The following is a 194,086-nucleotide window of genomic DNA, read 5'->3' as shown; positions in this document are numbered from 1 at the left end:
TTGATGTTCTTGTCTTTAATTCCGAGTAAGTTTGTGATAAAATTTAATTGTTCCATAAGATTCTTTCTAATGATGGTTTGGTCGCTTTTCATTATAGGTCTTATGGGACTTTTTTTCTACAACAAAATAGGCTCCATAATTCCTATGGTGGTTTTACCCACTACAGAAATTATAGAGCCAGATAAAATAGAAAGGGCGTTACTGCCCTTTTTATGCTATATTTGAGTAAAATTCGAATGTTTATACTGTAAGAGTTTTTTTCTAGGCTAAAAAATGGTATAATAGCATGTAAAACTAGAAATAATAAGGGAAAATAAAAATATTTTTCCGAAAGATAGGTGACATATGAAAATAAGTAAAAGGCACCTGCTGAATTATTCCATTTTGATTCCTTATTTACTGTTATCCGTTTTAGGATTGATAGTAGTTTATTCGACAACTAGTGCGACCCTTATTCAGGAGGGGAAAAGTGCATTATATCTAGTGCGAAATCAGGGAATTTTCTGGATAGCCAGTTTATTCTTAATAGCCTTAATCTATAAATTAAAATTAGGATTTCTTCGTAATGAGCGGTTGCTCTTTATCGTTATGTTTGTCGAGCTGATACTCCTAGCTCTGGCACGGTTAATAGGTAGTCCCATCAATGGAGCATATGGCTGGATCAAGGTTGGTCCCATCACGATTCAACCAGCAGAGTATCTAAAGATTATTATCATTTGGTACTTGGCTCAGCGTTTTTCAAAACAACAAGATGAGATAGCAGTTTATGACTTCCAAGTTTTAACCCTCAATCAGTGGTTGCCAAGAGCCTTTAATGATTGGCGTTTTGTCCTCTTGGTCATGATTGGTAGTTTGGCAATCTTCCCTGACCTTGGAAATGCAACCATCTTGATTTTAGTATCTTTGCTCATGTATACCATCAGTGGAATAGCTTATCGATGGTTCACAACTATTCTGGGCTTACTAGCTGGTGTTTCTATGATTTCCTTAACAGCCATTCGCTTTATCGGTGTTGAGAAATTCTCTAAAATTCCCGTATTTGGTTATGTTGCCAAGCGTTTCAGTGCTTTTTTCAACCCCTTTAATGACCTAGCAGGATCTGGGCATCAGTTGGCTAATTCTTATTATGCAATGGTTAATGGTGGCTGGTTTGGTCTTGGTTTAGGAAATTCCATTGAAAAACGAGGTTATCTACCAGAAGCCCATACAGACTTTGTCTTTTCGATTGTGATAGAGGAGTTTGGATTTGTAGGAGCTAGTCTTATTTTGGCTCTCCTATTCTTCTTGATTCTTCGTATTATTTTGGTTGGTATTCGAGCGAGAGATCCTTTCAACTCAATGGTGGCAATCGGTATTGGTGGAATGATTCTGATACAGGTATTCGTTAACATTGGCGGTATATCAGGCTTGATTCCTTCAACAGGGGTAACCTTCCCTTTCCTATCGCAAGGAGGAAATAGTCTCTTGGTGCTATCAGTAGCCATCGCTTTTGTGTTGAATATTGATGCCAGTGAAAAACGTGCCAAACTCTATCGCGAATTAGAAGCGCAACTCTAAGACATAATATGACAAGGAGAAAAAAATGTCTCTTCAAAAGTTAGAAAATTATAGTAACAAAGCTGTTGTACAAGAAGAAGTGCAAATCTTGACAGATATGCTGGAAGATATCACAAAAAATATGCTTCCTGCTGAAACCTTTGATAAGATTATGCACTTGAAAGAACTTTCTTCAAAACTTGACTATCAAGGGCTAGATAAAGTAGTAACAGGGCTTTCAAATGATGAGATGGTCTACATTTCTAGATACTTCTCTATTTTGCCTCTTTTAATTAACATCTCAGAAGATGTTGACTTGGCTTATGAGATTAACCACCTAAATAATGTTGATCAAGACTATCTGGGTAAATTGTCAACAACGATCAAAATGGTGGCTGAAAAAGAAAATGCTGCCGAGATTCTTGAACACTTGAATGTGGTACCAGTTTTGACAGCCCATCCAACTCAGGTTCAACGTAAGAGTATGTTGGATTTGACCACTCATATCCATACCCTTTTGCGTAAATATCGTGATGTGAGAATGGGACTCATCAACAAAGAAAAATGGCATAATGATCTTCGTCGCTATATTGAGATTATCATGCAGACAGATATGATTCGGGAGAAGAAACTAAAAGTAACCAACGAAATCACCAACGTGATGGAGTACTACAATAGTTCCTTCCTACAGGCTGTCCCTAACTTGATGTTAGAGTACAAGCGTCTAGCAAAAGAACAAGGTATTGATCTTAAACAAGCCAAACCAATTACTATGGGAATGTGGATCGGTGGAGACCGTGATGGAAATCCATTTGTAACTGCTGAGACGCTCATGCGTTCTGCTACCATTCAAAGTGAAGTGGTTTTGAACTATTATATCAGTAAGATTTCTAGTCTGTATCGTACCTTCTCTCTTTCAACGAATTTATCAAAAACTAGCAAAGCTGTTGAAGAAATGGCTGCTCAGTCTGGAGATACATCCGTCTTTCGTGAGAAAGAACCCTATCGTCGTGCCTTTCATTTGATTCAGTCCAAATTGATTCAAACTCTTTTGAATTTGAAAGAATGGTCTGTTGTTGGCTCGTCAGCTGATGAACGTCATCCTGTTGAACGTTTGCTCGGTGCCAATAGCCATCAGCAAGGAGCGGTTACAGATTACATTGGTAATCGTCTTTCAGGAGCTATTCAAGAGCTGGCTGAAGATCGTCCACCATTTTACGAAACAGTTGAAGAGTTCAAAAAAGATCTATATACCATTAAGGATTCATTACTTGAAAACAAGGCAGAGTCCTTACTCACAGGTGAATTTGCAGAACTTTTAGAAGCTGTAGAAGTCTTTGGTTTCTTCTTGGCTTCCATCGACATGCGTCAAGATTCAAGCGTCCACGAAGCCTGTGTAGCAGAATTATTGGCATCTGCTGGAATCAATGACCACTATAGTGATTTATCAGAAGATGAAAAATGTGAATTGCTTTTACATGAATTGTTAGAAGATCCTCGAATCTTGTCTGCAACTCATGCTGAGAAGTCTGAACTTCTCGAAAAAGAATTAGCTATTTTCAAAACTGCCCGTGAATTAAAAGACCGTTTGGGTGAAGATGTCATTCGTCAAACGATTATCTCTCACGCAACCAGCGTATCAGATATGCTTGAGTTGGCTATCATGCTTAAAGAAGTTGGTCTGGTAGATGCTGAAAAAGCGCGTGTTCAGATTGTACCACTCTTTGAGACGATTGAAGACTTGGATCATTCAGAAGAAACAATGAGAAAGTATTTCTCTTTACCACTTGCTAAGAAATGGATTGCTTCTAAAAACAATTACCAAGAAATCATGCTTGGCTACTCTGATAGTAACAAAGACGGCGGTTATCTATCATCTTGTTGGACACTTTATAAGGCCCAACAACAATTGACTGCTATTGGTGATGAATTTGGAGTCAAAGTAACCTTCTTCCATGGTCGTGGCGGTACCGTTGGCCGTGGTGGTGGCCCTACTTATGATGCCATTGCTTCTCAACCACTCAAGTCTATCAAGGATCGTATCCGTTTGACAGAGCAAGGGGAAGTTATCGGAAACAAATACGGAAACAAGGATGCAGCTTACTATAACCTTGAAATGTTGGTTTCAGCAGCTATCAACCGTATGATTACCAAGAAGAAGAGTGATACCAATACGTCAAATCGCTATGAAGCAATCATGGATCAAGTAGTAGAACGTAGCTACGATATTTATCGTGAACTTGTATTTGGAAATGAACATTTCTATGATTATTTCTTTGAATCTAGTCCAATCAAGGCTATCTCAAGTTTCAATATTGGTTCTCGACCAGCAGCTCGTAAAACAATCACTGAAATCGGTGGTCTACGTGCTATTCCTTGGGTATTCTCATGGTCACAAAGTCGTGTTATGTTCCCAGGTTGGTATGGTGTTGGTTCAAGCTTCAAGGAATTTATTGACCAAGATCCAAAAAATATCGAATATCTTCGTGATATGTATCAAAATTGGCCATTCTTCCAGTCACTCCTATCTAATGTTGATATGGTCTTGTCTAAATCAAATATGAACATCGCCTTTGAGTACGCTAAACTGTGTGAAAGTGAAGAAGTCCAAGCAATCTACTATACTATCTTGGATGAATGGCAGTTGACTAAGGACGTTATCTTGGCTATTGAAGGCCATGAGGAGCTCTTGGCAGAAAATACTTATTTGAAAGACAGTCTCAACTACCGCATGCCTTATTTCAATATCCTTAACTATATTCAGTTGGAATTGATTAAGCGTCAACGTCGTGGTGAGCTATCTTCAGATGAAGAAAGATTAATCCATACAACTATCAACGGAATTGCTACAGGATTACGTAATTCAGGCTGATATAAGCTCCATTTTCCAAAAAACGTAGGAATTTTCGTAATTTTTTAAAATAATTCATGAAAACCCTTGACAAGTTTTAGTAAAATGATATAATTTAAGCATTCAGAAAGTAATCATTGAAATTTTTTAGAGAGTCTGTGGTTGGTGGAAACAGATAGGTGGAAGTGATGAAAATTGGGCTGAATGTTATTAAGAATTTGAAATCATAAGAATTCGGTGAGCACACCTTACAGTGCAACTCGTTTTAGCGAGTAAGAGCGATAGGACTAGTTCCTATAATTGAGGTGGCACCGCGCATCGACGTCCTCACACAAATTTTTTGTGTGAGGACTTTTTCTATGGGGAGGAAAAAATTATGGAAATCAAACGATGGCGTCGCTTGAATAAGTGATTGAAAAAAATAATAAGTTAAGAAGAAATAAGGAGAAAATTATGAAAAACAAACGTCTACTCGGTATTATCGTAGTATTAGCACTTGTAGTTGGAGGAAGCTTGGTATATTCTAGCTTAACGAAACAAGAAACTAAAACTGAGACAGCTAATAAAACAGCTAAGGTTGGTGTTCTTCAGTTTGTAAGCCACCCATCACTCGACTTGATTTACCAAGGTATCCAAGATGGACTTGCTGAAGAAGGCTATAAAGGTGATCAAGTTAAAATCGAATTTATGAACTCAGAAGGTGACCAAAGTAAGGTTGCTACAATGAGTAAACAATTGGTAGCAAATGGAAATGATGTCGTTGTCGGTATTGCAACACCAGCAGCTCAAGGTCTTGCAAGTGCAACAAAAGACCTTCCTGTTATCATGGCTGCTATCACAGACCCAATTGGTGCTAACCTTGTACAAAACTTGGAAAAACCAAGTGGGAACATCACTGGGGTGTCTGACCACAACCCTGCTGAACAACAGGTTGAATTGATTAAAACATTGACTCCTGATGTCAAGACGGTTGGAGCGCTTTATTCAAGTAGTGAAGATAACTCAAAATCACAAGTTGAAGAATTCAAAGCCTACGCTGAAAAAGCTGGTTTGAAAGTAGAAACATTTGCAGTTCCTTCAACGAACGAAATTGCTTCAACAGTTAATGTTATGACTGGTAAAGTAGATGCAATCTGGGTTCCAATCGATAACACAATCGCATCTGCATTCTCAACTGTAGTATCAAGTAACCAAACAGCTAAAAAACCAATCTACCCAAGTGCGACTGCCATGGTAGAAGCTGGAGGTTTGGCATCAGTCGTTGTTGACCAACACGATCTTGGTGTTGCTACTGGTAAAATGATTGCCAAAGTCTTGAAGGGGGAAAAACCTGCAGATACACCAGTTAATGTCTTCTCAACTGGTAAATCAGTGATCAACAAAAAAGTTGCTCAAGAACTTGGAATCACTATTCCTGAATCAGTTCTCAAAGAAGCTGGTCAAGTAATCGAATAAGAATGAAGGAGGAGTTGGAGACATCTCCTCCAATTTTTAGAATAAAGGAAATGAATCAAACATGCTAATATCAATTATTTCACAGGGATTGGTCTGGGCTATCCTAGGTTTGGGAATCTTTATGACCTTTCGAATCCTGAATTTTCCAGATATGACAACGGAGGGCTCTTTCCCCTTGGGAGGAGCTGTAGCAGTTACTCTAATTACCCAAGGAGTTAATCCTTTTCTTGCTACTTTAGCAGCCATAGGAGCAGGTTGTCTTGCTGGTTTAGCAGCTGGACTATTGTATACCAAAGGGAAAATTCCAACTCTTTTATCAGGAATTTTAGTCATGACTTCTTGTCATTCTATCATGCTCATGATTATGGGACGAGCAAACCTTGGGCTTTTAAATACCAAGCAAATCCAAGATGTTCTTCCATTTTCATCAGAGGTTAATCAATTACTGACAGGTTTAATTTTTGTGACTTTGGTTATTCTTCTCATGCTTTTCTTCCTAGATACGAAACTTGGACAGGCCTATATCGCTACAGGGGATAATCCAGACATGGCTCGTAGTTTTGGTATCAATACAGGACGTATGGAACTTATGGGCTTGGTCTTGTCAAATGGTGTAATCGCACTTGCTGGCGCACTTATCGCTCAACAAGAAGGCTATGCCGATGTCTCTCGCGGTATCGGAGTTATCGTAGTTGGACTTGCCAGCTTGATTATCGGTGAGGTTCTCTTTAAGAGTCTTACCTTAGCAGAACGCTTGGTTACTATTGTTGTTGGTTCCATCAGTTATCAATTCTTGGTATGGGGGGTCATTGCTCTCGGCTTTAATACTAGCTACCTCCGTCTATACAGTGCCCTTATCCTAGCAACTTGTCTAGTCATTCCAACTCTTAAGGATAAATACTTGAAAGGAGTCAAGTTAAGCAAATGACAGCAATTGTAGAATTAAGAAATGCCACAAAAATTGTGACAAATGGCTTTGACGAAGAAAAGATTATCCTAAACGATGTTTCACTTGATATTTATGAACATGACTTCATCACAATTTTGGGTGGAAATGGTGCAGGGAAATCAACCCTCTTTAATAGCATTGCGGGAACTTTACCTTTAACCAGTGGTAGCATTCGCATCATGGGCGAGGATGTAACTCATTTTAGCCCTGAAAAGCGTGCCAAGTATCTTTCTCGTGTCTTCCAAGATCCTAAGATGGGAACAGCCCCTCGTATGACCGTTGCAGAAAACCTTTTGATTGCTAAGTTCCGTGGGGAAAAACGTGGACTTTTCCCAAGAAAATTGTCATCCTATAAGGAAGAATTTCAAGCGACCATTGAGAAGGTTGGCAATGGTCTAGAGAAGCATTTGGATACACCGATTGAATTTTTGTCAGGTGGACAAAGACAGGCCTTGAGTCTATTGATGGCAACCTTGAAGCGCCCAGAACTACTTTTGTTAGATGAACACACTGCCGCCCTTGACCCTAAAACAAGTGTTGCCTTGATGGAGTTAACTGATGACTTCGTCAGCAAGGACCATCTGACTGCTTTGATGATTACCCACCATATGGAAGATGCTCTCAAGTATGGAAATCGCCTCATTGTCATGAAGGAAGGGCGAATCATCCAAGATTTGAACAAGGATGAAAAAGCCAAGATGAAGATTTCCGATTATTATCAACTGTTTGAGTAGATATTTTTTAAATCAAGTATCCTTAAAAACTTAGAAGTAGGCTTTTGCTTCTAAGTTTTTTGTATTAAAAGGAGATTATCTAAAAATGGTCTGGATTCCACCGTCTAAGATTTTATAGTATAATGATTATAAGGAAAATGTTGCTAAAGATAAAAAACTTATAAAAAAGTGTTTTGTATCTAAATTTTATCTTGTCTCTAAAATAAGGTATTTAAAATGTATTTTTACTTTGTAAAGTATATAAGTTCTAGGTAAGGAAAAAGTCAATGAAAAAATTTTTAAAAATCGTACTCATAATTTTATTAGTTTTTCTAACTTTGTTTGGTCTATATCGTGTCTATCAAAAGAATTATTATAAAGGAGTGTATGAATCTTTAAGTAATGTTTTTCTAGAGATGAACTATGCAGAAACCCATAGTGGTATCTTACCTGGCCTTGCTGATTTTAGTAAAGCCGTTGACGGGAGTCAATCGTTTAGAGATCCAGACAGGATAATTTCCATAGGACTTGATGCAGTGCAGGCTTGTCTGAAAATGAAAGTTTAGAAGTGATTGTAGGTTTTGAAGAAACTTTTATTATTGAATATCAGCAACTATTATCTGATGGGAGATATCTATTTATTAGATACAATTATAAGAATAAAAATCTTAACCCAACTATCGAAATTTCGGATTCTAAAAGTTCACTGGCATACTACTTAGCTGGGTATAATATAAGAAATAAGGATAGCGGGGAGATAAATTTGGAGTAGTATTTTAAGAGAGCGGGCACTGTGGAAAAACCAAATTTTTACTTAACTAATCCCAACGAAGTACTAGAGTATTTAAAACCTCATGGGATTGATGAAGCTTGGATTAAAGAAAAATCCCACTTCATGCTCTATGATGTTGTTCTAGAACGCTGGTTCAAAAATGGTAGTCAACGTTACTCCGTTGATAATCTTGGGGATGTAGAGATTGTGCCATTGAAATCTATGAAAGAATAGAACTAAGTATGAATAGAGAGAGCTTTATAAATAGTAAATGTATGTTATAATATAGGAAATGAACTTGAGGTGATTTTTATGAATTTATTGAATATTTTTTCTGAACTTGATTATAAAGCTATCATCGAGGGGAGTCTGACTAATTTAATTCCAACAATTATAGCAGGAGGATTTGCATTATTTGTAATTGATAAAATGACAAGCTATATCCGTATTTCAAAAAAAATGGAATCCTATGGTTTTAAGGGGACGGCTTCAAAGAAGGGGTTTTCTAAAACTGATATAAAGAAGATGTGTAAAGATACTGAGAGATTAGATATTATCTTTGTATCGGGTTATGGTTTTTTTAGTGCTAACAAGACGCCTCTAAAAAAAGCTATGGATAAAGGTATGCACATTCGATTTTTATGCGCTCAAGTAGATAATCATTTCTTAACTGATATTGAAAATTTAGAAGTAGAGCAAAAAAATCGTAAATCTGGAACAAAGATTAGTGAAGAGATTCGTGAAATAGTCAACGAGTATGAATCATACATTTTAGATATTAACGTGGTAGAGCAATATTTAAATAAGATTAAGCAACTAGAACAACTAGACATTGAACAAGGCTATTTAGAAAATGGCAAAGATATAAAAAAGGAAATTGAAAAGTTATGTAAACAACTTGAGTATTATAAACGTGAAAAAAAGATGGAAATTCGCTATTACTCAACTGAGTATCGTTTACCATTTATTTTATCTCAAAGTAAACCTTCAAAGGTTAAAATAACAACGAAAGCATGGTTGAATATCACTCTTCCTCCATATAAGTCTGTTGAAAATTTTATGTTAACTGGTGAGAGGGTTGATGATATTAACAAAGATGAGGGGGATTTTAACTTTATTGAAATGATGGAAGAACACTTTGAAAGTATCTGGAATAAGGCTTCTCTAACATTAGGTGAAAATGAAATAAAAAAAGAATCTCAGTACAAAAATTGGGAAGAGTTATTAAAATCTTCATCAGAACGGATGATAAAGTCAAGACAAACTGGCAACGGTTTATTAATTGAAGTTGCAGCCCAGCACCCATTAGATGAAGGAAAATATCCTAATGAAGAGTTTTCAAAACGCTTGGATAAGGCAATAGAGTTATATAACAGATTAAATCAATCGGGAGAAAGTGTATATATTTATGTTCCAGGAAGTATTCATAAAAATAATGAAGTAGTAGATGAACTTTCTCTTAGCGGTGCCGGAAAAAATTATTTAGTAGAAAAAGGGATAAGTAGTGCAGTAATATATAGTGATGAGATGAATGTAAAATATAAAGGAGATCAGGGAGTTTATAATTCTACTGATGAGTGTTATGTTGCAACTCAGATTTTTGAAGAAATGAAATTTAAACAAATTTATTGTGTATGTTCGCCAGCTCAACTTTTAAGAAAAGCTTTCAGTTATATTAAGTTTGGTATTTTACCTTATTTTGAGGTTGCAAATGCTGAAACATTACATCATAGTTATGTTGATGAATATTTCAAAATGATTCCATTACTCTTGTCAGATGATAAAGCCTTACAATTGGATTCTAAATTAGGAGAAGAGATTCGTAAATGCAGAAAACCAATGAAATAAAAGATAAATAATCTTGAGGGAGCAAGTTATAAACTAACTTGTTTTTTACTAAATTATTTTATTCATTATAAAGATTGTTTTTATTTCTTAATATAAAACTAAAATTGAAAAGTTAATTGAAAATTTATTAAAAGTAAGATTTATAGGATAAATTTTGTGAGTGTTTAAATAAGGGTGTACGTTAAATTGAAAAAATCAGATTTCATTATTTTAACCATCTTACTGTTTACTGTATCCATCCTAGCTCTTGTGATTTGTAATATAAAATGGGAAATCATCACTTTAGGTCCAAATGAAGAGACAAAGGTGCATGTAAACGGACACTCTGAGAGTTTGGACTCCATAATCCATGTAGAGGTCATTCCAGTTACTACATATGGAAAGATAAAGCTTTCTCGAGGCGATGATTGGTTTGATCCTGAAAAAGGAATTGGATATAATATTAAGGATTCTCGGATTGAAACCTATCATTACAATGAAAAAAACAAAGCTGGGATGTAACGATGTTAGAGAATCCTCATAATGGCATTGGTGTCGATCGCGAAGGTATTATTATGGATCCACCTCAAAAAACACTTTTTTCATTTGCTTCAAAAAAAGGATTTGAAATCAAAATAAAGAATATATCTGACCAGACAGTTGAGTTTAAAGTAAAAGTGACATATGATTAAGATTTGGGAAGTTGATAGTTTAGCAAGCAATAGATCCAAATAGTAGATTGATTAGAATCAAACCAGTCAAATCTTGCTAATTTTCAAATTGAAGTACCAAAATCAAATAGAAGTCATAAATATGAATAGGAGAAAGAAATGATATTACGAGACATATTTGATGCAGCTCAAGAAGGAACGTTTGAAGAGTTTCATTCGCTCTACAAGGGCGATGTGAATCAAATCACACATGAGAAATTGAATTTGTTAAACATGGTTTTAACTAGCAATACTTTGCTAGATGAAAAACTAAAGATTATTCAGTTTCTTATTGATGAAAAAATTGATGTTAATTGTTTAGACTCGTATAATAGAAATGCCTTACATAATTTGTTTCAATTTAAAGCGAATTGGAGAGTAGATGTTGAGTATGCAACTAAGGTCTTGTCAATGTTGTTGAAAGCAGGGATAAATGTTAACCAAGTTGATAAATATGGGTCAATTCCATTGATTACTGCGATTACAGTCTTGAAATTAACAACCAGGGAAGCCTTGCCTTTATATGAGATGTTGATTGCTAGTGGTTCTGATATTCACCATAAAGATTTTCAAGGGAAGTCTGCTATAGATTATGCGAGAGAATTCAGCTGGAGACAAGATTTATTATCTGAAAATGGAGGGTTACTTGCTGATGAATAATAGTGATTTTGGTGGATTTATGGTTTCAAATAATGTAATAAATGGTTATCCTATTCAGTACACTTATAGAGAGAAATCTTCAATTTCTCAGTTAAATGGATGGACAATATTATCTTCTATTGATGATGAAGAATATATTTCTAATCCTGCTAACTTTACGATTCTAGGTGCGACAAGTATACTGCAAATTGCTCCGGTTCTACTAGAAATTTTTCCTGCAAAATATGGAACAGATTTGTTTTGGCTATACAAGGACAATTTACATATAGGATTTTATGATTTAAAGTCAGAAAGAGAAGTTACTATTACAGAGATTTTGCAATAATCTTTTCTGAATGATTATGGTATATTTTAAAAAAACCAAATGAATGATTAAGCCAAGTAACTTTAAAAAATTTTAGAAATTCAGATAAAGGCATTGTTTTATAAAAAGCAGGCGATAAAAACATGGCATACACACAAGAAGATTTTCAAGAATAGATCTTTCAAACTGGATTTAAGATGGACTATTCTACTAGGGAGTTTGCTGGGGAATAAGACCTTCATTTAGACTATAGCATGCAGTCTTTGGATGATTTGGAGTCTTAGATAGATATTAAAGTGACGATAGAAACAGAGTTGAAAAAATTGGTAAAAGTTTATCTTTAATAAATGACAGTCAAACCTCTAACAAGATATCTTCTACTAATTTAGAAAATATAGATGATATTTTAAATGATTATTTACCCCTTCATTTAAAATGGATAAAGAAGGGAAATTCTTGGATTGTTAAGTCATTAAGTGAGAATCGCCAATTAGATAGACAAGCCTTTTCTCAGTTACTTGTAGGAGTTAGAAATCTGTATCTTGATTTAGAAGAACTTTAAGATTTACTGATTGAAGTATCAAATGAAATAGATGAAAATTAGAGGTTTAAAACGTAAAATAGAATAATGAAGGTATAAATGAAATTAGAACTAGAAACTAAAAATGAAGAATGGATAGAAGTCTTTAAAGATTTGATTCCTGTAGATAATTATAGGTTAAAGGTCCTGTTGACAAACTTGTCAGATGGTCAAGAAATTCGGTTGATTGGAGAAAAGAATCGTTTTAAATTATCATGTTTTTGCTATGATGAAGCACGATTCTTTAGTAGGGAATTGTATTTATCTGCAATTCTGGATAAAGAGATGTTTAAAAAATTTGAAAAAAATAATTTCCAAAATATCATTTATGAAGTCAAAAATAGTCAATTAGTGAATAAACTCGGATATACAGCCTATGGTGGTGCAAGAACTCTGTATTCACAACATTATATCATCATAACTCAAGATAGTGTAGTGGAGATTCTTGTGTCTGCAAATTCTGATTTAAGTATCAGTCAATACTAGAAAATTTGCTAATCAAACATGTACACTGCTGTAGTACAATTATCAGAAAATAGAACTTGGAGAAATGATATGGAAAAATGGACGGAAATTAAACCGGGATTCATCCCTTTTGGTGACTATGGCATCGAGATAAATATAGATGGGGATACTCTAATTGCCTACTTGGAAGATTCAGAAAAATTTAAATTTACATTTACAAAAATTTGGGCTTTCCGAACAGTTCAGGAAAGTTTAGAATTAAGAGATAAATATTGGGAGCAAGGATTAGCAGAGAACAGACCACTTTATCTGACCAACTATATCTATGAGGTCGAAAATACAGATTTTGGGGACTTGGTCGCTTCTGCAAATGTATTGAATAAAAAGCTTTATCACTATTTCATAATGTCGACAGAATATTTAGTGGCTATTGTATCTGAAAACGATGTAAAAGTGGAGAAAGTGACTAGCTAGTTTTATGAAATAGTCTCATGTAAAGTGTATGAAATGGTTTACTTTTTTTCAGAAATAAGCTATACTAGTTAGAGTAAACTGTGATAAAATGGAGGTATTGTCTATGGTTGACAAGAGACTCATCGAAGAGATCAAAAACAATACCAATATTGTCGAAATCATAGGAGAAGTGATTTCTTTACAAAAATCTGGACGGAACTTTTTAGGGCTCTGTCCTTTTCATGGTGAAAAGACCCCTTCCTTTAACGTGGTAGAAGATAAGCAATTTTACCACTGCTTTGGATGTGGTCGTTCTGGAGATGTTTTTAAGTTTATCGAGGAGTATCAGCAGGTAACCTTTGCGGATGCAGTGAGGATATTAGCTGAGAGACTTGGGATTCAGATGGCAGCGCCTGTTCATAGTTCTGTACAGCCTAGGTCGCCCCATCAAAATCTCTACGATATGCATGAGAAAGCCGCTCGTTTTTATCATGCCATCCTCATGACGACGAAGATGGGTGAGGAGGCGAGAAACTATCTTTATAAACGTGGCTTAACAGATGATGTTCTCAAGCATTTTATGATTGGTTTAGCTCCAGCAGAACGCTCTTATCTATATCAGCGTTTAGCAGATGATTATAGTGAGAAGGACTTGCTGGATTCGGGTTTGTTTTATCTATCTGAGAGTAACCAATTCTTTGATACCTTTCATAATCGCATTATGTTCCCGCTCTCAAATGATCAAGGAAAGGTGATTGCCTTTTCTGGTCGTGTATGGCAAGAGACTGATTCTCAAACTGGAAAGTATAAAAATAGTCGAGCGACGGCAATTTTTAATAAAAGTTACGAATTATATCATTTGGAGAGGGTAAAAAAAGGATCGGGTAAGGCTCCTGAAATCTACCTGATGGAAGGATTTATGGATGTCATTGCGGCTTATCGAGCTGGTATTGAAAATGCAGTTGCTTCTATGGGGACCGCACTGACGGGTGAACATGTGGAGCATCTGAAACGCTTTACTAAAAAGGTTATCGTCACTTATGACGGAGATAAGGCTGGGCAAGCTGCCACAGCGAAAGCCTTGGATGAGCTTAAAGATATACCTGTCCAAGTCGTCCAGATTCCTGACGGAATGGATCCGGATGAATATCTGCAGAAAAATTCTCCTCAAGACTTGGCTTATCTCTTAACCAATACACGCATTAGTCCTGTTGAGTTTTACATTCATCATTTCAGACCTGAAAATAGTGAAAATCTACAAGCCCAGATTGAATTTATAGAGAAAATTGCCCCCTTAATTGCCAAGGAACCCTCTATCACAGCTCAGAATTCCTACATTCACATTTTGACGGATCACTTGCCATCTTTTGACTATCAGCAAGTCGAACATATTGTCAATGAAAGTCGTGTCAGACAGAGAAAGGAGAAGGTCAAGGAGACCTATAGTCCGAGTCCTGTCACTATGTCTGTTACCAAGCAGCTGACAGCAGTGATGAGAGCGGAAGCCCATATCCTCTACCGAATGATGGAACATCCCTTGGTGCTTAATGACTATCGCTTAAGAGAGGATTTTATCTTTGAAACTCCAGAGTTTCAGACCTTGTATGGACTCTTGATTGATAATGGAAGTATCTCATCTGAGGATTTGGCTCATCAGACCAGAGAAGTGGAGAGTGCTTGGTATCAAGTCCTAGCCTTAGATTTGCCACCTGAGATGTCCCCTCACGAGTTAGCCGAAGTGGAAGAGTCTAGAAAAAGAGCTCTTTTGAATCAGGAAAATCTGCAAATTAAAAAGAAAGTTCAGGAAGCTAGCCATGTCGGTGATACAGACACCGCATTAGAAGAGCTAGAACGCTTAATTGCCCAAAAAAGAAGAATGGAGTAAGAATGGCAACAAAACAAAAAGAAGTAACAACCTTTGACGTCCAAGTAGCGGAATTTATTCGCAATCATAAAAAAACTGGTACAGCAACTGATGATGAAATCAATAACGCCCTCGTAATTCCCTTCACTTTAGATGTGGAAGGTATTGAGAATCTTTTGCAACGCATTCAAGATGCTGGTATCTCAATTACGGACAACGAAGGAAATCCAAGTGCGCGTGTTTTGAGCACTGAGGAAGAACCAGAGTTGACTGATGAAGATTTGATTGGTTCAACCTCTGCTAAGGTCAATGACCCTGTCCGTATGTATTTGAAAGAAATCGGGGTTGTGCCTCTGCTTACAAATGAAGAGGAAAAAGAGTTGGCCCTTGCTGTGGAAGCGGGTGATATCGAAGCTAAACAACGCCTTGCAGAAGCTAACCTTCGTTTGGTAGTATCTATCGCTAAACGTTATGTTGGACGTGGAATGCAGTTCCTTGACTTGATCCAAGAAGGAAACATGGGCTTGATGAAGGCCGTTGATAAATTTGACTACTCTAAAGGGTTCAAATTCTCAACTTATGCGACTTGGTGGATTCGTCAGGCTATTACTCGTGCCATTGCGGACCAAGCTCGTACCATCCGTATCCCAGTTCACATGGTGGAAACAATTAATAAGCTTGTTCGTGAACAACGTAATCTTCTTCAAGAGTTGGGACAAGATCCAACTCCTGAACAAATCGCCGAACGCATGGATATGACACCTGATAAGGTCCGTGAAATTCTCAAGATTGCCCAAGAACCTGTTTCTCTTGAAACACCAATCGGTGAAGAGGACGATAGCCATCTTGGTGACTTTATCGAGGACGAAGTGATTGAAAATCCAGTGGACTACACAACTCGCATCGTTTTGCGTGAGCAGTTGGATGAAGTCTTGGATACTCTTACAGATCGTGAAGAAAATGTCTTGCGTCTCCGTTTTGGTCTTGATGATGGGAAAATGCGTACCTTGGAAGATGTTGGTAAAGTCTTTAACGTGACTCGTGAACGTATCCGTCAGATTGAGGCCAAAGCTTTGAGAAAACTTCGCCAGCCAAGTCGAAGCAAACCACTTCGTGATTTCATTGAAGATTAAGTTGAGGGAGAGTGAAGATGGCTTATACAGAAGAGCAAATTGAAAATATCAAAACACGTATTTTGACAGCCTTAGAAGAAGTGATTGACCCAGAATTAGGGATTGATATTGTCAATCTAGGCTTGATCTACGAGATTCGTTTTGATGGCGATACAGGTGAGACTGAAATTGATATGACCTTGACAACCATGGGTTGTCCCTTGGCAGATCTTTTAACTGACCAAATCTATGATGCTATGACAGATGTTCCAGAAGTTACTAACGTTGAAGTCAAATTAGTATGGTATCCAGCTTGGACAGTTGAGAAAATGAGCCGTTACGCTCGTATCGCTTTAGGTATCAAGTAAGTATATTATGAAAAGAGAAATAGTGTAGACGCCAGGAATTCCCAGCTTTTATGCTATCTCTCTTTTTATTTGCTGATTTTATTTGAAGAAAATGGTATAATGGTTACTATGGAAAAAGAGAAATTACGCATCAACATGCTAAGTTCAAGTGAAAAAGTGGCTGGCCAAGGTGTGTCTGGTGCATACCGTGAACTGGTGCAGCTTTTAAAACGAGATGCGAAAGATCAACTGATCGTAACAGAAAATCTTCCAATCGAAGCGGATGTTACTCATTTTCATACGATTGATTTTCCTTATTATCTCTCGACCTTTCAGAAAAAACGTTCTGGACGTAAGATTGGCTATGTTCACTTCTTACCTGATACCTTGGAAGGTAGTTTGAAGATTCCATTCTTCTTAAAGGGGATTGTCAAACGCTATGTATTTTCTTTTTATGACCGTATGGAGCATCTGGTAGTGGTCAATCCTACTTTCATTGAGGATTTGGTGGCTGCTGGAATTCCACGTGAAAAAGTGACCTATATTCCTAACTTTGTCAATAAAGAAAAATGGCACCCACTTCCTATAGAGCAAGTTGAACAACTTCGTAAAGATATGGGAATTGATGAGAATCAGTTTGTAGTCGTTGGTGCAGGTCAGGTTCAAAAGCGTAAAGGAATAGATGACTTTATCACTCTAGCTGAGGAATTACCGGATATCACTTTTATTTGGGCTGGTGGCTTCTCTTTTGGGGGAATAACCGATGGTTATGAACGCTATAAAAAGATTATGGATAATCCTCCTGAAAATCTAATTTTCCCAGGGATTGTTGATCCAGAACGGATGAGAGAACTCTATGCCTTGGCTGATCTTTTCTTGCTTCCAAGTTATAACGAGCTCTTTCCAATGACTATTCTAGAAGCTGCGAGTTGTGAAGCACCCATTATGCTTCGTGATCTAGAACTTTACAAGGTCATTCTTGAAGGAAATTACAGACCAACAAGTGATGTAGAAGAGATGAAAGAGGCTATCTTGGAATACCGAGAGCATCCAGAAGCACTAAAAGAATTAAAAGAAAAGGCTAAGGCCATTTCAAGAGAATATTCAGAAGAGCATCTTCTTGAGATCTGGCTAAAATTCTATCGGGAGCAAGCAGCTTTAGGAAAAAAATGAGGTAGTATATGCGAATTGGATTATTTACAGATACTTATTTCCCGCAGGTCTCGGGTGTTGCGACCAGTATTCGAACCTTAAAAACAGAACTTGAAAAGCAAGGACATGCCGTCTTTATCTTTACAACAACAGACAAGGATGTTAATCGTTATGAAGACTGGCAGATTATTCGCATCCCTAGTGTTCCTTTCTTTGCCTTTAAAGATCGTCGTTTCGCCTATCGTGGATTTACGAAAGCTCTTGAGATAGCAAAACAATACAAGCTGGATATTATTCATACGCAGACTGAGTTTTCTCTTGGTTTATTAGGGATTTGGATAGCGCGTGAATTGAAAATTCCAGTCATTCATACCTATCATACCCAGTACGAGGACTATGTTCACTACATTGCTAAGGGTTTGTTGATTCGTCCGAGCATGGTCAAGTATCTTGTAAGGGGATTTCTTCATGATGTGGATGGTGTGATTTGTCCGAGTGAGATTGTGCGTGACTTGTTATCGGATTATAAGGTCAAAGTTGAAAAGCGTGTTATTCCTACTGGTATCGAGCTCGCTAAATTTGAACGTCCTGAGATAGGCCCAGAACATATCGTAGACTTACGTGATAAATTAGGTATTAAGGAAGATGAAAAGATGCTTCTTAGCCTTTCACGTGTCTCTTACGAGAAGAACATTCAAGCCGTTCTGGCAGCATTTCCAGAGGTTCTAAAAGAAGAACAAAAGGTGAAATTAGTCGTTGCTGGTGATGGGCCTTATCTGGAAAACCTCAAGGAGCAAGCAGGAGATTTGCAAATTCAGGATTCTGTTATCTTTACTGGTATGATTGCCCCAAGTGAGACAGCGCTCTATTATAAGGCGGCTGACTTCTTCATTTCAGCTTCTACAAGTGAGACTCAGGGGTTAACCTATCTAGAAAGTTTGGCTAGCAAGACACCAATTATAGCTCATGGAAATCCTTATCTAGATAATTTGATTAGCGATAAGATGTTTGGAACTCTTTATTATGAAGAGCGTGACCTATCAGGTGCTATTTTAGAGGCTCTTATTGCTACGCCTGACATGGATGAAAACCTTTTGGCTGATAAATTGTATGAAATTTCAGCTGAGAATTTTGCTAAGAGAGTCCATGAGTTTTATTTGGATGCTATCATCTCAAACAATTTTGAAAAAGAATTGACTGCAGATGAACCTGTTACGAAACGTATTTTAAAGACAGTATTTTATATACCACAACAGGCAGTGTCTATGCCGGTCAAGGGTTCAAGACGTATGTTGAAAGCTTCTAGAAAACAGTTGAGTCATTTAAGAAAATATTTGAACGATTAATTGAATCAAAGAAAGGAAATAAAAAAATGAAAAAGAAATTTATGAGAAGTGGTAGAGATCAAAAAATAGGTGGAGTCTGCGCAGGAGTAGCACATTATTTTGATATTGACCCTACAATTGTTCGTGTTATTTGGGGAGTTTTAGCTTTCTGCTATGGGGCAAGCATTGTTGCTTACTTGATTTTATGGGCAATTGCTCCAGTTTCAGAAGAATATTAAAAATAGGGAATTATAGAAAAGGAGAAAATAATGGCATTTGGTGATAATGGAAAACGTAAAAAAACATTTTTTGAGAAATTGACACTATTCGTCGTTTTGATTATGTTATTTGTAACCCTAGCAGGTATCTTTGCTACAGCCATTGGTGTATTTAGCAGATTTTAAAATGCTAGATTTTTTAGCAAGTAGTAATAGTTGGTGACTGGGATTTCCCAGCCCTTTTTAGAGTGAGAAAAGAATATGAGTATGTTTTTAGATACAGCCAAGATCAAGGTCAAGGCTGGAAATGGTGGCGATGGGATGGTTGCCTTTCGCCGTGAAAAATACGTCCCTAATGGCGGTCCTTGGGGAGGTGATGGAGGTCGTGGAGGGAACGTTGTCTTTGTTGTAGATGAAGGTTTACGTACCTTGATGGACTTCCGTTACAATCGTCATTTCAAAGCCCAATCGGGTGAAAAAGGGATGACCAAAGGAATGCACGGACGCGGTGCAGAAGACTTGATTGTTCGAGTACCTCAAGGAACAACTGTCCGTGATGCAGAAACTGGAAAAGTTATCACTGACTTGATTGAGCACGGCCAAGAGTTTATCGTTGCTCACGGTGGTCGAGGTGGTCGTGGAAATATCCGTTTTGCAACACCCAAAAATCCTGCTCCAGAGATCTCTGAGAATGGAGAACCTGGTCAGGAGCGCGAATTACAGTTAGAACTTAAAATTCTTGCTGATGTTGGTTTGGTTGGATTCCCTTCAGTTGGAAAATCAACTCTGCTCAGCGTAATTACCTCTGCAAAACCTAAAATTGGTGCCTACCACTTTACCACGATTGTACCAAATCTTGGTATGGTCCGTACCCAATCAGGTGAGTCCTTTGCAGTGGCAGACCTTCCTGGATTGATTGAAGGTGCTAGTCAAGGCGTGGGCTTGGGAACTCAGTTCCTTCGCCATATTGAGCGTACTCGCGTTATCCTTCACATCATCGATATGTCAGCCAGTGAAGGTCGCGATCCTTACGAAGATTATCTAGCTATTAACAAAGAGTTGGAATCTTACAACCTTCGTCTGATGGAGCGTCCCCAAATCATTGTTGCTAATAAGATGGATATGCCAGAAAGCCAAGAAAATCTTGAAGAATTCAAGAAAAAATTGGCAGCTAACTATGATGAATTTGAGGATCTTCCAGCCATCTTCCCAATTTCAGGTTTGACCAAACAAGGTTTGGCACCTTTATTGGATGCAACAGCAGAGCTTCTTGATAAGACGCCAGAATTCCTTCTTTATGACGAGTCAGAAATGGAAGAAGAAGTTTATTATGGCTTTGACGAAGAAGAAAAACCATTTGAAATTAGTCGTGATGACGATGCAACTTGGGTACTTTCAGGTGAAAAACTCATTAAACTCTTTAACATGACTAACTTTGATCGTGATGAGTCTGTCATGAAATTTGCTCGTCAGTTGCGAGGTATGGGAGTCGATGAAGCTCTCCGTGCCCGTGGCGCCAAGGATGGAGATTTGGTTCGTATCGGTAAGTTTGAGTTTGAATTTGTGGACTAGGAGATAGCTATGGGAGATAAACCGATATCTTTCCGTGATGCTGATGGAAATTTTGTTTCTGCAGCAGATGTCTGGAATGAGAAGAAGTTAGAAGAACTGTTTAATCGCCTCAATCCAAATAGAGCTTTGAGACTAGCAAGAACTAAAAAGCAAGCTGAAAATAACAAATCATAAAATTAACCCGTGATGATAGCCATCACGGGTTTTTGCTACCGATCAAAAAATAGAGGTGGTGCAAATTGTTTGAGGCGTTCAAAACAAGATTGAGCTTGTTCCTTATCCTCGCAGATAACCAAACAGACATCATTTCCACAGATAGTAGCGACTATTTCAGGAAAGTTTAGTGCGTCCAAGATAGATCCGAAGGATTGTGCCAAACCTGGATAGGTTTTGATAACAACTTGGTGTTGGACGGGTTGCATCATGTAGAGGGCTTCCTCCATATAGACTTCTAGCCGTTTTTCCCACTTGGATGTAGAGCCAGTGTTGATTGAATAATAGGAGTGTTCACCTTCACGAATCTTAGAAAGATTCATCAGGTTGATGTCTCTTGAAAGTGTTGCTTGTGTGACCTGTACTCCGTTTTCAATCAGTAGTTCTTGTAATTCAGTTTGGGTATGAATTTTTTGTTTAGTGATTAGGGCTCGGATGAGCTGGTGTCTTTGCTCGGCTTTGTTCATCTACAGTTACCTCCCTTTGAAAAGGTATTTCAAGATTGGACTGTGCAAGATCGACAGTCAAGTGATAGTCTGTATTGTCACGTACAGTAATCTCAAAGTCTGTAGTATAAAGAACGAGACGTACTGTATCGCCTTCTTTTAGTTTGTAAATAGTTGGTTGGAGTTCAAATTGGAATTCCAACCATTCATCTGGCTTAATTTCTTCAATTTTCAATAAATCATGACGATTTTGAAGATTGAGATAGCCTTTGGTGATAACACGTTGAGCATTTGGGCTAAATGGTAGCTCGCAAATGTTTTCCAGCATATGGTAACGACCATTATCAATCGTACGAGCAGACAAGACTCCTGGATACGGTTGTAGGTATTTCTTTTGACCAAGTTCGAGAAGTTGGGCAGATAGTAAGCCTTTATTGGTGCTTGATTTGAGACGAAGGTTCAGTTTAACACGCCCATTAAGATGAAGGTCTTCCGTCACTGGCAGATCAATGGTAACCTGATTGACTTTCCCTTGATAGAGTTCATTATTAAAGGTTTGATAGGTTTTTCCAAAACGTTCAAAGTCTGATTCTTGGTAATGATTTTCAATGACAGCTTCTTCAGTACCTAAAGAGAAAGTTTTATGGTCACTTTGATTTCCAAAATCTTCAAGAGTCATCCAGGTTTGAGGAGCAGTATTGTCTTGCCAAACGACTCTTGGAAGTTGGTAGTCAGTTTCTTGGTCCAATAATTTCTGCGTCAAAAGAGCATTCATGGATTCACGGAAATCAATAGACTGCCAATTGTTCATATAGACATGGGCGCCGTTATGGTAAAAGAGATGTTTCTTAATACTGCTCGGAAGAGCATTGAACATTTGATAGACATGAAGTGGTTTTACATTCCAGTCTTGCGAACCGTGGGTAAAAACCACCTCAGCTTTGACCTTGTGGGCATTAAGTAGGTAGTTTCTGTCATGCCAGAATTGGTTATAATCCCCAGTTTTACGGTCTAGATTTTTCTTCAGTTTTTCTATAGAATCTTTATGAGCCTCGTTTCCACGAATATAGTCACCAGCTAAGAGATTACGAGAATAAGTTAATTCATCTAATGAATCGAAGTCCTCCCCTGGATAGCCACCAGGGCTTGTTACTAGACCATTCTCTCGGTAATAGTTGTACCAAGAAGAAATACCGGCTTCAGCAATGATGACCTCTAAACCATCAACTCCTGTAGTAGCAAGACCATTAGACATTGTTCCTAGATAAGAAAGACCAGTAGTTGCAACTTTTCCATTTGACCAGTCAGCCTTGACCTGACGTTTACGACTGTGGTCTGTGAAGGCACGACAACGACCATTGAGCCAATCAATGACATTTTTATAGGCTTCAACTTGTCGGTAGTCACCATTAGTCATCTGACCTTGAGAATCCTTTGTACCAAGACCAGATACGTAGATATTTGCAAATCCTCTTGGAAGGAAGTAGTCGTTAAGTGTGTAGCTACTATTGATATGAGTCAGTTTTTCTTCAGTTTCTGAAACAAGTTCAGCTTCTCCAACAGGTTCAACCAAGTCTAATGTTGGTTTTTCTAGAGAAATTTCATGCGGTTCCTTGACTTCTAGCTCAGCTTCCATTTTGTAAAGAGCTTTATCGCTTGCTTTATCATTGGTTCCTTGATGGTAAGGACTTGCCGTCATAACAGATGGAATTTTGCCGTGGTAAGATGGACGAATAATGTTTACCTTGATAAGATCTGGCAGTCCATCATTATCAGAATCAATACGACTTTCCACATAAACAACTTCCCGAATAGCATTGTTTGCAGAGAAGGTTGCCAAGCTCTTACCATTGAAGTAGTGGTAATCATTGTTCTCAGGGATAAGACCATCGCTAACCAATTGATCGATCAAGGTATTTCCCTTTTTAGTGCGCGTGTTAAGGAGTTGATAGAGATTGTCAATCAAATCTCCGTATACAATAGGGAATGCCGTTTCTTTGTGAAAAACAAGACCATTTTCAAAGTCTGTCAAGTAACTGAAACCAAGCAACTGAAAGGCAACAGTATAGAAAATTTCTGCAGTTAATTCACGATCAGAATTGAAGAAAGTGAGCAGATCAGTTTCATTATCAACCGCTAAAGTTGAGAAGGGATAATCCGTATTTTTGTAATTGAAAAAACAAGTTCTAACAAAAGCTTCAAACAGTTCTTTCGCAGAATTTGATTGGTCAAGCTTGAATCCAAGGTTGGATAGTTCCTGTAAAGCTTGTTGCTGGTTTACAGGATAGTAACTGAATTGATTAAAACGCATAGATGCCTCCTTTGAAGAATCATTAAATTTATTTTATCAAAAAAGTAGGGAAAATGATAGAAAATACAAGTAACTGTTAGAATAAACTAAAAAGGATGACTTCGTGAAATGGAATATAAAAAGATAGATTCGAGGAATCTATTAAATTAAAAATACAGAAATCATAGATTTGAAAAATAATTGAAATATTTTAGATTGCACGCTTAATATAAAATAAAAAACTAGCCATGGAATTAGTAGTAGCTACTAAATTCTGTGACTAGTTGTAGAGTTTAAGGTTTTGACTTGATAATTTTAGTTTGTTTAGACAGTGATTGGAGTGTTTGGTCACTTAATTTTGAATCCGTTATAATGGTGTCGATATCTGAGATATTGTAAAATGTGAAGAAATCAAATTTATCAAATTTGCTATGGTCAGCTAGGAGATATTTTTTATTGGCGTTTTCTAGTGCTAATTTCTGTGCTTCACCTTCGTCTTCACTAAAAGTAGCGATAGCATGATCCTTGATACCATTACAACTAACGAAGGCTTTTGAAAATTGCAAACTAGCGATATCTTGAAGAGTGAGAGTACCGACAAAAGCTCCTGTAATTGAACGATAATTACCACCGATTAGAATGAGATCAGTTAGCTTACGCTCATTTAGAATGAGAAATACAGGCAAACTATTGGTAACAACTCGAATGTTATCGATAGGAAGTTCACGCGCAAAGAATTCTAATGTGGTACCTGGACCAATAAAAATAGTTTCTCTTTCTTCAACTAAGTGACCTGCAAAGCGAGCAATTTCTTGTTTTTCTGCTGTTTGTAGTCCTTGTTTTTCAACGTTAGAACGCTCATTATTTAATAAGGAACCTGTTCGAAGTTTTTCAGCACCGCCATGAACTCGAATCAGCAAATCCTTATCTGCTAACTCTTGTAAATATCGTCTAGCTGTCATATCGGAAATATCAAGGCGATTCATAATCTCTTTAACAGTGATAGTTCCTTTTGTATTAACAATTTCTAAAATAGTATCTAATTTTTCTTGTTTCAGCATTGAACCACCCCCAAATCTAATATTATTTTATCATATTTTAAACAGCTAAGCAACTTAAAGAAAACAAAAATAAACAAAAAAAAACATCTAGTTTGTAATTAAACTTAGATGTTTTTTTAGGTTAGATATTAATTTAGTCCATAGTTATAGTCATCATCCTGCATAGCTTCAACTTCACCAAGTAGATAGCCATTACCAACTTGAGAGAAGAAGTCGTGGTTTGATGTACCAGTTGAAATCCCGTTCATAACGATCGGATTGACATCGTCAGCTGAATCAGGGAAGAGAGGGTCTTGCCCCAAATTCATAAGAGCCTTATTTGCATTGTAGCGAAGGAAGGTTTTAACCTCTTCGGTCCATCCGACTTCGTCATAGAGGCTCTCTGTGTAGCCTTCTTCATTCTCATAAAGAGTATAGAGAAGGTCGTACATCCATTCTTTGAGTTTTTCTTGCTCATCTTCTGGCAATTCATTGAAACCAAGCTGGAACTTGTAGCCGATGTAGGTTCCGTGTACAGACTCGTCACGAATAATCAACTTGATGATCTCAGCTACGTTGGCCAACTTGTTGTTTCCAAGATAGTAGAGTGGTGTGAAGAAACCAGAGTAGAAAAGGAAGGTTTCAAGGAAAACACTCGCTACTTTCTTTTCAAGAGGAGTTCCGTTTAGGTAGATTTCATTGATAATTTCAGCTTTTTTCTGAAGATATGGATTGGTGTTGGTCCATTCGAAAATTTCTTCAATTTCAGACTTGGTATTCAAGGTAGAAAAGATAGAAGAGTAAGACTTAGCATGAACAGATTCCATAAATTGGATATTGTTAAAAACAGCTTCCTCGTGAGGCGTACGAATATCAGCACGAAGGGCTTGAACACCAGTTTCTGATTGCATGGTATCAAGAAGGGTCAAACCTCCAAAAACTTTACCAACAAGGTCTTTTTCCTTGTTAGAAAGCTTTCTCCAGTCATCTAGGTCATTTGACAAGGGGATACGCGTATCGAGCCAGAACTGCTCGGTCAGTTTTTCCCAGGTTGATTTGTCAATGACATCTTCGATGGCATTCCAGTTAATGGCTTTGTAGTAAGTTTTCATTTGAAATCTCTTTCTGTGTGTAGTAATGCGATAACGTAATCATTCTTATTTTATCATAATTCTATGCTATAATCGAACAAAAAGTCGGAAGCCCGACTTTTAAATTCTTACATGATTTTATCAGCAAAATACGTTTAATGGATTAAGTAAATGTAATTTCTTTGAGAGTTGAATTAAATTACACAGCTCTCACATTGGTTAGCGCCGACTTCTCCACCATCATCGGTAAAGGTACGGACGTAGTAGATAGACTTGATACCTTTGTTGAAGGCATAGTTACGAAGGATAGACAAGTCACGTGTCGTTTGTTTGTTTTCTTTCTTCCATTCGTAAAGGCCTGTTGGAATATCACTACGCATGAAGAGTGTGAGTGAAAGTCCTTGGTCCACGTGCTCAGTCGCAGCAGCATAAACATCAATGACCTTACGCATATCCATGTCATAAGCAGAAGTGTAGTAAGGGATTGTTTCTGTTGACAAACCAGCAGCAGGATAGTAAATCTTACCGATTTTCTTCTCTTGGCGTTCTTCGATACGTTGCGTGATCGGGTGGATAGAAGCAGATACATCGTTGATATAGCTGATAGAACCATTCGGCGCTACAGCAAGGCGGTTTTGGTGGTAAAGTCCATCTGCTTTAACTTTATCACGAAGTTCAGCCCAGTCAGCAGCAGTAGGAATAAAGATATCTTTGAAGAGCTCTTTAACACGGTCTGATTTCGGAAGGAATTCGCCAGTTAAATACTTATCAAAATAGCTTCCGTTAGCATAGTCTGATTTGTCAAAGTTGTGGAAGGTAACACCACGTTCACGAGCGATATTGTTTGACTCAACCAAGGTCCAGTAGTTCATGAGCATGAAGTAGATACTTGTAAATTCAACAGACTCAGGTGATCCATATTCGATTAATTGTTGAGCAAGATAGCTATGAAGTCCCATAGCTCCAAGTCCAAATGTATGAGCTTGGCTGTTTCCGTGGTCGATTGTAGGAACAGCTACGATGTGTGAACTATCTGTAACAAAAGTCAAAGCACGTACCATTGCACGGATAGAGCGACCAAAGTCAGGTGAAGTCATCATGTTGACCACGTTTGTTGAACCAAGGTTACATGAGACATCAGTCCCCATTTTAAGGAATTCTTGAGCATCGTTGATAAGACTTGGTTCTTGGACTTGAAGAATCTCTGAACACAAGTTACTCATGATAATCTTACCATCGACTGGATTTGCACGGTTAGCAGTATCGATGTTGACTACATAAGGATAGCCAGATTCTTGTTGCAATTTAGAAATCTCAGTTTCCAAATCACGCGCCTTGATTTTTGTCTTACGGATATTTGGATTTGCAACTAGTTCATCGTATTTTTCTGTGATGTCGATGTAGTTGAATGGCACACCGTATTCAAGCTCTACAGAATAAGGACTGAAGAGATACATTTCTTCATTTTTACGAGCCAATTCGTAGAATTTATCTGGTACCACAACACCAAGTGAGAGAGTCTTGACACGAACTTTTTCATCGGCATTTTCTTTCTTAGTTGAAAGGAAGGCGATGATATCTGGGTGGAAGACATTGAGGTAAACAACCCCAGCACCTTGACGTTGACCCAATTGGTTTGAGTAAGAGAAGCTGTCTTCGAAAAGCTTCATAACTGGTACGACACCAGAAGCAGCACCTTCGTAGCCCTTGATTGGTGCTCCAGCTTCACGAAGGTTGCTGAGTGAAATCCCTACACCACCACCAATACGTGAAAGTTGAAGAGCTGAGTTGATAGAACGTCCGATAGAGTTCATATCATCTGTAACCTGGATCAAGAAACATGATACCAATTCACCACGACGTGCACGACCTGCATTCAAGAATGAAGGTGTAGCAGGTTGATAACGTTGGTGAATGATTTCATTAGCAATATCAATAGCAATCGCTTCATCACCATCCGCGAAGTAAAGGGCATTAAAGAAGACACGGTCTTCCATGCTTTCAAGATAGTACTCTCCGTCATTAGTTTTCAGAGCATACTGATTATAGAATTTATAGGCAGCCATGAAAGACTTAAATTGGAAGTTCTGATCCTTGATAAATTGATGCAGTTCTTCCAAAAATTCTGGACGGTATTTCTTGATAAATGCTGTTTCAATGTAGTTATGCTCAATGAGGAAGTTGATTTTATCCGTAATTGAGTTAAAAACCATTGTATTTGGTACAACATTTTCTTTAAAGAAGGCTTCTAAAGCTTCCTTGTCCTTGTGAAGCATGATTTGTCCATTAACAGGACGGTTAATTTCATTATTAAGACGGAAGTAAGTCACATCTTCAAGTTGTTTTAATCCCATAAAAAATCCTTTATCTAATTACAAAAGAAAGGCTTCTAAGGTAGACATAGAAGCTTTTGTCCTGATTTTTAAGCAAGTTGTTTAAGTTTACCTGGTTGGAAACCAGAGAAAACTTCTGTCGGTGTCTGAATAATAGGAGCAGCACTAAAGCCAAGCTCTTTTACTTGATCAATGTATTCAGGTTGTTCATCAAGATTGATTTCTTTATATTCAACATTATTACTGTCTAAAAAACGTTTCGTCATTTTACATTGGACACAGTTGTTTTTAGAATATACGGTTACCATTTCTGTAACTCCTCTTTAAAAATTATTACTTTCTTAGTATATCAGAAAAAAAAACTTTGTCAACTTTCTAAATCTAAATCTTGTGTAATTGTTTTAGCAATTTTACCTATAAACACAATATATAGTATAAACTTTTAAAAAAAGTTCAAAAAAAGCATTGAATACACGAGGAAAGATTCTACAAAAACTACATACTGTGTTTTGCTAAATTTAATAGAAGATTTTCAGCAAGTTATCTGAAAGGAAATTGAAGAAAGTCCATAAAATACTTGAAAAATATCAATGAAGGTGATATAATACTAAATTGTAAGGGTTATCAGATATGTAACTCAACAAGAAAACTATTAAAGGAGAGTCAAACTATGGCTTCTAAAGATTTCCACGTAGTGGCAGAAACAGGTATTCACGCACGTCCAGCAACATTGTTGGTACAAACAGCTAGCAAATTTGCTTCAGATATCACTCTTGAGTACAAAGGTAAATCAGTTAACCTTAAATCTATCATGGGTGTAATGAGCCTTGGTGTTGGTCAAGGTGCTGACGTTACAATCACTGCTGAAGGTGCAGACGCTGATGACGCTATCGCTGCAATCTCAGAAACAATGGAAAAAGAAGGATTGGCATAAGGAAATGACAGAAATGCTTAAAGGAATCGCAGCATCTGACGGTGTTGCAGTTGCAAAAGCATATCTACTCGTTCAACCGGATTTATCATTCGAGACTGTTACAGTCGAAGATACAAATGCAGAAGAGGCTCGTTTGGATGTTGCTCTTGAAGCTTCTCAAAACGAGCTTTCTCTTATCCGCGAGAAGGCTGTAGGTACGCTTGGTGAAGAAGCGGCACAAGTATTTGACGCCCACTTGATGGTTCTTGCTGACCCGGAATTGATCGGTCAAATCAAAGAAACTATCCGTGCTAAAAAAGTCAATGCAGAAGCAGGTCTGAAAGAAGTTACGGACATGTTTATCACAATCTTTGAAGGCATGGAAGACAACCCATACATGCAAGAACGTGCAGCGGATATCCGCGACGTAACGAAACGTGTATTGGCTAACCTCCTTGGTAAAAAATTGCCAAACCCAGCTTCTATCAATGAAGAAGTGATCGTGATTGCTCACGACTTGACTCCATCTGATACAGCTCAATTGGACAAAAACTTTGTAAAAGCTTTTGTAACAAACATTGGTGGTCGTACAAGTCACTCAGCTATCATGGCTCGTACACTTGAAATCGCTGCAGTTTTGGGTACAAACAATATCACTGAAATCGTTAAAGATGGTGACCTACTTGCCGTTAATGGTATTACAGGTGAAGTGATTATCAACCCGACTGAAGAACAAGCGGCTGAATTTAAAGCAGCTGGTGAAGCTTACGCTCAACAAAAAGCTGAATGGGCACTTTTGAAGGATGCTCAAACTGTTACTGCTGATGGTAAACACTTCGAATTGGCAGCAAACATTGGTACTCCAAAAGACGTTGAAGGTGTTAATGACAACGGTGCAGAAGCTGTCGGTCTTTACCGTACAGAGTTCTTGTACATGGATTCTCAAGACTTCCCAACTGAAGACGAGCAGTACGAAGCATACAAGGCTGTTCTTGAAGGAATGAACGGTAAACCAGTTGTTGTCCGTACAATGGATATCGGTGGTGACAAGGAACTTCCTTACTTCGATATGCCACATGAAATGAACCCATTCCTTGGATTCCGTGCTCTTCGTATCTCTATCTCTGAAACAGGAGATGCAATGTTCCGCACTCAAATCCGTGCTCTTCTTCGTGCTTCTGTACACGGTCAATTGCGTATCATGTTCCCGATGGTTGCGCTTTTGAAAGAATTCCGTGCAGCTAAAGCAGTCTTCGATGAAGAAAAAGCTAACCTTCTTGCTGAAGGTGTTGCAGTTGCGGATGACATCCAAGTTGGTATCATGATCGAAATTCCTGCAGCAGCTATGCTTGCAGACCAATTTGCAAAAGAAGTTGACTTCTTCTCAATTGGTACAAACGACTTGATCCAATACACAATGGCGGCAGACCGTATGAACGAACAAGTTTCATACCTTTATCAACCATACAACCCATCAATCCTTCGTTTGATCAACAACGTTATCAAAGCAGCTCACGCTGAAGGTAAATGGGCTGGTATGTGTGGTGAAATGGCTGGTGACCAAACAGCTGTTCCACTTCTTGTCGGAATGGGCTTGGATGAGTTCTCTATGTCAGCAACATCTGTACTTCGTACACGTAGCTTGATGAAGAAACTCGACACTGCTAAAATGCAAGAATACGCTAACCGTGCTCTTACTGAATGTTCAACAATGGAAGAAGTTCTTGAACTTTCTAAAGAATACGTTAACTTCGATTAATCAACTACAAATCCTTGTAGCTTCTGGCTATGAGGATTTTTTCTTCTATTTTGTAGAAAACTCCATCTGTAAAATTTATCAAAAATATGGTAAAATAGACAAGGGAAAAAACAAGGAGGCTACAATGCAAAATAGACCAATCATTATCGGAGTAACAGGTGGATCTGGAGGAGGAAAGACAAGCGTATCTAAAGCAATCTTGTCGCATTTTCCAAATGAAAAAATCTCTATGATTGAGCATGATTCCTACTATAAAGATCAATCTCATCTAACCTTTGAAGAGCGTATTAAGACCAACTATGACCATCCTTTTGCTTTTGATACTGATTTGATGATTGAGCAAATCAAAGAATTGTTGGCAGGTCGTCCTGTAGACATTCCTACCTATGATTATGCTGCCCACACCAGAAGTTCTAAAACTTATCGTCAAGAACCTCAAGATGTTTTTATCGTAGAAGGAATCTTGGTTTTGGAGGACAAACGACTTCGTGATTTGATGGATATCAAGATTTTCGTAGATACAGATGATGATGTTCGTATTATTCGCCGTATTAAGCGTGATATGGAAGAGCGTGGTCGTAGTCTAGATAGTGTTATTGATCAATATCTTGGTGTGGTGAAACCCATGTATCATCAATTTATTGAACCAACAAAGCGTTATGCAGATATCGTTATTCCAGAAGGAGTGACCAATACAGTAGCTATTGATTTGCTAACAACAAAGATTGAAAAGATTTTAGAAGAAGCACGTCTTGCCCAATAATAAGCAGATAAAAAGGCTGTGGGAAAGTAATGATTTTATCAAGATTGAACCTTTTTCTTATATCCGTGAATCTTTACAATCATGCTTTTAGATAGAGAAAAATATTGTTTCAAAGGATTTTTTGAGTCTTTAAGATCAACTAGATGCTAGAGCATAGTTTCGGTGCAAATAAAAGTCGAGGTCGGGATTTTCCCGACCTCTTATTTTTTGATTTTTTCAAGTCTCGGAACAATAACTAAGGTGAGTATTGCTGAGATAATCAGTTCTGCGATAGAGTTTGTTGAGATAACAGTAGCTAATAGTTTCTGGATATTTCCATCAAAAACATTTCCAAAAAGGAAGAAGATACCGCCTAGTACAAATACAGTATTAGTAAGTGAACCGAGAGCTCCCGCAAAGATAAGCCCTACCTTGTTTTTGAGGAGTTTATAGACAAAGTATGGTGTCAAACCGATTAAGATACGAGGAATAATAGCAATAGCAAGTGAAGCTAGATTCCCATTTGGTACAAAAGGAGAGAAGAGGTAGCTAGTTGGGAGAATCGTGATTGTATTGACTGTCAAGCTAATCATTCCCATCAAGAAACCTAAGATAGCCCCAATCCGTGGTCCGTAGATGATACTAGCAATGATGACTGGGATATGGACTATGGTCGGTTTAATTGGAAAGGGCAAGACATTAAAGACAATAGAGCTCAGCAGATGAATGACGATCATGCTGGCAAAAAAGATAGCAATTGGAGCAATATTAGAGCGTTTGTTCATGAAGTTTTTCCTTTATCTGTTGTAAAATAGTATCAAGATCAGCAAGAGCACCACGTCCTACATCGCCACAGGCCAGTAGGGACTCTTTTGGAGCAATAATTGTATAACCATAAGTTTCTAAAGTTTTTAGGTTTGTTTGAGTTGCTGGATGGTCATACATTTTGGTATTCATAGCAGGTGCTACTAGTTTTGGAATATAGTGTGGCAAGGCAAGAGCAGTAGCAGTAACCATATTGTCGGCAAAACCGTGCGCGACTTTCGCAATCGTATTAGCGGTCGCAGGGGCAAGGATAAACAAGTCTGTTTTTTTGCCAAGCTCGATATGATTGACTTTATCAGGATAAGGTTCCTGCATAAGATCGAGATGTACGGTATTTTGAGATAAGACTTGAAGGGTTAAAGGTTGAATAAAGGCAGTCGCAGCCTGGGTCATGAGTACAGTAACAGAATGCCCTTGTTTCTTCAAGCCACTTACCAAATCAGCAGCCTTGTAAGAGGCGATAGAGCCTGTCACAGCGAGTGTAATACGAGCCATAATTTTCCTTTCTAACGATCAAATCCTTGAATTTTTTCCACTAAAAAGTCAGCAATTTCTTGTTTGCTGGCAGCAATCTGATAATCTTTTTCCTCTACTAGATAAGCCAGGTGTTGATCAGCATTAATCTGAGTGAGGTCATTAGCGACAATCAAGTCAGCTTGATTCTTTTCAAGGCTTTCTCTAGCGATTTGAATCAGATGCTCCTTAGTAACATCGACAAGCAGTTTAAAGCCAATGAGATGGATACTTGGATTCCATTCTTTAACAAGAGAGATGATCTTTGGGTTTTTCTTGAGAAATAGGACTTGCACCTCATCCTTAGAGGAGATTTTTGTTTCCATATTTTTCTTATGTAAAAATTCATTTAAATCTTGGCTTGCTTGAACTTGGTCAAGACCAGTCATGTAAACTGGGCTGTAGTCAGAAACAGCCATGGAATGAATTAAGACTTGATAATCAGGTACAATCCGTTTCATCTCTTGGAGTAAATCGGAAGTGTTTTTAATTTCAATAATGGTTAAATTCTGGTCTAGCTCTGGTTTTAGTGCTTGTGGCGTAGTAATCAGACAAATTTGGTGACCAGCTTTTAGTAAAGTCTCAGTTATAACTTTACCAAGTCTACCAGTAGAGTGGTTGGTAATGGAGCGAACTCGATCAATGGCTTCGCTTGTACCACCAGATGTAACTAAAATTTTCATAGAACTATTGTACAAAAAAATGAACAGTAAGTAAAATGAAAGCGATAAAATATAACTAAACTTTATAACTATATTATTATTGACAATTAATTTAAGATATAAGATAATTATTTTAGTTATATATGAAAAGGGGAAGCCGTTATGGACTTTTTTAAGTTTGCAGATAATATGGTTAAAGAAGCTAGTAAGTAATTGATGATGCTAGTAAGACAACTAGTAGCGTACTTAATGAAGCTGGAAAAGCTTTAGATAGCGCTGGGAAAGTTACAGGAGATTTATTATCAGATTCTGTAAAAGTAATAGGAGATGTATCAAATAAGATAGGAAATGTTGTTTCAGATGTTTCAGGTCAAGCTGCTACAGTAGCGAATGATACTGTTCAACAAGTAACAGAGGTTGCATCTGGCACGCTTAATCAAGCTGGTAAAGTTGCAACGGAAGCAAAATCACAAATTGATTCAATAGATCTTTTTAATGGTAAACTAAGGTCCGAAGCCGTTGAGAACTATCATGAATTTATTCAAACATATAATGAAAAAGCCACAAATCTAACGAATAAATCGACTGAGCTTTATAAAAGTAGAGACAAGGCGATCAAAGTTGTCAAAATCATTGAAGAAAGAATTAGTAAATTAGCAAATAAACCGAAAGAATTTGAAACAAAATTAGACGAAATAATTGTTGAAATACAGAATTTCGAAGATAAACAGTTAGCTATTACTCAGGCAATCAAAGAAGCAGAATTAGCCAGCGGTAGTACGGCAGCTACAGCTTCTTTAAGTGCTTTAGGTGTGACAGTCGCAACTTTAGGTCCTACTGCAGCTATGGGAGTTGCAACTACTTTTGGTGTCGCATCAACAGGAACAGCAATTTCTAGCTTGACAGGTGCAGCAGCAAATAGTGCAGCATTAGCTTGGTTAGGTGGAGGAAGTCTAGCAGCAGGCGGAGGAGGTATGGCTGCTGGCAATGCCTTTCTAGCCATGGCAGGACCTGTTGGTTGGGGAATTGCTGGCTTAATGTTAACAGCGTCTGTCGGAGCAGGTGTTTTTGCTAATAAAAAAAATGAAGAAGTAGCTAAAGAAGCGCTTGATGAACAAAAGAAAATTGAGTTATTAATTAGACAAACTGATAAATCAATAATAGAAATTAGTGAATTAATTAATTTAATTGAAAAGCAAACTGAGGGGGTCTACTTAGCTAATCTTTCTTTAATTGGAAAAGATTATAACTTATTTACAGATGATGAAAAGTATCAAGCAGGTAGTTTAGTAAATTCAATCCTCTCACTTACTTCTATGATTAATAAGGAAATTAAAATAAATGATGAATCAGGCTGTTAATAGAGCATTTTATCAAGGGATAGGTGCATATGTCAATTGTTTAAACAACTTGAGAATTCAAGACTTACAAATTGCTATGAAAATGATTGATGATGAAGCTCGACATGTCATTTTAAACAAGGACAATGCCTCTAAAATTTTAAACTATGCTAGAGATAAAATTGAAGACGTTATTCTAAAGAATCGTGGAGGTGAATACGGCGGTCACGGTTTTATTGCTGAATTTGCAGAAGCAGGAATTGTGAATGCGAGAAGAGCTTTTGAAGGATTAAATCCTATTGTAAAAGTATTGAATGATAATGGACCAGCCGATTTATTAATTGGTAGAAATACCATTCAAATGAAGTTTTATAATAATTTACGTGATGAACTAGCTCAATCGTTTCATTACAGTAAAAAAATGAAAATGATGTTTCCAAAAGATCACGTGTTAGTATACGAAAAAATTATGGCTGGCGCCAAAGAAGTTGAATTTAATGGTAAACAATTGTCTATTAAACAAATTACTGATATACGACAAATGATCAATGATATTACCGAAAGCAAGGGACTTACTTCATATAAATCTTGGATGAAATCATCTGTTCTAAATTATGATGATGCTCAAAGAAATTCAATAAAATCCATTTTAGATTCCGAAGAGAAGAATATTTGTAAAACTGTCAGACTAAAACAACAAGAGTTAAATAGAAAACGGTTAGTAGCACAAAAAAATTCATTGCCAAGAATAAAAGAAGCCAATAAGATTGCAAGAAACGCAGCTGTTTTACAGGGTGGTTTAGCTTTGATGTTCTATGTGTATGGAAAATACAAAGAAGGAAAAACAATTTTTGAATTTGAACAATCAGATTGGTTAGACTGTGGATTAGAAACGGTGGAAGGTGCGGTAAAGGGTTGTATATCAGGTTACGCGATTTATGGTCTCACTAATGTTTTTAAAATGAGTGCTCCTAATGCAAGTGCGTTTGTAACAGCAAGTTACGGCATGGTAGATATTATTACTAAACTTAGAACAAATGAGATTACTGAGGATGAATTTATAAATTTTATAACTATCAATACATTGGATACAACATTAGCGACAATTGGTTCATGTGTTGGTCAAACACTTATTCCTGTCCCTGTCTTAGGAGCACTAGTAGGTTCAATTGCTACTTCAATAATTTGGGAAATAGGCAAAGGGATTTTAAGTGATAGGGAACAGGAATTAATTCAAAATTACAGGGAAAACTTAGATAACCATATCAAAAACTTAGATGATAAATACAAGATTATTTTTAATGATATTATAGATAAATATCATAAACTAGGACGATTACAGGATTACTCTTTTGATTTAACTATCAATATACGTCTTCGTTTTGAGTATTCAATTGAATTAGCTGAGCAAATAGGAGTTTCTAATAGTCAAATTCTACATGATTTATCAGAAATTGATAGCTACTTTTTGAATTAGTCGAAATCTTAATCTATCTATAGTTAAAACCTATAAAGGCATATAAAAATTTAAAAAGAAGCAAAGAAAGTCTGAAGTGTTGTGATATTTACGAACGTTTAGAGAGTTTAAGGATGTTAAAAATCTTGTTTTGTGTTATAATGAATTATCATATAAGAGGTTAGAGGAGTTTTGAATGAAAACAGATATTGAAATCGCACAGAGTATTGAGTTGAAGCCTATTGTTGATGTTGTAGAGAAACTGGGTATTTCTTACGATGATTTGGAGTTGTATGGAAAATACAAGGCTAAGCTTAGTTTTGATAAGATTCGTGAAGTGGAAAGTAATCCAGTCGGTAAATTGATTCTAGTTACTGCTATCAATCCAACACCTGCTGGTGAAGGAAAATCAACCATCACTATCGGACTTGCTGATGCTTTGAATAAGATTGGTAAGAAAACCATGATTGCTATCCGCGAACCTTCTCTTGGACCAGTCATGGGGATTAAAGGTGGTGCAGCTGGTGGTGGTTATGCCCAAGTTTTACCAATGGAAGACATCAACCTTCACTTTACTGGAGATATGCACGCTATTACAACAGCAAACAATGCTCTTTCTGCCTTGATTGACAATCATTTGCACCAAGGGAATGAGCTAGGAATCGACCAACGTCGTATTCTCTGGAAACGCGTAGTGGACTTGAATGATCGTGCTCTTCGTCACGTAACTGTTGGACTTGGTGGTCCGCTTAATGGTATTCCACGTGAAGATGGTTTTGATATCACTGTCGCATCAGAAATCATGGCTATCCTTTGCTTGGCAACTGATATTGAAGATTTAAAACGTCGTTTGGCCAATATCGTTATCGGCTACCGTTATGACCGTACACCTGTTTCAGTTGGTGATTTACAGGTTGAAGGTGCCTTGGCATTGATTTTGAAAGATGCTATCAAACCGAACTTGGTTCAAACCATCTATGGAACACCTGCCTTTGTACATGGTGGCCCATTTGCCAATATCGCACACGGATGTAACTCTGTCTTGGCTACAACTACAGCCCTTCACTTGGCAGATTACACAGTGACAGAAGCAGGTTTTGGTGCAGACCTTGGTGCTGAGAAATTCCTGGATATCAAAACTCCAAACTTGCCAACTTCACCAGATGCAGTAGTGATTGTTGCAACACTTCGTGCTCTTAAGATGAATGGCGGGGTTGCTAAGGATGCATTGACAGAAGAGAATGTAGAAGCTGTTCGTGCAGGATTTGCAAACTTGAAACGTCACGTTGAGAATATCCGTAAGTTCGGTATTTCAGCAGTTGTTGCAATTAACGAATTTGTATCTGATACAGAAGCAGAAATCGCAGCCTTGAAAGAACTTTGTGCTTCAATCGATGTTCCAGTTGAGTTAGCTAGCGTATGGGCTGATGGAGCTGAAGGAGGAGTGGCTTTGGCTGAAACTCTCGTCAAAACGATTGACGAAAACCCAGCTAACTACAAACGTTTGTATGACAATGACCTTTCAGTACAAGAAAAGATTGAAAAGATTGTCACTGAAATCTATCGTGGAAGCAAAGTAAACTTCGAGAAGAAAGCTCAAACTCAAATCGCACAAATCGTACAAAATGGTTGGGACAAATTGCCAATCTGTATGGCTAAAACTCAATACAGTTTTTCAGATAATCCAAATGCACTTGGAGCACCTGAAAACTTTGAAATTACCATTCGTGAATTGGTCCCAAAATTAGGTGCAGGCTTCATCGTTGCCTTAACTGGTGATGTTATGACCATGCCGGGTCTTCCAAAACGTCCAGCAGCCCTCAACATGGATGTTGAAAGTGATGGTACAGTTCTTGGATTATTCTAATAAGAAAATTTAAAGACAAGCTCAAAATTGAGTTTGTCTTTTTTGAGATTACTAAAAAATCTCCTAGAAAGTAATTAGGAGATTTGTATTTTATTTCATAGTTGGGAAGAGCAAGACATCACGGATAGTTGTAGTATCTGTGAGGAGCATGCAGAGACGGTCAATACCGATTCCCAAACCACCTGTTGGCGGCATACCGTATTCAAGGGCTTCGATGTAGTCGTAGTCAATGCCAGTCGCTTCGTCGTCACCAAGTTCTTTAGCTTTTGCTTGGGCTTCAAATCGGCTAAGCTGATCGATTGGATCGTTGAGCTCAGTAAAGGCATTTCCGTATTCTTTAGTCATAATGAAGAGCTCGAAACGGTCTGTAAAACGCTCATCTTCTGGATTTTTCTTAGCAAGTGGTGATACAGCTACTGGGTGTCCATAGACAAATGTTGGTTGAATCAATGTTTCTTCAACGTACTCTTCAAAGAAGGCATTGATAATGTGTCCAACTTCAGTATAGTGTTTTTCAACTGGAACTTTCTTCTCAGCAGCGATGGCTTTGGCTTCTTCGAAAGTCATGTCTTGCCAGAAATCAACACCTGTAATTTCCTTGATAGCATCAACCATGTGAACACGTTTGAATGGTTCGTTGATCTTGATTTCAGTGCCTTGATAGATGACTGGACCGTCTCCTTTAACAGCTTTAGAAGCGTGTTGAATTATACCTTCGGTCAAGTCCATGATGTCTTGGAAGTCAGCATAAGCTTGGTAAACTTCGATAGAAGTAAACTCAGGGTTGTGTGTAGCATCCATTCCCTCGTTACGGAAGATACGGCCAATCTCATAAACACGCTCCATACCACCAACGATAAGTCGTTTCAAGTGAAGCTCAGTCGCGATACGAAGCACCATGTCAATGTTTTGGGCATTGTGGTGAGTGATAAATGGACGGGCAGCAGCACCCCCAGCTTCGTTGTGAAGAACAGGTGTTTCAACTTCTAGGAAACCTTTTTGATCAAGGTAACGACGGATTTCAGAGATGATTTTTGAACGAGTAACAAAACGTTCGAAGCTTTCGCGGTTTGAAATCAAATCAAGGTAACGTTTACGGTAAATAGTTTCAACGTCTGTTAAACCGTGGAATTTCTCTGGAAGCGGACGAAGGGCTTTGGACAAGTGAGTGATATGTGTAGCCTTGATAGAGAGTTCTCCCATATCTGTACGCATAACTTCACCTTCGACACCAAGGAAGTCTCCTAAGTCAGCCTTTTTGAAGATTTCGTAGTTTTCTTCACCGACGGCGTCTTTACGAACGTAGATTTGGATTTGACCTTCGCGGTCTTGAAGGTGGGCAAATCCAACTTTACCTTTACCACGCTTTGTTACCAAACGTCCAGCTATAGTAGCAGTCTCGTTTAAATCGTGTAGTTGTTCTTTGTCAAGGTCAGCATATTTATCTTTTAATTCTTGTGAGTTAGCAGTGCGTTCAAAGCGTTTACCGAATGGATCGATTCCTTGTTCGCGGAGCGCAGCCATTTTTTCACGGCGAACGATCTGCTGGTCATTTAGTTCTTCCATATGTTCTGTTGACATGGTTTCCTCCTAGTTTTTACTCAATTCTTGATACGATGAGTCTTTTTTGCGATACTCCCATTTTATCATAAAAGTCAAATAAATTCACGGATATTCTACAAAATCTAAAAAGAACTTAACAGTGATTGTTAAGTTCAGTTCTAATTTTGATAAGAAGTGTCGTTCCATTCCAAAAGGTTGAAGTTTTTAAAGTCTTCTGTTTCGACAATAGTCACACTAGCATTTGCTAAACCGCCATCTTTTCTAAGTAGTGGAGTATCATAGCCTAGAAGAGTTCGAATACTGGCTGTGAGATTGGCTCCGTGACCGACAATTAAAACATGTTCAAAATCTTGATCTTGAAGTGATTTAACAAAATTGATAGTTCGTTGTGTTGTTTGATAAACAGACTCAGCACCAAACATAGTCGAATCAAATTTCGCTAAATTGGTACGAAAAGCTTTTAATTGCTCGGGATAGATGGCTTCCAAGGTCGCAAATTTTGCACCTTCAAGTTTTCCAAGTTGCCATTCTCTTAGAAGGGATGTTTCTCGTAAGGGACAGCTAACTTTCAGTTGACTTTGGATAATCTGAGCAGAAGTTACGGCACGAGGAAGATCACTAGAATAAATCACATCAAATGGAATTTCCTGGAGATACTGGCCCAATTGTTTTAAGGTCTCAATGGATTTCTCAAGGAGTGGAGAGTCCCCGCTTGCTCCTTGAAAACGTCCCTCAAGATTCCAAAGTGTTTTACCGTGACGAATAAAATAGAATTTCATTAGTTACTTGCCTCCAAGATATCTGCAAATTCAGCTTTAACAAAGGATGCTAGATCTTGAGGATTGATAATGATACTATGCCCAACCTCCCCTGCGGAAACAATCATTTCATTCAGTTGAAGAGCAGTTTGGTCGATAAAGATAGGATAGTGATGTTTTTGACGGATTCCAACTGGATTATTGGCACCATGGATATAACCTGTTGTTTTTTCTAGGTCTTTTTGTGGAATCATGCTGACTTTCTTATTACCAGAAATCTTAGCCAGTTTCTTTTCAGAAAGATGTTCAGTGATAGGTACGATTCCAATAATTGGTCCAGTCTTATCTCCCAGAAGTGCTAGAGTCTTAAAAATCTGACCCTTTTCATAACCTTGAGGCATCTCACCTTCCAGGGCATTAATTTGAATACCAGTGTGGTTTATTCCTGCCTTGGTTAAAATTTGTTGGACCAAGGTTTTCTTGACTTTTACTTTTTTAGCCATTATTTGTATTTATCCTCCAATTGACTCATCCAAATACCTAACCAAATACCTAGAGCGAAGAAAAAGGCAATGATGACATAAGACACAAGAGATAATCCACTGTAGCTGATGCTTTCAGCATTACCAGCATTTGGAATGAGGATTAAGATTGTGCTTGAAAGAACAATTCCGATGATAAAGTGGTAGACACGAGATTGATAGACTCGGAGAGCGTAGTCCATAAATTTTGAAAAAATTATAAGAGTAGCAGCAGCTCCAATTCCTATTGGAAGGAAGGTGCCAAATAAATCAAAAGTCTTAAACCCTGTTAACATAGGCCCATAAAGGCCAAGAATCAAGAGAAGATTGGAAGGACTAAGCCCTGGGACCAAAATACCAAGCGCCAATAAACAACCAGCCAGTGTAAAGTTTAGGAAGCTTGCAGATAGAGAACCAACTACAAAATTCAAGGCGTAGAGGGCGATACCTGAGATGATGAAGGTTGCCCAAAACCATATGTGGTCAACCTTATCTCTATCAGAGTCACGAGTTGATTCTTTGACAAGACTTGGGATGGTACCAATGATAGCTCCAGCAAAACTCCACAATACGTACACTTGATAATTCTCTAAAAGATACTCGATTGGATAGGAGAAAAGTCCGATACCTAGAAGCATTCCAATGCCGACAGGAAGGAAAAAGAGCACATCTTCTTTTAAATTCTTAAAAGGATGGGCAAGAAATCGAATCATTCTCTCATAAATTCCCAAGATAGCAGCAAGAACGCCACCAGAAATCCCTGGTAGAATGAAACCTAGGGCAATTACAATTCCCTTAATAATTTTTGATAGCCATGATAACATAGAGTTCCTCCGAGATTCAGTGTATATTATAAAGATAAAACAGTGGTTTAATATTGAAAAATAAAGAAAAGCAAGCAGAAAGCAATGTCTGACTTGCTTATGGTGATAGTGATTAAGGATTTAAAAATAATTTTCTAAAGGTTTCTTCCTTGTTCTTTGATGAAGAAATAAGGTTCAAATCCAGATGATTTTCAAAGCCTCCAAGGCTTCCATGAGAGGTGTATTGGTGAAGATCATAGTTAAGATCTGTTTTTGGAGCACTCTCGTAGTAACCCGAGTTGGTTCCATAGGACGGTATCCAGATTGCTGAGAAATTTTCAGTACCGATACTGTGCTCCTCCATAAAGTAAACACCAACATAGATGCCAATATTTTTAGCTCCCAATGAAGCTAATTTAGCACGAAAGGCCTCAACACCCTTGTTCATGTCAGACATAGTCTTGTCTTCAACATCCAACCAATAGTAGCTAGGATTATAGGGAGAAGCAGCATTATAGAAAACTTCGGCAGCTTTTTCCATTTCTTCGACATTTTTACCAGCTACATAGGCATAAACAGCGACTGGAATATTCCGTTTTTGAAATTCTGTGATATGTTCTTTATAAGCCTTATCAACCCCATTTTTAAATGAAGCATCGTTTTCAACAGAAGCTTGAGCTCCACTATGGACTCGAACGATTGCACCTGAAATATTTTGAGTTAAGGTGTCATAATTGATCTCTGATGGTCTTTGCCAGCCAGAAACATCAATAATCGGCTTGTTGATATTATGTAAAGCTTGAGTTTCTACTTGAACTGGATTTTGCTTTGTTTTGACTGGATGGTCTTCGAACTTGGGTCTATTGATGATTAAAATACCCACGAGAGTAGCTAATACAGTAAAAATAAAAACGGGATTTATTTTCTTTCTCATACTTTTATAGTGTATCGTAAATGGTGAAAAAAATCAAAAAAAAATACTCGAAATCATCTAGAGAATGCGATGTTTTAGAGCATTGGCCATCTTTTGTGTTTGAAAAAGCAAATTTATGATATAATATAAGGGAATTTCTATAGAAAAGAGAAAAATATGGCAAATTATGCAGTTATTTTAGCAGCGGGTAAAGGTACTCGTATGAAGTCAGATCTACCAAAAGTCATGCACAAGGTTGCAGGAATTTCAATGCTTGAGCATGTTTTTCGTAGTGTAGGGGCCATCAATCCTGAAAAAACAGTAACGGTTGTAGGACATAAGGCAGAACTTGTGGAGCAAGTTTTAGCTGGTCAAACTGATTTTGTAAGACAGTCTGAGCAATTAGGAACTGGTCATGCGGTTATGATGGCTGAGCCAATTCTTGAAGGACTTTCTGGACAAACATTGGTTATTGCTGGTGACACACCACTCATTACTGGTGAAAGTCTAAAGAACTTGATTGATTTCCACGTTAATCACAAGAACGTAGCTACAATCCTTACTGCAGAAGCTGAAGATCCATTTGGTTATGGGCGTATTGTTCGCAATGAGAATGCTGAAGTGCTTCGTATCGTGGAGCAGAAGGATGCGACTGATTTTGAAAAACAAATCAAGGAAATCAATACAGGAACCTATGTATTTGATAATGCACGCCTCTTTGAAGCTTTGAAGAATATCAATACCAACAATGCTCAAGGCGAGTACTATATCACTGATGTGATTGGTATTTTCCGTGAAGCTGGCGAAAAAGTCGGTGCTTACACTCTTAAAGACTTTGATGAAAGTCTCGGAGTAAATGACCGTGTTGCCCTTGCAACAGCTGAAGGTATCATGCGTCGTCGCATTAACCAAGCCCATATGGTCAATGGGGTTAGTTTTGTGAATCCTGAAGCTACTTACATTGACATTGATGTTGAGATCGCTCCAGAAGTTCAAATTGAAGCGAATGTAACCCTCAAAGGTTCTAGTAAGATTGGTGCAGGAACTGTTTTGACCAATGGAACTTATATCCTTGATAGCACTATCGGTTCAGGGGCAGTGATTACAAACTCGATGATTGAAGAAAGTACGGTTGCTGATGGTGTTACAGTTGGGCCTTATGCTCATATCCGTCCAGGATCAAGCCTTGCAAAAGATGTGCATATCGGGAACTTTGTTGAAGTCAAAGGTTCAAGCATCGGTGAAAATACAAAAGCTGGTCATTTGACTTATATTGGTAACTGTGAAGTTGGTAGTGATGTCAACTTCGGTGCAGGAACCATCACTGTAAATTACGATGGTCAACACAAGTTTAAAACAACTATTGGTAACAATGTTTTCGTTGGTTCAAATTCAACCATCATTGCTCCAGTAGAACTCGGAGATAATTCTCTTGTTGGGGCAGGTTCAACCATTACTAAGGATGTTCCAGCTGATGCCATTGCTATTGGACGAGGTCGTCAAGTCAATAAGGATGAATATGCAACTCGCCTCCCTCATCATCCTAACAATAAATAGGAGCTAACGATGGAATTTGAAGAAAAGACGCTTAGTCGTAAAGAAATTTATAAAGGACCTATTTTTCAGCTAGTTCAAGATCAGGTTGAACTACCTTCTGGAAAAGGTACTGCGCAACGTGATTTGATTTTCCACAATGGGGCAGTTTGCGTTCTTGCAGTTACTCCAGATAATAAGATTGTCCTTGTAAAACAATATCGCAAGGCGATTGAAAAAGTCTCTTATGAAATTCCTGCAGGTAAGCTTGAAGTAGGGGAGAATGCAGATCCAGAAGCTGCAGCCCTTCGTGAATTAGAAGAAGAAGCGGCCTATACTGGTAAATTAAGCCTTCTTTATGATTTTTACTCAGCGATTGGATTTTGTAACGAACGCTTAAAACTTTACTTGGCAAGCGATTTGACAAAAGTTGAAAATCCTCGTCCTCAGGATGAAGATGAGACTTTGGAGTTACTTGAAGTCAGTCTTGACCAAGCTAAAGAACTGATCCAGTCAGGAGATATTTGTGATGCCAAGACTATCATGGCTATTCAGTACTGGGAATTACAAAGAAATAGTGGAGGAACCCATGGGTAAACCTTTATTAACAGATGAAATGATTGAACGTGCCAATCGTGGAGAGGACATCTCAGGCCCTCCCTTGCTAGATGATGAGGAAACTAAGATTTTACCGACTTCTTCTCAAAACGTTGGTTATTCACGAACCAAAGATCATGGTTTTAGCCAGGATACACTGACCATCGAAGTTGAACCTTCTATTCACAAAAGTCGTCGGATTGAAAATACTAAGAGAAATGTCTTTAATTCTAAATTAAACAAGATTCTTTTTGCAGTTATTTTTCTCTTGATTTTGTTAATTTTAGCAATGAGATTTATTTAAGGGGTCTATCATGAAAATTGGAATTATTGCAGCTATGCCAGAAGAGCTAGTTTACTTGATTCAACACTTGGATGATGCCAGTGAAGAAAAGGTTCTGGGACATAGCTATCATACTGGTAAGATTGGTTCTGTTGAGCTTGTACTTGTAGAGAGTGGTATTGGTAAAGTCATGTCTGCTATGAGTGTCGCTATCTTAGCGGATCACTTTCAAGTCGATGCAGTGATTAATACTGGTTCTGCTGGTGCAGTGGCAAGTGGAATCGCAGTAGGGGATGTAGTGATTGCAGACAAGCTTGCCTACCACGATGTTGATGTGACTGCCTTTGGCTATGATTACGGTCAAATGGCTCAACAGCCTCTCTATTTTGAATCAGACAAAAAGTTTATCAGCTTGATTCAAGAGAGTTTGTCTAAACTGGACCAAACTTGGCATTTAGGTTTGATTGCGACAGGAGACAGTTTTGTTGCTGGAGAAGATAAAATCAAAGCGATAAAAGAGTATTTTCCTCAAGTTCTTGCTGTAGAGATGGAAGGGGCAGCTATTGCTCAAGCAGCTCATGCTTTGAACCTTCCTTTCTTAGTCGTTCGTGCCATGAGTGACAATGCCAACCATGAAGCATCCGTTTCCTTTGATGAATTTATCGTAGAAGCAGGACGTCGTTCTGCCCAAGCCCTAATGACGCTTTTGCAGTCTATAAAGGATTAATAGAAGAATTACTGAGAGTGGGACAGAAAGAAATCGGTAATTCGTTAGAATTCGATTTCGTCGTCCCACCTCCGCAAAGTTGAGTAGGGCTGTAAAAGCTGATGAAATCAGCGTAGTAGAGCCCACTCAACCACTGCGTCTTGCTTGATAATCAAAAGAGAATTGAGAGGCTAGGACTTTTGTCCCAGCCTTTTCTTGTCTTGCCAACTAAAATAATCAGAAGGCTCCTAAGAAAAGTTATTTTCAAACTTTTTTGATATAATAGAAACATTGACTTGAAGAATAAGGAAGAGAAAATGAACGAATTATTAAAGGGAATGAATGACCGTCAAGCCGAGGCCGTTCAAACCACAGAAGGTCCTTTGCTGATCATGGCGGGTGCTGGATCTGGTAAGACTCGTGTTTTAACCCACCGTATTGCCTACTTAATTGATGAAAAGATGGTCAACCCATGGAATATCTTGGCCATTACCTTTACCAATAAAGCTGCCCGTGAAATGAAGGAGCGTGCTTATGGACTTAATCCAGCTACTCAGGATTGTTTGATTGCGACCTTCCACTCTATGTGCGTGCGTATCCTACGTCGCGATGCCGACCACATTGGCTATAATCGCAATTTCACGATTGTGGATCCTGGAGAACAGAGAACGCTCATGAAACGCATTCTTAAGCAGTTGAACTTGGATCCTAAAAAATGGAATGAACGCACTATTTTGGGTACCATTTCCAATGCTAAGAATGATCTGATTGACGATGTAGCTTATGCCGCCCAGGCAGGAGATATGTACACGCAAATTGTAGCTAAGTGTTATACTGCCTATCAGAAAGAACTTCGTCAGTCAGAGTCGGTGGACTTTGATGACTTGATCATGTTGACTTTGCGTCTCTTTGATCAAAATCCCGATGTTTTGACTTATTACCAGCAAAAGTTCCAGTACATCCATGTTGACGAGTACCAAGATACCAACCATGCCCAGTATCAACTCGTTAAACTCTTGGCTTCTCGTTTCCAAAATATCTGCGTAGTAGGGGATGCTGACCAGTCTATATACGGTTGGCGTGGTGCTGATATGCAGAATATCTTGGATTTTGAGAAGGATTATCCTCAAGCCAAGGTTGTTTTATTGGAGGAAAATTACCGTTCGACTAAGACCATCCTCCAAGCTGCTAATGACGTTATCAAAAACAATAAAAATCGTCGTCCTAAGAATCTATGGACTCAAAATGCGGATGGGGAACAGATTGTCTACTATCGTGCTAATGATGAACAAGACGAGGCTGTCTTTGTTGCTAAAACCATCGATGAACTTGGTCGAAGCCAAAACTTCCTTCACAAGGACTTTGCAGTTCTTTACCGTACTAATGCCCAGTCTCGTACCATTGAAGAAGCTCTGCTCAAGTCCAATATTCCTTATACTATGGTCGGTGGAACTAAGTTCTATAGCCGTAAGGAAATCCGTGATATTATCGCTTATCTGAACCTCATTGCCAATTTGAGTGATAATATTAGTTTTGAACGCATCGTTAATGAACCTAAACGTGGAATTGGACCAGGAACAGTAGAGAAAATCCGTGACTTTGCCAACCTACAAAATATGTCTATGCTAGATGCTTCAGCTAACATCATGTTATCAGGGATTAAAGGTAAGGCAGCCCAGTCAATCTGGGATTTTGCCAATATGATTCTTGATTTGCGGGAGCAACTGGATCAGTTAACCATTACTGAGTTAGTGGAAGCAGTCTTGGAAAAGACAGGCCACGTGGATATTCTCAATGCTCAAGCAACCTTAGAAAGTAAGGCTCGTGTTGAAAATATCGAAGAGTTCCTTTCTGTTACCAAGAACTTTGATGATAATCCAGATAATCAGGAAGAGGAAACTGGCTTGGATAAGCTCAGTCGCTTCTTGAACGATTTGGCCTTGATTGCAGATACAGACTCTGGCAGTCAGGAAACATCAGAAGTAACCTTGATGACGCTCCATGCGGCCAAGGGACTCGAGTTTCCAGTTGTCTTCTTGATTGGGATGGAAGAAAATGTCTTTCCACTTAGTCGTGCAGCAGAAGACATGGATGAATTGGAAGAAGAACGCCGTCTAGCCTATGTCGGTATCACGCGCGCAGAGAAAATCCTTTATCTAACCAATGCTAACTCACGCTTGCTGTTTGGTCGAACGAACTATAATCGCCCAACACGCTTTATCAATGAGATTAGTTCAGATTTGTTAACTTATCAAGGTTTGGCGCGTCCTGCTAATAGTAGCTTCAAAGCATCCTATAGTAGTGGAGGTGTCGCCTTTGGTCAAGGAATGAGCCTAGCTCAAGCTCTACAAGATCGTAAACGCAACGCAGCACCAAGATCAATTGAATCAAAAGGACTACCTTTTGGACAGTTTTCAGCTGGTTCTACATCGACTTCTAGTGAGACAAGCTGGTCTATTGGTGATATTGCCCTTCATAAGAAATGGGGCGAAGGAACGGTTCTAGAAGTTTCAGGAAGTGGATCTACTCAGGAATTGAAAATCAATTTCCCAGAAGTCGGCCTCAAAAAACTCCTAGCCAGTGTAGCACCGATTGAGAAGAAGTAGTCAATAGTTTACGTTTTTGAAGATAAATATATTTTTCAATGATAACAGATTCATTTGATTCCACAGAGTTTAGTGGTATATAACTATGACAAAGAAGACGAATTTAACACCTTTACAGGTTATTGAAATTGGTAAAAACTTTCATTCTAATAATAAACTTGAGGGTGAATGTGTTTTAGATCCTAACCTTTTAAGATTAGAGCACTTTTATCCATATGAGTTTGAAAAGATGGATTACAAAGGTTCAACATTATGGTTTATGTTAGTTAAGTATCCGCCAAATAATTTTTTATTCGAAGACTATACATTAGTAATTTCAGATAAGGAGGCGAAGGTAGTTTTTTATTTGGATGTAAATTGTCATCCGAGATTTTTTAAATAATAATAGTATGATAAAACTGTTAGCCACCATACCTTTTCTAAAGATAAGAACAAAAAGTTACCTCTGGTCACAATCTTGTGATAATTTACATTTTCTTAACAAAAAAGTTTTTTGCTTACACGATTAAAACAAATAGTGTATAATTGAAACTGTTTTTGAAAGGAGAAGAAAATGACTGAAAAACAAATGAAAACATTAGGTTGGATTGCAACCTTTATGTCTGTTATGATGTATATCTCATATATTCCTCAAATTATGAACAACCTTGCGGGTCAAAAAGGAAACTTTATCCAACCAGCAGTAGCTGCAATTAACTGCAGTCTTTGGGTATACTACGGACTCTTTAAAAAAGAACGTGATATCCCTTTGGCAGCAGCTAATGCACCAGGTATTATTTTTGGGATTATTACCGCATTGACAGCTTTAATTTAATACAGAAAAAAAAGCAATTAGCAGAATGAACTGTTAGTTGCTTTTTTAATTTTATAAAATATATTTCTCAATAGCGCGTGCAACACCATCTTCTTCATTGCTGGCAGTTACGGCATCCGCGAGAGATTTGACATAGTCGCTAGCATTTCCCATGGCAATCCCAAGCCCTGCAAATTCTAACATCTCAATATCGTTATTGGCATCACCCATGGCCATGATTTCAGAAGCTTGGATATCCAAAATCTCAGCCAAACGAGAAAGAGCAGAAGCTTTTGTGGTACCGAGTGGCATTGCTTCATAGATAACTGGTTGTGAACGAACTCCGCTAAATCTCTGACAAAGTTCATCAGCAAATCGTTGTTCAAAATCATCTGTTTGTTCTTTTGTGCCTAAGAACATACCCTGGAACATGCGATATTTACCACTGGTAGCTTCCTCTAGTGAAATTTCAGTCAGGTCAGAAAAGACGAGTGTCGCATCGTATTTTACGATAGGATTTGGTTCGCCTCCGAGAACGAAGTAGTGTTCCTCGTCAAAGAGACTCAATTGAACCTCACTTTTTTCTGCAAGTTCATTCAGGTATTCAATGTCTGATTTGCTAAGTTCTCGCCAGTCAACAAGGCTCCAGTCACTGGTTTGGTGGGTAGAACAACCATTATTTACAATAACGTATTCATTCTGCAAATCAAGACCGAGTTTCTTATAGTAGGGAAGAACTCCAAAGAGAGGACGACCAGTACAGAGAACCAGTTTAACACCTTTGTCGATAGCCTTATGAATGGCATCAATATGAGCCTGAGGGATTTCCTTGGCTTCGTTGAGTAGAGTTCCATCCATATCAAGAGCAAGTAGTTTAATCATAGTAGTTCCTTTTCACGTGTTTTGTCTATATTATAGCATATTTTGGATGAAATAAGAATTACTATGTCAATTTAGGACGTTTCAATTACAATTCATGATTGGAAGCAGCTTTTTTGCAAATATATGCTATACTAAACTCGCAACATACTGATAGTGGATAAAAAAGCAGAGGGTTTATCATGAAAAGAAGAACAGTACAGATTTTACTAGCCTTATTAGTAATTATTTATAGGAAGACATGGTTTTGGTGGATTTTTAATCACTTTTCAGCTAGGTTTGTGACTGCCAGTCGAGAATTTTTTCAGATTCTTGCTTTTTTAGAGCTTAGCGTTACTTTTCTAGCTATTCTATATTTACTAGTATTCGAAGGTAAGAAAATTCTTGAGTTGAAGTGGAAATGGAGATATCCAGTTTATTTGCTTCTAGCTTATGGTGTCAATTATCTTTTAGATATTGCATTATCCTTTTTAACCCCAGCAACGTCCAATCAAATCGCTTTAAATGAATTGACTGAGATGACAGGGCGACAAGAGTTACCTTATCTTTTACTGATTGTTTGTCTGCTAGGACCAATTACAGAAGAATTGGTATATCGAGGAGTTCTGATGAATACATTTTTGAAAGATTCACCTTGGTATGGAGATGTTTTGCTATCAGCCTGTGTCTTTGGCTATGTGCATGTCAGTTCAGGTTTAACGCCACTCGCCTTTTTCACCTATGCAAGTGGAGGAGCAATCGTAGCATTCCTCTACCGAAAAACTCATTCTCTCTATTACCCTATTTTACTTCATATCATGATTAACATCACTGCATTTTGGGATTTATGGGTAAATCTATTTTCAGGAAGCTAGTGCTTATCAATCAATGCCGGAAATTTTCGGTATTTTACTTTTTATCAGTAGTTTAAGAACTCTCTATTTATAGGATTAGCAGTCAAAAAATGGTATAATGAAAGGTAATGAAAAAACAGACGAGGCAGAGATGAAACTACTTTATACCGATATTCGGACTTCTTTGACAGAAATCCTAACCAAGGAGGCTCAAGGACTAGTTGCCCAAGGTAAACGAGTCTTTTATATCGCCCCGAACTCTCTTTCTTTTGAAAAGGAACGTGCCGTGCTGGAGTGTTTGAGTCAGCAGGCTTCTTTTGCGATCACAGTCACGCGCTTTGCTCAAATGGCTCGTTATCTGGTTTTAAACGATATACCCGCGAAGTCAAGTCTCGATGATATTGGTCTGGGTATGGCTTTCTATAAGTGTCTATCCGAGATTGACGCTAAGGATTTACGGGTATACGGGGCTATTAAGCAAGATCCACAATTCATTCAACAACTGATTGAGATTTATCACGAAATGACAACTGCGAAGATGAGTTTTTTGGACTTGGAAAGTCTAGCTGACGCTGATAAACGTTCTGATTTACTCTTGATTTTTGAAAAGGTAACAGCTTATCTCAATCAAGGTAAAGTTTCGCAAGGGAGTCAATTATCATATCTGATCAATGCTATCGAAGAAAATAAAGTAAGTAGTGATTTTAGTAAGATTGCCCTAGTCATTGATGGTTTTACTCGTTTTTCTGCAGAAGAGGAATACCTGGTTGATCTGCTTCATCGTAAGGGTGTTGAAATTGTTATCGGGGCTTATGCTACTAAAAAAGCTTATACAAGTCCGTTTACTGAAGGGAATCTCTATCAAGCCAGTGTTGAGTTTTTGCATCATTTAGCCTTAAAATACCAGACCAAGGCAGAAAATACTTGTCAAGAACATGAGAAACTTGATGCCTTTGCCAAAGCCTCAAAATTACTGGAAAGTGCTTATGATTATTCTGAAATTAGCTTGGAAGTGGATGCTAAGGATAGAGAAGACTTGCAAATCTGGTCTTGTCTGACACAAAAAGAAGAGTTGGAGTTAGTTGCTCGTAGTATTCGTCAGAAATTGCACCAAGAGCCAAAACTTAGCTACAAAAATTTTCGAATCCTACTTGGTGACGTAGAGTCCTATAAACTATCCTTGCAGACAATTTTTAATCAATATCAGATTCCTTTTTATCTGGGCAAGAGTGAGTCTATGGCTCATCATCCTCTAACTCAATTCGTAGAATCCATCGGACGTTTGAAACGATACAATTTCCGTCAAGAAGATTTGATTAATCTCTTACGCACTGGCTTGTATACTGACCTTAGTCAAGAGGAAATCGATAGCTTTGAGCAATATCTTCGTTATCTAGGTATTGATGGTCTTTCTAGTTTTAAACAAGAATTCACAAAAAATCATCATGGGAAATTTGATTTAGAAAAATTAAATAAGCTTCGTGTTCGTGTTCTAAATCCACTAGAAACTTTATTATCTAGTCGTAAGCAAAAAGCTGAGAATCTTCTTGCAAGATGGAGCAACTTTTTGAAAGATGCTTATTTGACCAAGCAATTACAAACCTTATCTGCAACGATGGAAGTAGCAGAGCAAGAAAGGCAAGAGGAGGTCTGGAAAGCATTTTGCCACGTAATGGAGCAGTTCGCAACCGTATTTGACGGTTCTCAGGTTACTTTAGATGATTTCATGGCACTTCTTCATTCAGGTATGTCCTTGTCCAATTATCGTACAATCCCAGCAACAGTCGATACTGTCCTGGTGCAGAGTTATGATTTGATTGCACCCTTGACATCTGATTACATCTATGCACTTGGATTAACTCAAGATCATCTACCTAAAATCACTCAAAATACTAGTCTTTTGAGCGATGAAGAAAGGGAAGTACTAAACCGAGCAACCCAAGAAGGTTCACAATTGCTGATTGCTAGCCAAGAAAACCTCAAGAAGAATCGCTATACTATGCTTTCGTTGGTCAACTCTGCTAGGAAGCAATTAGTCTTATCAGCACCAAGTTTACTTAATGAAAATGAGAGTAAAGAGTCAGTTTATCTGAAAGAATTGCAGGACTTTGGTTTTAGCAAGATTGAAAAGAGAATTGACCGAAAAAATCTATCGAAAGATGATATCGGTTCTTATCACAGTCTTTTGTCTAGTCTGGTTGCCTATTATCAGCAAGGTGAGATGGAGACAAGTGACCAAGACTTAACTTTTGTAAAAGTTCTGGCTCGTGTGATGGGTAAAAAGTTGGAAGGCAAAGGTTTGGAAAATCCCGTCTTACCAACAAGTCCGAAAAGCAAGGCTTTAGCTAATGATACACTGGAAGCTTTATATCCGCAGGAACAAGATTTCTATCTATCTACTTCTGGATTAACAGAATTTTACCGTAATGAATACAGTTACTATCTCCGATATGTTTTAGGTTTGCAGGAAGAATTGCGTTTGCGTCCTGATGCACGAAGTCACGGTAATTTCTTGCATCGTATTTTTGAACGTGCATTGAAACTTCCGAGTTATGAATCCTTTGATCGTCGTTTAGAACAAGCAATCTCTGAAACTAGTCAAGAACGTGAGTTTCAAGCCATTTATCAGGAGAGTTTGGAGGCTCAATTTACTAAGGAAGTCCTCTTGGATGTCGCACGCGCTACTGGACACATTCTTCGACATAATGCGGATGTTGAAACGATTCAGGAAGAGGCAGTTTTTGGTGGCAAGGAACAAGCTTTTGTTCAGTTAGAAAACGGCAGAAATGTCTATGTTCGTGGTAAGGTTGACCGAATTGACCGTCTAAAATCCGATGGAGCTATCGGTGTTGTAGATTATAAGTCTTCTTTGACTCAGTTCAAGTTTCCTCTCTTTTATAACGGTCTTAATTCGCAATTGCCGACTTATCTTGCCGCCCTCAAGCAAGAAGGAAATAGAGACTTCTTTGGTGCCATGTATTTAGAGATGGCTGAACCAATTCAGTCATTACAAACTGCTAAAACTCTTTCTAAAGCAGTAGCAGAAACCAATAAGACTATGAAATACCAAGGCCTCTTTCTTGAAAAAGAGATAAAAAACCTTGGAGAGTTTTACAATAAAAATAAGACTTATCAGTTGTCAGATGAGGAATTCCAGTTATTGTTAGACTATAATGCCCTTCTCTACAAAAAAGCGGCAGAGAAGATTTTATCTGGTGAATTTGCGATCAACCCTTATACAGAAAACGGTAGAAGCATTGCATCCTATGTTCAACAATATCAAGCTATTACAGGTTTTGAAGCCAATTACCATCTAGGTCAGGCGAGATTGTTAGAGAAAGTTGCCAAGAGCAATGCCAAGGAAGCTTGGTTTAATAAAATCAGAGAGGAGTTGGAGCGATGAAATTTTTATCTCAAGAAGAGATTACAGCCTTGCAAGTAGCAGAAGCTCAGTCTAACAAGAAACCTAAGAAAACAGCTGAACAAATTCAAGCGATCTATAGCTCTGGACAAAATATTTTGGTTTCAGCTTCAGCTGGTTCAGGGAAAACCTTTGTCATGGCTGAACGCATTCTTGATCAGTTAGCGCGTGGTGTAGAAATCCGCCAACTCTTTATCTCTACCTTTACCGTTAAGGCAGCAACCGAGTTAAAAGAACGCTTGGAAAAGAAAATCAGCCAACAGATCCAAGAAACGCAAGATGTGGAACTAAAAAAACATCTTGGTAGACAATTAGCTGATTTACCCAATGCTGCGATTGGAACCATGGACTCTTTTACCCAGAAATTCCTAACCAAGCATGGTTATCTCCTTGACCTCTCTCCAAACTTTCGTATCCTTCAAAATGAAAGTGAGCAGCTTCTCTTAAAAAATGAGGTTTTTCGACAAGTTTTTGAAAGTCACTATCAAGGTAAAGAACAAGGCAAGTTTAATCAGCTAGTTAAGAACTTTGCAGGTAGAAGCAAGGATGCGCGTGGACTGCGTAAACAAGTCTATATGATTTATGATTTTTTGCAATCCACGAGCAATCCTCAGGCTTGTCTAGAAGATTCCTTTCTAAAAGGCTTTGAAAAGGCTGATTTTTCAGTTGCTAAAGAAAAACTTGCAGAGGATATAAAAGAAAGACTTTGGGATTTAGAAAGCTTTTTCCGTTATCATTTGGATAATGATGCCAAGGAATTTGGCAAAGCAGCTTATTTAGAATCTGTCCAACAAGTTCTTGATGAGATCGGTTCTTTAAGCCATGAATCTACTTTTGAGCAATATCTAGAAGTTTTAGACCGAGTTGTTAGTATCTCTAAGGATAAGGGAGGTCGTGCTCTTACAAATGCTAGTCGTAAGGCCGAACTGCAAGACTTGAAAGAAACCTACAACCAAGAGAGAAAAGCAAAGTTTGAAAAATTGATTGCACTCAATGACCAAATCACCTTATTGAAATTCCAAGAAGACTACCATCAAGCTTCTTGGGACTTGGCAAAGACTTTCCAAGTCTTCATGAGGGATTTTGTTGATGCCTATCGACAACGGAAGCGTGAAGAAAATGCCTTCGAATTTGCTGATATTAGCCACTATACCATTGAGATTTTAGAAAACTTCCCACAGGTGCGTCAAGAGTATCAGGAACGCTTCCACGAAGTTATGGTCGATGAATATCAGGATACCAACCACATCCAGGAAAGAATGTTAGAACTCCTCTCAAACGGTCATAATCGTTTTATGGTGGGTGACATTAAACAATCTATTTATCGTTTCAGACAGGCAGATCCCCAAATTTTCAACGAAAAATTTCATAGATTTGCTCAAGATGGCAAAGAAGGTCAGTTAATTCTACTTAAAGAAAATTTCCGGAGCAGTTCAGAAGTTCTAGATGCTACTAATGATGTCTTTAAACATCTTATGGACGAGGAAGTTGGAGAGATTTCTTATGATGGTATGCACCAGCTTGTTTTTGGGAATTCTGATATTCAAGCAAATCCTGAAAACAAGGCAGAAGTTCTCTTATATGATAAGGATGATAGCGATTCTGATGATGAGGAAGAACTTGCAACCAATAAATTAACTGGTGAAATGCGCATGGTGCTTAAGGAGATAATTCGCCTTCATAATGATAAGGGTGTACCTTTCAAGGATATGGCTCTCTTAACTGCCAGCAGAAGTCGCAATGACCAAGTCCTACTTGCCTTGTCTGAGTATGGTATTCCAGTCAAGACAGATGGCGCCCAAAACAACTATCTACAATCTTTGGAAGTCCAGGTTATGTTGGATACTCTTCGTGTCATCCATAACCCTCTTCAAGATTTCGCTTTAGTTGCTCTCATGAAGTCTCCTATGTTTAGCTTTGATGAAGATGAATTGGCTCGATTAGCTCTTCAGAAATCCGAGGATGAGGTTCAAGAAAACTTTTATGAGAAACTAGTTAATGCTCAGAAGAAAATTGGTCTTCAAAAGGATTTAATCAAAGCTGAATTACAAAAGAAACTAAGCTTTTTCATGGAAACAGTTCATTCATGGCGCTTGTATTCTAAAACACATTCTCTTTATGACCTCATTTGGAAAATCTATAGCGACCGCTTTTACTATGACTATGTCGGTGCGTTGCCAAATGGTCAGGCCAGACAGGCTAACCTCTATGCCCTTGCTTTAAGAGCAGATCAGTTTGAAAAGAGTAATTTCAAGGGATTATCTCGCTTTATTGGAATGATAGATCAGGTCTTGGAAGCCCAGCATGATCTTGCCAATGTCGCTGTAGCACCTCCTAAGGATGCTGTAGAACTTATGAGTATTCATAAAAGTAAGGGCCTTGAGTTCCCTTATGTCTTTATCCTTAACATTGATCAGCAATTCAACAAGCAAGATTCCATGTCTGAGGTCATCCTAAGTCGAAGAAATGGCCTTGGTCTCAAGTATGTTGCTAGAGTTGCTACAAATGCCAAAGAGGAATACGTTCCATCTACGATTAAGTTATCTATTCCAAGCTTGACCTATACGCAAAACGAAGAAGAGCTCCAATTAGCAAGTTATTCTGAACTCATGCGTTTGCTTTATGTGGCTATGACGCGAGCTGAGAAAAAATTATATTTAGTTGGAAAAGGTTCTCGTGAAAAGTTAGAATCTAAAGAATATCCGACAAATGGGAAAGGTCTTTTGACTCGAGACACTAGACTAGATGCTCAAAATTTCCAGAATTGGATTTGGGCCATTTATCAAGCATTTTCTAAGGAGGATTTGCATTTTAGTGTACGCTTCGAAGGTGAAGAAGACCTAACCAAAGAAGCTATCGGGAAATTGGAAACTAAAAGTCAACTCCAAGATCAGTCTCAAGCAGACAATCGCCAATCTGATACTATCAAGGAGGCTCTACAAATGCTGAAAGAAGTGGAAGTCTATAACCAAATCCACCGTGCAGCAATCAATCTTCCAAGTGTACAAACCCCAAGTCAGATTAAGAAGTTTTATGAACCAGTCATGGATATGGAAGGAGTCGTAGTTGCTGGTCAAAGTCAACTAAAAGAAAGTACGGTTCAATTCAAGCTTCCTGATTTCTCTAAAACTAAGAAAGTTACTGGTGCTGAAATTGGTAGTGCTACCCATGAACTCATGCAGAGAATTAATCTAGCTAAGAAACCCACTTTAGAGACTTTAACAGAGGCTTTAGAGCAAGTTCAAGTAAGCTCGGATGTCAAATCCAAAATCAATCTAGGAAAAATTTTGTCCTTCTTTGATACAGCTCTAGGTCAAGAGATTCTTGCAAATCAAGATAAACTTTATCGAGAACAACCTTTCTCAATGTTAAAGAGAGACGAGAAGAGTCAGGAAAACTTTGTTGTCCGTGGAATCTTAGATGGTTATCTCCTCTACGATGATAAGATTGCTCTTTTTGACTACAAGACAGACCGTTATGAGCATGCTAGTCAGCTTATTGAACGCTATCGAGGACAATTAGACCTCTATGCAGAGGCTCTATCTCGTTCTTATCAGATAGAAACAGTTGAAAAATATTTGATTCTACTTGGTAAAGACCAAGTAGAAGTCGTTAAACTATAAAAAGAAAGGAGACATCATGTCCATTCCTGTTAGAAAAAACTTATATGATGCAGTTTTAGAGGCCTCTAAAGCCGATACTTGGGAACAAGCTACCAAAGAATGGAGTGAAGTTTCCTTGATTTTTAATGGAATCGGTCGAAGCAATTGTGTCTGCGGTAATGCTATTAAGTATGCTTATGAACTTTTTAACGGAGTTACTGGCAAACGACTTTTTCCCATTGGGAGTGACTGTGTGCGTCATTTCCAAAGAATTAGCCTAGATCAACAGCTAGAAGAGGAGGAAAAACTTCTCAGAAAGCTTGAAAATCTAACCAGAAAGGCCCAGAAAAAAGAAGCAATTCGAGTTAATAAAACGGACTTTGATGAGCGACTGATCAACTGGCTATGGGAAAAGGGAGCTTTTAAGTCAAATCGAGGTAATCAATTTTCGCCAGAAAAGGATTATCAACTCTTTTTGGAAGTTTTTCAAGGTGGAAGTTGGAGTAAGGCAGAGCCTTTGAAGAAAGCTCGTATGGAGGAAGTCCTTGAAAAATTTATCAAACCCTTTCTACTTGGAAAATCTGACGATCAGCTCTATCTTGTTAAACTAGGAAAAGAAAAAATTGACTATGAGCAGGAACTTCGCATCAAGGCTGAAAAGGAGCGAAAGAAGCGGGACAAGATTGCTAAACAATATGCGGATAACCTGGTTCTAGCAATGGGACCAGCTGAACGTGCCTATCAGGATTACTTTGGATTGAGCGAAACACTGACACTAGAGGAGCGCCAGTGGGAAAAGATTCTCTTCGGTAAAAATCGTGCAGAACGTTCTATAAAATCAAAACAGTACCAAAGAGAACTTGAAAAGGATCAACGCATTGCTAGTCAAGATCCTCTTGAAAGAAAACAAAAGCAAGTCTGGTTGCTTAACTCGTATTTTAAGGATATACCCGAAGAAAAAGCTCGATTTTCCCGACTTCTAATCATGTATCGAAAAACTGGAGAAATTCCATTTTCAACTGACTATCTCTCTAACACTTTGTTTGACTTTTTCTACAAAATGAAGGCTTTTGAATTTGAAATAGCACCTGATCAGGTACGTGATTTTCTAAAGGAATGTTTAGATGAAGAAAACCTATCATCCGCTCAAAAATCTTGGATAGAAGGCATTTTAACCAACTGCATCAAACCTTTTTTAGAAAGAATGATAGTATAGCGGCAGTTTTCGTCCTGCATGAAGAAATTCATTATTGTTAAAATTATGTCTCTAAATCATTTGACATAATTTTATTTATGTATTAACTTCAAATTTTTGTATCAACATTAAAAATTAGAAAGAAACTATGTCAAAAGAAATCAATATCGAATATTATCACCAACTAGCCTTGCAAAAACAAAAAGAGCATCGGAAGTTTTTAGGAAATCTAAAGAAGAAAGCGCCTAAAAATTTAGATAAAATTGCGCTTGAAATCCATCAAGAAGTTTTTACTGAAATTGATTGTACAGCCTGCGCTAACTGCTGCAAGAGTCTTGGTCCAGACTTCAAAGAAGCAGATATCACACGTATTGCCAAGTATTTTAAAATGAAATTGCCAGCCTTTGAAGCTGAGTTTTTGCAAGTAGATGAAGATGGAGATAAGGTTTTCAAATCTATGCCCTGTCCATTTTTAGGAGGCGATAATCTCTGTTCCATCTACGACGTCCGTCCCAAAGCCTGTCGTGAATTTCCACATACTGACCGTAAGAAGATTTACCAAATCAATAATCTTACTATTAAAAATACTCTAACCTGCCCCGCAGCCTATCTCTTTGTAGAAAGATTAAGAGAGAAAATAGACTAAGGACTCTCATTGTATGATAAGATTCATCCTCAAATACAGTTGCTATTTGAGGATTTTTGTATATTTATTTTTATCTGAAAATTCAAATCATATTTCTTATTAAGTGATAAGTCGTTTCTTTAAGCTTAAAATTTTTTAAACCTAATCTTAAAGAAAACTGATATAAGGTATTTTTAAGCGATATTCTGTATAGTTATACCATCATCAAAGAAAGAGGTATCGATATGAACTACATAGTCATTCCAGCTTATCAACCAGATAAGCAACTTATCAAACTCATCGAAAAAATTCACGAAAAGAGTGATTTTCATATCTTAGTCATAGACGACGGCAGTTCATCAGAGTGCCAAAAAATCTTTGACAAAGCAGAACATTATGCAACTGTCATCCGTCACCAAGTGAACCAAGGTAAAGGGCAGGCTCTAAAAACAGCCTTTACTTATATCCAAGAACAAAACATTTATGGTACGGTTGTCACAGCAGATGCGGATGGACAGCACAAGGTATGGGATATTTTCCGCACGGCTAATAAAGCTTCCGAAAATCCAAACAAGCTAATCTTGGGTGTACGTGCCTTTTCTGGAAAAGTTCCCCTTCGTAGCCGTTTTGGTAACAGCTTAACCCAAGCTCTCTTTAAGCTTCAAACAGGAGTAGGAGTAACAGACACACAAACTGGACTTCGTGCATTTACGACAAACTTGATACCGTTTATGCTTAAGATTGAAGGCCAACGTTATGAATATGAAATGAATATGTTGCTCGAAGCAACAAAAGAATACGAGATTCTAGAAGTGCCTATTGAAACTGTCTATATCAACGATAATGAGGCTTCACACTTCCGTCCAATCCAAGACGGGCTCATGATTTATAAAAATATCTTTAAATTTGCCTTATCATCTCTTAGTAGCTTTGTTGTAGACTATGTCGTTTACGCCCTAGCAATCTTGATTTTGCCGACAGTTCCGACGAGTCTACGAATCTTTCTAGCAAACGGAGTCGCTCGTGTGACTAGCTCTATTTTCAACTATTCTACAAATAAGAAACTAGTCTTTAAAAATGACGATAGCCTTGTGAAAACAGGGATGGGTTACTTTGGTCTAGCAGTCGGACTCTTTATCTTAGACACGCTACTGATTCGTCTCTTCTTTACAGTCTTTGGTATCAACCTTCTGATTGCTAAAGTTATCGTCGGCATCCTTCTCTTAGCTGTTTCTTGGACAGTTCAGAAGAAATTCATCTTTAAAGAAAGGACATCAACTGTATTATGAAATTTTTAAAGAAACGCTATGCTTACGCCTCAGTTCTTGGCCTACTCTTGACAGGATCCTTTAGTTACTCAATGCTAAAGACCTTTGTCCTCGCTGAAACTATCTCGACAGTTGCAACAACTAGCACAAGTTCCAATGCTGCAGCAGCAAGTCAAGCTGCTAAAACAGCTACTGTCACTGACTCTAGTTATAAAGATGACAATATTACTGTCAATTTGTCTGAAACGACGGTCAATAATACCCAAGTCTACGTTGCTGATATTACTCTGAGCTCATCGGATTATCTGAAAACTGCCTTTGCTCAAAATGCCTACGGAACTAACGTAACTGCAAAAACCTCTGTTACCGCAGCTGACAACAATGCCATTTTAGCGGTAAATGGGGACTACTATGGAGCAAACTCTACAGGCTATGTTATCCGTAATGGAGTTGTTTATCGTGATACTGTTCGTGAAGATTCTAGTAATGGGGACTTAGCTATTTATAAAGACGGCTCTTTCAAGGTTATATACGAAGATCAGATCTCAGCTGAGCAACTAGTAAATGACGGTGTCGTCAATCTCTTGGCTTTTGGACCAGCCTTGGTCGAAAATGGTGAAATTGCAGTTGATACCAATACAGAAGTAGGACAGGCTATGGCATCAAATCCTCGTACAGCTATTGGTATGATCGATGAAAACCACTATATCATCGTGGTTTCAGATGGACGTACCTCTGAAAGTGAAGGTCTCTCTCTTTATCAGCTTGCTGAGGTCATGAAATCTTATGGAGCAAAAACAGCCTACAACCTTGATGGTGGTGGATCATCTACACTTTACTTCAACGGTCAGGTTATCAATAAACCAACGACTGGAGGAAACAAAATTTCAGAAAGGGCGGTGAGTGACATTGTCTACATCGGTTACTAATCTTGGCAAAAAACGTTTTAAGAAAACGATCATTTCTTATACACTAATCACTATTTTCTTCTTTGCATTTTCTAGAATCTACGAAGCTTTTAGTTTTGGAGAAACTTCTGTTCATATGCACTATCTATTTGCAGTACCTCTTATTGGAGGAATTCTACTAGCAATCTTTCTCAAGGTTCTCCCACATTTCTCTCGTATTAGTCTAAATCTATGGAATTCAGCAGTAGCGATTATTACGGCAGGTACACTTTTCCGTGGGATTGTCAACCTTTCAGGACGCTCAACAACCTTGGATGCACCCTACTGGTATGTTGGGATTGGGTTTGCAATACTAGCGATCGTCACTATTTTCATCAATCCAAACCTTTGGAAGAGTACTAGCAAAGTAACTAAAACAAAACGCAAAGAAGTCTATGGTCAGGCATAATGTTATAAAAAAGTAGTCGTTCAGCTGATGTTCGACTACTTTTTATCGCCTTTTATTTCTAAAATATTGTAGAAATATTACAAGTTCTTTTCTTATGAAAGATACTACTTTTATATTTAACAGAATATTGTATAATATAGTGGATAAATACTGTTTTTTACACAATATATAGAAACATCAAATACACTATCTATGTATTTGTTAGGAGAAAAAGAATGAAAAAAATATTGCTGGCAAGTACGGTTGCCCTCTCTATGGCAGGTTTTGCAAAAACGACCGTCTATGCCGAGGATTCTCAAGCCACCAATAATATTCAATCATCAGAAAAGATTGCTACGAATACAGTAAGCAATGAAAAGAAAAATCAAAGCGAAGCTGAAAAAGCAACTTCTCAAACTCCAGAGACAAAAGAACAACCTTCAAAAGAAGCAGTAGTAGAAGTAGTTAACAAAGAAGGTTGGCAAAAAGAAAATAACCAATGGCGTTATTATGAGAATAATCAACCAGTTTCGAATTGGAAAAAAATAGCTGGTGTTTGGTACTATTTTAATCAAGATGGTATCATGCTTAGTAATACTATCTTTAATGATTACCTATTGAATAATAGCGGTGCTTTGACAGAATCTTCTTGGGTAAAAATTGACAACCAGTGGTATTATTCCACTGAGGACGGGAAAGTTACTCGTAATAATTGGAAAAAGATAGCTGGAGTTTGGTATCGATTCGATGAAAATGGTATCATGATCAGCAATGCTGTTTACGATGACTATCTATTCAAATCAAGTGGAGCCATAGCTGAAAATAGCTGGGTAAAAATTGCTGATAAATGGTATTATGGGAATCAAGAAGGTAAAATCAATCGTGACAAGTGGGCAAAGATTGATGGCCTATGGTATCGATTTGATGAATCTGGTGTCATGCTAAGTGCTACTATTTATAAAGACCATCTTCTCAAGACTAGTGGAGCTATGGCAGAAAATGCCTGGGCAAAACTCGAAGATAAGTGGTATTATGCTACAACATCAGGAAAAATTATTCGCGATAAGTGGGAGAAAATCAGCGGTTCATGGTACTATTTTAATAAAGACGGTGTCATGTTAAGTAGCCAATGGAAAGAGAAATACTATCTAAAAGATAGTGGTGCCATGGCTAAAAGCGAATGGATTTTCGATGAAAAATACAAGAGTTGGTTCTACCTCAAGTCGGACGGTACCTATGCTGAAAATCAATGGGTAGGTTCTTACTATCTCAAATCTTTTGGTTATATGGCCAAAAATGAATGGATTTTCGATAAGGACTACAACGCTTGGTATTATCTAAAAGAAGATGGAGTCTATGTAACTGGTAACTTCACCATTAATGGAAAAGACTATACTTTCCAAAGCAACGGAAAATGGATTACTGATACAGCCTCATACTATAAAGTAAAACCAATTACAGCAAATGTCTATAGTGCTTCTGGTGAGAAACTTAGCTATATTTCGCAAGGAAGTATTGTAGCGATTGATGGAGCTGAAGCCAAAGACGGTCGACTTCCGGTCAAAATTTCTGGCCTTTCAGGATATATGAACAAGAGTGATTTAGTAGCAGTCAGCTCAGATAGTGACTTCATTCCTCACTATGCCACTGACGGTAATTATCTTTACCATGAGTTATCACCTTACGCAAGTATTCGTGTAGCACCTCATAGTTCATCAATGGCAATTGGTAAAAAATACTATTCAGCTGATGGCAAGAACTTTGAGAACTTTACAGTTGAAAATCCTTTCTTATTTAGAGATTTAAGAAAACCAACCAATTACACAGCTGAAGAATTAGATAAAGTCTATTCTCTTATGAATATCAAAGGAAGTCGTCTGGCAGGTAAGGGAGCAATCTTTAAAGAAGCTGAAGAACGTTATCAGATCAACGCTCTCTATCTAATTGCCCATAGTGCCATAGAAAGTTCATGGGGACGTAGCCAAATTGCTAAGGATAAAAACAACTTCTTTGGTATCGCTGCTTATGATACAACACCATATGATTCAGCAAAAAGCTTTGACGATGTTGATAAGGGTATCTTAGGTGCAGCCAAGTGGATCCGCGAAAATTACATCGATAATGGCAGAACATACCTTGGAAATAAAGCGTCAGGGATGAATGTTCTTTATGCATCAGATCCATACTGGGGAGAAAAAATTGCAAGTATCATGATGAGAATCAACAGTCAGCTAGGTGAAAAAGATTAAAAATCATTAAAATCGATAACAACTGCAAAGTGGTTATCGATTTTGCTTATCATGATAAACTTGAGAAATGAACTTTATGAAGCAGAATTTTGAACATATACATACAAGAGGGATAAATTTAAATCACATAGGGATCAACGCATACGCTTATGATTATTCAGCAATCCCAGACTTACTTGATAATCTCAAAGCCAATAATCAAATTATACTAGGTGGGGATGTTTTTTGCTACAAGAATGGCCAATTGAAACATACTTATGATCATTGGTATTACGAGAAACAAGATCCAACCATTGATAGCAGTAAATCCATTTTTCAAACAGAAAAATATATCAGCAACTATGTTAAAGATCATGGTGAACACTATTATTTTTCAATTATTTTAGACAATGAGGAATTTAATTTGTGACTGATTGACTTAGAAAACATTTTACAATCGGCATTGAATCAAGCGTCAAATATGAGAAATCATGTTATAATAAAAGATAGTGATTTATTTTTAGAAAAAGGATATCTATTTAATTTTTAACTATGAAAAAATAGATACAAATCCAATAAAAGAAAGGAATTTTACAGAATGGCAACTATTCAATGGTTTCCTGGACATATGTCCAAGGCGCGTCGTCAGGTCCAGGAAAATTTAAAATTTGTTGATTTTGTGACAGTTTTAGTAGATGCACGTTTGCCCTTGTCTAGCCAAAATCCAATGCTGACTAAAATCATCGGAGATAAACCAAGACTATTGATTTTGAACAAAGCGGACCTAGCGGACCCAGTATTAACAAAAGAATGGCGTCAGCACTTTGAATCACAAGGCATTCAAACACTGGCAATCAATTCTAAAGAGCAAATTACAGTTAAAGTCGTAACCGATGCTGCTAAGAAACTCATGGCAGATAAGATTGCTCGTCAAAGAGAACGTGGTATTCAAATTGAAACCTTACGCACCATGATTATTGGGATTCCAAACGCAGGAAAATCAACTCTGATGAACCGTTTGGCTGGTAAGAAAATTGCTGTAGTTGGGAACAAACCTGGTGTGACAAAAGGCCAGCAATGGCTCAAAACAAATAAAGATCTTGAAATCTTGGATACTCCAGGGATTCTCTGGCCAAAATTCGAAGACGAGACCGTCGCTCTTAAACTCGCTCTTACAGGAGCAATCAAGGATCAGTTGCTTCCAATGGATGAAGTGACTATTTTCGGTCTCAACTACTTTAAAACCCATTATCCCGATAAGCTTCAAGAACGTTTTAAACAAATGAATATGGATGATGAAGCTCCTCAAATTATCATGGATATGACTCGTATCCTTGGTTTCCGTGATGATTACGATCGTTTTTACAATCTCTTTGTCAAAGAGGTTCGTGATGGAAAACTTGGTAACTATACCTTAGATACATTGGATGATCTCAATGGCAACGATTAAAGAAATAAAAGAGAAATTAGCAAAGATAACTGAACTTGAAAGTCCCTTTTTTAAGGAATTTGAAAAAGATTCTCGTTCAGGTGTACAAAAGGAAATTGAAAAACGTAAGAAATCTATTCAAGCTGAAATTGATGAAAATCTCCGCTTAGAAGCCATGCTTAGCTATGAAAAAGAGTTTTACGCTCAAGGTCTTAGCTTAATTGCAGGTGTAGATGAAGTTGGACGTGGGCCTTTAGCTGGGCCTGTTGTTGCTGCAGCAGTCATTCTTCCCCAAAATTGTAAGATTAAAGGCTTAAATGACAGTAAAAAGATCCCTAAGAGAAAACATGAGGAGATTTTTCAAGCTGTTAAGGACAATGCTCTAGCAATTGGTATTGGAATTATGGACAATCAAGTCATTGATCAAGTCAATATCTATGAAGCAACTAAACTAGCCATGAAAGAAGCTATTTCTCAGCTTGACCCTCAACCAGAACACCTTTTGATTGATGCTATGAAGTTGGATTTGCCGATTTCTCAGACATCCATTATTAAGGGTGATGCTAATTCACTCTCTATTGCAGCAGCATCTATCGTTGCGAAGGTTACAAGAGATAAGATCATGGCTAACTATGACGAAGAATTTCCAGGTTATGATTTTGCTCAAAATGCTGGCTATGGAACTGCTAAGCATCTAGAAGGAATTGAAAAGCACGGTGTCACACCTATTCATCGAACCAGTTTTGAACCGATAAAAACGATCGTTTCAGAAACTAGTAAAAGATAATTAAAGGAGATAATTATGGAGGAACAGTCGGAAATACTTAGTTCCAAGAAAGAATTTGCCTTCGCATCCAGTACGATCTTAGCTCAAGTAGGGCGAGGTATTATTGTTGGATTAGTCGTAGGACTTATTGTAGGATCATTTCGATTTTTGATCGAAAAAGGCTTTCATATCGTTCAAGGATTTTATCAAGACCAAGAGAATCTGATACGGAATCTATTGATCATTTTATTATTTTATATCCTCATTTGCTTACTTAGTGCCAAATTAACACGCTCAGAAAAGGATATCAAAGGTTCTGGTATTCCTCAAGTTGAGGCAGAGTTAAAAGGTCTCATGTCACTCAACTGGTGGGGTGTGCTTTGGAAGAAATACATCCTTGGTATTTTAGCAATCGCTAGTGGACTCATGCTCGGTCGTGAAGGTCCAAGTATTCAACTAGGTGCCGTTGGAGGTAAAGGAATTGCTAAATGGCTGAAATCTAGTCCAGTAGAAGAGCGCTCTTTAATAGCTAGTGGAGCTGCTGCTGGACTTGCCGCAGCCTTTAACGCTCCAATAGCAGGCCTGCTTTTTGTAGTAGAAGAAGTCTACCATCACTTTTCAAGATTTTTCTGGGTTTCTACCTTGGCAGCCAGTCTAGTTGCAAACTTTGTCTCTCTTCTCATCTTCGGCTTAACACCTGTTCTAGATATGCCGGATGACATCCCTCTCATGAATCTTAGCCAATATTGGATTTATCTGGTGATGGGAATTTTTCTAGGACTCTCAGGTTTTCTCTATGAAAAAGCCGTTCTTAACGTTGGAAAAGTATATGATTGGATTGGTCAAAAGGTTCATCTGGATAAGGCCAATTATCCTATTCTAGCCTTTCTTCTTATCATTCCAATAGGAATCTTCCTACCTCAAATACTTGGTGGGGGCAATCAGGTTGTCTTATCCTTAACAGAACAAGATTATAGTTTCCAAATTCTTTTACTTTACTTCATCATTCGCTTTATCTGGAGCATGATTAGTTACGGAAGTGGACTGCCAGGTGGTATTTTCTTGCCAATTTTAGCTTTAGGCTCCTTACTTGGTGCTCTAGTAGGCGTTATTTGTGTCAATCTAGGCCTCGTTACACAGCAGCAATTCCCTATCTTTGTGATTCTTGGAATGAGCGGGTATTTTGGGGCCATCTCAAAAGCACCTTTGACAGCTATGATTCTTGTGACGGAAATGGTTGGTGACATCCGCAATCTAATGCCTTTAGGGATGGTAACCCTAGTTGCCTATATTGTTATGGATCTGCTCAAAGGGGCGCCCGTCTATGAAGCCATGCTGGAGAAAATGCTACCTGAATCAGTAACTGATGATGGAGAAGTTACCCTCATTGAAATTCCAGTTTCAGATAAAATAGCAGGGAAACAAGTACATGAACTCAACTTACCACATAATATCCTCATCACAACTCAAGTCCATAATGGCAAGAGCCAAACCGTTAACGGTTCAACCAGAATGTACCTCGGTGATATGATTCACCTAGTTATTCCAAAAAGTGAAATTGGAAAAGTGAAAGATTTATTGTTGTAGGAAAACGAGTTTACATAATTTATGTTATGTCTCGCATATAGTTGGTCTAAAATTAGTAATTAAAATGATAGACCGAGTCATATGAATCAAAACTCGATTCCTAAATAATGGTATCGAGTTTTTATAATTTATTCTAATAAACTTAAACTGTAGAAGCTTTAGAAATTTTTGAAGTCAATAAATTAATGATCAATAATTCACTTAGCGAATCTAGACGTTTTTTAGTATTGTATAGCTTATTTGAACATTCCTAAATCTCCCCTATAACATCTTTCCGAAAAACTATAATTTTCTTGAAAAATATATCTAGCTATGCTATACTATTAGTATAGAAAGATTTGGAGAAAAACATGAAACGCGAGATCTTATTGGAACGGATTGATAAACTCAAACAAGTCATGCCCTGGTATGTATTGGAATATTATCAATCAAAATTGGCCGTTCCCTACAGTTTTACAACCTTGTACGAATACTTAAAGGAATACGATCGATTTTTCACCTGGGTTTTGGAATCTGGTATATCGGATGCTGATACTATGGCAAATATTCCTTTGGATGTTCTGGAGAACATGACCAAGAAAGACATGGAATCTTTTATTCTTTACTTACGTGAACGTCCTCTGCTCAATGCTAATTCGACAAAAAACGGGGTTTCCCAAACAACCATTAACCGTACCCTTTCTGCATTATCTAGTCTCTATAAGTATTTGACCGAGGAAGTTGAAAATGAGCAAGGTGAACCTTATTTCTATCGCAATGTTATGAAGAAGGTTGCTACCAAGAAAAAGAAAGAAACTTTAGCTGCACGGGCTGAGAATATCAAGCAAAAACTCTTTTTAGGTAATGAAACAGAAGGTTTTCTTAACTATATTAATGAGGAATACCCTAAAACTCTCTCAAATCGCGCCTTATCTTCCTTTAATAAGAATAAAGAGCGTGATTTGGCCATTATCGCCCTTCTCTTGGCATCTGGTGTCCGTTTATCTGAAGCTGTTAACCTAGACCTTCGTGACCTCAATCTTAAGATGATGGTCATTGAAGTCACTCGAAAAGGTGGGAAACGCGATTCGGTAAATGTAGCCGCCTTTGCTAAGCCTTATCTGGAGCAATATCTTGCTATTCGAGACAAACGTTATAAGACAGAAAGGACTGATACAGCTCTCTTTCTGACCTTGTATCGAGGTGTTCCAAACCGCATCGATGCTTCTAGTGTTGAAAAAATGGTCGCCAAGTATTCAGAAGACTTTAAAGTCCGCGTGACGCCCCACAAACTCCGCCACACCCTTGCAACTCGTCTCTATGATGCTACTAAATCACAAGTTTTGGTCAGCCACCAGCTGGGACATGCTAGCACCCAAGTTACCGACTTGTATACCCATATTGTCAATGACGAACAAAAGAATGCACTAGATAGTTTATAATTTCTAACATAATATAAATTATGTAAATTTGCATCCATAAAAAGAAGTTGGAATAACCAACTTCTCTTTATTTTATTCTACAACCGCCTCAGCAATTTCTTCTGCAGTGATTCCTGCGAAGTAACGACCTAGGTTAATGGTTTGAAAAACTTTAAGTACATCTTCGCGTTCGTATTTAACACCACGAAGGACATCTTCTACAGCTGCTACGTCTTCGATACCAAAGAAGTCACCGTAAATCTTGATGTCTTGAATTTTTGATTCGATAACATTAGCAAAGATTTCAACCTTACCACTTGGGAATTTAGTTCCACGACGGACATTGTATTCAGGTGATTTCCCATAATTCCAGTCCCAAGTTCCAAACTTAGTTTCTTTGATTCGATTGATTTCAGCCAATTCTTCATCTGAGAACACATATTCTGTCATTTCAGGATATTCTTTTTTCATGTATTCCAAAAGTAGATCACGGAATTCTTCAACAGTGATTTTTTCTGGTAATTCATCAACGATATTGGTTACGCGAGCACGAACTGATTTAACACCTTTAGATTCAAACTTATCTTTAGACACTTTAAGTGCGTTAGCTAGGACTGACAAATCCACGTCAAAGAGAAGACAACCATGGTGCATGATACGGCCATTGATATAGGCTTGTGCATTTCCACAGAATTTTTTACCGTCGATTTCTAAGTCGTTACGGCCTGTAAATTCAGCTTTAACACCAAGTTCAGCCAAAGTATTGATAACTGGAGTAGAGAAGCTCTTGAAGTCAAAGGCCTTGTTTTCATCTTCTTTTGAAATGATCGTGTAGTTGAGGTTGTTCAAGTCATGGTAAACAGCCCCACCACCACTGATACGACGGACTACTTCAATTCCGTGTTCGCGAACATAGTCACGGTTGATTTCTTCGATCGTATTTTGGTGACGTCCTACAATAATAGATGGTTTGTTGATCCAAAGCAGGAAGATTTGATCCTCGTCCAAAAGGTGTTTAAAAGCATATTCTTCCAAGGCGATATTAAAGGCAGTGTCGTTTGAATGATTGATAATATATTTCATGATATCCCTTTATACGATAGAGACTGGAAAATATCTTTCCAGCCTAGTCTATCTTCATTTTATTTTTTCTTAGGTGAATGGATGGCCATTCCAAGAACATCCGCAAACGCTTCGTACATCACTTCAGAGTATGTTGGGTGTCCGTGAATTGTCTTAAGCATTTCTTCAACAGTGATTTCCATTTCGATGATGCTTGACGCTTCGTTGATCAATTCTGCTGCTGCAGGACCAATGATATGAACACCAAGGATTTCACCATATTTCTTGTCTGCAATGACTTTAACGAAACCTTGAGCCGCATCTGATGCAATGGCACGACCGTTAGCCGCAAAGTTGAATTTACCAATTGCTACATCATATTTCTCACGAGCTTGTTCTTCAGTCAAACCAACAGCTGCAACTTCTGGAAGAGTGTAGATTGCTGCAGGAGTCAAGTTCAATTTGGCAACAGCGTGGTTTCCTTTAAGTGCATTTTCAGCAGCAACTTCACCCATACGGAAGGCAGCGTGAGCCAACATCTTAGTGCCGTTGATATCACCTGGTGCATAGATACCTGGAACAGAAGTTTCCATGTATTCGTTGACTTTGATACGACCACGTTCTAATTCAAACTCGACTTCACCGATACCTTCAAGGTCTGGAACACGTCCGATTGATAGAAGAGCTTTGTTAGCAATGATATCATCTTTTCCTTCAACCTTGATACGGAGTTTGCCATCTTCTTCAATGATTTCTTGGAGTTTAGTATCCGTCAAGATTGTCATACCTTTACGTTCAAGGATTAAACGAAGGTTCTTAGATACTTCCGCATCCATAGCTGGAACAATACGATCCATCATTTCGATAACAGTAACTTTTGAACCAAATGTCATGAAGGCTTGTCCAAGTTCGATTCCGACAACACCGCCACCAATGATGACAAGGCTTTCTGGAACTTCGTTCATTTCAAGGATATCATCACTGGTCATCACAAGAGATGATTCCATACCAGGAACGTTGATTTTGCTTACTTTTGAACCACCAGCAAGGATGATTTTCTTAGTTTCAAGCAATTCAGAACCATTTACCAAGACATTCTTATCTTTAGTAATAGTACCGATACCTTTATGAACATCAACTCCATAGCTACGAAGGAGTCCTGCAACACCACCAACAAGAGTATTAACAACTTTAGATTTAGTTTCTAAAAGTTTGTCCATATCAACTGTGAAGTTAGGATTTTCAATTACGATACCACGATTTGCTGCATGACCGATATTCTCGATAATTTCAGCGTTATGGAGGTAAGTCTTAGTTGGAATACATCCTCGGTTCAAGCAAGTACCACCAAGTTCAGATTTCTCAACAAGAGCAACCTTACCACCTAATTGAGCTGCTTTAATGGCAGAAACATAACCAGCAGGTCCACCACCAATAACGACGATATCGTAAGCATCATCGCTCTTGCCATCATCGTTTGAAGCGCTGACTGCAGGTGCTGGACTAGCTTCTGGTGCAGGAGCTCCAGCTGATGGGATGTTTTCACCTTCCTCACCAAGATATCCGATAACTTCAGTAACAGGAACAGTCTCGCCGTCACCTTTGAGGATAGCGATCAAGTAACCGTCTTCTTCTGCTTCCAATTCCATGCTGACTTTGTCAGTCATGATCTCCAAAAGGATTTCTCCTTCTTTAACAAATTCTCCGACTTTTTTATTCCATTGGACGATTTGTCCTTCTGTCATATCCACGCCGGCTTTTGGCATAATTACTTCTAAGGCCATATCTTACTTCCTTTATCTATATTTCTAAAAATAAATTCTCTAAACCAACATTGAGATTGGGTTTTCAATCAAGGCTTTCAAGTCTTTCATAAACTTAGCACCAGCCATACCATCTACGACACGGTGGTCAATTGTTAAACCAAGACTCATAATTGGACGAATCACAATTTCACCATTAACTACAACAGGTTTCTCAATTGTCGAGCTAACTCCAAGGATTGCTGAGTTCGGTTGGTTAATGATTGGACCGAATGATTGAACACCAAACATTCCCAAGTTACTGATGGTGAAGGTAGAATTCTGCAATTCGCTAGGAGCTAGTTTACCATCCAAAGTACGCCCGATAACATCTTTGAAGGCAACTACCAGCTCAGACAAACTCATTTTTTCAGCATTATAAACAACTGGCGTCATCAATCCATTGTCCATTCCAACTGCCATCGCAAGGTTGACATAATTGTGAGTGATAATTGTCTTACCATCTTCCGTCAATGAAGCGTTGATGTATGGGTGTTTCATAAGAGTCTTAACAACCGCAAGTGAAAGCAAGTCTGTAACAGTAATTTTCTTACCAGTTGCTTCCATGATTGGATCAAGGACTTTCTTACGAAGGGCAAGCATTTCAGACATATCGACATCGTAGTTAAGCGTGAAGGTTGGTGCAGTCAAGTAAGATTCAACCATACGTTGAGCAATAACCTTACGCATCGGTGTCATTGGAATACGCTCGATTTCACCGTAAGGTGTTACGTTGTCTGGAGTTTCTTCCACTTTCTCGATTTGAGCAGGAGACTTAATCGTATCGTTTTCGATATTTTCAGGAAGGAAAGCTAAAACATCCTTCTTCATAATCTTACCACGGTGACCAGTTCCTTGGATTTCCTGCCATGCAATGTTATGTTCAAGGGCAATTCGTTTTGCAAGTGGTGAAATGCGAACCACATTAGTGTCTTTAAATGTTTCCACGTCTTCTTTGTGGACACGACCGTTTGCGCCTGAGCCAGAAATATCGTAGAGATTAATTCCTAAATCATCCGCTAATTTTCTAGCTGCAGGAGTCGCTCTTAGCTTATCATCAGCCATGACCTCTCCTATTCTATTATAAGATACTAAGGGCATCAAAAGTCACAGTGAAAATAGGAAACTTGACGAAGAAACTTTAGTTTCCAGGAAAGTTTATCTTTTTCACACAGACTTTAGCCCGAATTCAATTTTATGATGCAAAGGGCTTTTAGCCCGTACTCTAATCTAAGATATCAAGTACGCAGAGAACTCTGCACCTAAAAGTTACAAAGCTTCTCGTCTAATTAATTTTTTACATAATTTATTTTATGTATTATTGTTTGTTATGAGTTTTACGAATGGCATCTTTGATGCTTTCAACTGTCGGAATCATTGCATTTTCAAGATTTTGTGCATAGGGCATTGGTACATCTTCACCTGCGCAACGGCGGATTGGTGCATCCAAGTAATCAAATGCTTCTGATTCTGAGATAATAGCTGAGATTTCACCGATAAAACCACTTGTCTTGTGGGCATCGTTGACAAGAACTACTTTTCCAGTCTTCTTAACTGAATTAATAATGATGTCTTTATCAAGTGGAACCAAAGTACGTGGGTCTACTACTTCTACTGAGATGCCTTCTTCAGCTAACTCTTCAGCTGCTTGCATAACACGACGGAGCATTTTACCATAGGTTACAACTGTAACATCCGTTCCTTCTCGTTTGATTTCTCCGACACCAAGTGGGATAGTATAGTCTGGATCAACAGGAACCTCACCTTTTTGGTTGAATTCTGATTTGTATTCCAGAATGATAACTGGGTTGTTGTCGCGAATAGAAGACTTAAGAAGCCCTTTCATATCAGCTGGTGTACCTGGAGCTACTACTTTCAATCCTGGGATGTGAGTAAACCATGTTTCCAATGATTGTGAGTGTTGTGCTGCAGAACCTACTCCGTTACCAGCTGCACAGCGGATTGTCATTGGGACTTGACCTTTACCACCAAACATATAACGAGTTTTAGCGGCTTGGTTAACGATAGCATCCATGGCAATTACAGAAAAGTCCATGAAAGTCATATCAACGATTGGACGAAGTCCTGTCATAGCAGCACCTGCTGCTGCACCAGAAATTGCAGCTTCAGAGATTGGACAGTCACGAACACGTTCTGGACCAAATTCTTCAAGCATACCTACTGAAGTACCGAAGTCTCCGCCGAAAACTCCGACATCTTCACCCATCAAAAGCACATTTTCATCACGACGCATTTCCTCAGACATTGCAAGGATAATGGTATCGCGGAAAGACATTAATTTAGTTTCCATATTTTCTCTACTTCTCCTTAGTCTGCGTAAATATCTTCAAATGCTGATTCTAGTGGAGGGAATGGACTTTCTTCTGCAAATTTAACAGATGCCTCCACTGCTTCCTTAACTTGTGCTTGAATTTCTTCAAGTTCCTCTGCACTAGCAATCTTGTTCTCAACAAGGTACTTGCGAAGATTTTCGATTGGATCTTTTTGTTTCCACTCTTCTACTTCTTCACGTGTACGATATTTACCTGGGTCTGAAGATGAGTGACCAAGCCAACGGTAGGTTACACTCTCAATCAAGACAGGACCTTTACCAGAGCGAACATGATCGACTGCCTTTTTAAATCCTTCGTAGACATCGATTACATTGTTACCATCTTCGATAAACATACCAGGAATACCGTAAGCTGCGCTACGTTCATGGATATGTTGAACATTCGTCATTTTCTTAATATCTGCTGAAATTCCGTATCCGTTATTGATACAGTAGAAAATAACAGGAAGATTCCAGATTGAAGCCATATTCACCGCTTCGTGGAAAACACCTTCGTTTGTTGCCCCGTCACCAAAGAAGCAGACAACGATTTTACCAGTGTTTTTCATTTGTTGAGTAAGGGCAGCGCCTACTGCGATTCCCATACCACCACCTACAATACCGTTGGCACCAAGGTTACCTGCATCAAGGTCGGCGATGTGCATAGACCCGCCTTTACCTTTACAAGTTCCAGTATATTTACCTAGGATTTCAGCCATCATACCATTAAGGTCGATTCCTTTAGCAATAGCTTGTCCGTGACCACGGTGATTTGAAGTGATCAGATCATCTGCGTTTAGAGCTAACATAGCCCCGACGTTAGCAGCTTCCTCACCAACAGAAAAGTGCGTCATTCCTGGCACTTTTCCCTTTTTTACTAATTGAGCAATTTTTAAGTCCATACGACGAATTTCTTCCATCTTACGGAACATCTCAAGCAAAAGATTTTTATCTAAAGTTGACATAATCTTGCCTTTCTAAGTTTAAATTCTTATAGTTCTATTTTACTTTATAGGTTAATTAGTGTCAAAAAATATGCTTGCAATTTTTCACAATATAAAAAAAGAAAAGTCAGTAAAATCAAGACTTTTCTTTATATAAAATACAAATTTCACAAGATGTTTTTTCAACAAATTATTTGAATCTTTTCATAATAACTTGTAAACGCCACTGATAAAGAATTCCACTTACCATTAAACTAATAATGAGAGCAATCCAATAGGAGTACGCACCTAAACTAGTCGAATAATCAAGATATAACCCAAGCGGAATCCCAACACCCCAGTATCCGAGAAGACCAAGACAAAAAGGAACAATCGTATCCTTGTAACCTCTTAAAATACCTTGTAAAGGTGCCGCAAAGGTATCAGCTAACTGGAAGAACAAACTATAGGTCATAAAAGATGCTGTCAGTTGGATAAATTCTGAATCTTGACCATATAGTCTGGCTACATTTTCACGATAGATGTAGAGAAAACTAAGTGTTAAAACCGCAAACACCATAGCTGTTAAACGGCCAATATGGATATACTGTTTTGCATCGTCTAACCGTTTAGCTCCTACCTCATAAGAAATCACAATGGCCATCGCAGTTGAAATACTCATAGGAAAAGCATACATCAGATTTGAAAAGTTCATAGCTGACTGATGACTTGCAATAATAATTGATGAGAATTTCGCCATAATCAAACCAACAACTGAAAAAATGGCTACTTCAGCAAATACCGTCCCACCAATTGGTAGACCAAGATAAATAGCTTCCTTGATTTTTTTGATTTGTAGAGGCATAGGTTTTTGGAGTTGATATTCCTTGAGCTTTTTATGCTTTAACAAGACCAAAACTGAAATCAGCAACAATGCCCAGTACGCAAGGGAAGTCCCTAGACCTGCTCCTGCACCTCCTAACTCAGGAAAACCAAAAGCTCCATAAATCAATACATAGTTGAAACCACTATTTAAGGGTAGCAAGAGGAGCATGAGATACATGGATAATTTTGTTAATCCGAGTGTATCAAGTAGAGAACGTATCACACTAAAAAGCAAAAGTGGGATAATACCGATGGCTAGGAGCCACAGATAACGTATGGCAACACTGGATACAGCCACTTCCAGCCCCATGAATTGTAAGACAATTGGTGCTAAAAAGAAAACCAAGCCAAAAAGTACGATAGATAAGGCTAAAGCCAAATAAAGAAATTGATAAAAATCCGAAGAAACTTCTGTCTTTTTTCCTTGTCCCAAATGGTGACCAATAATAGGGACCAAGGCTGAGACAATCCCTGTCAGGAAGGTAAAGAAAGGATTCCACAAACTAGTTGCAATTGAAACACCCGCTAAATCCAGTGTATTATATTGCCCTGTCATCGTGGTATCTACAAAAGATGCGGAAAAATTAGCGAATTGATAAATTAAAATAGGAAAGAAAATTTTTAAAAATAAGATGATTTTATCTTTAATAGTTTCTGTTGTATGCATACCTACTCTTTCTACTCCTTTTCATCCAAGCCAAAAAGCTTTAAGCCGTATTTTCTCAAGCTCAAGGGTGGATTACTAACTTTTGATGTCGTGTGCCAACAATTACATGAGGCGCAATAATAGCTTCTAACCAAACCACCATTATCATAGTCTACGGCGTGATCAGCTTTTTCCTTGGTTTCATACTGAATTTTAGCACGGTTAGCGGCTGGACAATATACTCCATGACAAGCATTTCGTTTACGATTTCTAAGTTTACGAAAATAATTCATCCTCAAGCTCCTAATCTGCTTGATAAACGATTTGTCCCTTACAGATAGTATATTTGACCTGCCCTTTTAATTGTTCACCAATGAATGGTGAATTAGCTGCTTTAGAAGCAAAATGCGTGTCTACGATTCGGTCAGCTTTATCATCGAAAATCGTAATATCAGCTGGCCCATTTTCAGTTAGATAACCTGCTTCAAAATTATAAAGATTTGCTGGATTGTAGGTCATTTTTTCTAGCAATTGCATTAAACTCAACTCGCCAGCTTCCACCAGATAGGTTAAACCTAGTGACAAAGAAGTTTCCAAACCTGTCATTCCTGATGGAGCTTTGGTAATATCCTCAACATTTTTTTCGTCAGCATGGTGAGGCGCGTGGTCAGTAGCAATGACAGAAATGACTCCAGATTTTAAACCTTCAATGACGGCGCGACGATCAGACTCCAAACGAAGAGGTGGATTCATCTTAGCGTTACTTCCTTTAGTCAAAAGCAGAGCTTCAGTCTTAGAAAAATGCTGGGGTGCTACTTCTGCAGTTACGTTTGCTCCCATATTTTGAGCAAACTCCACAACTTTGACACTTTCTTCCTTAGACAAATGCTGGATATGAACATGGGCCTTGGTTGCATAGGCAATCATGACATCACGAGCAATCATAGCGTATTCTGCAACTCCTGTTGCACCGCAGATATGAAAATGTTCTTTAGCGATATTTTCGTTAAAACCAAGAGTACCATTCAAGCCAGGATCTTCTTCATGAAGACTAATAAAAGTATTTAGTTTTTTCGCTTCTTCCATGGCTTCCTTAACAACTTTACTACTTTCAAGAGGAATTCCGTCATCAGAAAAACCAACAGCACCAGCTTCTAAAAGGGCTTTAAAATCAGTTAAGTCTTGACCATTAAAGTTTTTGGTAATCGTTGCGACAGACTTAACGTTAATTTTTTCCTTGGCCGCTGATTGAAGAACTTCCTGCAAAGTCTCAACATCTGAGATGGTTGGATTGGTATTAGCCATCATTACGACAGTGGTAAATCCACCTGCAGCTGCTGCTAGTGCTCCTGTATGAATGTCTTCTTTATGTGTTTGACCTGGTTCACGAAAATGAACATGGATATCCACCAATCCAGGCGCAACTACAAGACCAGTTGCATCGATAACTTGAGCTCCTTCAACCTGGATTTCAGGAGCGATTTTAACAATTTTCCCTTCATCAACCAAAACATCACAAACTTGATCCAAACCAGACTTTGGATCCATCACACGGCCGTTTTTAATTACTAACATACCTATACTCCTTTATTCGTAGAAATCCACTTGAGTGTCCAATAATTTATCACCATCATAGACAAACTTTGCTGAAAAGAAGGGCTTATCTTCTAAAAGCCACTCGACAAAGGTATGGTCCCCTTCCCAAGTCGGTTTACTCAAAACCTCATCGTAAGGAACCCATTCTAATGTTCCTTCATTACAGTCAATCAATTCTCCTTCGAATTCTGTCACCTTAAAGACGTAGGTGTACCAGTCCAAGTCCGGTGTGAACTCTGGAAAGGTGATCACTCCTTTTAATACTGGTTTTGTTTTTAGACCAGTTTCTTCTAAAATCTCACGAGCAGCACATTCTTGTGGAGTTTCACCACGCTCTAACTTTCCACCTACACCGATCCATTTTCCTTCATGGACATCATTAGGCTTTTTATTGCGATGAAGCATGAGCAATTCTTTTCCATTATCAATGTAGCAAATTGTCGCTAGTTGAGGCATATTCTCTCCTTATCTAAGCCAATCGATTGGCTCTTGTCCTGTTTCTTTTAAGAATGCATTGGCCTTAGAAAAAGGCTTGGAGCCCCAAAATCCTCTGTAAACAGAAAGAGGACTTGGATGGGCTGATTCGATAATCAAGTGTTGAGGATTTGTAACCAAGGACTTCTTCTTACGTGCATAAGCACCCCAAAGTACAAAAACTACGGGTCTATCAATATTATTGACAACCTTGATCACAGCATCTGTAAAAGGTTCCCATATCTGACCAGCATGACCATTAGCCTGCCCAGCAGGGACAGTCAAGCAAGCATTCAGAAGCAAGACTCCCTGCTCGGCCCAAGAGATCAAGTCATGAGACGGTTTTACCCCAATATCATCCGCAAGCTCTTTTAAAATATTTTGTAAAGAAGGAGGTGCTGGAATAGAATCTGGAACTGAAAAACTCAAGCCCTGCGCCTGACCTGGTCCATGATAGGGATCTTGGCCTAGAATTACCACTTTAACCTCTTCCAGAGGAGTCGTCAAAAGAGCCTGAAAAACCTTTTCCTTAGGCGGATAAACAGTTCCTTGAGCATAAACTTGCACCATAAAGTGATTGATTTTCCCAAAATAACCCTCAGGTAATTGCTCTTTAATCAAAGCATGCCAAGATGAGTGTTCCATTGCTTTCTCCTTCGTTTATACTGCCTCTATTATAGCAAAAAGTGGCTATCTAAACCACTTTTTACAGTTTCTATAAGATTTCTAGAAGAGCCTGATAAGAGTCGACTTCATAAGTTGGATGAGCTAGGGTCTTGTTTTCCAGATGATGAGGATTGTACCAGATGGTATCGATGCCCGCATTATTTCCACCCTGAATATCAGCTGATAAGGAATCACCAATCATAAGGGCATGATTTTTATCAAAGTTAGGGATTCGAGTTCCAATTTTCTCATAAAATTCAGCATCTGGTTTTTGAGTATGGAGCTGTTCTGAAATGAAAATCTCCTTGAAGTACGGTTTAATACCAGATTGTTCCAAACGACCTGTCTGAATATAGGTAATTCCATTTGTCGCAGCATAGAGCTCATAGCCTTGTTTTATCAAATTTTTTAATAAATCTTCCACACCTAGGTAAGTCTGCCCCTGTTTTGAAAGGAAAAACTGGTAGCGCTCTGCTAAGTAGGACCCATCTTTTTCAATTCCAAAATGAGCAAACAATTTTTCAAAACGAGTGTTAATTAACTCAGCCTTTGAAATTTTTTTCTGTTCCAAATCCTTCCAAAGGGCTTTGTTCATGGGCACATAATAATCTTTGTAAGTTTGGATATCCTCAACTCCTTCTTCTTTTAAGAGTTGCGTCAGAGCTATATCCTCAGCAGCATCAAAATCGAGTAGTGTGTGATCGAGGTCGAATAATAGAAATTTGTATTTCAATTTTAAAAACTTCCTTTCTTTTGGGGACAAAGAGTGGGACTAAATGATTCAAAAAAATTTAAAAAATTTTACCTCTACTTATTGAATAGCTTAGCCCAATTCTGCTTGGAATTTAAAATTCTGGAGACATAAACCTCATATTTGTCGATATAATAAAAAGCTAAGTAATTTTCAATTGGCATATATCGATAACGTTTTCCGTCATCTGTTAATTCACCATAACCTCGACTTGAAACCAAAGGACATGCTTCTGGAAAGGTTTCTAAAGTTTCTAGTGCCGTTAGAATAAGGTCTAGTTTACTATTGGCAGATTGCTGGCTGTAAAAATTCAGTACAATATAATCATGTATTTCTCTCAAGTCTTTCTTAGCTTGATCCGTAAGAGAAACATGGTAACGCTTATGATTAGTCAAGTCCAAATTCCTTTCTTACATCTGCCAAAGACGTTAGTTTACCTTGCTCAATTTCTTGATGTCCCATCAAGATTTCCTTTTTCAAGTCTTCAAAAGCAACCTGATATTGAGTCTCTTGTAAATCACTAAATACGAACTCTTTAGGATCAACTGCACCTGTCGCAATTTTACGAAGTGCAGCATTAAAAATATCTGATAGGGTTAACTTTTCATCAGCTAAGATTTCTTTCGTTTGTTGGTAAAAAGTCGAATCTGCTCGAAAATTAACAGGTTGAGTACTTGCCATGATTAATACCTCTTTGTAAAGATGATTTGTAAATACATTTTATCATCTTTAGATTTGAAATTCAACGAAAAGCTCCTTTAACAGAAAAGGAGCTATCTTGTATTTTATTGGTGTACAGCTTGTGCTGCTGTGATTAGAGTAAGTTTGAAGACGTCGTCTGAGTTACATCCACGAGAAAGGTCATTAACTGGTTTGTTCAAACCTTGCAATACTGGACCAACTGCTGCAAAGCCACCAAGACGTTCTGCCATCTTGTAGCCAATATTCCCTGCTTCAATACCTGGGAAGATAAAGACGTTTGCTTGTCCAGCAACCTTGCTTCCTGGCGCCTTAAGAGCAGCTGTTTCTGGAACGAAGGCAGCATCAAATTGCAATTCCCCATCGATTTCAAGGTCAGGACGAAGATCATGAGCAATCTTAGTTGCTTCAACGACCTTATCAACGCTTTCACCAAAACCAGAACCTTTAGTTGAATAGCTTAGCATAGCAATTTTTGGTTCGATACCAAACATCTTAGCTGTAATTGCAGAGTTAATCGCAATTTCTGCCAAAGCTTCAGCGTCAGGATTGATATTGATGGCACAGTCACCAAAGAGGTAACGTTCAGTACCACGAACCATGAGGAAGGCACCTGAAGTACGGCTAACATTAGGACGAGTTTTAATGATTTGAAGGGCTGGGCGAACAGTTGCCGCAGTAGAGTGAATAGCTCCTGAAACCATTCCATCTACCAAGCCCATGTAAACCAACATAACACCAAAATAGTTCACGTCTTTAACCAAGATTTCACGAGCTTCTTCTTCAGTCATTTTTCCTTTACGACGTTCTACAAGTGATGCTACCATGTCTTCAAATTGAGGATAGTGTGCTGGGTCGATGACTTCATAACCATCCATGATTCCTTCGATTTCAAGATAAATTTTAATTTTGTCAGGGTTTCCTAGTAGGACAGGGATAACTTCTGTTTCTTTTACGATGCGTTTTGTAGCTTGAAGAATACGTGGTTCTTCACCTTCTGGCAAGACAATACGTGCATTTTTACCAACTAGGTTGGCTTTTAAACTTTCAAAAACTTCCATGAGTTTTGACTCCTTTTAAGATAAATTATTATTTGATAACTGAGTTATAAGAGTGTTAAAATCATCCGGCAGTGGACTTTCCATCTCCAACTGCTCTTCAAGAAAAGGATGATAAAACGATAAGTAGTGGCAATGCAGAGCTTGACGCTCTATGCCATGTTCAAGACTACCACCATAGAGGTCATCGCCAAGCAAAGGGAAACCGATATGGGAGAAATGAACACGAATCTGGTGTGTCCTTCCCGTATGTAGTCGAATATCAACTAGATGAATATTGCCATAAGACTGCACTATGCGATAGGAAGTATGGGCATATTTACCACCTTTTGCCACTCGTCTAGTGATAATGGAATCTTCGTCACGGGCAATCGGGGCAATAATTTCACCTTGAGGTTCCAGAACCCCATCTCCTTTAACCAGAGCAAAATAGCGCTTTTCAATGGCTTTCTTCTGCAACTGCTTGTCTAGTCTAGCATGAGCATAACCATGTTTAGCAAAAAGCATGAGACCCGAAGTATCGCGATCTAGTCTGGTTACAATGTGAACCTGCTGATTTTCATAGTTCCGTTTCACATAGTAGCCCTTGATAAAGTTGGCAATGGTATTGGAATGATTGACACTAGGAATCGAGGCCACACCAAAGGGTTTGTTTAGGATTAAGAAATGATCATCTTCAAACAGAATATCCAGTGGATAATCAATTGCTTCCAGTGTCTCAAAACCTTCCTCAGGAGGAATGTCGATGACGACCACATCCCCTATATCTAAGAGATAGGTTGCATTTTGTGGATGACCGTTTACGCGAATATCTCCGCCTCGAAACTTGATTTTGGCAAGCAATCCTTTAGAGACTTCATGCTTTTTCAAAAATGTCTTTACCTTGACGTGTTCGTCAGCAATAAATTCAAACCTCATTCATCCACCTCACCAATAAAGGCATCTTTGACACGATTCCAAAAACTAGTATGGCTTGGTGTTGCTACAAAATGAATCTTATGATGGTCTATTTGGTATTCTATTCTTTCAATATTTCGGTAAGAATAAATGCTATTGTCAACAGAAATCGTATGATAGTCATTACGAGTTGGTATCAATTCTATCTTATCCTTCTTAGGCACAATGATAGAAGAACCTAAGGTTCTGTAGACACGATTGTTGAGACTCGCAATTTCTGTCAATTGTAAGGCCTCAATTGTAGGGTGCAAAACAGCTCCACCAAGAGATTTATTATAGGCTGTACTCCCAGTTGGCGTCGATACCGTCAGGCCATCTCCTCTAAAACGTTCAAATGGCACTTGGTTAATGATAATATCGGCAACCATAGTCCTATCAGCTCTCCGAATGCTAGCCTCATTCAAAGCACGGAAAATTTTTACTTCTCCATTTTCCAAAAATATCTTTACATTTAAAAGTGGGTAAGACACTCGAGCCCCAGTATCCAACTGTAAATTAGTAAGCAATTGATCTAGTTCAAAATCACGGTAATCCGTATAGAAGCCTAAATGACCTGTGTGAACACCAACGAAGCGAACCTTATCCAGCTGGTCTTCATACTTGTGAAAAGCAGACAAAAGCATCCCATCCCCACCTATGGAAATCACGATATCGGGATGTTTATCATTTAATATAAAGTTATTCTTTTTTAATCGATCTCTTAATTCATATAAGACTCTTTGACTTTGAGGTTTGCGATTAGCGATTAGATCAATTCGTTTACCTGTATTCTTCATCGGTATCGTCACTATTACCTACCCCGTCATTTAACTTTCTATGCAATGGATCAAAGAGTGCCTGTGCTTCCTGGATATCATCACGAATTTTACTCATTTCTTCATCCAATTGGTGGGATATCCTTGCTGTGATTTCCAGGCGTTTCTTAATTTCTTCTGGAAAATCCCCTTGATATTTATAATTGAGAGAATGCTCGATGGTAGCCCAGAAATTCATAGCCAAGGTACGAATCTGAATCTCCACCAGAATCGTTCTTGCCCCCTTGATCGTGTCCACAGTATACTCAATAATCAAATGGTAAGAACGGTAGCCTGAAGCCTTTCGATGAGTGATGTAGTCACGTTCTTGGACAACTCTCATGTCTTGCCTCTTACGAAGGATGGCAACAACCTCGCTCACGTCATCTACAAATTGAACCATGACACGCAAACCTGCAATATCTTGCAAGTCCTGTTCCAACGTATCGTATCCAATCCCTCGACGAGCCATTTTTTCTTTTATACTTTCGATCGGTTTGACTCGACCAGTTACAAACTCAATTGGCGAATGTTTATTTTGTTTGCGGTATTGTTTTCGAATACCTCGGAGTTTTATCTTCAGCTCTCCGACAGCCTGAATGTAAGGATCTAAAAATTCTTCCCATTCTGTAATCATATATCTTTTTCATCCAATTCTCTATACACTTCGATTTATCTAGTTTTTGATTTTCTAGGAAAAATCTTATACAATAAATACAATGCTTATTATACCATACAATCGCTTTCAAAGATAAGGAAAAAGTAAAAAAAATGAAACATTTAGAAATTGAAATGAAAACACTTCTAAACAAGGTTGAATATCAAAGATTGCAAGAGCACTTTTCAGGAGTCACACCTATTACACAAAAAAATTACTACCTAGACACGCCTGATTTTTACCTTCGCAAACATAAAATTGCTATGCGCATTCGTACTTTTGAAAATAGCGCTGAATTGACCATAAAAATCCCACAAATAGTTGGAAATATGGAGTACAATCAAGATCTAAGCCTTGAGGAAGCAAACCATTGTCTTAAAGAATGTAAGCTTCCACAAGGAATGATTCTTGACGAATTGACTAGCCGTGGACTTTCAACCAATGGCTGGGTAGTTTTAGGTTGCCTAACTACTGTTCGCTACGAAAAGCAAACTCCTATCGGACTCATGGCACTTGATCAAAGCCAATACTTTGATATTGTTGACTATGAGCTTGAATTAGAAGTGGAAGATGGCAACCAAGGTAGTCTTGATTTCCAAGAATTTTTACAAGCCAATGAAATCCATTACAAAAAAGCTCCTTCAAAATTGGTTCGTTTTATAGAAAATATGAAAAAATACTGAAATAATCTTCTTTTTTTGATAAAATAAAAGGGATGAAAAATAATAGAATCTGTTGTAGAGAGTATTTATCACTAAAAGTGTTTCACTACAGCGATTCACTTAGTTTAAAGAGGACGGTTTATCGATGTCAGATACAAAAAACATGAAACTTTTCGCACTATCTTCCAACCAGGAAATTGCTCAAAGAATCGCAGATGCTGCAGGTGTTCCACTTGGAAAAGTATCTTCACGTCAATTTTCAGATGGTGAAATCCAGGTTAATATTGAGGAAAGTGTTCGTGGATACGATGTTTATATTATCCAATCAACTAGTTATCCAGTAAATAACCACTTGATGGAACTCTTGATTATGGTTGATGCTTGTGTTCGCGCTAGTGCAAATACCATTAACGTTGTACTTCCATACTTCGGCTACGCTCGCCAAGACCGTATCGCTTCTTCACGCGAACCACTTACTGCAAAACTGGTTGCAAATATGCTGGTCAAAGCTGGAGTTAGTCGTGTATTGACTCTTGACCTCCATGCCGTTCAGGTTCAAGGATTCTTTGACATTCCTGTAGATAACCTCTATACTATCCCACTTTTTGCAAAACATTACTGCGATAAAGGTTTGACTGGTTCAGATGTGGTTGTTGTCAGTCCTAAAAACTCTGGTGTAAAACGTGCGCGTAGTCTTGCAGAATACCTAGATGCTCCGATTGCTATCATTGATTATGCACAAGATGATTCTGAACGCAGTCAAGGTTACATTATCGGAGATGTCGAAGGTAAAAAGGCAATCTTGATCGATGACATTCTGAACACTGGCCGTACCTTCTCTGAAGCTGCTAAAATTTTAGAGCGTGACGGCGCAACTGAAATCTATGCGGTTTCAAGTCATGGTCTATTTGTTAACGGTGCTGCAGAGTTATTAGATGCAACAAATATTAAGGAAATCTTGGTTACAGATTCTGTTGTGACAGAAAGTAGAAAACCTAAAAACGTGCAATACATCACTGCTAGCGAATTGATTGGTGATGCTATGGTTCGTATTCATGAAAGAAAACCAGTTAGTCCACTATTTAAATAGAAATAAGGTGAGCTTTTGATTTATTTGGATAATGCTGCTACGACTCCTATGTCAGCAGTTGCTATCTCAGCAATGACTCAAGTCATGCAGGAAACCTATGGAAATCCTTCTAGTATTCATGGCCATGGGCGCCAAGCAGGTAAACTATTACGAGAAGCTCGTCAAGAACTAGCAAGTTTACTAGGAACAAAGCCACAACACATATTCTTTACCACTGGTGGTACTGAAAGCAATAATACTGCTATCATCGGCTACTGCCTTCGCCATCAAAATCGTGGAAAGCACATTATCACTACTGCGATCGAGCACCATGCTGTTCTAGAACCCATCAAATACTTGGTTGAAAATTTCGGTTTTGAAGTGACTATATTACAGCCTGAACATCAAGAAATCACTGCAGACCAAGTCAAAAATGCACTGCGTGAAGATACCATTCTTGTTTCTACTATGTTTGCCAACAATGAAACTGGTACACTATTACCTATTGCTGAAATTGGTGCGGTTCTAAAAAATCATCCAGCCGTCTATCATGTCGATGCAGTTCAGGCAGTCGGTAAATTAGAGATACTTCCCGAAGAATTGGGAATTGATTTTCTCAGCGCTTCTGCACACAAATTTTATGGTCCAAAAGGAGTTGGTTTTCTCTATGCTGCATCTACAGATTTTGATTCCTACCTTCATGGTGGTGATCAAGAGCAGAAAAAAAGAGCAGGAACAGAAAATCTTCCTGCCATTGTAGGAATGGTAGCAGCTCTAAAGGATGATCTTGAAAACCAAGCACAAAACTTTGAAAAGGTTCAACAACTGAAAGACACCTTCTTAAAGGAAATGGCTGAGACAGACTATTACCTCAATCAAGGAAAAGACCAGCTACCTTATGTCCTTAATATTGGATTTCCAGGTCAACGAAATGATCTACTACTCCTTCGTCTGGATCTTGAAGGGATTTCTATTTCAACTGGTTCTGCTTGTACTGCAGGCGTCGTTCAAGTTAGTCATGTTCTTCAGGCTTTCTACGGAGAAGACTCTCCTCGCTTACACGAATCTGTTCGCGTCAGCATTTCACCTCAAAACACAGAGCAAGAAATGATCACCCTCGCACAAACTCTAAAAGAAATCATTGGAGGATAACTCAATGGCATTCGAAAAAACTATTAGTCTCAAAAATTGCCGTTACGATTACACAATCAGTCCAACTGTCAAAAAGTTTACTCTAAAAGATAACACTTTTTTTGAAACAAAGGTTGGTAACTATGAACTAACACGTCTTCTTGAAAAAGTCCCAAATAGTGGGGAAGGTTTCCAACTTAAGATTATCATCAACAAAGACTTAACTGGTGCAAAAATTAACATCACTGATAAATTTGGTCTACGTTTGGTCGATATCTTTAAGTCGGAAGAAACTCATATCCACCAAGAGAAATTCTACTTCTTGATGGACAGTCTTGTTGAACGTGGTGTCTTCACTAAAAGTGAAAGATAGGTGGCCTATGTTTCGATTAACTTACAAGGACACCTATCAAGTCGAACGTGTCTTAGAATACGAAGATTACGAAGCACTCATGCTGTCACTTTCAGGATGTGTGACTCTTCCAGATACGACCGTCATTACTTCTCTTACCTATAAGGGAGAAGAAATCTATCAAGGTCTTCTGGGAGATCTCTATCGTTTTCTATTTCACTATGATTTTACAAAGATAAACTAAGATTTTCTTAGTTTTTTCTTGTTTTTGTTGATTTTTTCACAATCTTTCTATAAAATAGTATTTAGAAAGGTTGTGATTTTGTGAAAGAAAAACAGTCTGCTATTCCAAAAGCAACAGCAAAGAGACTTTCTCTTTATTATCGTATCTTTAAAAGATTTCATGCAGAAAAGATTGAAAGAGCCAACTCAAAACAAATTGCCGAGGCCATTGGTATTGATTCTGCTACCGTTAGACGAGATTTTTCCTACTTTGGTGAACTTGGTCGCCGTGGATTTGGCTACGATGTCAAAAAACTAATGACGTTTTTTGCTGATCTTCTAAATGATAATTCTATTACAAATGTTATGTTGGTGGGTATTGGTAATATGGGGCACGCTCTCCTTCACTACCGTTTCCATGAACGAAACAAAATGAAAATTATTATGGCTTTTGATTTGGATGATCATCCTGAAGTTGGTACAAAAACTCCCGATGGAATTCCAATTTATGGAATCTCCCAAATCAAGGATAAAATAAAAAATGCAGATGTAAAAACTGCAATCTTAACTGTACCGAGTGTCAAGTCACAAGAAGTAGCCAATCTCCTTGTCGATGCTGGTATTAAAGGAATTTTAAGCTTTTCACCCGTTCATCTCCAACTACCAAAAGATGTGGTGGCTCAATATGTGGATTTAACTAGTGAATTGCAAACTCTCCTCTATTTCATGAGAAAAGAGGATTAGAAAGCGAAAGCATTTATGAAAAAACCAGTTATTGGGATTACAGGAAATGAAAAAACTCATCCTGATGATGAGCTTATGATGAGCTATGCTGCAAAGGGCTTTGTTGAAGGAGTCAAGGAAGCTAGGGGAATTCCCATTATCCTACCAATTGATGATCAAGAAATGGCCAGTTACTACATTGGCTTGATTGATAAACTTATTCTAACTGGTGGACAAAATGTCGATCCCAAGTTCTACGGTGAGCCTAAAACGATCGATAGCGATGACTACCACCTTCAGAGAGATATTTTTGAGCTAGCTCTTATAAAAGAAGCCATCAAACAAAAGAAACCCATTTTTTCTGTTTGTCGAGGCACCCAGCTCTTTAATGTGGCTATGGGTGGAACTCTTTATCAAGATATTGAAGACCATTGGCAAGATACTTCAGCTGAGTATACAACTCAACGTTTAGTCACCGAGCCTGATACTATTCTTCGAGAAATCTATGGAGAAATCTCCCATATCAACTCTTTCCATCATCAGAGCATTAAAGACCTTGCTCCAAATCTAAAGGTTGTCGCTCATGATCCTAAAGACGGTATTATTGAGGCTGTAACAACGATTGATGGTTTCCCTTACCTCGGTGTTCAATGGCATCCAGAATTTCTTTTTGAAAATCGCCCCAAAGATAAAACACTTTTCGACTATGTCGTCAATGAATTGTAAAACCTGTATCATATACAGGTTTTTTAAATCAAATCCGTCTTCTCACGGTAACTAAAATAATCGGAATGTGAGACGATAAGATGGTCCAATAAGACCAAACCCATTAATTCGCAGGCTTCTTTAACAAGTTTTGTAACATGGTCATCATTTCTACTTGGCATAACAGCACCAGATGGATGATTATGAACCAGAATCACGGATGTAGCCATATGCTTTAAGGCATAGTGAAGAATTTCTCTTGGTTCCGCAATACTTCTAGTAGCAGATCCAATAAAAATGGTTTGCTGATGAATAATTTGATTTTGTGTATTCAGATAGAGCGCCACTAGGTGCTCTTGTTTTTTATCTCCCAATTCTTGTTGCATCTTTTTAGCCAGTCTTTGACTACTAAGAATGCTCTCTGCCTCAATGGTTTCTTGTTTATGAATACGATGGCCCAGTTCAATCATTGCTTGCAGCTCAATAGCTTTTACTCTCCCGATTCCTGATAAACTCTGCAGTTCTTGCAAGGTCATTTTTTTTAACTCAGTTAAACTGTTCAATTGAGACAATACTTTCTGTGCAATTTCAAAAACGGTAGATTGACGAGTTCCTGTTCGTAATAAAATGGCTAGTAATTCCTGATTACTCAAACTCTCTACTCCTTCTGTCACCAAGCGTTCCCTTGGCAAGAGCGAATCTTCTTGAAATGAAATACTATACATAAAAATCCTCCTCACTTTATTATTCGTGAGAAGGATGCTTAATTCGATAAAAACTAGTTATTTTTAGATTTTTTCAAGTGCAAGACGCAAATCTTCAATCAAATCGTCAACATTTTCAAGACCGATTGAGAGACGGATTTGATTTTTAGTTACTCCTGCTGCTTCTAGATCAGAGTCTGACAACTGAGCATGTGTTGTAGTTGCGGGATGAACCACCAATGATTTAGCATCTGCTACATTGGCTAAGTTCGAAAAGATTTCCAAGTTGTCAATCACTTTACGTGCTTCTGCTTCTCCACCTTTAACGTAGAAAGTAAAGATTGAGCCAACACCTTTTGGTAAGTATTTTTCAGCCAAGGAATGGTAAGGACTATCTGGAAGTTTTGGATAGTTAACTTTTTCAACCTTTGGATGGTTTACAAGGAAATCAACGATTTTCTCAGCATTTTGCACATGACGCTCTACACGGAGAGAAAGTGTTTCAAGACCTTGTAGGAGTAAGAATGAGTTAAATGGTGAAAGGGCAGCTCCCATATCGCGAAGCAATTGCACGCGAGCAGCTACGATAAAAGCTGCAGCACCAACATCACGAGTATAACTGATATTGTGGTAGCTTGGATCTTCTTCGACTAATTGAGGGAATTTCCCTGAAGCAGCCCAGTCGAATTTACCGCTATCAACAATGACACCACCAATTGTTGTACCGTGACCGCCGATAAACTTAGTTGCTGAGTGAACTGCAATGTCTACACCATGTGAAAAGACATTGATAAGATAAGGTGTAGCAAAAGTATTGTCTGCGACCAAAGGAATCTGATGTTTGTGAGCAATTTCAGCGATTTTTTCAATATCTGGAATATTGATAACTGGATTTCCCAATGTTTCAATCAAGACAAGCTTGGTATTATCTTTAATCGCTGCTTCTACCTCTTCTAGATTATCAATATCAACAAAAGTTGTGGTGATTCCATAGCGAGGAAGGGTTTCTTTCAACAGGTTAAAGGTACCACCGTAAATAGTTGAAGCTGCAACCACATGGTCTCCTGCGTGAGCCAATCCTAAAATTGTGTAGGTAAGAGCTGCCATCCCAGAAGCTGTTGCAAGTGCACCAACACCGCCTTCCAGTGCTGCGATACGCTCTTCAAAAGCTGATGTTGTTGGATTGGTAATACGAGTATAGATATTTCCAGCTTTTTGAAGGGCAAAAAGTTCTGCACCTTCTTGTGTATCATCAAATACAAAGGACGTTGTTTGGTAAATTGGAACAGCACGAGACTTGGTAGTAGCATCTACCACTTGACCTGCATGCAATTGCAGAGTTTCAAATTTAAATTCACGAGTCATATTTAGACCTCCAAAGATTTCATTAGGTTCATTGTATCACCTATTGGAATAGGTTACAAATACAACTTTGTTATATCTTGGCATAAGAAATAGCTATGGCTACTTCTATTTACTTTGTCTTAAATTAGAATTGTAGAACTTTTTTCAGATAGTTTTAAAAGTTTGTATTCACTTTCTCTTTACTTTATAATGGACAGGAAGGAGAAAACTATGTCAGAAATTACACATGAAATTGATGCAAACTTTGCTGGCCGTTTAAATATCTTGCGTGCTGGTGTGCTGGGAGCTAATGATGGAATCATCTCTATCGCTGGAGTTGTTATCGGGGTTGCCAGTGCGACTAACAATATCTGGATCATCTTCCTCTCAGGATTGGCTGCTATTCTTGCTGGTGCCTTCTCTATGGCTGGTGGCGAGTATGTATCCGTATCTACTCAAAAAGACACAGAGGAAGCCGCTGTAGCCCGTGAACAACTACTTTTGGATAAAGATATGGAAGCTGCTAAAAAATCACTCTACGCAGCTTATCTTCAAAATGGTGAGTGTGAAACATCAGCCCAGCTCTTAACCAACAAGGCATTTCTCAAAAACCCTCTCAAAGCCTTAGTTGAGGAAAAGTACGGAATCGAGTATGAGGAATTCACTAATCCTTGGCATGCTGCTGCATCTAGCTTTATTGCCTTCGTACTTGGTAGCCTGCCACCAATGCTTTCGATTACTGTTTTTCCAAGTGACTATCGAATCCCTGCTACTGTCTTTATCGTAGCGATTTCTCTATTAGTTACCGGCTACACCAGTGCCAAACTCGGGAAAGCCCCAACAAAAACAGCCATGATCCGTAACCTCTGTATCGGTTTGTTGACCATGGGAGTTACCTATCTATTTGGACAGTTGTTTAGCATTTAAAAAAGATACCGCTCGGTATCTTTTTTTTGCTATCAAAATATAGACAGTTAATTTGATTTACCAAAACCAACCTTCGTCATCATTGATAGGTTGGGCTTCTTTAATCTTGCGTGGGCCTGTTCCATACATTTCAGCTTCGATATCTTCTTTTGTTGGTAGGATCGAAGCTAGGATAATGTAGATAATAATTCCGAGTCCAAAGTTTGCGATTGTAAAGATTGCAAAAAGGAAACGTACAAGGGTTACATCAAGATTCCATTTATCAGATAGACCTGCAAGAACACCTGATATCATGCGATTTCGTCTCATTTTATAAAATTTTGTATTCATAATTTATTCCTCTTTCGGATTTCTTAATCTTAGTATAGCACTAAACTAGATTTACTACATCAGTCCTTAGCCCGATTTAACAAGAGGAGTTTTCCACGACAAAGACCACAACGATAACGCTTGGTATCGATTTTTCGCTTTCGTTGATAGATTTGCTGACAAGACTGACAAGTATAGACTAAGCTTGGTGTTTGATTGGAACTTGACAAGGGAGGAACAAAGCGGAGCCCGTCTACCTCTTTTAGAAGTTGCTTAAAGGCCAAATCCTTATGCTGATAACCTTTACCTTCGAAATAAAGATGGTAATGGCAGAGCTCATGACGAACAATTTTACGAAAAACCTCTAAACCAAGTTCTTGATATACTTTGGGATTGAAATCCAAATGACCATCCTTAGGGAAAAATCGTCCACCTGTCGACCGTAAACGAGTATTCCATTGAGCTTGGTGTTTGAAAGGTTTTCCAAAATCCTCTAAAGAGACCTGTTTAACGTAATCAGTTAGATTCATTTGGTGCAAGAAGCGACAGATTCACTTTTTCTCGGTCAGCATCGATTTTCTTAACCCAAACAGTAACCAAATCGCCAACCGAAACTACTTGACTCGGATGTTTGATAAATTTCTTACTCATGTGAGAGATATGAATGAGACCGTCCTCATGGATACCGATATCAACAAAGGCACCGAAGTCAACGACGTTGCGCACAACTCCTTCAAGCTTTTGGCCAACTTGTAAGTCTTTGATATCCAAGACATCCTGACGAAGGACTGGAGCATCAAAAGAATCACGGAAATCACGACCTGGTTTGAGAAGGTCAGCGATAATATCTTTAAGTGTTTCTTGACCGAGATCTAGCTCTTGAGCCATTTCTTTGATAGAGACAGATTTGAGTTTGGCTTGCGCTTCTTCATTTAGGTCTTTAATATCCAAGCGTTTGAAGAGTTCCTTGACTGCAGCATAGTTTTCTGGGTGAACACCAGTATTGTCAAGGATATTGCTGCTTTCAGGAATACGAAGGAAACCAGCAGCCTGCTCAAAGGCCTTAGCACCTAGTCGAGGAACTTTCTTGATTTGGGCTCGTGAAGTGATTTTACCTTCTTCTTCACGATACTTAACAATATTTTCTGAAATAGTTTTGTTAAGTCCTGCAACGTGTGAAAGCAAGGCTGGACTAGCTGTATTTATATTGACACCGACTTGGTTCACTACTGTATCAACAACAAAGTCCAGACTTTCAGACAGTTTTTTCTGACTTACATCATGTTGATACTGACCGACACCGATGGATTTAGGATCGATTTTAACCAATTCAGCAAGTGGGTCTTGCAAACGACGAGCGATAGAAATGGCTGAACGTTTTTCAACGGTTAAGTCTGGAAACTCCTGACGGGCAAGTTCGCTGGCAGAGTATACAGAAGCTCCACTCTCATTGACAATGACATAGCTAACTTCTGGAAAATCCTTGAGCACTTCGGCGATAAAAGCTTCACTTTCACGACTAGCAGTTCCATTTCCGATAGCAATGATTTCAACACCGTATTGGCCAATCAAATCAGCCAAATCACGCTTGGCTTCCTCAATCTGACGAGCTGAAGCTGGTTTGACTGGATAAATAACTTGTGTTGTCAACATCTTCCCAGTCGCATCTACAACAGCTAGCTTAGCCCCTGTACGAAATGCAGGGTCAAAACCAAGAACCACGCGCCCTTTAAGAGGTGCTACCAGAAGAAGATTACGGAGGTTTTCTGAGAAGAGTTGAATAGCTCCTTCTTCTGCCTTCTCTGTTAACTCTGTACGGATACGACGCTCGATAGCTGGCAGTACCTTCTTCTTAACAGATTGCTGAATAACTTCTTCAATATAGGCATTTTTAACCTTAAAACGAGCAGCAAAGAAGGCTTGAATACGTTCGACCGCATGCTCAAAACCAATCTTCAAGATGCCTAACTTCTCACCACGATTAAAGGCAAGTGTACGGTAGCCCTGCATGTTAGCAACCGTCTCCGAGAAATCGTAATAAATCTGAAAAACCTGCTTTTCATCCAGGCTTTCGTCTTTGACTTGAGAAGTGATTTTAGAATTTTCAAGGACTTCGCGATAAGCAATGGCACGAAGTGTAGGATCCTCAGAAAGTGCTTCAACTAGGATATCTACTGCTCCAGCCAAGGATTCTTTGCCACTAGAAAAACCTTCACAGACAAATTTTTCTGCTTCTTCTTCTAAGTTGGGAACATTTTGTAAAATCAAGCGAGCAAGAGGAAAAAGTCCAGCCTCACGGGCGACAGTTGCCTTGGTCCAACGTTTTTCCTTATAGGGAAGATAGAGTTCTTCAACGTCTGCGAGTTTTTCAGCTGCTAGGATAGCTTCTTCCAATTCCTTGGTTAGCTTGCCTTGCTCTTTGATTTTTGCTAAGACTGCTTCCTTACGGTCATTGAGGTTGGTTAGACTTTTATCAAGGTCAATAATTGCCTTAATAGCCACCTCATCTAAGCTTCCAGTCATGTCTTTCCGATAACGAGCGATAAAAGGAATAGTCGCTCCTTCAGCTGTCAAAGATAAGACAGTATCAATCTGCTTTAAGGTTACACCCAAATCTTGGGAAATTTTTTCATATTTTTTATCCATGAAACTATTATACCATAAGGAAGAAAGCTTGTTTTCATTCATGTCACAGTTGACTTGGTATTTGTTGAAATTGAAAATTCACTCGTCTTAACAATTTAAAATTAAACTTTTTGGCTGAAATAATAGTATAATAGAGGAAACAATAAGAATTGAGGTATGCCCCATGGCTGTTAAATTTACAAAAACTGATGACTTAGATAAGATGTTCGAAGAATTCGCTAAACTCCCTGATTTGAAGCAAGTGACTTTCCCAGATGACAAAGAAAAGAAAGATAAGGCAGAAAAGAAAAAATAGATGACTATCTTTCAATCTCTACCCTCTAGTCTTTTACAAACTGGCGCTATTTTTCTATCAATTATCATTGAAGCTTTACCCTTTGTCTTAATTGGTAGCATCATCTCTGGTGCCATTGAAGTCTATGTGACTCCTGAGAAGGTCTATAAATTTCTCCCTAAAAACCGCCTAGGGAGAATCTTTTTTGGTAGCTTCATCGGTTTTCTATTTCCCTCTTGTGAGTGTGGAATTGTTCCGATCATCAATCGTTTTTTGGAGAAGAAGGTTCCAAGCTATACAGCTGTACCTTTTTTAGTAACGGCTCCTATCATCAATCCTATCGTACTTTTTGCGACTTACTCAGCTTTTGGTAATTCAATTCAAATGGTTTTCCTAAGAACTTTGGGCGCAATTCTAGTTGCTACTATATTGGGTGTCTTTCTTGGATTTTTCTGGGAGGAACCTATCCAAAAAGAAAATAGACTTGCTTGCCATGAGCATGATTTTTCTCACTTGACTAAAAGTCAAAAAATGCTTCAGGTCTTTATCCAAGCTATTGATGAATTCTTTGATATGGGGCGTTACTTGGTCTTTGGCTGTCTTTTTGCCAGCATAGTCCAGGTCTATGTACCAACTCGGGTTCTGACATCTATCAGCGCAACACCACTACTTGCGATTGTTCTTCTGATGGTCTTATCCTTCCTACTATCTCTCTGTAGTGAAGCAGATGCCTTTATCGGATCTTCTCTTCTATCAAGTTTTGGCTTTGCTCCAGTGCTTGCCTTTCTAGTTATAGGTCCCATGCTTGATATCAAGAACCTCCTCATGATGAAGAATTATCTCAAATCTCGCTTTATCTGGCAGTTCATGACCATCGTAACTCTTGTTGTTCTTGTCTATTCTTATCTAATCGGGGTGATGCTATGATTCGATTTTTTATCTTATTTGGCTATTTTATCTTAACCCTTTATCTGCACCTATCAGGTAAACTCAATCAGTATATAAACCTCCACTACTCTTATCTGGCTTATATCACTATGTTTTTATCTTTGCTACTAGCCATCGTTCAAGCCTATATTTGCTTCAAGCGTTTGAAAGAACATAGTCACTTACATAGTTTTTCAGCCAAGCTTGCTAGTTTTGCCCTCTTAAGTTTACCTCTGTTAATTGGATTTACTTTTCCAACAGTCACTCTGGATTCACAAACAGTATCGGCAAAAGGATATTATTTCCCTTTGTCGGAAGGAACTGACAAGGCAATCCAAGCAAGTGAAGGAACGAGCAGTCAGTATCTCAAACCGGATACGAGCAGATTTTATTCAAAAACTGCTTATGAAAATATTGTTAGGAAAACTGCTGATAAATACTTAACCCAATCAAGCATTGTCATCAAGGATGAGAATTACTTGGAAGTCATGGAAGTTATCTATGATTTTCCAAATGAATTTGAAGGTAAGGAGATCGAGTTTACTGGCTTTGTCTACAATGATCCCAATTACTCTAATAGTCAGTTTGTCTTTCGTTTTGGTATCATGCACTGTATCGCTGATTCAGGAGTTTTTGGACTTTTGACTACAGGAAACACCAATCAGTACGAAAATAATACTTGGGTGAGAGTCAAAGGTAAGATTAGCAATCGCTACCACAAAGAACTCAACCAAATCCTCCCAACTCTTGAAATCCAATCCTTTGTAAAAGTCGATAAACCAGAGAATCCTTATGTTTATAAAGAATTTTAAAAAAGTAGCCTGAGTGGGCTACTTTTTCTTGTTTAGTAAGTTTTTAACTTCTCGGGATCCGATCTGATCGCCTGCTTTTTCAAAAAGTTCGATAGCTTGTAAAAAATTCTCTTGCGATTTTATAGAAATCAATCGACAGATCACTATCAGATTCGTATTTTTTCCAGGCTATACTGAAGCCATAATAGTCTTCAAATTCTGGATGCCAGTCATAATAAAGTGGGATACGGCTAAATTTTCTTGCAACTACTTCATCTTCAAATTCTGGGGACTCTCCTGCAGTAATTCCAAATTGAAGGCCATTCATTTCCCAGGTGTTTCCCCAAACATTTTCATCTGATAGAACGTCAATCCAACGAGAGGCGTCAATATCAAAATCTGCACATAATTCAAGTTCTAACAATTTTCTGTAGTTTACCTTGGTGGGTTTAATGAAGAAGGCACCCTCTACCTGATATCTTTTATCTTTAACTTGAATTTGTGTGATTTTCATCGGAATTGGAATTCTATTTAACTCCAACCAAAAATAGCCTAGAGGAGTTTTGATTGCATGGTAAATTTGTTTAGACTCTATATTTACCTTGTTCGAACAAGCATTTAGAATTCTTCCATGCTCAAGTATATTTTTACAAACTATTTTTGAAGTCTCAGGATCAAAAATAGAATACCTACGAATGACACGTTTTAACTTTTCAACAGGAAAAGTGATATCCTTTGGTAGGGCATGATACTTCTGGACAACTAAAGCAGTTTTTTCAGTATTTTCCTTTCCTACTGGGACAATAACAGCATGTCCAATATGGATATTTGGCTCGTCACATATATAAGTATAACCATTTCCACCTTCTTGAAACTCAACGACAACGAGATTTAACTCCTGATCAGGATCGAAAAGTGGTTCAGCTTCTCCACTGGTCTGGCGCTCATAAAAAGTGAAACAATTTGGATTATCCTCTTCGCCAAAGACCATAAAACTACCACAATTGGGACATTTCCACATATAAAAGGAAGCCTCTGAAATGTCTTCATAGGAAATTGTATCATTACCATCTTTTTTATTCATAATTTCTACTAATAACTCATCCGAATAAACCGAATAAGCATTTGGATCAGGGGCTTTGTGGTCGTTCATTGCTTGACCACATCTACAAGTCCATTTTCCCATAATTAACCTCAGTCACGACTTAATTCTTCAAGGAAAAATTGATTGAGAGCTTTCCAGTCTTTCTTTTCCTCTGTAACACTTTGGACGTAGTCATCCAGCTCTTGGATATTTTTGATGATGAAGTCCTGAATTGGCTCTATCGGCTCAATTTCCATTCCTTCAGGTCCCTTTAACTTGATATCAAGCAAGCTAGACACATGGTCTTTCATTTCATCAGGGAGCAATTCTTTGACCAAATCATCAAACAAAATCGGTGGAACAGAATGATATTTTTCAATCCAACGACAAGCTAAAATAGGACGAAGTGCATAGAAATACTTTTTAGGTTTTACCTTATCTCCTGAAAGATACTTATTCATTTGAGTTCTAGCAGTATTCAAGTAATGGTGGAGCATCTTTTTCTCAGAAAAATACTGACTAACAAGCGGACGGATACGGTCAATAAAGCCTTCGTCTTGCTGGTAAACGATTGGCGACTGTAACCACTCAAAGAAGGTTGGATTTGACTTATAAAGCAACTTTAAAGCCTTGTCCAAATCCCAGCCGCTCACATCCCAAGTATCGTCAATTGGTAGTTCGATGACATCGCGATGATCGTTCAGACTAAGATAAAATTCTTGCTTATGCTTGTAAATGAAACGCACATCAAAGTCACTATCTGGAGACTCAAAGCCCCAAGCGCGACTGCCAGACTCAATTGCCCACAATACGGTAACATCATAATCACATTCAATTTCCGCTAGTTTTTCAGGTACCAGAACATTCATTTCTTCTTGTGTTTGCATGGTGCTTCTCTTTCTATATTCAAGCTACTTCTTCGGCACGATTATTGATTAAATCAATTGTTTGGACAATATTCCTCAATATTGGTATTTGATGTTGAAATAGTACTTGTACGGATCCATAAGATTTAAACGGTTCTTGTGTCAGGATCGACTTATCCATATACCCATTTTCAACGACATAATCGACAATCAATTTCACAAAAGAAATTTGCTTAGCATTAAGGCTTTCATCTGACAAGAACTTAGAAAACACTTGATTAGCGGCCTCTCTATTCAAACCAATAATCTCCCGCACCAATCTAGGAATAGCCTTGTTTTCATAGTGCTGCTGATAGTCAGTTTTACTTCCTAATTTTTCCCATAAAAGAGTCTCTAAAGCTAATAAATCTTGTGTAGTTAACTTCTTGTTATGATACAATTTAGAAATTGCTTCTTCATCCAAATGAGCTTTCAAATAATGCTCAACTTTTTCGTTATAGGATCGAAGATCATTTACCTGCAAATAAGGTGTGGTTTCATATACAGTAGAAAGAATTCGATCTTCAAAATTGACATAATATACCTTTCGACTCGTTTTATCTAAGAATTGCAATAAATCTCTTAGAGAAAGGCGTATTTTTTCAAGTTCAGACAAGCTTACTTCCTCCCAAAATTCAGGTTCTTGCACTTTCCTGATAATTTCTGCCTGTGCAAAGACCTGAGGAATATTGCCAACAGAAGCAAGAGCCTGAGCAGTTTTCATAACTTGAGATATATGAGTTCTAGATGGCCTAGAGGTCAACTGTCCGACTTGAATTTCTAACATCCATAAATCAAATCGTCTCGCCATTTCATTTTCTTTATCATCATCAAACATGAGAGGGGAGATATGACTATGAAGTTTCTCGCATGAAATTGTTGTAAGATTTTGCCAGTTTTCTAATTTCTTATAGGTATAAACTGTATCTAAGACCATACGAACCCTAAAGTCTAGCTCATTTAAATCCTCTACATATCTATGAAGTTCTGAGACGAGTTGCTGACGATACTCTCTTGCAAATGGATCCTCTTGATAGTGAAGGTCCTGCAGTTCACGAATCAAGTCCACCTTGATATTAAACAAACGCTGTGTCAAGGGAACAATATGTCTTCCACTACCTTCTCTCGGATCTGCTTTGAAATATTCAAAGTTGTCACCATAATCAAATACCAAGAAATTTTCCTTATCTTGATCGGGTCCAAACAAATCTTTACAGAGACGGGTTCCACGACCAATCATCTGCCAAAATTTTGTTTTTGAGCGTACTTTCTTGAAGAAGACTAAATTAACAACCTCTGGGACATCAATACCTGTATCAAGCATATCAACTGAAATTGCAATTTGAGGATATTTCTCCTTAATTTTAAAATCATCAATCAAGGTTTGATAATGTTTAACACTGTAATCGATCACTTGAGCATAGTCGCTCCCCTTTTCAGGATAACGTTTATTGAAAATCTTTCTAATATATTCTGCATGGTCATGATTCTTGGCAAAGATAATCGTTTTTCCAATCTCATCCCCTGAAGCTGTCTGAATTCCTCTCGTCATTAGTTCATCTAGAACAATCTCAACTGTAGATTTATTAAAAATAAAAGAATTAAAAGCTCCAGCATCAATGTCTTTTTCTAGACTATCATCTTCAAATTGGCTATCAAAATATTCTTTATCTTCCTGGGATAGATCATCATAATGAAGGCCGTCTGTAGGTAATTCTAATTTGGTTTCAATTGAATGATAGGATACCAAGTAGCCATCCTCAACAGCCTTTTCAAGATCATAAGCATAGGTAGGAACACCATTTTCCAAGTTGAAAAAGCCATAAGTGTTTTTATCAAGATCCTGACGAGGTGTGGCCGTTAGGCCTACGATTCTAGCATCAAAATAATCAAAAATGGCCTTGTACTTTTGATAAATAGAGCGGTGAGACTCGTCAATAATGATAAGATCAAAATGGCCAACAGTGAAAGGACGTTGGATGACTTCTTCCTGATCACTGATAGCTCCAATCATGGTCGGATAAGTAGAAAATACCATACGACTTGATCTTGCCCCGGCTTTATCCTCTAAAAAGTTACAAACCGAAAGATCTGGAAGCAATTTCCTAAATGAATCATAGGCCTGTTTTACAAGAGATGTTCGGTCAGCTAGAAAGAGGACATTTTTGACCCAATTGTGACGTGATAGGATATCAACAAGAGAGACTGCTGTTCGAGTTTTCCCAGAACCAGTTGCCATGACCAAAAGAGCTTGCCTACGATTGTTGGAAAAAGCCTCACAAACACTTGCAATCGCATGTTTCTGGTAATAACGACCAGAAATATCGTCTCTGATTTTACTAGAAATATCCTCCAGTGGTTTTTGCAAATGCCGTCTGTCCATCAATAATTGCAATTCTTCTTGAGAGTAGAAACCTGCAATCTGACGACGATTTACACCATCAAGAATGTAGTGCTTGAGGCCATTTGTAATAAAACAAATCGGTTGGTAACCTATTTTTTCCTCTAGCGCTTCAGCATATTCCCTGACTTGTACCTCACCTACTTCTGGATTAACTGCAGCTTTTTTAGCTTCAATAATTGCTAAAATCTTTCCATTTTTACCATAAAGAACGTAATCACAATAACCTATTCCCGAGCCGTGTTTCAGTCCATTAACAGCGACTTCAACTCGACAATTTTCTTCAAATGTCCAACCTGCTAAACGTAAATCAATGTCAATAAAGAGTTTTCTTGTCTCAGCCTCAGATAACTGATCGATGTGGAAAGGAACCTCTTGCCGTTGTGCAGCAGTTTCACGTTTTTCAGTATAATTCTCTTGCACTTCCAAGGACTGTACAGCCATTTGTTCATGAAAGTCTGGCATAACAGGTAAACTGTCTTGCAGTTCCACCATGGCTTGTGGTGTTTCTCTTTTCTTGACATTCTCTGAAAGTGGCAATAATTTCTCGTCAAAAAAACGTTCCACAAATTCATTGCTATAGCAGTAATCAATAAAGTTTACGAACTGGTACAAATGATGTAAGGCTAAAATCGCTTCGCGTTCCTTGATCTCCCCACCATGAGCAGCATGATTGCCCCAGCGTATCAAGAGAACCATCTGACTATGAAGCTCTGGATCTACGATTTCTCTAAAGTCATCATCCCAAACTAATGAAGACAAGGTAGCACGATAAGGGGCTTCCAAATAAGAATCATGGCTATAAATCCAATGAACAGCCTGCTCCAAGGCACGACGCGCCATGAAAGCTGTCGCTACAGTGGATGTCTCAATCATATTCTCAGCTTCTATACAGGGCCTCGAAAAAGATTCATACTCCTTATTATTCAAAAGAAAATCAAAATTTCCCATTTTTCTCTCACTTTGACTAAATAGATAGCTATATTATACTAGATTTTAAGCTATTTCTCCACAGTTTTATAGCTATCTGACAAGCAAATTGTGATTTGTCTACCTGAGCCACAAAGTCTGCGAACTCGTTCTGGAGGGAAAGAGGGGGGAGGGGGATGGAAATATTTTTGATCATCGATAAGTTAAAATTTTTTTGACGTACGCCTCTTTGTTGATTCAATAGCATTGATCTTAAATTTTGAATTACATAATAAACATATATAGTATTTGTGATTTTATCATCTAATTTCGCAAAAGCAATTGCTTGATTACAAGACATTACTTTAGTATTGATTGATGATTTTAAACCCGCAGTATCATACATTCCTAATAATAAACTACCTTTTTCAATTATTTTTGCAGAACTACTTTCAATTGCCTTTTCTGTAATTTTTTCAAAAGAATCATCAATGTATTTATGTTCTAGTTCTCCTGATGTAATCCAAGGAATACGTCCTCTAAAATATTTTTCTTCATTTCTTTTAGGAGTTCCACCGCTTTTCCATATTCCAAATTCTTTTAAAGCATGTTTTTCCCAACCCATTTCATTCAAAACAGGATCCCCAAAAATCTCGTTAAATCGGGATTTTACAAGGTTTGAAAGTTCGCTAAGTTGTTTACTTCTAATAATAATTTCATTATCTAACTTTTCTAATATTCCAATAATTTTATCTTGTTCAAAAATACTCCTCATTGGAATCTGGGCATCTGATAAATTATTGAGTTTAATATACTTTATAACTCCTCCAATTGATTGGTATCGTAAAACTTCTATATACTTATCAAGAAAGTAGTATAGATATTTCATTCTTACATTAGAATTACTAGTCAAAATATAGGTTCTCTGATAAGCATTAAATTTTCCTTTATAATACTTAACATTTAAATCCCCATTTCCAGCTACTAAAACTACCTCACCGTCATAAGCGTATTCGTTAATTCTTGAAATTTCTTTAGCTGTTGTAAAAAAAGGATACTTACCTCCGAAAACTGCCGCATTAGCATCCAATTTACCAGTTTGAATAGAAACTAATTGCCCTAACTTCACTTTCTTCACGCAACCACCTCCTCGAAATATCGGGATTTGCACTTAAGAGATAAACTTCTGATGGGAATGTTTGACATTACTTTGGTTGACCATAGCATAGGCTAGAGTAGTATCAATTTTACTATGTCCAAGAAGCTTTTGAACTTGTTCGATAGGCATTCCTTTATCAATTGCCTTTGTCGCTAGTGTTCTTCTAAATTTATGAGGGTGAACCTTTTGAATTCCAAGTTTTTGACCTAATTTTCGTAATCGAATCTCAACACCAGCTATTCCGAGTCTTTGGGCTTTTCCGAGCAAGCTAACAAAAAGAGCTGGATGATTATCTTCTCTGCTTTTGATATAGTTTTTTAAATGGATTTTCGTACGAGCATCAAAATAAACAGGTCTTTCCTTTTTACCTTTCCCAAATACAACACATTCACGATTTTCAAAGTCAATATCTGAGCGATTCAGTTGAACAAGTTCTCCCACTCGCATTCCTGTTGAAGCTAGTAGATCGATCATTGCTAAATCCCTTAAGTTTTCACAATTGTCTCGCATGATTTCAAGATGTTCATCCGTATAAGTTTCCTTTACAGTTTGTTCGGTCTTAATCTTTTTTATCCGTCGAATAGGATTTTTGATGATATATTCCTCCTGCTCAAGCCAAGCAAAAAACGAAGACAAGATGCGTCGGATATTGTCCAAATTTGCTTTACTGCAATCTTTTTCTGACTGATACTGTGCTAGATAACTTCTCAGATCATCTGTTGTCAGTTGTGTTACAGACTGCTTAATACTTGTAAATAAATTTTCAATGGTCCTTTGATAATAACGAATCGTTTTTGCACTACACCCCTCCACCTGTTTAGCAGTAATGAACAAGGCTAACAAGGATTTATTCGTATACTTCTGTTGATTGACACCATTTACTAAATGGCGCTCTAAACTCTCCCGCAATGCTAGTAATTGTGCATTGTTTAAAAGAGGTAACATTTCTTGAATGATGATTGTCACTTTTGTTTCCATATTTTCTCACTTTCATTATTTCAATAAAAATAGACAATATTAGTTTTCTGCATTACAGAATTCTAATACTGTCTGTTTATCTATTTTTTACTTATAGGATTTAAATATCCAAGCTTAAATTTGGTCATTAACTCTAAATGAATGTTCAGAGATCCATTTGGTGTAGCTAGATAACCTTTCATCTGTTAAGGATTCTACTGCGATAGTTACACACATATCGACCGCTTCTTCAACTGTTACAGAAAAACGATAACCATTTAACTGTAGAAATTTCACCAAAACGAAGAAAGCAGTTCGTTTATTAGCGTTGGCAAAAACATGCTTCTTGATTAATTGGACAAATAGTATCGTTGCCTTATCAAAAATTGTTGGATAAAGAGGTTTACCGAAGACAAATTGTTCTGGTAAATTGACAATCATATTTAAGGCAGAAGGACTAACTGTCTGAATTTTTTCATTAGGTGAATAACGTTGAATTGCTAAAGCATTGATTTTTTCAATTTGTCTTTCTGTAAGATAGACTGTCATTTTTCCACCAAAGCTTTGAAAACATCATCGTATTCGTCAAAGATTTTATCCAAATTTAAGTCAAAGGCATCATCAGATACATAAGAAATCTGATGTCCAGACTCTTCGGGAGTAAAGATAATTTCACCACTTGGTAACAATTTCGCTTCGTATTTTACACCACTTGGAATATTGAATTCACTTGGAATAGTAATGGTGATTGAATTTCCTTGTTTTCTTGTTTTTACTACCATCAGATTTCCTCCTTTGAAGTATTATAACAAATAATTACCGTAATTACAATGACAGAATATCAGCCAAAATACTCCTGCATGAGTGATTTCTTCAAAGTTTCAAGTTCTTCTAGTGATTTTTGGATTGCCAATTGTGATTTGTCTACCTGAGCCACAAAGTCTGCGAACTCGTTCTGGAGGGAAAGAGGGGGGAGGGGGATGGAAATATCTAATAAATCTGATTTGGTTAAGCTAGGTATCGTTACGGCTTTATTTAACTTTTCAAAATTGTATAATTGACAGAAATAGAATAAATATTCTGAGTTTATTTTTTCTAAAGTAGGTTCTAATCCAAACGCTGTATCTACATTCCAAAAGTTTTCTCTTACTAAAATCGGTTTATTTATATTTCCTTTACGTCCAATAATTACCGAATTTTTTTTCACAATCCAATCTTTAGCATATCCTATAATTCCCCCACTTCCATAAATAGGGAATTGTCCGTTATTATCTTCAACATTCTTTTGATTTTTACCATTTCTTATAGTAAGAATCTCGTTCCATTTGCAAACTTTCCATTCTTTATCATTAAGAATAACATCCCCAAACATTTCGTTAAATCGGGATTTGACGAGTTTTGATAATTCAGATAGTTGTTGTTTACGAGATTCAATTAATTTGTTAACACCATCTAATCTCAAAACAATTTGCTGTTGCATAAAAGGCTCGTTGTATACAATAGACAAGTTATTCAACTTTGCCTTGTTTAACGTTTTACCCATCACAGCCCTGTCTGTTAAACTATCAAAATTCATTCCTTGTAGTGCATAGTAAAGATATTCATTAAAAAGCATCTTATTATTTTTAACCACAAAATTAGCTATTGCTTCGTTTGTGTACATATTTTCAGCAAGAATCCCAACCTTGCCAATAGATAACTTAAAACTCATCACAACTGTCCCTTTTGAAACGATTTGCATTTTTTCTTTTTGGACAGCTTCTTGAGTTATTTTTTCCTTAGTAGTACATAATATTTTCCCTTTCATATCTGAAATGGATAACCAAGGATAGTCACCTCCCCAATATAAAGTTTGAGAACGATTTGGTGTCTTGCCAATTCTTATCTCACAAACTTCCCCCAACTTCACTTTTTTCATACATGTATCTCCCTACTTTAGTAATTCTTCTAACTCTGCTAAGCCAGCTTGAATTTCTTTTTCTAGATCATTGATTTTCTTTAAGATGACTTCAGTTGGTTCATACTCAACTTTTTCATACTCGATTTCTTTGTATTTATTGATGGACAAATCAAAATCATTCTCCTTAATTTCATCAACTGGAACAAAGAAGGACTGGTCTGTTCTCTTGCGATCTGCTTCTTTCTCTAAATGATGGAATCGTTGAATAATATCTGGAATATCATTATCGCTGATAGGTTGTCGTTTATCATCTAAACTCAGACCGTCTGCTTTCATATCGTAAAACCAAACCTTATCCGTCCCACCATTTCCAGTCTTAGTGAAGATAAGGATAGCCGTTGAAACTCCTGCATAAGGCTTGAAAACACCACTCGGCATCGAAATAACTGCATCTAGTTTGTGATGCTCAACGATTTCTTGACGAATCCCTTTATGAGCTTTAGAGGAACCAAATAGAACACCGTCCGGTACAATAACAGCTGCACGTCCACCTGGCTTCAGAGTGCGTAAGAAAAGGGCAAGGAAAAGCAACTCTGTCTTTTTAGTCTTAATCGTAGCCAGCAAATCACCAGAGGTTGAATCATAATCAAGAGATCCTTTGAAGGGTGGATTGGCTAAAACTAGAGTATATTTATCAGCTTCTTCGTTATCTTGAGAGAGTGAATCTAGATAGCTAATTTGGGGATTTTCAACACCATGAAGCATCATATTCATAGCCCCAAGTCTCAACATAGTGGTATCTGTATCATTTCCATGAAACATGGTATTGTGGAAATGCTTTACACTGTCAATATTTGTTTGCCACTCTTCTTTTCTTCGGTCTAGGTAGCGACTTGCAGAAACTAAAAATCCTGCAGACCCCATGGCAGGATCTGAAATAATATCCTTAATTGTCGGTTGCATGAGTTCAACCATCATATCAATGATATGACGAGGCGTACGAAATTGACCATTTGCCCCTGCCTGAGATAATTTTGACAATAGATACTCATAAATGTCTCCAATATCTTTTATATCCGTAGGTAACTCATCCAGAGCAGCTATCGCCTTTTGTAAGGTAGCTGGTTTATTAATTTGGAAAATAGCATCCCTCATATAGCGTGAAAACGCTGTATCATCAGTATCCCCCTTCAGATTCTTAATAAATGGAAATATCTCTTGTGACATCAGACGATAAACTTCTTGCGCATCTCCCAAATTCTTAAAGGTTGACCAGCGATATTCAGGTTTATCCTTTGGGAAAATCCCCTCATAGGAAATTCCTAGAAATTCAGCATCATTTTCTCGTCCAAGTTCAACCCTATCCAAATCTTTCATAAATAAAAGATAAGTCAACTGCTCAATGTTAGTCAAAGGATTCGCATTTCCCTCTGTCCATAACATTTCCCAAAGCTGATCAATCTTATTCTTTAATTCGCCTGTAATCATATTTTACCTCTCAAAATGTTTCAATTTTAAAAATCTGACATACAAAATTTTAAAACTTCTTATACCTCATTTTATCAGAATCCTAGGACATTATCAAAAAATTATTATAGTATCTACAGAAAAAAGCCTACGATAGGCTTTTTCTCATCTGACAATATCTTTATACATATCTGGTCTTCTATCTCTAAACAGACCCCAGTTTAGGCGCTCGCTTGCTCCCTTGTCTAGGTCATAAGTAGCTAACAGAACAGCTTCAGCTTGTCTTTCAGCTAGCTCTAGAATAGCTCCTGTTTCATCCGTCATAAAGGATGAACCGTAGAAGTCAAGACTAGAACTCTGCTCACCATTTTCCTCACTAGGAGTGACTTCCTCTAATCCATAACGATTGGCTGCAATAACTGGAACAATATTTGCTGCTGCGTGTCCTTGCATGGTACGTTGCCAGTGACCACAACTATCTGTATCCAAAATTGGCTCTGAACCGATAGCTGTAGGATAAAAGAGCAATTCAGCACCATTCAATGCAAGACAGCGCGCTGTTTCAGGGAACCATTGATCCCAACAGATACCTATACCAATCTTAGCATAACGAGTGTCCCAAACCTTGAAACCAGTATTTCCAGGTGTAAAATAGAACTTTTCTTGATAATAATGGTCATCTGGTATGTGTGTTTTTCGATAAACTCCTAGCACTTCTCCATCAGCATCAATAACGGCGATAGAATTGTACAAGACATTGCCATCCTTTTCGTAGAAACTGATTGGTAAAACGACCTTTAGTTCCTTGGCAATCACTTTGAAATGCTGAATAGCCGTATTTTCTGATACCGACTGGGCATACTGGTAGTAGTCATATTGACGTTCCTGACAGAAATAGGGACGTTCAAATAATTCTGGTAAAAGAATGATCTGGGCTCCTTGCTCAGCAGCTTGACGAACTAAACGTTCAGCTGTTTGGATATTGGTTTCCACATCCTTAGCGCATTGCATCTGAATAGCTGCAACCGTTACATTTCTCATCTTTTTCTCCTATTCTGGAATTTGTTGGGTAATACAGTGGATATTTCCACCACCTAAAAGAATATCTCTAGCTGGGATTCCTACGACTTCACGGTCTGGAAAACACTGGTTCAGAATATTCAAGGCCACTTGGTCGTTTACATCTTGAAATTGTGGCACTAATACAGACTTATTAGAAATGTAAAAATTCACATAGGAAGCTGCTAAACGCTCACCAGCATAACGCTCCTCTTCACCTTCTTCATATGAATAGCCCGGCAAATCTTCTTCCGTCACTACTTGATGAAGAGCTGGGATTGGGAGTTTATGAATAGTGAAACTCCGACCCTTTGCATCTGTTTCCTTCTCTAAAAGGGAAAGGTCAGCTGCTGACATGTCATACTGGGGATCGTCCTGATCGTCCGTCCAAGCTAAGACAATCTCCGCTGGACCAACAAAGGCTGCTACATTATCGACGTGTTCGTTGGTTTCATCCTGATAAATACCATAAGGAAGCCAGATAACTTTTTCAGCTCCAAGACTCTCTAGTAAGGTATTTTCAATCTCTTCTTTAGTCATATGAGGATTGCGACCCGGACTGAGAAGGCAACTTTCAGTCACAAGTATCGTTCCTTGACCGTCACTGTGAATAGCTCCACCTTCTAGTACAAAAGGTTTGGCATCGTAAACAGGTATCTCTAAGACTTCTGCAAAACGACTGGCCACTTGGTCATCTGCTTCATAGTCTTGATAGAGTCCATCAACAGCACCACCCCAGGCATTGAAAGACCAGTCTACCGCTAACTTTTCCCTTTTATCATTGAGGAGAATGGTCGGACCTGTATCACGAGCCCAGGCATCATTTGTTGGAATATCTAGACAAACGACCTGGTCTCCAAGATAGGATTGGGCTTCAGATAGATGTTTCTCCTCTACCAAAAGATAGACTGTTTCGCCCTGAGCAATGGTTTTGATAATCTGGCTAAAAGCTGGTTTTGCAGCCTTACCTTGAAATGGCCAAGACCCTGGTCGAGTAGGCCATATCATGAGAGTCCCATGATGGGGTTCATACTCTGCAGGCATACGATAACCTAATTTCTTTGGACTGTCCATCATGATAATCTCTCCTTAAAGTCTTGATAGCCAAAGGCTTTGACTAGACTGCACTCACCCTCTTTATCCATCACATATAAACTTGGAAGTCCAATCCCGTTAAAGGTATTATTTTTGACAAATGAGTAAATAGCCATGTCTTCAAAATAGAGGCGATCGCCGATTTCAATCGGTTTTTCAAAGCTGTAATCCCCAATGATATCTCCTGTTAGACAGGTATTGGAAGAAAGTCTATAAGTATAAGATTTTTCTTTCGCTTCAAAACCGTCTCTCAATGGGGGGCGATAAGGCATCTCTAGAACATCTGGCATATGGCAGCTTGCCGAGGCATCTAGCACCAAGGTCTCAATCCCGTTTTCAACAATATCCAAGACCTCTGTCGCCAGATAGCCCGCATTAAGTGCAATGGCTTCACCTGGTTCGACATAGACATCAAGGTTATAAGTTTCTCGAATCCGTTTAATCTCAGAAATCAGCAAGTCCACATCATAGTCGGCTCTCGTAATGTGATGTCCACCACCCATATTGAGCCATTTAACGTGATGCAAGTATTGTCCAAACTGCTCTTCTACAGCTTTCAGGGTTGTCGCTAAATCATCTGCCCCTTGCTCACAAAGAGTATGAAAATGAAGTCCGTCCACCAAGTCCAGCAAATCACTCGGTATCTTGTCTGAAGTCACTCCAAAACGAGAACCAGGAGCACAAGGATCATAGAGCGCGTGATCTCCTTGTGTTGAACATTGAGGATTAAGGCGCAAACCTACACTGATACCAGCTTCACGACAAGGTTGACCATATTTTCGTAATTGTCTCTCTGAGTTAAAGACAATATGATCAGATATTTGAAGCAACTCTTCCATGTCTGATTCCTTGAAAGCTGGCGCAAAAACATGGACTTCCCCTGGAAATTCTTCTCGCCCTAACTTAGCTTCGTATAATCCACTAGCAGTCGTACCAGACAGATACTGGCTAATCAAGGGATAGGTTTTGTAGAGGGAATAGGCCTTTTGAGCTAGCAACACCTTACAGCCTGCCTTTTCTTGAACTTCTTGTAGAATGCGGCAATTCTCTTCTAATTTTCCTAAATCAATGATATAAGAAGGTGTTGGTACTTGTTCTAGCTTCATTAGTCCACCATTTGTGGATTTTCAACCACAACCCATGGCAAGCCGTATTTATTCAAAGCTTCCATGAATGGATCTGGATCCAACTCTTCAAGGTTATAAACTCCTGGTTGTTTCCAAGTTCCATTCATAACCAATTTTGTCCCAATCATAGCAGGAACACCTGTAGTGTATGAAATTGCCTGTGAACCAACCTCTGCATAACATTCCTGATGGTCGCAAACATTGTAGATGTAGATAGTTTTTTCAACGCCATCTTTAACACCTGTAAAGATACATCCGATATTGGTTTTACCAACTGTTCGTGGACCAAGACTGGCAGGATCAGGAAGTAAAGCTTTCAAGAATTGGATTGGTACAATTTCTTGGCCGTTAAAGTTAATAGCATCTGTACGAAGAAGCCCAACGTTTTCCAAGCATTTCATGTGCGTTAGATAAGATTGACCAAAAGTCATAAAGAAACGAATACGTTTAACACCTGGAATGTTTTTAGCCAGTGATTCAATTTCTTCGTGGTGAAGAAGATACATGTCTTTTTGACCAACTTGAGGGAAATTATATTCACGTTTGATAGACATTGCTTCGACTTCGACCCATTTTCCATCTTCCCAGTAAGAACCTGGTGCAGAAACCTCACGTAGATTAATTTCTGGGTTAAAGTTAGTCGCAAATGGATAACCGTGGTCACCACCATTACAGTCTAAAATATCGATATAGTGGATTTCATCAAAGTAGTGTTTGAGGGCGTATGCTGAAAAGACGCTGGTTACTCCTGGGTCAAATCCAGAACCAAGAAGAGCTGTCAAGCCAGCTTCTTTGAATTTTTCTTGGTAAGCCCATTGCCATGAGTAATCAAAATAAGCAGTAAATCCAAGCTCATTACAACGTTTCTCATAAATTGCACGCCATTCAGGGTCTTCTGTGTCCTCAGCCTCATAGTTGGCAGTATCGATATAGTGGACACCTGTTGCCAAACAAGCATCCATAATGGTCAAATCTTGGTATGGTAGGGCTACGTTCAAAACAGCTTCTGGCTTGTAGCTTTCAATTAAGGCAATTACTTCTTCTACTTTATCAGCATCAAGAGTAGCTGTTTCAATTTTAGTGCTTGTTTTTCCCTCTAATTTAGCTTTCAAGTCATCACATTTTGACTTGGTACGGCTAGCAATCATAATTTCTTTAAAAGTTTCGCTATCTTGGCAAATCTTTGAAATAGCAACTTGGGCAACGCCCCCACATCCAATAACTAATAAACGACTCATTTTTTTCTTTCCTCTTCTTCTAAAATGTCTTCTACATACTTGGGCAGCATAAAGGCTCCCACGTGTAAGTTTGCAGTATAGTATTCTGTGAAAAGCTGGCGTTTTTTCCAGCCTTCCTTGTCAAAATCTTTGACAGGGTGATATTTTTTCGATGCAAATCCAAATAACCAATAGCCAGCTGGACTGGTTGGGATATGGGCCTGATAAACTCGGCTGATTGGAAAGGCTTGATTGACCTTGCGGTGCATGCTGCGGCAAGCAGACTCATCTTCGTCAAAGAAGGGACTACCATGCTGGTAAATCATAATGCCGTCTTCTTTCAAAGCTCTATAGCTATTGCCGTAAAATTCCTTAGTAAATAGCCCTTCTGTATGTCCAAATGGATCCGTCGCATCATTGATGATAATATCGTAATCATCTTCACAGTTTCGTAAAAAACGAAGTCCATTTTGATAATAAATGGTAACACGAGGATCATCTAGTCCTGTGGCAAAGTCTGGGAAATATTCTCTACAAACCTCCACCAACATCTCATCCGGTTCCACAATATCGATTTGTTCCAGTTCAGGATATAGCGTTAATACTTGGGCAACACCACCGTCTCCACCACCGATAACCAAGACTTTCTTTGGATTCGGATGGACAGCCATGGGAACGTGTACGGTCATTTCGTTGTATACAAAATCATCTGCATCCGAGAACAAGACATGCCCATTTAAAATCAAAATCTTTCCAAAAGCTGGAGTATCTAATACTTCAATATCTTGCCATTCACTTTTACCAGCGTAAAGTTGTTTTGCTGTTCTCAAGGATAATTTCACATCTGGAGTATGAACTTCAGAAAACCATAAATCCATTTAGTTCTCCTTTCTCTCAATGACATTGATGTGATTGACCTCTGGATCTTCTGTTCCTTGGAGGGAACAACCACGTTCTTTGGCGAATTTTATATAATCCACAATTTCTCGTGTAATCCGTTCACCTGGCGCTAGGATTGGAATTCCTGGAGGGTAGCACATGACAAATTCCCCACAGACTTGCCCCACAGACTCGTCCAAGGTTAAACTTCTTCTCTCTGAATAGAAGGCTTCCTGAGGAGACAACACCAACTCAGGCTGAATATATTCTCCAGCTATCAAGTCCTTCCCATCTCTCGAGTAAAGTCTCTTTATATCAGCTAGCGCACCGACCAAGCGCTCGATATCTTGGATGCGATCCCCAATGGAAATGTAGGCCAAGATATTCCCAATATCGCCAAATTCAATCTGAATGTCATATTCATCCCGTAAGAGGTCATAAACTTCAATCCCTGTTAGACCAATCCCCTGAGTGTAGACTGACAACTTAGTAACGTCAAAATCACAGACAGACACACCGTCTACTAGCTCTTTTGAGTAGGCATAGTAGCCGCCGATGGCATTGATTTCTCGTCTAGCATATTCGGACAACTCAATGACCTTCTCAAAGGACTCTTTACCACGAAGGGCCAGATTGCGGCGTGAAATATCCAAACTAGACATTAGTAAGTAAGATGCTGATGTTGATTGGGTCAGGTTAATGATTTGACGCACGTACTCAGGATTCATCTGATCCCCAACTAAAAGAAGTGAACTTTGTGTCAAGCTACCACCAGACTTATGCATGGATACAGCTGACATATCTGCTCCTGCATCCATAGCAGATAGAGGAAGTTTATCTGTAAAATGCAGATGGGCACCGTGCGCTTCATCTACCAACACTTTCATTCCTGCAGCATGAGCCATCTCAGTTAGTCCCTTAAGATCTGAACAAATCCCATAATAGGTTGGATTGTTAATTAGGATAGCCTTGGCATCCGGATGGTCCTTAATAGCTTGCGCCACACGCTCATTTTCAAGCCCCAAAGCAATACCGATTTTTGGATCCACACTCATCTCGATATAGATAGGAATAGCACCACACAAAACAAGGGCGTTGATAGCTGATTTATGTACGTTACGCGGAAGAATAATCTTATCTCCAGCTTTACAAGTGGAGAGAATCATGGTTTGAACAGATGAAGTTGTCCCCCCAATCATTAGAAAGGCATGAGCAGCCCCAAAAGCTTCCGCTGCTAGTTCCTCTGCTTCTCTGATAATCGAAATGGGATGTCCTAGATTGTCCAAGGGCTTCATAGAATTGACATCAATCCCAACGCATTTCTCACCCAGAAGTTCCACTAATTCTGGATTCCCACGGCCACGTTTGTGACCAGGGACATCAAACGGTACAATTCTTTTCTTTCGTAATTTGACCAGCCCCTCATAGATGGGAGCTTGGTTTTGATTTAACATTATAAAGACATACTCCTTTATCATATTTTTTAAACCTTAACCATGCAAGGCTCTAAAGGATACTTATGAAAAAAGAGCAGGTTGGCACCTGCTCTACAATCTACTGACGTGTTTATGTTTGTTTCTTTTGAGTATGTCTGTTCCTGATGTTTCCTAACTCTCTAGTAGCAAATATTACGTACTTTATTGATCGTTTCACAAGATGACGTGTGCTTTCACCACACTAACAAATGTATACGAATTAGAACTAATGTTCTAACATCAACTTATAAAAGTAGGCTTTTAACCCTATCAATAATGTGGCTTTTCAACCACGCTTCGGCATTCAACCCTGCCTGTCCGTAGGCATTTTTTACTCGGGTTTATATTTGCTAGAAAACATCATCTCATTTTCTAAGCTTCATTACTATATCATGTTTTCAGAGACTTGTAAAGTATTTTTAGAACTTTTTTTAAACAATTTAACATTTTGTTCGTGAAATTGCTTTAGTTTCAAAATAGAAATCGTTTTAAAATAAGTTCAAAAAGATTAAAAAGGAACTAAAATACTCAGTTCCTCAAGTAGTTATAAGTACAGTCAACTATTCAAAATCCTATCTACTCATCTCGTGCTATTTGGACCGCTAATTCAAAATCAGTCATCAAGTAATTTTCATCCAGACGGATGAGACTATAATACTCATTCCAAAATAGAGAGTCACTGTTGCTGGACCACTTTAATCCATACCACAATTGGGTAACATCGTTTGTACTTGATGGGGGGATTGACCATAGATGCTTTTTAAAAGTTTCTTGAACAAGAGAAACATCCAGTCGAGTAGTCAAGTCGAGTTCATCCAATTTCAAAGTGATAGAATGTTCCTTAGCTACCTCAATACTTTCCTTGTTAAATCGAACCTGAATAATCTTAGAATCTTCTAAAGCCACATTCTGGTCCTCAGCACCGTAAAAGGAAATACTGCCCAGTACTATGCCATCTTTTGCCAGGAGATAGGGAGCGTAAGGAACAGCATTGCTATCAAGTCTGAAGCCTTTTTCGATAGTAACTGATTTATCGCCTGGATACTTTTGGAAACTTCCCTCTGTCAAGAGCTCTTCGTAGTCGCTAGCACCATCGCCCTGTCTTATATAGATGTCAAATCCAGCATTCATCAGCTCACTGGCTTTAGTTTCTGCTAAAATGATTTTACTTTCATTAATTTGCAAAATTGGTGCTTGAGGTGGCAAACCAATCGTGAGATTAAACATGACTCCTACCAGAAAGACCATAAAGGTTATAAGGAGGGCAAGTAAAGACTTTCCAGTCCTTTTTCTTGCATTGAAAAGGGCCATTAGAGCAGGTAGAAGGATCATTTTGGCTAAAATAGAATTCCCAACACCACCTCTATTTAAGGTCTGAAAAGCAAAGATCCCGGCGATTGCAATCAGGGACAGGTAGACTAAAATCTCACCTAGACCCAGTTTTTCTGTTCGAGTTTGTTGGTTTACAGGCGTTTCGTACAATGACTGCCCATTCTCTTTCCTCTTTTTTAGAAAGAGATAAAAGCCCAGACCAAGTAGCAGATTAAAGATTGCAAAAACTATTAAAGTACCTATTATCGCCGTTCTACCCATGGCTCTCTACTCCTTTATGTTCTCTCTCAAATCTTATCTTTCTCTTTAGCACCCAATTCCCAATCAATAAGACTAGCAAGAAGAAGGGGCAACCTTCTATGACCACAATGGGCAAAGCCAGTAGAGCAATCATCAAAAAACTAGCTTTCTTTTGACGCCAACTACCGCCCCATTCTCCGTTTATCAGTCCACCTAAATAGTCGACGTAATCAGTAAACCAAGTCAATAAGGGATTTTGAAAATCACTAGCCCTAAGGTAAATGAACAAAGCCGAATTTAGCAAAACATAAAGAATTCCAAGGACTAGAATAATCTTTTGACTAGTTCGAGTAGCCTCTAGAAGGATTTTTTCTCTCTTCTCTGACTCTATTTCCTTGAGACTTGGGTCCTTACAAGAGAGTTTTTCAAATCTATAGACCAGAAATCGGTAGAGATAATACTTTTTTATATTACGCTTCATAAAAACCTCAATCTAGGAAGGACACTCAAATATAAATCATGGTCTAAACCTCTAATTTCAAGGAATTGCCTTCCAAATAGACAGCTTTTGACTCAGTGATTTTGATTTTTTGATCTTCTGAAAAGCCAATGGTTTCACCGTCCTTTAAGGTGACATCACTGCCTAAAACATACTGAAGAATAGACAAGAGGAAATAATATAAGTCATCGCTATCCATGACAGAATCAATGATTTCGATCTCAGTTTTTCCAAACTCTTTCAAACCATAAGTGTAAATACTAGTTTTATCTCCCTGGTTGATAATTCCCATATAAATCCAGAGTTGAAGAGGAAGCAGTTCTTCTTTCAAAAGATCAGCTAAGTCCAGATAAAGATCTTTGGGCAAGAGCAAGGTGGTAGAACCCTGATAAATACCAATAGCTGATTGACTAGTTTTTAGGATAGAGGCATTGACTTTAGTTAATAAGGAATAAGTTTCTACTGGCGAAAGATTGTCAGACAAAATAGAAACAATGGCGTGTTGTGTGTGCTCCTGTGTTTCCTTCTCAACATCCTGCCAGAGGTAAGAATAGGCATACAATTCTTCAAATTCTTGACTTGGGATAGGAAGATCCATCAATGCCAAAGCAACGAGAGCACCATCAATCACAAAGGTTGCACTAGAATCATCCCCAGAAACTTCAGAAATTTCAAGCCCCCAATGAGATTTCAATTCCTGAACAACTTGGTCTAAAGAATAGGCTTGATTGCCTTTGAAGAGGGGCATGGACAAGATCAGTTGTTTTTTCTTCTCTGATTTTTCTTTCTTACTAGTAAATAGATTTTTAAAAAAATTCATAAAACTCCTCCTTTTTCTCATACCAGTTGGGAAGCAAAGCTATCTTGCTCAAAGTGAGTCGAGATACCAAGTTTCCTCGTCCTCAAAACCGTAAAATTTCTCATCAAGTAGCCAATTTCCATCCACCAATCTAAGAATAAACTGATGCTTCATTTCTAATGCTTCTTGAAAATGGGTGATAATTCTTGCTTCTTCAGCTTTTGTCATGATAAAATCTACAGAAAAATCATTCCTTTTAACATAGTTATACTCACTTGGGGAGCCATAAGTATTTCGAACTCCTCCTTCCAAGCATTTTTGAGTCACTCGTCCAGTTAGAAGTTGCATTTGCCTCTGAAAATAGTCATCCATAAGTTCATTCCACTTGGGATGAACTTGATTGGCTGGGATGCCAAGGGCTTCTTTTTCCTTATCCAGTGCTCTGTTACGCTCAAAAATTTCCTCTTCTAACAAGGTTAAACTTTTGAGTAAATCAAGCAATGGTGTGATAATTATTTCTGCTACAGTTTGATATTTTTCAGGGGTATTTTTATAGTTCACTCTCATGATTACTCTCTTAACTCTCCTGGATTAATTGCTTTAATTCTAAGTCTGAAAGTTGTCCTTCCATGTAGAGTTTCCTAAGTAAATCTTTATCAACTGTAATTTCATAATAGTCTGTCACAAACTCATGAAATCTCTCAAAGCTATCAAAGAGGTAAGAAAGCAACCATTCTCCACCATCCTGATCTTGGTAAGTCTGTTGATGCGCGTGACCATCATACCAGATAAAGAAGGTTGTTTCATCTTTTTGGTCTTCTGAATAAAGTGAGACATACTTTTCATCCAGTCCTTTATAAAAACTATCGATGATATCTTGATTCCACTCGTCAGCAGCAAACTGGCTTAAACTACTTTCATGATCAAAGCCTTTTATAAGAATCATTTTATCAGTCAAAATCACATCTAAAGAATCACCAGATCCATTATCAATAAGGTAGCGGAGTCCATAGACTTCCTCAGTCTTAATCACGAGTCTGAGCCAATCCTCACTCGGATCTGTCAAATATTCGTCAATGACTAGCAAGGCATCTAAGCGAGTCTTTATCTTGTCCCAATCAATCTTTCTCATCTCTAAAAACCTTCCATCTTATTCTTGCAATTTATCAAGATCACAAGCCCTATAACGAGCTGTTAGATAGCCTGAAAAGCTAATCTGAGGGATATTCCACTCATTAGGCAAATAAATCGAACAATCTACCTGATCACCTAGAGGGGAACTTGCTGAGAAGACATATCTTCCCAAATCCTCATTATTAGGATTTCTTTCAACTTGACCCAATCTGCTAGTATTGAACCAGTCTTTAAACAGTAACCAGATTTGCTCGGCATCTTCGTTTAATAGGGAGACTTTCAAGTTGTAGCTGATTCCGACCCTACATCTTTTTTTGAATCCTGACTCATCAGCCTTACAAACTTTTATCGATCCCTTATCATACTGCCAGTTATCACTATCTAATAGGGGAAATTGAACAGATAGATTGTCTTTAAATCCCTGCATAGTATCTAATAAATCTTTGGAGGCGGCTTCGAATAATTCTAGTTCCTCCATAGTCTTCTCTTTAATTTTCATAGCTAATCACATTTCGATTTAATCTGCATCAACCCAGATCTGGTATTTTTGACAATGTAGGCATCTAAACAAATAACCACAGATAGGCCCGTCTTTGACCAAGTAGTCTTCTACCTCTTGATATTCTTCACGCGCTTCATAGTCTGCCAAGACTTGCTCAGCGATTCCCATATCATTCAATTCTCGAGTTCCAACTGTACCCAAGTAAGCACAATAATCTTGGCAACAAGAAAGCCAATATTCTCCCTGCCAACTAGAGTAGCCTGGGGTCTGACAAAAAAGCAGCTGATTCTTTTCTGGATCCAATTCACCCTGCCACTCGGCATCTTGGATAAATTCCGCATCGAATTTCTGAGCTGCCATCCCATTTGCAATGCAAGTTGGGCAGAGATGTTCTATCTCTTCAATACTATAGGGCCTAAGAGCATAATAAACATTGCTTTCTTTCCCACAAGATGGACAAAGCTTGGCTTCTCCTTCAACAAATGAACCTGTAGCCAACGGATCTGGATGATAGATAAAATGTGGCAAAGACTGTAATAGCTTCTGTCTTTGCTTCTTCTCTTCTTTTCTTAGAGGACGAGGAAGGGCAAAACGATCGCCATGACTCTGACTCATTTCTTGTAAATGGCTCAGTTTCTTTATCTGTTTTCGATCAGGTTTGTCTAAGATTTCGGTAAATAAGCTATAGGCACTAGTGTAGAGACCCAATTGTTCATAGAGGTCAACTAAGACTTTTTTAGCTTCTAAATCCTCAGACTTAGCTAATTCATCAGCCAAATCATAGAGTGCCGCAACACTGGAAGAATTTCCATCTTGTTCCAGGTATTGCTTTTTTAATGTAATGTATTTTTCTAGAAATGGATTCATGGGACTACCTTCCTAATGGATGACATAAAATCTTAACAAATAGTAACTAAGACATTTCCATTGAGCTCTAAAATTTGCTTGTAAAACTTTTTCATGTTTACAAAGCTGATTCGGATGTCATCCTTGATTTCTTCCTCTTCCTCAAGATAATCCCAAATATCAGGATACAAGTCGGCTTTCTTACAAGCTTCCATACTAAAGTCAGTCATAGCCCTGTCCATGTCAAAACTTTCTAAAGCTTCTACAATCTCGGCTATCTTTGTTTTTTCAGTATAAGCTATGTACTCAGACACTTCTTCTAAAGGAGTCACTCCTAAGACCGCTTCTCTCAAGGGATTGTCGTCCAAAAATTCTGAACTACTAAATCCTGTCATGACAAAGACCAAGGCATCCCACATTTTGTCAATATCTATTAAGATATCATGACTATCAGCGGAATCTTCAGCAAAATCTAACAAGTCATCTTCTTGATTGGAAAGACCTTTTATTTGTTCTAATTCATCGTCTGGTAAATATTGATAATTGGCAATCATTCCCATGATTTTACTCCTTTGAATCAGTTAGTATCATACGGATGTTTTTAGCTCTTCTTCTATAGAAAATGCTATAATGGAGCTAACAAAATTGTTCTCTTGCAATTGAAAACGGGGGAAGTAGTCATGTTCACTAGTATTGTTTTGGGGTTTTATGCTCTTTTCTTTCTATCCTTATCCTTTACCATCTATCTCTATATCAGACTCGTAGTTGCGGTTAAAAAGGGCAAAGACATTCCCAAATGGATTTATAAACTTGGCCATGCTGTTCAAGGAAGAATTCACGTTGACTATGAAGAAATCACTGATGCTAATGCCCTTAAAGAGATTCATTGGTTCTTGCTGATCTATTTAATCGTAAATCTACTCGTATTGGCTGGCTTCTACTATCATGATAATAGCTTCCCGCAAGCAGTTTATGAATGTTTGAAAAAACAATTTTTCATCGTACTTGTTAGTATGATTTTAAAAAGTCTTGGAAAATTTGTTGTACTAGCTATAAGAAAAAACTTTCATAACAGTCATGCCTATGCATCAACAAACGCTGTTATTGGGACAGCTTTTTTAACGAGTTATGTTTTTATGTTTTGCATGATGATGAGTGGCCTTCCAGCTCAACCTGTTCCAGTAAGCATTCAAGATACCACTGTCATTATCGGAGAAACCAAGGCTTCCGAGCTTTTAGACCAAGGCTTTAGCTTCGGAGATAAAGGCGCAGAGAGCTCCATCACCAATCCCAAAAACGACCACTTCTACTACGGTCAGCTTCTCGAAGTCAAGCGGGATAATCAGTCCTATGGCTTTATGAGCCTTACTCCTACGGGAAGAGATACTGATCAGCTCAAAAACTGCGTCATTACCTACTACAGAACACCTAAGGATAAGAATCAACTAGAAGAAATTTCCATCAATCATATCAAGCTAGCAAATCTCAAGCTCCAAGACTTTCAAACACGAAAATTAATCGATATCTTTGAAGTCAATCCTGCTGATTATAATGTCTCTGATAAGGATACCAACTTTATCCTAACCATCCAAACAGCAGATTACGACCTCTGGAAAAGGTATCGGATTGAATCCAAGTTCAATTCAGATGGTTCCCTAGATAGCTATGGTGTTAGAGCCCAACACAGCATGTGGGAATAATTGACCATTTCCCCTTTATCACATAAGCATTAAACAGGAAAAATATCATCGACAAGTTTATTGGTTTCGATGAATCGAAGGCCAGAAGAGCCTTTATCTCTAGTGATTTCTTCATAAATATCTTCTAAATTTTGGGCAGGTGCCAGCATCCAAAGACTAAAAGGTCTAAGTTTCACCTGTCCAATTTTTTCAATATTTTCTAATAATTGCCCTAAATCTTTGTGGTTGAACCAGCAATCTGTAACGAGAGCAAACTTCGTATTGTCCATCTTACAGGAGATATGACTGGTCAAAAAATCATCGATGGTGGGCTTTTTTTCTGTAAGAGGCGCGTGCAAGCCAGATGGTACTCAAGCTTTCTAGGACTCTGATCAACCATCGATACAAAGACAAGACCATACTCATCTTGGAACTTAACAGCAAGGAGATCCCCTTCTTCAAAATAGGATTTGCGTTTAGTTTTGGCTTTAGGGATATTTAGAGGCCTAGGATTTTCAGTTTGCAACTGGATAGCAAGTTTTTCCAAGACTTTTTGCCTTTGCTTCAAAGCCTTTGGATCTATTTCCAACCAAAATGGATCAGCACCTTTTTTGAGAAGCTCCAAGGTTTTATCTCTGATATCGTCTGTCAGGTGACCAATCTTCCACAGTGAATAGGCAAGAGCAGTCCAATAAATTTCTGTAAAAAAGTCTGTTTGGCAGTAATCTTTCTCTGCATCGAGGATATCCTTGATAATATTGGACACATGATCACCGTCTCTATAGCGACCAACTACCTCATTGTAAATGTCATACCCTTGATCACTGTCAATGATTTTAACGCCATCAATAGCCATTCTCAACTCCTAATGCTCAATCGACATCTTATTTCTAAATCTCAACGCTTATTTAATCTTATGCTTGTTCATTTTCTCTTGGAAAATATCTGTAAGAATTTGGCGCAATTCTTGAGCTTCCTTTTCTGGAAGTTGGCCTTCTTGTTCAGCAACGGCATACAACTCTGGATACTCGAGCGAGATTCTCTTAACAGTACGTGTAATGGCATGTTTTCTAACAAAAAATGGAATTCGTTTAATTATATCTTGAGGAATTAAAGCGATAATCTTATCGGCAGTTTCCTTATCGTTAAGCTTAGAGAAAGTTAGTCCCTTTTTAATCATTTCTTGTTCTTTTTCTGTAAAATCTTTAATATCCATTGTGTCTCCTTATGACTATTTTATATACTACTATTATACTATTTTTTTAATTGGTCGAATGAAAAATCTCTATAAATCACTTCTTGGCCAAGAACGGAATCTGTTGTAACAGGTAGTTTTTGCAGCAAATCTTGGATATCAATATCGTTGGGAAGAGGATTCAATTCTCCCAGACTATTTTCCTGAAGATGTGCTGTAAAGATAAACTCTCCCTTTTCCCAATCCATAGCACAATCATTGATAACATCTACTGGTGACAGGTCCAGCAGTTCTTGCTCTTGCGCTATAAAAGTTTCGTAGATCAATTCAAAAATAGCTTCCTTATCAATTTTTACAACTCTTAATGTATGTTCATCCATGCTTGCTGTCCTCTAATCATATTTATTTATCATCTTCTGACACTTGCCAAACTTCTGATTTGTAGAGATTTTCCTTTAAACCACACTTCAACTAATCAAAACCAGTTAATAGACTATTTCCTACTATTCCTAATGTTACAATAATAATGCCCAAAAGACCTAGAAGATTTGGAAAGCTATCACCTAGGAAAAAGCAACCACCCAAAAGAGTAAAAAGTACTTCCCCTGCCTGAGTTGCTTCTATGACTGCCAGTTGCTTATGATTGTGCTTGACTAAGTTTGTCGCTTCAAAAAAAAGTAAAGTTGCAACAACACCTGAAAATATTGCAACAATGAGAGATTGCAACATTTGGGAACTGGATGGCAATCCTGTATCAATCCCAGCATATAGGGAGACGCATAGCCAAAAAGGAGTACTCATCAGGGTCATACCAAAAACACGCTGACTAGTAGTTAAACTATCTTGCTGACAATGTTCCAACATTTTTCTATTCCCCAAAGGATAAGAAAAAGCTGCTAGTAAAATCAATAGACTAGCAATAAGAACTCCATTTCCCATACCACTATGAAAATAAGGAATCTGAATGAGAATAATCCCCAACAATATAAAAAATGTCATACCTAACTGCTTTCCTGGAATTTTTTACCAAAAAGAGGAGTCAAGAGTAAGCCTGCTAAAATAGTGATCTGCCATGTAGCCGCAACAAACCATGATTCACCATAAACAGAAGCCATAGAAAGTGGACCATAAAAAAGCCCAAAACCAACTGTACTCCAGAGAAACCAAGTCCATGGTGACTGACGAATATCTGCTAATACCGTAGATAATTCTTTCTTACGCCAAACAAAAAAAGTAAGTATTGGCAAAGTAAATAAATAACGGAGGCTTGCGCTCCACAACCAAGACCCACCTTCTAGGTTCATACTACGGTTAAAAATAAAAGTAAAAGCAAAAAAGAGAGCACCCAAAATACCATACCAGAGTGCTCTATAAAATTGTGATTGTTTCATAAATATATCTCCTCATATAAAACTATCATATCTAATTGACTTGAAGATGTCGATAAAGTCTATAACTTTTATTTTTCCCATATAAACGTCTATCAATTACACTACTTTAAGTATATAATTTTTTAAAATTGAACCCACTTATCATTATCCATAATAAAGGGTTTCGCTAGACCTTCACCTGTATAGTTTTCGTATTTTGTATCTAAATATTTGTAACAATCTTCCTTGGTCGCAAATTTAATGGCTTGATAAGGTTCCTCAAAGGTTAACTTTTCGACAAAGAAATAGCCATCCTCACTTGGTACAAGAATTCCAACATGACCGATAAAGAGGGATTGCCCATCCAAGTCATCATGGACGACTACAGACAACATTCTTGCATTTTCATTAAACTTGAATTGAGAAAGGAACTGTTCCATCTTTGCAGCATGAACCTTGACATCAGTTGTTGCTTCGGTCTTGACTCTTGAGAATAGAATATCAAAGGCATCCTTGTCTTCTGCACCAAAGATTTTTCCCTTATCAATAGCATCATTATCGACAAACAAAAGGGAATCATCCTTCTCTAACTTAGGAATTTCGATGGAATTTTTCAATAAACAATAACTGTTAATCCGACAGTTGGTACCTACAAAATCACCTTTTTTCGGAGTCCAAAGATTGGTAATTTTTTCAACGTCATAGTTTGTTTTGGTAAATGTAGAAAAATCTCCAGTTAAGCCTACTGAACCGACAGTCGCGTTATAATCATTTACAAGGTTGAAAAATGCATCCACACTTTCTTTATCCAAATGTTCAGCCAAAGCTTTTCGAACTTCGTCTGCACTTGGTTGACTGTTCATATTGGTATAGCTAGCCTTCCAAGAAACCTGATTCGACTGTGTTTGAGTCACTGAAGTTTCAGCAGTTCCATCAGCTGTCTTTTGAGTTTGACTACAAGCGACTAAGGTCAAAAGAAGTGTTGAGCAAAGACCAATAGTCGCTAATCTTTTAAATTTCATAGGCTTTCCTTTGTTTAAAAAAATTGTTGTTAAAGGTAAATTAGATTATTCTTTCGGTTGAGAATAGACTTGAATATGCTGACCTAGCACCTTAATTTCTACTGGTAGGTCATCAGATTTGTCGCCGTCAACATCCGTTTCTAACTCAGTGTCTGAAGAGATTTTGATGTGACGAGCTTTAATGTACTCGATGTGATCATTTTCTACGACGTCCCCTTTTAATAAGTCAGGAATAACTGACAATTTAGTAAGAATTGATGCATCCTTAAGAATCAGAACGTTTGCATATCCATCCTTATCTTCATCAAAAATCTTCTTATCAGCAAAATAATTGGTTAGGAGAACTAAAACGTGACTTGCTTCTCCAATATAGTTTCCATTTTCAGTCTCAACTGTGATGTTAAACGCTTGATCTGTAACCACAGATTTCATGGTATTAATCGCATAGGCGAGCATGCCAAATTTTGTTTTATCCTCTATCCCAACATTATGGATGGCTTCTGGTAGTGAACCAATACTAAAGATATAACCAAAATAATTTCCATTGGATTTTCCGATATCAATCTTATTTGTAGAATTGAAATCAAGCTCATCAATAGCCCCGTCAATATCTTGATTGATTTCTAATAACTTTGTAATAAGATTTCCAGTTCCTCCTGGAATAATCGCTAGTTTAGGAATATACTCTCTTTCAGCAATACCTGAGATTACTTCATTGACTGTCCCATCTCCACCAAAAACAAGAACAGCATCATAGTGCTCCCGAGAAGCTTCTGTTGCGAAGTTGGTTGCGTCTTGCGCTTTTTGTGTAATTCTGGTATCGACTTGCTCGAAGTATTTTTTAGCCTTATTTTCTAACTTTTCCTTATAATCTATAGCCTTTTCTCCACCAGAGGTTGGATTGATAATCAACATTATTTTTTGCATTCATTTTCTCCTCAATATCTATTTGCATCTTTAGGCTATCAATATATCTTTTTTTGATACACTTTATTATATAATGAAATTTCTAAAAATAAAAATTGAAAGTAGTAAACTAAAATAGATACAATCCTGAACTGTCTAAGAATTTTTCTTTCAAAATTGGAAAAATAGATTTGTGGAAAAAATTTTATCAAGTTACAAACTGAAGAAATCATCTCATTCACTCTTTCTTCATATACGACAGTTTTTATTTTACTTTAAAACAAAACCTATGCTTCTATTATTTTTTTAGCCACAAATGTTGTAAAAAACTAATATCTTTATAGGGTTTTAAATCACATACTGCAAGTTCAATCTTTGTCATTTCTTCTAACCAGTTTTCTTTGCTCTTAAATTCATTTGGTTGTAGACTGTAAAATGTTCGAATCCCCAAATAATTTTCTAATTTAAGACCAGACAAAGCTAATATTTCCTCAATCGTATAAGTAGAACCACTTGCAAAAGATAGGCTCTCAAAATTTTCACCATTGAGTAAGCTAAACGCTTGATTGATATCATTAGCAAAAACAACACTTTGTAGAACTTTTCCAACTTGATTATGCTTGATAATTGAAATCAACCCATCATCTTTTAAAATTCTTTTGAACTCCAGAAGATAGTCTTTTCGTTCATTAGGATCTATATATTCTAAAACATTATGGCAAAGGACAAGATCAAAGGATTTATCCGTAAAACGAGCGAGTTGGTCAATACTTCCCCACAATTTTTCATAGGATGCGGAAGAGTTGGCATAGAGCATTTCCTCATTAGGTTCAACAGAAATAACTTGATTCTTGCGAGAAAGAAATTCACTGACCAAGCCAAATCCAGATCCAAAATCAAGAATTTTCTTACCTTCCAGATGAGCAAGTTGGGCAAAGGTTATTTCATATTGAATCTTTCCCCAAGGTTGTTTTAACATATTTCTATAATGTTCAAGATCAGATTTTTTGCTTGTCATGTGTTACCTCATTAAAACTGGTATTTTTCTTTACAATCATTTCTTCTAATAATTTACAGTAAACTGCCGAATTTTCAGTGATCTTGCGACAGTGGTCATATCCTTGCCAAATGTGAAATGTGGCATGAGGATACTTTTTTGGAAGAACTTTTTTAGCAGCTATCAAGTCGAATTCTCTTGAACCATAAAAGAAAACACAGTTTTTTTGTTCCTCTGGCGTAAGGTTAGGCAAGGCCACAAATGCACAATCATGAGAAATATGTCTGATACTTTCTTCATCCATAGCAATGAAAGAATCCGCCATCATCTCTCCTTTTTCTCCATAAAGTGAAACCATCTTATGAACAGCTATATTTCTATTTCGCAAGGCTTTTCTATGCTTTATTAACAATAAATACCTAGTAAAGACATCAAGCAAGGGCGCATTTGTCCATAAACTAACTCCTTCAAAAACAAGTTTCCCAAACCTGATGTCCTTGTGATTCAACAATTGCAGTAATACAACTCCACCCAAGGATGCGCCAAAGGCTAAACACAAGTCTTTTATATGATGAGCCTTTAGATAATCATAAATCATCTGGCTTTCCTTGAGAGCCGATTCGTAGAGGGCTAGAGATGATTGCCCATGCGCCGACAAATCCGGAATGATATATCTAAACTCTTGCCCCATCTGGTCTGCAATCAGGGACTTCATCCCTTGAGCCGATGATAACATCGGGTGGATTAACAATATCGTATCTTTCTGATTAGAATTAAGATCAAGAATGTTCATTATCTATCACCAGATTTCTTTCCATTTTAGCCCTTATCCTTAAAGAACTTATACCATCCATTTATGATTTATTCAGATAAATGCAACAATTATAATACCTTCACTTGAACCCCTTGCTTGTCGAACGTTTCTTTGACATGTTCAAAATTACTGCTTATGATAGTCGCTTGCTTCAGATTTGGAAACTGTTGCAGTTCTTTAAGACTAACTTCATTTAGATCGAAACCATCATCTTCACCGTCCCACTGAGGAATCAAATTCAGATAAATTTCATTTCCGCCATCCATGTAGATTTCTTGGACTTGTTCGGCATATTTCTTAGGTATAGGAAGATTCATCATATATTCAAGGGCCAGCTGAATAATCTCCATACTTTCTGTGTCGATATCCTCTTCACTAAATTCATCCGCAAAATCATAGATGTCAAAGTAGGGTTTCAGTACTCGTAAATCGTACATCAAAACTTGGATAATAGTTAGTTTAAAATTTATATTGTCAAAGTGTAGCAGTTCTTCGTCAGTTTCTTTTAACTTGTAGCTTTCCCGTTCATGTTTGACCTCTGGAAAGTAGGAAATTGAAAGTGTGTTCTTGATCGTCTCTGCATATCCATGAAAATCACTTCCATAAGGAGTCCATAAAATCAAGTTAAAATCCCCTACTCTCTGTCTATCAGAAATAAAATAAGGGCTTTTTCCATTACAAGTTATCAGGGTATTGCAAGGATTGAGAGGTAGTTCTCCCTCGTCCCACATGGGTTTGACATTCTCTCCAAAATATAAATATAGCGAAGTAATTAAATGCTCCTCATCAATATAGATCTCACAACTCTTTAAGTGTTGTTTAGCCTCAAAGGAATGCACAAATACGAAACCAAGTTCATCATAAATATATTTGATAAACTGCCCTTCTTTTTTGAAAAATCGGTCAGGTTTTCCAAAAACAGCTTCTATATCCTTTAATGATAAAGGAAAATGCAAGCTTGTTTCTAGAACATCGACAGAATTCCCGTGGAAATTCATAGAAAGGACCTTAGCTTTTTTCTTTCTAAAAAAATGAAACATTTAACTCCCCTTCTTAAGTTTCTTCAAGATACATTTTGACTGCTAGGTATTCCTGCTCTTTAGCATAGGCAAATACTTCTGAATTTCTAATGTAGTCAAAAATATTTTCCTCTAAATCTTCATCCCAGGTCGATTCACTAAAGATTTGATTGTCTTGACTTGCTTCATAGAAAATATCAAGGTGAACTTGATAAAACTCTTCATCTTCATCTTCATTTGGGGCTTGCCTTACTAATGATAGTTGAAACAAGGGCTTATCAGATATACTTGTAAATGTCCCTGTTTCAAACAAAATCATCTCATCATCAATAGGCTCACGACACAAGTCTTCAAATATTGCTACCATATCCTCTAAGGGCATCTTATCGGTGATTCTTTCTCTTAAAAATTCAAGTGATTGCTTCATGCTTCTCCTCTTTCTAATTGGAGCTTCGTTCTTAGAATAATCCTATTAAAAAACTGAATCCCTACACCTTTTATTATACTACATAAACAGAAAAAAAGACTGAAGCAGATGGCATTCACGGATCTATACTATTGTAATCGGTCAATTCTCTAAAATGATTACCTAGTCCATTTTATTGTATACAGATGAGGTGTTATTTGAGCGTGTCCTTTTATAACTCAATTAGTATTAAAAATAAGATAGAAACTTCAGGATGTCTACTGTCTTGTAGCATTTTTTTAACCTTGATAAGTTTAACAAATCGTATAAAATAGTTAAAAAGTCTTTAAAATTAAAAAAATGTATAATATCAAGACTTCAATGAACTGATACGATACATTTTATAATGAAAAGATTTACTCAATTTTATCTTCAATTTTGGTTTTTCTCACTCGAATCCTTCTTCTGTCTTTGAATATAGACTATCGATACCAACGAAAGAAAAATAACTCCAAGACCGATAATTAAAAAGGAAGCTAAATGAACGCTCGGTAGAAAGGTCATTAACCCTTTCGCAATCGGCATAAAGAGAATTGCCAGTGTAAAAATGGTGCTCAATACCCTCCCCAGATATTCTCCGTCAACCTTGGTCTGTACCTGTGTAAAGAAGTGAATATTAAAAATTGTCATAAATAATTCACAAACTAGGTTTCCTGAAAAAGTGAGATAATTAGGCAGTGGTAAGCCCATCATGAAAACTCCTACTCCTGTGAGGATCAATAAGAACAAAAGTGTATTCATAGTTGATTTAAATTTATTTGCAATCAATGCTCCGATGATTGAGCCAATTGCACCCATGGTTAAGATAGTTGCATAGGCTCCGTCTACACCATAGAGTTTATTTGAGAAAGGGAGCAAAAACTCAAAAGCTGCAAAAAAGAAATTCACACTGGAAGCCACTAACAAGAGAAAGAAAATTTCTTTTTGATGCCAGATATAGTGCAAGCCATCTTTGATATCTGCAAAAATATCTTTCCCTGTAAAACTCTCCTGCTCTTGAACCTTTGGTTCTTCTTTGGGAAGTAAAGCCACTAGGGCAAAAGAGATGAAAAAGGTCAAAGCATCTAATAAGAGCGTCAGATGGAGACTAGCAAATTGTAAAACAAGGAAAGAAAGCACCGGAGAACTGACTCCTACAACCTGTAAAACTAACTCCAAGCGAGAGTTATAGGTCACTATCTCGTCCTTTGCTACGACTTCCGTTATAATAGCTTTATTGGCAGGCCGAGAAAAAGCAAAGGCAATGGCCTGGACAATATTAGCAAAGATCAAAGCTCCAATCATCCAGTTATCATTTCTGATAAAAGAAATGGCCAGACAGAGAATCCCACAAACCAAGTCTGTTGTCATCAAAATCTTGCGACGCGAAAAACGGTCTGAAATCACACCTCCAAAGGGATTAACTAGTATGGATGTAACGAGTTCAGAGATCTGATAAATCCCTAAAACGGTTTGCCCAATCGTTCCCATCGATGCCAACCAAACACTATTTCCATAATCATAGAGCATATTTCCTATCTTGTTTATAGCTCCACGACTAATTAACTGTACTGCGTATCGATTCATAAAAACTCCTCTCAAATTTTGAAACTATTGTATCAAAACTTGGAGGAGTTTCTCATTTTTCCCATATTTGGGAAAATTAATCTTTTACAAATTTATCATAATGTTCCTGATAGTAGGCTACCTGCTCTGGAAGACCTAGTAGGACAAAAATACGCATGGCCTCTTGCATTTGGCTACAGCCTTCTTCTTTTTGGCCCTTCTGATAAAGGGAAAAGCCTTTAAGAAAGTGGAAAACATTACGCTCATAGAGTTTGATGCTCTTACCTATGATCTTCACTATATACGCTTCAAAGTAGCTGGCATTTTCAAAAGCAAGATGTTCTAAACAATGCTGGTAACAATTAAGGGCTAAAATCAAGACCAGTTTTCGATGGCGTCCAATTTCTTTGTAGAAATCCTCCCTCTCCATCACTTCTCTACCAAGTCGAGCAACATAGTCCACATCATAAAAGCTATAGAGATTGCCAAAGAGGATCAACTCATACATGGTCCATTCATCTGTTTGGAAAAGATAATCTGCCACCTTATCCAGATCACCTTGCTTCATAGTGAAGCTAGCATCTCTTTGACAAATCAGACCTTGTAACAAAATCCAGTTCAGCTCAAAATAGAGGGGTTTTGTTGAACTCTTAGCCTTTTCAAGTTGTTCTTCTTGAAGTTTTTGAAAACCTTCAATATCATTTGAGTAGTAAAGTGGAATAATCTGAGCCATCAAGCCGACATGCTCATGATGTTGAAAATTTCTAGTCTTATCCATAAAATTCTCAATCGTCACGTGAATATTATCTAATATTTCAAAGAAACGAGATGCAGCCAGATCCGACTCCCCCAATTCAAAGCGTGATAATTGGGAGGTCGAACAGGCCTCTCCTGCAGCTTCTTTTAGAGAGTAATTTTTACTGATTCGAAATTCACGAAAAACTTTTCCAAGATTTTCCATCTTACACCTGCTCCGATAATTCTTCCCACTCTAGCATTGCTTCTTCTTGACGCTGGCTAATTTTATCCAGTTCTGCTTGTAATTGCATGAGTTCATCTGCATCATTGGTGGTATGCATTTGTTCAGAGATAGCTTGGGCTTGAGTTTCCAGTTCTTCGATTTCTGTCTCAAGACTTTCAATTTGTCTCATTAACTTACGAAGTTCTTTTTGACTTTCCTTTTGAGCTTGGTAGTCATTAACTGGAGAAACCTCATTTTCTTGGCTAACAGCTGCCGCTTCTTCCGCTTGGCTAGCTGCTAGCTCTGCTTTTTTATCAACATAATAGTCATAATCACCTAGATAAAGGGTTGACCCGTTCTCAGATAATTCCAACACATGAGTGGCCACACGATTGATAAAGTAACGGTCGTGGCTGACGAATAGAAGAGTTCCATCGAAGTCAATCAAGGCATTTTCTAGCACTTCCTTGCTATCAATATCCAAGTGGTTGGTCGGCTCGTCAAGGATCAGAAAGTTGTTGTTTTCCATAGACAATTTAGCCAAAAGCAAACGAGCTTTCTCTCCACCTGAAAGCATGCCAACTGATTTTTTAACATCATCACCTGAGAATAGGAAGGCACCTAGACGATTACGAATTTCTAGTTCAGGAGTCAGCTTGAAATCATTCCAGAGTTCGTCTAAGACTGTATTGCTCGGTGTCAGTTTACTCTGAGTCTGGTCATAGTAACCAACCTCAACATTAGCACCAAAGCGCTTCTCACCCTTGATAAAGGGAATCTGGTCCACAATGGATTTTATAAAGGTTGATTTTCCAATACCGTTAGGACCAACTATAGCAATGGCATTCATCTTACGAAGATCAAGGTTGATTGGCTCTGATAAGATTTCACCATCATAGCCAATAGCAGCATTTTCAACTGTCAAAACGACATTACCAGATACCCTATCAGAATGGAAGGTCATATTAGCTGACTTTTTCCCAGCTTCAGGCTTGTCCAAACGCTCCATTTTTTCTAATTGTTTGCGTCGAGATTGGGCTCGTTTGGTTGTCGATGCTCGAACAAGATTTCGGTTAACAAAGTCTTCTAAGGCAGCAATTTCCTTCTGCTGCTTTTCGTAGTTTTTGGCTTCAGTTGCGAGCTTCTGTTCCTTCTGCTCCACAAAACTTGAGTAGTTTCCTACATATCTATCTAAAGAATGTTTGGTTAAGTCGAGTGTTATGGTCGCAACCTTATCGAGGAAATAACGGTCATGGCTGACGATAATCAAGGCACCACTGTAGTTGACCAAATAGTTTTCTAACCAGGCAATAGTTTCAATATCTAGGTGGTTAGTCGGCTCGTCCAAGACCAAGAGATTAGGCTTTTCAAGAAGCATTTTGGCTAGCGCTAGACGGGTATTTTGACCACCGGAAAGCTCAGCGATTCGCATCTGCCACATAGATTCGTCAAACTTGAAACCATTTAAGATAGAGCGAATATCGGCTTCATAGGTAAATCCTCCAACCTGACGGAAATTTTCTGATAGGCGATCATAGTCAGACATAAGTTTGTCTAATTCTGCACCAGTCTTTTCCCCCATTTCCAACTCCATCTGTCGAAGTTGTCTTTCAGTACGACGCAAGTCATCAAATACATGTAGCATTTCATCGTAAATAGTGTTTTCAGACTCAAAGCGACTATCCTGTGCGAGATAAGAGAGGGAAATATCTTTTTTCTTATTGATTTCACCAGTGGTTGGCTCCTCTTCTCCAACCAATATCTTGAGTAATGTAGACTTTCCTGCACCATTTTTTCCAACGAGGGCAATTCGGTCTCTTTCATCCACTTGTAGGTTTATATTATCAAAAAGAACCTCTCCTGCAAAAGAACGTTCAATTTTATTAGCTTGTAAAATAATCATACAAGTAGTATAGCATGTTTCCCTAAGGCATTCAAGACTCGATAAACAGGCATATGTCACTACTTTTCTGAAAATTATGCTACCGTTTTACTAAAACGCTAAAAAGTGCTATAATGTGAACGGTTAGAACAATTTATAAAAAGGAGAATTTTAATGTCTTACCAAGAGAATTACCAGAAATGGGTTGATTTTGCGGAGCTTCCAGACTACCTTCGTCAAGATTTGGAAAATATGGACGAAAAAACTAAGGAAGATGCCTTCTATACAAATCTTGAATTTGGTACTGCAGGTATGCGTGGCTTGATTGGCGCTGGTACAAATCGCATCAACATCTATGTTGTTCGTCAAGCTACTGAGGGATTGGCTCGTTTGATTGAGTCAAAAGGTGGAAACGAAAAAGAACGCGGTGTAGCAATTGCCTACGATAGCCGTCACTTCTCACCTGAGTTTGCCTTTGAATCTGCGGCAGTTCTTGCTAAACACGGCATCAAATCTTACGTATTTGAAAGCCTTCGTCCAACTCCAGAACTTTCATTTGCCGTTCGTCACCTCAACTGTTTCGCAGGTATCATGATCACAGCTAGCCATAACCCTGCTCCATTTAACGGTTACAAGGTTTACGGTGAAGACGGTGGACAAATGCCTCCACACGACGCGGACGCTTTGACTACTTATATCCGTGCAATCGAAAATCCATTTGCAGTTGAGGTTGCTGATGTGGAAGCTGAAAAAGCTTCTGGCTTGATTGAAGTTATCGGCGAAGCTGTCGATGTAGAATACCTCAAAGAAGTCAAAGACGTAAACATCAACCCAGCCTTGATTGAAGAATTTGGTAAAGACATGAAGATTGTCTACACACCACTTCATGGTACTGGTGAAATGTTGGCTCGTCGTGCTCTTGCCCAAGCAGGATTTGACTCTGTTCAAGTCGTAGAAGCTCAAGCAACTCCAGACCCAGACTTCTCAACTGTTAAATCTCCAAACCCAGAAAGTCAAGCAGCCTTTGCTCTTGCAGAAGAACTTGGTCGCCAAGTTGGTGCAGATGTTCTTGTGGCAACTGACCCAGACGCTGACCGTGTTGGTGTTGAAGTTCTTCAAAAAGATGGTAGCTACCTTAACCTTTCAGGGAACCAAATCGGTGCCATCATGGCAAAATACATCTTGGAAGCCCACAAAAACGCTAGAACTCTTCCTGAAAATGCAGCCCTATGTAAATCTATCGTATCAACTGACTTGGTAACGAAGATTGCTGAAAGCTACGGCGCAACTATGTTCAACGTCTTGACTGGTTTCAAATTTATCGCTGAAAAAATCCAAGAATTCGAAGAAAAACACAATCACACATACATGATGGGATTTGAAGAAAGCTTCGGTTACTTGATTAAACCATTCGTACGTGATAAAGACGCTATCCAAGCCGTTCTTGTCGTTGCTGAACTTGCTGCCTACTACCGTTCACGTGGTTTGACACTTGCAGATGGTATCGAAGAAATCTACAAAGAGTACGGCTACTATGCTGAAAAGACAATCTCTGTTACCCTCTCTGGTGTTGACGGTGCTGAACAAATCAAAGCAATTATGGCTAAATTCCGCAACAATGCACCAAAAGAATGGAATGCAACAACTATCACTGTCGTTGAAGACTTTAAAGCACAAACATCTACTGCCGCTGATGGAACAGTTACAGCTTTAACTACTCCTCCAAGTGATGTATTGAAATACACACTTGCTGATGGATCATGGATTGCAGTTCGCCCTTCAGGTACTGAACCAAAAATCAAGTTCTACATTGCAGTTGTTGGTGAAAGCAACGAAGATTCACAAGCTAAGATTGCTAACATCGAAGCTGAAATCAATGCCTTTGTAAAATAAAAAACTATTTAAAGGTCGGGAAAAATCCTGACCTTTATTTTTGCTAGTAAAGATGAAATGATATCTGACTGAAATTTTTATCTCATTTAACTGGAACGCTCAATCCTTACAGCACAAGGATTAGTAAATCGACACTTGGTCTACTGGTTTCTGTCCAACAATCTAATTTCGTATCAAATCTAAGCAATTTTAGAAACTTTATGGCATACTAGACATATCAATGAAAGCGAGGTAATCTCATGGAACAATTTTTAGAAAACATCAAAGATCTTGAAGTTACAACTGTAGCGCGTGCTCAAGAAGCACTTGACAAGCAAGAAACTGCAACTTTCTTTATCGGACGCAAAACTTGTCCTTACTGCCGTAAATTTGCTGGTACATTGGCTGGTGTAGTAGCTGAAACCAAAGCGCACATCTACTTCATCAATAGCGAAGAACCAAGTCAACTTGAAGCTTTACAAGACTTCCGCTCACGCTATGAAATCCCTACTGTACCAGGATTCGTCCATGTTGCAAATGGACAAATCAATGTCCGTTGCGACTCTTCAATGTCAGCTCAAGAAATCAAAGAATTTGCTAGCTTGTAAAATAGTCTATAAAAAAGAAGGCCTATGCCTTCTTTTTTATATATCAGTCAATGGTGTTGCGGTATCTGGTGAAGTATCGTAAACTTGAAAGTCTACTCCAACTCCCAGATCTGCTTGAGCTAACTGATTGACCATGGTCATGTGGGCCAGTTCCTTGATATTATTTTCCTTAGACAAATGGCCTAGGTAAATCTTCTTAGTACGATTACCTAGTGTGCGAATCATGGCGTCTGCTCCATCTTCATTTGAGAGATGTCCAAGATCAGATAGGATGCGTTGTTTGAGTCGCCATGCGTAAGATCCTGCTCGCAGAATTTCCACATCATGATTTGACTCGATCAGATAGCCATCTGCATTCTCGACAATGCCAGCCATCCGGTCACTAACATAGCCCGTATCCGTCAGCATGACAAAGCTCTTATCATCCTTCATAAAGCGATAAAACTGGGGCGCGACTGCATCATGACTCACACCGAAACTCTCAATATCGATGTCACCAAAGGTTTTGGTTTTCCCCATCTCGAAAATATGCTTTTGAGATGAGTCAACCTTACCAAGATACTTACTGTTTTCCATAGCCTGCCAGGTTTTCTCATTGGCATAAAGATCCATTCCGTACTTACGAGCCAGAACGCCCACGCCGTGGATATGGTCTGAATGCTCATGCGTAATCAAGATAGCATCCAAATCCTCTGGTTTACGATTGATTTCACTCAAAAGGCTTGTAATTTTTTTGCCAGATAGTCCCGCATCTACTAAAATTTTCTTTTTTGGTGTTTCCAAGTAAAATGAATTTCCACTGGAACCCGATGCTAAAATACTGTATTTAAAACCGATATCACTCATTCTAGTCTTCTAGTTCATCCTCCCAAATCTCTTCTTTCACGGCATCCTTATCGTATGGAAGTACGATAGTAAAGGTAGATCCCTTGCCATATTCACTCTTGGCCCAGATAAATCCCTTATGTTGCTTGATGATTTCCTTGGCGATAGCCAATCCTAGTCCTGTTCCTCCTTGAGCACGACTTCTAGCCTTATCAACCCTATAAAAACGGTCAAAAATCTTTGGTAAATCTTCTTTAGGAATCCCAAGTCCTTGATCTGAAATAGATAAAATCATCTGATCATCTGTAGTTTTCATGTTAACAGTGATTTTTCCACCATCTGGTGAATACTTGATAGCGTTATTCAGGATATTGTCAATCACCTGGGTCATCTTATCTGTATCAATCTCAATCCAAACAGAAGTAATCGGATAATCTCTCACCAACTCGTACTTCTTCTCCTCATCTTGACTTTTCATTTTATCAAAACGATTAAGGATAAAGGTGATAAAGGCCGTAAAGTTTATCAACTCAACATCTAAGTGACTAGTTGCGTTGTCAATCCGTGATAGATGCAAGAGGTCCGTCACCATCCGCATCATACGGTTGGTTTCATCAAGAGAAACTCTGATAAAATCTGGAGCAACTGGCTCTGAAAGCGCACCTTCATCTAAAGCCTCAAGATAGGATTTTACACTGGTCAAAGGTGTACGCAACTCATGACTAACGTTCGAAACGAAAAGCCTTCTCTCTCGTTCTTCCTTCTCTTGTTCAGTCGTATCATGTAGAACTGCTACTAAACCAGAGATGAAGCCAGACTCTCTACGAATCAAGGCAAAACGAACGCGCAAACTGATATACTCGCCATTAAGATTCTGCGAATAAATCATCAGCTCAGGGCTCTGAGTAATAAGTTCTCTCAGCTCATACTCTTCTTCAATCTTGAGTAACTCTAAGATATTTTGATTAAGAGCATCATCCCTTTCAACTCCAAGTTGTCTCTTGGCCATATCATTGATCATGATGATTTGCCCACGACGGTTGGTTGCAAGCACTCCGTCTGTCATGTAGGACAGGATACTATGCAACCTTTTACTCTCTTGTTCCAGATTTTCTTGAGTCAGACGAATGACTTCAGACAAATCATTAAGATTGTTAGTGATATTAGTTATCTCTGAGCTTCCCTGCATATCCAAAACCTGAGAATAATCACCATCAATCAAATCTTTTATTTTCTGATTAATCTGCCTCAAACGAATATTATCACGACGACTCTCAAGCAAGAGAAAAGACACTAACAGAATAAAGCCAATTAAGATGAGGATAAAGATAAAGTCGCTCGTCAAAATTGTTTGTCTAATTACTTCAATCATTATTTCTCATATAATATCCTACACCACGACGAGTTAGGATGTATTCAGGTCTGCTTGGTGTGTCTTCAATCTTCTCGCGCAAACGTCTAATAGTTACATCAACTGTACGGACATCTCCGAAATAGTCATATCCCCAAACGGTTTCAAGAAGATGTTCTCGGGTAATAACTTGTCCAAGATGAGAAGCTAAATGATGCAAGAGTTCGAATTCACGGTGAGTTAGGTCTAACTCTTCACCATATTTCTTAGCCACGTAGGCATCTGGTAAAATCTCCAAATCGCCAATCTGCAGACTTTGTAATTTTGTTTCAGGTTCTTGGCTATCAACTGAGACAAGATCTGTACGACGGAGAAGAGCTTTAACACGGGCCTGTAGTTCACGATTTGAAAATGGCTTGGTCACATAGTCATCCGCCCCAAGTTCAAGCCCAATAACCTTATCAAACTCGCTGTCTTTAGCTGAAAGCATGATAATAGGAACACTACTTGTCTTACGAATAGTTTTTGCAACCTCAAGTCCATCAATCTCAGGAAGCATCAAATCCAAGATAATAATATCTGGTTGCTCAGCTTCAAAGTGTTCAAGAGCTTCACGACCATTAAAAGCAGTTACAACTTCATAACCTTCCTTGGTCATATTAAATTTTATAATATCTGAGATGGGTTTTTCATCATCTACAATTAGTATTTTTTTCATTTAGTCACCTTTTTCCTTATCTCATTATACCAAAAAAAAGTAAAGAAGACACGCATGACCGATGCTAGCAGCTTCTTTTCAAGTAGGCTTGCCAGATCTTTTGCTGAGGTTTGGCTAGGGGATAATTGCTAAATTCTTCTGGACTTAACCAAAGGACTTCTCTATCTGCATATTCCTGTGTCTCAGCAACTCGGCCTGCAATTATCTGGATATGCCATTTACGATGGCTGAAAATGTGCTTGACCTCTTCAAATCGTAGATCTTGCCAATCAACTTCAAGATCATAGTCCTGTTCAAAACTTTCCTGTGGAGATGGTCCAAGCTGTAAAATTGGCTCCGCTACTTGACTAAAAAGATCCAAGTCCTGAGTCTGGTCTGAGAATTCATCAACTTCAATCAAGGGAAAATGCCAAAATCCAGCCAAGAGATTTTCACTCTCATTCTTTTCTAATAAAAACTGACCCTGACTATTTTGTACTACAAGAGCCTTTAGATAAATAGGGATTGGCTTTTTCTTGGGAGCCTTGATAGGATAGCGATCCATGGTCCCATGTTGGTAAGCAGCACTGAACTCCTTAACAGGACTCTCTTCTGGTCTTGGATTAACAGGAGCCTCAATATTTGAACCTAAATCCATCAAAGCCTGATTGAAATCACCTGGACGATTAGGATCTATCAGAACTTCCATCATCGCTTGAAATATTTTTCGATTGCTAGGATTTCCAATATCATGATTGACTTCAAATAAACGTGCCAAAACGCGCATGACATTGCCATCTACTGCAGGCTGCGGAAGGTTAAAGGCAATACTAGAAATTGCACCAGCTGTATAAGGACCTATCCCTTTCAAGCTTGAAATACCTTCATAAGTAGACGGGAACTTGCCTTCAAATTCGCTCATAATCTGTTGAGCGGCTGTTTGCATATTGCGGACACGAGAATAATAACCAAGTCCTTCCCAGGCTTTTAATAAGCGCTCCTCAGGAGCATTTGCTAAGCTTTCTACGGTCGGAAACCAGTCCAAAAAACGTTCATAATAGGGAATGACGGTATCAACTCGAGTCTGCTGCAACATAATTTCAGATACCCAAATATGGTAAGGATTCTTGCTTCGTCTCCAAGGTAAATCCCGCTTGTTTTTGTCATACCAGGCTAATAATTTTTGACGGAAAGAGAGAATCTTGTCCTCTTCCCACATGGTCACACCATATTTCTCCAAATCTAACATATTTCTAGTATAGCATATCCTTTTAGGATACTCAAAAAATCAAGATAGACATTCAATAAAACAAAGACTATAAGACTAAAAGGAAGAAAAAGGAAATCTAAAGATTATCTTGTTTAAAATTTGAATAAACACATAGTTTAAAAAAGTTTATCAGAGTCTAGGATGTCTGGAAACAAAAGTAGAAAAGATTTATTCTATTCATAATACTCCAATTTTTATATAGCTACTTGTCAGTTTTAATTTAAAAATGTTGATTTAAGTTAAATATAGTGGATTGAAATAAGGTATGAATAGAGAGGTTAGGAAAGTCAAACTAATTTCTAGAAATATTTTTAGCAGTTGTAGCGTACTGCTCTAGATTCAATCTACCATAATTTCTAAAAATGTTTTAGAATTCGTAGCGTACTATTCTAAGTTCATTTTACTATCATTTCTAACAATGTTTTAGAATTCGAAATGAACTATTCTTTATTCAGCCTGCTATAATAGTTATGATGATTCCCCAAACTTAAGCTAAAATACAAATCATAACCACCCGTCAAACGGGTGGTTTGCACCAGGGCTAAAAGCCCAAATTACCAGCCAGCGCCTAAAGACGCTGGCTTTCACGTTGTTCAAGCCTCATTGCTCTTGACTCGTCACTTGCCTCTTAAAGAGGCGTGAGTATTACTTACCACTATCCCTAAAGGGATCCTCATATTCTTTTACACTCAATTTATCTAGTGCTATATCATGCTTTTCCTGCTCTTGAATATATTTCTTAATTGTGGCTTCATTAAGCCCTACTGTACTCACATAATAACCTTCCGCCCAGAAATGCCGATTCCCAAACTTATACTTGAGGTTGGCGTGTTTATCAAACATCATGAGTGCACTTTTGCCTTTTAAATACCCCATGAAACTTGAAATACTTATCCTAGGTGGAATACTCACCAACATATGTACATGATCAGGCATTAAATGACCTTCGATAATCTCAACACCTTTATAACTACATAATCGGTGGAATATTTCTCCCAAACTACTTCGATATTGATTATAGATGACTTTTCGTCTATACTTAGGGGTGAACACAATGTGATAGAACACATCCACTTTGTGTGTGATAAACTATGAGACTTTTGTGCCATGGTTTTCTCCTTTTGCTTTACAATTGGCTTGAACACCTTTATTGTATCGCGCTTGGAGTTTTTTTGGTATAACCTTCGACGCGCACCCGCATAGCGGGTGGTTTATTTGTCTCGCACCTAACGGAGCGAGACGGACTGAAAGTCACATAATAAAAAAAGAGTTTGAGAAAATCCCAAACTCTACTATTTTTTGATTTTATTTTCTAGCTATCTTTTCATCTTCTTCTAGTTGTTGAACTAATTGATCAACGCTATCAAATTTTACCATATCACGGATACGGTCCAACCAGGAAACGATGACAGTTTCCCCATAGATATCGTCAGAAAAATCAAAGATATGAACTTCAAAACGCTCTTCTTCGCCATCAAAGGTTTCATTTTTACCTAGACTCGCCATACCACGATAGACTTTTCTTTGAATTTCAACGTCAACGGCATAAACACCATCAGCTGGCATATATGTCCGATCCAAGTTGACTAGATTAGCTGTCGGGAAGCCAATAGTTCGACCTCGAGCATTTCCGTGAACCACTACACCTCTCGTTGGTAAAGGAAATCCCAAAAGTTTGCCTGCCTCTTTTACATCTCCTTCTAGAATGGCTTGGCGAATGCGCGTTGAACTAATTTTCCCCTTTTCGTCCTCAACTGGTGGAACAACAACCACTTCGCCATGGAAAAGTTTTTTTAAATCCTCAGCTGTTTTTCTATCTGAACCAAGAGTATAGTCAAAACCAACTACAATCGTATCTGCCTTTGCTTCCTTAACGTAGGTATCAATGAATTCTTTTGCAGTCATATTTGCTACTCGACTAGTGAAATCCATCAAATACAAGCTCTCAACTCCAGCTCTCTTCAATCTACGTTCACGTTCACTAGCATTCAAAATATGCAATAAATGTTCAGGTGAGTATTGATTAAGAGTTAGCTTTGGTGATTCGTTAAAAGTTACTAGAGCTACTCCCTGGCGCTTTTCAGCGGCAATGTTAGAAGCTATATCAAATAATTTTTGATGGCCGAGGTGAACTCCATCAAAATAGCCTAGTACAAGGACGTTTGGTCCTGGTGTTGCAATATCTTTTTCTGTTTTAATAGGTACTGTAATAATCATAGTATTTATTATACCAAAAAAATGGCGCTTTCAAAACAATTTAGACTGAATTCAGTACATAAAACTTAGAGCAAACTTTCTCTGACTTCTTTTCGCAACATTTCTAGACTTTCGATCCCGTACTTATCCATGACTTTTGGTAGATTTTCGATAATATCTGGACAAGCATAGGGATTGGTAAAGTTGGCTGTTCCGACACCGATTGCTGAGGCACCAGCCAGATACATTTCTAAGGCTGCTTGAGCTGAATCCACTCCTCCCATACCAATGATTGGAAGCTTAGTTGTTTGAGCTACTTGACGGATTAGTTTTAGAGCTACAGGAAATACAGCAGGTCCAGACATACCACCTGTCCCATTAGCGATAATCGGCTTTCTGGTTTTAAGGTCAAAACGCATCCCAACAAGGGTATTGATCATTGTGAGACCACTAGCTCCAGCATCTTCTACTGCTTTTGAAATAGTCACGATATCCGTCACACTAGGGGTTAATTTGACGTAAACGGGCACATCTGATGCTTCTACGGCAGCCTTCACCACATCATAGGCCAACTCAGGGTCCTGTCCAATTAAAAGTCCATGATTTCCATGATCGACGTTAGGACAAGAGATATTGAGCTCAATAGCTTTCACGTTAGTTGCCTTGGAAATACCATGAGAAACGGCTGCGTACTCTTGTTTTGAAAATCCAGCGACATTGGCGATGATAGGGAGATTTGGATATTCTCTTTGAAGCCAAGGTAACTTTTCAGACAGAACGACATCTAAACCAGGATTTTGTAGACCAATAGCATTAAGCATACCTGCAGGGGTTTCTGCTACTCGAGGAGTAGGATTACCAAAACGCGGCTCATGTGTAGTTGCCTTAATCATGATAGAGCCTAAAATGTCTAAATCATAGTATTTGGCATATTCTTGACCAAAGCCAAAACAACCTGAAGCAGGAATGATAGGATTCTTTAATTCTAAGCCTGGTAGAGAAACTTGTAATCGATTTGCAGTCATGACACTCTCCTTATAAAACTACTGTGCCTGTTTTAAATACAGGGCCATCTTCACACACACGTTGACTAATTGTTTCACTTTCAGGTACTTTCAAGACACAAGCGTAGCAAGCCCCCATACCACAGGCCATACGGGATTCAAGAGATAGATATGCTCTTGGATGGTTGTAAAAGGTTTGATTGATGTATTTCATCATACCAGGTGCCCCACATGAGTATATGGCATCAAATTCTGTGTCAAATTCATCAATCACTACTGATACATTTCCTTTGATCCCATAAGAGCCATCATCAGTCGTTACAAAGACTTGACCGAATTCGGCTAATTCATCTTCCAAAATAACTGCATCTTTGGTCGCAAATCCTAGAACCGTTGTAACATCTACACCACGCTCATGCAGTTGCTTAGCTACTTCAAGTAAAGGAGGCACACCAATTCCGCCACCAACTAAGAGAACACGACTATGCTGCTCTAAATCAGATAAATCAAAACCATTTCCTTGAGGTCCCATAACATCTAAGCTATCACCTGTTTTTAAGGTTGAAAAAATTGCCGTACCAGAACCTTCGATACGATAAATAAGATGGCATTGTTTATTAGCCTTATCTATAGATGAGATTGAAATCGGACGCCGCAAGAGATGAGCATCATCAGGAACTCGTAAATGAAGAAATTGTCCTGCTTTCATAGCTTCAACCATTTCTCCTTGAAGTACTAGTTCAAAGATCGCTGGTGCGATTTCCTGTTGAGACACTACTTTCATGGTTTCCAAGCGAATAGCACCCATGCGTTTTTTACAATTTGGATTCATACCATTTCCTCCTTAAATTTTAAGGGGTTCAGAAAAAGAAAAACCTTGCAATCGCAAGGTTTCAGTAAGATACTTACAGAAAAGAATCAAATAAACTGTGTTTATTCGAAGTTTGTGTAATCTATTTTCTATCTGACACCTTGTGAGCCTCTCTGGGCTTCCCTTAAAGGTTAAACTTTTACTAGTATACTGTAACAAATGCGAAAAGTCAAGTAAAAATTGGTAAGGTATCAGTGATTAAAAGTTACTTACTTTTGTGAGGATAGAATCTGCTCCAATTTTTGATAATCTTTGACACTATCGATTTCGTAGATAGTGTTTTCTTCCAATTCCTCTACGTAAACATCCAGTTCTTTGATATTATCTTTAACCATGTTGTCCCAGTAGAGATCTACAAATTCGCCGCTTGCATAAGCTTTGTCGATAAACCCAACGATTTTCTCCGCTGTTGGAGCATCCCAGAATGACACACCACTCAGGATGCGACCATTCTTACTATCAACGATGATATCTTGAACTTTATAATCTTCTCCATAAACTAGGAACCATTCATTGTCACAGTCTTCACGATAAACGCTGAAGTATGTTGAACGCTCGATGTCATTGCGGAACATATTCTTGAAAAGATAGTTATCCGCATCGATAACGTAACTGTTAGCCAACTCTTCTTTTACCAAGTAAAGAGAGTAAAAGTTATTGTAATCAGCATACTTTTCATTGAAGACCAAACGAACGCCGTACTTTTCTTTAAGATAGTCGAACTGTTCTTTCAAATAACCAACTACGATGATGATATCATCGATTCCACGCTCTTTTAAAAATTCAATTTGATATTCAACCAAAGGTTTTTGGTTAACTTGAACCAAGGCTTTGGGAGTATTTTCTGTCATGGGTCTCAAACGAGTACCCAAACCAGCTGCTAAGATGATCGCTTTCACGCGCTTTCTCCTTTATTCTTTAATAATAATGTAAACACCAGCCATTACGATAAGTGAAGTAATGATTGTTAAGGCAGTCAGAGGTGTTCCCAAGAAAATTGCTGCAAACAAAACAGTCCATACTACATAACTGACATTTAGACCAGTTGCCTTTGCTGGTTGCAATCGATTGATAGCCATATAGTAGGCAAGGTAAGAAATCATATCAAACGCCGCAAAGACAATCAATAGACCAAACAATTGGCCATTTGCCACTTCTGCAAATGAATGATGTGTAAAGAGTACAATGACTAAATAAGACAAGAAGGATGTGACTTGTCGAATCAAGAGGGCTTCAATTTCACTGAGATCACTTTCCATAGCAAAAGAGCTAAGAACACTTTCGCTTCCCCAAGCTAGGGCACAAATCAAGGCACATAAAATTCCGATATAGAAAGAATTCACTTGCTCTGCTTTATAGGTCTGAGCAATAATCCCAGCAATGATCAGAAGAATACCAAAAATTGTATTTTTGGAAATCTTGTGCTTCAAGAAGAAGAAGGCAAGCAAGACTGAAACAGCAGGATAAATCGCCGAAACAGACGATGCTAGAGAGCTTCCAATATACTTAACCGCATAAAGATTTGCCTGCATACCAATCGGACCAGCTAAGAGCGCTCCGATAATAACACTAACATTTCGAATATTCAAGAAGATTGAAAAACGTACTTTTCCTTCCTTAACTAGAAGAAAACCTAGTAAGATAAAAATACTGAGGAAGTCGTGTGCTGCTGCTACTACAAAGGGTGATAAATCGGTAAATATTGAAAAGATGTAGGCACTAACTGTAAGTCCTAATCCCCAAAACATCCCTGAAAGCAGACCAAAGGAAGCTCCGTTTTTAGTCTTCATCAGAACCTCCCATAGAATCCAACTCTTTCACAGCTCTATTATAACGAGAGATTCCATAATCTCCGAAATCTGCACCATTTTCTTCTTTGTAGATAGTCCAGAGACTCCAAATAATGTCCTGCAAGATTTTGTAAATACGAATTTTTTCCCGAGAAACTGGTGTCAGGTCACTTTCATAATGACTTAAGAAGTTCTCTTCTTCGTCTGAAGTAAACTCAGATTCCAAGAAAAGAGCTGCCAAATCCCACATAGGATCATTCATAGATGAATATTCCCAATCAATCAGATAAAGGTGACCATCTGGTCCTTCTATGAAATTTTCAGGAACCAAATCAATGTGACATGATTTCTTATTGATACCAATTTCTTCAAGTTGGTCTTTCAGAGAAAATACTAACTTTCTGACAGTTTCATAGTTCGGATAGGAAATCTCCCCTTGAATCAAGGTTTCATATTTTTTGATTTCCTCAAAAGGAGCAAACTCCCCTTTTAATTCCTTACCCGAAGCATGAACCGTTTGTAAAATAGGCGCAATCTTTTCAAACTTAGTCTTGATAGTAGTGGAATTAAGAGTATTCGCAGATTTAATGTACTGATTAACCTTGATACCTGCATCAATATCGAAAAGATAATTTTCTACATCAAGTTTTAAATCTTTTAACAAGTTCAGATTAAATTTCTCATTCTGGCGGTTGATCAATTTATCTGTGCCTTTTCCGAAAAACTTAACGATATACTGATTTGAGGTTGTCTTAACCAAATAGTTTTGATTAGTCATTCCTCCTAGTTGTTCAACACTTAAAATATCTTCATCAGTTGATAGTAAAGATGTCAGTTTTTCCTTAATAATCTTTTCCACAATCATCCTCCATTAGACTTCCCACTTAAAGACTGTCTTAAAGGCAGTATTTAGGTCAGTTGCAAAAACTCGGTGAATATCCTTAATTTCTCGTACTGGTTCTTCTAAATAAATGATATTTTTCAAACGATTGGCAAATCTCTTAATCTCCATCATTTGGATAGCTTTTTCGAAGTCAACACGTCCTGAACGCGAAGAACCTACTAGTAACAAACCTTTTTCCAAGGAATCTCGGGTATTGATGTTGACCTTGTACTCACTAACTCCCATCATCAGAATGGTTCCCTGTGGTTTGATGTAACGGATGAGATCATTAATAGCAGGTCCGCATCCATCACCACCACAACATTCGAAACCATGATCAAAACTAAGATCTTCTGGGATGCTATCCGTAATGTAAAGCTCCTTAGCAAAAGAGAAGAGTTCTAATTTCTCCCAATGACGACCAATAACAATAATCTCAGCTTCAGGCAAGGTATAGTTGATAATATTAGCCATTACAAAAGCTAAACTACCATCGCCAATAACTGCAATACGCTGACGTCTGCTGTGAGAAACTGTCAAGAAACGATTCATGGCGTGCATACCCACACTGACAAACTCAGTAATGGCAGCTACTGTATCTTCGATGTCCTCGTAAGCTACCACACGATCCTTAGGTAGAGAAACAAATTCTCGCATAAAGCCATCATAACCACTAGACAAGAAATAAGTTCCTGTCATATAGTTTTCATAAAATTCCTCATCACTCTGCATAGGTGGTTGATTGGGAATCATGACAACCTTTTGACCAACCTTGTAAGTCCCTGTGGGATCAGAAATAACAGTTCCACAAGACTCGTGAATCATAGCCATTGGAAGCTTTTTAGATAATATTTTGGGATCACGTTTTCCTTGATAGTAACGTTGATCCGCATGACAAACCGCCATAAAGTTTGGTCGAATAAGGATATGACTCTCTTGATCAATCTCTTCTTCTTGATATTTAATATTGATAAACTTTGGTTTTGTCAGTTGATAAATTTGATTAATCATGTTTTTAGTCTTTCTCAATCATGCTTTTAGCAATCTTCAAGTCTGTAACTGTTGTGATTTTTAGATTTGAGTATTCACCTTTTGCCAAGGCAACATCTTTACCCTTAATGACAAAGATTTTACATGCATCAGTTAAAATTTCTTTTTCTTCTGCTGATAAAGAACCATACAAGTCAATAAAGTCTTTACAACGGAAGGTTTGGGGAGTCTGTCCTTGGTATAGATGAGCGCGATTTGGAATATCTGTGATGAACTGACCATTTGTACTTTCAACGATGGTATCAACCGCTTCAACCACGGTATCAACAGCATCATGATTTTTAGCGAGTTCAATATTGTCTTGAATCATTCGAAGAGTGATGAAAGGACGAACGGAATCATGCGTCACCACAATATCATCTGCGGTCAGTGGACGGTAAGCATCAATAGCTTCAATAATTTTTTCAATACTAGAATTACGATCCGCACCACCTTTTGTGATGATTATACGGTCCTTGTGGAGTGGTAGAAATTTTTCAACTAAATCTTCTGCGTGTGTAACCCAGTCACCATGAACTCCAACTACAATCTTTTCAATACTTGGTTCCAAAACAAATTTTTCAATAGTATGAATCAAGATTGGGCGATCTCCCAACTCAAGAAATTGTTTAGGTAAATTACTAATCCCCATGCGCGTGCCGGTTCCACCTGCTAAAATTCCAGCGTAGATCATTTTAATACTCCTTTAGTCTGTTCTTAAAAAAACTCATCCTTTACTATTATATCACAACCTAGCCCTTTCTCGAAATAAATACTAGATTTCTCTAGTCAGAAAGAGCCAAGGCATACCTTTAGGGAAAGTAACTTGAATGATAAAAAAATCTCAACTCTATTTTCAACAAATATAGAGTTCTTCAGAATAGTATAGAAAACTTAAATAAACCTTAAACTAAATAAAAAGTTGAGATTGTAGCTAGAGATAATTCCAAGCTAACAATTCTCAACTCTATTCAATAGTTATTCATTTATTTTTCTTCTTGCTCGCCGATGCCCTTAACGGCTTTCTTAAACTCGGCAAGCATTTTTCCTACTGACTCGCCTAACTCTGGTAAGCGTTTTGGTCCAAAAATCAATAGTGCTCCAAGAACAATGACTATCAAGCCTGGTGCACCAATATCACGTAAGATTCCCATTTTTTTCTCCTTTCCTTTTTCTCTTAATTATCCATTTACTAATAGCGATACTAACCTCATACAAAAGGATTAGAGGAACAGTCATCGCTAAATCGCTAATAAAATCAGCAGGTGTCAATATAACAGCCAATACCAATAAAATGAAGTAAGCATAACGTCTATAAGCAACGAGTAGTCCAGGCCCAATCAAATCAATTGAGGTTAAAAAAGCAATGATAACTGGCAATTCAAAGATAAATGCTAGTGGTACAGTAGTTTGAAAGACAAAAGCTAGATAATTTTGTGCCGTTAACTGCGTTTCAAATAAGTTTTCACCTAGTCCCAGTAAGACCTGAAGTATAGCTGGTGTGACAAAATAAAAGCCAAAGGCTAATCCTAAGATAAAACAAAGGAAAGTTGCAGGGATATAAGCAAAAATCGCTCCTGCTTCTTCAGTTTTAAGTGCTGGTCGAACAAAACTCCAGACTTGATAGACCGTAAAAGGTAAGGTAAGGCTAAAGGCCATTAAACTTGCTAAACGGAGATAAATCCATAAAATATCATTCGGCCCTAAGACAATCAACTTCTGACTAAATCCTTGTGTGATAAATTGATAAACCTGATCGGCAAATAATAGTGAAAGGCAGAATACTAGAAAGAAGCAAACAACTACTGCTAGCAATCTCTTTCTAAATTCTACCAAATGTTCAATAATTGTCAATTCCTTTTGATCCATCACTTTTCACCCTGTCTAATGGTAATTAGAAAAACTATGAGGATAAAGAGAATCTGACCTGCTAACCCTTCCCAACTAGGGTAAATTCCCAATATATCAATACTTGGTATTCCTGAGATCAGATGGTTTGGAATCATATTTGTCAACTGTAAGGCATGGATACTGACTCCCGTCATCTTAAAGGCTAAGGCATAAATCATCCAAGTCAGGATAAAGAAAACCTTATGAGGCAGGAAAAATTGACTGGCCTTGTTCATCACAAAGGCAATCACGACTAAAACTGAGAGGGCCAGAGAAATTCCAAGGACAAAATCAAAACTAGAAATCCTTGGCAGAATCCCCACATAGAATAAAATCGTCTCAGCACCTTCTCGGAATACAGCTAGAAAACTCAGAGCAAACATAGAAAGGAAAGAACCTGTTTTCGTGACAGTTTGCATCTGCGATTCCATAAAAGCATTCCATTTTTTTACAGAAGATTTGCTATGAAGCCAAATACCTATTAAAATCATCATGATAACCGCAAAAATCCCGACTGCACCTTCGATGATTTCACGGTTAGTTCCTGAGGTAACTGCTGGAAAGGCAATCTGTAGGATATAGGCAATTAAAAGACTAGCCACTATACCCGCAAATGCACCACCATAGACCCACTTGAGGCCCTTTCTCATCTTACCAGCTTTCAAAGTTGTCACAAGCGCCATGACAATCAAGAGTGCTTCTACACCTTCTCGGAGCAAGATGAGCATGGCGTCAAATACATTATAGGAAGCGCTAGTATCAATTTGAGATAGCTCTGCAATCAAGCTAGAAAGCTTTTCTTGATATTCACTTTCCTTTCCCTTAACCATGATGACAGGACTTTCACTTTCAACCTTGGTATAAAGCGAAGGATTGGTTGTACTTACAGAACCCTCGATGGTGGGCCAAATAGTAATAAACTCCTTCATCGTCGCAGCTGCATCACTATCTTGACCAGCTTGAAATTGGGTCAAAACCTTCTTTAAAAGATCTATCCCATCCTTCAGTGTCAGGTTGGATGATGTCGCCGCAACATCTTTTCCTTCAACAAAGTTAGAAATGGCTTTTTTCAAATCATCAAACGATGCCTGAATAGTATCAAAGTTCGTTGGTTCAGTCTCAATGCTACTACGCAAGAAGGAAATTGCTGTTTCTACTTGCCCATAATGAGCTGTACTATGGTCGCGAACCACTGCTTCATTGATGGTCCAGGTTGAATTCATTTTTTTATAGGCTTCTCTTACTGCTTCCAGATCTTGAGAAGCGATTGCCTTGTCTAAGGCTTCAAAACGAGGTTCTAATCGTGAAACAAGTTTCTCTTTTTCTGCATCAAGGTCGACTGGATTTTGCTCTTTCTCGAATGTCAAAAGGGCTAAAGAAATCTGAGTTAGCTGGTCTTCGGTAATATCACCAGTTAAGGCTAACTTTTCTTGAACTTTACGTCCAGCTTCAGAGTCAGAATTCTCAACTTTCTCGAAATCTTTGGTCATTTCATCGATTAGTTTTCTAGCCTGATCTTGTTTGCCTTCTTTGACAGCTTTAGTTGCATCAGTTATTTTCACAAAGTAGGAACTCAAATTTTCCTTAGCTCCTACCGGAAAAATCAACAGAAAGAAACAAGCACATAGGAGGATAATACTTTTAGGATTCCAATAATTTCTGCCCAATGTAACCTCCCTTCTCTACTCCACCAAAGCAGGCAAAAAGACCACTGCCTATATGGGTAACGTACTCATTCATTTTATCCGTAGCACCTAGATTGGTCTGCACCTTAACAAAGTTATCTGGATCCTTTTGGAAGGAGATAAAGAGCAAACCAGTGTCAAACTGACCAGTCTTTTCATCTATGCCATCAGAATAAGAATAAGAGCGACGCAGGAGAGGTTTGTCCACTTCTTTTGCTAAGCGAACATGAGAATCATCAGGAAGAAGACTCAAGTCCACCTCATCAAATTCATTCTTCTTACCAAAAGGAGCTCCACTTTCCTTATAGCGCCCAAAGGTATTTTCTTGCTCCTCCAGATTGGTTCGATCCCAAGTATCAAGGAACATCTGGATGCGACGAACTGCCATATAGGAACCATTTTCCATCCAATCCTTACTATCTGCCCACACAACCTGATCAAATTCTTTCTCAGTGGTAACATTAGCAGTCCCGTCTTTAAAACCAAAGAGATTCCGAGGAGTTTCCATACGATTGCCGATAGCTGCAAAACCTGATTGACTCCAACGAAGAGTAACTGCATTTCTTCCTTTTCGGATAAGGTTGCGAACGGCATGAAAGGCAACTTGCTCGTCATCTGCACATGCTTGAATGACAATATCTCCTCCCGTGTACTTTTCTCGTAATTGTTCCTTTGGAAATGGAGGTAAATCTCTAAAAAGTTTTGGACGTTTATTCTCTAGTTTCATTTTTTCTAGGAAACTAGCCGAAATTCCAAAAGTCAGGGTCAAACGATGAGGATTAAGCCCAACTGTTTCTCCAGTATCACTCGGAGGCAAGAGGCTATTGTTACCATCTTTTTTAACCAATTCTCCCTCTACAAGTTTGGCACTATAATCCGTCCAATCCTTAAATAACTGGATGATTTTCTCTTTGTCAGTTGTATGCAAATCTAAAACCACAAAATAAATGTTTTTCTGCATGACAGTTGTAATGCCAGCTTGGTGCTTGCCATAGAAGGCTATTTTTTCATCCCCGTACGAGATTTTCTCCTGACCATCAAGCTTAGGTGCGAAAAAAGCAGAAGCACCAGAGAGCCCAAGTGCGAGACCGGCACCTCCGATACCTGCTTTTTTTAGAAATTCTCGACGGTCCATTTTTTGTTCAAAAAATTTTTCGCCTTTGTTTGTCATATTACTTATTCTCCACCAAGAAATTTACCCATTTGTGATAATGGTTCACCAAGTTTTGTGACTGCTTCAGACAATTCCTTGGTATCCTCTTTCGTTAAGTCTGTATAGAGCTTATAGTGTTCCTTGTCCGTCATGTGTTTGTCTAACAAACTATTGACAGATTTGAAATCTTCTTCTAACTCTTTAACCAGAGCTGCATCTGATTTTTCAAGCAAGGGTTTAAATAGCTGGAAAATCTTCTCAGCACCTTGGATATTGGCACGGAAATCATACAAATCTGTATGAGAATAAATCTCCTCTTCACCAGTAATCTTACTTGTCGCTACTTCATTAAGAAGGTCAACAGCGCCAGTTAGCATAATCTTGTAATCAACATCTACAGTCGCAATCTTAGCCTTTAATTCCTTGATGTCATTTACCAGTTGGTCACCATAAGACTCAGTTCCTTTGGTTGTGTTTTCCTCCCAAAGAATGCGCTCGATACGGTGGAAACCAGACCAACCTTCTTCAGTCTTGTTTTCATCTAAGTAGTCTGCTAATCGAAAATCAATCTTCACATCAGATTCTCCGAAGCTCTCTGCAATCGGCTCTGAACGTTCATAGGACATACGGATTAAAGGGTATGCCTTCTTAGCTTCTTCTAGCTTACCATCCTTCAAAAGTTTAACAAAACCTTCTGTATCTGTTAAAAGTTTATCAATCTGTTCTTCTACAAAGGTTTTGTAGTCACTAGTTGCCTTATCCAATAATTTTTGGTTATCTTCTGATAATTTTGTAACCTGAGAGGAATTACTTGTCGAGGTCTGTTTTTCAGTCTGTGCCGCACAAGCCGTTAATAATAAAGCCGAAGATAAAAGGATAAAACCAAGTTTTTTCATATAACGCTCCTATTAAATCATGGAAATCCCATTTTTAAAATTTATTATATCATAGTTTTTCTAATTATTTAATAAATTGTCAGAAAATTTAATGTTCGCTCCTTTAAAATTAGAATAGACTTTTCTAGTTAAAATTGTTAAAATAATAGGGAAAATAAAAGAAAAGGAAGCTATATACCACCATGATGAATATGCAAAACATGATGCGTCAAGCTCAAAAACTTCAAAAACAAATGGAGCAAAGTCAAGCTGAACTTGCTGCTACAGAATTTGTTGGAACTTCTGCCCAAAACCTTGTAACTGCCACACTAACAGGAGACAAGAAAGTTACAAAAATTGATTTCAATCCAGCGGTTGTTGACCCAGAAGATATTGAAACTCTTTCAGATATGACTGTTCAAGCAGTCAATGCTGCTCTTGAACAAATTGATGAAGCAACTAAAAAGAAACTAGGTGCTTTTGCTGGTAAATTACCATTCTAATAGCATAAAAAGAGGCCGATGTTCAATTCAGCCTCTTTTGTCTTACCTAGAAAGTAAATATTTCTGCTGCTTTCTTGAGAAGCAAGTCCGTATATTCAGGATCTTCCTGAGCGGTTTCAAGCTCTTCTTTAATTCTTTCTAGATCATCTGTTATCATACCATCAACTCCCAAACGTAGGGACTTATCAAAGGATTCCGAACTATTGATTGTCCATACATAGAGTTTTTGTTTTGTATTCCAAAGCTTGGTTACAAAATATTCATCTAAGGTAGAATATTCCATGGTATAACCTGTAGCATTCGTTCTTGGAAAAACGGAATTGTAGGGCAGAATGAAATAGACCGGAATTTCCTTATCATACTGAGTTACTTTTTCAATAACATGATAATCCAAAGATTGCATCTGATGCCCATAGACTTTGATCTTTGCCCCATATTGATCTAGAAAATGATCCATCATTTGAGCACTATCTTTTCGACTCGTTTTAATTTCGATCAGCAATTTCTGATGAAGGTCATTGGCACGATTTATATAATCATCAAAGCTGGATATTTTAGTCTGATAACCATTTTCATAAATATCTAATTGCTTCAACTCATCTAAAGTTAAGTCTTGCGGTGTTACATTTAATCCCGCTAAACTTTTTAGGTTAGCATCATGCATCATGACAAACTGACCATCCTTTGTTTCTTGCACATCCATCTCAACTAAATCTGGTTTTAACTGAGCTGTTTTCTCTAAAGATTCAACTGTATTTTGGACACCATTCCCATTGGAAACTCCTCTGTGAGAGATGACAAGTGGAGGATTGACTACGGGTGCTTCGAGATAAATATAGCCTTCAATCGCAAAGAAGATACTTGCGCACCCCATTACACCCCATCTCATAATATGGTTCTTTTTCCGTCTTGGCATAATATCCAACTCCTCTCCAGTTAAAAAGGAGGTAAACTTAACCAAGAAGTAGGTTAAAGACATATAGTGGATATTTTTAATCAAAATATAGTTTGAAATAGCTAGAATCAAGGATTCTCTGTGTGTGAGACCATCTGCTAAAGACTGGATCATCAATAGAGGAATTAAGGGTAAGTAAAAGAAAAGATTTGTTTTGACAACAATGAGAAAGAGATGCCAAGCATAAAACCAGAATTGATTTCTAGTTTTTTCAAGACTATAGAGCACAGCTTCCTTGACTGTCATCTTATCATAAAAGATTTTTGGAAGAACAAATACCAACTTAACAGAAACGTAGAAGAAGAGGATTGACAAGATGATAATACCTAGCCACCACATCCAGTATTTATCTTCCATGTAGGTCTGAATAAACTCTGGGATTACGATTTTATTAAAATAATAAATCTTTAAGATCTTCCTGATAAAAGGAAAAATCATAGCAATATAAACGAAGATAAACAAGGCCTTGGAAAGAGTCAGACGTTTCATGAAGGCTATACTTTCACGAAAGACCTTGCGACTATACTCAATCAAGGTTCGTTTCTCATGATAGAGAAGGTGTCGAGCCCCAATGAAGAGGAGACTAAGTTGAAAATAGGCTACTAAAAGGTTAATGGCTATTAAGATTAAAAAACCAAGGCTGACTAAAGGCGCATGTTTTAAAATTTCAAAAACATTATTATAGGAAATAAACAAATAGCCCGTCTGACTGAGTAAAAAGCCTGCTATCAATGAGTTCAGTGGCAACCAAATATAGTCTACCAGCATGAAGATTAGAAAAAATAGAAATAGGATTTTATCCAGATTTAAGTAAATCTTTTTAAAACCCAATTTTTTAGGTTTTTCAGGTTTCATAAAACCTCCTAATCAAAAAACTGTGACAAATCTAGTCCACCAAAAGGATTAGAGTTCAGGCTACTCTTGGAGTCCAGTAAAACTCTGCTTTCATCAGATTCTAGAAAAGCTTCATAAACACGCGCAGTCATTCGTGCATCCTCTAAACTATTATGAGACTGCCCCTTGAATCCTAAAAATTCAGCAACAGTCTGTAACTTTAGATTTGCAATGCCGTGAAGATCCGAACTCCGTCGCTCAAAAGACTCATCATAGAGATCGACTAGATATTGACTACTATAATCTAATCCATACTCTAGTAAGATTGGTAAATCACTCTTGGCTGCATTGTATCCAACAAGGGGTAATTCACCAACAAAGTCTTGAAAATTCTTAAGAACTTCCTCCACCATCGGTGCATCTTTCAAGGTTTCAGACGTGATACCCGTTAAGCCGTTTATAAAACTTTTCAATGGTACATCAGTATGAACATATGAGTCAAATGCTCCTACTTCTTCACCATCTTTAAAACGGACTGCAGATACCTGAATCAAGTGGGTTTTGTCTTGATGTTTGTTAAATTCCAAATCAAATGAAATGTAATCTCTTAATTTTTCCATCTTATCCATTCCTTACTATATGTGTAAAAAGAAACCACTTGGTTATACCTAGAAACCAAGCAGTTTTTTCTTATCCTCCAAATAAGCGAGCAAAGAAGCCTTTCTTCGTTGCTTGTACTTCTTGCTTAGCCTGATCCAACTCCAACTGAAGGGTTTCTTGGTCCTTCATGGCTTGTAGGGTTAACTGTTGTTGTTGATCCAATTGCTTATCTTTTTCTGCGATTTGACGGTCTTTGACACGCATCTGTTCATCTTTTTCAGCTAACTGTTTGTCTTTAGCCTTTAACTGCTCATAAAGACGAATGATTTCAGCGTTCTTTTCATCAACAAGAATCTCCATTAATTCACGTTGCTTCACATCATCACTAACAGGTTCATCTTCAAAAATAGTTTTTTTGTAGATTTCTTCAAGCTTAATCAAGCCACTGCGAGTTACCACAGTGACTCCTTTATCATTTTTAGTCGTATCTTCTTCAGGTAATTCCTTGACACGGTTATTGATTGCTTGGCGGGACAAGCCCAAGACCTCAGCAATCTCACTAACAGTCATCTCAATACTCATAATATCCTCTGAAAGTTTTCTAGCTTTTCTTTATTTAAATATTATCATAAGCAAGCAAAACTGTCAAATATCACCGTATTTCCAACTCTTTTTCATAACTTTTTCTAGTCTAAACTGAACTGTCTTTCAGCTTTTTTAAACTAAACATCCGTTTGCAATTTTACCACCAGCTCTAATCAATTGAAAACCTTTCTTGGTTTATAAAGAGTATCCCGTTTCTCTAAAATGGCTAATAACTTATCACCTTCAAAACCAGCCAATTCCTTCTCAGTTTGTTCCAATTCAATAAAGCGACCAAAACGCACTTCTTCTGCCTGTTCTGGGGTCAAATAAACCTTAACTAAGTCACCTGTCCCAATCTCCAAGGGATGAAGAAAGTCTAATTCACCAGCTTGTACTTTTTCCTCAATTTCACTCAAGGTTAAAGCATCATCTAACTGTAACCCAGCTGCACTTGTTCGTGTTAAATAAGACATATGAGCAGCATAGTCAAGTTTTTCTCCTAAATCAACCGATAAGGTACGGATATAGGTTCCCTTACTACATTTTACACGGAAGGTAAATCGAGCCAGATTATTTTCATAGGAAATGGAACTGGTTCTTTCGAAACTATAAATCGTCACCTGACGTTCTGGACGCTCTACTTCTTGACCAGCACGCGCATACTCATAGAGTTTGCGACCATTAACCTTGACAGCAGAGTACATAGGAGGAACTTGTGTGATCGGCCCAGTCAGACTAGCAATGGCTTCATCGACAAGCTTTTCATCCAAGGGGGACAAAACGGGTGTCTCTGCAACGACTTCCCCACTAGCATCTTCGGTTGTTGTAGAATAGCCCAGAGTAATTTCACCCTCGTAAATCTTACCTTCGTCCTGCATAAACTCCACCATGCGAGTCGCCTTCCCTACAGCAATGGGTAAAACGCCCACAACATCAGGGTCTAGCGTCCCACCGTGACCAATCTTCTTGGTTCCCAAAATCTTTCGCAGCTTAAAAACTGCATCATGCGAGGTCATTCCCGATTCTTTTTTTAAATTGATAATACCGTTCATGTGTTGCTTTCTATTATCCTTTCAATGCTTCAAACTTGGTTCTCATGGTTGGATTTTTCCTAGTTAGTTTTTTGACTGAAACGTCTTCCAGCTTTTATTTCACTCTTGCAAACTCAAATTTTCTATAATTCTTTGCACTTTTTCAATCTCTGGAGGAGTACAATTGCTCTGTCTTTGAATTTCTCGTAATACATCTAATCTTTCTTTTGAAGACAATTGAGGAAGAATATCCTTTACTGTTTCAAAATAGAAGATATCGTTTTCTAACTTATCATGTTTAAGCAACACTAAGAAAAAGTCTCTAATCAAATCAAAATATCCATTTTTTTCTCGATTTAGATTATATTTAATTCTATGTAGAGACAATTTAAAACTATAATTTCCGATAATTTTATCAAGTTCTTTGATAAATAGATATAGTTTGTCCTTTTTAAGGTCTTCTCTATGGAATAAGTTTGAAATTGTTTCTAAATAGTTCACTCTTGAAGAATGTTGGAATAATTCTCGCAACCATTGTTTAGAATATCTAAATTCATAGTCTTCAGTAAAAATGATGTTTATCATTTGACCATAGTTATTCTTTGATAAAGAAAATGAATCAATAGTTGGATCTACACTATCTAAAGCAACTATATAGACTCGGTCAAGAATTTGATTGTCTTTGATTTTTTCTTTTAAAATATTTTTAACAACATCCTTAAATATATTTACAATTTCTGTATTAAATATCGAATGAGAATAGCAGAATCCTAAAAATGTATGATAGGTTATATTAATTACTCTCCAATCATATACGTATAATAAAATTCCTTGAGCAAGCTCTTTATACGCAAAATCATCTACAGAATCTATTTTCTGAATAATTTGAGGTGTATATTTTGGGTACTGGTTAAACAATGATATCAAACATTGCAAATATGATCCCATTTCACTATTTATATAGTGAAACATATCTAGCTGTTCATTATCATCCCTTAAAATTAAAAGTTTATTTACATTGATTGTAAGTAATTTTTTAAAAATATCTTTATCCATATTTTGTTGTTTTATATGATATTCAAAAAATTCTCGATCGTTAGAGTCAAAACTTTCTTTGTTAGATTTTTTTAAATATTCTTCTCTTACAATATTTCTTAAATTTTCTTCTATTTCAGGAGAACTGATAATTTTCACATATAATCTCTTATATTTTGGATATAAGTCAGCTATATGATCTTTCAATAAATTAGAAACCTTTTTAGAAATTTCATTTGATTCTTTTAAAACAGTAATCAGGAAATTCTCCGTTTCATCTATCGTTTTTTCTTCTAAAAACGAAGAACCTCTTTGTTCCTTCTCTGCGTTGATTAATATCTCTAATAGTTTAGATTCATCGTACTCTACAAGATTTTCTTGAGTTAAAAAGGAAAACTCTGAAACAAAACCTCCTTCTATTGAAGAAATCCAATTTCTATAAGGCTTTTCTGGTGTTTCAATATTTTTTTCTTTAATAATACTTCTGTGTTCTTTGATAAAAGTGTTTAATTCTTCTCCAAAGTGAATATCAGAAAAATCAATTTTATCTATTAACCTCCTTATAAATTCTAAATCTAAATTAGTTTCGTTATCCAATTGAACAAGCAATTTTTGAATTAGTTTAATACTTAATAGATCTTCTGAGGCACTTTCCAAAAACTCTTTCTCTTCAATAAATAGTCTTCTGGACTTCATTAGCTTATAGATAAATTCAATATTACCATACTCTTCTAGTTGATAGTTTATTGGATAATAATTATACCTTGAAAATTCTGATTTATTTAGTATGGATGTTAGTTTGTTAACACATTCAGTATTTAGATCAACTTCTATATCACTATCTTCCTCTAAATATAAATCACGATTTTGCTGTTCAAAAGTACTTACTAGCCAATACCCCAAAAGAGTTCTATCTTTATTAAAGCTAGAGTTAACGATATCTTCATCTCGCGATATAATTTTTCTCAGTTCATTTAGCTTATTATTTGTAAAGCTTGAAATTTTTTTATCTTTCGCATAATTATAGACAAAGAATACATCATCAATAAAGTAATTTTGATAACCTTTAGAAATTATTTTGTAAATTACTTCCCAGTCATTATCACTTAATTTTTCAATATTCTTAACAATAAACTTCCAGAATGGAAGAACAAAACTTTTTTTAACTACTTTTAGAGTATTACCCTGAAGCAGAGCCGTTAACATTAGCTGATCTAGTTGATCATTATCATTTTCAATAACCTTATCTAAAACAGATGATAGATACTTAAAATCATTAGAAATACTATCTAAATTTTTATTATACTCTTCTTGAAGTAACGAAGGATTCAAAAGATTATTCCAATTATTATATAAATCATGTGTGCCCAAGTTTTTCTTAATATCATCAACTAATTTTTTTACAAAACCTGGTAAATCCTCAAATTTATCGCCGTACCATATAATCTGAGTATGATTTTCAGAACTAAAAAATTCCTCAACAAGATCTCTATAATGTTCATCAGCCTTTTGATTACCTGTATTCTCTGACTTCATCAATGCATAGTTCTTACTATCTTTACAAAGCAAAGATAAAATTTCATCTTCTTCAAGACCTGCTCCGATAAATAAAACAGTAGGTTTTGTCACTTTAAACCATGTTACTAGATTTTCAAAATTATCCCTATTTTTTAAATATGTTTTTGAATAATCTGCTGATGAGCTCACAAAATAATTGACATCACAATCTGGTGTCCCATGGATATGTAGAACGTCACCAAATTGTAACTTTCCATCTTTGTTCGTGACAAATTCATTAAGATCATTTATAGTAACTACCGAATTCTTTAAACGTTTAATATGATTTTCAATTTCATAGTCGTAGTTAGAAGTGATAAATATTGCATTTAAACTCGCTAATGATTCTATAGTTTGATTAACTACTGAATATGGTAGTAGATTTTTGAAATATCCTTTTTCAAAATCTAGTCTTCGCTTTTCAAAATCATCACCAAAAATTTTTTTTAATTCATAGTTTACTAGATCTACTTTACGTTTATTACTAATACTAGATTTGCTAATTAAATCAAAAACTATATGATGCTCTCTCCCAAGACTTTTTTCACTACTTTCAGATAAAACTTGTCCTTGCCAATACTTGATAAGATGTTCAATATAATTGTTCCAATTGGGATAACCTTGAGCAATTGAAACTCCTGCGCCAATAAAAATTACTAAGTTAAAATTTTTTATAGCCTCGGTTACATCATCTGTCAAATTTCCATAATTAATGTCATCTTTCATATCTTATTTCCTCATCCCCCATTCAAAGCATCAAACTTAGCCTTCATGGTTGGATTTTTGCGAGTCAATTTTTTAACCGAAACATCATCCAGCTTGTTATTAGCCAGTCGGAGTTGGTTTTCTGATGTTGTCAGGAATTTCTTGACCTCTTCCATCCGCTTAATGGCTTTATCAATCTCATCGATGGCCTTGCTGAAGTTGACAGAAGCTGAATTGTAATTCTTTGCAAAGGCAACCTTGAAGGCATCCAAGTCTTCCTCAAAACGAGTAATATCTATATTTTGTTCCCTGATAAAAGCGAGTTCCTGCTTATATTTAAGGGAATTAAGGGCAGCATTGCGCAAGAGACCAATCAACTGAATAAAGAATTGAGGACGAATGACATACATCTTCTCATACTCGTGGCTGACATCGACAATCCCAGTATTGAAGTAATCATTGTCAGCCTCAAGCATAGTTACCAAAACTGCATACTCACAGTTCTTCTCACGACGATCCTTGTCCAATTCCTTGTAAAAATCCGCATTCTTATGCTTCTTCTCTGTCCCGTCTGCTTCATTTTTCATCTCAAACATGATGGAAATGAATTCTAGTCCATTTTCATCAAAATCACGGAAGATAAAATCGCCCTTAGAACCACGTGCTGAAACCTTATTGTCCTTCGCAAAGTAGGCATTTGGAAAGGCAAAGCTACGAACCTTGTTGAACTCACTCTCAGCATAATGTTCCAAACTTTCACCGATTGCCTTGGTTGATTGTTGTGCCTTGAAATTCTTGTAAAATTCAACCTGCTCACTAGCTGCCTTGAGTTGGGCTTCGTAGTTTTGTTTAACAGAAGCTAGAGACAACTCATTTTCTTTTTCTTGTAAAAGGAGCTGATTTTTTACCTGATCTCTTTCTTTCTCTAAGTCAGATAATGTTTTTTGAAGTTGGTTCTCATGCTCCAAACGCAAGGTAAGCAACTGGTTCTCAAGTGCTTGAACTTCTTTTTCTTTCTCTAGCAAGCTTTGACTTGCACTTTGCTCCACTTCTTTCTTAGCCAATTCTTTTTCTGTATCAAAGTTGTTAATTTGACTTTGAAGCTGGGCTATTTCTTGATCTTTTTGAGCTAGTTTTGCCTGTTGTTCATTTAAGGCTTTTTGTTCCACCAATGTCAATTCTTGTTTGATTCGCTCATGCAATTCCTTATCAAACTCTGCAGTGCGAACTTGAGAAAGTAGTTCTGCATATTGACTTTCATTGACTGTAAATACTTCGCCACAATTGGGACATTTAATCTCGTTCATGTTATTCCTCTAAATTTATCTATTCTACTTTCATTATAGCATGGATAAACAAAAAGAAAAAGTTGGAATGAATCCAACTTTTAATCTACATATGTATCTTCGTTTTTATTTAAGAAGGCATAAGGTAATCCCATGAGTAGACCACCACCGATAAAGTTACCGATGAAGGTTACACCCCAGTGACGAAGAATATTTCCAATACCGAAATTTGCGATTGAATCAGCAGCAACACTGAACTTCACAATCGCAAATGAAGCAAAGTTTGCGGCGATGTGCTCGTTTGTTAAGAATACAAACATGTAAATGGCTGAAAGAACCAACCAAAGTTTTGCTCCACCATCCTTAACTAAAACGAATGAAAGAATCGCGATATTTACAAAGACATTAGCCAAGATAGCTTCAAGCAAGATAAGTTCATTTGAACGGCCCAACTTCATTTCCACAACTCCAGAAATAAAGCTATCATGGGTAAGGTTTGCATAAGCTGCTGAATGGGCGAATCCCCAACCTGCTATAAGAGCACCGATCAAATTAAAGAGTGTACAGTATAGAAGGATTTCAGCAGTTTTTCTCCAGCTAATCTTTTTCAAAAAGCTACCAGCTGTCAAGAACATCATGTTAGATGTTACTAACTCAGCATTCAAGAAGACAATGTAAGCCAATCCCCAAGCGAAAACAAATGGGAAGAGGAAACGTCCACTACCAGGAGCAAGCTTATTAATCAAGTCAGCTCCAACTGCACCAGCTGCTGTACTAAATGTTAAGAATGCACCAGCAAACATTGAACGGATAGCATACTTGAATTTACTTTGACTGTAAAGACTTTCCTTTTTCTTACAAGCAAATTCAATTTTTGAGATAAATTCTGAAGAAACCATATAAACTCCTAAAACTTTTATTTGTGAATATTATAACATAAAATCGAAATTATGGAAAGGCTTTCTTAATTCTATTTACAATATTTTTATCACTTGTAGCAATCGTTTCCATTTGCTTTGTATCAGTATCTTTAATGTTTTCAACCCTTTATTTTCAAACTCTCTATTCTATATATTTAATATGTGTTTTCACTTTAATCTATATTGAATTTACAAAAAAGCCTCTTTAGTTTTCAGCTAAAGTCCATGAACTAATAATATGTTTGAATTTATAGACAGAGAAAATAACGTTTTTATCAAAAGGTTATTTGGCCAAAAAAATCGAGGTCTGGATTTTTAGTCCCGACCTCCTCTATTATTAATATTCATTTTATTTTCAAAAGCTTGTACTAATCAACATAAGTCTCTTCATTTTTATTAAGATAAGCGTATGGTAAGCCTATCAAGAATCCTCCACCAATCAAGTTAGCAATGAAGGTAACACTCCAATGACGTAGGATATTAGGAATATCAAAGTTAGCAATTTGGTCAGAAACAATGCTGAATTTAATAATGCTAAAGGATGAAAAGTTGGCTGCAATATGCTCGTTAGATAAGAAAACAAACATAGAAATAGCTGATAAGATAATCCATAGCTTAGCACTGCTATCCTTAACTAAAATAGAAGATAAAATAGCAATATTTACGAACATATTTGCCAAAATCCCTTCCAACAAGACCAACTCACTAGGTCGTGCCAACTTCTTAGCTACAATCTTTGGAAGATAACTGTCGTGTGTCAGGTGTGAAAAAGCCGATGAATTAGCAAAGCACCAACCTGCTAACAGAGCACCAACTAAGTTGAAAAAGGCACAATAGAGCAAAATGACAAAGGCTTTTTTCCAATCAATCTTCTTCAAGAATGTTCCAGCTGTCAGATACATCATGTTTGATGTGACCAATTCAGCATTTAAAAATACAATGTAAACCAGTCCCCAAGCAAATACAAAGGGAAAAAGAAAATAGCCAGCACTTGGAACGATGCTATTGAGTAGATCAGCACCTATAGCCCCAGCGGCCGTACTAAAGGTTAAGAAAGCACCTGCAAACATCGAGCGAATGGCATATTTAAACTTGCTTTGGTCAAATAGACTCTCTTTCTTATGGCAATAATAATCAATCTTTGAAATAAATTCTGAAGAACTCATATAAACTCCTTAAAATATAATCATCAACATTATAACATAAAATAATTTAAGTGAAAATTAAATTTTACTTTTTACACTTGAATATTTTTAGCGCTAGCAAAAGCTTCAATTTCTTCTGCAGTCGCCCCCAGCAGCTCTGAAACACACAAGTCGACAATATCTGATAAAACAGAATCGCAAATATATTCATACTCACCATGACCATATTTACAAGTGAATAGAGGGAGCCTTGTTGCTGATTGATAAAAATTGAAAGCCAACACTTGCAGTTTCTCTGGTAGAAATTCAAGTTTCAACTCTTGTGCAAGTCCAGTTCTCACTTTATCCCAATCTTCACCTTTTGACTGGTAGTTTTCTCGTGCATTGTCGATAAATCCTTTACAGAATTGTGCCAGCAAATGCTTGTTTTGATAGAGCAAACGACAGGAAAAATCTGAGATAGATCCAGCATGAAGTAAGAAGGCAAGTAAGTCATTAAGGCTTTCTGCTACCCGACCAACTTGGCCTTCACTCCCTATAAAGCAGATACTCTGATCTTCAAGAATTACATATTCTTCTCCGCTACCGTCCTGGGCAAATGCATGACAAGCTAAAGAATATTCCTCATTGTTATAAGAAAATTGTACTTCTCTTATTTCATCATAAAAATAAATATCACACTCTGCCAATAGCAAGTTTCTTAAATGATTATTGTCTCTGATTGCTTCTAGTTTTTCCATTTTCACCTATCCTTAGACTAAAGTCCTACCAATTGATGATAACTTTAATATGATACTTTTTCGTCTCATTTTTTAGATTTCTGACAAGCTTATCATTCTCTTTTGATTGGCCAAAGAAATAGGCTAGAGCTTTTCCGCTCTTTTGTTCAATACACAAAAAATATCTAGCACCATTCAATTTAACACTTGGAATAAAATCGACCTCAATCTTTTTAATATTATTCAGTGGTATAATGCGCTTTCTAAAAACATAAGCATTATGGATATAAAATCTTCCCTTAGAAATATGAAACGGGGCAAAAAAGTTTCCACCACTTTGACGCACAATGACATAACGACGCCATAGAATCAGTAAAAGAAGGAAGGAAATAAAGTAAATAGCAAAAGTCAAAACCGAGCTTTTCATCATCGATTTTATCCCAATCAAAAAATAATCTATCATAATTAAACCGCTTTTTCTACCTTATTATACCACTTTTGTTGAGCTTCTAGGTTGATGGACAAGGAAAAAGACTGAACAAAGTTCAGCCCTTTTTAATAATATTTGATGTGATATCTTTATCTGGTCAAATCAAGTCGTTTCCCGATTTTTCCGATAAGAATAGCACCAACAATCAAGGAAGCGAATTCTCCGATAGCAGTTGTAAACCAAGTTAAGAAGAAAGGTGCTTCTGCTACGATGTTCAATTCAGCAGCAATGGTGATCATTGAAATCGAAAAAAGAATTGAAAAGAAGAAATGATCTTTACGAATCAATCCATTAAAAAGATAGTCTTTTTTATATTTGCTAAACAACCATACGCCTAAACTTAGGAAGACAAGAGTTGATCCTCCACCAACCGCAACATCGATGATTCCAAAACTGAAGAAATTAGCAATCATACAGCCAAGAGTAACACCGATAATGTACTTAGGATTGTAAAAAGCAAGAAAATTCATCATTTCAGAAATACGGAACTGATAAGCACCGTAACTGATAGCATTAAGGGGTGGTGTGATTGTCAAAACCACATAAATTGCTGCGACAATGGCAATATCTGCCAAATCACGGACAGTAAGTTTTTTCATCTATTATTCTCCTTTAGCGATTAACCCGCGTATAATATGCTTGGTGAAAGAAGCTAAGCACCAAGGGTTGAACAAGTCAACCTTTCAAGTATAGCACATTTATATCCTTTATGCTATACTATTTTTATGAAAACTTCCATAAAAAAATTCTTCGACAATGAAATTCTGTCCTATTTATTTTTCGGTGTTGCAACCACTCTTGTTTCTATCATTGTTCGTATCACTATTTTTTACTTTTTCCAACAAGAATTATGGGCGACTGCTCTGGGAAATATAGCTGGAATTCTGTTTGCTTTTTTCACCAATGATACCATTGTTTTTAAACAGAAACGAAAACATTGGTTCAAGCGTCTGATAAAATTTACGACCGCAAGATTCATAACTTTCCTATTAGACCTGCTCCTGACCTTTATTTTTGTGACATGTTACCCTCATATTATCGGTCAATTTGTAGGTGATGATCCCAATACTATCAACACAATTGAGACTATTTTTGCACAGGTCACCATCATAGTCCTCAATTACATCTTCAGTAAAGTTTTTGTTTTTAAAAAACACTAAGCATATTTCTTGCATTCAACAGATGATTAAGTTATAATTTAGAATGTAAAATTACGAAAGGAAAAAGAAAATGTTAAAAGATCTTAAAGAATTTTTGCTCCGCGGTAATGTTGTAGACCTTGCTGTCGGTGTGATCATCGCTTCTGCTTTTGGTGCTATCGTAACTTCATTTGTTAATGATATCATCACTCCACTCCTATTGAACCCAGCCTTGGAAGCTGCGAAAGTACAAAACATCGCTGAGCTTGCATGGAATGGTGTTACATATGGTAAATTCTTGAGTGCTGTTATCAACTTCCTTGTAGTTGGTACTGTTCTATTCTTTGTGATTAAAGCTATGGAAAAAGCTCAAAACCTTCGTAAAAAAGAAGAGGTTGTTGAAGAAGTACCTGCTGGTCCAACTGAGTTGGAAGTTCTTCAAGAAATCAAAGCTCTTCTTGAGAAAAAATAATCATATAGAGGATTCGTTTCAATACTGAATCCTTTTTTTATTCACCTTTTGCTGAGTTTAGAAAAAACTTGAGTTCAGCTCTCTTTTTTGATATAATAATTAAAGTTTCCACCCTTAGTGTAATGGATATCACGTAAGATTCCGGTTCTTGAGATGGGGGTTCGATTCCCTCAGGGTGGATATTTTATAAAGAACTTATCAAAATTTGTAGATAAAGCTGTAAGGATTCAGGCTCTATAATATTTCTAGTGGATAAATTCCCTATAGATATTATGGAGTCTATTTTTATTGTTGAAAAGGTTTACTTTTACCTAGGCTTCAGTCTAGTTTTTTTATAATCGGAAAAGCTTCTGTAAGGACGTCTATCCCAAAATTAATTCCCTGTACTTGGTAGTGATAGATGGGGTCAGGATAAAACTTTTGAACTCTGTTTTTAAGGTGACTATCTATCATTTCAAGTAAAATCCCATCTGATAAACAGGGAAATTCTGGTCCGCTGAGTAAATCTTCTTCTAGTAAATTCAGGTCCCATCCCTGATCGATAGATCTGCAGAAAAGAATCTTACCAAAATCGATACAGTATTTTAGCTTTTGATTCTTTAAGCCCTCAAGAAAAATTTGTAGGTAATTTTCTTGAGAAAGTTGACACCGTAATTCATACCAATCATACTCTATTTCCTCTCCAATATGAACCCACTTCATCCTTGAACGACCTCTTCTATCCTTATATCACTCTCTTGATTTTTATAGAGAACTAAGTCAAAAACTAAATTCTTTGCACAAATACGAAAATGAACCAAGTCTTCTTCAGCCAAAACTCCACCCGCCCTATGAATCACTTCTGTAATCAGGCTACTGGTCTCTAGCTTACAAATAGGGGATTCAAACTCTGGCGAACTAGGAATCTGATGAAGAGTATCAAATAAGTTTCTATCTACGATTTGGTAAAAATGACAGAAGGGAAATTTCAATCGAATCAGATGTTTCTTACCCTTCAAAGTCATCGTAGAAATCTCGTAATGACTATTCTCACTAAAAGCTGCACTAGCTTCATATTCATCTTCTGGAATAATAAATTTCCACTCTAGCATTAAATCTCTCTCCACTATTTTCTCATCTCACACGCTTTCTCTATAAAAATCTAAAGTAGTTTGAAAAACGCAGTATTGATTTACTGTTAAATCCAGCCTTTTTCCTTAAATTCAGCAATACGAGCTAAATCCTCATCTGAAGGTTTATTGGAAACAATTTCTTTTGTAATAACCGAATACTCTTTGTTCCATTTTTTAAGAATTGCAATAATAGAATCTGAAATCCTGATATCTCTTTTCGAAATTGACTCTAAATTCCACTCTTGAATTTCAGAAAGTCCCATAACTTTTGTGATTTCGATTTTAGAAGCTGCATATTCTTTTTTCTTTTTAGCAAAGTAACAATTTCCTGCTATAATATTTAACTTCTTTTCAAATGGTAATTTATTGCCTATATGCTCGATTTTCTCTCGGATTTTATTATCTGATTCATCGATAAAGTAGTTAGTTTGCCACTTTTGAGGGAAAATATGCTCGATTTCCCATTTACTTGGTAATAATGAATCCTGATGTTTATAAGCAAGTGTTTTAAGCAACATTCTCACCACATTACGGTGAGGATTTTGGATTCCTGCTTCAAGTTGAGCTTGGTCTAGTTCTTTGAAATCAAATTTAGGAATATCTGATACAACAATTGCTGAATTTAATTTCAAAATATCACCTTTAACAGCATTGATAGTTGGAATAAGAATGTATTTTGTCATTAGTTCAGCGAGTAATTTGTTTAAGAATCTTGCAAATTTATCCTCAAAGTTTTTATCCTTACGATAACAAATATAATATATAATCACCGGATATTTCCAGAACTCATTAGGATATGAAGTAAGTGTATCTAATGTTTGTTTTATCTGTATATTTGATGACCAACTCTCATCTTCCAGCACTTCACCTTTATTAATTACTTTCCATAATTCGATCATTACGAATAAATTATCTAATAATTCAGATTGATAAAGGCGCTCAAATTTGTTACTCGAATAGTATTTTCTGACACCAGGTGTAGTACTTTTAGTATCTTTTTCCAAAGCTCTAAGATAGAACATATAGTAATAGAATAATTGTTGGATACTTTCATTAGCTGCTGTAGCTTGTTCATCAAGCTCTTTCCAGCGTTCAATAAATATTTCCTTATCTTTTCCCTCAAGATGGTTATAAATCTTAGCTTTAAATATATCAGCATCAGATAGCGGTAAACCTCTGTCATTTAAAGTAGAGAAAATAGTCAATGCTGTATCTTGGGTATCAGCAGTTATTGGTAAAAGAATAGCTTGATTTAATAGGGAATAAATGAACTGATAAATCATCAAGGGATTATCACTTGAATGTTTATCAAGTAACTCCTGAAAATGAATATAATTTCTAGAATAATTATCTTTAGAATCTTTATTTGCTCTTCCAGTTTCGAGAATTTTACGAAGAATTTCATTACCTTCATTATTAACAACACGTGATGTTAGAAGAGTAGTCTTATAATCAACTGTTCCAGTCAGTTTATTAGTTCGCCAGATTGAAGGTTCAATCTTACCAATAAAATTGTTCGCTTCTGGAGTTCGTTCTGATAATGGAGAATTAAATAGCTTTGTGTAAATCGCTCTTAACAATAAAAACAGAGAGGTAATACGTTGCTGACCATCAATAATTTCCTGTTCACCATTATCATTTTCATACGAAACGATACTTCCAAGAAAATACGAACCTTCGCGTTCAGTACCACCATTACTGACGGTAAATTCCCATAAATCTTCAAACAGTGTTTCAACCTGCTCATCTGTCCAAGCATAAGGACGCTGATATTCTGGAATAACAAATGGTTTTGTTCTTCCACTACCAAGTAGTGCCTCAACACTCTGCTTATTAACTTCTATTGTAGTTGGCATCTTAAACCTCCATATTATATTTGCTAAAATGCTACATTTTTTATTGATTATTTGAACACTATATCAAATTGCTTTAACTAGCAATCCTACACATTCAAAACGAAGTTTGAGTAACTATTGCATATCTTCCATGGCTTCTTTCACATATCCTTCTACATCTTCAATCTCTACAAACGAAGGATCAAGGTGACACAAAAAGTGCCAATCTTCGGCGCCTTTTTTTCTATAGACAATCGCTTCCCCGTCTTCACTTCCGAAAAAGCTTCTGTCGACTTCATACCCATTGCGCTCTAAAAAGTCTTTTGCCTGACGATACTTGAGTTCTCGTGCTTCAATATAAGGTTTGACTTCATCATTACTAACGACATAGGCATCGATTTTTGAATACCCTTCGATTACTTGATTGTTTTTAACGGACAAATTCGAAATCTCTTTCCAAATAATATCCACATTTTCCTCAGGTTCGAACATCCATTTAGACAAGGGTACAATATTTCCGTTATAGACAATCTCCATGTAATCCGGCAAGTGTTTTGGGTTCACATACTCCACTTCAAACCCATCTTCTGTTTCTAAAGTATATCCAGGAATTTGAGCTACAAAAGCTCGTCCATCTTCTAAAGAATCACAAGCAACTAAATCTTTTGAATAATCATTTTGATACAATTCCAATATAAGCATTGATAATCTCTCCCATTTTCTCTACCAATATTGTATCACTTTATTGAATTGTACTACAAATAATAAAAAGCTATTCTCTATCAACTCCTAAATACCTTTTCCAAACATAGGTAGTTACAAAAAAATCTGAGTGCCCCAATATTAGCTACACCCAGAACTTCTGTAATATCAACGATATTGATCGTAAGCTATTTATCGCCAACCTAGTTACCCTACTTAAATTTTTAAGTAGGATGGTCTTTATAAAAATAATTAGAAAAACAATTTAATGATTATTTTCAATATAACCCTATGCAAGACCAATCCATCCATATCCTTGTACTGCCATATCAACAAAATGGTTAATGAGTAATGATACCTTAGAATCAAAGGCTGCTTTGTCATAACTCTCAGGAAGATCCTGATTTAATGATAATTCAACTTCATATTTAAGTTTGGCACGCGGCTGTTCATCTTTGTACCAATCTACCACAAGAAGATTACTACGATTATCCATCAATTTCTTAAACAGATTTTTTGCAGACAGTTTTACTTTTTGCTCCTCAACCTGTGTCAATTTCTTTCCAGCAATCAACAAATCGTAAATTTCCAGTTCTTCTTCCGTAAGACCTTCCATATTTGCACGATTGTCCTCTTGACGCATCTCTTCAAGAAGTTTAACAAGCTGTTCGTAATAATCTTCATTTTCAGTACCGCCTGCATTATAGGAATCAATAATGCGTTTGAATCGTTCGGAGAATTTCGTTCTAGTGCAATTTCTATTAAGCATTTGTTCTAGTGCTTGCTCTATATATTCCTTCAAATCATCAATTTCAATAGCTTTATACTCAGCCAATTTTATTTCTTGTCTTAGCTGTTCAATATCTACTTTAGATAAATCTATGGCCTTTGTCCCTTTAATCATGTACTGAGCTTCTTTCCCCCGAACATAATTAGCGAAATCCGGACTTGCAATTACACTACCGTCCAGAATTTGATTCATTTTCTGTCTGGCACGAGCTACTTTTTCGTCATCAATAGTATGATAAAACAATCCATGTAAATAAACGAGTGGTGCAAATTTATCATTAGTCCAATTTCTTTCAAAGATTTCTGGTTTTGATGCTTCGTAGAGATTCGTTAAGGTGTTCAGTATAACCTTGAATTTCTCTTTAGCATCATCTTTAGCAATAATAGCGTCATAAGCTCTTCTTAAAGCATCCAGTTTATCCAGAGTATTGGAATCTGCAATGATTTTCTCTAATGAAACACCTAAAGAAAGCAAGAAAGAATCTGCCTCATGAATTGTACCATCAATGTATCCGATTAGCTGTTCTATATCTTTTGCAGGAAATTCTGTTCCGTCATTACCCGTGGCATATTCTGTTAATGCTTTCTTCATATATTTAAAAACATTCACATAATCAACAATAATTCCAGCAGGTTTTCCAGGATAAACTCTGTTGGCACGAGCTATGGCTTGCATCAACGTGTGTCCCTTCATCGGCTTGTCAAGATAGAGCGTAGAAAGGTTTTTCACATCAAATCCTGTTAGCCACATAGCACACACAAATACTAATTGCAAAGGATCATCTGGACTCTTGAACCTATCCTCGATATCTCTACCATCAGATGTGATTTCTTTCATCTTTGCACGATGCTCCGATATTCTCAACCCTTGTTTAGCAAACTTAGCTTCTTCATCATTCTCTTCAGAAATAACCACTACCATTTCCACCTTATTCATATAAGCAAGAATATTTGTGAGCTGATCACGTTCTTCCTTTGTAGTGGCAGAATTTCGCTGTTTCGTAATATTTTGTTTTTCAATAGCCCAGTAATGCTGAACCTTGTCATACATCTTGACAGCTGTATATTTGTCAACTGACACAACCATTCCCTTCCCAAGAAATCCTCGTCTTGGGAAGTGGTATGCAATATCCTGCGCAACCTTATCCAGTCTGTCATCACGCTTAATAACTTCTAAAATACGAGAGGATGCATTTTCTAACAGACGGATTTCGTCGTCGTTAAGATTTTCTTCTTCGATAATATCTACAACATCATCATCAAGGAAATTATTTTCAAGACCTACTTCCGGAACTCGTCTGGAATAGAACAATGGTACAGTAGAACCATCTTCGACAGATTGTGCAAAGTTATACTCTGACACATACTCACCGAACCATTGATTAGTAAGACGCTTAGCCCCGAGAAGTGGTGTTCCTGTAAACGCAACAAAATTAGCATTAGGAAGTGCTGTTCTCATGTTTTCTGCTAAATCTTTGTACTGTGTTCTATGTGCCTCATCAACTAGAACAATGATATCATCACGTGTAGAAAGAACAGGATACTTCTTCGTCTTATCGTATCTAAACTTATGAATTAGTGTGAAGATAAATGCTTTGTTAGTAGTTAAAAATTCTCGCAGCTGCTTGCTGTTTTTTGGTTGACACTCTTCTTTAGAACCAATAACTTCTGTGCGTACAAAATTCTTATGAATCTGCGTATCCAAATCTTCACGGTCTGTGATAATAAGGAATGAAAAATTACCAGCCACTTTGCGTTTAACCTTACGGGCAAACATAACCATAGAGTAGGACTTACCCGAACCTTGTGTATGCCAGAAGACACCCAGTTTACCATTTAATTCTTTTCTGTTTTTTACTGATTCCATCAGATTATTTACGCCTAAATACTGATGGTTTTTAGCGATAATTTTTATTTGTTGATTCTCAAAGAGAATAAAATTTTCGATATAATCAATCAATTTATCCTTGTTTAATAAACCATCAACAAAATATCTTACAGAACTATCTTTTACATTTTCAGCTGAGTGAATAGCTTCTCGATCCAGTACTTCTTTTTCACTATCAACTTTAAGCCATTCAAAAAAGTAGTCATAGGTCGCATTGAAGGCACCAAGCTTTGTTTCTAATCCATTTGAGAGAACACAAATTTGATTGAATGCAAATAGATTTGGAATATCTCGTAAATAATCCTTTAAATTATTATTATAGGCTTCTTCAATTTTAACGATGCTATTCTTTAGTTCAATGAACACAAGAGGCATTCCATTGATGAAGATAAGGATATCCGGTCTGCGATAATAGGCCTTTCCTTGAATCCACATCTGAGAAACTGCTGTAAAAGTATTGTTCTCTGGATGCTCAAAATCAATTAGCTTTACAAAATCAAAGTCTTCTTTGTCGTCTTTGCGAACTGTGATTTTTATATTATTGCGGATTTGCCTGTATATTTTATAGTTAGTATCAACAATATCTGTACCTGTGTAATCCTGCCTTAAGTTTTTTACTATTTCCTTGATTTTATCTTCAGAGATAGTAGGATTAATGCGTTTCAAAGAAGACAGCATAACATCAGGAAGAACACATTCTTTCTTAGAAGCTCTTCCTGTACCATCATTCAAATCATCTTGCTTACTCAAATCAGCATCACAAATGAGGATATCATAGTTAAATGGTTCCGTTTTTAATTTTGCAAGTATAGCCTGTTCTATATCATCTTCAGATATAAAATTACGCATAGGAACACCTCCTTACACTTCAAGTTTGCCACTCATTAAGCGTGGTAAAAGCATATCTCTTTGTTTAATTAATAATTGGATTTCATTCCAAAGGTTATTTTGCTCTTGAATAATCGGTTTAATAAAATCAGCAAAAACTATTTGTAATTCATAATCAGGAACCAAAATCTTCATTCCCGTAAATCTACCCCAATGTCTTTTATACTCTTCTGTTACAATAATTTTGTGAACAGCATAAAACAAATAATAGTCATTCAACTTATTTTCATTTTCGCTTATAAATGGAACCACATTTTCACCCAAAGAAAACTCTCTAATCATTAACACAAATTTACATGAATGATCACCAAACAAAAGAACTGGTTTATCAATACTTGCACAATGAGATGGTTCATCATTATGGTAACCTAGGAATTCCGCTGAAGATTGATCAATTACTATTACTTTACCTTCCGATTCCAATTCATTTCTTTTATATAACCGATTAAAAGGCAATCTTTTTACACAGTTCTTTATCTTTTTAACTTCCCAGCCTTTTGGTATGCCATTTTCAAATTCTACATCCTCATATCCAGGAAAGCGGAATCTTACAAACCATTCTTTATATAGATTCTCTGCCATTTGCTCCAACAACTTGATCCGCTTGTTGTTGTTTTCGATGAGGTTGTCGTAAGTTGTCAATATCGATGAAATCTTCTTTTGAATAACAAGTCTTGGTAGTAAAGCTTTGTGTTTTGATAAATTATTTATTGTGATTTGTGATTGAGCCGCCCCCGTATCCAAGTATCTCAAATTATTGCAAACAAATTGATAATATAAGTAACGCATATCTGCAACACTTTCATCAAGATCAACAATGATAGATAGATTCGTGATATAAGATTTTGGCGGTGAAATTTTTACATCCCCTGTACCTCCAACTCCTCTTGCTACCACAATTAAAGTCGGATTTTCAACCATGTATTCACTATAATATCCTGTTATTCTATATCCGCTGAAAACAGGATATCCATCGTCAAGAAACTTATCTTTATCAGGCATCTTTCCATAGCGAAATTTTGCTATATTCCCCAATTTCACATATTTCATATCACTCACCCAACAATTCTTTCAGATTATTTGCGATGAGCTCTTCAAGTTTCTTTGCCTCAGCACTTAATGAAGTGAACTCGGCATTCAAGGATAACATTTCTTCCTTAAACTCTTCCTCGGTTAATCCATCATCTTCTATCACTACACCTACATAACGACCTGCATTGAGGGAGTAGTCCTGTTCAATGATTCCGTCTTCACCATTCATAGGTGCAACTTTACAAAGGCCGATAACATCAGCATATACACCATCTGGGAATCTTTCTGTTAACCACTCTATCTGTGATTGCCAGTAATCTTTAGTTAGTACTTCTTTATCATCAGAAGATTCTGGAGCATTTGCAAGTTCTGTTTTATATTCATCAAGCAAGTCAACAAGCGCCTGTGTATCACCATGATATAGTTTTGTTATTACGCCAAGGTTCTTAATCTGCTCATCTGAGAACTTTCTATGAGCACGGTCAATCTGTGTAAATACATTTCTAGCATCAATAAATAAGATTTCATTTTTCTTCTCAGTATTTGGTTTCTGCTTATCGAAGAACCACAGAGTTGCCGGAAGAGTTACTGATGAAAACATATTAGAAGGAAGAGTCACCATCTGCGAGATGATACCTTCTTCAATCATTTTCTTTCTGATTTCATATTCTGAACCAGAAGCATCCGAAGCGGAGTTTGCCATAACAAGAGCTGCCTTACCATGCTCATTTAACGCAGTGGCAAAGTATCCAATCCACAAGTAGTTAGCATTTGGTACTGTTTCTTTTTTATCAGATTTTTTCTTTGTTGATTTTGTCTTTTTTCTTGGCACACCATACGTATTAAAACGGGAATCATCGGCAACTTTTTCAACCACAACCTCATCAACATTAAAGGGAGGATTTGCCATTACATAGTCAAACTGTCCAAATGCATTATATGGATCAGAGTAAAATGAGTTAGCTTGTGTAATATCACCACGAATATTATTCAAAAGAAGGTTCATCTTTGCCAGTTTAACGGTGTCTGGTTCCTTTTCCACACCATAGCAACGGAATTTCATCTGTTCACTCTCGCTGACATTGTGATTATGCATGTACCTTGCTGCCTGAACAAACATCCCTCCTGAACCACATGCTGGATCTAGGAACTTCTTTTCACCGGGCTGAGGATCTAATACTTCAACCATATATCTTACAACAGTTGCAGGAGTGTAGAATGTTCCTCCATCCTTACCTTCCGCAAGTGCGAATTTTCCTAAAAAGTATTCATAAATTTCACCAAAGATATCAATAGTGCTATTTTCAGGAATATCCTTGAAAATACGCACGATGTTAGAGAGAAGCTCTGGTTCCTCATCCGGAACAAGCTGTGCGTATACTTCTTTAGGAAGAACTCCTTCCATTCTAGGGTTTTCATCTTCAATAGCTTCCATAGCTTCCTTTACGATGATAGCTTTGTTTGCATCGTCCGGTGCGTCATTGATAAAGTCATAATAAGCACATTCTGGAAGATAGAATCCGCATTTTTCTATTGAGATTTCTTTCATGGATTTTTCCATACGTCCACCTTTAAGACGATTATACTCTTCCTCAATATCTTCCTTATGTTGTTTATATAAAATATCTGCATATCTAAGGAAGATAAGCCCGAGAATAGGCTGACCATATTTATTCGCAGCTAAATGCGCACTTGCACGAAGAACATCGGCAGAATGCCATAGTTTATCTTTTAATTGTTTTAGTTCTGTATCTTTCATTCCCTATTTTTCCTCCTTAATAAATTCAAGTACATCGTTAGGATAGGAGTACCGTTCAGCGATATACAGATACTCTCTAATTTATCTAATGCCATATATTTCCCTGTTGGAGTTATACTATGGAATGGAACTATTAAAATTTATTTAGTAAGTAAATTCCCTAACTCACTGCTCAATCTCTGCTTTATAGAACAGAAATCAAGCCCCTGAACTTTCTCTGCACGTAATCTAATTTTTTCTTCAGTAGTATAAGAATCTAACTCATCTTGAGTGAAAAAATCTTTTGCATCATATCGACGTATAGGTATAATTATTTTATTATAATAAACCAGCATTTTAATAGGATTGGCTCGTAATACCTCGGCCAACCCAGAATCCGCAGTTGCAAAATAGTGGAGATAAATCACATCTGGGTTTTCAATACAATTTAATAAAGTACTTTGCTCCAATAGTCTTATATGAAAAATATCCCATGCTGTATTATGTATTTTATCAATTAACTTATCAGCCTTTAACTGCAACTTTTTAAATATTTCTTGAACCGCACTATCATTTTTCAAAAAAAGTATTAATAAAGTCATTTCCAATTCTAAAAATACGCATAAATCCTCAATACAATAGCGTTTAAACTCAGCCACTTTAGCTTTTGTAGAAAGATTTTTTGTATTTTTCAAAATGAATGCTTTCAATATATAGCAACACACTGCCTCATAATGTTGTATCACCTCATCATTACTTAGGTAGTATTCTGCATCTTCCCAGATTTCTTTCATCCAAATATATTTATCTGGTTTTAGAGTCTGAGGCACATTAGATTGAAATACTTCAAAATTAATGCTATCAAAATAAACATAACTTTCAATCATTTTAGCTAATAATTCACGATTTATTGGGGTGGTATATCTTTCCATTAAAGCAGTTGAAATATTATTTGTTAGACGCAACGATTTAATCTCGTGTAAAAATCTAATTAAATTCTCCTTATCTAGGATATTTCTTCCTCTATATAAATCATGTATGTAAGTAAAAATGTTTAGGTCGTAATTGACAATTCTAGCAACGGGTAAGAAATTATCCTTAGCATTCACAGTATTTTTATCAATAACCCAAATTTTTTGGTAATCTCCCAAACCAATCAGATTAAACTTTCCATAGCTAAATGATTTGCCTATATTACCAAAATTTGACTTTTCTTCATCAAATAGAAAAACTCTACACTTATGAAGGTTCCATCTATTGAAAACTTCCATTTTCTGTATGGTCGTTTCACACTTAACTAGCTCCTGAATAAAAGGATATATTTCAAGCATAGGCGTTTAACCTCCAAAAATACTTAGTTGTCTTGTTCATAACGAATAATTTCTTCCCAATAATCATACTCATCACAAATATACAACATTGCATTAAGTAGCTTCAAAAACTCTTGTTCTTCTATTTCTTTCTCCCACCTACCATGTCCAATCATATGTCGATTTGGTTCATCAAGTGTAAACCTATTTGTATCTTTGAAGAAACGATACAGCCAGTGCATCAGTCCTACATCGCTAAACGACTTATCAATAAATATATTATCAATTTCTTTAATCGCTCGGTGACCTACTGGTATTTTTTTCTCTAATGAAGTCAATTCTGAAATTCTATTTAGCGCACCATCAATTGCCAAACTCCCAAGAGTGTATGCTGCATAAAAGTTTTTATTAAAGTAGCAGTCAACCATTGATTTTACTAGGGGAGCCGAGTAACACGGCGAATTTTGTAAGGAAATAATAAATTTCTCATTTTTTAGTTTATCCCTAAGCAACTTAATCCATTCGTCCTCCAAGGTATTCCATTCCTCAGCAAGTATACGCTGATAAACATTTCTGTCACGAAAATAAATAACCCATCCATTTTCTGCTAGCAGTTGAACTCGAGATATAATCTGCTCGATTTCTTCTTGTGTGTAAATCGAAGGCAGTGATTTTAAAAGTTCATTGATGCCACTAAAAATCTTTGAATAATCAATTTGATAGCTAGCAATTAAATTTTTTGCAGAATCTGCAATGTTTTGAATTGCTTGCAAGTGTGTGCTTGATAACGTTTTATTGTACGAAGCAATCACTTCTGACATGACATTAATAGCGTTTTTGTCCACTTGAATTAATGAAGGCAGACTTACTAAAGGAGTCGTCAAATTAGCAATATTCACTAATTTAGCTGAACTTAATACATTTGAAGTTGCAATTAATTCTGAAATAATGTTAGCATTTACAGTTGCTTGAAAGTTACTAAAGGTATCAGCCAAAACAGAAATAGCTGCAGTATTTTGTCCCAATTTTATCTTCTCAGAGAGGTTTGTTGAGCTGTCTAAGGCAATTTTTATAGAGTCTTTTTCAACTTTCTTCACTTTATTACTATCAGTCATTTCGTCCTTCCAAAACAGCTTATTCATATTGTTTATTATACCACTAAAACCCAAAAAGACCTTAACCATTCGGTCACAGTTACTGACAATTTTATCTTAGTCCATCTGTCAAATTTTCCCTTTCTATGTGCTAATTATTCTGTCCAATAACTAACACATAATTAGCACATTAAAAACTATTTTATTTTCTGAACTAAAAATTTTAATCGTTAACTGAAATAATATTCTAAAAAGTTTTTGACTCCTGTCAGATTGTAAAACTTACTATAAAATTGCTTGATTTCCTGTAAGAATATAAACTACTATACTACTTCTACTTCGCTGATGCCTCAGCTCGTACAAGCAGTGATACTGCCTCAACATGTGTTGTCTGTTCCTTGAGAATACAATTTTTTATCCTCGTCACTGTTTTGAGGACACAATTTATCTGTTTCTAGTTTAGCATTTTTACGTTTACTTTTAAATTGTTTACCATCCTTGTTTTGAGTTTCACCTGTTTTGAATATTATGGTTAACATTGCAGGATCAATTTCTCCATCGCTATTAACTCCACCTACAATAATTTTCTCAACAATACTTTCAAAAACTGCACGATCAAACTCCGTAAGCATTTTCTGTGAAGATAGCAAGTGCTTAAACTCAGTTAGTCTTTTCTTTACATCGATCTCTGATTTTAAGGTTGTTTCAATATTTACCTTCTCTTCTGCTAGAAACTCTTTTTCTGAGGAAATTTCATTGTACTTTTCATTGTATATGGTATCGCTAATTTTCCCTTCGAGCCTTAGATTTACAAGATTTTCCTCTTTTTTTAGTAATGTTCGAAGTTTGTTTGTAATCCTTTTTAGTTCCTTGTTAAGAATATTGTCATTCAATTCAGATTCAATCGTTTCAAGTAAGTCTGTCATTAAGTTTTCATTTGAATGATAGAGTTGTCTGTAAGCTTTCATGAAAGCCCCCTCAATAGCGAGCTCTTCTAATCCTTTACTATGCTTACAAAATTTCTTTCCTTTCTTTATCGATGTAACACAGTGCCACACAACCTTGCGATAATCTGAACGGCAGTGCCAACTTCTTCTAGATAATATTGAACCACAAAAACCACATTCTAACATGCTACTAAAAGCATACATTTTTGAATAGCGTTCACGCTTGCCATTTACATTTGCAGCAGTCTTCTTATTTCCTGATCGACGCAGTCTTATCTCCTGAGCTTTTTCAAAATCTTCTTTAGATATTATAGGTTCATGATTATCTTTGATATAGTACTTATCTTCTTCTCCAAAATTACTCAACCTTCTCTTGCTTATTGGGTCAACTGTAAAAGTTTTTCCCATTAGAATATCACCTTTATATTTTTCATTCTTTATGATTCCTAAGACTGTTGTATCATTCCAATGATTTAATCCTCTCGGAGATTTGTAACCTAGTTCATCAAGTTCCCTTGCTATAACTTTCCCTCCAATACCTTCTAAGTACCTTTCAAAGATATAACGAACTATTTTTGCTTCTTTTTTATTGATAGAAAGTTGCTTGGTTTCTACATCATAATCATACCCCAAGCACCCTTGAAACCCTATAAGTTCACCACGTTGCATCTTCATTTTTAATCCCTTTTTCACATGTGCAGATGTATTTTCTACTTCTTGCTGTGCAACAGAGCTAAGAATGGTTAGAAGTAGTTCTCCATCCATAGTAAGGGTATCTATGTTCTCTTCCTCAAAATAAACTCCAATTTGCATATCCTTTAACATTCTGACATATTTCAAAGTATCTAGGGTATTCCTGGCAAATCTAGCAATTGCCTTTGTGACAATGTAATCTATTTCTCCATTTACACAATCATTTATTAATCGTTGAAAATCTTGTCTCTTTCCTACTTGTGTTCCTGAAATCCCCTCATCTGCATAGATACCTGCCAGTTCCCAGTCCGACCGCTGAGAGATATAATCTTTATAATGTCTCACCTGAGATTCATAGCTGTTCTTCTGATCTTCGCTATCAGAACTAACTCGGCAATAAGCAGCAACCCTTTTTGAGTCTCTTTCGGAATTGTCGCCTCTTCGACGAACTAACGAATCAGCTTTTATTATTTCAACATTATTTTTTTTCATACTGAAATTCCTCCTTTTGATTCTATATTACCGCGTTCTGATCAAAAGGTCAGCTATTTTGTGTACTTAATACGCAGTCTATTTTTAATTTTTTCATATTCCTTTTTGCTCACCATATTTCTAGAATATAAAAAGTTGAGCATTGAAAGTTGCATACTATATTTTACTACTGATTGTTCCAAAACTTTCCCTCCTCTTAACATGTTACTCTAAGTTATTCTCTGTGGGTATGACTGGTTAAATCAATCATGGGAATTTCACCCGCTATCCTTTTACGATGGCAGCCTGAACGGTCAGAAGTATCATTATCATTATTTGTGTCATGGCAGATAGGTTACCATCCTATTTTTGAATAAATGATTTTCGCTCATTTCTTGGCGCATTTCATTCTATTGCTCAACAAATAAATAAAGTCCCACCTAGAATTATTCAATTGTCAATGAACAAATCAGGAGGGACTATTTTATATTATGTTTTATTCGCTGAGGAAAGTCTGTAAGCCCTAGCAAATAATCTGTACTGACGTTGTATAAATTTGAGAGCTCAATAAGTATTTCTGCTGTCAATGTTACTTCACCACGCTCTATTTTTGCATAGTTTGTATGAGAGAACGAAAGAATTTCTGCAACATATCTTTGAGTGTAATCATGATCCTCTCTTAAATTTCTCAATCGTCTGTACATTACCTACTCCTATGAAAAGTATAGTGTACTTTCTTTAGGATTTTTATATATTGTCATAATGTGACAATATCAATAGATATAACGATTACATTCTAATCTAATTTTATAACTTCAAATACTAATTTCTATCTTTCCTAAAAAATATTAACTAATGCATTGTAGGTATAATCACAAACCGCTTGGTAATCATGCCTACCTCCCTGTCTTTCACGGAAAATGACATTTTCTTCCATCTTAAAAATAGATGGGACTTTCCTGGCAAGAGAGAGGACTTGCTCTTTAAAGGCGGTGTAGGCAAAATCATCTGTGCCACTAGCAGCATAAATGAAGAAGTCTTTTTGTTTCTCTTTAACTATATTTGCGAATTCTTTAGCTAGTATTCCAACATTTCCACTCATAGGATTGAAATAATAAAAGTAATCTAAGGCATTTTCAAAGGTTCGCCAGGTATTGACAGAACCCATTGAAAAACCGCTGAAGGCACGAAATTGACGCGAGGCTATCAAATCTGCTGGGCTGGTTGATGCTGTTGCCGTTTGAGAACTTGTCGTTGATTGACTCTGACTTGTCGTCGAGGTTGATTGTCGTCCTCTTGAGAAGTTCCATGTAAATAGGGCGACAAGTATTGCTACCACACCAATTCCAAAAATCATCTGTCGTCTTTTCATAAGAGTTTCCTCTTTCTATTTGTTTAAATTGTTATACCACGTCATCAAGTCTGAATCAGCCTGATCAACCTTATTTCCTTCGACTGCAAAGGCAGGCTCAATACGAGCGGTAACCTGGTTTTCAGCCAAAATAGTTTTGATATAATCGATACTTGATCCGAGTCCATAGCCTCCATTTGTCGAAAATGGAATAATCGTTTTTCCATCAAGTTCTTTGGCATAGGTCTCGATAAAGGTTGCAACAGGTTCTGCCATTGTCATGCCCCAAATAGGATAGCCGATATAAATAGTTTTATAGTGAGATAAATCTGGCATCTCTACGTTCAATTCAGGAGTGTTTTTGACATTTCGTTCCTGATTGACCCGTTGTACCGTTTCACCATAATCAGAACTATACGTTTCTTTGGCAACCAATTCAATCACATCTGCACCAGAAAGTGCCTGAATCTTGCTAGCCAGTAACTCCGTAGAGCCTGACCGTGAAAAATAGACAATCAGACTATCGGCGTCTTCAGACAAGATTCGAGTTGGCTCTTGCTCAGAATTGGTATCTTTTCCATCCGAGACTGTCCCACGACTATTATTCCACTCTGCATCTGAGAGACCAACTTGCGGTGCTACAATCTGACTTTGGTCCATTTTCCCGCTTGGAAGAACAGATGAAGGTGAGGTTGATAAACTACTACTTGTAGTATTGTTATTTGGAACGGAGCAAGCAGCTAAGACTAGGACACTTACCAATAAAATAAAGCTTTTTCTCATAGAAACCTCCTAGGTATTTTTTCCAAATTGATAAATAAAGATAAAGACAAAAAGCAAAGCGACTAGGCTAAAACCTGCCATCCAACCAAGACTGACATAGAAATTCGATGTCGTCGCCATAATAACAGATAAGCCAATTGGTCCACCAATTTGATGCATGGCATTTGTCAAGCCACTAGCCGAACCTGCCAAGTCATCAGGAGCTTGATAGATACCTGCTGACGTCACAGGGGCAACGACCAATGCTTGACCAATACCAATCACCAGCATTGGCAAGGCAACAGCTTGCACATAACCCAACTCTAATGGTGATAGACTAGCCCAAAAAAGACCAAGTGACAAAGCGATCTCTCCAATGAGTAAAATACGATTATTACCAAATTGCTTAGTCAGTTTGGGGAGTTGAAGAGCAGTAAGGAAGGTTGTGATTGTCAAGGGCAGAAAGGCAAAACCAGACCCCAAGGCAGAAAAACCATACTCAGCCTGTAATACCTGTGGCAATAGGAACCAATAGGGCAACATAGCCATCATGAATAGAGCTCTGACAAGATAGGCACCAAAACGAACTTTATTTTTGAATAAGTCTAGTGGCATAATAGGTAGTTTTTGTCTTTTTTCATAGAAATAAAAGCCAATCAAGATGAGAAAACCAGCGATAACAAAGGCAAGAGGGTAAATCTCACCGTCCAAACCATAGATCAGACTCGCTAAACCTGCAACTGACAATAAACTCCCCAAGTAATCTATTTTCTCTTGGTGTCCAGCCTTAGCAACTACATGGCGATGAGTCAGATACATCAAGAGCAAGGTCAAAGGGACATTGATTAGAAATCCTGCTCGCCAGGATACAAAACTGGTTAGGCCACCACCAATCAAGAGACCAACACTTGATCCAATTCCAGCCGTCGCACCATAGTAGGAAATAGCTTTTGTTCGCATCTCACCCGTATAAGTATCCATCATTAAGGCAAGGGTTGTTGGCGCGATAATAGAACTTCCAATTCCTTGAATAGCACGTGCCAAAATCATCATAGATGCATTTTGGGCAAGGCCAATCACCAAGGAACTCAGTCCAAATATAGCTAGACCAATTTGAAAAATTCGCTTACGACCCAACAAATCAGACAAGCGGCCAGAAAGGAGCAAAAAGCCACCGAAGGTAAGCGTATAGGCATTTGACACCCAAGCTAGACTGGTATCTGTTAGGTTTAAACTCTCCCCAATCTGAACAGAACTGGTAAAGATAATGGAATTATCCATTAAGATCAAAAAATAAGCTAATAGGGTAATGGGTAAGATGATCCCAAATAATTCTTTTCTCATATACTCACACTTTCTTAGTAGAAAACTGGTTTCGCTAAAGCTTCACTTCCTGGCTCTACAATTCCAACACTCACACCCAAGTCACGACTCGGATCTTGCAATAAGTTCATAACATATTGGGCAACTGCTTGGCGCGTGACTTGCGCTCCTTTATAAGGTTCCCCCTGCGGAATCAATTTATAGGCACGATTGCCTTCCTGATTATAGAGCCAAGTCATACGAAGGTAGGTATAATCCAAACCTGACTCATCCACTAACTTAGCACCGATGACCCGATTATTTGTTGGAGAATAAGCACCAATCATGGATTCATTCCATCGACCAAAGTCTCCGACGACCTCATCATACACACCGAGAACCCCTGCTACAATGAGGCGTCTGATACCCTTTTCCTTCATGACAGCAATGGTTGGCTCTAACAAGGCTGGCGATGCTTCATTGACAAAGACAACATCTGCATACTCTAAAGCCTGTCGGACATTATCAAGACGGGACATATCCCCATCCACATAGCGAATGCGGTCATCCTGATAAGACAAACGTTGACTGACCTTTCGTCCCGCTAGTGTCAATTTAAAATCGGTTTCTTCTAATACCCGTGGGATAAGAAATCCCGGAATTTGTCCTGCTGCACCAATAATTACTAATCTCATTGTTTTTCTCCAATTTCTATTTGTTGATTTGTTTTTCCCAGAAGGAAATGGCGTTATCGATCCAACCTTCTGCTACTGTGTCTTTTCCAATGCCAAATCCATGCCCCAACCCTTTATAGACGTGAAACTGGCTGTCAATCCCAAGCTTTTTCAAGTTCTTCAGTCGATTTTCCATCACTTGCCAATTGGCAATCCAGTCATTAGTACCACAATTGGCATAGGTCGGTGCATCATCTCTAGAAACAGATGAATAACCAGTATATTGACTAACAACCATGCTGGCTGGCTCTATGGATGTCCTTGTTAAACGTTGTAATTCGCTTTTGTTACCTAAGCGAATAGCCATCCTAGCTCCAGCAGAACCACCCCAAAGCGAATACTGGTCAGGGACTATCTTCAATTCACTGGAGTGACTATAAAGATAATCTAGTGCCTGTGCTAGATCTTCATAGGCCTTCTTGGGGCGATAGATCAGAGCAAAGGCATTGTAGCCTCTTTGGCTTAAGGCCAAGGCTTGTGGGAAACTGTCGTGCAAGGCAGCAACATAATGAAAACCGCCGCCTGCATTGATAAGGGCAAATTTCTCATATTCCTTCCCTTTGAAGTAAAATAGCCCTGTTTCTCTCTTACTTGGATCCTTCACCATCTCGTCCTCATCATAAATGGAGAAAAAGATTTGTTCATTTTTTTGAGCACGCTCGAGTAAGTTGTTCAAAACCTCTAAACTGGTCTTTGTTTTCAGGTTTGAATACCAGATAAAATGATTTGAATCAGTCACATCTTGGACAGTCTCCTCAGGATGAAAGGCCAGCTGAAGAGGGAATAATAAGTGTCCAAATCCTCTAAAACTAGGATGTTGGGTAATTTCTCTAATTTTTGTATCTTTTGTAAATACCATAATTCCTCCTTTAGACAGGAGTCTTCTTACTCCCTAAACACAGGTTCAACCCTTTTACAACGGCTAAATTTTTATGGTCAATAATCTCACTGCAACCAATGTCCAGCTGTTTGATTTGGTCTAAGTCTTCTTGGCCCAATTCAAAATCCCAAAGGGCTACATTTTCTTCCAAATGTACGGGATTTGTTGATTTGGGGATGACGCTATTGCCCATCTGCACACTCCACTTTAAAGCGATTTGAGCAATGGATTTCTGATGTTTTTTCGCGATATTTTCTAATACTGGATGCTGAAAGATATTTTTCATCCCTTCACAAAGCGGGCCCCAAGCCTGAACCTGAATCCCGTAATCCTTCATCAGTTTCCTTAGGGATGATTGATGATAGAAAGGATGAAGCTCAATTTGATTTACTGCTGGAACAATTTTTGTATTTAAAATAAAATCAAGCAAGCGATCTTCAGAGAAATTCGATACGCCAATAGCCTTAATTTTCCCTTGAGTATAAAGCTCCTCTAAGGCACGCCAAGATCCATAAACATCCCCCATCGGTTGATGAATCAAATACAGGTCAATGTAATCTGTTCCCAAGCGATTTAGGCTTGTTTTAAACTCCTTCATCGTTGCCTCATAGCCATCAGAATGAATCCAGACCTTGCTGGAAATAAAAAAATTCTCTCGAGCAATTCCTGAATCCTTAATGGCCTGCCCTAAATCTGCTTCATTACTATAGATACTAGCCGTATCAAATAAGCGATACCCAGCCTCAATCGCCTGTTTGATGTAGGTTTGAGTCTCATCACCTTTCAGCTGAAACAGCCCCATCCCAACCTGTGGCATTTCTACTCCATTATTTAATCTAATCTTATTCATACAGCCACCTCCACTTGATGTCTCTATTTTACAAGTGCTTTAAAAAATAGTACAATAGCAATTAGTTAGACTGCTATTCATAAAGTGAATAGTCACAAAGGAGAAGATATGATCAATTTACAGCACCTAGAACAATTGATTACGGTCGCTAAAGAAGGGACGCTATCACGCGCAGCTGAGGTTTTGTTGATTTCACAGCCGTCTTTGACCCGTAATATGCGTCAGTTAGAAGACGACTTAGGCGTCCAGCTTTTCCAACGAAGCAAAAACAAACTTTCCTTAACGGAAACTGGTAAATATACTGTTCAACAAGCAGAAGCTTTGCTCAACCATGAGCAGCAATTTTTGAAAAATATCCAACGTTTTTCTCTCCAAGCCACGATTTTATTTGGTGGCATCTCAGCTCCTGGTGTAGAATGGGAAGTGAGGAATCGTTTAGCAGAGCAGGACTTAGAACAAGAAGTCCATGTCGAGTTACACGATAATGACTCCCTACTAGAAGGCCTACTTAGTCAGAAATTCCAGTTTATCGTGACAGACTTTCCAATTGAGCATGACGATGTGCTGACAACTGGATTCTTCAAAGAACAACTTTATATTTCCGTTCCACCTGCCCATCCCTATGCCATGCGTGAGGAAATTGCATTGGAAGATTTGGCAAACCTAACCATGCTCTTGCGGTCCGGTTTGGGGATTTGGCAACCACTTGTGGATCAGCTAACACAAACCAAATTTATTGTCCAGACAGATTGGGAAGCCTTTGACGAACTGATCTCTGCTTCTGCTTTGCCAAGCTTTTCAACCAATATCTCTCAAGCCTCCTCAGACAATCCAACCCAACGTGTGCATGTCCCAATCGTAGATAAGGAAGCCACAAAAACCTTTTACATCTCAACTTTGAAAAAGAATAAAAGTGTATTAATGCAATTCACTTGATAGTACAAAAAAAGTATGGTCCTTCGAAAGAACCATACTTTTCTTTATTTGATAAGAATTACTGCCTAATTGCTCTAGGTAAAACGATGACCAAGAACGTAAACAGCACTGCCCACATCATAGCAGAAGGGAAGACCGTTAAGGTCAAGACTAAACCTATTAGCTTTAGTGCAATATCAACTAGACCTTCCTTATCTAAAATGTTAAAACGGCTTGCTCCAACAGCATCGGGATTTAGTTTATGCAATTCGTGATACATCCAGACGTTACAAGCTGTTACCAGAAGAACAATGACCCCATATAAGGTTTGAGCAACTGAATTGTTAAAATCAGCAGAAACCAAGGCTGTGGTGTAGGGGAAAAAGGATGAAAAGAAGAGTAAGACAATCGAACTCCAAACCAAATTGGAGTTGATTTTATCAACCACATCCCAACTACGATGCAGATTAACCCACATGGTTCCCAACCAGAAGAAAGAAATGGTGTAGGCAAAAAAATTGGTCCCCAAATCCCATAGAGCCTGCCAGCTAATCGGATCCGGCCGTTTTAATTCCAAAACTAAAATCGTCATGATAATCGCCAAGACGGCATCTGTAAAAGCGATTAAACGCTCTTTTGACATTAAATTCATGTTCACTCCTCCTTAATAAAGAGTATTATACCAAAATTTATTTCTTTTGAGAATAAAGAGTTGTTCTCTCTTTCCATAGAAATCTTCATATCCTATCTCAGTAAGCCATTCAGCTACTTCTGAGCTTGTAGCTGATGAAATAAACCGTTGCCCTTCTTCCCAGTTGCCTGTTCCTGCCATCTCTGCTAGTAAATTTCCACTTTCCCCTAAATCAGAGCTAGTAGATGTCGCAAATGGAATGACTGTTTTTCTTGAAAAGCCATTTTCTTCAACGAAATCATTGATAGGCCAGGCAGCTTCTTGCCACCAAATAGGATAGCCAATAAAAATAACATCATAATCTGCCCAGTTTTCAGAAGTCACTACTTCCAAAGGCGTTTCCCGTTGGGACTCATTGAGATACTCTTAGACGACACGACTATTTTCTTCTGTCCAATTCAAATCAGCCTCGCTATATGGATTCTGTGGTTTGATTTCAAATAGATTTCCACCTGTTTCAAAAGCGATATCTTAGGCAATCGTGGCTGTATTTCCAGAGACGGAAAAATAAGCAACAAGAATTTTTTGACTATCATCTGTCGAACTGGCTTCTTGACTGGATTCCGCCGTTTGACTGCTAGCTGTCTCACTTGTTTGCGTATTCTGCTTACTACTGCTACATGCAACAAGGACAAAAACTGTCGAAAATCCTAGAAAAATAAACTTAGTTTCTTCATGAACCTCTCCCTTCCTTATCTAGTTATCATACCCTTGTAGTTCATTCCATACAAGCCGGCATAACGGCTCATGGTGTAATTTCCCATATCAAGAACTTCCTGCGTCGGAGCTGAGCCTTGAAAGATAAAATACAAGTCTTTGCCAATCAGCTGATCTTCTACTCGCCCGTATTGTCGATCTAGAAAATTTCGTACCAAACCATTGATGCTATGCCAATAGACTGGTGAGCCAATCACAATTGTATCTGCTTCAAATAGCTTTGCTAGCACCTCTTCAAATTGATCATCTGAGAAATCTTGTCCGTAATCATAAATTTTATAATCTGCTAGATGAAGCGTTTCAAAAGATTGATCTCCTAATAATTTTTTTGCTAAAGCGACGGTATTGCCATTTTTATTGGGACTACCGTTTATAAATAATGTTGTCATTTCACTTTCTCCTTATCTACCACACTTTATACCTATTAAAATGATTTCCCAACAAAGCTTGCCAAAAGTTCAACTGTTTTAGCTTCGTGATGATCCGAGAAGACAGTTGTATTCGTGTTAAGAGCCGCAATTTTGTCCATATCTTCTGCTGATAATTCAAAATCAAAGATGTCAAAGTTTTGACGGACACGTTCTGGATTGGCTGATTTTGAAAGGGAGACAATGCCACGTTGCAACTGCCAACGAAGCATAACTTGTGCTGTTGTTTTGCTGTATTTTCTGCAATTTCTTTTAAAACTGGATTATTAAAAACATCAAATTGTCCTTCAGCAAAAGAGCCCCAACTCTCTGTTTGCACCCCTTTTGAGAGCATATAGGCTTGCTCATCTTCTTTTTGGTTGAAAACGTGGAGTTCAATCTGATTGACAGCTGGAGTAACTTCATTAAAGGTAGCAAGGTTAGCTAATTGATCTGGTTTAAAGTTTGAGACTCCAATCGCTTTGATTTTTCCTTCTTTATAAAGTTCTTCTAAGGCACGCCAAGCTCCGAAAATATCGCCAAATGGTTGATGTAAGAGATAGAGATCAACGTAGTCCAAATCTAATCTACGTAAGGATTCATTAAAAGCGTCTTTAGCAGCCTCATAGCTAAAGTCAGAAATCCAAAGTTTGGTTGTGATAAAGAGCTCCTCACGGGGAACACCTGAGGCCTTGATAGCTTTTCCGACCGCTTCTTCATTACCATAAACTTGGGCAGTGTCAATCAAACGATAGCCCGTTTTAATCGCTTCTTCTACAACTGTCTGCGTTGTTTTGGCATCATGGATTTGGAATACTCCAAATCCAACCATAGGCATTTTGATTCCGTTATTAAGTATTGTGTATTGCATTGTTTACCTCGTTTTTATCTATTTCCATTATTCAAATGGATAGTTAGGATTAAATATTTTTTTCGAAGAGAGGTATGATTGCCTCAAATGCGACATCTACAAAAGGATGGAGGTCGTACATGTCAAAGTGGCTTGCTTCAGTAACTGTCATTTTCCCTGATTCAATAAATGTTGCGACTTTCATTTTTTTCTCCTCCTCTATTTATCTTAATAAACAGGACGTGTCAATCCTTGAGTATCGGGGTCTGCAAGACCTATACTTTCTCTATTGAGGTAAGTTGGATCAGCAATCATTTTGACGACAACGTCTGCCATACTTTGACGTGAGCCAGAGACACCGACATATGATTCTCCTTTGTGCGTAATACTATATTTCACCTCATCACGGTCATTTAACCAAGGCAAACGTAGAGTTGTGTAATCTAAGCCTGATTTTTCTAACAATTCGTCAGAACGTCGAGCTCGATTGAGCCCTGCTTGCGTAAGCATTTCTGTATTCCAGCGACCATATTCTCCAGGAACTTCTCCGTAAATTCCTAAAACATTTGAAGCTATAACACGTTTAACATCATTTTTAATCATTGCTGCAATAACACCTTGAGTCAGTTCGTTATCAGGGTCATGGTCAACATTTGAAATAAAAACAATATCTTGTCCTTGAACAGCCTTGTCCAACATTTCTTGGTCGTGAATGTCAGCATCTACTGTCCTTACACGCGCAGGATTAATAGCCACTAAGTCATCAACACGATGACTTTTTCGTAAATAAAGTGTCAATTGAACATCATCTTGTTCGCTCAAAAGACGCTTCGCTACAATCCGTGCAATTTGTCCATTGGCACCCAAAATTAAAACATTTTTCATTTATTATTCCTCAAATAATCTTAAAAATTAATCATTAGCATGAATATCATAAGCTGACAAGAGATAATCTCCAACGCCTGGTGCGTCTGGGTCATGAGCACCTTTTCCTTTGTCAAGGGCACGAATCTCTGCCATTTCTTCATCGGTCAATTCAAAATCAAAGAGTTCTTTGTTTGATGCCATGCGAACTTTCTTGGTTGATTTTGGCAAGACAATGATACCTTCCTGCACTTCAAATCGCAAAACAATTTGCCCAGCATCTTTGCCATATTTGTTAGCCAAAGCTGTGATGATTGGTTCGGCAAATAAGTCTTTATTTCCTTGTCCGAGTGGCGCCC

Annotated in this window: 191 protein-coding genes, 1 tRNA gene, 6 pseudogenes and 1 riboswitch (1 of these 199 running past the window's edge); of the genes and pseudogenes, 69 read left to right on the top strand and 129 right to left on the bottom strand. The window is 37.6% G+C overall.

What is annotated here, in order from left to right; all coding sequences use genetic code 11:
• Positions 1–345: 345 nt before the first annotated feature.
• The 23 genes from ftsW to QM877_RS02250 all read left to right on the top strand — a co-directional run bounded on the left by ftsW (position 346) and on the right by QM877_RS02250 (position 21,039).
• On the top strand, positions 346–1,557 hold the full coding sequence (gene ftsW / locus QM877_RS02360) for a cell division peptidoglycan polymerase FtsW (protein WP_281334969.1): 1,212 nt from the start codon (positions 346–348) through the stop codon (positions 1,555–1,557).
• 25 nt (positions 1,558–1,582) lie between these two features.
• Positions 1,583–4,408 (top strand): phosphoenolpyruvate carboxylase, encoded by a 2,826-nt coding sequence (ppc, locus tag QM877_RS02355; RefSeq protein WP_414317452.1) that lies wholly within the window; start codon positions 1,583–1,585, stop codon positions 4,406–4,408.
• 432 nt (positions 4,409–4,840) lie between these two features.
• Entirely contained in the window at positions 4,841–5,842 is a 1,002-nt protein-coding gene (trpX, locus tag QM877_RS02350) for a tryptophan ABC transporter substrate-binding protein (RefSeq protein ID WP_414317451.1), read from the top strand.
• Between the two features lie 61 nt (positions 5,843–5,903).
• Positions 5,904–6,770: an ABC transporter permease gene (locus QM877_RS02345; protein ID WP_075231637.1), complete on the top strand. Its 867-nt coding sequence runs from the start codon at positions 5,904–5,906 to the stop codon at positions 6,768–6,770.
• The gene (locus QM877_RS02340; protein ID WP_414315154.1) at positions 6,767–7,525 is read left to right on the top strand and encodes an ABC transporter ATP-binding protein; all 759 of its coding nucleotides are present in this window, start codon (positions 6,767–6,769) and stop codon (positions 7,523–7,525) included. The genes QM877_RS02345 and QM877_RS02340 overlap by 4 nt, the downstream gene beginning before the upstream one ends.
• Positions 7,526–7,791: 266 nt before the next feature.
• Entirely contained in the window at positions 7,792–8,070 is a 279-nt protein-coding gene (locus QM877_RS02335) for a TipC family immunity protein (protein ID WP_414317450.1), read from the top strand.
• 227 nt (positions 8,071–8,297) lie between these two features.
• On the top strand, positions 8,298–8,510 hold the full coding sequence (locus QM877_RS02330) for a TipC family immunity protein (RefSeq protein WP_414317449.1): 213 nt from the start codon (positions 8,298–8,300) through the stop codon (positions 8,508–8,510).
• Positions 8,511–8,588: 78 nt separating this feature from the next.
• Positions 8,589–10,124, top strand: a complete 1,536-nt coding sequence (locus QM877_RS02325; RefSeq protein WP_414317448.1) for a hypothetical protein — start codon at positions 8,589–8,591, stop codon at positions 10,122–10,124.
• Between the two features lie 186 nt (positions 10,125–10,310).
• Positions 10,311–10,625, top strand: a complete 315-nt coding sequence (locus QM877_RS02320) for a hypothetical protein (protein WP_414317447.1) — start codon at positions 10,311–10,313, stop codon at positions 10,623–10,625.
• Between the two features lie 2 nt (positions 10,626–10,627).
• Entirely contained in the window at positions 10,628–10,795 is a 168-nt protein-coding gene (locus QM877_RS02315) for a hypothetical protein (RefSeq protein ID WP_414317446.1), read from the top strand.
• Positions 10,796–10,933: 138 nt separating this feature from the next.
• Complete coding sequence (locus tag QM877_RS02310; protein WP_414317445.1) at positions 10,934–11,473, top strand: ankyrin repeat domain-containing protein; 540 nt, start codon at positions 10,934–10,936, stop codon at positions 11,471–11,473.
• Positions 11,466–11,798: a DUF2185 domain-containing protein gene (locus QM877_RS02305; RefSeq protein ID WP_414317444.1), complete on the top strand. Its 333-nt coding sequence runs from the start codon at positions 11,466–11,468 to the stop codon at positions 11,796–11,798. The genes QM877_RS02310 and QM877_RS02305 overlap by 8 nt, the downstream gene beginning before the upstream one ends.
• A gap of 619 nt (positions 11,799–12,417) precedes the next feature.
• Positions 12,418–12,843: a hypothetical protein gene (locus tag QM877_RS02300; protein ID WP_414317443.1), complete on the top strand. Its 426-nt coding sequence runs from the start codon at positions 12,418–12,420 to the stop codon at positions 12,841–12,843.
• Positions 12,844–12,912: 69 nt separating this feature from the next.
• A complete protein-coding gene (locus QM877_RS02295; RefSeq protein WP_414276061.1) occupies positions 12,913–13,296 on the top strand; it encodes a hypothetical protein in 384 nt (127 codons plus the stop codon).
• Between the two features lie 103 nt (positions 13,297–13,399).
• Positions 13,400–15,160: a DNA primase gene (gene dnaG / locus QM877_RS02290; protein WP_414276060.1), complete on the top strand. Its 1,761-nt coding sequence runs from the start codon at positions 13,400–13,402 to the stop codon at positions 15,158–15,160.
• Positions 15,161–15,162: 2 nt separating this feature from the next.
• Complete coding sequence (gene rpoD, locus QM877_RS02285) at positions 15,163–16,272, top strand: RNA polymerase sigma factor RpoD (protein WP_000201894.1); 1,110 nt, start codon at positions 15,163–15,165, stop codon at positions 16,270–16,272.
• 17 nt (positions 16,273–16,289) lie between these two features.
• Positions 16,290–16,619 carry a metal-sulfur cluster assembly factor gene (locus tag QM877_RS02280; RefSeq protein WP_000331926.1) on the top strand — a complete coding sequence of 110 codons (330 nt, stop codon included), beginning with the start codon at positions 16,290–16,292 and terminating at the stop codon, positions 16,617–16,619.
• A 99-nt stretch (positions 16,620–16,718) separates the two neighbouring features.
• Complete coding sequence (locus QM877_RS02275) at positions 16,719–17,771, top strand: glycosyltransferase family 4 protein (RefSeq protein WP_414317442.1); 1,053 nt, start codon at positions 16,719–16,721, stop codon at positions 17,769–17,771.
• Between the two features lie 8 nt (positions 17,772–17,779).
• Positions 17,780–19,096 carry a glycosyltransferase family 4 protein gene (locus QM877_RS02270; RefSeq protein ID WP_414317441.1) on the top strand — a complete coding sequence of 439 codons (1,317 nt, stop codon included), beginning with the start codon at positions 17,780–17,782 and terminating at the stop codon, positions 19,094–19,096.
• A gap of 26 nt (positions 19,097–19,122) precedes the next feature.
• Positions 19,123–19,314: a PspC domain-containing protein gene (locus tag QM877_RS02265; RefSeq protein ID WP_414317440.1), complete on the top strand. Its 192-nt coding sequence runs from the start codon at positions 19,123–19,125 to the stop codon at positions 19,312–19,314.
• A gap of 30 nt (positions 19,315–19,344) precedes the next feature.
• Entirely contained in the window at positions 19,345–19,479 is a 135-nt protein-coding gene (locus QM877_RS02260) for a DUF4044 domain-containing protein (RefSeq protein ID WP_049548929.1), read from the top strand.
• 75 nt (positions 19,480–19,554) lie between these two features.
• On the top strand, positions 19,555–20,865 hold the full coding sequence (obgE, locus tag QM877_RS02255) for a GTPase ObgE (protein ID WP_315639204.1): 1,311 nt from the start codon (positions 19,555–19,557) through the stop codon (positions 20,863–20,865).
• 9 nt (positions 20,866–20,874) lie between these two features.
• The gene (locus tag QM877_RS02250) at positions 20,875–21,039 is read left to right on the top strand and encodes a hypothetical protein (RefSeq protein ID WP_049502767.1); all 165 of its coding nucleotides are present in this window, start codon (positions 20,875–20,877) and stop codon (positions 21,037–21,039) included.
• A 35-nt stretch (positions 21,040–21,074) separates the two neighbouring features.
• Here the strand turns inward: QM877_RS02250 and QM877_RS02245 are convergent, their stop codons facing one another.
• From QM877_RS02245 to nrdH, 6 genes are all read right to left on the bottom strand, one after another.
• Complete coding sequence (locus QM877_RS02245) at positions 21,075–21,545, bottom strand: arginine repressor (RefSeq protein WP_001030117.1); 471 nt, start codon at positions 21,543–21,545, stop codon at positions 21,075–21,077.
• Positions 21,496–23,835 carry a Xaa-Pro dipeptidyl-peptidase gene (locus QM877_RS02240; RefSeq protein WP_414317439.1) on the bottom strand — a complete coding sequence of 780 codons (2,340 nt, stop codon included), beginning with the start codon at positions 23,833–23,835 and terminating at the stop codon, positions 21,496–21,498. Before QM877_RS02240 ends, QM877_RS02245 begins: the two co-directional genes overlap by 50 nt.
• A 272-nt stretch (positions 23,836–24,107) precedes the next feature.
• Complete coding sequence (locus QM877_RS02235; protein ID WP_414317438.1) at positions 24,108–24,875, bottom strand: DeoR/GlpR family DNA-binding transcription regulator; 768 nt, start codon at positions 24,873–24,875, stop codon at positions 24,108–24,110.
• A 128-nt stretch (positions 24,876–25,003) separates the two neighbouring features.
• Complete coding sequence (gene nrdF / locus QM877_RS02230; RefSeq protein ID WP_049526102.1) at positions 25,004–25,966, bottom strand: class 1b ribonucleoside-diphosphate reductase subunit beta; 963 nt, start codon at positions 25,964–25,966, stop codon at positions 25,004–25,006.
• Positions 25,967–26,139: 173 nt separating this feature from the next.
• Positions 26,140–28,299, bottom strand: a complete 2,160-nt coding sequence (gene nrdE, locus QM877_RS02225; protein ID WP_373115184.1) for a class 1b ribonucleoside-diphosphate reductase subunit alpha — start codon at positions 28,297–28,299, stop codon at positions 26,140–26,142.
• Positions 28,300–28,367: 68 nt separating this feature from the next.
• Complete coding sequence (gene nrdH, locus QM877_RS02220; protein ID WP_000259242.1) at positions 28,368–28,586, bottom strand: glutaredoxin-like protein NrdH; 219 nt, start codon at positions 28,584–28,586, stop codon at positions 28,368–28,370.
• Between the two features lie 362 nt (positions 28,587–28,948).
• On the opposite strand from nrdH, the gene QM877_RS02215 reads away from it, so the two are divergent.
• From QM877_RS02215 to udk, 3 genes are all read left to right on the top strand, one after another.
• A complete protein-coding gene (locus QM877_RS02215; protein ID WP_000146952.1) occupies positions 28,949–29,212 on the top strand; it encodes a phosphocarrier protein HPr in 264 nt (87 codons plus the stop codon).
• Positions 29,213–29,216: 4 nt separating this feature from the next.
• A complete protein-coding gene (ptsP, locus tag QM877_RS02210; RefSeq protein WP_025171271.1) occupies positions 29,217–30,950 on the top strand; it encodes a phosphoenolpyruvate--protein phosphotransferase in 1,734 nt (577 codons plus the stop codon).
• A 124-nt stretch (positions 30,951–31,074) separates the two neighbouring features.
• On the top strand, positions 31,075–31,713 hold the full coding sequence (udk, locus tag QM877_RS02205) for a uridine kinase (protein WP_007555045.1): 639 nt from the start codon (positions 31,075–31,077) through the stop codon (positions 31,711–31,713).
• A gap of 200 nt (positions 31,714–31,913) precedes the next feature.
• On the opposite strand, the gene QM877_RS02200 is transcribed toward udk, so the two are convergent.
• From QM877_RS02200 to QM877_RS02185, 4 genes are all read right to left on the bottom strand, one after another.
• Entirely contained in the window at positions 31,914–32,477 is a 564-nt protein-coding gene (locus QM877_RS02200; RefSeq protein WP_075231311.1) for an ECF transporter S component, read from the bottom strand.
• Positions 32,461–33,012 carry a phosphopantothenoylcysteine decarboxylase gene (coaC, locus tag QM877_RS02195; RefSeq protein WP_414317437.1) on the bottom strand — a complete coding sequence of 184 codons (552 nt, stop codon included), beginning with the start codon at positions 33,010–33,012 and terminating at the stop codon, positions 32,461–32,463. Before coaC ends, QM877_RS02200 begins: the two co-directional genes overlap by 17 nt.
• Before the next feature lie 11 nt (positions 33,013–33,023).
• Positions 33,024–33,713, bottom strand: coding sequence for a phosphopantothenate--cysteine ligase (locus QM877_RS02190; protein ID WP_414317436.1), 690 nt, complete (start codon positions 33,711–33,713; stop codon positions 33,024–33,026).
• Between the two features lie 721 nt (positions 33,714–34,434).
• The gene (locus QM877_RS02185) at positions 34,435–34,695 is read right to left on the bottom strand and encodes a hypothetical protein (protein ID WP_414317435.1); all 261 of its coding nucleotides are present in this window, start codon (positions 34,693–34,695) and stop codon (positions 34,435–34,437) included.
• On the opposite strand from QM877_RS02185, the gene QM877_RS02180 reads away from it, so the two are divergent.
• The 3 genes from QM877_RS02180 to QM877_RS02170 all read left to right on the top strand — a co-directional run bounded on the left by QM877_RS02180 (position 34,667) and on the right by QM877_RS02170 (position 38,355).
• Positions 34,667–35,053 (top strand): hypothetical protein, encoded by a 387-nt coding sequence (locus QM877_RS02180; RefSeq protein ID WP_414317434.1) that lies wholly within the window; start codon positions 34,667–34,669, stop codon positions 35,051–35,053. The genes QM877_RS02185 and QM877_RS02180 overlap by 29 nt on opposite strands.
• The gene (locus QM877_RS02175) at positions 35,034–36,509 is read left to right on the top strand and encodes a hypothetical protein (protein WP_414317433.1); all 1,476 of its coding nucleotides are present in this window, start codon (positions 35,034–35,036) and stop codon (positions 36,507–36,509) included. The genes QM877_RS02180 and QM877_RS02175 overlap by 20 nt, the downstream gene beginning before the upstream one ends.
• A 175-nt stretch (positions 36,510–36,684) precedes the next feature.
• Positions 36,685–38,355: a formate--tetrahydrofolate ligase gene (locus QM877_RS02170; RefSeq protein ID WP_414317432.1), complete on the top strand. Its 1,671-nt coding sequence runs from the start codon at positions 36,685–36,687 to the stop codon at positions 38,353–38,355.
• 90 nt (positions 38,356–38,445) lie between these two features.
• Here the strand turns inward: QM877_RS02170 and lysS are convergent, their stop codons facing one another.
• The 5 genes from lysS to QM877_RS02145 all read right to left on the bottom strand — a co-directional run bounded on the left by lysS (position 38,446) and on the right by QM877_RS02145 (position 42,934).
• Positions 38,446–39,936, bottom strand: a complete 1,491-nt coding sequence (gene lysS / locus QM877_RS02165; RefSeq protein ID WP_414317431.1) for a lysine--tRNA ligase — start codon at positions 39,934–39,936, stop codon at positions 38,446–38,448.
• A 140-nt stretch (positions 39,937–40,076) separates the two neighbouring features.
• A complete protein-coding gene (locus tag QM877_RS02160; protein ID WP_414317430.1) occupies positions 40,077–40,697 on the bottom strand; it encodes a histidine phosphatase family protein in 621 nt (206 codons plus the stop codon).
• Complete coding sequence (locus QM877_RS02155) at positions 40,697–41,179, bottom strand: aminoacyl-tRNA deacylase (RefSeq protein WP_414317429.1); 483 nt, start codon at positions 41,177–41,179, stop codon at positions 40,697–40,699. Before QM877_RS02155 ends, QM877_RS02160 begins: the two co-directional genes overlap by 1 nt.
• The gene (locus QM877_RS02150) at positions 41,179–42,021 is read right to left on the bottom strand and encodes a DUF368 domain-containing protein (protein WP_248034219.1); all 843 of its coding nucleotides are present in this window, start codon (positions 42,019–42,021) and stop codon (positions 41,179–41,181) included. The genes QM877_RS02155 and QM877_RS02150 overlap by 1 nt, the downstream gene beginning before the upstream one ends.
• 112 nt (positions 42,022–42,133) lie before the next feature.
• Positions 42,134–42,934, bottom strand: coding sequence for a glycoside hydrolase family 25 protein (locus tag QM877_RS02145; RefSeq protein ID WP_414317428.1), 801 nt, complete (start codon positions 42,932–42,934; stop codon positions 42,134–42,136).
• A 156-nt stretch (positions 42,935–43,090) separates the two neighbouring features.
• On the opposite strand from QM877_RS02145, the gene glmU reads away from it, so the two are divergent.
• The 7 genes from glmU (at position 43,091) to QM877_RS02110 (ending at position 49,452) form a co-directional block, all read left to right on the top strand.
• A complete protein-coding gene (gene glmU / locus QM877_RS02140) occupies positions 43,091–44,470 on the top strand; it encodes a bifunctional UDP-N-acetylglucosamine diphosphorylase/glucosamine-1-phosphate N-acetyltransferase GlmU (protein WP_414317427.1) in 1,380 nt (459 codons plus the stop codon).
• A gap of 9 nt (positions 44,471–44,479) precedes the next feature.
• On the top strand, positions 44,480–45,043 hold the full coding sequence (locus QM877_RS02135; protein ID WP_414317426.1) for an NUDIX hydrolase: 564 nt from the start codon (positions 44,480–44,482) through the stop codon (positions 45,041–45,043).
• The gene (gene macP / locus QM877_RS02130) at positions 45,036–45,347 is read left to right on the top strand and encodes a cell wall synthase accessory phosphoprotein MacP (protein WP_414317425.1); all 312 of its coding nucleotides are present in this window, start codon (positions 45,036–45,038) and stop codon (positions 45,345–45,347) included. Before QM877_RS02135 ends, macP begins: the two co-directional genes overlap by 8 nt.
• Before the next feature lie 10 nt (positions 45,348–45,357).
• Positions 45,358–46,053, top strand: a complete 696-nt coding sequence (locus QM877_RS02125; protein WP_414317424.1) for a 5'-methylthioadenosine/adenosylhomocysteine nucleosidase — start codon at positions 45,358–45,360, stop codon at positions 46,051–46,053.
• A 296-nt stretch (positions 46,054–46,349) separates the two neighbouring features.
• Entirely contained in the window at positions 46,350–48,638 is a 2,289-nt protein-coding gene (gene pcrA / locus QM877_RS02120) for a DNA helicase PcrA (RefSeq protein WP_414317423.1), read from the top strand.
• 85 nt (positions 48,639–48,723) lie between these two features.
• The gene (locus tag QM877_RS02115; RefSeq protein WP_414317422.1) at positions 48,724–49,020 is read left to right on the top strand and encodes a hypothetical protein; all 297 of its coding nucleotides are present in this window, start codon (positions 48,724–48,726) and stop codon (positions 49,018–49,020) included.
• A gap of 171 nt (positions 49,021–49,191) precedes the next feature.
• Positions 49,192–49,452 carry a SemiSWEET family transporter gene (locus tag QM877_RS02110; RefSeq protein WP_414317421.1) on the top strand — a complete coding sequence of 87 codons (261 nt, stop codon included), beginning with the start codon at positions 49,192–49,194 and terminating at the stop codon, positions 49,450–49,452.
• Between the two features lie 51 nt (positions 49,453–49,503).
• Here the strand turns inward: QM877_RS02110 and QM877_RS02105 are convergent, their stop codons facing one another.
• Positions 49,504–50,313, bottom strand: a complete 810-nt coding sequence (locus QM877_RS02105) for a Cof-type HAD-IIB family hydrolase (protein WP_414317420.1) — start codon at positions 50,311–50,313, stop codon at positions 49,504–49,506.
• Positions 50,314–50,492: 179 nt separating this feature from the next.
• On the opposite strand from QM877_RS02105, the gene QM877_RS02100 reads away from it, so the two are divergent.
• The 14 genes from QM877_RS02100 to xerS all read left to right on the top strand — a co-directional run bounded on the left by QM877_RS02100 (position 50,493) and on the right by xerS (position 70,020).
• Positions 50,493–51,164: a lysostaphin resistance A-like protein gene (locus tag QM877_RS02100; RefSeq protein ID WP_414317419.1), complete on the top strand. Its 672-nt coding sequence runs from the start codon at positions 50,493–50,495 to the stop codon at positions 51,162–51,164.
• Between the two features lie 130 nt (positions 51,165–51,294).
• Positions 51,295–54,546: an ATP-dependent nuclease subunit B gene (gene rexB / locus QM877_RS02095; RefSeq protein ID WP_414317457.1), complete on the top strand. Its 3,252-nt coding sequence runs from the start codon at positions 51,295–51,297 to the stop codon at positions 54,544–54,546.
• On the top strand, positions 54,543–58,187 hold the full coding sequence (gene addA / locus QM877_RS02090; protein WP_414317418.1) for a helicase-exonuclease AddAB subunit AddA: 3,645 nt from the start codon (positions 54,543–54,545) through the stop codon (positions 58,185–58,187). The genes rexB and addA overlap by 4 nt, the downstream gene beginning before the upstream one ends.
• 16 nt (positions 58,188–58,203) lie before the next feature.
• Positions 58,204–59,382: a hypothetical protein gene (locus QM877_RS02085; RefSeq protein WP_414317417.1), complete on the top strand. Its 1,179-nt coding sequence runs from the start codon at positions 58,204–58,206 to the stop codon at positions 59,380–59,382.
• Between the two features lie 127 nt (positions 59,383–59,509).
• Positions 59,510–60,007: a YkgJ family cysteine cluster protein gene (locus QM877_RS02080; RefSeq protein WP_414317416.1), complete on the top strand. Its 498-nt coding sequence runs from the start codon at positions 59,510–59,512 to the stop codon at positions 60,005–60,007.
• A 224-nt stretch (positions 60,008–60,231) separates the two neighbouring features.
• The gene (locus tag QM877_RS02075; RefSeq protein ID WP_414317415.1) at positions 60,232–61,275 is read left to right on the top strand and encodes a glycosyltransferase; all 1,044 of its coding nucleotides are present in this window, start codon (positions 60,232–60,234) and stop codon (positions 61,273–61,275) included.
• Positions 61,272–62,183, top strand: a complete 912-nt coding sequence (locus tag QM877_RS02070) for a phosphodiester glycosidase family protein (RefSeq protein WP_414317414.1) — start codon at positions 61,272–61,274, stop codon at positions 62,181–62,183. Before QM877_RS02075 ends, QM877_RS02070 begins: the two co-directional genes overlap by 4 nt.
• The gene (locus QM877_RS02065) at positions 62,164–62,610 is read left to right on the top strand and encodes a hypothetical protein (protein WP_414317456.1); all 447 of its coding nucleotides are present in this window, start codon (positions 62,164–62,166) and stop codon (positions 62,608–62,610) included. The genes QM877_RS02070 and QM877_RS02065 overlap by 20 nt, the downstream gene beginning before the upstream one ends.
• 215 nt (positions 62,611–62,825) lie before the next feature.
• Positions 62,826–64,838 (top strand): glucosaminidase domain-containing protein, encoded by a 2,013-nt coding sequence (locus QM877_RS02060; RefSeq protein WP_414317413.1) that lies wholly within the window; start codon positions 62,826–62,828, stop codon positions 64,836–64,838.
• Between the two features lie 67 nt (positions 64,839–64,905).
• Positions 64,906–65,247 (top strand): Imm40 family immunity protein, encoded by a 342-nt coding sequence (gene imm40, locus QM877_RS02055; RefSeq protein WP_414317412.1) that lies wholly within the window; start codon positions 64,906–64,908, stop codon positions 65,245–65,247.
• A gap of 168 nt (positions 65,248–65,415) precedes the next feature.
• Positions 65,416–66,267 carry a ribosome biogenesis GTPase YlqF gene (gene ylqF / locus QM877_RS02050; RefSeq protein WP_414317411.1) on the top strand — a complete coding sequence of 284 codons (852 nt, stop codon included), beginning with the start codon at positions 65,416–65,418 and terminating at the stop codon, positions 66,265–66,267.
• Entirely contained in the window at positions 66,254–67,033 is a 780-nt protein-coding gene (locus QM877_RS02045) for a ribonuclease HII (protein WP_414317410.1), read from the top strand. The genes ylqF and QM877_RS02045 overlap by 14 nt, the downstream gene beginning before the upstream one ends.
• 15 nt (positions 67,034–67,048) lie before the next feature.
• Positions 67,049–68,599 carry a chloride channel protein gene (locus QM877_RS02040; RefSeq protein WP_414317409.1) on the top strand — a complete coding sequence of 517 codons (1,551 nt, stop codon included), beginning with the start codon at positions 67,049–67,051 and terminating at the stop codon, positions 68,597–68,599.
• 350 nt (positions 68,600–68,949) lie between these two features.
• The gene (gene xerS, locus QM877_RS02035; protein ID WP_414317408.1) at positions 68,950–70,020 is read left to right on the top strand and encodes a tyrosine recombinase XerS; all 1,071 of its coding nucleotides are present in this window, start codon (positions 68,950–68,952) and stop codon (positions 70,018–70,020) included.
• Positions 70,021–70,092: 72 nt separating this feature from the next.
• Here the strand turns inward: xerS and QM877_RS02030 are convergent, their stop codons facing one another.
• From QM877_RS02030 to QM877_RS01950, 17 genes are all read right to left on the bottom strand, one after another.
• Positions 70,093–71,082, bottom strand: a complete 990-nt coding sequence (locus QM877_RS02030; protein WP_414317407.1) for a lipoate--protein ligase — start codon at positions 71,080–71,082, stop codon at positions 70,093–70,095.
• A 59-nt stretch (positions 71,083–71,141) separates the two neighbouring features.
• The gene (gene lpdA, locus QM877_RS02025) at positions 71,142–72,845 is read right to left on the bottom strand and encodes a dihydrolipoyl dehydrogenase (protein WP_414317406.1); all 1,704 of its coding nucleotides are present in this window, start codon (positions 72,843–72,845) and stop codon (positions 71,142–71,144) included.
• Between the two features lie 39 nt (positions 72,846–72,884).
• Positions 72,885–73,928, bottom strand: a complete 1,044-nt coding sequence (locus QM877_RS02020) for a dihydrolipoamide acetyltransferase (protein WP_315639173.1) — start codon at positions 73,926–73,928, stop codon at positions 72,885–72,887.
• 253 nt (positions 73,929–74,181) lie between these two features.
• The gene (locus tag QM877_RS02015; RefSeq protein WP_049503338.1) at positions 74,182–75,174 is read right to left on the bottom strand and encodes an alpha-ketoacid dehydrogenase subunit beta; all 993 of its coding nucleotides are present in this window, start codon (positions 75,172–75,174) and stop codon (positions 74,182–74,184) included.
• Positions 75,175–75,191: 17 nt separating this feature from the next.
• On the bottom strand, positions 75,192–76,160 hold the full coding sequence (locus QM877_RS02010; protein WP_000105346.1) for a thiamine pyrophosphate-dependent dehydrogenase E1 component subunit alpha: 969 nt from the start codon (positions 76,158–76,160) through the stop codon (positions 75,192–75,194).
• 169 nt (positions 76,161–76,329) lie between these two features.
• Positions 76,330–77,670, bottom strand: a complete 1,341-nt coding sequence (locus QM877_RS02005; protein WP_281335599.1) for an MATE family efflux transporter — start codon at positions 77,668–77,670, stop codon at positions 76,330–76,332.
• Positions 77,671–77,681: 11 nt separating this feature from the next.
• On the bottom strand, positions 77,682–77,942 hold the full coding sequence (locus QM877_RS02000) for a hypothetical protein (RefSeq protein WP_281335598.1): 261 nt from the start codon (positions 77,940–77,942) through the stop codon (positions 77,682–77,684).
• 10 nt (positions 77,943–77,952) lie between these two features.
• Entirely contained in the window at positions 77,953–79,224 is a 1,272-nt protein-coding gene (locus QM877_RS01995) for a dihydroorotase (RefSeq protein ID WP_414317405.1), read from the bottom strand.
• Between the two features lie 12 nt (positions 79,225–79,236).
• A complete protein-coding gene (locus QM877_RS01990; protein ID WP_414317404.1) occupies positions 79,237–79,701 on the bottom strand; it encodes an NUDIX hydrolase in 465 nt (154 codons plus the stop codon).
• A gap of 9 nt (positions 79,702–79,710) precedes the next feature.
• Positions 79,711–80,364 (bottom strand): uracil-DNA glycosylase, encoded by a 654-nt coding sequence (locus tag QM877_RS01985; protein WP_414317403.1) that lies wholly within the window; start codon positions 80,362–80,364, stop codon positions 79,711–79,713.
• Positions 80,365–80,434: 70 nt separating this feature from the next.
• A complete protein-coding gene (locus QM877_RS01980; RefSeq protein ID WP_414317402.1) occupies positions 80,435–81,118 on the bottom strand; it encodes a YjjG family noncanonical pyrimidine nucleotidase in 684 nt (227 codons plus the stop codon).
• Positions 81,119–81,192: 74 nt separating this feature from the next.
• Complete coding sequence (locus QM877_RS01975) at positions 81,193–81,531, bottom strand: type II toxin-antitoxin system RelE/ParE family toxin (RefSeq protein ID WP_414317401.1); 339 nt, start codon at positions 81,529–81,531, stop codon at positions 81,193–81,195.
• Positions 81,524–81,817: a hypothetical protein gene (locus QM877_RS01970; RefSeq protein ID WP_049509199.1), complete on the bottom strand. Its 294-nt coding sequence runs from the start codon at positions 81,815–81,817 to the stop codon at positions 81,524–81,526. Before QM877_RS01970 ends, QM877_RS01975 begins: the two co-directional genes overlap by 8 nt.
• A gap of 104 nt (positions 81,818–81,921) precedes the next feature.
• Complete coding sequence (pta, locus tag QM877_RS01965; protein WP_049548636.1) at positions 81,922–82,896, bottom strand: phosphate acetyltransferase; 975 nt, start codon at positions 82,894–82,896, stop codon at positions 81,922–81,924.
• 15 nt (positions 82,897–82,911) lie between these two features.
• Positions 82,912–83,811, bottom strand: a complete 900-nt coding sequence (locus tag QM877_RS01960; protein ID WP_414317400.1) for an RluA family pseudouridine synthase — start codon at positions 83,809–83,811, stop codon at positions 82,912–82,914.
• The gene (locus tag QM877_RS01955) at positions 83,808–84,626 is read right to left on the bottom strand and encodes an NAD kinase (protein WP_025171265.1); all 819 of its coding nucleotides are present in this window, start codon (positions 84,624–84,626) and stop codon (positions 83,808–83,810) included. The genes QM877_RS01960 and QM877_RS01955 overlap by 4 nt, the downstream gene beginning before the upstream one ends.
• Positions 84,610–85,281 (bottom strand): GTP pyrophosphokinase family protein, encoded by a 672-nt coding sequence (locus QM877_RS01950; protein WP_049529686.1) that lies wholly within the window; start codon positions 85,279–85,281, stop codon positions 84,610–84,612. The genes QM877_RS01955 and QM877_RS01950 overlap by 17 nt, the downstream gene beginning before the upstream one ends.
• A gap of 134 nt (positions 85,282–85,415) precedes the next feature.
• On the opposite strand from QM877_RS01950, the gene QM877_RS01945 reads away from it, so the two are divergent.
• The 7 genes from QM877_RS01945 to QM877_RS01915 all read left to right on the top strand — a co-directional run bounded on the left by QM877_RS01945 (position 85,416) and on the right by QM877_RS01915 (position 90,187).
• Entirely contained in the window at positions 85,416–85,985 is a 570-nt protein-coding gene (locus QM877_RS01945; RefSeq protein WP_414317399.1) for a CYTH domain-containing protein, read from the top strand.
• A gap of 124 nt (positions 85,986–86,109) precedes the next feature.
• Positions 86,110–87,054: a ribose-phosphate diphosphokinase gene (locus tag QM877_RS01940; protein ID WP_049503350.1), complete on the top strand. Its 945-nt coding sequence runs from the start codon at positions 86,110–86,112 to the stop codon at positions 87,052–87,054.
• Positions 87,055–87,069: 15 nt separating this feature from the next.
• Positions 87,070–88,185 (top strand): cysteine desulfurase family protein, encoded by a 1,116-nt coding sequence (locus QM877_RS01935; protein ID WP_311522278.1) that lies wholly within the window; start codon positions 87,070–87,072, stop codon positions 88,183–88,185.
• Positions 88,186–88,189: 4 nt separating this feature from the next.
• On the top strand, positions 88,190–88,537 hold the full coding sequence (locus QM877_RS01930; protein WP_311522277.1) for a DUF1831 domain-containing protein: 348 nt from the start codon (positions 88,190–88,192) through the stop codon (positions 88,535–88,537).
• A 7-nt stretch (positions 88,538–88,544) separates the two neighbouring features.
• Positions 88,545–88,760, top strand: coding sequence for a DUF4649 family protein (locus tag QM877_RS01925; RefSeq protein ID WP_311522275.1), 216 nt, complete (start codon positions 88,545–88,547; stop codon positions 88,758–88,760).
• A gap of 80 nt (positions 88,761–88,840) precedes the next feature.
• On the top strand, positions 88,841–89,482 hold the full coding sequence (locus QM877_RS01920; RefSeq protein WP_311522274.1) for a redox-sensing transcriptional repressor Rex: 642 nt from the start codon (positions 88,841–88,843) through the stop codon (positions 89,480–89,482).
• Between the two features lie 15 nt (positions 89,483–89,497).
• Positions 89,498–90,187 (top strand): gamma-glutamyl-gamma-aminobutyrate hydrolase family protein, encoded by a 690-nt coding sequence (locus tag QM877_RS01915; protein WP_414317398.1) that lies wholly within the window; start codon positions 89,498–89,500, stop codon positions 90,185–90,187.
• A gap of 23 nt (positions 90,188–90,210) precedes the next feature.
• Here QM877_RS01915 and radC read toward each other — a convergent pair whose 3' ends face one another.
• Together radC and QM877_RS01905 are read right to left on the bottom strand one after the other, a co-directional pair.
• Positions 90,211–90,891 carry a RadC family protein gene (radC, locus tag QM877_RS01910; protein WP_414317397.1) on the bottom strand — a complete coding sequence of 227 codons (681 nt, stop codon included), beginning with the start codon at positions 90,889–90,891 and terminating at the stop codon, positions 90,211–90,213.
• A 63-nt stretch (positions 90,892–90,954) separates the two neighbouring features.
• Entirely contained in the window at positions 90,955–92,235 is a 1,281-nt protein-coding gene (locus QM877_RS01905) for an O-acetylhomoserine aminocarboxypropyltransferase/cysteine synthase family protein (RefSeq protein ID WP_414317396.1), read from the bottom strand.
• Positions 92,236–92,445: 210 nt separating this feature from the next.
• Here QM877_RS01905 and QM877_RS01900 point away from each other — a divergent pair, with 210 nt between their 5' ends.
• Positions 92,446–93,141, top strand: a complete 696-nt coding sequence (locus QM877_RS01900) for a VIT family protein (protein WP_414317395.1) — start codon at positions 92,446–92,448, stop codon at positions 93,139–93,141.
• Between the two features lie 57 nt (positions 93,142–93,198).
• On the opposite strand, the gene QM877_RS01895 is transcribed toward QM877_RS01900, so the two are convergent.
• Genes QM877_RS01895 through QM877_RS01885 form a run of 3 tightly spaced genes read right to left on the bottom strand, consistent with a single transcriptional unit; the run spans position 93,199 to position 96,096 of the window.
• Entirely contained in the window at positions 93,199–93,471 is a 273-nt protein-coding gene (locus QM877_RS01895; RefSeq protein WP_049503317.1) for a PspC domain-containing protein, read from the bottom strand.
• 59 nt (positions 93,472–93,530) lie between these two features.
• Positions 93,531–93,980 (bottom strand): SprT family protein, encoded by a 450-nt coding sequence (locus tag QM877_RS01890; RefSeq protein ID WP_414317394.1) that lies wholly within the window; start codon positions 93,978–93,980, stop codon positions 93,531–93,533.
• A complete protein-coding gene (locus QM877_RS01885; protein ID WP_414317393.1) occupies positions 93,967–96,096 on the bottom strand; it encodes a Tex family protein in 2,130 nt (709 codons plus the stop codon). Before QM877_RS01885 ends, QM877_RS01890 begins: the two co-directional genes overlap by 14 nt.
• A 163-nt stretch (positions 96,097–96,259) precedes the next feature.
• Here QM877_RS01885 and QM877_RS01880 point away from each other — a divergent pair, with 163 nt between their 5' ends.
• The 3 genes from QM877_RS01880 to QM877_RS01870 are packed head-to-tail and all read left to right on the top strand — an operon-like array spanning position 96,260 to position 98,109.
• Entirely contained in the window at positions 96,260–96,391 is a 132-nt protein-coding gene (locus tag QM877_RS01880; protein ID WP_000268695.1) for an SPJ_0845 family protein, read from the top strand.
• A complete protein-coding gene (locus QM877_RS01875) occupies positions 96,392–97,297 on the top strand; it encodes a permease (RefSeq protein ID WP_311522260.1) in 906 nt (301 codons plus the stop codon).
• A complete protein-coding gene (locus QM877_RS01870) occupies positions 97,294–98,109 on the top strand; it encodes a TIGR03943 family putative permease subunit (RefSeq protein WP_311522259.1) in 816 nt (271 codons plus the stop codon). The genes QM877_RS01875 and QM877_RS01870 overlap by 4 nt, the downstream gene beginning before the upstream one ends.
• Before the next feature lie 79 nt (positions 98,110–98,188).
• Here QM877_RS01870 and QM877_RS01865 read toward each other — a convergent pair whose 3' ends face one another.
• The 23 genes from QM877_RS01865 to QM877_RS01755 form a co-directional block, all read right to left on the bottom strand.
• The gene (locus tag QM877_RS01865) at positions 98,189–99,274 is read right to left on the bottom strand and encodes a hypothetical protein (protein WP_311522258.1); all 1,086 of its coding nucleotides are present in this window, start codon (positions 99,272–99,274) and stop codon (positions 98,189–98,191) included.
• A gap of 8 nt (positions 99,275–99,282) precedes the next feature.
• Positions 99,283–100,059 (bottom strand): nucleotidyltransferase domain-containing protein, encoded by a 777-nt coding sequence (locus QM877_RS01860; RefSeq protein WP_311522257.1) that lies wholly within the window; start codon positions 100,057–100,059, stop codon positions 99,283–99,285.
• A gap of 19 nt (positions 100,060–100,078) precedes the next feature.
• The gene (locus tag QM877_RS01855; protein WP_414317392.1) at positions 100,079–103,429 is read right to left on the bottom strand and encodes a DEAD/DEAH box helicase family protein; all 3,351 of its coding nucleotides are present in this window, start codon (positions 103,427–103,429) and stop codon (positions 100,079–100,081) included.
• Between the two features lie 28 nt (positions 103,430–103,457).
• On the bottom strand, positions 103,458–104,525 hold the full coding sequence (locus tag QM877_RS01850) for a restriction endonuclease subunit S (protein WP_414317391.1): 1,068 nt from the start codon (positions 104,523–104,525) through the stop codon (positions 103,458–103,460).
• Positions 104,526–104,558: 33 nt separating this feature from the next.
• A complete protein-coding gene (gene xerA / locus QM877_RS01845) occupies positions 104,559–105,524 on the bottom strand; it encodes a site-specific tyrosine recombinase/integron integrase (RefSeq protein WP_414317390.1) in 966 nt (321 codons plus the stop codon).
• Positions 105,525–105,638: 114 nt separating this feature from the next.
• A complete protein-coding gene (locus QM877_RS01840; RefSeq protein WP_414317389.1) occupies positions 105,639–106,052 on the bottom strand; it encodes a type II toxin-antitoxin system death-on-curing family toxin in 414 nt (137 codons plus the stop codon).
• Entirely contained in the window at positions 106,049–106,285 is a 237-nt protein-coding gene (locus QM877_RS01835; protein WP_000260607.1) for an AbrB family transcriptional regulator, read from the bottom strand. Before QM877_RS01835 ends, QM877_RS01840 begins: the two co-directional genes overlap by 4 nt.
• 59 nt (positions 106,286–106,344) lie before the next feature.
• Positions 106,345–107,421 (bottom strand): restriction endonuclease subunit S, encoded by a 1,077-nt coding sequence (locus QM877_RS01830; protein ID WP_414317388.1) that lies wholly within the window; start codon positions 107,419–107,421, stop codon positions 106,345–106,347.
• A 12-nt stretch (positions 107,422–107,433) separates the two neighbouring features.
• The gene (locus tag QM877_RS01825) at positions 107,434–108,891 is read right to left on the bottom strand and encodes a type I restriction-modification system subunit M (protein WP_414317387.1); all 1,458 of its coding nucleotides are present in this window, start codon (positions 108,889–108,891) and stop codon (positions 107,434–107,436) included.
• 144 nt (positions 108,892–109,035) lie between these two features.
• On the bottom strand, positions 109,036–109,911 hold the full coding sequence (gene aguB, locus QM877_RS01820; RefSeq protein WP_414317386.1) for an N-carbamoylputrescine amidase: 876 nt from the start codon (positions 109,909–109,911) through the stop codon (positions 109,036–109,038).
• A 9-nt stretch (positions 109,912–109,920) separates the two neighbouring features.
• Positions 109,921–111,006: an agmatine deiminase gene (gene aguA, locus QM877_RS01815; RefSeq protein ID WP_414317385.1), complete on the bottom strand. Its 1,086-nt coding sequence runs from the start codon at positions 111,004–111,006 to the stop codon at positions 109,921–109,923.
• Positions 111,003–112,130, bottom strand: a complete 1,128-nt coding sequence (gene nspC, locus QM877_RS01810; protein ID WP_414317384.1) for a carboxynorspermidine decarboxylase — start codon at positions 112,128–112,130, stop codon at positions 111,003–111,005. The genes aguA and nspC overlap by 4 nt, the downstream gene beginning before the upstream one ends.
• A complete protein-coding gene (locus QM877_RS01805) occupies positions 112,130–113,389 on the bottom strand; it encodes a saccharopine dehydrogenase family protein (protein WP_414317383.1) in 1,260 nt (419 codons plus the stop codon). The genes nspC and QM877_RS01805 overlap by 1 nt, the downstream gene beginning before the upstream one ends.
• Positions 113,386–114,246, bottom strand: coding sequence for a polyamine aminopropyltransferase (speE, locus tag QM877_RS01800; protein ID WP_414317382.1), 861 nt, complete (start codon positions 114,244–114,246; stop codon positions 113,386–113,388). The genes QM877_RS01805 and speE overlap by 4 nt, the downstream gene beginning before the upstream one ends.
• On the bottom strand, positions 114,247–115,701 hold the full coding sequence (locus QM877_RS01795) for an aminotransferase class I/II-fold pyridoxal phosphate-dependent enzyme (RefSeq protein ID WP_414317381.1): 1,455 nt from the start codon (positions 115,699–115,701) through the stop codon (positions 114,247–114,249).
• A gap of 597 nt (positions 115,702–116,298) precedes the next feature.
• A complete protein-coding gene (locus tag QM877_RS01790) occupies positions 116,299–117,315 on the bottom strand; it encodes a hypothetical protein (RefSeq protein WP_414317380.1) in 1,017 nt (338 codons plus the stop codon).
• Entirely contained in the window at positions 117,308–117,775 is a 468-nt protein-coding gene (locus tag QM877_RS01785) for a hypothetical protein (protein WP_049504675.1), read from the bottom strand. The genes QM877_RS01790 and QM877_RS01785 overlap by 8 nt, the downstream gene beginning before the upstream one ends.
• A gap of 43 nt (positions 117,776–117,818) precedes the next feature.
• Positions 117,819–118,613 (bottom strand): DUF4261 domain-containing protein, encoded by a 795-nt coding sequence (locus tag QM877_RS01780; RefSeq protein WP_153225577.1) that lies wholly within the window; start codon positions 118,611–118,613, stop codon positions 117,819–117,821.
• Positions 118,614–118,661: 48 nt separating this feature from the next.
• A complete protein-coding gene (locus QM877_RS01775; protein ID WP_153225578.1) occupies positions 118,662–119,159 on the bottom strand; it encodes a hypothetical protein in 498 nt (165 codons plus the stop codon).
• Between the two features lie 10 nt (positions 119,160–119,169).
• Positions 119,170–119,724, bottom strand: a complete 555-nt coding sequence (locus tag QM877_RS01770) for a hypothetical protein (RefSeq protein ID WP_414310876.1) — start codon at positions 119,722–119,724, stop codon at positions 119,170–119,172.
• 18 nt (positions 119,725–119,742) lie between these two features.
• Positions 119,743–120,225 carry a hypothetical protein gene (locus QM877_RS01765; RefSeq protein WP_194251846.1) on the bottom strand — a complete coding sequence of 161 codons (483 nt, stop codon included), beginning with the start codon at positions 120,223–120,225 and terminating at the stop codon, positions 119,743–119,745.
• An 18-nt stretch (positions 120,226–120,243) separates the two neighbouring features.
• Positions 120,244–121,095, bottom strand: coding sequence for a CbrC family protein (locus QM877_RS01760; protein WP_414310875.1), 852 nt, complete (start codon positions 121,093–121,095; stop codon positions 120,244–120,246).
• Between the two features lie 32 nt (positions 121,096–121,127).
• Entirely contained in the window at positions 121,128–121,634 is a 507-nt protein-coding gene (locus QM877_RS01755; RefSeq protein ID WP_414317379.1) for a YfbM family protein, read from the bottom strand.
• Positions 121,635–121,754: 120 nt separating this feature from the next.
• Here QM877_RS01755 and QM877_RS01750 point away from each other — a divergent pair, with 120 nt between their 5' ends.
• The gene (locus tag QM877_RS01750) at positions 121,755–122,774 is read left to right on the top strand and encodes a hypothetical protein (RefSeq protein WP_414317378.1); all 1,020 of its coding nucleotides are present in this window, start codon (positions 121,755–121,757) and stop codon (positions 122,772–122,774) included.
• A gap of 29 nt (positions 122,775–122,803) precedes the next feature.
• Here the strand turns inward: QM877_RS01750 and QM877_RS01745 are convergent.
• From QM877_RS01745 to QM877_RS01685, 13 genes and pseudogenes are all read right to left on the bottom strand, one after another.
• Positions 122,804–123,609: pseudogene (locus QM877_RS01745) on the bottom strand (hypothetical protein).
• A 48-nt stretch (positions 123,610–123,657) separates the two neighbouring features.
• Positions 123,658–123,969 (bottom strand): hypothetical protein, encoded by a 312-nt coding sequence (locus QM877_RS01740; protein WP_414317377.1) that lies wholly within the window; start codon positions 123,967–123,969, stop codon positions 123,658–123,660.
• A gap of 38 nt (positions 123,970–124,007) precedes the next feature.
• A complete protein-coding gene (locus QM877_RS01735) occupies positions 124,008–124,328 on the bottom strand; it encodes a hypothetical protein (protein WP_414317376.1) in 321 nt (106 codons plus the stop codon).
• A gap of 91 nt (positions 124,329–124,419) precedes the next feature.
• Positions 124,420–125,252 (bottom strand): annotated as a pseudogene (locus QM877_RS01730) (multidrug resistance efflux transporter family protein).
• Between the two features lie 209 nt (positions 125,253–125,461).
• Entirely contained in the window at positions 125,462–126,340 is an 879-nt protein-coding gene (locus tag QM877_RS01725; protein ID WP_414317375.1) for a DUF4300 family protein, read from the bottom strand.
• Positions 126,341–126,385: 45 nt separating this feature from the next.
• Positions 126,386–127,267, bottom strand: a complete 882-nt coding sequence (locus tag QM877_RS01720; protein ID WP_414317374.1) for a diacylglycerol/lipid kinase family protein — start codon at positions 127,265–127,267, stop codon at positions 126,386–126,388.
• Between the two features lie 277 nt (positions 127,268–127,544).
• Positions 127,545–128,264, bottom strand: coding sequence for a class I SAM-dependent methyltransferase (locus tag QM877_RS01715; RefSeq protein WP_414317373.1), 720 nt, complete (start codon positions 128,262–128,264; stop codon positions 127,545–127,547).
• Positions 128,245–129,036: an alpha/beta hydrolase gene (locus tag QM877_RS01710; protein ID WP_414317372.1), complete on the bottom strand. Its 792-nt coding sequence runs from the start codon at positions 129,034–129,036 to the stop codon at positions 128,245–128,247. The genes QM877_RS01715 and QM877_RS01710 overlap by 20 nt, the downstream gene beginning before the upstream one ends.
• Positions 129,037–129,125: 89 nt before the next feature.
• The gene (locus QM877_RS01705) at positions 129,126–130,097 is read right to left on the bottom strand and encodes a DUF6892 domain-containing protein (protein WP_414317371.1); all 972 of its coding nucleotides are present in this window, start codon (positions 130,095–130,097) and stop codon (positions 129,126–129,128) included.
• 13 nt (positions 130,098–130,110) lie between these two features.
• Positions 130,111–130,503, bottom strand: a complete 393-nt coding sequence (locus QM877_RS01700; protein WP_153225584.1) for a hypothetical protein — start codon at positions 130,501–130,503, stop codon at positions 130,111–130,113.
• Between the two features lie 411 nt (positions 130,504–130,914).
• Complete coding sequence (locus tag QM877_RS01695; protein ID WP_414310866.1) at positions 130,915–132,108, bottom strand: MFS transporter; 1,194 nt, start codon at positions 132,106–132,108, stop codon at positions 130,915–130,917.
• Positions 132,109–132,184: 76 nt separating this feature from the next.
• Positions 132,185–133,048 (bottom strand): XRE/MutR family transcriptional regulator, encoded by an 864-nt coding sequence (locus QM877_RS01690; RefSeq protein WP_049548314.1) that lies wholly within the window; start codon positions 133,046–133,048, stop codon positions 132,185–132,187.
• 1 nt (position 133,049) lies between these two features.
• Complete coding sequence (locus QM877_RS01685) at positions 133,050–134,951, bottom strand: ABC-F family ATP-binding cassette domain-containing protein (RefSeq protein ID WP_414310865.1); 1,902 nt, start codon at positions 134,949–134,951, stop codon at positions 133,050–133,052.
• A 153-nt stretch (positions 134,952–135,104) separates the two neighbouring features.
• Between QM877_RS01685 and QM877_RS01680 the strand changes: the two genes are divergently transcribed.
• Together QM877_RS01680 and QM877_RS01675 are read left to right on the top strand one after the other, a co-directional pair.
• On the top strand, positions 135,105–136,823 hold the full coding sequence (locus QM877_RS01680; protein WP_414310864.1) for a phospho-sugar mutase: 1,719 nt from the start codon (positions 135,105–135,107) through the stop codon (positions 136,821–136,823).
• 239 nt (positions 136,824–137,062) lie between these two features.
• Entirely contained in the window at positions 137,063–137,410 is a 348-nt protein-coding gene (locus QM877_RS01675; RefSeq protein WP_414317370.1) for a thioredoxin, read from the top strand.
• Positions 137,411–137,446: 36 nt separating this feature from the next.
• On the opposite strand, the gene QM877_RS01670 is transcribed toward QM877_RS01675, so the two are convergent.
• The 18 genes and pseudogenes from QM877_RS01670 to efeO form a co-directional block, all read right to left on the bottom strand.
• Positions 137,447–138,256, bottom strand: a complete 810-nt coding sequence (locus tag QM877_RS01670) for an MBL fold metallo-hydrolase (protein WP_001279898.1) — start codon at positions 138,254–138,256, stop codon at positions 137,447–137,449.
• A gap of 1 nt (position 138,257) precedes the next feature.
• Positions 138,258–139,607, bottom strand: a complete 1,350-nt coding sequence (vicK, locus tag QM877_RS01665) for a cell wall metabolism sensor histidine kinase VicK (RefSeq protein ID WP_414317369.1) — start codon at positions 139,605–139,607, stop codon at positions 138,258–138,260.
• Positions 139,600–140,304 (bottom strand): response regulator YycF, encoded by a 705-nt coding sequence (yycF, locus tag QM877_RS01660; RefSeq protein ID WP_414317368.1) that lies wholly within the window; start codon positions 140,302–140,304, stop codon positions 139,600–139,602. Before yycF ends, vicK begins: the two co-directional genes overlap by 8 nt.
• A 64-nt stretch (positions 140,305–140,368) precedes the next feature.
• On the bottom strand, positions 140,369–141,532 hold the full coding sequence (gene mutY, locus QM877_RS01655) for an A/G-specific adenine glycosylase (protein WP_414317367.1): 1,164 nt from the start codon (positions 141,530–141,532) through the stop codon (positions 140,369–140,371).
• Between the two features lie 666 nt (positions 141,533–142,198).
• A pseudogene (tnpA, locus tag QM877_RS01650) lies at positions 142,199–142,662 on the bottom strand (IS200/IS605 family transposase).
• A 196-nt stretch (positions 142,663–142,858) separates the two neighbouring features.
• The gene (locus tag QM877_RS01645; RefSeq protein WP_414317366.1) at positions 142,859–143,770 is read right to left on the bottom strand and encodes a bifunctional riboflavin kinase/FAD synthetase; all 912 of its coding nucleotides are present in this window, start codon (positions 143,768–143,770) and stop codon (positions 142,859–142,861) included.
• Positions 143,771–143,835: 65 nt separating this feature from the next.
• On the bottom strand, positions 143,836–144,774 hold the full coding sequence (locus QM877_RS01640) for a dihydroorotate dehydrogenase (protein WP_414317365.1): 939 nt from the start codon (positions 144,772–144,774) through the stop codon (positions 143,836–143,838).
• Between the two features lie 10 nt (positions 144,775–144,784).
• On the bottom strand, positions 144,785–145,585 hold the full coding sequence (locus QM877_RS01635; RefSeq protein WP_414317364.1) for a dihydroorotate dehydrogenase electron transfer subunit: 801 nt from the start codon (positions 145,583–145,585) through the stop codon (positions 144,785–144,787).
• A 248-nt stretch (positions 145,586–145,833) separates the two neighbouring features.
• The gene (locus QM877_RS01630) at positions 145,834–146,523 is read right to left on the bottom strand and encodes a sugar phosphate nucleotidyltransferase (RefSeq protein ID WP_414317363.1); all 690 of its coding nucleotides are present in this window, start codon (positions 146,521–146,523) and stop codon (positions 145,834–145,836) included.
• 12 nt (positions 146,524–146,535) lie between these two features.
• Positions 146,536–147,414, bottom strand: a complete 879-nt coding sequence (locus QM877_RS01625) for a DMT family transporter (RefSeq protein WP_414317362.1) — start codon at positions 147,412–147,414, stop codon at positions 146,536–146,538.
• Positions 147,404–148,273, bottom strand: a complete 870-nt coding sequence (locus QM877_RS01620; protein WP_414317361.1) for a choline/ethanolamine kinase family protein — start codon at positions 148,271–148,273, stop codon at positions 147,404–147,406. Before QM877_RS01620 ends, QM877_RS01625 begins: the two co-directional genes overlap by 11 nt.
• Before the next feature lie 12 nt (positions 148,274–148,285).
• Positions 148,286–149,308 (bottom strand): ribitol-5-phosphate dehydrogenase, encoded by a 1,023-nt coding sequence (locus tag QM877_RS01615; RefSeq protein ID WP_414317360.1) that lies wholly within the window; start codon positions 149,306–149,308, stop codon positions 148,286–148,288.
• Positions 149,309–149,312: 4 nt separating this feature from the next.
• On the bottom strand, positions 149,313–150,020 hold the full coding sequence (locus QM877_RS01610; RefSeq protein ID WP_223140913.1) for a 2-C-methyl-D-erythritol 4-phosphate cytidylyltransferase: 708 nt from the start codon (positions 150,018–150,020) through the stop codon (positions 149,313–149,315).
• 292 nt (positions 150,021–150,312) lie between these two features.
• Positions 150,313–150,480: a twin-arginine translocase TatA/TatE family subunit gene (locus QM877_RS01605; protein WP_000512114.1), complete on the bottom strand. Its 168-nt coding sequence runs from the start codon at positions 150,478–150,480 to the stop codon at positions 150,313–150,315.
• Entirely contained in the window at positions 150,464–151,195 is a 732-nt protein-coding gene (tatC, locus tag QM877_RS01600) for a twin-arginine translocase subunit TatC (protein WP_414317359.1), read from the bottom strand. The genes QM877_RS01605 and tatC overlap by 17 nt, the downstream gene beginning before the upstream one ends.
• Positions 151,195–152,883: an FTR1 family iron permease gene (locus tag QM877_RS01595; protein ID WP_248034313.1), complete on the bottom strand. Its 1,689-nt coding sequence runs from the start codon at positions 152,881–152,883 to the stop codon at positions 151,195–151,197. The genes tatC and QM877_RS01595 overlap by 1 nt, the downstream gene beginning before the upstream one ends.
• A complete protein-coding gene (gene efeB, locus QM877_RS01590; protein WP_248034314.1) occupies positions 152,858–154,072 on the bottom strand; it encodes an iron uptake transporter deferrochelatase/peroxidase subunit in 1,215 nt (404 codons plus the stop codon). The genes QM877_RS01595 and efeB overlap by 26 nt, the downstream gene beginning before the upstream one ends.
• Positions 154,073–154,077: 5 nt before the next feature.
• Complete coding sequence (efeO, locus tag QM877_RS01585; protein ID WP_248034315.1) at positions 154,078–154,950, bottom strand: iron uptake system protein EfeO; 873 nt, start codon at positions 154,948–154,950, stop codon at positions 154,078–154,080.
• 182 nt (positions 154,951–155,132) lie between these two features.
• Here efeO and QM877_RS01580 point away from each other — a divergent pair, with 182 nt between their 5' ends.
• Positions 155,133–155,432 (top strand): YbaB/EbfC family nucleoid-associated protein, encoded by a 300-nt coding sequence (locus QM877_RS01580; protein ID WP_000981533.1) that lies wholly within the window; start codon positions 155,133–155,135, stop codon positions 155,430–155,432.
• 46 nt (positions 155,433–155,478) lie between these two features.
• Here QM877_RS01580 and QM877_RS01575 read toward each other — a convergent pair whose 3' ends face one another.
• The 12 genes and pseudogenes from QM877_RS01575 to QM877_RS01520 form a co-directional block, all read right to left on the bottom strand.
• Entirely contained in the window at positions 155,479–157,242 is a 1,764-nt protein-coding gene (locus QM877_RS01575) for a glycerophosphoryl diester phosphodiesterase membrane domain-containing protein (protein WP_414317358.1), read from the bottom strand.
• An 8-nt stretch (positions 157,243–157,250) separates the two neighbouring features.
• Positions 157,251–157,841 (bottom strand): 3'-5' exonuclease, encoded by a 591-nt coding sequence (locus tag QM877_RS01570; RefSeq protein ID WP_414317357.1) that lies wholly within the window; start codon positions 157,839–157,841, stop codon positions 157,251–157,253.
• A 70-nt stretch (positions 157,842–157,911) separates the two neighbouring features.
• A complete protein-coding gene (locus QM877_RS01565; RefSeq protein WP_049504976.1) occupies positions 157,912–158,403 on the bottom strand; it encodes a DUF536 domain-containing protein in 492 nt (163 codons plus the stop codon).
• A 176-nt stretch (positions 158,404–158,579) separates the two neighbouring features.
• A complete protein-coding gene (gene truB, locus QM877_RS01560; RefSeq protein WP_414317356.1) occupies positions 158,580–159,458 on the bottom strand; it encodes a tRNA pseudouridine(55) synthase TruB in 879 nt (292 codons plus the stop codon).
• Positions 159,459–159,471: 13 nt separating this feature from the next.
• A pseudogene (locus QM877_RS01555) lies at positions 159,472–159,552 on the bottom strand (DUF2130 domain-containing protein); the annotation flags it as partial.
• A 5-nt stretch (positions 159,553–159,557) separates the two neighbouring features.
• Positions 159,558–162,755: a hypothetical protein gene (locus tag QM877_RS01550; protein ID WP_414317355.1), complete on the bottom strand. Its 3,198-nt coding sequence runs from the start codon at positions 162,753–162,755 to the stop codon at positions 159,558–159,560.
• A gap of 11 nt (positions 162,756–162,766) precedes the next feature.
• Positions 162,767–164,041: a DUF2130 domain-containing protein gene (locus tag QM877_RS01545; RefSeq protein WP_414317354.1), complete on the bottom strand. Its 1,275-nt coding sequence runs from the start codon at positions 164,039–164,041 to the stop codon at positions 162,767–162,769.
• An 80-nt stretch (positions 164,042–164,121) separates the two neighbouring features.
• A complete protein-coding gene (locus QM877_RS01540; protein WP_414273638.1) occupies positions 164,122–164,919 on the bottom strand; it encodes a formate/nitrite transporter family protein in 798 nt (265 codons plus the stop codon).
• Between the two features lie 389 nt (positions 164,920–165,308).
• Positions 165,309–166,106: a formate/nitrite transporter family protein gene (locus QM877_RS01535; protein WP_075230563.1), complete on the bottom strand. Its 798-nt coding sequence runs from the start codon at positions 166,104–166,106 to the stop codon at positions 165,309–165,311.
• A gap of 71 nt (positions 166,107–166,177) precedes the next feature.
• Entirely contained in the window at positions 166,178–166,825 is a 648-nt protein-coding gene (locus tag QM877_RS01530; RefSeq protein ID WP_414317353.1) for a hypothetical protein, read from the bottom strand.
• A 25-nt stretch (positions 166,826–166,850) separates the two neighbouring features.
• Positions 166,851–167,267: a hypothetical protein gene (locus tag QM877_RS01525; RefSeq protein ID WP_414317352.1), complete on the bottom strand. Its 417-nt coding sequence runs from the start codon at positions 167,265–167,267 to the stop codon at positions 166,851–166,853.
• A 116-nt stretch (positions 167,268–167,383) separates the two neighbouring features.
• On the bottom strand, positions 167,384–167,893 hold the full coding sequence (locus QM877_RS01520; RefSeq protein ID WP_045763277.1) for a QueT transporter family protein: 510 nt from the start codon (positions 167,891–167,893) through the stop codon (positions 167,384–167,386).
• A riboswitch (PreQ1 riboswitch) is annotated at positions 167,894–167,991 on the bottom strand.
• A gap of 28 nt (positions 167,992–168,019) precedes the next feature.
• On the opposite strand from QM877_RS01520, the gene QM877_RS01515 reads away from it, so the two are divergent.
• From QM877_RS01515 to QM877_RS01505, 3 genes are all read left to right on the top strand, one after another.
• A complete protein-coding gene (locus QM877_RS01515) occupies positions 168,020–168,454 on the top strand; it encodes a GtrA family protein (protein WP_414310842.1) in 435 nt (144 codons plus the stop codon).
• A 70-nt stretch (positions 168,455–168,524) separates the two neighbouring features.
• On the top strand, positions 168,525–168,905 hold the full coding sequence (gene mscL, locus QM877_RS01510) for a large conductance mechanosensitive channel protein MscL (RefSeq protein WP_414310841.1): 381 nt from the start codon (positions 168,525–168,527) through the stop codon (positions 168,903–168,905).
• 108 nt (positions 168,906–169,013) lie between these two features.
• Positions 169,014–169,085 (top strand) — tRNA-Arg (locus tag QM877_RS01505).
• A gap of 138 nt (positions 169,086–169,223) precedes the next feature.
• Here the strand turns inward: QM877_RS01505 and QM877_RS01500 are convergent.
• From QM877_RS01500 to QM877_RS01415, 18 genes are all read right to left on the bottom strand, one after another.
• Positions 169,224–169,607: a hypothetical protein gene (locus QM877_RS01500; protein ID WP_414310840.1), complete on the bottom strand. Its 384-nt coding sequence runs from the start codon at positions 169,605–169,607 to the stop codon at positions 169,224–169,226.
• Entirely contained in the window at positions 169,604–169,996 is a 393-nt protein-coding gene (locus QM877_RS01495; protein ID WP_414310839.1) for a hypothetical protein, read from the bottom strand. Before QM877_RS01495 ends, QM877_RS01500 begins: the two co-directional genes overlap by 4 nt.
• An 86-nt stretch (positions 169,997–170,082) precedes the next feature.
• Complete coding sequence (locus QM877_RS01490; protein ID WP_414310838.1) at positions 170,083–171,873, bottom strand: DUF262 domain-containing protein; 1,791 nt, start codon at positions 171,871–171,873, stop codon at positions 170,083–170,085.
• Positions 171,874–171,987: 114 nt separating this feature from the next.
• Positions 171,988–172,554: a hypothetical protein gene (locus QM877_RS01485; protein WP_414317351.1), complete on the bottom strand. Its 567-nt coding sequence runs from the start codon at positions 172,552–172,554 to the stop codon at positions 171,988–171,990.
• A gap of 289 nt (positions 172,555–172,843) precedes the next feature.
• A complete protein-coding gene (locus QM877_RS01480; protein WP_414317350.1) occupies positions 172,844–176,080 on the bottom strand; it encodes a type I restriction endonuclease subunit R in 3,237 nt (1,078 codons plus the stop codon).
• Between the two features lie 12 nt (positions 176,081–176,092).
• The gene (locus QM877_RS01475; RefSeq protein WP_414276591.1) at positions 176,093–177,169 is read right to left on the bottom strand and encodes a restriction endonuclease subunit S; all 1,077 of its coding nucleotides are present in this window, start codon (positions 177,167–177,169) and stop codon (positions 176,093–176,095) included.
• Position 177,170: 1 nt separating this feature from the next.
• Positions 177,171–178,910, bottom strand: a complete 1,740-nt coding sequence (locus tag QM877_RS01470) for a type I restriction-modification system subunit M (RefSeq protein ID WP_414317349.1) — start codon at positions 178,908–178,910, stop codon at positions 177,171–177,173.
• Positions 178,911–179,050: 140 nt separating this feature from the next.
• Positions 179,051–180,220 carry a hypothetical protein gene (locus tag QM877_RS01465; protein WP_371607813.1) on the bottom strand — a complete coding sequence of 390 codons (1,170 nt, stop codon included), beginning with the start codon at positions 180,218–180,220 and terminating at the stop codon, positions 179,051–179,053.
• Positions 180,221–180,243: 23 nt separating this feature from the next.
• A complete protein-coding gene (locus tag QM877_RS01460) occupies positions 180,244–181,314 on the bottom strand; it encodes a hypothetical protein (RefSeq protein WP_371607814.1) in 1,071 nt (356 codons plus the stop codon).
• A gap of 356 nt (positions 181,315–181,670) precedes the next feature.
• Positions 181,671–183,425: a recombinase family protein gene (locus tag QM877_RS01455; protein WP_414317348.1), complete on the bottom strand. Its 1,755-nt coding sequence runs from the start codon at positions 183,423–183,425 to the stop codon at positions 181,671–181,673.
• Positions 183,426–183,478: 53 nt separating this feature from the next.
• Positions 183,479–183,628 (bottom strand): SHOCT domain-containing protein, encoded by a 150-nt coding sequence (locus QM877_RS01450; RefSeq protein WP_414317347.1) that lies wholly within the window; start codon positions 183,626–183,628, stop codon positions 183,479–183,481.
• A 255-nt stretch (positions 183,629–183,883) separates the two neighbouring features.
• The gene (locus QM877_RS01445) at positions 183,884–184,108 is read right to left on the bottom strand and encodes a helix-turn-helix domain-containing protein (protein ID WP_042751162.1); all 225 of its coding nucleotides are present in this window, start codon (positions 184,106–184,108) and stop codon (positions 183,884–183,886) included.
• A gap of 134 nt (positions 184,109–184,242) precedes the next feature.
• A complete protein-coding gene (locus QM877_RS01440; protein WP_414317346.1) occupies positions 184,243–184,776 on the bottom strand; it encodes a hypothetical protein in 534 nt (177 codons plus the stop codon).
• A gap of 15 nt (positions 184,777–184,791) precedes the next feature.
• Entirely contained in the window at positions 184,792–185,538 is a 747-nt protein-coding gene (locus tag QM877_RS01435) for a flavodoxin family protein (RefSeq protein ID WP_414317345.1), read from the bottom strand.
• Between the two features lie 9 nt (positions 185,539–185,547).
• Positions 185,548–186,861, bottom strand: coding sequence for an MFS transporter (locus tag QM877_RS01430; protein ID WP_414317344.1), 1,314 nt, complete (start codon positions 186,859–186,861; stop codon positions 185,548–185,550).
• A gap of 14 nt (positions 186,862–186,875) precedes the next feature.
• Complete coding sequence (locus tag QM877_RS01425) at positions 186,876–187,514, bottom strand: NAD(P)H-binding protein (RefSeq protein ID WP_414317343.1); 639 nt, start codon at positions 187,512–187,514, stop codon at positions 186,876–186,878.
• A gap of 16 nt (positions 187,515–187,530) precedes the next feature.
• Positions 187,531–188,412, bottom strand: coding sequence for an alpha/beta hydrolase (locus tag QM877_RS01420; RefSeq protein ID WP_414317342.1), 882 nt, complete (start codon positions 188,410–188,412; stop codon positions 187,531–187,533).
• 10 nt (positions 188,413–188,422) lie between these two features.
• On the bottom strand, positions 188,423–189,283 hold the full coding sequence (locus QM877_RS01415) for an aldo/keto reductase (protein ID WP_414317341.1): 861 nt from the start codon (positions 189,281–189,283) through the stop codon (positions 188,423–188,425).
• A gap of 108 nt (positions 189,284–189,391) precedes the next feature.
• On the opposite strand from QM877_RS01415, the gene QM877_RS01410 reads away from it, so the two are divergent.
• Positions 189,392–190,219: a LysR family transcriptional regulator gene (locus QM877_RS01410; protein WP_414317340.1), complete on the top strand. Its 828-nt coding sequence runs from the start codon at positions 189,392–189,394 to the stop codon at positions 190,217–190,219.
• A gap of 58 nt (positions 190,220–190,277) precedes the next feature.
• Here the strand turns inward: QM877_RS01410 and QM877_RS01405 are convergent, their stop codons facing one another.
• The 7 genes and pseudogenes from QM877_RS01405 to QM877_RS01375 form a co-directional block, all read right to left on the bottom strand.
• Positions 190,278–190,841 (bottom strand): TMEM175 family protein, encoded by a 564-nt coding sequence (locus QM877_RS01405; protein ID WP_414317455.1) that lies wholly within the window; start codon positions 190,839–190,841, stop codon positions 190,278–190,280.
• A 21-nt stretch (positions 190,842–190,862) separates the two neighbouring features.
• A pseudogene (locus QM877_RS01400) lies at positions 190,863–191,357 on the bottom strand (flavodoxin).
• A 224-nt stretch (positions 191,358–191,581) separates the two neighbouring features.
• The gene (locus QM877_RS01395) at positions 191,582–191,995 is read right to left on the bottom strand and encodes a flavodoxin family protein (protein ID WP_414317339.1); all 414 of its coding nucleotides are present in this window, start codon (positions 191,993–191,995) and stop codon (positions 191,582–191,584) included.
• Between the two features lie 35 nt (positions 191,996–192,030).
• Positions 192,031–192,884, bottom strand: a pseudogene (locus QM877_RS01390) (aldo/keto reductase).
• A gap of 49 nt (positions 192,885–192,933) precedes the next feature.
• Positions 192,934–193,068 (bottom strand): hypothetical protein, encoded by a 135-nt coding sequence (locus QM877_RS01385; RefSeq protein WP_414317338.1) that lies wholly within the window; start codon positions 193,066–193,068, stop codon positions 192,934–192,936.
• Between the two features lie 23 nt (positions 193,069–193,091).
• Positions 193,092–193,748, bottom strand: a complete 657-nt coding sequence (locus QM877_RS01380) for an NAD(P)H-binding protein (RefSeq protein WP_414317337.1) — start codon at positions 193,746–193,748, stop codon at positions 193,092–193,094.
• Positions 193,749–193,775: 27 nt separating this feature from the next.
• A protein-coding gene (locus tag QM877_RS01375) for an aldo/keto reductase (protein WP_414317336.1) crosses the window boundary here: on the bottom strand, positions 193,776–194,086 show its final stretch. Its footprint extends 547 nt past the window's final position; 311 of the gene's 858 nt are visible here — the last part of the coding sequence; the start codon falls outside the window, past its right edge; its stop codon occupies positions 193,776–193,778.

It is taken from the genome of Streptococcus infantis (genome assembly GCF_047463655.1).
Taxonomy (GTDB): domain Bacteria; phylum Bacillota; class Bacilli; order Lactobacillales; family Streptococcaceae; genus Streptococcus; species Streptococcus infantis_Z.
Note: the sequence above shows the minus strand (reverse complement) of the source record. Positions and strands in the feature narration are given on the sequence as shown.

Bases quoted from the DNA above. Each gene is read 5' to 3' on its own strand.
- ftsW (WP_281334969.1), top strand. From the start codon at position 346: ATGAAAATAAGTAAAAGGCACCTGCTGAATTATTCCATTTTGATTCCT.
- ppc (WP_414317452.1), top strand. From the start codon at position 1,583: ATGTCTCTTCAAAAGTTAGAAAATTATAGTAACAAAGCTGTTGTACAA.
- trpX (WP_414317451.1), top strand. From the start codon at position 4,841: ATGAAAAACAAACGTCTACTCGGTATTATCGTAGTATTAGCACTTGTA.
- QM877_RS02345 (WP_075231637.1), top strand. From the start codon at position 5,904: ATGCTAATATCAATTATTTCACAGGGATTGGTCTGGGCTATCCTAGGT.
- QM877_RS02340 (WP_414315154.1), top strand. From the start codon at position 6,767: ATGACAGCAATTGTAGAATTAAGAAATGCCACAAAAATTGTGACAAAT.
- QM877_RS02335 (WP_414317450.1), top strand. From the start codon at position 7,792: ATGAAAAAATTTTTAAAAATCGTACTCATAATTTTATTAGTTTTTCTA.
- QM877_RS02325 (WP_414317448.1), top strand. From the start codon at position 8,589: ATGAATTTATTGAATATTTTTTCTGAACTTGATTATAAAGCTATCATC.
- QM877_RS02315 (WP_414317446.1), top strand. From the start codon at position 10,628: ATGTTAGAGAATCCTCATAATGGCATTGGTGTCGATCGCGAAGGTATT.
- QM877_RS02310 (WP_414317445.1), top strand. From the start codon at position 10,934: ATGATATTACGAGACATATTTGATGCAGCTCAAGAAGGAACGTTTGAA.
- QM877_RS02305 (WP_414317444.1), top strand. From the start codon at position 11,466: ATGAATAATAGTGATTTTGGTGGATTTATGGTTTCAAATAATGTAATA.
- QM877_RS02300 (WP_414317443.1), top strand. From the start codon at position 12,418: ATGAAATTAGAACTAGAAACTAAAAATGAAGAATGGATAGAAGTCTTT.
- QM877_RS02295 (WP_414276061.1), top strand. From the start codon at position 12,913: ATGGAAAAATGGACGGAAATTAAACCGGGATTCATCCCTTTTGGTGAC.
- dnaG (WP_414276060.1), top strand. From the start codon at position 13,400: ATGGTTGACAAGAGACTCATCGAAGAGATCAAAAACAATACCAATATT.
- rpoD (WP_000201894.1), top strand. From the start codon at position 15,163: ATGGCAACAAAACAAAAAGAAGTAACAACCTTTGACGTCCAAGTAGCG.
- QM877_RS02280 (WP_000331926.1), top strand. From the start codon at position 16,290: ATGGCTTATACAGAAGAGCAAATTGAAAATATCAAAACACGTATTTTG.
- QM877_RS02275 (WP_414317442.1), top strand. From the start codon at position 16,719: ATGGTTACTATGGAAAAAGAGAAATTACGCATCAACATGCTAAGTTCA.
- QM877_RS02270 (WP_414317441.1), top strand. From the start codon at position 17,780: ATGCGAATTGGATTATTTACAGATACTTATTTCCCGCAGGTCTCGGGT.
- QM877_RS02265 (WP_414317440.1), top strand. From the start codon at position 19,123: ATGAAAAAGAAATTTATGAGAAGTGGTAGAGATCAAAAAATAGGTGGA.
- QM877_RS02260 (WP_049548929.1), top strand. From the start codon at position 19,345: ATGGCATTTGGTGATAATGGAAAACGTAAAAAAACATTTTTTGAGAAA.
- obgE (WP_315639204.1), top strand. From the start codon at position 19,555: ATGAGTATGTTTTTAGATACAGCCAAGATCAAGGTCAAGGCTGGAAAT.
- QM877_RS02250 (WP_049502767.1), top strand. From the start codon at position 20,875: ATGGGAGATAAACCGATATCTTTCCGTGATGCTGATGGAAATTTTGTT.
- QM877_RS02245 (WP_001030117.1), bottom strand. From the start codon at position 21,545: ATGAACAAAGCCGAGCAAAGACACCAGCTCATCCGAGCCCTAATCACT.
- QM877_RS02240 (WP_414317439.1), bottom strand. From the start codon at position 23,835: ATGCGTTTTAATCAATTCAGTTACTATCCTGTAAACCAGCAACAAGCT.
- QM877_RS02235 (WP_414317438.1), bottom strand. From the start codon at position 24,875: ATGCTGAAACAAGAAAAATTAGATACTATTTTAGAAATTGTTAATACA.
- nrdF (WP_049526102.1), bottom strand. From the start codon at position 25,966: ATGAAAACTTACTACAAAGCCATTAACTGGAATGCCATCGAAGATGTC.
- nrdE (WP_373115184.1), bottom strand. From the start codon at position 28,299: ATGGGATTAAAACAACTTGAAGATGTGACTTACTTCCGTCTTAATAAT.
- nrdH (WP_000259242.1), bottom strand. From the start codon at position 28,586: ATGGTAACCGTATATTCTAAAAACAACTGTGTCCAATGTAAAATGACG.
- QM877_RS02215 (WP_000146952.1), top strand. From the start codon at position 28,949: ATGGCTTCTAAAGATTTCCACGTAGTGGCAGAAACAGGTATTCACGCA.
- ptsP (WP_025171271.1), top strand. From the start codon at position 29,217: ATGACAGAAATGCTTAAAGGAATCGCAGCATCTGACGGTGTTGCAGTT.
- udk (WP_007555045.1), top strand. From the start codon at position 31,075: ATGCAAAATAGACCAATCATTATCGGAGTAACAGGTGGATCTGGAGGA.
- QM877_RS02200 (WP_075231311.1), bottom strand. From the start codon at position 32,477: ATGAACAAACGCTCTAATATTGCTCCAATTGCTATCTTTTTTGCCAGC.
- coaC (WP_414317437.1), bottom strand. From the start codon at position 33,012: ATGGCTCGTATTACACTCGCTGTGACAGGCTCTATCGCCTCTTACAAG.
- QM877_RS02190 (WP_414317436.1), bottom strand. From the start codon at position 33,713: ATGAAAATTTTAGTTACATCTGGTGGTACAAGCGAAGCCATTGATCGA.
- QM877_RS02180 (WP_414317434.1), top strand. From the start codon at position 34,667: ATGGCTGCTGGCAATGCCTTTCTAGCCATGGCAGGACCTGTTGGTTGG.
- QM877_RS02185 (WP_414317435.1), bottom strand. From the start codon at position 34,695: ATGGCTAGAAAGGCATTGCCAGCAGCCATACCTCCTCCGCCTGCTGCT.
- QM877_RS02175 (WP_414317433.1), top strand. From the start codon at position 35,034: ATGATGAATCAGGCTGTTAATAGAGCATTTTATCAAGGGATAGGTGCA.
- QM877_RS02170 (WP_414317432.1), top strand. From the start codon at position 36,685: ATGAAAACAGATATTGAAATCGCACAGAGTATTGAGTTGAAGCCTATT.
- lysS (WP_414317431.1), bottom strand. From the start codon at position 39,936: ATGTCAACAGAACATATGGAAGAACTAAATGACCAGCAGATCGTTCGC.
- QM877_RS02160 (WP_414317430.1), bottom strand. From the start codon at position 40,697: ATGAAATTCTATTTTATTCGTCACGGTAAAACACTTTGGAATCTTGAG.
- QM877_RS02155 (WP_414317429.1), bottom strand. From the start codon at position 41,179: ATGGCTAAAAAAGTAAAAGTCAAGAAAACCTTGGTCCAACAAATTTTA.
- QM877_RS02150 (WP_248034219.1), bottom strand. From the start codon at position 42,021: ATGTTATCATGGCTATCAAAAATTATTAAGGGAATTGTAATTGCCCTA.
- QM877_RS02145 (WP_414317428.1), bottom strand. From the start codon at position 42,934: ATGAGAAAGAAAATAAATCCCGTTTTTATTTTTACTGTATTAGCTACT.
- glmU (WP_414317427.1), top strand. From the start codon at position 43,091: ATGGCAAATTATGCAGTTATTTTAGCAGCGGGTAAAGGTACTCGTATG.
- QM877_RS02135 (WP_414317426.1), top strand. From the start codon at position 44,480: ATGGAATTTGAAGAAAAGACGCTTAGTCGTAAAGAAATTTATAAAGGA.
- macP (WP_414317425.1), top strand. From the start codon at position 45,036: ATGGGTAAACCTTTATTAACAGATGAAATGATTGAACGTGCCAATCGT.
- QM877_RS02125 (WP_414317424.1), top strand. From the start codon at position 45,358: ATGAAAATTGGAATTATTGCAGCTATGCCAGAAGAGCTAGTTTACTTG.
- pcrA (WP_414317423.1), top strand. From the start codon at position 46,350: ATGAACGAATTATTAAAGGGAATGAATGACCGTCAAGCCGAGGCCGTT.
- QM877_RS02115 (WP_414317422.1), top strand. From the start codon at position 48,724: ATGACAAAGAAGACGAATTTAACACCTTTACAGGTTATTGAAATTGGT.
- QM877_RS02110 (WP_414317421.1), top strand. From the start codon at position 49,192: ATGACTGAAAAACAAATGAAAACATTAGGTTGGATTGCAACCTTTATG.
- QM877_RS02105 (WP_414317420.1), bottom strand. From the start codon at position 50,313: ATGATTAAACTACTTGCTCTTGATATGGATGGAACTCTACTCAACGAA.
- QM877_RS02100 (WP_414317419.1), top strand. From the start codon at position 50,493: ATGAAAAGAAGAACAGTACAGATTTTACTAGCCTTATTAGTAATTATT.
- rexB (WP_414317457.1), top strand. From the start codon at position 51,295: ATGAAACTACTTTATACCGATATTCGGACTTCTTTGACAGAAATCCTA.
- addA (WP_414317418.1), top strand. From the start codon at position 54,543: ATGAAATTTTTATCTCAAGAAGAGATTACAGCCTTGCAAGTAGCAGAA.
- QM877_RS02085 (WP_414317417.1), top strand. From the start codon at position 58,204: ATGTCCATTCCTGTTAGAAAAAACTTATATGATGCAGTTTTAGAGGCC.
- QM877_RS02080 (WP_414317416.1), top strand. From the start codon at position 59,510: ATGTCAAAAGAAATCAATATCGAATATTATCACCAACTAGCCTTGCAA.
- QM877_RS02075 (WP_414317415.1), top strand. From the start codon at position 60,232: ATGAACTACATAGTCATTCCAGCTTATCAACCAGATAAGCAACTTATC.
- QM877_RS02070 (WP_414317414.1), top strand. From the start codon at position 61,272: ATGAAATTTTTAAAGAAACGCTATGCTTACGCCTCAGTTCTTGGCCTA.
- QM877_RS02060 (WP_414317413.1), top strand. From the start codon at position 62,826: ATGAAAAAAATATTGCTGGCAAGTACGGTTGCCCTCTCTATGGCAGGT.
- imm40 (WP_414317412.1), top strand. From the start codon at position 64,906: ATGAACTTTATGAAGCAGAATTTTGAACATATACATACAAGAGGGATA.
- ylqF (WP_414317411.1), top strand. From the start codon at position 65,416: ATGGCAACTATTCAATGGTTTCCTGGACATATGTCCAAGGCGCGTCGT.
- QM877_RS02045 (WP_414317410.1), top strand. From the start codon at position 66,254: ATGGCAACGATTAAAGAAATAAAAGAGAAATTAGCAAAGATAACTGAA.
- QM877_RS02040 (WP_414317409.1), top strand. From the start codon at position 67,049: ATGGAGGAACAGTCGGAAATACTTAGTTCCAAGAAAGAATTTGCCTTC.
- xerS (WP_414317408.1), top strand. From the start codon at position 68,950: ATGAAACGCGAGATCTTATTGGAACGGATTGATAAACTCAAACAAGTC.
- QM877_RS02030 (WP_414317407.1), bottom strand. From the start codon at position 71,082: ATGAAATATATTATCAATCATTCAAACGACACTGCCTTTAATATCGCC.
- lpdA (WP_414317406.1), bottom strand. From the start codon at position 72,845: ATGGCCTTAGAAGTAATTATGCCAAAAGCCGGCGTGGATATGACAGAA.
- QM877_RS02020 (WP_315639173.1), bottom strand. From the start codon at position 73,928: ATGGCTGATGATAAGCTAAGAGCGACTCCTGCAGCTAGAAAATTAGCG.
- QM877_RS02015 (WP_049503338.1), bottom strand. From the start codon at position 75,174: ATGGAAACTAAATTAATGTCTTTCCGCGATACCATTATCCTTGCAATG.
- QM877_RS02010 (WP_000105346.1), bottom strand. From the start codon at position 76,160: ATGTCAACTTTAGATAAAAATCTTTTGCTTGAGATGTTCCGTAAGATG.
- QM877_RS02005 (WP_281335599.1), bottom strand. From the start codon at position 77,670: ATGCATACAACAGAAACTATTAAAGATAAAATCATCTTATTTTTAAAA.
- QM877_RS02000 (WP_281335598.1), bottom strand. From the start codon at position 77,942: ATGAATTATTTTCGTAAACTTAGAAATCGTAAACGAAATGCTTGTCAT.
- QM877_RS01995 (WP_414317405.1), bottom strand. From the start codon at position 79,224: ATGTTAGTAATTAAAAACGGCCGTGTGATGGATCCAAAGTCTGGTTTG.
- QM877_RS01990 (WP_414317404.1), bottom strand. From the start codon at position 79,701: ATGCCTCAACTAGCGACAATTTGCTACATTGATAATGGAAAAGAATTG.
- QM877_RS01985 (WP_414317403.1), bottom strand. From the start codon at position 80,364: ATGGAACACTCATCTTGGCATGCTTTGATTAAAGAGCAATTACCTGAG.
- QM877_RS01970 (WP_049509199.1), bottom strand. From the start codon at position 81,817: ATGGCAAGTACTCAACCTGTTAATTTTCGAGCAGATTCGACTTTTTAC.
- pta (WP_049548636.1), bottom strand. From the start codon at position 82,896: ATGGAAGTTTTTGAAAGTTTAAAAGCCAACCTAGTTGGTAAAAATGCA.
- QM877_RS01960 (WP_414317400.1), bottom strand. From the start codon at position 83,811: ATGAGGTTTGAATTTATTGCTGACGAACACGTCAAGGTAAAGACATTT.
- QM877_RS01955 (WP_025171265.1), bottom strand. From the start codon at position 84,626: ATGAAGAATACAGGTAAACGAATTGATCTAATCGCTAATCGCAAACCT.
- QM877_RS01950 (WP_049529686.1), bottom strand. From the start codon at position 85,281: ATGATTACAGAATGGGAAGAATTTTTAGATCCTTACATTCAGGCTGTC.
- QM877_RS01945 (WP_414317399.1), top strand. From the start codon at position 85,416: ATGAAACATTTAGAAATTGAAATGAAAACACTTCTAAACAAGGTTGAA.
- QM877_RS01940 (WP_049503350.1), top strand. From the start codon at position 86,110: ATGTCAGATACAAAAAACATGAAACTTTTCGCACTATCTTCCAACCAG.
- QM877_RS01930 (WP_311522277.1), top strand. From the start codon at position 88,190: ATGGCATTCGAAAAAACTATTAGTCTCAAAAATTGCCGTTACGATTAC.
- QM877_RS01925 (WP_311522275.1), top strand. From the start codon at position 88,545: ATGTTTCGATTAACTTACAAGGACACCTATCAAGTCGAACGTGTCTTA.
- QM877_RS01915 (WP_414317398.1), top strand. From the start codon at position 89,498: ATGAAAAAACCAGTTATTGGGATTACAGGAAATGAAAAAACTCATCCT.
- radC (WP_414317397.1), bottom strand. From the start codon at position 90,891: ATGTATAGTATTTCATTTCAAGAAGATTCGCTCTTGCCAAGGGAACGC.
- QM877_RS01905 (WP_414317396.1), bottom strand. From the start codon at position 92,235: ATGACTCGTGAATTTAAATTTGAAACTCTGCAATTGCATGCAGGTCAA.
- QM877_RS01900 (WP_414317395.1), top strand. From the start codon at position 92,446: ATGTCAGAAATTACACATGAAATTGATGCAAACTTTGCTGGCCGTTTA.
- QM877_RS01895 (WP_049503317.1), bottom strand. From the start codon at position 93,471: ATGAATACAAAATTTTATAAAATGAGACGAAATCGCATGATATCAGGT.
- QM877_RS01890 (WP_414317394.1), bottom strand. From the start codon at position 93,980: ATGAATCTAACTGATTACGTTAAACAGGTCTCTTTAGAGGATTTTGGA.
- QM877_RS01885 (WP_414317393.1), bottom strand. From the start codon at position 96,096: ATGGATAAAAAATATGAAAAAATTTCCCAAGATTTGGGTGTAACCTTA.
- QM877_RS01880 (WP_000268695.1), top strand. From the start codon at position 96,260: ATGGCTGTTAAATTTACAAAAACTGATGACTTAGATAAGATGTTCGAA.
- QM877_RS01875 (WP_311522260.1), top strand. From the start codon at position 96,392: ATGACTATCTTTCAATCTCTACCCTCTAGTCTTTTACAAACTGGCGCT.
- QM877_RS01870 (WP_311522259.1), top strand. From the start codon at position 97,294: ATGATTCGATTTTTTATCTTATTTGGCTATTTTATCTTAACCCTTTAT.
- QM877_RS01865 (WP_311522258.1), bottom strand. From the start codon at position 99,274: ATGGGAAAATGGACTTGTAGATGTGGTCAAGCAATGAACGACCACAAA.
- QM877_RS01860 (WP_311522257.1), bottom strand. From the start codon at position 100,059: ATGCAAACACAAGAAGAAATGAATGTTCTGGTACCTGAAAAACTAGCG.
- QM877_RS01855 (WP_414317392.1), bottom strand. From the start codon at position 103,429: ATGGGAAATTTTGATTTTCTTTTGAATAATAAGGAGTATGAATCTTTT.
- xerA (WP_414317390.1), bottom strand. From the start codon at position 105,524: ATGGAAACAAAAGTGACAATCATCATTCAAGAAATGTTACCTCTTTTA.
- QM877_RS01840 (WP_414317389.1), bottom strand. From the start codon at position 106,052: ATGACAGTCTATCTTACAGAAAGACAAATTGAAAAAATCAATGCTTTA.
- QM877_RS01835 (WP_000260607.1), bottom strand. From the start codon at position 106,285: ATGGTAGTAAAAACAAGAAAACAAGGAAATTCAATCACCATTACTATT.
- QM877_RS01830 (WP_414317388.1), bottom strand. From the start codon at position 107,421: ATGAAAAAAGTGAAGTTGGGGGAAGTTTGTGAGATAAGAATTGGCAAG.
- QM877_RS01825 (WP_414317387.1), bottom strand. From the start codon at position 108,891: ATGATTACAGGCGAATTAAAGAATAAGATTGATCAGCTTTGGGAAATG.
- aguB (WP_414317386.1), bottom strand. From the start codon at position 109,911: ATGAGAAATGTAACGGTTGCAGCTATTCAGATGCAATGCGCTAAGGAT.
- aguA (WP_414317385.1), bottom strand. From the start codon at position 111,006: ATGATGGACAGTCCAAAGAAATTAGGTTATCGTATGCCTGCAGAGTAT.
- nspC (WP_414317384.1), bottom strand. From the start codon at position 112,130: ATGAAGCTAGAACAAGTACCAACACCTTCTTATATCATTGATTTAGGA.
- QM877_RS01805 (WP_414317383.1), bottom strand. From the start codon at position 113,389: ATGAGTCGTTTATTAGTTATTGGATGTGGGGGCGTTGCCCAAGTTGCT.
- speE (WP_414317382.1), bottom strand. From the start codon at position 114,246: ATGGATTTATGGTTTTCTGAAGTTCATACTCCAGATGTGAAATTATCC.
- QM877_RS01795 (WP_414317381.1), bottom strand. From the start codon at position 115,701: ATGTTAAATCAAAACCAAGCTCCCATCTATGAGGGGCTGGTCAAATTA.
- QM877_RS01790 (WP_414317380.1), bottom strand. From the start codon at position 117,315: ATGGGTAGAACGGCGATAATAGGTACTTTAATAGTTTTTGCAATCTTT.
- QM877_RS01785 (WP_049504675.1), bottom strand. From the start codon at position 117,775: ATGAAGCGTAATATAAAAAAGTATTATCTCTACCGATTTCTGGTCTAT.
- QM877_RS01780 (WP_153225577.1), bottom strand. From the start codon at position 118,613: ATGAATTTTTTTAAAAATCTATTTACTAGTAAGAAAGAAAAATCAGAG.
- QM877_RS01775 (WP_153225578.1), bottom strand. From the start codon at position 119,159: ATGAGAGTGAACTATAAAAATACCCCTGAAAAATATCAAACTGTAGCA.
- QM877_RS01770 (WP_414310876.1), bottom strand. From the start codon at position 119,724: ATGAGAAAGATTGATTGGGACAAGATAAAGACTCGCTTAGATGCCTTG.
- QM877_RS01765 (WP_194251846.1), bottom strand. From the start codon at position 120,225: ATGAAAATTAAAGAGAAGACTATGGAGGAACTAGAATTATTCGAAGCC.
- QM877_RS01760 (WP_414310875.1), bottom strand. From the start codon at position 121,095: ATGAATCCATTTCTAGAAAAATACATTACATTAAAAAAGCAATACCTG.
- QM877_RS01755 (WP_414317379.1), bottom strand. From the start codon at position 121,634: ATGGGAATGATTGCCAATTATCAATATTTACCAGACGATGAATTAGAA.
- QM877_RS01750 (WP_414317378.1), top strand. From the start codon at position 121,755: ATGTTCACTAGTATTGTTTTGGGGTTTTATGCTCTTTTCTTTCTATCC.
- QM877_RS01740 (WP_414317377.1), bottom strand. From the start codon at position 123,969: ATGGATATTAAAGATTTTACAGAAAAAGAACAAGAAATGATTAAAAAG.
- QM877_RS01735 (WP_414317376.1), bottom strand. From the start codon at position 124,328: ATGGATGAACATACATTAAGAGTTGTAAAAATTGATAAGGAAGCTATT.
- QM877_RS01725 (WP_414317375.1), bottom strand. From the start codon at position 126,340: ATGAAATTTAAAAGATTAGCGACTATTGGTCTTTGCTCAACACTTCTT.
- QM877_RS01720 (WP_414317374.1), bottom strand. From the start codon at position 127,267: ATGCAAAAAATAATGTTGATTATCAATCCAACCTCTGGTGGAGAAAAG.
- QM877_RS01715 (WP_414317373.1), bottom strand. From the start codon at position 128,264: ATGACAAGCAAAAAATCTGATCTTGAACATTATAGAAATATGTTAAAA.
- QM877_RS01710 (WP_414317372.1), bottom strand. From the start codon at position 129,036: ATGAACATTCTTGATCTTAATTCTAATCAGAAAGATACGATATTGTTA.
- QM877_RS01705 (WP_414317371.1), bottom strand. From the start codon at position 130,097: ATGTTTCATTTTTTTAGAAAGAAAAAAGCTAAGGTCCTTTCTATGAAT.
- QM877_RS01700 (WP_153225584.1), bottom strand. From the start codon at position 130,503: ATGAAGCAATCACTTGAATTTTTAAGAGAAAGAATCACCGATAAGATG.
- QM877_RS01695 (WP_414310866.1), bottom strand. From the start codon at position 132,108: ATGAATCGATACGCAGTACAGTTAATTAGTCGTGGAGCTATAAACAAG.
- QM877_RS01690 (WP_049548314.1), bottom strand. From the start codon at position 133,048: ATGGAAAATCTTGGAAAAGTTTTTCGTGAATTTCGAATCAGTAAAAAT.
- QM877_RS01685 (WP_414310865.1), bottom strand. From the start codon at position 134,951: ATGATTATTTTACAAGCTAATAAAATTGAACGTTCTTTTGCAGGAGAG.
- QM877_RS01680 (WP_414310864.1), top strand. From the start codon at position 135,105: ATGTCTTACCAAGAGAATTACCAGAAATGGGTTGATTTTGCGGAGCTT.
- QM877_RS01675 (WP_414317370.1), top strand. From the start codon at position 137,063: ATGGAACAATTTTTAGAAAACATCAAAGATCTTGAAGTTACAACTGTA.
- QM877_RS01670 (WP_001279898.1), bottom strand. From the start codon at position 138,256: ATGAGTGATATCGGTTTTAAATACAGTATTTTAGCATCGGGTTCCAGT.
- vicK (WP_414317369.1), bottom strand. From the start codon at position 139,607: ATGATTGAAGTAATTAGACAAACAATTTTGACGAGCGACTTTATCTTT.
- yycF (WP_414317368.1), bottom strand. From the start codon at position 140,304: ATGAAAAAAATACTAATTGTAGATGATGAAAAACCCATCTCAGATATT.
- mutY (WP_414317367.1), bottom strand. From the start codon at position 141,532: ATGTTAGATTTGGAGAAATATGGTGTGACCATGTGGGAAGAGGACAAG.
- QM877_RS01645 (WP_414317366.1), bottom strand. From the start codon at position 143,770: ATGATTATTACAGTACCTATTAAAACAGAAAAAGATATTGCAACACCA.
- QM877_RS01640 (WP_414317365.1), bottom strand. From the start codon at position 144,774: ATGACTGCAAATCGATTACAAGTTTCTCTACCAGGCTTAGAATTAAAG.
- QM877_RS01635 (WP_414317364.1), bottom strand. From the start codon at position 145,585: ATGAATCCAAATTGTAAAAAACGCATGGGTGCTATTCGCTTGGAAACC.
- QM877_RS01625 (WP_414317362.1), bottom strand. From the start codon at position 147,414: ATGAAGACTAAAAACGGAGCTTCCTTTGGTCTGCTTTCAGGGATGTTT.
- QM877_RS01615 (WP_414317360.1), bottom strand. From the start codon at position 149,308: ATGATTAATCAAATTTATCAACTGACAAAACCAAAGTTTATCAATATT.
- QM877_RS01610 (WP_223140913.1), bottom strand. From the start codon at position 150,020: ATGATCTACGCTGGAATTTTAGCAGGTGGAACCGGCACGCGCATGGGG.
- QM877_RS01605 (WP_000512114.1), bottom strand. From the start codon at position 150,480: ATGGGAATCTTACGTGATATTGGTGCACCAGGCTTGATAGTCATTGTT.
- tatC (WP_414317359.1), bottom strand. From the start codon at position 151,195: ATGGATCAAAAGGAATTGACAATTATTGAACATTTGGTAGAATTTAGA.
- efeB (WP_248034314.1), bottom strand. From the start codon at position 154,072: ATGACAAACAAAGGCGAAAAATTTTTTGAACAAAAAATGGACCGTCGA.
- efeO (WP_248034315.1), bottom strand. From the start codon at position 154,950: ATGAAAAAACTTGGTTTTATCCTTTTATCTTCGGCTTTATTATTAACG.
- QM877_RS01580 (WP_000981533.1), top strand. From the start codon at position 155,133: ATGATGAATATGCAAAACATGATGCGTCAAGCTCAAAAACTTCAAAAA.
- QM877_RS01575 (WP_414317358.1), bottom strand. From the start codon at position 157,242: ATGAAACCTGAAAAACCTAAAAAATTGGGTTTTAAAAAGATTTACTTA.
- QM877_RS01570 (WP_414317357.1), bottom strand. From the start codon at position 157,841: ATGGAAAAATTAAGAGATTACATTTCATTTGATTTGGAATTTAACAAA.
- QM877_RS01565 (WP_049504976.1), bottom strand. From the start codon at position 158,403: ATGAGTATTGAGATGACTGTTAGTGAGATTGCTGAGGTCTTGGGCTTG.
- truB (WP_414317356.1), bottom strand. From the start codon at position 159,458: ATGAACGGTATTATCAATTTAAAAAAAGAATCGGGAATGACCTCGCAT.
- QM877_RS01550 (WP_414317355.1), bottom strand. From the start codon at position 162,755: ATGAAAGATGACATTAATTATGGAAATTTGACAGATGATGTAACCGAG.
- QM877_RS01545 (WP_414317354.1), bottom strand. From the start codon at position 164,041: ATGAACGAGATTAAATGTCCCAATTGTGGCGAAGTATTTACAGTCAAT.
- QM877_RS01540 (WP_414273638.1), bottom strand. From the start codon at position 164,919: ATGGTTTCTTCAGAATTTATCTCAAAAATTGAATTTGCTTGTAAGAAA.
- QM877_RS01535 (WP_075230563.1), bottom strand. From the start codon at position 166,106: ATGAGTTCTTCAGAATTTATTTCAAAGATTGATTATTATTGCCATAAG.
- QM877_RS01530 (WP_414317353.1), bottom strand. From the start codon at position 166,825: ATGGAAAAACTAGAAGCAATCAGAGACAATAATCATTTAAGAAACTTG.
- QM877_RS01525 (WP_414317352.1), bottom strand. From the start codon at position 167,267: ATGATAGATTATTTTTTGATTGGGATAAAATCGATGATGAAAAGCTCG.
- QM877_RS01520 (WP_045763277.1), bottom strand. From the start codon at position 167,893: ATGAAAAAACTTACTGTCCGTGATTTGGCAGATATTGCCATTGTCGCA.
- QM877_RS01515 (WP_414310842.1), top strand. From the start codon at position 168,020: ATGAAAACTTCCATAAAAAAATTCTTCGACAATGAAATTCTGTCCTAT.
- mscL (WP_414310841.1), top strand. From the start codon at position 168,525: ATGTTAAAAGATCTTAAAGAATTTTTGCTCCGCGGTAATGTTGTAGAC.
- QM877_RS01500 (WP_414310840.1), bottom strand. From the start codon at position 169,607: ATGAAGTGGGTTCATATTGGAGAGGAAATAGAGTATGATTGGTATGAA.
- QM877_RS01495 (WP_414310839.1), bottom strand. From the start codon at position 169,996: ATGCTAGAGTGGAAATTTATTATTCCAGAAGATGAATATGAAGCTAGT.
- QM877_RS01490 (WP_414310838.1), bottom strand. From the start codon at position 171,873: ATGCCAACTACAATAGAAGTTAATAAGCAGAGTGTTGAGGCACTACTT.
- QM877_RS01485 (WP_414317351.1), bottom strand. From the start codon at position 172,554: ATGCTTATATTGGAATTGTATCAAAATGATTATTCAAAAGATTTAGTT.
- QM877_RS01480 (WP_414317350.1), bottom strand. From the start codon at position 176,080: ATGCGTAATTTTATATCTGAAGATGATATAGAACAGGCTATACTTGCA.
- QM877_RS01475 (WP_414276591.1), bottom strand. From the start codon at position 177,169: ATGAAATATGTGAAATTGGGGAATATAGCAAAATTTCGCTATGGAAAG.
- QM877_RS01470 (WP_414317349.1), bottom strand. From the start codon at position 178,910: ATGAAAGATACAGAACTAAAACAATTAAAAGATAAACTATGGCATTCT.
- QM877_RS01465 (WP_371607813.1), bottom strand. From the start codon at position 180,220: ATGCTTGAAATATATCCTTTTATTCAGGAGCTAGTTAAGTGTGAAACG.
- QM877_RS01460 (WP_371607814.1), bottom strand. From the start codon at position 181,314: ATGACTGATAGTAATAAAGTGAAGAAAGTTGAAAAAGACTCTATAAAA.
- QM877_RS01455 (WP_414317348.1), bottom strand. From the start codon at position 183,425: ATGAAAAAAAATAATGTTGAAATAATAAAAGCTGATTCGTTAGTTCGT.
- QM877_RS01450 (WP_414317347.1), bottom strand. From the start codon at position 183,628: ATGTTAAGAGGAGGGAAAGTTTTGGAACAATCAGTAGTAAAATATAGT.
- QM877_RS01445 (WP_042751162.1), bottom strand. From the start codon at position 184,108: ATGTACAGACGATTGAGAAATTTAAGAGAGGATCATGATTACACTCAA.
- QM877_RS01440 (WP_414317346.1), bottom strand. From the start codon at position 184,776: ATGAAAAGACGACAGATGATTTTTGGAATTGGTGTGGTAGCAATACTT.
- QM877_RS01435 (WP_414317345.1), bottom strand. From the start codon at position 185,538: ATGAGAAAAAGCTTTATTTTATTGGTAAGTGTCCTAGTCTTAGCTGCT.
- QM877_RS01430 (WP_414317344.1), bottom strand. From the start codon at position 186,861: ATGAGAAAAGAATTATTTGGGATCATCTTACCCATTACCCTATTAGCT.
- QM877_RS01425 (WP_414317343.1), bottom strand. From the start codon at position 187,514: ATGAGATTAGTAATTATTGGTGCAGCAGGACAAATTCCGGGATTTCTT.
- QM877_RS01420 (WP_414317342.1), bottom strand. From the start codon at position 188,412: ATGGTATTTACAAAAGATACAAAAATTAGAGAAATTACCCAACATCCT.
- QM877_RS01415 (WP_414317341.1), bottom strand. From the start codon at position 189,283: ATGAATAAGATTAGATTAAATAATGGAGTAGAAATGCCACAGGTTGGG.
- QM877_RS01410 (WP_414317340.1), top strand. From the start codon at position 189,392: ATGATCAATTTACAGCACCTAGAACAATTGATTACGGTCGCTAAAGAA.
- QM877_RS01405 (WP_414317455.1), bottom strand. From the start codon at position 190,841: ATGTCAAAAGAGCGTTTAATCGCTTTTACAGATGCCGTCTTGGCGATT.
- QM877_RS01395 (WP_414317339.1), bottom strand. From the start codon at position 191,995: ATGACAACATTATTTATAAACGGTAGTCCCAATAAAAATGGCAATACC.
- QM877_RS01385 (WP_414317338.1), bottom strand. From the start codon at position 193,068: ATGAAAGTCGCAACATTTATTGAATCAGGGAAAATGACAGTTACTGAA.
- QM877_RS01380 (WP_414317337.1), bottom strand. From the start codon at position 193,748: ATGAAAAATGTTTTAATTTTGGGTGCCAATGGACAAATTGCACGGATT.